The following is a 221,019-nucleotide window of genomic DNA, read 5'->3' as shown; positions in this document are numbered from 1 at the left end:
AAAGACCCGATTCCCAGGAGCCTTGTAGGGGCCAGCAGAGGGGAAGCCAGGTCAGGTTTCGGAAAGCACCGGCATATGTTGAACTCGCCTAAGTTATTGATAAACCTGCTGTATCGGGCTTCGGCGTAGTCCAGCGAAGTTCGGTGCTGGAGTCATGGTGAAATGAAAAAGGCCCGCGCGAGGCGGGCCTGTTCGAGCCGTGAGGCGGGCGCACCGAAGGTGCGCAGCCTCGGGCGAAGAAGCAATTACTTCTTCTTGCCTTTGCCCTTGGCGGGCTCGGCAGCCGGAGCGGGCGCAGCAGCAGGCGCCTCTTCCTCGACCACAGGCGCCACGGCCGACACGATCACGGGGTTCGGCTTGCCATGGGTGATGGCCTTGGCGCGGCCGGGCAGCTTGATGTCGGCCAGGTGCACGGTACCGCCGGCAGCCAGACCCGACAGATCAACCTCGATGAACTCGGGCAGGTCGGCCGGCAGCACGCTGATTTCGATTTCCGTCATCACGTGGTTCACCAGGTTCTGGTGCAGCTTGACGGCTTCGGACTCTTCCTCACCCTTGAAGTGCAGCGGCACCTTCACGGTCAGGCGGGTACGGGCATCGACGCGCTGGAAGTCCACGTGCTGGACCAGTTGCTTGTACGGGTGGTACTGCACATCGCGCAGCAGCACCTTGGTCACGTTGCCGCCCAGGTCCATCTCGAGGATGGAGGAGTGGAAGGCTTCCTTCTTCAGGGCGTGCCACAGGGCGTTGTGGTCGAGCTCGACCAGTTGCGGCTGGCCTTCGCCACCGTAGACGATGCCGGGCGTCTTGCCCGAATTGCGGAGACGGCGGCTCGCACCCGTGCCCTGCTTGGCGCGCTCGAAAGCGACGAATTTCATAAGTGACTCCTGTGAGGCCTGGGCCGAAGGCCCGCCTCTGTGGCACCCACCGCGACCAGTGCGGTGCCGTTCGACAAAAAGGCGCCGCGAGGGCGCCCACTGAAAGTTCCAGGACCGGAATGTGCCTCAGGCGGCGCTGTCCGAATCCGAGAACAGGCTCATGACCGATTCGCCATTGGCGATACGGTGGATGGTTTCCGCGAAGAGGGGGGCCACGGACAGCTGGCGGATCTTGCCGCAGGCCAGGGCGCCGTCGGACAGCGGGATGGTGTTGGTGACGCAGACCTCATCGAGCGCGCTGCCCTGGGCGATGCGTTCAATGGCGGGACCCGAGAAGACCGGGTGCGTGCAATAGGCGTACACCTTCTTGGCGCCGCGCTCCTTGAGCACCTCGGCAGCCTTTACCAGCGTGCCAGCGGTGTCGATCATGTCGTCCATGATCACGCAGTTGCGGCCTTCGATCTCGCCGATGACGTGCATCACCTCACTGACGTTGGCCTTGGGGCGGCGCTTGTCGATGATGGCCAGGTCGCAGCCCAGTTGCTTGGCGATGGCACGGGCACGCACCACACCGCCGACGTCGGGGCTCACCACCATCAGGTCTTCGTAGTTCTTGGTGCGCAGATCGCCCAGCAGAACCGGAGAGGCGTAGATGTTGTCGACGGGGATGTCGAAGAAACCCTGGATCTGGTCGGCGTGCAGGTCCATCGTCAGCACGCGCGATACGCCGACGGTCTGCAGCAGGTTGGCGACGACCTTTGCCGAGATCGGCACGCGCGAGGAGCGCGGGCGGCGGTCCTGGCGGGCATAGCCGAAGTAGGGGATCACGGCGCTGATCCGCTCGGCCGAGGCGCGCTTGAGTGCGTCGACCATGATCAGCAGTTCCATCAGGTTTTCGTTCGTGGGCGCGCAGGTGGACTGCACCACGAAGACCTCACGCGCCCGCACGTTCTGGTTGATTTCGACCGTGACCTCGCCATCGGAGAAGCGGCCGACGCGCGCAGCGCCAAGCGAGGTGCCGAGATGCTGAACGATCTCTGCTGCCATGCCCGGGTTGGCATTGCCGGTGAAAACCATGAAGTCAGGATGTGGGGCCTGCATGTGTGCTTCCCGGCGGTCAGAGAGAAAAGGTGGGGCCTGATGCTTTAGAGCATTTGGCAGGGGAGGAAGGACTCGAACCCTCGAATGCCGGAATCAAAATCCGGTGCCTTAACCAACTTGGCGACTCCCCTACACAGGAGGACGGTCCAGTGACCATCCACCGATGAATGTCGCAACCAATCGCGAGCGACTGGTTATTGCCTACGCGGCCCAGCCCTGGAGGGGATGGTGCGCGAGATTGCTGCAGATCCGATATTGCCAACCCTCGGGAAGATCCTTCGAGAGATGATCGATCGGGCCTTGCGGCGCATCGTTCGGCAGCTGCGCGAAGACGGCACTTCCGGAGCCGGTCATCCTGGCACTGAGGCCTTGTGCATCGAGCCACTGAAGGGCCTGACTCACTTGCGGACAGAGCCGCTGGGCAACCGGCTGCAGGTCGTTGTGTCCGAATCGGAAGATTCGTTTGCCGTCCTGAGCAGCGAAGACAGAAACTATAGCAGGTTTTGTGGCCCTGTGAAGATCATCCGCAGAAAAAATACGGCGTGTGTCGAGTCCAGCCTCTGGCTTGAGCACGGCGAAGCGGGCTGCGGGCACCGTCAGCGGAGTGATCTGCTCGCCGATGCCCTCGACCCATGCATTGCGGCCGCGCAGAAAGAAGGGCACGTCGGCGCCGAGCTTGAGGCCGATGCGTTCGAGTTCGGCAAGTGGCAGATCCAACCGCCAGAGCCGGTTCAGTGCCAGGAGGCAGGTGGCCGCATCCGATGAGCCGCCGCCCATGCCCGCCTGCGCCGGTATGCGCTTGTGCACGCCGATGTGGGCACCCTGCTGCGTGCCAGTCGCGCTCTTCAGCGCGCGGGCGGCGCGCAATACGAGATCGTCGGCGGGCAGGGGTTGTCCCAGGTCTTCGCGCGACAGGCCACCGTCCAGGCGCAAGTCCGCATGCAGCGTGTCGCACCAGTCGATCAACATGAACACCGACTGCAGCAGGTGGTAGCCATCTGCACGCCGACCGGTGATGTGAAGGAAGAGGTTCAGCTTGGCAGGCGCGGGCAGGTCATAGAGGGCCTTCACGGCGAAGGGCGCTCGAAGACGACACGCAGCTGCGCGGTGGGCAAGGGGGCATCGCGCGTCGCCTGGAGTCGGCCTTGCGCCACCTGCGACAGTTCGGCCCGCCAGCCCGGGACCGGGGCCGGGCGGCCCTGCAGCCATTCGAACAATGCATCGATGGGCAGCGCCGCGCCGGTCACGGCCTCGGTCAGCGCGGCGATGGAGGCGAAGCGTCGCTGCTGTGCGCCATCGCGCAGCACGGCGGTGCCCGGGCTCCATTGCAAGGCGCCCAGGGTGTTGCCAAGCGGCGTGGTCAGCAAGAGCTCGCCTTGCTCCGGATTGCCGTCCAGCTCGAACACGGCTGCGAAGGACTGCGGCGGGTTGCTGTCGACCGACAGGGACAGACGGCCGCTCCAGTGGCTGCTGCCCGTGTCCGCGCGGCGTGCCGCCTGGGGGGCGGCACAGCCGGCCAGCGCAAGGGTGGCGCCCGCCACGCCGGCCATCAGCACGCGTCGCTTCACAGCTTGACGCGCAGGCGCCGCAGCGTGGCCTGCAGGGTCTCGTTCTCCGCGTCCGCCATGGAGGCCTCGCGCCAGATGCTCAATGCACGGTCGCGTTGGCCCTGCGCCCACAGCACCTCGCCGAGGTGGGCCCCGATCTCCGGATCGGGCCGCGTCTTGTAGGCGCCTTCGAGGATGCGCTGCGCCTCGGCCATATTGCCGAGCCGGAACTCGACCCAACCCAGACTGTCGGCGATGAAAGGGTCGTTGGGCGACAGTTCCACCGCCTTGCGGATCAGCTGGCGGGCTTCGGGGAGACGGACATTCCGATCGGCGAGCGAATAGCCCAGCGCGTTGTACGCGTTGGCACTGTCCGGCTTGAGGGCGATCACGCGGCGCAGCAGCCGTTCGGTCTCGTCCACGCGGTTGAGCTTCTCGGCCGCCATGGCGAGGTCGTAGAGCAGGTCGGTGTCGTTCGGTGCCTGGGCACTGGCGGCGGCAAGCAGGTCGTACACCGCCTGGTTCATCTTGGCCTCACGCAGCACCTGGGCTTCGGCCTGCAATTGCTGGCGGCGGTCGGCATCCGTGCGTGCGGGCATGCTGCGCACGATCTGGCGTGCCTCGGCGACCTTGCCCTGCTTGGCCAGCAGCATCGCCCGACGCAACTGGGCGGACGCCATGTCCTCGTCGCCCTCCACGCGCGACAGGTACTGTTCGGCGGCGGCGAAATCCTTGCGACGTTCTGCCAACTGGGCGAGCTGCAGGTATGCCTGAGCAATGCCGCGGGCGCGCTCGTCCGCATCGCTCTGGCGGGTGGCGAGGTCCAGGTAGCGCTGCAGGGACGTCTGCGCGGCCGCGTCCTGATGGACCTGCGCCTGCAGGGAGCCGAGCAGCAGCCAGGGATCGGGCAGGTCGGGTCGGCTGCGCGTGAGCGTCTCCATCTGCGCCGTGGCCTCGTCGTAGCGCTGCCCCAGTGCCAGTGCGCGGGCATAGGCCACGCGTGCCTCGGGCAGGGCGTCCTCCTGGCTCAGGTAGCGGCGCACGAGTGCCTCGGCTTCGGGCCGGGACGGATCCATCAGTTCGAGTGCCAGCACGGCAGGCGCGTCGGCCTTCGGGTCGGCGGCGTTGCCCTGCTGGGCAGCCGCCAGGGCGCCGGCGGTGTCGCCCGCGTTCAGGCGCAGACGGCCGACGGCCGCCCAGGCCAGGCCAGCCGAGCGGGCGCCCGCCTTCAATTCATCCGACAGGCCTTGTTCGAAGGCCTGGGCAGCGGCCTGCTTGTTGGACGCCCGGCTGTAGGCCCGGACGGCGCTCGCGAGCGCTGCGGGGCGCTCCGGTACCGGCGTGGCGGCGAGGTCGGCACGCAGCGGGTCCACGGTCTCGGTCAGGCGGCCCAGCAGGATCAGGATCTGCAACTCCAGCCGGCGCGGCTCCCGGGCGTCGGGAATGGCCTGTTTCCAGGCGCGAACCGCCACCAGGGCAGCCTCCGGCGAGCGTGCGCGCACGGCGACATCGACGGCGCGCTGGAAGAGGGCCGGCTCGCGGGTACGGCGAGCGGAGTCCAGGAGCAGTTGGAAGCCCTCGACCGGATCGCCGTCGCGGGCGTTGAGTTCGCCCAGCAGCACTTCGTAGAACAGCTCGGCCGTCATGGCCGAGGGCTGGGCAGGTTCCGCGGCCGGGGCGGGCGGCGCGGGTGGTGGGCCGGGGGGCACCGACTGCGCGGCGGCGCTGAGCGAGGCGAGGGTCAGAACGGCTGTCGCCAGATGGCGCCGGCGGGGCAAGGGACTCATCGAACCATAATAATCCAAGCCTTTGTCCGCATCTGGGGCGAGGGCGATGGTCCGCTGCTCCTGTGCATGCGGCGTGTTCCGATGCCCGAGCTCCCAGAAGTCGAAGTCACCCGCCGCGGTTTTGCCGACCGCATCGCCCGCGGCGTCATCACCGCCCTGCGTGTGGGCAAGCCGCTGCGATGGGCGCTGGAGGTGGATCCGGACGCGCTGGTCGGGCGCACCGTGGTGCAGGTGCGGCGGCGTGGCAAGTACCTGCTGGTCGATCTCGACCGGGGCATGCTGCTGGTGCACCTTGGCATGTCGGGCAGCCTCCGGTTTGCGCCGGCGCTGCCCGAGCCCGGACCGCACGACCACTTCGACCTGACCACCACGCGTGGCACGCTGCGGTTGAACGACCCGAGGCGCTTCGGCGCGGTGATCCACGTCGATGGCGAGGATGCGCCGCTGGCGCGCAAGCTGCTGGGTGGGCTGGGCATGGAGCCGCTCGGCGATGCCTTTGACCTCGGCCGCTTCCACGAAGGTCTCAGAAGACGGCGCGCGCCGGTCAAGCAGGTGCTTCTGGCCGGCGACGTGGTGGTGGGGGTGGGCAACATCTATGCGTCCGAGGCATTGTTCCTTGCCGGCATCCGGCCGACGGTGCCGGCGGCCCGCATTTCACGGCCGCGTGCCGCGCGGCTGCATGCCGCCGTCCGCGAGGTGTTGGCGCGTGCGGTCGAGGCGGGCGGCAGCACGCTGCGCGATTTCTCCCACATCGACGGTCAGGCTGGGCACTTCCAGCTGCAGGCCATGGTCTACGGACGGGCAGGCGAGCCCTGCCGGCAGTGCGGGGTGCCGATCCGGCTCCTGCGGCAGGGCCAGCGCTCGACCTATTTCTGTCCGAATTGCCAGAAGGCTTGAGGGCCCTGCGGGCCGGCCTCGCCGGGTGCGACCACCTTGCCGCTGGGCTGTGAGGGGCATTCGCAACTGTTATATTTTGTAAATTCTTCTGCAGGCGTCCGTGAGCGTTCCTTTCTCCCAGCAGTTCGAGCAGCACGGCGCCTGGCGACGCAGCCTGGCACATCGGCTTCGCTGGCTGGCTTCCTGGCTGGGCGACAACGACCTGCTCGACGACGCCGTGGCGGAGCGGCTGAGGGATGCCGAGTCCCTGATGCGTGACAGCCGGGTCATGGTGGCCTTCGTCGCGGAGTTCTCGCGCGGCAAGTCTGAGCTGATCAACGCCTTGTTCTTTGCGGACTATGGCCGGCGCATCATGCCGGCCAGCGCCGGACGCACCACCATGTGCCCTGTGGAGCTTCGCCATGACGCGGGGCAGGCCCCCGGGCTGCGGCTGCTGCCGATCGACACGCGGCTCGTGCCCCGGTCGCTGCAGCAGTGGCGCGAATCGTCCGAGGGCTGGACCGGGATTGCCCTGTCGCCCGATGACGGCGAGCAGCTCGCGGCCGCCATGCAGAAAGTGGCCGAGGTCGACCGTGTCCCGCTCGAACGGGCCAAGGCGCTGGGTTTCTGGCGCGACGATGCCGGCGAAGACGCCCTGCCCGTGGATGCCCATCGGCACGTCGAGGTCCCGCGCTGGCGCCATGCGGTGCTCAACCTTCCGCATCCCCTGCTGGAGCAGGGCCTGGTCATCCTGGACACGCCGGGCCTCAATGCCATCGGCGCCGAGCCCGAACTCACGATGAGCCTGCTGCCCCAGGCCCACGCCGTGCTGTTCATCCTGGGGGCCGATACGGGGGTGACCCGCTCCGACCTCGCCATCTGGCGCGAACACCTGGGCGGGGCCGCACCGGCCGTTGCCTCGCGCATCGTCGCGCTGAACAAGATCGACACGCTGTGGGATTCGCTCAGCGCACCCGGACAGATCGAGGCCCAGATCGAGCGGCAGTGCGCCCTGTCCGCCGACATGCTGGGCGTGCCCCGCCGGCGCGTGCTGCCGGTGTCGGCGCAGAAGGGCCTGCAGGCGCGCATCGCAGGCGATGCACCGCTGCTGCAGGCGAGCCGGCTGCCGGCCCTTGAGGCGCTGCTGGGCCAGGGGCTGCTCGCCGAAAGGGAGGCCATCCTGCGCCGCGCCGTGGAGGGCGGGCTGGACGCCTTGCGCGCCGAGGCGCAGCGCATCCTGCGCCTGCGCCAGCGGGAGCTGACGGAGCAGGGCATGGAGCTCGAAGGCCTGCGCGGCAAGAACACCGCCACGCTGCGGCACATGATGCGCCGGGTCGAGCAGGAACAGTCGGAGTTCGAGGCGGGCGCCGAACGCGTTTCGGCCCTGCGTGCCGTCCTTGGCAAGCGCATGCGCGAGATGCAGGCCGTGCTCGGCCCGACGGCACTCAGGTCCGACATGGCGCAGTTCGCGCAGGCATTGGGCCGGCCCGGCATCAAGCTGCAGCTTGCGCAGGTCTACGCCCGCACCTTCGACGGGCTGCGCACCAACCTCGGCGATGTGCAGGCCACCATGGCCGAGCTGCAGGCCATGCTGCATGCGGCCTTCCGCCAGCTCAATGCCGAACATGGCTTTGCCCTGCAGGCCCCGGCCGAGCCCGATCTGTCGAAGTACATTGCCGAGATGAGCAGCATCGAGCAGAGCCATCTGCACTACCTCGGCATGGGCAACATCCTGCGCCTCGTGCAATCTGAATTCTGCGAGCGGCTGGCGCAGGCCCTGTCCAGCCGCGTGCGCACCGTCCGCGACGCCGCGCTGGGCGAGATCGAGGACTGGCGCCGCAGCGCCTTCTCCCAGATGGACCGCCAGATGAACGAGCGCCGCGCGACCTATGCCCGGCGCGTGGAGTCGATGGCCCGCGTGCGCGACGCCGCCAGCAGCCTGGACGAGCGCCTGGCGGAACTCGCCGGCCAGGGCGCGCAGCTTCGTGCCCTGGAGCAACGGCTGCGTGATCTCTGCGAGGTGCTCGTCGGCCGCAAGCCCGAGCCTGGCGCCCCGCCGGCTGCCGGCGACACCCAACTGCGCGCGGCGTGAGATCCGCCGCGACCGACGCCGCACCGGTCGTGCGGCAGGCGCGCCAATGCGCCGATGCTTTCTGGCTGCGCCTGGTGACCTGGCAGAAGACGCATGGCCGCAGCAGCCTGCCCTGGCAGAACACCCGCGACCCCTACCGGGTCTGGCTGTCCGAGATCATGCTGCAGCAGACGCAGGTGTCGACCGTGCTGGGCTACTACGAGCGCTTCCTGGCGCGCTGTCCCACGGTGGCGGACCTGGCTGCCGCACCTGAAGACGAGGTCATGGGCCTGTGGAGCGGACTGGGCTACTACAGCCGCGCACGCAACTTGCACCGCTGCGCCCAGGACGTGGTCGCGCGCTTCGGCGGCAGCTTTCCGCACAGCGCCGAACTGCTGCAGACGCTGCCCGGCATCGGCCGCTCCACGGCGTCCGCCATCGCCGCCTTCTGCTTCGGTGAGCGGGTGTCGATCATGGACGGCAACGTCAAGCGCGTGCTCTCGCGCCTGCTGGCCTTCGAGGGCGACCTGGCGAGCAGCGCCAACGAGAAACTGCTGTGGAAGGCGGCCGACGAACTGTTGCCGCCCGAGGGCGACACCGAGGCCATCTCCCGCTACACGCAGGGGCTGATGGATCTGGGCGCCACGGTCTGCCTGCCGCGCCAGCCGCAGTGCCTGATCTGCCCGGTCGAGGCGCTGTGCGAAGGCCGCCGGCAGGGCGATCCGGCGCGGCTGCCCATCAAGACGCGCAAGCTCAAGCGCAGCGCGCAGTCGCTGTGGCTGCTGCTGGCGCGCTCGGCCGACGGGCAGGCGGTGTGGTTGCAGAAGCGGCCGGCCAGCGGCATCTGGGCCGGCCTGCATGCGCTGCCGGTCTTCGACAGCGCCGAAGCGCTGGAAGCGGTCATGCCAGAGACCTTGCGCTCGGCGTTGCAGCATCTGCCGGCTTTCCTGCATGTGCTCACGCACAAGGACCTGCATCTGCACCCCGTCCAGGTCGACGCGGCGCGCAGCGACATGGCCGGCCTGGAGGGGCGGTGGGTGGCGGCCGAGGACTGGCCGGCGCTGGGCCTGCCTGCGCCGGTGCGTCGGTTGCTGGAAGAGCGCGCCGCCCGGATCGGCTGAGTCCGCCGGGTGGGACCCCGGGTCAGGACGCCTCGCCCGGGGCTGTGGAGCCCGGGCCACCAGTGGTTATTCGGCGTCCATCTCGCGGTGCCGCCGCAGCGTCACCCAGCGCTCGCCGAAGGTGCGGGCCAGTTGCTCGACCAGGAAGACCGAGCGGTGCTGACCGCCCGTGCAGCCGATGGCCACGGTGACGTAACTGCGATGGTCGTCCGCAAGTGCGTCCATCCAGTGCTGCAGGAACTGTTCGATGTCGCCGAACATGCGGGCCACCGCATCGTGCTGGCGCAGCCAGTCGATCACGGGCTGGTCGCGTCCGGTCAGCGGGCGCAGCGACGCGACGTAATGCGGGTTGGGCAGCATGCGCACATCGAAGACGTAGTCGGCATCGAGCGGAACGCCGCGCTTGAAGGCGAAGGATTGGAACACCAGGGTCAGCGTGCGCTGCGGCGCCTCGATCAGCGCCTTGATGTAGGTGCGCAGCTGGGCCGGGCGGATCAGGCTGGTGTCGATCAGGTCTGCACCTTCCCGCAATTCGGCCAGCAGTTCGCGCTCCAGCTCGATGGCCTGGATCAGTGCGCGCTCCTGCTCGGGCGCATCGACCCCGCCGTGCTGGCGCGACAGCGGATGCCGTCGGCGCGTCTCCGAATAGCGGCGCACCAGCGCCTCGGTGGTCGCATCGAGGAACAACGAGCGCACGGCCATGCCTTCCTGCCGCAGTGCCGCCAGGCGGATGGGCGCCTTCGACAGCGAGGTGCCGCTGCGTGCATCGATGGCCACGGCCACCAGCGGCGCCTGGTTCTCCTTCTGCAACCGGATGAAGTCATCCAGCAGTTCGGGCGGCAGGTTGTCGACGCAGTAGTAGCCGGCGTCTTCGAGCGCGGCCAGGGCCACCGACTTGCCGGAGCCGGACATGCCGGTGATCAGCACCAGGTCCATGGAGGGATTCATCGTCGTCAGCTTTCCTGCGGGCTCAGCATTTCGCGGGCATGGGCGAGCGAGGCGGCTGATACCCGCTCACCGCCCAGCATGCGGGCGATCTCCTGCATGCGGCCTTCGCCGTCGAGCGGCGCGACCGTGCTTTCCGTGACCGGCTGCGGCTTGCCGCCCTGTGCGGTCGCCGCGTTCAGTGTGCGCTTGGCCACGCGCAGATGGTGGTCGGCGCAGGCGGCCACCTGCGGCAGGTGGGTCACCGCCAGCACCTGGCGATCGCGGCCGAGCTGGCGCATCAGGCGACCCACGGTGTCGGCCACCGCGCCGCCGATGCCGGTGTCCACCTCGTCGAAGATCAGCGCCTGCGCTGTGCCCAACTGGCTGGTGGTGACCGCGATGGCCAGTGCGATGCGCGACAGCTCGCCGCCCGAAGCCACCTTGCCCACCGGCCGCGGCGTGCCGCCGGCATGGCCGGCCACGAGGAAGGCGATGTCCTCCATGCCGTGGCGCGCTGGTTGCGGCAGCGGCTGCAGATCGACGGCAAAACGGCCGCCCTGCATGCCCAGGCCCTGCATCGCTTCGGTGATGGCCGCGGCCAGCTTGGGGGCGGCCTTCTTGCGGGCCTGGCCGACGGCGCGTGCCTCCTTGTCGAAGGCCTGGCGCGCCCGCTGCTCGGCCTGCTCCAGCGCGGCCAGGTCGGCCTGGGCTTCCAGCGTCTGCAGTTCCTGCCGCCAGCTGGCGAGCAGGGCGGGCAGCTCCTCGGGGGGGCGGCGGTAGCGGCGGGCCAGTGACATCCACAGGCCCAGGCGCTCGTCCAGCGCCTGCAACTGGTCGGCGTCGGTCTCGGTGCGGCGCAGGTAGCCGTGCAGCGCATGCAGTGCGTCGGAGGCCTGAGCCAGGCTACCGGCAAGTTCGTCGCCCAGCGTCTTGAATTCGGGTTCGATGTGGGCCAGATCCTGCAGGCGGTCGGCGGCGCGCGAGAGCAGGGCCAGGGCGCCCTGTTCGTCCTCTTCCAGCAGGCCGGCGGCGGCCTGCGCGGCGTCGATCAGCGACTGTGCGTTGGCCAGCCGGGTGTGCTGGCTGGAGAGTTCTTCCCACTCGTCGGCGCCGGGCGCCAGCTTGTCGACCTCGCCGATCTGCCACTGCAGGCGTTCGCGCTCGCGCAGCAGGCTTTCCTGCGCATTGCGGGCGGCTTCCAGCGCAGTGCCGGCCTGGCGCCAGTTCTGCCAGGCGGTCTCCAGTGCGGCGGTTCGGACCCCGGCATAGGCGTCCAGCAGGCCGCGCACGGCATCGGGGCGGGTCAGGCTCTGCCACGCATGCTGGCCGTGGATGTCCAGCAGGTGCGCGCCCAGTTCACGCAGCTGCGTGGCGGTGGCCGGGCTTCCGTTGATCCAGCCGCGGCTGCGGCCCTGGGTGTCGACGGTGCGGCGCAGCAGCAGGGTGTCGCCGGCCTCGAAGCCGCCTTCTTCCAGCCAGGTGCCGAGCGCCGGGTCGGCGTCGAATTCGGCGCTCACATCCAGCCGCTCGGCGCCTTCGCGCACGGAACCGGCGTCGGCCCGGTTGCCCAGCGCCAGTTGCAGGGCGTCGATCAGGATCGACTTGCCGGCGCCAGTCTCGCCCGTGAGCACGGTGAAGCCCTCGGCCAGGTCCAGGTCGAGCGCGCGGACGATGACGAAGTCGCGCAGGACGATGCGTCGCAGGGCCACTCAGGAGCCTCCTTCGTTCCAGTGAAGTTTCTTGCGCAGGGTGTCGAAATAGCTCCAGCCGCGCGGATGCAGGAAGCGCACCCTGTGCTCGGAGCGCCGCACCAGCACCTGGTCGCCATGGGCGAGGGAGGCGAGGGACTGCATGTCGAAATTGGCGCTGGCGTCGCGCCCGCCCACCACCTCGACCGAGATCTCCTCGGCGTCGGGCAGCAGGATCGGCCGGTTCGACAGCGTGTGCGGCGCGATCGGCACCATCACCCAGCCGGGGATGGAGGGATGCAGCATCGGCCCGCCCGCCGACAGTGCGTAAGCGGTGGAGCCGGTAGGCGTGGCGATGATCAGGCCGTCGGCACGCTGGTTGGCCACCAGATGCCCGCCGACCGAGACGCGCAGCTCGACCATGCCGGAGGTGGCGCCGCGGTTGACCACCACGTCGTTCATGGCCTGGGCGGTGAACACGACCTCGCCGGCGCGCATGACCCGGGCCTGGATCAGGCTGCGGTGGTCTTCCTCGTACTCGCCGGCCAGCATCGGCGTGAGTGTGGCCTCGTAATGTTCCAGCGGGATGTCGGTGACGAAGCCCAGGCGGCCGCGGTTGATGCCGATCAGCGGCACGCCGTAGCGGGCGAGCTGCCGGCCGATGCCCAGCATGGTGCCGTCGCCGCCGACCACCAGGCCCAGGTCGCACTGCTCGCCGATCTCCTGCACCGTGAGCAGGGGCCAGCGGCCCGCGCGCGGCACGCCGTCCTCGCCGCATTCGGCGCTGCTGCGCTCGAGCACCACGACGCAGCCGCGCGACTCCAGGAACGCCGCAATGCCCTCGATGACAGCATCGCGCTCGCGCGCCGCCGTCGCCTGGTACTTGCCGATGAGCGCCACATGGCGGAAGGGTGCGTGCATGGGGACAAATTACATCACGACACCGGAGGCGTCCCACCGCCTGGCAAGGCCTTGTCCGCCGCCTAGGGATCGCGGGCCGCGGGGTATCATTTGCCGATGCTGGACGACCGCGCCAAGCTGCTGCTCAAGACCCTGGTGGAACGCTACATCGCCGACGGCCAACCCGTCGGCTCGCGCACGCTCTCGCGCGCCGCCGGTCTCGAGCTTTCCCCCGCCACCATCCGCAATGTGATGGCCGACCTCGAGGACCTGGGGCTGATCGTCAGCCCCCACACCTCCGCCGGCCGCATTCCCACTGCGCGCGGCTACCGGCTGTTCGTCGACACCATGCTCACGGCCCAGCGGGCCCAGTTGCAGTCCACGCCGCCGAGCCTGCCGCCGGACCAGCCCCAGAAAGTGATCGCCAGCGCGGCACAGCTGCTGTCGAACCTCTCCCAGTTCGTGGGCGTGGTGATGGCGCCGCGGCGCACGACGGCCTTCCGGCACATCGAATTCCTGCGGCTGTCGGAGCGGCGGCTCCTGGTCATCATCGTCTCGCCCGACGGCGACGTGCAGAACCAGGTCATCTTCACCGACCGGGACTACACCCAGTCGGAGCTCATCGAAACCTCCAACTACCTCACCGCCCACTACGGTGGACTGTCCATCGAGCAGGTGCGCGACCGTCTCAAGGGCGAGATGGACGGCCTGCGCGCCGAGATCGCCTCGCTGATGCAGGCGGCAGTGCAGGCGAGCTCGCAGGCGTTTTCGCAGGCACAGGAAGAAGTCATCATTGCCGGCGAGCGCAACCTGCTGGCCGTGAGCGACTTCTCCAGCGATATGGGCCAGTTGCGCCGTGCCTTCGAGTTGTTCGAGCAGAAGGCCGAGCTGATGCGGTTGCTGGACATGTCCAGCAAGTCCGACGGCGTGCGCATCTTCATTGGCGGCGAAAGCCAGGTGGTGCCGTACGAAGAGCTGTCGGTCGTCAGTGCCAACTACGAAGTCAACGGCGAGGTGGTCGGCACCCTGGGCGTGATCGGACCGACCCGCATGCCCTATGACCGCATGATCCAGATCGTGGACATCACTTCCCGCTTGGTTAGCAACGCGCTGAGCCACAACAACAAGTAGCCGTTCGGCGCCGCGCCGACATGGCGTAGAGAGACGGGGCACGCCGTTCGGACGACCGCGGATCAGCGCGCCGGCGCTTCCCCCGCCAGCGCCTGCAGCGCCGGCACGTCGCGGATCAGTACGACGTAGCCATGCATCTCGATGCATCCCAGTTCCACCAGTCGCCGGAAGCAGCGGGACAGCGTGGCCTGTGCCATCACCAGCTGGCGCGCAATGGAGCGCTTCTGCACCGGCAATCGCACCGAGCGGTCCTTGCCGGCGGCTTCGAAAGGCTCGCGCAGCAGCCAGGCGGCCAGGCGCCCCAGCACGTCCTTGGTGGCCAATTCGTGCCGCCCGTCCGTCAGTTGGCGGATGCGCTCGGCCATCACCAGGCCGACGGCGCGCTGAAGGGCCGGATCCTGCCGAGCGGCTTCCAGCAGGTGCTCCAGCGGCAGTGCGGCCAGGGTGACGCGAGCCGGACACACGGCTGACTCGATCCAGTCCGACTCCAGCCAGGCGGAGGCGAGATCCAGCCACTGGCCCGGGCCGAGAACGCGGTTCTCGACCAGACCCCCATCCGCACCAATGCGGCCGACCACGATGCGGCCTTCGGCAACGAGCCACCACGACGGTGGATGGTTGTCCGGCATGGCGGCGATGGCGCCCTTGGGCAGCACATGCAGGCGCAGGGCGCCGGCCAGCCGCTCCAGCGTGGCCGGTGCTGGCTCGCAGGGGGCGAAGGCGCCGCGCAACAAGGGCACGCCGGACAGGACGACCGGCCGCCGCCCGGTGGCGGCTTTCCAGCGCCGCGCTTCGGGGCGCGGTGCGTCGGAGGTCAGGGAAGACAGGGCCGGCAGCATGAAAGGTCGGGGTGGCGTCAGGTGGTCGATGCCCGACTCTGCCCACGATGCGACCGCGCTGCCTTGAGCCAGCGCAAGGGTTGGCGGATCGGCCGCCGCCCGCCATCAGCCGCACAGTCCGGTGAAGCCGCAGGCGGTACAGAAGCTGCAGCCATCCTTGCGGATCAGGGTGGCGTTGCCGCATTCGGGGCAGGCGGCGCCGGCCATGGCCTGCTGCACGCCCGGCGCTGTGACGGCAGGGGCGGCCAGGATGCCCATCTCCTGAAGCGGAAAGCCTTCCTCGTCCAGCACACCGAGCATGGCGTAGCGATGGATCACCAGCCGCGCCAGGTAGGCCACGGTCGAGGGCCAGGTCTGCTGCCGCCGCACCTTCGGATCCAGGCTGGGCACGAAGGCCATGAAGTGGCCCAGCGGCTCGGCATAGCTCAGCAGCTTGCGCAGCTTCATGCCAATCCATGCCGGGTCGATCACCCGCATGTCCAGCGACAGCACGCGCGCCAGTCCGTCGAGCGCGCGCGGATAGTTGCCCGAGAAGCCCAGGGCGCAGGGCCGGGTGTGGGTGGCGCCGCTGGGGCTGGGCAGCAGCACCTCCTTGAGCGTGAGGGTGAAGGCTTCGCCCGTGGCCGGGTTCTCGATGTCCACGGCCCAGGCCAGCGTGCCGGAGGGGCCGGTGTGCGGCTCGTCCAGGCTGAACAGGGCGTCGAGCACCGGCGTGCCGGGCGCGGGCGGGTTCCACAGACCCAACTGCTCGCAGCGCCAGCGCAGCACGGCGGCGGTGGCGGCAACCACGCCGGGGAATGTGCGCACCTCGCCATGGGGTGGGAAGGGCATGTCGAAGGGGCGCTCCTCCTGCACGGTGGCCAGCGCGTCGAGCTTGAGGCGCACCCATTCGGCGTCGCGCGCCCGCAGGTCCATCGACAGCGTCTTGGCCAGGGCGCCCAGGCCGCGGGGCTGCTCGGCGCCGTTGACCCACACCTCGAAGGGCAGCGGCCGGGCGCCCTCGCCGCCGTCCGGGGCTTCGCCGACGAAAAGCGCGAACTGCCCGTGCGGATGCCGAACCATGGTGCACCAGGCCGCATTGCCGGCGGGAAAGTCCGGCCGGCCGGGCCAGCGCAGCGAGGCCAGCACCGGCTCGCGCGGCAGGCGATCCAGCGCCAGGCGGCGGTCGGCGATGCCCGGCGCGGGCAGGGCGGCGTCCGGCTGCGGCACGCTGAGCACGGCGCCCAGCACGGCATTGGGCCGGTAGGTGGCCAGGCCCTTCAGGCCGGACTGCCACGCCTGCAGGTAAAGATCCTGGAAGGCCGCGTAGGGATAGTCTGCCGGCACGTTCACCGTCTTGCTGATCGAGGTGTCGATGAAGGGCGCGACGGCCGCCACCATGGCCGCATGCGACTGGGCGCTCATCTCCAGCGCCGTGACAAAGGCGGGCGGCAAAGGCGCGTCCGGCCCGCGCAAGTGGCGGAACAGGCGCCAGGCATGGTCCTCCACCGCGAATTCCTGGAAGGTGCCGTCGGCCATGCGCTTCTTGCGCTGGTACGTCCAGCTGAACGGCGGCTCGATGCCATTGCTGGCGTTGTCGGCAAAGGCCAGGCTGATGGTGCCGGTCGGCGCGATCGACAGCAGGTGCGAGTTGCGCAGGCCGTGGCGGCGGATGCGCTCCCGCAGCGCCGCCGGCAGGCGCGCGGCGAAGCGCCCGCGCTGCAGGTAGAGGTCGGCATTGAACAGGGAGAAGGCGCCACGCTCGCGCGCCAGTTCGGCGGAGGCGGCATAGGCCGCGTCGCGCAGCCGCTCGGCGATGCGCGCCGCCATCTGCCGCGCCGGCGCCTCGTCGTAGCGCAGCCCGAGCATGGCCAGCGCATCGCCCAGTCCGGTGAAGCCCAGGCCGATGCGGCGCTTGGCCATCGCTTCCTCGCGCTGGCGGGGCAGGGGCCAGAGCGACACGTCGAGCACGTTGTCCAGCATGCGCACGCAGGTGGGGATGAGCGCGTCGAAGGCCGCCTCGTCGAAGCGTGCCTCGGGCTCGAAGGGCTGGCGCACGAAGCGCGTCAGGTCGATGGAGCCCAGGCAGCAGCAGCCGTAGGGCGGCAGCGGCTGCTCGGCGCAGGGATTGGTGGCGGAGATGGTCTCGCAGTAGCCGAGGTTGTTGTTGGCATTGATGCGGTCCAGGAAGAGCGCGCCCGGTTCGGCGTGGTCGTAGGTGGCGCGCATGATCTGGTCCCACAGCGCACGTGCGGGTACGCGGCGGTAGACCCAGGCGCCATCGCCACGTGGATGGGCACCTTCGGCCTTCTGCGCCTCGCCAGGCTCGGCGCGGTGCACCAGCTCGATTTCGGCATCGGCCTGCACGGCCTGCATGAAGGCGTCGGTGATGCCGACCGAGATGTTGAAGTTGCGCAGGTCGCCCGCGTCCTTCGCGTGGATGAATTCCTCCACGTCCGGATGGTCGCAGCGCAGCACGGCCATCTGGGCGCCCCGGCGCGCGCCGGCCGATTCCACCGTCTCGCAGGAGCGGTCGAACACGCGCATGTAGCTCACCGGGCCTGAGGCGCTCGATTGGGTGCTGCGCACCCGTGCGCCCTTGGGGCGGATGCGCGAGAAGTCGTAGCCCACGCCGCCGCCGCGCCGCATGGTCTCGGCCGCTTCGGTCAGGGCCGTGTAGATGCCGGGATGGCCTTCATCGTCCTCGGCGATGGAATCGCCGACCGGCTGGACGAAGCAGTTGATGAGCGTGGCTTCCAGCGTGGTGCCGGCGGCCGAAAGGATGCGCCCAGCGGGGATGAAGCCAGCCTCCAGCGCATCGACGAAGACGTTTTCGAAATGGGCGCGGCGCTCCGGTGCCTCGACGGCAGCCAGCGCCTGGGCCACCCGCCGCCGGACGTCGCCGACTTCGCGTTCGTCACCCTTGGCGTATTTCTCGCGCAGCACGTCCTGGCTGATGGCCTGGGCGGGCAGGACGGTGCAGTTCAGGATGGGCATGGGCAACTCCTGTTGGGTGGCGGCCGCTGTAGTGCCCGGCAGGCAAGCGGCAGCGATCGGGTGAACTGTATGAAAAACCAGCCCTTCGGTCTGTCGGAAAACCACTCTGCTGCCGTGGGCTGTAGCTTTGTCGTTTTTCTTGATCTTTCAAGATATATCATTGATTCATCTTGAGCTTTCCGAAGGATTCGCATGACTGAAGAATGGATGCACCCGGGGCGCGGCGGCGGTCGAGGCCATGGCCATCGGCGTTCAGGTGCCGACACGCTGGCCGAGGGGGCGATGGAGGGCCGCGGTGGCGGCCGGCGCCCGCGCCAGTTGGAGCCCGGCGACCTTCGCCTGCTGATGCTCCATGCGCTGGCCGCCCAGCCGAGCCATGGCTATGAGCTGATCAAGGCGATCGGGGAGTGGGTGGGCGGCGACTACACCCCCAGCCCGGGAACCGTCTATCCGACGCTGGCGTTGCTGGAGGACCTGGGCCTTGCCCGCTCGGAAGCCAGCGATGGCGGCCGCAAGCGCTTCCATCTGACGCCCCAGGGCGAGGCGGAACGTGCTGCGCAGGCGTCGGCCATCGAGGCGGTGCTGGAGCGCCTGGCGCAGGCGCGAGCCCGCGCCCACGCGCGCCGCTTGCCCGAGATCCGCCGTGCCATGGAGAACCTGAAGATGGCGCTGCGCCTGCGCCTGGAAGGCGAGATGGAGTCGACGGAACTGGTTCGTCGACTCGCCGAGATCATCGACCGCGCCGCGGTCGAGGTGGAACGCGCCTGAGTGGCGCCCCGACAGAGAGACCGACCATGAAACAACACCGCTACCGAATCACCGTCGAACACCTGGCCGATGCGCACGGCAACCCGTCCACTCACCCCGAGCCGCTGCGCTTCGAGGCCGGCAACCACGACGACATCCTCGCCATCGCTGAGCGCATGCGCGGCCGCGGCGAATTCCCGCCCGACACGGCCAACGCGCTGGCGGTGGGCCTGAAGCTGTTCAGCGAGGTGATGCTGGAGAACCGAGGCCATCCACTCTTCGCGGATTTCGCGCCGCACTTCCGTGCCTTCATGCAGCACCTGAAGAAGAGCCCGCAACGGCTGGGGGGCGATGCGCCGGCGGCCGACGTTTCGCCTGCAGCCGGCCAGGCTCAGTAGTTGAGCCGCTCCGGCCGCAGCTCCTGCAGGATGGTTGTCGCGATCTCTTCGATGGACTTGGTGGTGGTCGACAGCCAGCGGATGCCGGCCCGGCGCATCATGGCCTCGGCCTCGCTCACCTCGTAGCGGCAGTTCTCGATGCTGGCGTAACGCGAATTGGGCCGCCGCTCGTTGCGGATCTCGGCCAGCCGCTCGGGCTGGATGGTCAGCCCGAAGATTTTCTTGCGGAAGGCGATCAGCGCCGGCGGCAACTGCCGGCGGTCGAAGTCCTCGGGGATCAGCGGATAGTTGGCCGCCTTCAACCCGTGCTGCATGGCCAGGTAGAGCGAGGTCGGCGTCTTGCCGCTGCGGCTCACGCCCACGAGGATGACGTCCGCCGCCTCCAGATCCGCATGGCTCTGGCCATCGTCGTGCTGCAGACTGAAGTCGATGGCGGCGATGCGGTCGTGGTATTCCTTGCTCTTGCTGATGTCCGAGAAGCGGCCGATGCGGTGGTTGGACTTCATCGCCAGCTCGATCTCCAGCGGCCGCACGAAGGTGCCGAAGAGGTCGAGCAGCATGCCCTTGCAGCCGGTCTCGATCACCTCCAGCACCTCCATGTTGGCCAGGGTGGTGAAGACGATGGGCCGATAGCCTTCGAGCTCGGCCGTGTGATTGATCTGCCGCACCGCCTGGTGGGCCTTGTCGACCGTGTCGGTGAAGGGCATGCGCACGTGGCGTGCCTTGAGTTCGAACTGGTTGAGCACGGCATTGCCGAAGGTCTCGGCGGTGATGCCGGTGCCGTCCGAAACGAAGAAAACGGTGCGCTTGTGCATGGGGGCGGCCTGTAGTTTCTGTCCTGCGGCGGCGGTCCGGACCGCCGCCTACAATCCCGCAGATTATCGGCGCGTGCCCTCCGCGCGCCGCACCCGCATCCCTTCCCATGCAGTCGCCCCGCGCACCCAGAGCAAGAAGAACGATCGCGCCCGGCTGCCTGCTGCATGGAACGCACCGCTTTTTAAACTCCGGAGTCTTCCCATGTCTGCCCTGTTCGAAGCGACCGCCCTGGTCGTGCCCTTCGAAAACCTGAGGATGAGCGATGTCGAGGCCGTTGGCGGCAAGAACGCCAGCCTCGGCGAGATGATTTCCCAGCTGCCCGAGGGCGTGCGCGTGCCCACCGGCTTCGCCACCACCGCCCATGCCTTCCGCGAGTTCCTCGCGCACGAAGGCCTGACGCAGCGCATCAGCCAGCGCCTGGCTACCCTGGACATCGAGGACGTGCGCGCCCTGGCCGCCGCCGGCGCCGAGATCCGCGGCTGGATCGAGGCGCAGCCCTTCCCCGCCGACCTCGAAAGGGCCGTGCGCGAGCACTTCGCCAAGCTGAGCGCGGGCAACGACCAAGCCAGCTTCGCGGTGCGTTCCTCGGCCACTGCCGAAGACCTGCCCGACGCTTCCTTTGCCGGCCAGCAGGAGACCTTCCTGAACGTCGTCGGCATCGAGGACGTGCTGCACAAGATGAAGGAGGTGTTCGCCTCTCTCTACAACGACCGTGCCATCAGCTACCGCGTCCACAAGGGCTTTGCCCACGACGTGGTGGCCCTGTCGGCCGGCGTACAGCGCATGGTCCGCTCCGACCTGGGTGCCGCAGGCGTGATGTTCACCATCGACACCGAATCGGGCTTCGACCAGGTCGTCTTCATCACCTCCAGCTACGGTCTGGGTGAGACGGTGGTGCAGGGCGCCGTCAACCCCGACGAGTTCTACGTCCACAAGCCGATGCTCGAAGCCGGCAAACGCGCGGTGATCCGCCGCAACCTGGGCTCCAAGCTGATCCAGATGGAATTCGCCACGCCCGAGGAGAAGAAGGCCTCGGGCAAGCTGGTCAAGACCACCGACGTCAAGACCGAACTGCGCAACCGCTATTCGCTGACCGATGCCGAGGTGGAGCAACTGGCGAAGTACGCCATGGTCATCGAGAAGCACTACGGCCGCCCGATGGACATCGAGTGGGGCAAGGACGGCACCGACGGCCAGCTCTACATCCTGCAGGCCCGTCCCGAGACGGTGAAGAGCCAGCAGCAGGGCAAGGTCGAGCAGCGCTTCAAGCTCAAGGGCAAGAGTGCCGTGCTGGCGGAAGGCCGCGCCATCGGCCAGAAGATCGGGACCGGCCCCGTGCGCCTGGTGCACAGCATCAGCGAGATGGACAAGGTGCAGGCCGGCGACGTGCTGGTCACCGACATGACCGACCCCAACTGGGAGCCGGTGATGAAGCGCGCCAGCGCCATCGTCACCAACCGCGGCGGCCGCACCTGCCATGCGGCGATCATCGCGCGCGAACTGGGCATTCCGGCCGTTGTGGGCTGCGGCGACGCCACCAGCCTGCTCAAGGACGGCACGCTGGTCACCGTGAGCTGCGCTGAGGGCGACACCGGCCACATCTACGACGGCCTGCTGGAGACCGAGGTCACCGAGGTCCAGCGCGGCGAGATGCCCAAGATCCCGACCAAGATCATGATGAACGTGGGCAACCCGCAGCTCGCCTTCGACTTCGCCCAGCTGCCCAACGAAGGCGTGGGCCTGGCGCGGCTGGAATTCATCATCAACAACAACATCGGCGTGCATCCCAAGGCCATCCTGGACTATCCGCAGGTCGATCCCGACCTGAAGAAGGCCGTGGAATCGGTGGCCCGCGGCCATGCCTCGCCCAAGGCCTTCTACGTCGACAAGGTGGCCGAGGGCGTGGCCACCATCGCGGCGGCCTTCTGGCCCAAGCCGGTGATCGTGCGCCTGTCGGACTTTAAGTCCAACGAGTACCGCAAGCTGATCGGTGGCAGCCGCTACGAGCCGGAGGAAGAGAACCCCATGCTGGGCTTCCGCGGCGCGGCGCGCTACATCAGCGCCGAGTTCGGCGAGGCCTTCGCCATGGAGTGCGAGGCGCTCAAGCGCGTGCGCAACGAGATGGGCCTGACCAACGTGCAGATCATGGTGCCCTTCGTGCGCACGCTGAAGCAGGCCGAGCGCGTGACCACGCTGCTGGGCGAGCACGGCCTCAAGCGCGGCGAGAACGAGCTCAAGATCATCATGATGTGCGAGGTTCCCAGCAACGCCATCCTGGCGGACGAGTTCCTGCAGTACTTCGACGGCTTCTCGATCGGCTCGAACGACCTGACGCAGCTCACCCTGGGCCTGGACCGCGATTCCGGCCTGGAACTGCTGGCGGCGGACTTCGACGAACGCGACCCGGCGGTGCAGGCCATGCTGTCGCGCGCCATCGAGGCCTGCAAGAAGCAGGGCAAGTACGTGGGCATCTGCGGCCAGGGCCCCAGTGACCATCCCGACTTCGCCCTGTGGCTGGCGGACCAGGGCATCGCATCGATCTCGCTCAACCCGGACAGCGTGATCGAGACTTGGCAGCGACTGGCGCAGCGCTGATCGCAGCCTTCAGCGCTGCGAGACCGACCCGGCATGTCGCCGGGACGGACGCACATTGAAAAGGGCGGCCCGTCTGTGCGGGCCGCCTTTGTCTTTGCAGGTTCTGGAACTAAGCTGGCGAGGTTGGCCTGTTCCGGTATATACTCGTGGGCTTTCCCTTGCCACACTGCCTGGACGCGGCGGGTGGCTTTTCTGGACCTCGCGCATGCGCGCCTGGTCCGCAAACCCCCAAGGAGTGTCATGCGTCACTACGAAATCATTCTGCTGATCCATCCGGATCAAAGCGAGCAGGTTCCGGCCATGCTGGAGCGTTACAAGGGCATGATCGCCGCCGGCAACGGCAAGGTGCATCGTGTCGAAGACTGGGGCCGCCGCCAGCTGGCCTACCAGATCAACAAGCTGAACAAGGCCCACTACCTGTGCGTCAACATCGAGGCCGACCAGGCCGTGATGTCCGAACTGGAGCATGCCTTCAAGTTCAACGACGCCGTGCTGCGCCACCTGACCGTGCTGAAGAAGAAGGCCGACACCGGCCCCTCCTCGATGATGAAGACCGTCGAGCGCGAGGAAGCCCGCAAGGCCCAGCAGGCCGAGTACGCCGCCAACAACAGCAGCAACTGATGTGGCTGCGCCTGCGGCGGCCAACCATCTGCTCCTGACGGCCTGCATCGAAGAGATCGCCGCCTTGCGTTTCACCCCGGCCGGGCTCCCGGCCATCGACCTGCGGCTCGACCATGAGTCGACCCAGGACGAAGCCGGACAGACCCGGCAGGTGAAGGCGGCACTCAAGGCAGTGGCCTTTGGCGCAGTGGCCGAGCGGCTCGCGCGGCAGGCGCTGGGCAGCCAGTGGCGGTTCCAGGGTTTCCTGGCCAACCCCCGCAACGGCAAGCACCCGGTGCTCCACGTCACGGATTTTCAGCAAGATTAATTTTCGACAGAGGTCCCTCCATGGCCACGTTCAAGAAATTCAACAAGGACAAGCGTCCGAAGCGCAACACCCAGTCGCTGCTGTTCAAGCGCAAGCGTTTCTGCCGCTTCACCGTCGCCGGTGTCGAAGAGATCGACTACAAGGACATCGACACCCTGCGCGACTTCGTTGGCGAGAACGGCAAGATCGTCCCCGCCCGCCTGACCGGCACCCGCGCCATCTACCAGCGTCAGCTGAACACCGCGATCAAGCGCGCCCGCTTCCTCGCGATGCTGCCGTACAGCGACCAGCACCGCGTCTGAGCCGGAAGGAGTACATCCCATGCAAGTCATTCTTCTGGACAAGATCGTCAACCTCGGTGCGCTTGGCGACATCGTCAAGGTCAAGGACGGTTACGCCCGCAACTTCCTGATCCCCACCGGCCGTGCCCGCCGCGCCACCGAATCGGCCAAGGCCGAGTTCGAAGCCAAGCGTGTCGAGCTGGAAAAGGCTGCCGCCGCCAAGCTGGCTGAAGCCCAGTCCCAAGGTGAGAAGCTGTCTGGCTCCACCGTCAAGCTGACCCAGAAGGCCGGCGTCGATGGCCGCCTGTTCGGCTCGGTGACCAACCACGACATCGCCGACGAACTGAAGAAGTCCGGCTACGACGTGGCCAAGTCGCAGGTCCGCCTGCCCAACGGCCCGATCAAGACCGTTGGCGACACCACGGTGAGCGTGGCCCTGCACACGGACGTGGTCGTCGAGATCACCGTCACGGTCTACGGCGAAACCGCCTGATCCCCCTGCGAACGGCCGGCGGATTTCCGCTCGCCTTCACATCCCAAGGCCGCCTCCGGGCGGCCTTCTCATTGGCGCACCGGCCAGTTGTCCCGGCCTGCGCACCGGAAGCCCACGGGTTGTCCCCAGACTTATCCCGTGACTCGGCTGCCATGGCGGCCTAGCATCGCCGCCTGCACTGCACGCCATGTCCGCTGTCTTTTCTCCCTTTGCTCCCAACGATCCTTCCGGTGACCGCCAGGTGGCGCAGCTGCGCGTGCCGCCGAACTCGGTGGAAGCCGAATCCAGCGTGCTGGGCGGCCTGCTGCTCGACAACAGCGCCTGGGACCGCGTGGGCGACCTGCTCACCGATGGCGACTTCTACCGTCACGAGCACAAGCTGATCTTTGGCGCCGTCGGCCAGCTGATCAACGGCAACAAGCCGGCGGACGTGATCACGGTGCACGAGCACCTGCAGAACCTCGGGCAGTCCGAGGAAACGGGCGGCTTGGCCTACCTCAACTCGCTGGCCCAATTCGTGCCCAGCGCGAGCAACATCCGCCGCTACGCCGAGATCGTGCGCGAGCGGGCAGTGCTGCGAAAGCTGATCTCCGCCGCCGACGAGATCTCCACCGCCGCCTTCAATCCGCAGGGCAAGGCCGTCGACAAGATCCTGGACGAGGCCGAGCAGAAGATCTTCAACATCGGCGAAGAGGGCTCGCGCAACAAGCAGGGCTTCCACAGCATGGACTCGCTGGTGGTCGAGCTGCTGGATCGCGTGACCGAGATGGCCGACAACCCCAACGACATCACTGGGGTGCCGACCGGCTTCTACGACTTCGACCGCATGACCTCGGGCATGCAGGCTGGCGACATGATCGTGCTGGCAGCGCGCCCGTCCATGGGCAAGACCTCGCTGGCCATCAACATCGCCGAGCACGTGGCGCTCAACGAGGGCTTGCCGGTGGCGGTGTTCTCGATGGAAATGGGTGCCGCTCAGCTGGCCATCCGTATCGTGGGCTCCATCGGCCGCATCGACCAGGGGCACCTGCGCACAGGCAAGCTGACCGACGAGGAATGGCCGCGCCTGACCGAGGCCATCGAGAAGCTGCGTAACATCTCGCTGCACATCGATGAGACCCCGGGCCTGTCCACGAGCGAGTTGCGTGCCAATGCGCGACGCCTCGCGCGCCAGTGCGGCCAACTGGGCCTGATCGTGGTCGACTACCTGCAGCTGATGAGCGTGTCGGGCGGCATGGCCGACGAGAACCGCGCGACGGCCGTGGGCGAGATCTCGCGTGGCCTCAAGATGCTGGCCAAGGAACTCAAGTGCCCGGTGATCGCGTTGTCGCAGTTGTCGCGCGGCGTGGAAAGCCGCACTGACAAGCGTCCGATGATGAGCGACCTGCGCGAATCGGGCGCCATCGAGCAGGATGCGGACGTGATCATGTTCATCTACCGCGACGACTACTACAACAAGGACTCCAAGGAGCCCGGCGTCGCCGAAGTGATCATCGCCAAGCAGCGGAACGGCCCGACCGGCACGGTGAAGCTGGCCTTCCTGAAGCCGTTGACCAAGTTCGAGAACCTGGCAGGCGGCTTCGGGGGCGATGACTTCTGAGTAGGAGCGACCGCCGACTCGCTGGTGAATGCGCACGTCGGGAGGTCGGCGTGGCTGGAGGCGCTCCCGATGCTGCATATGCGGCGCGCCGTCGTGGCAATCGGCACGCTCTATTTCTTGAACGTCGCCGGTCGGCCGCTCAGATGCTGCGGTCGTCCGCGCAGTTGGCTTCGATCCGGCGGCGCAGGTCGGCCAGTGTGCGACCGGGCTCGTCCCTGAAGCCTTCCTCCAGCATCCGCGCATCGCGGATCCGGTCCATGCGGAAGGCGCGGAAGTCCTGCCTCAGCTCGCACCAGGCGGCCAGCGTCCAGACCTTGCCCCAATAGAAGCAGCCCAGCGGACGCACCTGGCGCTCGCTGGGCTTGCCGCCCTCGTCGCGATAGTCGAGCCAGAGCTTGCGGCGCGCCTGCGCCGCCTCGCGCAAGGTGCGCAGGTGGATCCGGGTCACGTCGTCCAGGGCAATGGCAGGCGCGTACAGCGCGAGCGATTCGGCGGCCGCCCGCGCCGTTGGCGGCAGCACCGACAGGATCTTGCCCAACGCACTGTCTATGTTGTCGCCCAGCGCCGGATCGACCCAGCTTTGGGCCAGCCGTGCCGCAGCCACCAGCGCCCGGGCCTCGTCCTGCGTGAACATCAGCGGCGGCAGATCGAAACCCTGGCCCAGCCGGTAGCCGATGCCCGCTTCGCCCTCGAGTGGCACACCTTGGCGCTGCAGGTCGGCGATGTCGCGGTAGACGGTGCGCTCCGACACCTCCAGCCGCCCGGCCAGGAAGGCGGCGGTGGTCAGCCGACGGCCGCGGATCAGTTGGACGATCTGGAACAGGCGGTCGGCACGGCGCATGGGGCAAACGGATCAGGTGGGATCGGCGGTGGGAAGGCGGGCCTGCATGGCGGCGGCGATACGTCGCATGTCGTCCGCGCCGATTTCGAACAGGCCGAAGCGCAGCTTATAGCCCCATCCGCGGCGGTCTCGGGTGAAGTCCAGCTGGTCCACCAAGCCGGCGATGGGCACCTCGCAGGCCTCGGCATAGTGCACGTCGCGCCGCCAGGGCACGAAGCCACCGCCCATGTCGGCCTGGTAGGGGGCCGACGGCGCCACCGTGCCCACCGAGACGAAGGCCTGCAGCCGGTCACGCGCGCCGAAGCGCTCGGCGGGCGCGTAGTAGGCCACGCAGTCGCCCGCCGCCAGGCGCCGCAGCGGCGCGCCGCGGCCATGGCAGACCTGCATGAAGCCGGCGGGCCGGTGATCGCGGCCCAGGCGGGCATGTTCGGCGCTGGCCACGGCGATCCAGTGGCGGGCCGGCCGGGCGGACGCGCTGCACGGCGGCATGAGCAGGCCGAAAGGTGGGGGCGGCACGGCGTCAGTCCAGGGCATGCAGACCGACCACATTGCCCTCGGGATCGCGCACCAGGGCGAAATAGCCGATGCCGGGGGCGATGAGCGTGCGCGGCGTGACGACCTGGCCGCCGGCTTGCATGGCGCGGTCGAGCGCGCCTTGCACGCCTGGCTCGCAGTCGAGGTAGACGACGGTGCCGCCTTCGGCCGGACGATGCCCCTCGCGGCGCACCAGGCAGCCGCCCGCGCCGGGCTTGTCGTGGGCGAACACGGCCATGGTGTCGCCGCCCATGTCCTCCGTGCCGCGCATCGCGCGGTCGAGCATGCGTTCGTAGAAGCGCTGGGCAGCAGCAAGGTCGGTGACGGGGATCTCGAACCAGGTGTTGGCGTTGCGCATGGAAAGCTCCTTTCGGTGGTGATGAACAGGAGCGTGATGCTGCGCCGGGGCTCCTGACAGCGTGTTGTCAGGAGGCCGGCGGTGGTACGCGTTCGGCCGGTGAGCGCCCAGGAAAAAGCCCGCGCGGCCTGGCGGCGGCGCGGGCAGTGACGACGATGCGGCCGTCGATGGACGAGCGTCAGAGCACGTCGCTGGCGAAGTCGGCCAGCCGCGAGCGCTCGCCGCGCGCCAGCGTGATGTGGCCGCTGTGCGGCCAGCCCTTGAAGCGGTCGACCGCGAAGGTGAGGCCCGAGGAGCCTTCGGTCAGGTAGGGCGTGTCGATCTGCGCGAGGTTGCCCATGCAGATGATCTTGGTGCCCGGGCCGGCGCGGGTGATCAGCGTCTTCATCTGCTTGGGCGTCAGGTTCTGCGCCTCGTCGATGATCACGTACTTGTTGAGGAAGGTGCGGCCGCGCATGAAGTTCATGCTCTTGATCTTGATCTTGGAGCGGATCAGTTCATTGGTGGCCGCACGGCCCCATTCGCCGGCGCCGCCGTTTTCGCCCTTGGCCAGGAACTCCAGGTTGTCGTCCAGGGCGCCCATCCAGGGGCCCATCTTCTCCTCCTCGGTACCGGGCAGGAAGCCGATGTCCTCGCCCACGCTCACGGTGGCGCGGGTCATGATGATCTCGGTGTAGCGCCTGTCGTCGAGCACCTGCGTCAGGCCCGAGGCCAGGGCCATCAGCGTCTTGCCCGTGCCAGCGGTGCCGGTCAGGGTGACGAAGTCGATGTCCGGGTCCATGAGCAGGTTCATGGCGAAGTTCTGTTCGCGGTTGCGCGTGGTCACGCCCCAGACGGCGTTCTTGCCCGAGCTGTAGTCCTTCAGCGTCTTGAGCACCGCCGTCTTGTCGCGCACCTCGGTCACACGGGCGTACATGCTCGGCTCGCCGGGGGCTTCGAAGTAGACGAACTGGTTGATGTAGAGGCTGGGCACCAGCGGCCCCGTGATGCGGTAGAAGGTGCTGCTGCCCGACTGCCAGCTTTCCACCGCCTTGCTCTGGCGCGTCCAGAAGTCGGCCGGCAGCGCGAGCGAGCCCGAATACAGCAGGTCGCCGTCCTCGAGCGCCTTGTCGTTCTGGTAGTCGTCGGCGGCCAGGCCCAGGGCGCGCGCCTTGACGCGCATGTTGATGTCCTTGGACACCAGCACCACCTCGCGCCGGTCCGCGCCCTTGTTCTTCTCGTGCAGCGCGCGCAGGGCCTGCACCACACCCAGGATCTGGTTGTCCGCCTTGCCCTGGGGCAGGCTGGTGGGCAACTGGTAATCGAGCGGCTGGGTCTGGAAGAACAGCCGGCCACCCGCTTCCTTGTGGCCGGTGGTGTCGAGCTTGAGCCCCTCGCTCATGTCGGCGCCCTGCGCGGCGGCCAGGGCGTCGAGCGTGCGGCTGGCCTGGCGGCCATTGCGCGCGACTTCGGTCGTGCCTTTCTTGTGGCCGTCCAGTTCCTCCAGCACGATCATCGGCAGGTAGATGTCGTGCTCCTCGAAGCGGAACAGACAGGTCGGGTCGTGCAGCAGCACGTTGGTGTCGAGCACGAACAGGCGCTTGGGGCCGGTCTTTTTCACGCTGCGCTTGCGGCGATCCTGGGCCGGCTCCTCGGCGGCACGGCTGGCCAGGGGTGCCGGGGGCAGCGGGGCGACGACCGGCTCCGCCAGGCGGGCCGTGAACGGCGCCGCGACGGGCGCGAGCGCCACGGCTGGCGAGGCGCCGCCTGCATCGGGCAACTGGCGGTCGTCGAACAGCGTGGGGGATTCTTTCCGCGCGTCCGTCTGCCGTTCAGCCGAAGTACGGCGCGCCTTGGGGGCGGCGCGCGCCGGTGCGTCGAGCGCTTCCGGCGAAAGCAGGGCTGCACGCTTGGTCGGGGCGGGGGGCAGGGGCATGGAGGAACAGGCTCGCTGAAAAGTCGCGCGCAAAGGCGCAGGGGCCGAAAAACGAAAAAGCCGCCTGGAGACCAGGGCGGCTTCTTTCGGGGGATGCTGTCGTCGGGCTCAACGGCATGGGGCCATTATGCACACCGACCGGGCTCCCTCTCGTGACGGACGGCGCCGCTTGGCGATGACCGCCACCAGGGCGTCAGGCGGCCTTCTTGAGCGCCTTGACTTCCTTGAGGACCTCGTCCACATGGCCGGGCACCTTGAGTCCGCGCCATTCGGCCTTGAGCACGCCGTCGGGGCCGATCAGGAAGGTGCTGCGCTCGATGCCCTTGACCTTCTTGCCATACATGATCTTGTTCTTGACCACGCCGAACATGTGGCACATCTTTTCTTCGGTGTCGGCGATCAGTTCGAAGGGCAGCTCGAGCTTGGCCTTGAACTCGTCATGGGACTTCATGTTGTCGCGCGACACCCCGAAGACCACCGCGCCGGCCTTCACGAAATCCTTGTAGTGGTCGCGGAACTGCATGGCCTCGGTGGTGCAGCCGGGCGTGTTGTCCTTGGGGTAGAAGTACAGCACGACGGTCTGGCCGAGGTGGGACGTGTTCGAGACCTTGATTCCGCCGGTGGCGCTGGCATCGAATTCGGGAATGGGTTTGTTGACAACGATCGCCATGAAACTTGTAATCTCCGCTCTGGGTTCCCGAGAAATGACGCGAAACCGGGATCCCTTGATGCAACGTGGTTGCGTTCCACGACGCAAGCATGTGCAAATTCTTCGAGGGAACGCGGTCCGGTCTGCAACCGCAGATTTTATCCCGATTGCCAATCAGCGGATAGCCGTCCGTGCTTCCAAAAGGAGGGCGGCGACCACATGGCGTCCTTCGCCGGCCAGGATGTTGTAGGTGCGGCAGGCGGCGGCGGTGTCCATGGTCTCCACCCCGGTGCCCGCCGCGATCAGCGGGGCAAGCCATGCAGGCTTGGGAAAACGGATCCGCTCCCCGCTGCCGAAGATCACCACCTCCGCCTTCAACTCGGCCAGCTGTGCGAAGTGCGCGGGCGTCAGCGCCTCGAACCGGTCGCAGGGCCAGTCGAAACGCTCGTCGCGCGAGCCGACGACCACGCTCGCATCCACCCGCTGACCATTGATGGCCACCCATCCAGGCCCCGTCGCGGTGACGGTCTGGACGTCGTGTTTGTCGGGCTGGAGCTTCATCGGGAGGGGGCTTTCATCTGTGTTCCAATTGTAGGTTTCCCCTTTTGGCGGGCCCCTCGGAGGGACTTTGAAAGCGATCAAGAAATCGGCCAAGCTGGCCCATGTGCTGTACGACATCCGCGGTCCCATCATGGACGCGGCCAAGCAGATGGAGGAAGAGGGCCAGAAGATCATCAAGCTGAACATCGGCAACCTTGCGCCCTTCGGCTTCGATGCGCCCGAAGAGGTGCAGCAGGACATGATCCGCCACCTGCCGGCGTCGGCGGGCTACTCCGACAGCAAGGGCATCTTCGCCGCGCGCAAGGCGGTGATGCACTACACCCAGCAGCAGGGCATCGCGGGCGTCACGCTCGAGGACATCTACCTGGGCAACGGCGCCAGCGAACTGATCGCCATGGCCACCAATGCGCTGCTGGATGACGGCGACGAATTGCTGCTGCCCGCGCCCGACTATCCGCTGTGGACCGCTGTCACCAGCCTGTCGGGCGGCAAGCCGGTGCACTACCTGTGCGACGAGGCCAACCAGTGGATGCCCGACCTGGACGACATCCGCGCCAAGATCACGCCGCGTACCAAGGGCATCGTGGTGATCAACCCCAACAACCCCACGGGCGTGGTCTACAGCGACGAACTGCTCAAGGGGCTGGTCGAGATCGCCCGCGAGCACGAGCTGGTGCTGCTGGCCGACGAGGTCTACGACAAGGTGCTGTACGACGGCGTCAAGCACACGGCGCTGGGCAGCCTGTCCACCGACGTGCTGACGCTGACCTTCAACTCGCTGTCCAAGAGCTACCGCTCCTGCGGTTACCGCGCGGGCTGGATGGTGGTGTCCGGCGACAAGCGCGCCGCCAGCGACTACATCGAAGGCCTGAACATGCTGGCCAACATGAAGCTGTGCTCCAACGTGCCGGGCCAGTGGGCCATCCAGACGGCGCTGGGCGGCTATCAAAGCATCAACGAGCTGGTCGGCCCCGGTGGACGGCTGCGCCGCCAGCGCGACTTGGCGTACGACCTGATCACCTCGATTCCCGGCGTGAGCTGCGTCAAGCCGCAGGCGGCGCTGTACATGTTCCCGCGGCTCGACCCCAAGGTCTATCCCATCGCGGACGACCGGCAGTTCTTCCTCGAACTGCTCAAGGAAACCCGCGTGATGCTGGTGCAGGGCACCGGCTTCAACTTCCCCGACCAGCAGCACTTCCGCATCGTCTTCCTGCCGCACGAGGACGACCTGCGAGAGGCCATCGCCCGCATCGAACGCTTCCTTGCGCGCTACCGCCAGCGCCACGCCTGATTCCCGAGCATCCCGATTGACTGACGAGTGATCCGCTATGACGACTGAATCCATGAAACCCATCCAGGTCGGCCTGCTCGGCATCGGCACCGTGGGCAGCGGCACCTTCGAAGTGCTGCGCCGCAACCAGGAAGAGATCCGCCGCCGCGCCGGCCGCGGCATCGAGATCGCCATGGTGGCCGACCTCGACACCGAGCGTGCCCGACGCGTGGTGGGCGAGGGCGTGAAGGTGGTGGGCGACGCCCGCGAGGTGATCGCCAATCCCGAGATCGACATCGTGATCGAGCTGATCGGCGGCTACGGCATCGCCAAGGCGCTGGTGCTCGAGGCCATCGCGGCCGGCAAGCACGTGGTCACCGCCAACAAGGCCCTGCTGGCCGTGCATGGCACCGAGATCTTCGCGGCTGCCCACCAGCGCGGCGTGATGGTGGCCTTCGAGGCCGCAGTGGCCGGCGGCATCCCGATCATCAAGGCGCTGCGCGAGGGCCTGACGGCCAACCGCATCGAGTGGATCGCCGGCATCATCAACGGCACCACCAACTTCATCCTGTCGGAGATGCGGGACAAGGGCCTGGACTTCGGCACCGTGCTGAAAGAAGCGCAGCGCCTGGGTTATGCCGAGGCCGACCCCACCTTCGACATCGAAGGCGTGGACGCCGCCCACAAGCTCACGCTGATGAGTGCGATCGCCTTCGGCGTGCCTGTGCAGTTCGACAAGGCCTATGTCGAAGGCATCACGCAGCTGGCCGCGCAGGACATCAAGTACGCCGAGCAACTGGGCTACCGCATCAAGCTGCTGGGCGTGACGCGCCGCACGGCCAAGGGCATCGAGCTGCGCGTGCACCCCACGCTGGTGCCGACCAAGCGCCTGCTGGCCAATGTGGAGGGCGCGATGAACGCCGTGGTCGTGCACGGCGACGCCGTCGGCACCACGCTGTACTACGGCAAGGGCGCGGGCAGCGAGCCCACGGCCAGCGCCGTGATCGCCGACCTGGTGGACATCACCCGCCTGCATTCGGCCGACGTGCAGCACCGCGTGCCGTACCTCGCCTTCCATCCGCAGTCGATGAGCGACCTGCCCGTGCTGCCCATGAGCGAGGTCACCAGCAGCTACTACCTGCGCCTGCGCGTCGCCGACCAGGCCGGCGTGCTCGCCAAGGTGACGGGCCTGCTGGCCACGGCCGGCATCAGCATCGACGCCGTGCTGCAGCGCGAGGCCGAGGACGTGGGCGGCGAAGGTTCCACCGACACTGACCTGATCATCCTCACGCACGACGCGCGCGAAGGCGCGGTGGACAGCGTGATCGCCGAACTGCAGGCGCTGCCCACGGTGCTCGCGCCGGTGGTGCGTCTGCGCAAGGAAGAACTGCGCTGAAGACGCCGCGATGAACTACCTCTCCACCCGCGGGGACCCGACGCCCCGCAAGTTCTGCGAGATCCTGCTCGAAGGCCTGGCCCCCGACGGCGGCCTGTACCTGCCCGAGCGCTATCCGCAGGTCGATGCCACCATGCTGGCGCGCTGGCGCACGCTGGCCTACCACGAACTGGCCTTCGAGATCCTGTCGCTCTACATCGACGACATCCCGGCCGACGACCTGCGCACCCTGTGCGCGAAGACGTATACCGAAGAGGTCTTCGGCACGGCCGACATCACGCCGCTGCGCGAACTGGAAGACGGCGTCTACCTTGAAGGGCTGTCCAACGGCCCCACGCTCGCCTTCAAGGACATGGCGATGCAACTGCTGGGCAATCTGTTCGAGTACGAACTGTGCCGCCGCGGCGAGCAGCTGAACATCCTGGGCGCGACCAGCGGCGACACCGGCAGCGCGGCCGAGTACGCCATGAAAGGCAAGAAGGGCGTGTGCGTCTTCATGACCTCGCCCGACGGCCGCATGAGCCCCTTCCAGCAGGCGCAGATGTTCAGCCTGCAGGACGCCAACATCCACAACATCGCCATCACCGGCGTGTTCGACGATTGCCAGGACATCGTCAAGGCGGTGAGCAACGACCTGGTCTTCAAGCGCCAATACCGCATCGGCACTGTCAACTCGATCAACTGGGCGCGGCTGCTGGCCCAGGTCGTCTACTACTTCAAAGGCTGGATCGAGGCCACGGGACCGCAGGGCGGCGAGGTGAGCTTCACCGTGCCTTCCGGCAACTTCGGCAACGTCTGCGCCGGCCACGTGGCACGCATGATGGGCCTGCCGATCCGCAAGCTGGTCGTGGCGACCAACGAGAACGACGTGCTCGACGAGTTCTTCCGCACCGGCGTCTACCGCGTGCGCGGCGCGGCCGACACGCACGAGACCTCCAGCCCGTCCATGGACATCAGCAAGGCCAGCAACTTCGAGCGCTTCGTCTTCGACCTGCTGGGCCGCGACGGTGCGCGCACCAAGGCGCTGTTCCAGGACGCGCTGGCGCGCGAAGGCCGCTTCGACCTGAGCGCCGACCCGGTCTTCGCCGATGCGGCGGGCCGCTTCGGCTTCCGCTCGGGCCGCAGCACGCATGCCGACCGCCTGGCCACCATCCGCGACACCGACGAGCGCTTCGCCGTGCTCATCGACACCCACACGGCCGACGGCCTGAAGGTGGCGCGCGAGCACATCGAGCCCGGCGTGCCGATGGTCGTGCTCGAGACGGCACTGCCCATCAAGTTCGCCGCCACCATCGTCGAGGCCCTGGGCCGCGAGCCTGACCGGCCGGCCAGGTTCGAGGGCATCGAATCGCTGCCCAAGCGCGTGGTGCGGCTGCCGGCCGATGCCGAGCGGGTCAAGCGCTACATCGCCGAGCACTGCGCCGCATGAAGGTCGTGGTCTTTGCCGGCTACTCCGGGGCGGGCAAGACCACCCTGGTCGAGCGGGTGATCGCCGAGCTGCGCGGGCAGGGCCGGCGCGTCTCGGTCATCAAGCATGCCCACCACAAGTTCGACATCGACCATCCCGGCAAGGACAGCTGGCGCCATCGCCAGGCGGGCGCCTTCGAGGTGGTGGTCGCCTCCGACCGGCGCATGGCGCTGATGCGCGAATTCGAGCAGCCGACGGAGCCCGACGTGCACCACCTGCTGGCCGAACTGTGGGACGGCGTGGACTGGGTGCTGGTCGAAGGCTTCAAGCACTGCGACCTGCACAAGGTCGAGGTCATGCGCCGCATCGAGCCGGGCCAGGAACCGCGCCCGGCGCTCTATCCGCTGGACGATTCCGTCTGCGCCATCGCCACCGACACGACCGAGAACCTGTCCCAGCCCACCGGCCTGCCAGTCTTCGACCTGGACGATGCCGCGGGTGTGGCGCAGTGGCTGCTGCAGAGCGGCGAACGCTTCGTCTACCACCCCGAGCACCATGTCTGACGCAACCGCTGCCCCGGCGCCCGCTGCGCGCCGCCCGCTGATGCCCCTGGACGACGCCCTGGCCCGGCTGATGGCCCAGGCGCAGCCGCTGGCGGGCATCGAGGACTGCAACACCTTCGACGCCGATGGCCGCGTGCTGGCGCGTGACCTGGTCGCGGCGCTCACCGTGCCGCCGGCGGACAACAGCGCCATGGACGGCTATGCCGTGCGCACCGCCGACTGCGCCGCGCCGGGCACGGTGCTGCGCGTGGCGCAGCGCATCCCGGCCGGCAGCACCGGCGAGCCGCTGGCGGCCGGCGCGGCGGCGCGCATCTTCACCGGCGCGCCCATCCCGCCCGGTGCCGATGCCGTGGTCATGCAGGAAGACACCGAGGCCCTGACCGACGACGGCAGCCTGGGCCGGGTGCGCGTGACGACCGTGCCGCAGGCCGGGCAATGGATCCGCCGCGCCGGCGAGGATGTCGAGCGCGGCAGCGTGGTGCTCGCCGCCGGCCAGCGCCTCACGCCGCAGGCCCTGGGCCTGGCCGCCAGCATCGGTTTCGCCAGCCTGCCGGTGCGCCGCCGGCCGCGCGTGGCGATGCTTTCCACCGGCGATGAGCTGGTCATGCCCGGCACCATCGCGCCCGAGGCCATGCCGCCCGGCGCCATCTACAACTCCAACCGCTTCTTCCTGCGCGCGCTGTTGCTGCGCATGGGGTGTGAGGTGCAGGACCTCGGGCTGGTGCCCGACCGGCTGGAGGCCACCATCGACGGCCTGCGCGCTGCGGCCTCGCAGAACGACCTGATCATCACCACCGGCGGCGTGTCGGTGGGGGAGGAAGACCATGTGAAGGCCGCCGTGCAGTCGCTCGGCACGCTGGAGCACTGGGCGCTGGCCGTCAAGCCGGGCAAGCCGTTCGCGTACGGCACCATCGCGCGGCCGGCGCTCGAAGAGGGCGGCATCGAGCGATGCCATGTCTGCGGACTGCCGGGCAATCCGGTCTCCAGCTTCATGACCTTCCTGCTGCTGGTGCGGCCCTTCCTGATGGCGCTGCTGGGCGCCACCCAGGCCGTGCCGGCCGCGGTGCAGATGACGGCGGGCTTCGACTGGCCGCGGCCCGACCGGCGGCGCGAGTTTCTGCGCGCGCGCATCGGTGCAGACGGCCGCCTCGAACTCTTCGCCAACCAGAGCTCGGGTGTGCTGACCTCGACCGTGTGGGGCGATGGTGTGATCGACAACCCGGGTGGCCAGGCCATCGCGGCCGGCGACACGGTGCGCTTCATTCCCTTCGGCGCGTGGCTGGCATGACGAAGACGATCCACGTCCGCTATTTCGCCTCGATCCGTGAGGCTCTGGGCACCGGCGAAGAAGCCGTCACGACCCAGGCCGACACGCTTGGCGCCCTGCGCGACGAGCTGATCGCGCGTGGTGGGCCGCATGCCGCCGCGCTGGCCCGCGGCCGCGCCGTGCGGCTGGCGCTGGACCAGGTGATGGCCAAGGACGACGCCGCGCTGCGCGACGGCGCCGAGGTCGCCTTCTTTCCGCCCGTGACAGGCGGCTAGGGTCGGGGAACGGCCCCTGGGCGTCTGCCGCGGTCCTCTGCGTCGTCGGCCCGGCGATGCCGTGTCCCGATGACGCTGATCGACCTCAGCCGCCGCTGGACAGCGCCGCATCCAACGCCAGCAGGCGCGCCGTCAACGCCCCACCGGCGCTGGTCAACGGTGCGCGCAACTCACCGGCCATCTCGGCACGGCCGCTCAGCAACGCCTTGATCGGCGCCGGGTTGGGTGCCTCGAACAGCCCCTCGATCAGCGGCAGCAGCGGCTGCCACAGCGCCCGGGCCTCCAGCAGCCGGCCCTGGCGCAGCAGCGTGATGACGCGGGCCAGCCGTGCCGTCTGCACATGGGCGCAGGCTGCGATGGCGCCGCAGCCGCCTTCGGCGACGGTGGGGAAGATCTGGGCGTCCTCGCCCGCCAGCACCTGCAGCCGGCCGTCGGCGATCAGGGCGCGGGTCTTGCCGAAGTCCCCGCCGCAGTCCTTGATGCCGACGATGCGCGGGTGGGCGGCCAGGGCCAGCAGCGTGTCGCGGGCCAGCGTGCTGCCCGTGCGATATGGGATGTCGTAGACGAGCACCGGCACCGGGCTGGCATCGGCCAGTTGCTGGAACCAGTCGAGCAGGCCGGCCTGCGAAGGGCGGATGTACAGCGGTGCGGGCAGCAGCACGCCGGCCAGGTCTGCACCGACGAGTGCGCGCAGCCGCTGGGCGGTGTCGCCCAGGTGGTAGCCGGAGATGCCGAGCACCCGACGCACGCCGGGTGCCACGTCGGCAACAGTGGCCAGCACGGCCTGCTGCTCCGCATCGCCCAGGGACGCGGCTTCGCCGGTGGAGCCGCAGACCACGAAGCCGGCGATCGGCTCGGCGGCCAGGCGCAGGGCCAGCGCTGCCAGGGCCGCATGGTCCACGGCCCCGTCACGGAAGGGCGTGACGAGCGGCACCCAGAGGCCGGAGAAGTCGCGGCTCGGCGAAACATGGGGCGATGCGCCGACGGCGTCCGATGCCGGATCGGTGGAGAGGCGGGGGGAGAAAGAGGACACGCGTTTTCCTTGAACAACAGGCTTCGACCGAGGACGAGGCCGTCGGCGGATGCAGGCAACAGGGGAAACGCAAGGGCGGCTGCTGCCGCCCGGAGGCTGCCGTGTCGCTCATCCGACGACGGCAGCCGCAGCTCCGGTCAGATGAGCTGGACTTTTTTAACTTTGGCCGCAGCCGCCGGCTGCGTGCCGACCGCCTGGGCGCGATGCCGGGCGGAGAGCGTGTGCAGGAAGCGGGTGGCCATGGGGCGCGAGTGTAGCGACCCTGGGCCCGCCCGCGCCCGCCCGGGGCCAGCCACAGCGGCCGGGGACATCGGGCGCGGCAGAATGGGCGGATGACTGCCCCATCGCGTGTTCGCATCCAGACCGAGGACTTCGACCTGACCACCGAGGTGGCCCTGCTGCGGGCGGGCAATGCCGGCGTCGGTGCCGTCTGCGCCTTCGTCGGCACCGTGCGCGACCACAGCGACGGTGCCGCCGTGGCGGCCATGGAGCTGGAGCACTATCCCGGCATGACCGAATCGTCCATCGAGGCCATGATCGACGAGGCGCATCGGCGCTTCGACATCCTCGGCGCACGGGTGGTGCACCGGGTCGGCCCGCTGCAGCCGACGGACCAGATCATGATGGTGGCGGTGGTCTCGGCCCACCGGGGCCAGAGCTTCGAGGCCTGCGAGTTCCTGATGGACTACCTCAAGACCCAGGCGCCGTTCTGGAAGAAGGAGTCGACGCCCGATGGTGCCCGCTGGGTCGATGCACGGGTGAGCGACGACCGGGCGTTGGCGCGGTGGGGGCTGGACCTGCCGAACGCCTGAGCGCCACGCAGGCGTCGGTCGTGCAACGGACCGGCCCGGCTCGCCTGTCCGCGTCCACGCCTCTCAGGAGCCGTCCTGCAGCCGCCGCCAGGAGATGCGGCGCGTGCCGGCCGCGGTGGTGGAGGTGGGCACCGTCGTGATCTTCACTGCGCCGGTCGAGTCCTTGGTGGTGGCCACGATCCGGCCCGACGGCGTGATCGAGAGCGTCGCCGCGCTCGACACGCCGGCGCTCGACAGCAGCGCCCCCACGTTGGTGGTCCCCGTCACCGCCAGGCCGGTGGCGAAGTTCACGTAGTTGATGAAGCTCGAGCCGCCCGTGGTGCAGGCGCCTGCATTGCTGGGCGTGTTCGACACGTAGACCAGCGTGCCCGCGTACAGGATCGGATCCACATCCACCCGCTCGCCGGAGCGCGGCAGGTCGGCATACCAGCCGTTCATCGTGCGGAAGTCCATCGTCGTGTTCGCCAGGCTGCTGGCCGTGCGCGTGCCGGCGTTGTCGGTCAGCGTGATCGGCATGAAGCAGTTGGTGGTGGAACCCGTGGTGCAGGCGTTGGTGCGCGGCGTGTTGAACAGGGCGCTGGTGCTCGTGGTCAGCGGGTCCTTGATGGCGTACATGGTCTGCGCCTGCGTGGTGGTGACGTCGGTCACGCCCAGGTAGGCGCCGGTGCCGACGAAGACCACGTGCTGCCCGGCCGCCAGGCCCAGTTCGGGCGTGGTCGTGACGGGTTGGCGGGTGTTGGCGGCATCGGTCAGCACGGCCAGAAGCTGCACGGGCGCGGTGCCGCCGCTGGCGGTCAGGCTCCGCAGGTCGAAGCGCCAGAGATTGCCGTAGAGGTCGCCGCCGTAGACCTGCGTGGCGGTGTTGTCGACGGTGCTGTCCGTCCAGGCGCTGATCTGCGACAGGCCGCTGGGACAGGGCGCTGCCGAGCAGCCGGTGACCGTGCCGGTGCCGCTGGTGCCCAGGCCGTTGCCGATCTTCTTGATGAGCGCGCCGGTCACGGCGTTGAGCACCCAGATCGTGCCCTGGCCGCTGCCGGGCGACAGGTTGTTGTAGCCCGAGCTGACGATGGCGACCCAGGTGCCGTCCGACAGCTTGGTCACCACCGGTGCACCGTAGGTGAAGCCCACGTCGTCATCTCGCCGGCTGGACGGCAGCACGCTGCTGCTGCCGAATTCCCACAGCACCGTGGGCGAGGCCGGGTTGGTCACGTCCAGTGCCCAGTAGGCACGGCCGCCGCCGCCCAGCCCGCCCACCAGGATCGTGCGCCAGCTGCCGCTGGCGTACACATCTGCCTGCGTGATCTGGCCGTCGACGAAATAGCTGTGGTTGGCGGCGTAGTTCTTGTCGGCGAGCTTGTACAGGTTGGGCAGCAGCACGGAAGGGATGTAGGCCCAGGCCTCGGCGCCGGTGCTGGCGTTGATGGCATGCAGCATGCCGTCGTTGGCGCCCACGTAGACCATGCCGGTGCGCGAGGCCTGGGCGGACTTGTAGGCCGCGTAGCCCGTGTCGGCATAGTTGCGGATCGGGGCCTGCACGTACACCGGCGCCGAATTGACGATGTCGCCCAGCACATGCGTGCGCGAGCGGTAGTAGCGGGTGCGGGGCGTGCCCTCGTTGCTGCGGTCGCCGCGCAGGTAGTTGACGAGGTTGAGGCCGCCGGCACCGGTGGTCGTGCCGGCCTGCGTGCTGTCCACCCGCTGGTCCGCCGGCAGGCAGCTGGTGCCGGCGGTGCACAGCTGCGACATCGACGAGATGGACGCGATCTGGAAGTAGCCCTGCATGGTGGTCGTGAGCGAACTCCAGTCGAAGCTCACGCGCGCGCTGTTGGCCGCGTCGTAGGTGAAGATGGTGCGGGCGGTGTAGGCCGTGTTGTCCAGCAGCGGCGCCGTGGTGAGGGCGCCGGAGTTGCTCGCGCAGTCGCTGCCCGCGCCCGACAGCGACCAATCGGGTGTGGTGCCGGTTGCGCCCGTCGTGGCGTCCACGGGGTAGCGGGCCAGGTCGCCGAACCACTTGCCGGAGCAGAAGGTCGCCGAGTAGGTGTAGCTGCTGGTGCTGGTGCTCAGCACCTGGGCGCTCTGCGCCACGGCCGCCGAGCTGGCGGTGGTGGCGTCCACCGTGTTCAGGAAGTTGCTCAGTCCGGCCTTGATGTCGGCGGCGTTGGCGGCGCTGTAGTAGGTGCCGCGGCCGTTGACGGCGGCGTGCCAGAGGTCGTCGATGGCCGTCTGCGTGTCGCCCACCGGCGCGGGCCAGGTGCAGCGGCCCGAGCTTTGCCAGATGCAGGTGCCGGCGGTCTGGGTGCTGCTGCTCGTGAGCGTGCCGTTGGCCACGGCGAAGTAATCGCCGCTGGTGGCGTTGGCGTAGTCCGGGTCGTAGAGCATGAAGCCCGAGGCCCCCAGCCCGATGGTGGACGTAACCATGTTCTGCAACTTGTTGGAATAGGCATTGCTCGAGACGTCGGTGCCGGCGCTGTTGGTGGTGTTGCCGAAGGCCGAGGCGCGCAGGTCGGTGACGTAGTAGTACTCGGCCACGTCGGCCAGCGTGTCGGCGATGGCATTGCCGTCGAGGAAGGGGCGCGACTCGGCGCCGTCCCGGTCGCCGATGGCGCCGCCTGTGACGGTCACCCCCAACTGGCCGGTGGCGGTCGAGGCGTTCCAGTAGCCGTCGGTGGACAGCAGCGTGTAGTTGCGCTGGCAGGCGTACTGCATCGGGTCGGTGGTGGTCACGCCGTTGATGCTGCTCACCTTGGCCGCGTAGTACTGCCCGGCCTGCGACAGCGCGAAGCGCAGCGGCGTGCCGCCGCCGGGCAGGGCGGTGGTCAGGCGGCTGTACCACAGCTGCTTCTGCCCGCCGCTGCCCGCGTTGTTGTCCGCCACGTTCAGGAAGTTGGTGGTGCCGCTGCTGTTGTTGATGCTCATGTACCCCAGGCGGTAGTTGGCCGTCAGGGTGTTGAAGGCGATGCTGGTAGCGCTCTTCATGGCCTGCATCCGCGTGCGGTAGTACGCCCACCAGTTGGCGAAGTTGGTCATCTCCTCCGCGTAAGTGCAGGTGGTGGTGTTGGTGGTGCAGTCGGTGCGGGTGCTGGCGCGGGTCGTGGTGCCGGGGTAGGTGTAGCTGGCCGTGCTGGACGTGATCGTCGTCAGCAGGTTGCTGCCGGGCGTGCCGCCGCTGAAGGCGGTGGGCGTGACCGAGAAGGCCCCGGCGCGCGTGACCACCGGCGTGGCCGTCGTGCTGCCGTCCGGCGCCGTGACGGTCACCGTGCTGCCGCTGGCGCTCGCGCTGTAGCCGGCGGTCTGGCAGTTGCCGGTCGCGGCGGCCGTGCAGTTGTTGATGTTGCTGGCGATGCGGGAGGCCACGGTCGAGGTGCTGGTGCTGCCCGAGGTGGTGCCCGACAGGATCTCCAGGCCGTTGACCTTGATGCTGCTGACGGTGGTGTTGGTGAACAGCGTGAAGCCCGAGACGGAGATCGTGGCCGTGGCCGGCATGCCCGCAGGCCGCTCGAAGGTGTAGGTGGCCGGCGCACTGCTGCTGTCGATGCGCGAGGCCTGGCAGTTGGTCAGCGACGCCGAGGTGCACCAGCGCAGGTAGGCCGGAAAGGGGTAGGTCGTCGAGGGCGCGTTCTGCGTGTTGCAGGTGCGCAGGTTGGCAGCGGTGCAGTACTCGCCGGGCACGAAGGTGTAGTAGTAGGCCTGGCTGGTGAGGTTCTGTGTGCTGCCCGAGTTCGAGTTGGTGAAGAGGTTGGTGGTGCCGGTGTTCGGGATGTTGCTCGTCGACATGGCGCCGAAGCCGTCGTAGGGCACCCGCGTCCAGCTCGACGTGTTGGCCGCCGTCATGCTGGGATAGCTGCTGCCGTCGTAGTAGAGCGGCGGCGAGTAGGTGATGGCTGGGTCGTAGTACACGCCGTTGAAGCGGCTGTTGCGCACCAGCGGATCGTTGCCGGCATAGTCGCCCGCCCAGTCGGGCATGAAGTCCCACACCATGCTCCCGGAGTTGTCGAGCACGTACAGGATGTTGGGCTTGACCAGCGTGGCGCTCGATGTTTCCAGCGGGGCCGTGGCCAGGTCGGTCACCGCGCCGAGCGCCGGCGCCACCAGGCCGAGCGCCAGCAGGCCCAGTTGCACCCGCCAGCTGCGGGCGCGCGCGACGTGACGGCGAAGGGATGCATTCATAGCGCCACCATGGCTTGGATGAAGGAGATGGTGTTGCGCGGCCCCGCCACGCGCACGGTGATGCGGTAGTACACCTGGGCGTTGGTCGGAGGCGCCAGGCTGCCCGCCTTGCGGCTGCTGGAGGTGTCCAGCGCCAGCGGCGACGCGCTGCAGCCGTTGGTGCTGGAGGCATCGCCGGCCGTGCTGCACATGCGCTGGATCAGGTAGGCGGGGGTGTTGCCCGCACTGTCCTGCGCGGGGCTCAGCGTGACGGCGGTGTAGCCGGCCGCGACGAGGGTGTTCCAGACGGTGGTCCAGGTCTGGCCGCTGGCCGGGTCGGTGCGCACCGCCGCATAGCCGGCGGCCTTCTGGTCGCAGGCGAGCACGGTGGTGCCGGTGCTGCAGGTGCCCAGGCCCGACACGCTGGCCTTGCCGGTGCTGTTCTCCAGCCATGCGATGGCCGCCTCGACGGCGCGGTCGGCCGACGTCGCCGCCGCCTGTTCGAAGGCCAGGTTGCCCGCGATGGTGGCCGAGGTCGAGACGGTGCGCATCAGGCCCAGGGCCGCCAGCGTCATGATGACCAGGGCCACCAGCGCGATCACCATGATGAAGCCGCGCTGGCCGCGGCGTTGGCGGCGCGTGCTCAGCATTTGACGTTGCCCCCCTGGTAGCTCTGCTGGTTGCCGTTCCAGATGATGTTGCGCAGCGGGATGCTCACCTCGATGGTCTTGTAGCGGTAGTGCTGCCATTCGCTGTTGCCGCTCAGGTCGATGGGGGCGGCGGTGGGCGTGACGGTGGTGAGGGCGGTGGTGGTGCTGGTGTTGGCCGTGGAACCCGACCAGGTCGGCGCTGCCGTGGTGACGAGCGCCTTGTCGTACTGCTGGCTGCGCGCCACCAGCGCCAGGCGCAGCCCGATGACGCGCAGCCAGCCGCAGTACAGCGGCACGGTGCCGCCGCTCGCCGGCGTGGTCTGGTCGAAGCTGTCGACCACGCCGTCCATGGTCGACGCGGCCAGGCCGCTGGTATCGCGCCCGTACTGCGCACGCAGGCTTACCACATTGCTGGCGACCGGCACCCACACGGCGCTGTTCGACACGTTGCTGCTGCTGCCGCAGTTGTTGACCAGGTAGTCGCACATGGTCAGGTTGCCGTTGCGCACGGCAAAGGCATGGATGCTCGGCTGCGCGCCCAGGTTGTAGGCGCCGCTGTTCAGCGGCAGGCTGGCGGTGGCCGAGGTCAGCGTCAGGGCTGAGCCGGAGATCGCCGTCACCCGGCCCAGGCGCAGGGCGCAGGCCGAGCTGCTGTCGCGCGTGGTGCCGGCCGCCACCACCCAGTCACCGACGGCGAAGCTGGCCGGCGTGCTGACCGTGAGGCTGGTCGATGTGCTCACGGCCAGGGTCGCGTCGCCCTCGGACGGGCTGCCGGAGGCGCCGCCGATGACCAGCAGCGTGTCGGTGTTCGCATCGCCGGCCGGCACCAGCGAGGTGGTGGGGTTGACCGTCACGGGCGCCAGTGCGCCCAGCGTCACGGCCGCGCCATCGCCGGTCGTGGTGTAGCCCAGCGAGCAGCCCAGCAGCGTGTAGGCGCTCAGGCCCAGGCCGGCCTGCGTCAGCTCGCGGCTGAGCAGGTGCGAGGCGATGGCGCCGTTGATCTGCGCGTCGCCGCTGCTGCCGGCCAGCCGCTGCTGCGTGCTGGCGGAGGACAGCAACTGCAGGATCACCAGCACGGCGAACATGCCGATGAGGATGCCCACCATGATCTCGACCAGGCTGAAGCCGCGCTGGCGGCTGCGGCGCCCGGCGCTGGGGGCGGGGACGGTAGGACGCGTGGCGGTCATGGCTTCATCTGCGCCAGGGCGACGTACTGGTGGGCGGTGGCGTCGCCGGGCCCCTTCCAGAAGATGGTGATGGTGGCCAGGCTGGTACTGACGGGCGACGTGCCGCCACCGCTCACGGTGCTGAAGGTGACGGTGGGGGCCAGCGTGCTGCTGTCCGCCCCGGGCAGGCCCGAGTTGGTGACCGCGGCGCGCCAGCTGGCATAGCCGGCGCCGTTGCCGCTGCTGCCGTAGTTGCCCTGCAGCGTGGCGGCGGTGCGGTCGCTCATCCACATGCGGCCGATCAGGTCGTTGGCCAGCATGGCCGCGGTGGTGCGGTACTCGGCACCCGAGGCTTGGCGCACGGCCGTGGCATAGAGGCCGGCGATGCCCAGCATGCCGATGGCGAAGATGGCCAGCGCGACCAGCACTTCGATGATGGTGGCGCCCTGCTGCGGCCGAGCGCAGCGGGCGCGGGTGTGCACCGGGGTCAGCATTTCATGGGGTCGTTGGTGGTGGTGCGGGTCAGGTCGCACAGGCGCGCGTCGCCGCTGACGCTCACGGCGATGCGCAGGCAGCGCACGTTGCCGCCCTGGGCGATGCAGCTGCCGCCGCTGCTGCCCAGGTCGACCGTGAACTGCGCCGGCGTCGCGACGGTAGGGTTGGTGGTGCCCGTCATGCGGCCCAGCGGATCGAAGGCGATCACGCCGCTGCCGCTGGCGGTCAGGGTGATGTCGCTGGTCGCATTGCTCACCACCGGACTCTTCTGGATCAGGAAGGGCGAGACGGTCGTGCTGATGGCGCCGGCGCAACCCGAGGCCGGCGACACGGAGGCGCCGGCGTTGCTCACCCAGAAGGGCCCGCTGGTGCTCAGCGCGCAGCCGTTGTCCAGGGTGGTCACGAGCTGGAAGCGCACGTTGGCATTGCGGCGGATGGCCTCGGCGCGCGCCTGCTGCAGCCCGGCGCGCAGCGACTCGGCCGTGGTGCGCACCCGGGCGTTGCGCATCCAGTCGCCGAAGGCGGGCACCGCGAGCGCCAGCAGGATGGCCAGCAGGGCCACGCCCACCATCAGCTCGATCAGGCTCATGCCCCCCGTGCCCCGCCGACGCCCCCGCTGCATCAGCAGATCCCGCCCTTGTTGGTGACCCAGCAGTTGTTGGGCGTGGCGGCCGTCCAGCCGGAGACGCCGGTGATGGTGCTCGTCTTGTTGCCGTCCTGGTCGACGGTGTAGGTGAAGCCAGCCATGCTGCCGGAGCCCGTGGCGGTGAGGGTGTAGGTGGTGGTCGAGCCGTTCGTGTTGGCCGCGCCCGGCGTGCAGCTCAGGCCGAAGTACTTCAGCGTGACCGCCGCCTGCATGGCGCCGCAGACCGTGGCGGAACCGGGCGCGGAGTAGGTCTTGGCGTCCTGGAACCATTGCTCCATGCGCCCCTGGTAGGCGGCGAGGTTCGAGGTGGCCTCGGGGATGCGCCCGCGGCGGACGTAGTCCGAGTAGGCGGGCAGGGCGATCGCCGCCAGGATGCCGACGATGGCCACGACGATCATCACCTCGATGAGGGTGAAGCCCGCAGACGCGGGGCGCCGTGGGCGGCCGGAGGAGGGGAGGGGGCAGTGCGAGGAGGTCACGTCAAGATTCTTCATATTGCAAACAAATGCAATATTCCTCGAACTTAACGTGGAGCCGGGCGGGTGTTAACGCTTTCGGTTGACGTTTATTAACATTTCCGACGAGCGGTTTTCAAGGCGCGACGAGTGGCGCGGGCTGCACTCGGCTTTGGCAGACGGGCCGGACACATTCCCCGTGCATCGGTGGGCGTGCCCGGCAGCCCGCGGCCGTCCCGTCCGAGGGCGGACATGAAAAAGCCCCGGGACCGGAAGCCGCGGGGCAAGTGGGACGTCGGCCGCGCCAGGGCGGCCCACCGGCTCACTGGGGCTGGAAGCCGCTGTCCTTGATGATGCGTTCCCAGGTCTGGGTGTAGCTGCGGACGCGGCCGGCGAACTGGCCCTGCGGCTCGTAGTTCACATGCAGGCCCATGTCGACCAGCTTCTTCTTGGTCTCGGGCTGCGCCAGCACTTTCTGCAGCGCCGCGCTGAACTTGTCGATGACCGGCTGGGGCGTGCCCACGGGAGCGAAGACGCCATACCAGGGATAGTCGTCGAGGTTCTCGAAGCCCAGTTCTGTGAAGGTCGGCACCTGCGGCAGCAGCGGATCGCGCTTGGCGCCGATGGCGGCCACCACGCGGACCTTGCCGGTGCGCTGCAGTTCCATCAGGTCGGGCACGCCCGCGATGCCGGCGGCGATCTGGTTGCCCATCATGTCGGCCAGCAGGGGCGCGCCGCCGCGGTAGGGTGCGGCCTGCACGTCGATGCCGTACTTCTTGCCGATCAGCTGCGTCAGGAAGACCGGGATCGAACCCGGCGCGGGCACGCCGATGGAGTCCTTGCCGTCCTTCTTGGTCTTCACCCACTGGACGTATTCCTGGATCGTCTTGGCGGGCGTGCCGCCCGAGACGGCCAGCACGTTGGAAAAGGTGGCGATGCCGGCCACGGGCGTGAAGTCGGCCGCGGGGTTGAAGCCGGGGTTCTTGGTCACGGCCGGCAGGATCGAGATCGTGTGGTCGTGCGACACGAAGAAGACGTGGCCGTCGGCCGGCGCGGTCTTCAGGTACTGCGCGGCGATCTGTCCGCCCGCGCCGGCGCGGTTCTCCACCACCACGGGAGCGCCCAGCTCGTCCTTGAGCTTGTCGGCGATGGTGCGGGCCAGCGCGTCGGTGCCGGCACCGGCCGGGAAACCGACCAGCAGGCGGATCGGACCGGTCGACTGGGCCTGGGCCAGACCGGCGGCGACCAGCAGCGCGCCCAGTGCGAAGGTGCGGCGCATCAGGCCCGGACGAAAGACAGAAGGCAGGGACATGGGGCAGAACTCCGAGGAAAAAAGCGAGCGTACCCGCAACAGGGGCAGGGGACCGACTCGTTTGTTGAAGGAATGATCCATGGTTTCACCAATGGATCATGTGAGAGGTTTGAGCCAACGCAAGAGATGTGCCCGCGCTGGTCTTGAATCGTCCGCGGCCAGCCCAATCTCCCCGTCAACCCGGAGGTTTTTCACCACCATGCGCCAAGACAAACTCACCACCAAGTTCCAGGAAGCCCTGGTCGACGCCCAATCGCTCGCCCTGGGCAATGACAACGCCTACATCGAACCCGCCCACCTGCTGCTGGCCATGCTGCGCCAGAGCGACGGCCCGCGCCCGCTGCTGGAGCGCGCCGGCGTCAACGTGCCGGGCCTGAGCCAGGCGGCCGAGCAGGCCGTCAAGAACCTGCCGCAGGTGCAGGGCGGCGACGGCGTGCAGGTCGGCCCCGAACTCGGCCGCCTGCTTCAGGCCACCGAGAAGGAATCCATCAAGCGCGGCGACCAGTTCATCGCCAGCGAGCTCTACCTGCTGGCCGTGGCCGATGCCAAGGGCAGCGTGGGCGACATCGCCCGCCAGAACGGCCTGACGCGCAAGTCGCTCGAAGCGGCCATCGACGCCGTGCGCGGCGGGCAGTCGGTCAACAGCGCCGACGCCGAGGGCCAGCGCGAGGCCCTCAAGAAGTACACGCTGGACCTCACCGAGCGCGCCCGCATCGGCAAGCTCGACCCGGTGATCGGCCGCGACGAGGAGATCCGCCGCGCCATCCAGGTGCTGCAGCGCCGCAGCAAGAACAACCCCGTGCTGATCGGCGAGCCCGGCGTGGGCAAGACCGCCATCGTCGAAGGCCTGGCCCAGCGCATCGTGGCCGGCGAGGTGCCGGACTCGCTCAAGGGCAAGCGCGTGCTGTCGCTCGACCTGGCGGCGCTGCTGGCCGGCGCCAAGTTCCGCGGCGAGTTCGAAGAGCGGCTCAAGAACGTGCTCAACGAGCTGGCCAAGGAAGAAGGCCAGGTTATCGTCTTCATCGACGAGATCCACACCATGGTCGGTGCCGGCAAGGCCGAGGGCGCCATGGACGCGGGCAACATGCTCAAGCCCGCCCTGGCGCGCGGCGAGCTGCACTGCATCGGTGCCACCACGCTGGACGAATACCGCAAGTACATCGAGAAGGACGCCGCGCTGGAGCGCCGCTTCCAGAAGATCCTGGTGGGCGAGCCCAGCGTGGAGGACACCATCGCCATCCTGCGCGGCCTGCAGGAGAAGTACGAGGTGCACCACGGCGTGGAGATCACCGACGCGGCCATCGTCGCGGCGGCCGAGCTGTCCAACCGCTACATCACCGACCGCTTCCTGCCCGACAAGGCCATCGACCTGATCGACGAGGCCGCGGCCAAGATCAAGATCGAGATCGACTCCAAGCCCGAGCAGATGGACCGGCTGGACCGGCGCCTGATCCAGCTCAAGATCGAGCGCGAGGCCATGAAGAAGGAGACCGACGAGGCCTCCATGCGCCGGCTCGAACTGCTCGACCAGGAAGTGGCCAAGGTGCAGAAGGAATATTCCGACCTCGAGGAGATCTGGAAGTCCGAGAAGGCCGCGGCCCAGGGCTCGGCCCAGATCAAGGAAGAGATCGACAAGCTGCGCTTCCAGATCGAGGAATCGACCCGCAAGGGCGACTTCAACAAGGTCGCCGAGATCCAGTACGGCCGCCTGCCGGAGCTGGAGAAGCGCCTGAAGGAAGCGCAGGCCAAGGAGGCCGGCGCCGACGGCAAGGGCAGTGGCAACCGCCTGCTGCGCACCGAAGTGGGCGCGGAAGAGATTGCGGAAGTGGTGTCGCGCTCGACCGGCATCCCCGTGTCCAAGATGATGCAGGGCGAGCGCGAGAAGCTGCTGCGCATGGAAGACAAGCTGCACGAGCGCGTGGTGGGCCAGGACGAGGCCATCACCGCCGTGGCCAATGCCATCCGGCGCTCGCGCTCGGGCCTGTCGGACCCCAACCGGCCGACCGGCTCCTTCCTCTTCCTGGGCCCCACGGGCGTGGGCAAGACCGAGCTGTGCAAGGCGCTGGCGGGCTTCCTCTTCGACAGCGAGGACCACCTGATCCGCATCGACATGAGCGAGTTCATGGAGAAGCATTCAGTGAGCCGGCTGATCGGCGCGCCCCCCGGCTACGTGGGCTACGACGAAGGCGGCTACCTCACCGAGGCCGTGCGCCGCAAGCCCTACAGCGTGGTGCTGCTGGACGAGATGGAGAAGGCCCATCCGGACGTGTTCAACATCCTGCTGCAGGTGCTGGACGACGGCCGCCTGACCGACGGCCAGGGCCGCACCGTGGACTTCAAGAACACGGTGATCGTGATGACCAGCAACATCGGCTCGCCCATCATCCAGGCGATGGCGGGGCGCGACCAGCAGGAGGTGAAGGACGCGGTGTGGGACGAACTGCGCAACCACTTCCGCCCCGAGTTCCTGAACCGGATCGACGAGACGGTGGTGTTCCACGGCCTGGACGCGAAGAACATCGAGGCCATCGCCGCCATCCAGCTGCAGGTGCTCAAGGCACGCCTGGCCAAGCTGGAGATCGGCCTGGACGTGGCGCCGGCCGCGCTGGCCGAAGTGGCCAAGGTCGGCTTCGACCCGGTGTTCGGTGCGCGGCCGCTCAAGCGGGCGATCCAGCAGCGCATCGAAAACCCGCTGTCGAAGCTGCTGCTGGAAGGCCGCTTCGGGCCGAAGGACGAAGTGCGCGTCACCGTGGACCCGATCCGCGAGCCGGGCGCCTTCCACTTCGCCAAAGCGGGCGAGAGCGCCGAGGCGGCTGCCTGATCGCAGCGCCTGGCGTCCCCACGAGGCCTGCGCCCTTTGAAGGCGCAGGCCTTCGTGCATCTGCGCCCTGCGCGCACGCGGGTTTCCTGCCGCTTCTTTTCAATTCGTATCGATGCGGAACCCCTGGGTGCCGCCTTCGCCTAAGCTTTCATGATGAACTTCCTGATCCGAATCGTCCTCGTGCTCATCGGCCTCGTGTTTGCGGCGAGCCTCGCCGTGGCAGCGCTGCTGCTGGCGGCCGTGCTGATGGTTCGGAGCCTGTGGGCGCGGCTGACGGGTAAACCGGTGTCGCCTCTGGGGGCGGCGGTGTTCGGCAGCCGCTTCGATCCGCGGGCCGGCTTCGAGCGCTTCCGCGCCGCGGCCGAGGCCCGCAAGCCCGAGCGCACCGCGGCCGACGAGATGGCTGCGCGGGCCCGCGGCGAGCTGGTGCCTGCCGGCCGTCGCGGCTTCAACGCCGATGTGAGCGACGTCAGCGCCCGTCCGGTCGGCCGCGACGACTGAGCATTCTTGCGGGCGTGCGGCCCGCCGCCGCGGCGTGCTAGAAACGCCCGCATGACCTCCGCGCTTCCTCCCATTACCGAACTGCGCCGGCGCATCGCTGGCGGCGCCCTGACGCACACGTCGCTGGTCGAGCAGGTGCTCGAAGGCGCCTCGGCGCCGGCCGCCGGCCACGTCTTCACCCGCCTCTATCCCGACGCCGCGCGGGCGGCCGCGCACCATGCCGATGCCATGCAGGCCGCCGGCGTGCCGATGCCCCCGCTGGCCGGGCTGCCGGTGTCGATCAAGGACCTGTACGACGTGGCCGGCGAGGTCACGCTGGCCGGCTCGGTGGCCTGCAAGGGCGAGCCGCCAGCCACCCGCGATGCAGCGGCAGTGGCCAGGCTGCGGCTTCAGGGCGCCGCCATCGTCGGCAAGACCAACATGACCGAGTTCGCCTTCTCCGGCGTGGGCATCAATCCGCACTACGGCACGCCGCGCAATCCGGCCGATGCGCAGGTGGCGCGCATTCCCGGCGGCTCCTCCAGCGGCGCGGCGGTGTCGGTGGCGCTCGGGCTGTCGGTGGGCGCGCTGGGCTCGGACACTGGCGGTTCGATCCGCATCCCGGCCGCGTTGTGTGGGCTGGTGGGCTTCAAGAGCACGCAGTCGCGCACGCCGCGCGACGGGGCCTTCGAGCTGGCCCGCTCGCTGGACACCGTCTGCGCCATGGCGCGCACGGTCGAGGACTGCCTGACCCTGGACGCCGCCCTCGCCGACACGCCGCTCGTCGTGCATCGGCGCGACAGCGTGGCAGGGCTGCGCTTCGCCGTGCCTGCGTCGCTCATGTTCGATGGCGTCGAGCCCGCGGTGGCACGCGCCTTCGACCAGGCGCTGTCGCGCCTGTCGGCTGCAGGCGCGCTTGTGACGGAATTGCCGCTGAATGAATTGACCGAGATCTCCCGCATCAACGCGCCCGGGGGCTTCTCGCCCGTGGAGGCCGCGGCGGTGCACCGCCGCCGCATCGGCGCCCGGCGTGCCGAGTACGACCCCCGCGTGGCGGCCCGCATCGACCTGGGCATGTCGGTGGGCGCGGCCGACTACATCGCCATGCAGGACGCGCGCCGCGACTGGATCGTGCGCATGGAGGCGGCCGTGCAGGGCTTCGACGCACTGGTCTGCCCGACCGTGCCGATCACCGCGCCGGCCATCGACGAACTGCTGGCCAGCGACGAGGCCTTCTTCAAGGCGAATGGCCTGCTGCTGCGCAACACCTTCGCCATCAACTTCCTCGACGGCTGCGCCTTCAGCCTGCCCTGCCAGGCGCCGGGCGAATTGCCGGTGGGGCTGATGCTGGCCTCGGTGCGGGGTGACGATGCGCGGCTGGCAGCGGCCGCGCTGGCCGTCGAGGCCGTGCTGGCTCAGTCCTGAGCCCGACCGGCGATCACTTCAGCCACTTGTCCGCGGCTTGCCGCAGCGCTCCGCGCGTCTCCATCTGGTCCCAGACGAAGTTCATCACGCGCAGGTAGTCGGCGTCATCGGCCGGCAGCATGAAGCCCAGCTTGCTCGGCGGCGTCAACGGGGCGTCGATGAAGGCCGCATGCAGGCGCGGATCGGCCTTGGCGTAGACCAGGGCCTCGTAGGTCTCGGTGATCATGACGTCGCCCTTGCCCTCGGCGATCAGCGCGGGGATCTCGGCGTTCTTCTCGTGCGTGCTGACCTGGGCCGCCTTGAGGTTCTCCAGCACGAAGGCCTCGTTGGTGCCGCCGGGGTTCTTGATGACGCGCACACCGGGCTGGTTGAGCGATTCGAGCGTGGTGAACCTGGCCTTGTCGGCCGCGCGCACCAGCGCCACCTTGCCGAAGGGCGCATAGCCCGGGAGCATCGCCACCACGCGCATGCGCGCCACGTTGCGGGTGATGCCGCCCACAGCCAGGTCGTACTTGTCGGCCTGCATGTCCTTGAGCAGGTTGGGCCAGGTGGTGGGCACCCATTCGATGCGCACGCCCAGTTCCTTGGCCATGCGCTCGACCAGGTCGATGTCGTGGCCCGAATAGCCGCTGTCGGTCTTGATGGCGAAGGGCCGGTAGTCGCCCGGCGTGCCGACACGCAGCACCTTGGTGTCCAGCACGCGGTCCAGGCGCGGGCCGGCGTGGGCGGTCGAGATCAGGGTGAGGCCGGCCACCAGGGCGGTGGCCGCGAAGGAGAAGAAACGACGCGTGAGCATGGGCGGTGGCTCTTTGGGGAAGTGGAAGTGCGCGCATTGTGCGGCGCTCCCGCCGCGCGCCGCAGGAGCCCGTCCCTAGAATCCGGCGGCCCGCCCGTCCAACGCCGGCAGCGGGCGTCCTTCATCGGAGACAAACGAGCATGAGCGACGACGCATCCCCCTTGCTGACCTCGCGCGAAGGCGCAGTGGCCATCCTCCGCTTCAACCGGCCCCAGGCGCTCAATGCCATTGACGTGCCCATGGCCCAGGCCTTCCTGGCGGCCGTGCGGGGGTTGGCCGCCGATCCGGGCGTGCGAGCCCTGCTGCTGTGCGGCGAGGGCAAGGGCTTCATGGCGGGCGGCGACCTGGCGGTGCTGTCGGCCGATCCGCAGGGCGGCGCCGCCGCGTTGATCGGGCCGCTGCACGAGGCCCTGCAACTGCTCGCCACGCTCGACCTGCCCGTCATCGCCCAGGTGCATGGGGTGGCGGCCGGTGCGGGCCTCAGCCTGATGCTGCAGGCCGACTTCGTGCTCGCCGCCAAGGGCACCCGCTTCAACCTCGCCTACGTCAACATCGGCGCCAGCTGCGACGTCGGCGCGTCGTGGGCACTGCCCCGCTGGGTGGGCCTGCGCCGTGCGCTGGAGATCGCCCTGCTGGGCGACATGCTCGACGCGGAGGCTGCCGAGCGCATGGGCCTGATCAACCGCGTCGTCGCTGCCGACGCCCTGCCGGCCGAGGCCCTGGCGCTGGCGCAGCGGCTGGCCGCCGGCCCCACCCGGGCGCTGGGCCAGCTGCGGCGTCTCCTGCGCGGCAGCGTGGAGCGCGATCTTCCGGCACAGTTGGCGGCCGAGGAGGCCGCCTTCCAGGCCTGTGCCGCCACCGCCGATTTCCGCGAAGGCGTCGACGCCTTCTTTGCCCGGCGCAAGCCCGCCTTCCAGGGCCGCTGATCCGCCGCCCGCTTTCACCTTTCACGACGAGGACCTCACCATGACCCCACGCGACATCTACGTCGTCGGCACCGCCCGCACGGCCATCGGCACCTTCGGCGGCGCGCTCAAGGACGTGCCCAACACCCAGCTCGCCACCACCGCCGTCAAGGCCGCCCTGACGCGCAGCGGCGTGGCGCCCGACGCCATCGGCCATGTGGTGATGGGCAACGTGATTCCCACCGACACCAAGGATGCGTACCTCAGCCGCGTGGCCGCCATCGATGCCGGCTGCCCCATCGAGACGCCGGCCTTCAACGTCAACCGGCTGTGCGGCTCGGGCCTGCAGGCCATCATCTCGGCGGCGCAGGCCATCGCGCTGGGCGACTGCGACATCGCCATCGGCGCCGGCTCCGAGTCGATGAGCCGCGGCCCCTACTTCGACACCGCCGCCCGCTACGGCGCCCGCATGGGCGACGTGCAGTTGGTGGACTACATGCTGGGCATCCTGCACGACCCCTGGCAGAAGATCCACATGGGCATCACGGCCGAGAACGTGGCCGAGCGCCACGGCATCACGCGCGAGCAGCAGGACGCGCTGGCCGCCGAGAGCCATCGGCGCGCGGCCGCGGCAATCGCTGCCGGTCGGTTCAAGGACCAGATCGTCCCGGTCGAGATCAAGACCCGCAAGGGCGTGGTGGTCTTCGACACCGACGAGCATGTCAAGGCGTCCACCACCGTCGAGGTGCTGGCCGGCATGAAGCCCGCCTTCAAGAAGGAGGGCGGCACGGTCACGGCCGGCAACGCCTCGGGCATCAACGACGGGGCCGGCGCGGTGGTGCTGGCCGAGGGCGAGCGCGTCAAGGCGCTGGGGCTCAAGCCGCTGGCGCGCCTGGTGGGTTATGCCCATGCAGGCGTGGAGCCGGCCTACATGGGCATCGGCCCGGTGCCGGCCACGCGCAAGGTGCTGGCACGCACCGGCCTGAAGGTGAGTGACCTGGACGTCATCGAGTCCAACGAGGCCTTCGCCGCCCAGGCCTGCGCCGTGATGAAGGAGTTGGACTTCGATCCGGCCAAGGTCAACCCCAACGGCTCGGGCATTTCGCTGGGTCATCCGGTGGGTGCGACGGGGGCCATCATCACCGTCAAGGCACTGGCCGAGCTGCACCGGGTGCAGGGCCGCTATGCGCTGGTGACCATGTGCATCGGCGGTGGCCAGGGCATCGCCGCGATCTTCGAGCGCGTGTGAGAGACGCCCGCGTGGCCGCTTCCAAGGGCATCTGCATACAGGGCGCGCTCATGGCGTCCAGGCACAGCAGGCGAGGGCCGGTGCGATGCCGGGACTGATCACCAGCCCGGCGGCCGAGCGCAACAAGGGCCCCATCCTGGCCGAACTGCTGCGCCTGCTGCCGGTGCGCGGCCATCTGCTGGAAGTGGCCGCCGGCACGGGCCAGCATGCGGCGCACTTTGCTGCGGCCCTGCCGGAATGGACCTGGTTGCCCACCGAGCCCGACGCCACCATGCTCTCCGCCATCGCGGCGCGCTCGGCAGATCTGCCGCAGGTCGCGGTGCCGGTGGCGCTGGATGTGCGCGAGGCCTGGCCCGTCGCCCCGGCCAGCCTGGACGCGGTCTACTGCGCCAACATGGTCCACATCTCCCCCTGGGACTGCACCGAAGGACTGATGCACGGCGCGGGCCGGGCGCTGCGGCCGGGCGGGCTGCTGGTGCTCTATGGACCCTATGTGGTCGAGGGCGAGCCGCTGGCGCCCAGCAATGCGGCGTTCGACGCCGACCTGCGCCGCCGCAACCCCGCGTGGGGACTGCGGACGCTGGCCGATGTGACCGCGCAGGCGGCCGAAGCCGGACTCGATCCGATGGAGCGGTTGGACATGCCGGCCAACAACCTGTTGCTGGCTTTCAGGCGGCGGGGGTGAGGCGCACGGCGTGCTTCGCGGCCCGCCGACGGCGGCAGGCGAGGGCGGGTTGCAATCCTACGCAGCGGCACGCCGGCGTCCCTCGCGCCTTCCCCTGGCGCGGATTCATAGTGCATGCGCAAACTGCTCAGACACCCATGCGCATCACCAACATGCTGGCCGGCGTGGCCGTGAAGGACCTGGACCAATCCATTGCCTGGTATGCGCTGCTCATCGGCAGTGAGCCCGTGCGCCGCGACGCCGAGATCGCCGAATGGCGTTTCGAGGGTGGTTGCTGCCTTCGTCTTGTGCGGCAGTCCGCCGGCGGTACGGGCGCGTCGGTCACGATGGTGGTCGACGACCTGGACCAGCAGCTGGAACAGATGGATGGCGCTGGCGTGCGCCCCACCCGGCGCCAGGATGCCGACGCCGTCCGCATCGCCTTCCTGCGCGATCCCGATGGCAACCAGCTGGTGCTGGCGCAGGTGTTGAGCGCGGCGCTGGCGTGCTGAGCGCTTCTTCCAACCTTTTGAACTTCCGCTCGGTGCTTCGTCAACCGCGCTGACGGGCGTGCGCCTCGATCTGCTGGACGAGGGGATGGTGCTGCCCTCGCCGTGACCGGATCAGATGGATTTCTTCCTGAAGTTCGTCACTGCGACCGAGCAGCCGGAGCCCCCGCATCAGCCCCAGGTCGCCGGCCCCGAGCCGGCTGACGGGAAACACCCCCAGTCCGCGGGCCGCGAACACCGCCAGCAACGCCGAATCCTCGAACTCGCCCGCGACGCGCGGGCGCATGCCATGGCGCTCGAACCAGCGCTCCAGCTGCGGGCGCAGCGCGGAATGTGCGGTCGGCAGCAGCACGGGCAGATCGCCCAGGCTCTGCGGAAACTCGCGCATGGCGGCGGCGCGCACCAGCGCCGCCGGCCCCCACCAGTCGACCGGTGCCTCGGCGATGCGATGGCTGCTCAGCCGCAGGGCCGGCCTGGAGGGCGCCGGCTGGCCAGCCAGCACCATGTCGAGGTGGTGCATGGCCAGCTCGCCCAGCAGCTGTTCGAGCTCGCCCTCATGGCAGACCAGGCGCAGCGCGGGGGTCTGCAGCACCGGCTCCACCATCGCATGGGCGGCCAGCTTGGAGATGCCGTCCGACAGCCCGATGGCCAGGCGCACCGCCGGCTCCGTGGCGGCCTGGCGGACCAGCTCGGGCAGCTCCTGGCCAAGCTGGAAGATCTCCTCGGCCCGCTGCAGCGCGGCCATGCCCGCTTCGGTCAGCGCGACGCTGCGGCCCTCGGGCTTGAGCAGCTGGTGACCCAGCGACTTCTCCAGCTCGCGCACCTGGGCGCTCACCGTCTGCACCGCCACGCCCAGCCGGGCGGCCGCCTTGGAGAAGCCGCCCTCGCGCGCCACGGTCCAGAAGTAGTGCAGGTGCCGGTAGTTGAAGTCGTAGGACGCCATGCCTTGAAGTTTCGTAAAAACCGAAGAGTCGTTCCACCTCCGGCTGGTTTTTCTTGAGAGGACGGATGGGCATCATCGCCGCCAGTTCCACTCCATCACCACCGACACCATGGAAACCCTGCTCTCCTTCCTTGCGGCCGACTTCCTTGGCCGGCCGGCCGGCCTCTGGCTGGCCTTCATGGCCATCGTGGTCACCCTGCTGGCGCTCGACCTGGGCGTGCTGCACAAGGGCGACCGCGAGATCGGCGTGCGCGAAAGCCTGCTGCTGTCGGGCGGCTACATCAGCGTGGCGCTGCTCTTCGGCGGCTGGGTCTGGTGGAGCCTGGGTGCGCAGAGCGGCATGGAATACCTCACCGGCTTCATGATCGAGAAGTCGCTGTCGATGGACAACGTGTTCGTCATCGCGCTGATCTTCAGCTTCTTCGCCATTCCGCGGCAGTACCAGCACCGGGTGCTGTTCTGGGGCATCCTGGGCGTGATCGTGCTGCGCGCGCTGCTGATCGGCGCGGGCGCGGCGCTGGTCACCAACTTCAGCTGGGTGCTGTATTTCTTCGGTGCCTTCCTGGTGTTCACCGGCATCAAGATGTGGCGCATGGCCGATGCCGAGCCCGACATCGCCAGCAACCCGGTGCTGCGCTTCCTGCGTGGCCGCATGCGGGTGACCGAAGGCCTGCGCGGCAATGCCTTCACGGTGAAGGAGGTCGACCCCAAGACCGGCCGCGTGGCCCGCTTCGCGACGCCGCTGCTGCTGGCCCTGGTGCTGATCGAGATCGTGGACCTGGTGTTCGCCGTGGACTCGGTACCGGCCATCTTCGCCATCACCACCGACCCGTTCATCGTCTACACCAGCAACATCTTCGCCATCCTGGGCCTGCGTGCGCTGTACTTCGCGCTGGCCGCGATGATCCATCGATTCCACTACCTCAAGTACGCGCTGGCCCTGGTGCTGGTGTTCATCGGCACCAAGATCTTCCTGGTGAACTTCATCGGCAAGTTTCCGCCCGTGATCTCGCTGGCGGTGACCTTCGGCCTGATCGCCGGTGGCGTGCTGTACTCGCTCTACCGGACGCGGGGCCAGCAGGCCGAAACGCCGCAGTTGCCCGGCCCGTCTGCCGCGCGCTGACCGCCATCTGACCTGAACGAAACGGCCGGGGTGGGCACCCCGGCCGCTTTTTTCATGGGCAGAGCTTGGCGCTCAGCCGCCGGACTGCATCTGCTGCAGCGCCTGCTGCCCCGCATAGAGCGCCGACATCAGGGTCGGGAAGGTGCCCAGCGATTCGCACAGCGGCACGTCCTCCTCGTCCAGGCGTTCGACGATCAGCCAGGCATAGCGGCGGTAGGGTGGTGGCGTCTGCGCGGCGAGGACGGCGAACTGCTGGGAAGGCGACATGGCCGGCAGCTTGGCGGGCTTTCAAGTCGGCCTCATGAAGGCGCCGGTGGCGGCCCTGCGGCCGGGAGCGCCATGTCCGCCGGGTAAGCTCGCGCCCCATGAAGCGCAGCAGCCCCGCCCGACCGTCCAACGCCAAGACCCCTGCGCCTGCGCCCCAGCCGGTCGCAGCCGGCGGGCAGGCCCTGGCGGTGCTCGCGCGCATCGAGACGCTGTGGTCCTCGCTCGGGCCGGTGGGGCAGCGCATCGCCAGCTTCATCGCCAACCATCCGCGCGAGGTGGTGCACATGTCGGTGAGCGAGGTGGCCGAGCGAACCGGCTCCAGCGAAGGCAGCGTGGTGGGCCTGTGCAAGAACCTGGGCGCCACCGGCTTCCAGCAGGTCAAGATCGCCCTGGCGCAGGAGATCGTGCGGCCGGTGCAGTTCATCCATGAGGACCTCGACCCGCAGGACACGGCGGCGGCCGTGATCCGCAAGATCTTCCAGAGCAACATCCAGACGCTGCACGACACCCAGGCCTCGCTCGACGCGGCGGCGCTGGAGCGTGCGGTCAGGCTATTGCGCCAGGCCGAGCGCATCGAGATCTACGGCATCGGCAGCTCGGCCACCATTGCCGAGGATGCGCACTACCGCATGCTGCGCATCGGCCTGAATGCCAAGGTGGTGGTCGACTCGCATGTGCAGGCGATCTGCGCCTCGCTCACCGATGCGAAGGTGGCGGTGCTGACCATCTCGCATTCGGGCAGCACGCACGAGACGGTGACGGCCACGCGGCTGGCCAAGGAGGCGGGCGCCTCTACCGTGTGCATCACCAACTTCGGCAAGTCGCCGCTGCAGGCCTTCGCCGACGTGGTGCTGTTCACCATGGCACGCGAGACCCATTTCCGCACCGAGGCCATGACCAGCCGGCTTGCGCAACTGGCCATCATCGATGTGCTGATCGCGTGCCTGGCGCTGTCGGACTACGACACCGCCGTGCGCACCCTGCGCCAGACCTTCGACGTGCTGTCGATCAAGCGCTACTGAGCTGCACCGGCGCCGCTGGCGGGGCCGCCAGCTGTGCCACGGAGGCGGCGTGGGCGCCGGGCGCATCCCCCACCAGCAGGCAGGCCAGGCCCAGCCGGGCCGCACCGGCGGCGTCGGTGGCCGGGTTGTCGCCCACCACCAGCGTGCGGGCCGGATCGGCGCCCAGGCAGCGCAGCCCCTGCTCGAAGAGAAGCGGCTCGGGCTTGCCCACGACGCGCCAGGGCCGCACGCCGCTGGCGGCCACCACGGCGGCCAGCAGCGCGCCTGTTTCCGGCACCAGCCGGCCCTGCGGACCCGGATGGCTGGTGTCGGCATTGGCCACCAGCAGGCGGGCGCCTCCACGCAGCTCGTGCACCACGGCGGACAGCCGGGCATGGCTGAAACGCAGGTCCAGCGCCAGCAGCACCACGTCGGCCCCCGTGCCCACAGGCCGCAAGCCACGGCCCGCCGCGAGCCGCTGCAGGGCCGCGCTGCCCACCACCATCACATGCGCGCCGGGTTGCTGCCGTGCCAGCAGGTCCACGGCGCCTTCGCCGGCCAGCACGATGCGCGCGGGCGGCACCCGCAGGCCCAGCCGCCGCAGGCGCAGCGACAGGCCCTGGGCCGTGTGCGTGGAGTTGTTGGAGACGATGGCGAAGCGGCCCTCGAAGCGCGCGAGCAGCTCGGCGGCGCCGTCGATGGCTTCGTTCTGCCGCACCAGCGTGCCGTCGAGGTCCAGCAGCAGGTGGTCGGCCCGTGCCAGCGCGTCGCGGACGTAAGCGCCCGTCTTCTGCAGGGGGTGCCGCGGCGGGCGGGCGAGGGAAGCGAAGGTGTTCATGAATCGCAGGGCAGTTGGCCGGCGGGCAGGGCGCCGGCGTGGGGCGCGATTCTATTGAGTAAAGCTCAGTATCTGGCATTGACTGAAATGAGCTTATTTCATTTGCCTGTCATCTTGGCTTCCTAAGCTCACCGGCATCCGAGCGGCACCGGCCCTCGTCCCCGCCTCAGCAACGAAGGAATCCACCATGAAGAAGCTCCTGGCCCTCGCGGCCGCCGCCGTCTCGCTCACCGCCGTGCTGGCACTGCCGTCGGCCGCGCAGACCGTCGCCGACGGCTCGCGCGAGCATCCGCTGCGCGTGCTGCTGATTCCCGCGGATGGCGGCACCGAATCGGGCACCAAGGCCGACTACGCGCCGGTCTTCAACGCCGTGAGCCGGGCCACCGGCCTGAACTTCGACCTCAAGGTGGGCCAGTCCTACGGTGCCGTGGTGGAGGGCATGTGCAACCAGCTGGCCGACATCGCCTTCTTCGGGCCGGTGTCGTACGTGCAGGCCCACAAGCGCGGCTGCGCGCAGCTGCTGGCCGTGGGCGTGGAGAAGGGCGCCTCGGTCTACTACGCCGGCATGTTCGCGAAGGCCGATGCGCCCATCGCCACCATCGCGGACGTCAAGGGCCGGCGCGTGGCCTTCGGCGACGTCAACTCGGCCTCCAGCTTCACCTTCCAGGTTGCGATGCTGCTGGATGCGGGCATCGATCCGGCGCGCGACCTGGCCGCCATCCGCATGACCGGCAGCCATGCCAGCAGCCTGGCGGCGCTGGTCCAGGGCCAAGTGGACGTGGCCTCGCTCTCCTTCGATTCCTACGAGAAGGCGGTCAAGCAAGGCGCCGTCGATCCGAAGACCATCAAGGTCGTCGCCCGCAGCATGGCCATTCCCTATCCGCCGCTGGCCCTCAACGCCCGCCTGCCAGAGGCGATGAAGACCCGGCTCAAGGAGGCCTTCCAGACCGTCAACAAGGCGCCGGGCGTGACGCCGGAAATGATCCGCGGCTACGGCGGCGCACGCATCGACGGCTACGACACCCGCTTCTCGGAGGACGAGTTCAATGTGGCGGCCGAGAAGCTGGGCCTGCTGACCGACGACCTCAAGGGCCGCATCCTCGCCAAGGCCGCCGAGCGTTGAGCCTCGGCACCCGCACCACGATCCACGCTGCCGAAGGCCCACCCATGCTGTGCTTCGACTCGGTCGCCCTGCGCCACGCCGATGGCACCCGGGCGCTGGACGGTGTCTCGCTCGACGTGCCCGCCGGCCAGTTCTGCGTGGTGCTGGGGGCGTCGGGTGCGGGCAAGTCCACGCTGCTGCGCACGGTCAACGGCCTGGCCCGGCCCACCGTGGGCGAGGTGCGGGTGCAAGGCACGCCAGTGGTGCCGCGCAACCTGGCCCGCCTGCGTCCGTGCATCGGCATGATCCACCAGCAGTTCAACCTGGTGGCGCGGGCCACGGTGGCGCAGAACGTGCTGTGCGGCGCGCTGCCGGCCATGCCGCTCTGGCGCATGCTGCCGGGGCTGTTCACCGAAGAGGCCAGGCGCAAGGCCTGTGCGCTGATCGAGGCCGTCGGCCTCGGCGAGGAGCATCTGCTGCGCCGGGTGAGCGAACTCTCTGGCGGGCAGCAACAGCGCGTGGGCATCGCGCGCGCCTTCATGCGCGATCCGCCGCTGGTCCTGGCCGACGAGCCGGTCGCCAGCCTCGATCCGCAGACCAGCCACGAGGTGCTCGACCTGCTGCGCCGGCAGGCGCGCGAGCGCCGCGCCACCGTGCTGTGCAGCCTGCATCAACTCGATCTGGCGCGCGAGTTCGCCGACCGCATCGTGGCGCTGCGCCGGGGCCGCGTGGTGTTCGACGGCGTGCCGCAGGCCTTCGGGCAGGGCGCCTTCGAGGCGGTGTACGGGCGCGCCGCCGACGCGCCTCCTGCGACCGGGGTGGCGGCAGGCAGTTGCGCGTCCCCTGCGCCGGCCCTGTCGCCGGCGCCGCAGCCCGCGTTGCCGGTCGGTCTTCTGGAGCTTGCGCCATGACCCTCCCCGCATCCCTCGCGACAGGCGCGCAGGCGCCCGTGCGCCCCGCGGCGCAGTGGGCCCTGCCGCAGCCCTTCGGCCTGCGCACGCTGCTGGTCCTGGCGCTGGTGCTCGCCGGCGGGCTCTGGGCCGGGCAGCGTGTGGAACTGGGCCGGATGCTCTCGCTCACCGGCGAAGGCATGCTCGCCGCCGTCGGCCTGCGCGAGCAGTCGCAGGTGCTGAACGGGCTGGGCACCATCGCCCGCTCGCTCTTTCCGCCGCAGATTTCCGAGCGCACCGAAGTCGCCCGCATCGAGGGCTTCGATCGCCAGCAGCTGCCCTGGCTTTCGCACATCGAGACCGTGGAGATGCACGAGCCGCGGCTCAATCCGCAGACCCTCGCCATGGAGGACCGGGTGGTGCGCCAGGAGGTGCTGGTCGAGCCGCTGGGCTACCTGTGGCATGTGGCGGCCAAGATGCTGGAGACCTTCGAGATCGCCGCCTGGGCCACGTTGATCGCCATCGTGCTGAGCGCGCCGCTGGCCTGGTGCAGCGCCCGCAACTACGCGCCCAACCGGCTTGTCTACGGCGCTGCGCGGGCCGTGGTCGGCCTGCTGCGCGCGGTCCCCGAGCTGGTGAGTGCGCTCTTCCTGGTGCTGGCCTACGGCTTCGGTCCCATCGCCGGCGTGCTGGCGTTGGCCCTGCACGCGGCCGGCTTCCTCGGCAAGTTCTACGCCGAGGACATCGAGACCGCCGACGACCGCCCGCAGGAAGCGCTGCGTGCCATTGGCGCCGGCCCGCTGGCGGTGATGCGCTTTGCCGTGCTGCCGCAGGTGATGCCGGGCTTCATCGCCTACACGCTCTACGTGCTGGACCGCAACGTGCGCATGGCCACCGTGGTGGGCCTGGTGGGCGCCGGCGGCATCGGGCAGGAGCTCAAGGGCCGCTATGACATGTACAACTACGCGCACGTCGGGACGATCCTGATCGCGATCTTCCTGACCGTGCTCCTGCTCGACCGCGTCGCAGCCCGGCTGCGCAGCCGCTATGGCTGAGCCCTGATCCCGCGCCGGCCGCCGTGATGCGCCGTGACGCGCGTCTGCCAGCGCGCCGGCGTACCCCACCTTCCGCTTCCCCCGTCCGCCCGATGCCGCGTGGCCTGCCCGGCCCTGCGGATCGGCCCTGGCCGCGCCCTGCGCGCGCCTCCTTCTCCCCTCGTGTCCTTCGATCCAAAGGAAACCCCATGAAGACAGCATCTTCCCGGTACGGCCTCGCTGCGGCGGGCCTTCTCCTGTGCCTGACCCTCGGCGCCTGCGGCGGTGGCAGCGGCGGTGGTGGCGGCCTGGCCTTCCTGCCCGGGCAGGGTGCGCCGGCCGGCAACGGCAGTGGCGGTGGCACACCGCCCGCCGCGGGCGGCGGCACGGCCGCCGAGCCTGCGCTCAAGTGCGCGCCCTGAGCCCCCGGCGCACCGCCTTCTTCACCGAACCCCCTGTCGTCCCTGGCGTTGAAAGAACCCCATGAACTCCTCTTCCCGTCGCGATTTCTTCCGCAAGTCGGCCGGCGCGCTCGGCGCGGCCTCGGCCCTGAGCGTGCTGCCGCCCGCCATCCGCAAGGCCCTGGCCGTCGAGGCCGCTGTCGACAAGGGCACCATCGATGACGTCAAGCACATCGTCATCCTGATGCAGGAGAACCGCAGCTTCGACCATTACTTCGGCACCCTGCGCGGGGTGCGCGGCTTCGGCGACCGCTTCCCGCTGCCGCTGTCCACCGGCAAGCCGGTGTTCTACCAACCCAACCCGAGCGGCGGCGCGGACATCCCACCCTTCCGTCGCGACTCGCGCATCGCCAATGCGCTGATCGGCTCGGGCACGCCGCACAACTTTCCCGACCAGCAGGCCGCCTGGAACCAGGGAAAGATGGACCGCTGGATCCAGTTCAAGAACCAGGCCACGATGGGCTACTACCTGCGCGACGACATCCCGTTCCAGTTCGCGCTGGCCGATGCCTTCACGCTGTGCGATGGCTACCACTGCTCCATCCTCACCGGCACCGATCCCAACCGGATCATTTTCTGGTCGGGCTCCAACTTCAATCCGGAGCTGCGCAAGAAGGGCATCAACAGCACCGATGCCGATTCGGAGCCCGTCAACTCGCGCTGCTGGCCCAGTCCCTCCAACTGGGTCGCCGGCCGCGCGCAGCAGGCGGACGGCTCCGGCCAGGTCGATCCCGGAACGGGCGCCTACAACTACAAGTACGTCAACACCGCCTTCAAATGGGACACGCTCCCCGACGTGCTGCAGCGGGCCGGCATCAGCTGGCACATCTACCAGAACATGAACAACAACTGGACCGGCGCCATGCACGGCTGCCTGGCCTTCCAGAGCTTCCGCACCGCGCAGCCGGGCTCGCCCATCTACGAGCACGGCCTCACGGGCGGCCCGGCCACCGCCGATGGCGCGACCAACTTCCTGGCCCAGCTCAGGCAGGACGTGATCAACAACACGCTGCCGCAGGTCTCGTGGGTGCTGCCCACGCAGGCCCTGGCCGAGCACCCGGGCAGCAGCGAGGGTGTGGCCGGCGCGGCCGACTTCATCGCCGATGTGCTGGACGCGCTCACCGCCAATCCGGCCGTGTGGAGCAAGACGGTGCTGTTCGTCACCTTCGACGAGAACGATGGCTTCTTCGACCACGCGGCCATGCCCGCCGTGCCGTCGTACGACGCCAGTGGCAATCTGATGGGCAAGTCCACCGTGTCGCTGGAGGGCGAGTACTTCGACGCCTCGGTCGGCAGCTACCTCAAGGCCGAGGACACCACCAGCGGCAAGACCCGCCCCTGGGGCCTGAGCTCGCGTGTGCCGATGTACGTGGTCTCGCCCTGGAGCAAGGGTGGCTGGGTCAACTCGCAGGTGTTCGACCACACCTCGGTGGCCCGCTTCCTGGAGCAGCGCTTCCGCATCAGCGTGGACGCCATCAGCCCCTGGCACCGTGCGGTGTGCGGCGACCTGACCTCGTGTTTCGACTTCGCCACGCCCAACGACCCGGTGGTGCCCAGGCTGCCCGACACCAGCAACTACGCGGCCATCAATGCCGCGCAGCGCCTGCTGCCTACCTCGCCGGTGACCACGGCGCCGGCCACGCCGCAGCCGCTCTACCAGGAGACCGGCACGCGTCCCTCGCGTGCGTTGCCCTACGAGCTGCACACCAGCGCGCGCGTGGAGTCGCGCGGCATGGTGCAGCTGATCTTCAGCAACACGGGCAACCAGGGCGCCGTGTTCCATGTCTACGACAAGCTGCACCTCGACCGCATTCCGCGTCGCTACACCGTGGAAGCGGGCAAGCAGCTGTCGGATTACTGGGACGCCGGAGCCACCGATGGCGGCAAGTACGAGCTGTGGGTCTACAGCAGCAATGGCTTCGTGCGCACCTTCAAGGGCGATGCGCTCGCCCAGGACGCCGCCGGCTTCAAGCCCGAGGTGCAGGTCTGCTACGAGCCGGCGGGCGGGCAGGTCTACGTCAAGGTGCGCAACGGCGGCAAGGCGGCCGGCAGCGTCACCGTGACGTCCAACGCCTACCGCAACGACGGGCCGTGGACGCTGGCCGTGGACCCCGGCGCCACCGGCATGCTGCACTGGAACCTGGACGGCAGCGGCCGCTGGTACGACTTCACGGTCGCCGCCGCCGGCATGGAGCGCCGCTTTGCCGGTCGGGTCGAGACCGGCAAGCCCAGCGTGAGCGACCCGGCCATGGCCCTGCACTTGGCCAAGCTCTGAAGCCGGCCACCGCGTCGGAAGAACAAGAGGGGAAGCAGCGTATGAACATGCGACACGACCCACGGCGCGCGGCGCGCCGTGCCGCTCCGCTGGGCCTGGCCCTGGTTCTGGCTGCCGGTGGCGGCCTCGCCGCCGCGCAGCCGGTGGCCTGGGACCCGACCAAGGGAAACCTGGGCATCGGCGACGGCGCCGGCACGACCGGCGTCACCGGCAGCAACAACCAGACGATCGGCAAGGGCGCCGGCAACGGCGTCGGCACCAACTGGAACCTGGCCATCGGCGAGGCCGCGGGCACCAACGTGAGTGGCGGCAATGCCAACGTGGCCATCGGCTTCAACGCAGGACAGAGCGTGCTGGGCGGCTGGAACCAGGCCATCGGACGCAGCGCTGGCCAGAACGTGACGGGCAACTACAACAACGCCACCGGCTTCTGGGCCGGCACCGGCGTGACGGGCTCGTACAACAACGCCTATGGCACCAATGCGGGCCGCACGGTCACCGGCAGCAACAACCAGGCCCTGGGCAATGGCGCCGGCAACAACGTGGGCACCAACTGGAACCTGGCCGTCGGCGAGGGCGCCGGCTCCAACGTGTCGGGCAAGAACGCCAATCAGGCCATCGGCTACTACGCCGGCACCAACGTCAATGGGGGCTGGAACCAGTCGATGGGTCGCAGCGCCGGCCAGAACGTGACGGGCGACTACAACAACGCCCTTGGCTTCTGGGCTGGAACCAACGTGACCGGCAGCAACAACGAGGCCTACGGCAGCAACGCCGGCCGCGACGTGGTGGGCAGCGGAAACCAGGCCTACGGCGGCGGCGCGGGCGTGGGCGTGAACGGCAGCAACAACCTGGCGACCGGGCAGGACGCGGGCGTCGGCGTGCGCGGCTCGGGCAACCAGGCGGCGGGCACCATGGCCGGTGCGCAGGTCTCGGGCAGCAACAACCTGGCCATGGGGACGGGCGCCGGCGGCGGTGTGCAGGGCAACCGCAACCAGGCTTTGGGCACCGGCGCGGGCCAGGGTGTCGTGGGCGACGGCAACCTGGCGCAGGGCAGTGGTGCCGGCCGCAATGTGAGCGGTGCCAACAACATCGCCATCGGCACGGAGGCGGGCGCCTATGTGCGCGCCAACCAGGCGGTCTCCATCGGCATCGCGGCACGGGCCAGTGCCGACGACGCCCTGGCGTTGGGCGCCAATGCCACGGCGGCCCATGCTGGCAGCGTGGCGCTGGGTGCGGGCAGCGCGACCACGCGGGGCGCGCAGTCCGGCTACGCGGCTGCAGGCCTGGCCGACGCGCAGTCGTCGAGCGGCGAGGTGGCCGTGGGCAACCGGCAGATCACCGGCGTGGCTGCGGGCAGCGCGCCCAGCGACGCCACCAACGTCGGGCAGGTGCAGGGCATGGTCGGCGACGGGGTGGCCACGGCCAACGCGCATGCCGACAACGCCGCGGCGCAGAGCCTGGGGGCCGCGCGGGCCTACACCGATCTGGCCGCCAGCCGCCTGCAGAGCCAGATCGACGACAACGCGCGCCGTGCCTACGCGGGCATCGCAGGCGTGGCGGCGATGGAGGCCGCGCCCGCCGTGCCGGGCAAGACCAGCTACGCCGTGGGCCTGGGCAACTACCGCAGCGAGAGCGCCATCGGCGGCTCACTGCGGCACACCACGCGGGACGGCCGCTACAGCGTCACCGTGGGCGTGGGCGCGACCAGCTCGGGCGTGGTGACACGGGTGGCGCTGACGGGCCTGTTCGACTGATCGGATCGAGCGGAGCGCCAACCCGGGGCGCGCGCATTCAGTGCGTGCGCTCGCTGCCCGATGCCGGGCGCTGCCGCTTGTGCCGGTACATGGCCCGGTCCGCATCCTGGAGCAGGTCGTGGATGTCGGTACCGTCGCGCGGCGACCAGCGGGCCAGGCCCGCGCTGTAGCGCAGGGCCATGGCCGGCGGCCGACCCGCGTTGCAGTCGTCGATGACGGCGCGCAGCCGGCCGAGCGCGGCCTCGGCGGCATCGTCGTCGGCATTGCTCATGAGCACGACGAATTCGTCGCCTCCCAGGCGAGCCCCCACGTCGGCCGCGCGGAAGACCCGCCGCAGCGCCTCGGCAAAACGCTGCAGCGCGGCATCGCCCTCGGCATGGCCGAAGCGGTCGTTGATCTGTTTGAAGCCGTTCAGGTCGAGGAAGAGCAGCCGCGCGGGCATGGCCAGCCGTTCGCACACTTTCAGCACATGGCCGCCCAGCAGCTCCAGGCCGCGCCGGTTGCTGAGCTGGGTCAGATGGTCGGTGGTGGCCGCGTGGGCGGCGATCAGTTCCTCGCGCACCATGTCGGCCAGGTCGCGCAGCAGGGCGCGATCCTCCTCGCTGAGGCGGCGCGGCTTGTGGTCGAGGATGCACAAGGTGCCCAGGCGCTGGCCCTGCCTGTCCACCAGCGGCGCCCCGGCGTAGAAGCGCACATGGGGCGCCTCGATGACCAGCGGGTTGTCGTGGAATCGCTCGTCGCAGGTGGCGTCGGGGACCTCCGTGACCTCATCCTGCAGGATGGCATGGCTGCAGAAGGAGATGTCGCGCGGCGTCTGCGGCGTGTCGAGACCCTGGCAGGACTTGAACCACTGGCGTTCGGTATCGACCAGCGAAACGAGGGCAATGGGCACCTGGAACATGCGGCGCGCCAGGCGGGTGACGCGGTCGAAGCGTTCCTCGGGCGGCGTGTCCAGCACGCCCAGGGCGTGGAGGGCGCGCACGCGGGCGGCGTCATCGGGGGGAATGGGGGCAGCAATCATGGCGCGGGTCGAAGGCGCGGCGCGGCGGCCATGGCGGGCGGGCAGACGCCGGCGGGCTTCGCGCGTTGGGATGTCTCCAGGGAGAAGGGCGGCGGCCGGCCGGGGACGGGCCACGAAGCGGTCCATTCTGCGTGCCGTGTCCCGCACGGGGCAAGATCAGCCGAAAGCGCTACTTCCGAGGCTGGCGCCGGCGCCTCAGCGCCAGCCCTTGGCCAGGGCCATCACCTTGCCCAGGTCCATCTGGCTGGCCTGCTGCTGCATCTGCGGCAGGTAGCGGCCCTGCAGGCCCTTGCCCTGTTCGAGGATGCTGGCGTAGCTGTCCTTGAGCATCTGGGGCGAGAAGCTGCGGCCGCCGGCGTAGTAGCGCCGCGCCAGGTGACCCAGCGCATAGGTGGTGGCGAAGCTCATGCCCGAGCTCACGGCCTGTTTGCCGACCCCGCCCAGCAGCCCGCCGCCCATCTTGCCCAGCAGCCCGCCGATCAGCTTGCGGCCGGCCTGCTCCAGGTACTGCGAGGTCAGGCCGACCCCGGCGGTGGCCAGGAAGTCCTTGATGTGGCCGCGGTCGAGTTCGTAGCCGTGGGCCTGCCCGATGGTGTAGACCAGCCTCATCTGCAGCGGAATGATGGCCAGCGTGGACAGGGTCTCGGGCAGCAGTTCCAGCGCGCCACAGGTGATGGCGGCCTTGAGGATGCGGTCGTCCAGTTCGGCGGAGTCCACCGCGGCGGCCGGTCGTGCGGCGGGTTCATCGAGCGGTGTGGGCGCGAGGGCCGCGGCGCCCGCGGCGGCGGCCGGCACCAGGGCGGTCGGGCCGGCCAGGGGCGCCTCGGCCAGCGTGCGGGCTTCGGACTCGAAGGCTTCTGCCGTGCCGTCCAGCGCCAGGACGCGGCGGGCCTCGGCCAGGAAGGCCTGCTCGCGGGGGGACAGGGCGCCGTCGGCATCGCATACGCACACGGCCATCTCGTAGGCCAGTTGCCGGGCGCCGCGCTCGGGCAGTCCCTGTGCCACGTCGGCCAGCGTCACACGCTGCAGCAGCACGTCCTGGTAGAGCGTGGGCAGGTGCACGGCGCCCTCGGCGCCCAGGCCCTGGGCGATGCGGCGGATCTCTTCGCGCTCGCGCTCGTGCTTGTCGCCATCGGCAAAGGCCGCCATCAGGCTGAGCGACAGGGTGGCGCGCAGGGCGGAGGTGTCCATGAAGGCATCCTTTCTGGGTGAAGAACGCCAGTCAGGTCATGGTCAGGCGGAAAAGTTTCCGCCAGGCCAAGGGCGGGCCTTGCGGGCAAGCGGCCCGGCGCCCGGCGAAGGCGACCGGGCCGCCCAAACCGCGCGCCGGCATGTCGCTCAGAACCGGAAGTCCAGGTTGCCGCGCAGGCCCTGGCTGCGGGCGTGGCTGCCGAACTGCCCGGTGTAGGACAGGCGCAGCGAGGCATTGCGCGCGATCTGCGTGGACACGCCGGCCTCGACGAGGGCGGCGTTCTTCGCGATGGGCACGCCGCTCACGCCGAAGGCGTCCGAGCCGAGGAAGCGGAAGCTGGCCTGCGGCGTGGTGTCGCCGAAGGCATGGCGCCAGGCGAGCGAGGCGCTGGCGGTCAGGGTGCGCCCGCCCAGGTTGAACTCGCCCGAGCCGCGCAGTCCCAGGGTGGAGAAGTTGACGTCGGTGTTGCTGCTGCCGGAGCTCAGGGCCGCCACGCCGCCGCGCTCGGTGAAGCCGTCGGTGCGCACCGCCACATGCGCCAGGCCGCCGAAGGGCTCGAGCGCCACCGCGCCGGCGTCGATGCGGTAGCCCGCCTCGGCGAAGGCCTGGAAGGTGCGGGCGTCGTACTTGGCCGACAGGCCATTGGCCAGGCCGCTGAAGACGACGTCGCGGCGGGTGCTCACGTCGCTCCAGGTGTAGGCCGTGCCCAGCCGCACGCCGACGTCGCCGACCTGCGTGCCGCCGTAGGCGCCCAGGGTGTAGCCGTTGGACGAGCCCGACGCGTTGCGCCCGTCGCTGTCGTAAGAGGCATGGCCATAGCCCAGCAGCACGCCGGCCCGGGCCGTGTCGAAGACGGGCAGGTCCGCACCGCCGACGAAGCCACCCGTGTCGTGCGAGAGCGAGGCGGCATTGCCGTTGCCGCTCGTCTTGCCCCAGGTGCCGTAGACGTGGGACCACACGGCCAGGCCGTTGGCGTCGGCACTGGCGCCCGCCGGCGCGGTCGCAGCGCCGGAGGCGGCGCGCAGCCGGTCGATGGCGGCCGTGCGCACGAAGCGGCTGTCCTCCACCATGGCGCCGCGGAGGGAGGCGTGGATCTCGCCCGAGAGCTGGTCCAAGGCGACGCGGGCCTGGGCGTCGTCCGGCAGGTAGCCGATGGCGGTGCGCAGGGCGCCGCCGGCGGCCAGGCTCTGCAGCGCGCCGGCCGTGGTCATCTGGTTGGCCGTGAGCGCCGCGCTGGTGAAGGCACGCACCTGCTGGGCGGCGACGTAGACGCTGCCCGCGTCGGTGCCGGTCGTGAGGGCGTAGAAGGTGGAGATGCTGGTGTCGCCGGTCAGCACGTAGCGGCCGGTGACGCCGCCGTCGGCGGTCAGCACGGTGTAGCGGTCGGTGAGGCTGAAGGGCGCCGTGCTGCCGTAGCGCGAGACCCGCAGCACGGCACCATCGGCGATCTGGGCCGTGCCCTTGACGGCGATGCGGTCGGAGGTGGCGGTGCCGGGCACGAACTCGGCCTCGTAGGTGGAGCCGGCGGCCTGGGTGTAGTTGCCGGCGACGGTGAGCGTGCCCGGGCTGTTGCCGGGCGCCACGGTGGCACCGGACTGCAGGCTCAGGCTGCCCACCGTGCCGTTGCCCGACAGGCGCGCGCCGCTGCCCACCGTCACCGCGGAGCCGGCCAGCGAGCCGTTGACCCGCAGCTCGCCACCCTTGACAGCGGTGCTGCCCGTGAAGGCCGAGCTGTCGCCGCTCAGGATCGTGGTGCCCGCCAGCGCCTTGAGCGTGCCGTTGCCGCTCAGCGTGCTGCCGAACAGCAGGCCCGTGCCCGTGTGGTTGAAGACCAGCTCGCCCGCGCCGTCGCCGAAGACGATGCCGTTGGCCGCGATCACGTTGCCGGGTGCGGCCGCGGCCTGGCCTTCCTGCGCGCCGATCACCAGCTTGCCGAAGCCGCTGTCGTAGGCGATGCGCACCTCGTTGTCGGCCTTGATGGTGCCGCCGTCCGAGACCACGACCAGTGCGTCGCCCGCGTAGCCGACGTAGAAGTTGCCGCGCGTCGGCGTGGTCAGCGCCGTGTTGGCCTTGGCCCAGAGCTGCGAGCCGTTGCCGGTCACCACGGCCACGCCCTTGGAATGGGGGTCCATGCCCACGCCCACCGTGCCGCCCCACGCGGTGGCGCCGTCCGCGATGGTCAGCAGGCCATTGCCGTTGACCGGATCGACGTCGCGCGAGCCGTTCTGCCCGCCGACATAGATGCGCTGCTCGCCGATGAAGCTGGTGCCCTGGCCCGTCACGGTCATGGTGGTGGCCCAGGCGCCGCTCGCACCGACGTAGGTGCCGCTCGTGTAGAGGCTGGCGCCGCCCGAGACCTGGATGTTGCCGCCATCGGCGCTCAGCCAGCCCGAGGACGTGGCCTGCAGATCGTTGGGGTCGGTGGGGTCGCCGATCTCGACGCGGGTGCCGGCGCCCGTGAAGTTGAGCGTGGCCCCCGCGCCGGTGTAGACGCCCGTGCTGCGGATGCGTGCCGTGGCACCGTCCGAGATGGTCAGGGTGCCGGTGGACCCCGGGCTTTCGTTGCGCGCGACGTCGACGCCGGCGGTGTTCTCCCACAGCGTGCCGGCACCGCTCACGGTGAGCGAGCCCGAGCCGCCTGCGGGCGTGCCGCCGGCCACCTCCCAGGTCGGCGTGCCGAGGGCCAGCCGGCGCGACACCAGGTGCGCGCCGTCGATGACGGTGAGCGAGCCGGTGCCGTTGCGGCCGATGGTGATTTCCGAGGTGTTGGTCAGCATCGAGCCGGGGCCGCTGACCACGACGCTGCCGCTGCCGCCCGTGGCGCCGATCACCCCGAGGGCGACGGTCAGGCGGCCACCGCCGCTGATCGTGAGGCGCGTCGTGTCCGCGAGGCTGGTGGCCAGCGAGAAGGCATTGAGGGTGACCGATTGGTCGGCGATCCGGATGCTGCCCGTGCCGTTGAGCACGGCCGTGTCGGTGCTGCCGGGGGCCGCGCCGCCGATCCAGTTGCCGGCCGTGGACCAGTTGCTGCCGCTGGCGCCTGACCAGCTGATGTCGGCGGCATGGGCTGGCAGCCCCCAGATGGACGCCAGCAGCAACGGAAGAGCGAGGCGTTTTGGCAGCCGCACGAATACTTTTTTCCGCAGGGCGTATTTCGTGTTTCCCGGGTGCGGCGGGCGCTTTGCTGAATGTGGGGCCATGGGTGTCATCTCCTTGGTGAAGATCGGACATTGGCGTTGGGTCCGATCAATTGGCTGGGAAATTGAATTGGCAGGCACACCGAGCCGCGGCGCAAAGGCAATGGCTCGCGCGAAATGGATTCAAAAGGAATTGCCCTGCTGCCAAGCGGCATCGGGGCCCGCGACTCAGGGCGCTGCGGCCATGCGTACCGCTTTCAGGACTTGCCGAGGTGTGCCTGCCCCGGTATCGGCGGGTGTGTTTGTCCAGGGAAGAACGCTCGCTTCATGGCGAGGTGGGATGCAGCTTTCAAGCACTGCAGATCGACGGCTCATGCCCCCTCCGGAGACGCATTGTTTTTGATTCGTGGATCGTCGGGATCCGCCATGGAACTGGCGGCCCGCATCCCGGTGAGCGAATAAATCGGCTTTCAATCCGAGAGCGCCATAGCGTATGTTGTCGGCGCGCAGGAGGCAAATATTTTTTCCCGCTTGTTGTTCACGGTCAATTTCACAATTGATCGTGATTAATTGAAACGGTGAATTTGAATCGGAATTTCTGGCAAAGCGGTGCAAGATTTCGAGCCAGAAATCCGAGCAGGATGGCGAGGCCCAGGCGCAGGGGTTTGAGAGAGGAGGGAGTCTGGGAGGCGCGCTTCGGGCCGCCACCTGCGCAGCGCACAGTGCGGACCAGACGAGCCTGGGGCCGCCGCTGGCTCGCACTGGGCCCGGCTGACCAGAGGGCGGGCGAGGCTGTAGTCGAAAAGAAAAAAGCACCTGGATCTTTCGATCCAGGTGCTTGATTCGTTTGTCTGGTGGGCCCTGAGTGACTCGAACACTCGACCTACGGATTAAGAGTTGTACAAATTGGGACTCTTTGAGATTTATCCGGACTTTATGAAACACCGGTAAATCATTGAAAATCAATAAGTTGCGTTGATTTTTTGCTTCTCCTTGTCTCGTTCGATAGCATCCAAGCTCAGGATCTTTCGGACACGCATCGGACACGGAGGCACCAAATGCCACTTTTGACGGTTCGGGCCATTGAGGCCCATAAGCCGCGGCCGCAACCGTACAAGGTCACTCTGGACCGGGGCCTGCAGATGCGGATTGCGCCCGATGGCGCGCGCACGCTGCTGGTGCGCTACACCGTCAAGGGTCAGGACGGTGAGCGCCAGTACCGATTGCCGCAAGAGTACGGGGACGGTCCTGGCCAGATCAAGCTGGCTTCGGCCTGTGCGGAGGCGCAGCGCATCCGGGCGCTGGCGCGGGAAGGCGTGGATTGGCCTGCCGAAGAGGAAGCTCGCTTGCGCGCTGAAGCTGCGGCGCGCGAGCGGGCTGAGCGTGAGGAGGGGGTGACCTTCGAGAAGGCACTGCGCGACTATGTTGAAAGGAAGCGTCGCGCCAAGGACGGCTTGCCGCTGAAGGCACGTACCAAGGCCGACTACTTGGCCATGATCGAAGCCGGCCGGGTGTCCCTCAAAGGCCGCAAGTTCGCCGACGGCGAACTGTACCCATTGGCGCACAGGCTGCTGTCCAAGGTCACGGCTGAGGACATCCGGGGAATCTATGAAACCCAGATCAAGCGCTCGGAACGGCAGGCGATCTATGCCATGCAGGTGATTCGTGCCGTGCTGCGCTGGCACGGCGTCGTGGTGCCCAACAACCCCCTGGGGCAGGACACCGCCGGCCGCGACCGCATTGTGCTGGCGCCGCCCAAGGGCAACCCTGCGCCGATCCCGCCGGAGCGGCTGGGTGCCTGGTGGCGAGCTGCCTGCGCATCTGGCCGTGTAGCGGCCGATTACTACCGGTTCCAGTTGCTCACCGGCTGCCGCGGCGTCGAGATACTGGGCAGCAAGCGATACGGATACGAGCCCATCAAGGTGGTAGACGTGGATTTGGAGGGGGGCCGTATCGTGCTGCGGGACACGAAGAACCGCAGCGATCACAAGTTGCTGCTGTCACGGCAGGCTCTGGCGATCGCGAGGGCGTATTGCACGGGCAGGAAGCCCGAGGATCGGTTGTTTGCGATCACCGACGCGCGCAAGACGCTGACGCGGATCAACGCTGAGGCCGGCACCACGGTTCAGGGTCATGGTCTGCGGGCAACGTTCGCCAGCATTGCGGAGGAACTGGTGTCCGGCGGCGTGCTAAAGCGGATGCTCAACCACGTGGCGGGCAATGATGTCACCCTCGGGCACTACATCGGCAAGAGCGAGGCCCAGTTGAGGGCTGGGTGGCAGACCGTGGCGGATTTCGTGGAGGCCGCTGCGGCAGTTCGGGATGAACCCTCGGTTCTGCCGGCCTCAGCTGAAGCGGTGCCCGAAGGCACGACAGAGAAGGAGGCTGCACTTTGCGCCGCTTGAAACGGGTGACGGTTTTCCTCCGCATCGAAAGCTGCTGCGAATTTCGTGCCCCGGAGTTCGAGGCCGAGTTTTGGAGTAAAATCAACGGCATCCCGCCCCTCGAAGTAAGCCTCCAACCATCTTGGATGTGCCGAAACTTGGGGCGTTTTCGTTTCCGGAGGAACCGTGCCAACGGCTGTGCTCATTGACGGCGGCTACTTCGTGAAGCGCTACCGGGCTATCTGCCCGGAGAGCACGCACGATGCAACACGCGCAGCCGATCTGGCTTGGCGGTGGGCCATGCTGCACATGCGTGAGGGAGGCATGCGTGGAGAACAGCGGAAGCATGAGCTGTACCGCATCTTCTTCTACGACTGCCCGCCGCTGCTCAAGAAGCTGCACAACCCCCTGACCGGCAAGGTCGTCGATTTCTCGAAGACCGATGAAGCGCGCTTTCGCATCGAACTGCATGAGCGCCTGCGCTCCAAGCGCAAGGTTGCCCTGCGCATGGGCCATCTCTCCGGGGATACGCCATGGACACTCGTGCCGTCGGCCATCCAGGACCTGCTCAAGAAGAAGCGCAGCTTCGAGGATCTGAGCGAAGCTGATCTGCTGCCCAATGTCCGCCAGAAGGGGGTGGACATGCGCATCGGAATCGACATTGCCTCACTGGCCTTCAAGCGGCAGGTTGACCAGATCGTCCTCGTCGCCGGCGATGCCGACTTCGTTCCCGCCGCGAAACTCGCCAGGCGGGAGGGGATCGACTTCATCCTTGATCCGATGTGGCGCTCTGTCGATCCGGGGCTCAACGAGCACATCGACGGGCTTCGGTCCACTTGCACTCGACCTCCTCCGAAGGCCGCGAGTGAAAAACCAAACAATGGCATTGGGGCACAGCCGGCATAGCCTTGGCTGCCCGGGCCGCCGCTTGCCATCGCGCCGGCCTCCCGCCAGCCCGCGCTGCCGCGCTTGATGTTCGAGTGTCCGAACTGCTGATCTACTCTCGCCCGAGAAGCGCTGGCTGTTCAGCAGCGACTCAGCACCTTTCAACCATCCCATCGTGTTGGCGCCGACCGGAAATTGAGCCAGTTTTGCGGGTAGTGCCGAAGTAAAAGTGAGCCAGGTGTTCAACCTACTCTGCTGCTTTTTTAAGCGGTGGGGTTCGAGGAGTGATCACCATGGACATGATTGGCAAGATCCGACGGCTGCACGCGAGGGACAAGCTGTCGGAGCGCGAGATAGCGCGCAAGACGGGGCTGTCTCGCAACACGATTTCGAAGTGGCTGCACGCGCCGGTGAACGAGGCGCCGAAGTACCGGCGCGAGCCACGCCCCAACAAGCTCAGCGCGTTCGAGGGGACGCTGAAGCAGGCGCTAATGGCCGATGCCAGGCGGCCCAAGCACGAGAGGCGCACGGCGCGTGCGCTGCATGCCGAGATCAAGGCCGAGGGCTACACCGGCGGGTACTCGGCCGTCACCGATTTCGTTCGAGCCTGGCGCCAGGGCGAGGGTCAGGCGGTCAACATCACGGCCTATGTTCCGCTGAACTTCGAACTCGGCGAGGCCTTCCAATTCGATTGGAGCGAAGAAGGCCTGGTCGTCGGCGGCATCTACTACCGGGTCCAGGTGGCCCACCTGAAGCTCTGCGCGAGCCGCGCGTTCTGGCTGGTGGCTTATCCGAGCCAGGGGCACGAGATGCTGTTCGATGCTCACACGAGATCGTTCGCAGCGCTGGGCGGCGTGGCGCGCCGCGGCATCTACGACAACATGCGCACGGCCGTGGACAAGGTCCACAAGGGCAAGGGCCGCACCGTCAACGCGCGCTTCTCGGTGATGTGCGCGCACTACCTGTACGACCCCGACTTCTGCAACGTGGCCTCGGGCTGGGAGAAGGGGCGCGTGGAGAAGAACGTGCAGGACAGCCGCCGGCGCATCTGGATCGAGGCGGCCAGGCGCCGCTTCGGCTCCTTCGCCGAGCTCAATGCGTGGCTGGGCGAGCGCTGCCGGGCGCTGTGGAGCGAGGTGCGCCATCCCGAGCACAGCCAGTTCAGCGTGGCCGAGATGCTCGAGCACGAGCGGCCTCACCTGATGCCCATGCCCGAGCCCTTCGATGGCTACGTGGAGAAGCCGGCGCGAGTGTCGAGCACCTGCCTGGTCTCGGTGGCGCGCAACCGTTACTCGGTGCCGTGCGAGTTGGCCGGACAGATGGTCAGCACGCGGCTGTATCCAGGCAGCGTCGTGGTCGTCGCCGATGACGCGGTGGTTGCGCGCCACGAGCGCCTGAGCGACTCCGGTGGCACCCGCTACGACTGGCAGCACTACATCCCGCTGGTGCAACGCAAACCCGGTGCACTGAGGAACGGCGCGCCCTTCGCGGATATGCCCGAGGCGCTGCAGCAGTTGCGCCGCGGCCTGCTGCGCCAGGCCGGCGGCGACCGCGTGATGGCACAGGTGTTGGCCATCGTGCCGACGGCCGGCCTGGATGCCGTGATCGTGGCGGTGGAGTTGGCGATGGAGAGCTGTCCGCCGTCCGGACGTGTCAGCGTAGAGCACGTCATCAACGTGCTTGGTCGACTCAACGCGCCGGCAGTGCCCCTCGGCGCCGAGACGGCGCTGCAGGTCGCAACACCGCCGCTGGCCAACACGGCGCGCTACGACAGCCTGCGCAGCCAGGAGGTGGACCATGCGTGATGTGATGGTCGAGCTCAAGGCATTGCGCCTGCACGGCATGGCCGGTGCGTGGTGCGATCTGCAGGAGCAGGGCCCGGCCTCGGGTCTGGATAGCTCACGCTGGTTGGTCGAACACCTGCTGCAGGCCGAGACCACGGACCGCGCGATGCGCTCGGTGCAGTACCAGATGACGTCGGCGCGCTTCCCCGTGCACCGGGACCTCGCTGGCTTCGACTTCGATGCCTCGGTGGTGGATCGCAAGCTGATCGAGCAACTGGCGACACTGGAGTTCACGGACGCCGCGCACAACGCCGTGCTGGTCGGCGGGCCGGGCACGGGCAAGACCCATCTGGCCACCGCTCTTGGTGTCTCTGGCATCACGCGCCATGGCAAGCGGGTGCGCTTCTACTCGACCGTCGATCTGGTCAATGCACTGGAGCAGGAGAAGGCCCAGGGCAAGGCGGGGCGGATTGCCAGTGCTCTGCTGCGCATGGACCTGGTCATCTTGGACGAGCTGGGCTACCTGCCGTTCAGCCAGGCCGGAGGAGCGCTGCTGTTCCATCTGCTCTCGAAGCTGTACGAGCACACCAGCGTGGTGATCACCACCAACCTGGACTTCGCCGAGTGGTCCACGGTGTTCGGCGACGCGAAGATGACCACCGCCTTGCTCGACCGACTCACGCATCACTGCCACATCGTGGAGACGGGCAACGAGAGCCATCGCTTCCTGCACAGCAGCGCCACAGCGAAGAAGCGGATCAAGGCCAGGGAACAGGCCCGCAAGGGCAGCGGCAAGACCGACCCGACGGACATCACCGATTGACGGCCGCCGCGCGTGGCAAGGCGCTACGGGCTACGCCCTTCGCGCCTTGCCACGCGCATCCATCACCACCATCAGGAGGTCAAAGAACCAGGCAGGACATACACTTATCCACAGTCGACCATTACAGCGTCGACTTCCACCCCTGGCTCACGATTCAATCGGCGCGGTGGCTCAGTTTTACTTCGGCGCCGACAAAGGAAGGGCGCCTCGTGCGCGTGGCCGCCGTGCGGGAACTGCTGGTTCCATCGCTCCCCTACTACCTGCATTGGCGGCGCGACGACGACAGTACCCTGGGCGCCGCCGTGCGAGAGACGGTGGTCGCTGTCGGGTCAAAGCCGCGCTGGCCGGGTTGATCATCGATTTTTCTCCAGGCGCGCCTTCGATATTTCTCGCTGGCGCGGTTGCTCTCCGCTGCCTACGCTGGCGGTATGCAATCTTCTGAATCACTATCAAACGCGGGTGGCCTTCCACCGCGCGACGCGGCCTGGTTCCGCCAGGTCGCTCAGTGCATCAACGACGATCCCGAGATGGATCTGGTGGGGCAGCATCTGAATGCCACGGTCGCCTTCGCTTTCGGCGCGCAGCGCCACCACCTCGTACTCCAGCACGGCAAGGTCGTGGACGTGCGCCATGGCAAGAAGCTGGACTGGCGCGTCGACTTCGGCTTCCGTGCGCCGGATGCCGTGTGGGACAAGTTCTTCTCCCGGCCGGCGCCCCCGCTATACAACAGCGTCTTTGCCATGGCAATGCGCGTGGATGAGTTCGAAATGGAGGGCGACACCCTGCTGTTCGCACAGAACGCGCGCTCCATGACCCGGCTGCTCGAGCTGATGCAGATCCAGGGGCAGCCGCAATGAGCCGCTTCGAACCTATCCGCGGCGGCTACTTCGGTATCGAGGTCGATGGTGTCGCCTACCGGATCTTCTACGAGGAAGCGGGGCAGGGCATTCCGCTGCTGTGCCTGCACACTGCCGGCGCCGACAGCCGCCAGTGGCGACACCTGCTCAACGACCGCGAAGTCACCCAGCGCTTTCGCGTCATTGCATTCGACCTGCCTTACCACGGGCGCTCGAATCCTCCCGCGGGCTGGTGGCTGCGCAAGTACGAACTCACTCGTCGTCTCTACGTGGGCTGCATCCGCGAGGTCTATCGGGCGCTGGAACTGGAACGCCCCATCCTGCTGGGTTGCTCCATCGGCGGCTTCGTGGTGCTGCAACTGGCGGTGGATCATGGCGAGGAGCTTCGCGGCGTCATCGGCCTGCAAAGCGTGGCCCATGGCATCGGCCGCCACAACGACTTCCTGCACCACCCCGCGATCCACGGCGGCGAGTTCGCTGCCAGCTATACGTACGGGCTGAATTCGCCTCTGAGTCCGGAGGAGGCCCGGCGAGAGAATTGGTGGTACTACGCTCAGGGCGGGCCGGGTGTCTATGCCGGCGATACCGCCTTCGGGCGGGAGTTCGACGTGCGTGCCCAACTCAAGGACATCGATACGCGCCGCTGCAAGGTATCGATCATCTCGGGCGACTATGACTATTCGGCGCTGCCTGACGTCTCCCGGCAGGTGGCTGAGGCGATCCCCGGCGCCCAGTTCACGCTGATCGAGGGGCTGGGCCATTTCCCGGTCATCGAGGACTACGCCAAGCTGCGTCCCAGCCTGCATGGCGCGCTGGAGCACATGCTCGAAGAGGAGCAGTCGGCATGAACGACCCGCTCTACGAAAAGGGTGTGGCCAACCGGCGATTCGTGATGGGCGAGACCCATGTGGCGAGCAGCACCGCGGCGCGTACCAGCTTCTCGCAGCCGCTGAACGAACTCGCCATGCGCTATTGCTGGGGTGAATTGTGGTCGCGCGAGGGCGTGTCGTGGAAGATTCGCAGTTTGGTCTGCTTGGCCTTGCTGGCGGTGCAGAACAAGCCGGTCGAATTCAAGGCCCATGTGGGAGGGGCGCTACGCAACGGCGCGACGCACGAGGAAATCCAGGAGGTTTTGCTCCAGTTGGTGATTTATTGCGGCCTGCCCACCGGCAGCCAGGCCTTCCGATGGGCCAACGAATATCTCGCAGAGGCGCAGCAACCACAGGATCCCGCGCCTCCATCGACGTAGAACAAGGAGACATTGCGCGATGCTGAAGCAATTCTTGAGAGGGCTGGTCGCCTGCGCCGCGATGGCCGTGGCGATCTGCGCGCCGGCAGCGGAATTTCCCTCCATGCCGGTCAAGCTGGTGGTGCCGCTGGGTCCGGGTTCGGCGACCGACATCCTGGCGCGCCAGGTGGCTCAATGGCTTGAGGCGGAATGGGGGCAGCCCGTCATCGTGGAGAACCGCCCGGGTGCCGGTGGCGTGGTGGCGGCCGACTACGTGTCCAAGCAGCCGGCCGACGGGCACACTCTGCTGTTGACGGGATCGTCACTGGTGATCGCGCCGCTCATTGATCGCAATGCCAACTTCCGCATCGGCCGCGATTTGAAGCCGGTGGCGCGCCTGGCGATTCTGCGTATCGTTCTGGCCACCAACAACAAGGTGCCAGTTCCGAACCTGCGTGAGTTCGCCGCGCTCAGCCGTGCCCGGCCGGGGACGATGAACTATGCCGGACTGGGGCGTACGTCGATCATCGACATCGGCATGGAGGTGCTGAAGCAGGGACTGCACATGGATCTCACGCCGGTCGCGTACAAAGGTGCGGCAGAACACAACACGGCGCTGATCCGCAACGACGTGCAGTTGGTGTGGGGTGGCGCCCAGGTGCTCAAGGAGCAAGCGAAGGCGGGTCGGGTCCGTTTGCTGGCGGCCGTCTCCGAGCACCGCTTCTCCGATCTGCCCGACCTGCCCACCGTGAAAGAGGAAGGCTACCAGGGCTTCATTCCTCAAGTGTGGACCGGGATCATCGCGCCGGCAGGTACCCCGGACCACGTACTCGCTCGCATTACCAACGACGTCAACCGCGTGCTCGCCCGCGCGGATGCCCAGGCCGTGCTGCGCGACAAGCTCGGCAACGATCCCGCGCCGCTGCCGCCTGGGATGTTCGGCGAGGAAGTGAACAAGGAAACGGCGTTCTGGGCGCGCACGCTCAAGGGCCTCGGCATCGAGCCGCAGTAAAGAACAGACATGGAACCCGGACTCGTGAGCGCACTCCCCCTGAAGGACCCTTCCCTCTTCCGCCAGCAGGCCTTTCTGGCCGGCGCATGGATCGACGCCGACGAAGGCAAGACGATCGCGGTGACCAACCCCGCCACCGGCGAGACCATCGGCACCGTGCCGGTGTGCGGCGCGGCCGAGACGCGGCGCGCCATCGAGGCGGCCGAGGGCGCCTGGCGCGCCTGGGCCGCGCGCCCGGCCAAGGAGCGCAGCGCCATCCTGCGCAGGCTCAACGACCTGATGCTGGCGAACACCGACGACCTGGCGCTGATCATGACCAGCGAGCAGGGCAAGCCGCTGGCCGAGGCCAAGGGCGAGATCGCCTACGCGGCCTCCTTCATCGAATGGTTCGCGGAGGAGGCGCGCCGGGTGTACGGCGACACCATCCCCGCGCCCGGCGCCGACAAGCGCATCCTGGCGCTCAAGCAGCCGATCGGCGTCACCGCCGCCATCACGCCCTGGAACTTCCCCACCGCCATGCTCACGCGCAAGGCCGGCCCGGCGCTGGCCGCCGGCTGCGCGATGGTGGTCAAGCCGGCCACGCAGACGCCCTTCTCCGCCCTGGCCTTCGCCGAGCTGGCGCAGCGCGCCGGCCTGCCCGACGGGCTGCTGTCGGTGCTCACCGGCTCGGCCAGCGCCATCGGCGGCGAGATGACGGCCAGCCCGATCGTGCGCAAGCTCACCTTCACCGGCTCCACCGAGGTGGGCCGTACGCTGATGAAGCAGTCGGCTGACACGGTCAAGAAGCTCTCGCTGGAGCTGGGCGGCAACGCGCCCTTCCTGGTGTTCGACGACGCGGACCTGGATGCGGCGGTCGAGGGCGCGATGATCTCCAAGTACCGCAACACCGGGCAGACCTGCGTGTGCGCCAACCGCATCTACGTGCAGCGCGGCGTGCTGGAGGCCTTCACCGCGAAGCTGGTCGAGAAGGTGCGCGCGCTGAAGGTCGGCAACGGGCTGGAGGCCGGCGTGACGCAGGGCCCGCTGATCGACGACAAGGCGGTGGCCAAGATCGAGGAGCACGTGGCCGACGCGGTGGCCAAGGGCGGCCGGGTGCTCACCGGCGGCAGGCGCCATGCGCTGGGCGGCCTGTTCTACGAGCCGACGGTGGTGGCCGGTGCTACGCAGGACATGCTGTTCGCGCGCGAGGAGAGCTTCGGTCCGCTGGCGCCCGTCTTCGCCTTCGACACCGAGGCCGAGGGCATCGCGATGGCCAACGACACCGAGTTCGGCCTGGCCGCCTACTTCTACACCCGCGACGTGGGCCGCATCTGGCGCGTGGCCGAGCAGCTGGAGTCGGGCATCGTCGGCGCGAACACCGGCCTGATCTCCACCGCCGAGGCGCCCTTCGGCGGCGTCAAGCAGTCGGGGCTGGGGCGCGAGGGCTCGAAGTACGGGATCGAGGAGTTCCTCGAGATCAAGTACCTGTGCTTGGGCGGGCTGGATGGCTGAGGCAGTCGCGGCTCCGTGTAGCCAGTGCGCGACTGCATGCATCGATCAACCGGCCCGAAGTCGAGAAGGTTCGATCGGAAATCCATGACACCGTAAGACTACGCGTCTGCGACCATGGCTCCCTCGATCCCATGGCGTTCAAGCGCATCGGCGACCATGCCGCTGCAGCGCTGTTCGGTGATAGAGGTCTCGATGAACCGCGCTGCAGGCTCGCTGCGGTCACGCGGCAGGACCATCGCCTGCTCGATAGTCATAAAGGCGCCCGGCAGTGGCCGCATTCCAGGCAACCGAATGGCATCGGCGTGCAGTTGCTGCCGGACGCCGGCGGCCACGTTCAAGCTCGAGTCGGCGGCGAAGGCGTCTGCCACCTGCTCGGCCTGGGCACCTCGACGAGTTTCGCCTGCGAGAGATGACGTTCCAGGAACAGGGCATACGCGCTGGCCGTGCCGACAACCACGCGGATGCCGGGTCGGTCCACATCTTCGTTGGTGACTAAGGGCGAGGATTCGCGAACGAGGTAGGCGCCTTCGATGCGCACATAGGGCGAGGTGAAGCGCAGTTTTTGGGCGCGAACGGGATCGACCGCCAGGAACCCGATGTCGGCGGCGCCCGAACTCAGCGCTGCGCCCGCGGCGCCGGGCGTGTCGAACTCCAGCAGTTGGAGTGTCAGCCCCAGTCGGCCGGCCAGGATGCGTGCGAGATCGATGGTCACGCCGGCGGGCGCTCGGATGCGAGCGGCTGTGCGCCAGCACTGGGTTCCCCATGTTCAGGGCCGCGCGTAGCACGAAGGCGCACAGATCACGGCGACCAGCGTCGCCACCAGCATCGTCCAGCTCACCTTTTCGTGGGGTAGCACGGCGGCCCCGCCGAACCCCATGAAAGGCTGCAGCAGCTGCAACTGCCCCACGGCGGCGATGCCAGCACCATCGTCGCACCCAGGCGCGGCGCCATCAGGATCGCGATGGCAATGAAGATGGCCCCGAACAGGCCGCCTGTCCAGGCGACCCAGCTATGGCCTCCCGCTCCCAGGCCGGCCGGCGCGACGACCAGCATCGCCACCGTGCCGACGAAGTAGCTCACGAAGCCGTCCCACCAGAGGGAATCGATCTGGGTGCGCAGGCTGGCATTGAGCACTTGCTGCAGGGCGACGCTGGGAGAACGAGCTTGTCATCGTCATGCTTGACGACAGTTGCCAGCTGAGGCACGACCATAGGCTGTCGAATCCAAGATGACAGACTTGTAATTTTCCCGTTAGATAAGCGGCCATCTCGCCCACTAGCATGGTCCGTGCGGCGTTGAGGTGAACAGCCCGCTGCCTGGAATCTGGACCCGACCATGCGCAGCAAGCGCTCCTGGCGATCGCCTTGCCGCCATCAACTCAATCGCACTCGCCCATGCGCCGCTGGCTTCTCGTCTTCCTCCTTGCTGCTTTGCCGTGGCAATGGGCATGGTCGGCAGCCGCGCCTTACTGTCGCCACGAGGCGGCGCCGGGAGCGAGCCACCTCGGCCATCACACACACCAGCACGACCGTGCCGCATCCGACGCCTCCGCGGCGGCCCAAGACCAGTTGGATGATCCGTCCGGCCCGAGTGAGGATCTTGACTGCACGGCATGCCACGGTCTGACCCTGCAGGCATTGCCTTTGACCACCGATCACGTGGCCGAGTCGACTTCGCATGTCTTTGCCACGATCACGCTGGCGCGGTACAGCAGCGATCAACCTCGCGACATCGAACGCCCCAAATGGCGCCGCACCGCCTGAACGGTGCAGCGCTCCACATCCTTCGACACTTCCCCCAGAGCTGCTGCATCGGCCTTTCTGTCCCCTCTTGACTGGAGAACCCGATGTACAGGAACTTGGCGCCGATCGCGTGGGCGATCCTGGCGCTCGCGGGCTGCCCTACGGCAGCCCAGACGAATATGCCAGCGTCGCAGGTGCCGGCCCGACAGGCAGCGGCGCTGACCCTCGCCGAGGCCATGCTGCAGGCGCGGCAGACCAACCCCGAGCTGTCTGCAGCGCGCCATGAACTGGAAGCAGCCGAAGGAGCCCGGGTTCAAGCCGGCGCCCTGCCGAATCCCACCCTCGAAGCGCAGTGGGAGGATCAGCGGCGCGAGACGCGCACCACGACGCTGACCCTGAGCCAGCCCATCGAACTGGGCGGCAAGCGCAGCGCGCGCATCGAGGCGGCCGAGCGTGCCATTGACATCGCGCGCAGCCAGCTCGATGCGCGGAAGACCGATCTCGAGGCCAGCGTCACGTCGGCCTTCTTCGCGGCGCTGGTGGCCCAGGAGCGCCTGACCCTGGCACAGGCCTCGCTCGACCTCGCGCAGCGCGGCCGGGATGCAGCCAGCAAGCGGGTGACGGCGGGCAAGGTGTCGCCGGTGGAGGAAACCAAGGCACGCGTGGCCGAGGCTGGCGTGCGTCTCGAGCGGGTGCAGGCGCAGGGCGAACTGCGCACCGCGCTGAGCCAGTTGCGCGCCGCCATCGGCCCCGGTCCAGAGATCGGCCGGGTGGACGGTGATGCGCTGAACATCCAGGCGCTGCCGGCCGCCGAGGAAGTATCGTCCCGCGTGGACTCGGCACCCGCTGTCAGGGAGGCTCGCCTGGACGCACGCCGCCTGCAGGCGCTGGCCGAGCTGGAGCGTGCCAAACGGATCCCGGACGTCACGCTCACCGTCGGCGCCAAGCGCGAGCAGGAACTGGCGCGCAACCAGGCCGTCGTCGGCATCTCCATTCCACTGCCGATCTTCGACACGAGCCGGGGCAACCTGCAGGAGGCCCTGCGCCGGCTGGACAAGGCCGAAGACCTCGCGCAGGCCGCCGAGTTGCGCGTTCGCTCGGAAGCCACGGCCGCGCGTCAGCGTTTCGAGACGGCCCTGGCCGAGGTCAACACGCTGCGCGAGGAGGTGCTGCCCGGTGCGCAAAGCGCCTTCGACGCAGCCACCAAGGGCTTCGAGCTGGGCAAGTTCAGCTACCTCGAAGCGCTGGACGCGCAGCGCACCCTGCTGCAGTCCAGGTCGCAGTACCTGCGGGCTCTGGCCCAGGCTCATCAGGCAGCGGCCGACCTGCAGCGCCTGCTCGGTGCTCCCGGCACGCCTCCTTCCACGCTTTCCAAGGAACGTCCATGAATCCCAATCCATCGCCGCAGCCGCAGGGCAGGGGGGCCTCGCGGTCCAGGCAACTCGTCGCCATCGCCGTGCTGCTCGTGCTGGGCGTCATCGCCGGGGTGCTCATCCTCACCCAGACGGGCGGCAAACCCGCAGCGGACAGCCACGGCGACCACGCCGCCGGGGCCAAGGAAGGTGACGACGGTCACGGTCATGCCCACGGTGAGGGAGGAGGTGAAGCCGGCCATGCCGAAGAGCAGGCACCCAAGGGACCGCACGGCGGCCAGCTCTTTGCCGATGGCGACTTCTCTCTGGAGCTGCTGCTGAGCGAGGAAGGCGGCGAGCCGCGCTTCAAGGCCTGGACCTTCGAGAAGAACCAGCCTGCCGATGCGGCAGGCGCCACAGTGGTGATCGCCCTGACACGCCCCAGCGGCGAGAAGCAGGAATTCCGGCTCCAGCCCCAACAGGGCGTGCTTACCAGCGAGCAACCGGTGGCCGAGCCGCACAACTTCGAAGCCACGGTCGAGGTGCAGACATCCCGCGAGAGCTATCTCTTCGCCTTCACCCGCGACGAGGGCAAGGTGGCCATGAGCGATGCGCAGATCCGCTCCGCCGGCATCACGCTGGACAGCGCGGCACCAGCCACTATCCACGGCGGCCTGCAACTGCCCGGCGAGATCCGCTTCAACGAGGACCGCACTGCGCACATCGTCCCGCGCGTGGCGGGCGTGGTCGACAGCGTGGGCGCCAACCTGGGGCAGCAGGTCAGGAAGGGGCAGGTGCTGGCGGTGATCTCCAGCAGCGCCGTCTCCGAGACCCGCGCCGAACTGCAATCCGCCCTGCAGCGCAAGGAACTGGCCCGGACCACCTACGAGCGCGAGAAGAAACTGTGGGAGGAGAAGATCTCCCCGGAGCAGGATGTGCTGCAGGCGCGCCAGGCGCTGCGCGAGGCTGAGATCGCCGCGGCCAACGCCAACCAGAAACTGCTGACGCTTGGCGCTTCGCCGGGCAGCAGCTCCCTCGGGCGCGTCGAGCTAAGGGCACCCTTCGACGGTGTCGTGGTTGAGAAGCACATCGCCCTGGGCGAGGCGGTACGCGAGGACACGCAGGTGTTTACCATCTCCGATCTGTCCACCGTCTGGGCCGAGATGAGCATCCCCGCGCGGGAGCTGCCCCGGGTGCGCGTGGGCGAGAAGGCGGTCGTGCGCTCCGGCGCCTTCGACGCCAGTGCCAGCGGCACGGTGGCCTATGTCGGCTCGCTCATCGGCGAGCAGACGCGCACGGCCCGCGCCCGCGTCACCCTGGCCAACCCGCAGGGCGCCTGGCGCCCTGGCCTGTTCGTGAACATCGAGGTGGTGGCCGAGGAGGTGGCCGCGCCGGTCACGGTGGCGTCATCGGCGATCCAGACGGTGGAGGACCGGCCGGTGGTGTTCCTCAAGGTGCCAGGCGGCTTCGTGGCCCAGCCGGTGCAGCTGGGTCGCTCCGACGGCAAGCGCGTCGAGGTGCTGGGTGGGCTGAAGGCAGGCAGCAGCTACGCCGCCGCCGGCAGCTTTGTCGTCAAGTCGGAGCAGGGCAAGGGCTCTGCCACGCACACCCACTGAGGCGGATGACGCGACCATGTTCGAGAGAATCATCCGCTTTGCCATCGAGCAGCGATGGCTGGTGCTTTTGGCTGTGCTGGCCATGGCGGCGCTGGGCGTCTACAACTACCAGCGCCTGCCCATCGATGCAGTGCCGGACATCACCAACGTCCAGGTCCAGATCAACACCGCAGCGCCGGGCTATTCGCCGTTGGAGACCGAGCAGCGTGTCACCTATCCCATCGAGACCGTGATGGCCGGGCTGCCGGGCCTGCAGGAAACCCGTTCGCTTTCGCGCTACGGCCTGTCGCAGGTGACGGTGATCTTCCGCGACGGCACCGACATCTATTTCGCTCGCCAGTTGGTCAACGAGCGGCTGCAGACCACCACCGGCCAGCTGCCCGACGGCATCCATCCGGTGGCGGGGCCGATCTCCACCGGCCTGGGTGAGATCTTCCTGTGGACCGTAGAGGCCGGGGAAGGCGCGACGAAGCCCGACGGCACGCCCTACACGTCCACCGACCTGCGCGAGATCCAGGACTGGGTCATCAAGCCGCAGTTGCGCAACGTGCCCGGCGTCACCGAGATCAACACCATCGGGGGCTACGCCAAGCAGTACCAGATCGCACCCGTGCCGGAGCGGCTCGCCGCCTACGGCCTGTCGCTGGCCGACGTGGTGCGCGCGCTGGAGCGCAACAACACCAACGTCGGTGCCGGCTACATCGAGCGCCGCGGCGAGCAGTACCTGATCCGCGCGCCGGGCCAGGTGCGCAGCGTCGAGGACATCGGGAACGTGATCCTGTCCAGCGCTGGCAGCACGCCCGTGCGCGTGCGCGACGTGGCGCAGGTGGAGCTGGGCCAGGAGCTGCGCACGGGCGCGGCCACCGACAACGGCCGCGAGGTCGTGCTCGGCACCGTCTTCATGCTCATCGGCGAAAACAGCCGTACCGTCTCGCAGGCGGTGGCCAAGAAGATGGAGGAGATCAACCGCAACCTGCCCGAAGGCGTCGAGGCGGTGACGGTCTACGACCGCACGGTGCTGGTGGACAAGGCCATCGCCACGGTCAAGAAGAACCTGCTGGAAGGCGCCATCCTGGTCATCGCGGTGCTGTTCGCCTTCCTGGGCAATCTGCGCGCGGCGGTCATCACCGCGATGGTGATCCCCCTGTCGATGCTCTTCACCTTCACCGGGATGGTGAGCCAGAAGGTCAGCGCCAACCTGATGAGCCTGGGAGCGCTGGACTTCGGCATCATCATCGACGGCGCGGTGGTGATCGTGGAGAACTGCGTGCGCCGCCTGGCGCATGCCCAGGCGCACCATGGTCGGCCGCTCACGCGCACCGAGCGCTTCCACGAGGTCTTCGCCGCCTCGAAGGAGGCGCGCCGGGCGCTGCTGTTCGGCCAGCTGATCATCATGATCGTCTACCTGCCCATCTTCGCGCTCACCGGCGTGGAGGGGAAGATGTTCCATCCGATGGCGCTGACGGTGGTCATCGCGCTGCTCGGGGCCATGATCCTGTCGGTCACCTTCATTCCGGCGGCCGTGGCCCTGTTCATCGGCAACAAGGTCACCGAGAAGGAGAACCGCCTGATGCGCTGGGCACGGCGCGGCTACGAGCCGCTGCTTGCCCGGGCCCTGGACGCCAAGGCGGTGGTGCTGACCTTTGCCGGCATCGCGGTGGTGCTGTGCGGGCTGCTGGCCACGCGCCTGGGCAGCGAGTTTATCCCGAGCCTCAACGAGGGCGACTTCGCCATCCAGGCCCTGCGCATTCCCGGTACCAGCCTCACGCAGTCGGTGCAGATGCAGCAGCAGCTCGAGACGCGGCTGAAGGACAAGTTCCCGGAGATCGAGCGCATCTTCGCGCGCACCGGCACCGCGGAGATCGCCTCCGACGCCATGCCCCCGAACATCTCTGACGGCTACGTCATGCTCAAGCCCGAGAAGGACTGGCCCGAGCCCCGGCGCACCCGCGCCGAGTTGGTGCAAGCCGTGCAGGAAGAAGCCGCAAAAATTCCCGGCAACAGCTACGAATTCTCCCAGCCCATCCAACTGCGCTTCAACGAACTGGTCTCGGGCGTGCGAAGCGACGTGGCCGTGAAGGTCTTCGGCGACGACATGGACGTGCTGAACAAGACCGCGGCGGACGTGGAGAAGGTGCTTGCCGGCATCCCGGGCGCATCAGAAGTCAAGGTGGAACAGACCACCGGCCTGCCGATGCTCACCGTCCACATCGACCGCGACAAGGTGACGCGCTACGGCCTGAACATCGCCGACGTGCAGGAGATCCTGGCCACCGCCATCGGCGGTCGCGAGGCCGGCACCCTGTTCGAGGGAGACCGTCGCTTCGACATCGTGGTGCGCCTGCCGGAACATGTGCGCGGCGACATCGACGCCATCCGCCGCCTGCCCATTCCACTGCCGGCCACCGCGTCCGGCGCGCCAGGTGCCGCAGGCGCTGCCTCTGCGCGCGTCAGCTTCATCCCCCTGGCCGAGGTCGCCATGCTCGACCTGGCGCCCGGCCCCAACCAGGTCAGCCGCGAGAACGGCAAGCGGCGCATCGTCGTGAGCGCCAACGTGCGCGGGCGCGACCTGGGCGGCTTCGTGACGGAGGCTGCCGCCGCGCTGGAGGAACGGGTGAAGATCCCGACGGGCTACTGGACGACCTGGGGCGGGCAGTTCGAGAACCTGCAGTCGGCGACGCAACGCCTGCAGATCGTGGTGCCGGTGGCGCTGCTGCTGGTCTTCACCCTGCTCTTCGCCATGTTCGGCAACATCAAGGACGGGCTGATCGTCTTCACCGGCATCCCCTTCGCGCTGACGGGCGGCATCCTGGCCCTCTGGCTGCGGGGTATTCCACTGTCGATCACCGCGGCCGTGGGCTTCATCGCCCTGTCGGGCGTGGCGGTGCTCAACGGCCTGGTGATGATCTCCTTCATCCGCAACCTGCGCGAGGAGGGCCGCTCCCTGGACGCGGCCATCCACGAGGGAGCGATCACCCGCCTGCGCCCGGTGCTGATGACGGCGCTGGTGGCATCGCTGGGCTTCGTGCCGATGGCCATCGCCACGGGAACGGGCGCCGAGGTGCAGCGCCCGCTGGCGACCGTGGTGATCGGCGGCATCCTGTCCTCTACCGCGCTCACGCTGCTGGTGCTGCCGGTGCTCTACCGGTTGGCGCATGCGAGGGACGAGGAGGAAGAGGTGTTCGACGGACCGCCTGCTGCAGCGGCTGCCGGGCCGCCGGACGCGAAACCTGCCTGAGCCTTCAACGCCGTGAACCCCTCGCACGGCCGTGATGCCGAGGGGCTTGAACCAGGTGACAGGACCTCCATGACCATGAACATTGCTCGATTTCTCGCCATCTCCTCCCTGGCCCTGAGCGGCGCCGCGTTCGCTGCCGGCGACCATGCCGACGAGGCCAAGCCGCGCCACGGCGGCGTGGTGACCGTCGTCAAGGACGTGAGCTACGAACTGGTGGCCGCCAAGGACGTTCTGGCCATCCATGTCAGCGACCACGGCAAGCCGGTGGACCTCAGCGGCGCCACGGCCAAGCTGACGCTGCTGTCCGGCACCGCGAAGCAGGAAGTGGAGATGAAGGCCAACGGTCCCGCCTTGGAAGCGCGCGGTTCCTTCGAGACCGGTCCTGGCACCAAGGCAGTGGCGCAGGTCGCCCTCAAGGGCAAGCCAGTGCAATCCGTGCGGTTCACGTTGAAGTGAAGTCATCTACTCGCGCCTGAGCGCCCTGCGTCCATGGGGTACGGACCGCGCATGCATGGACTCCCGCCCTTCATCGGCTCCCCAGCTTGACCAAATCCATCATGACAAACAAGCTCAGCCTCGACATCCCGGTGGTCCTGCCGGGCGTTCCTGACGCTGCGGACGCCTGCGTTGGGCGATTGATCGACGAGCTGCAAGGGCGCGCCGGCATCGACAAGGTGCATGTCCGCCCCGGCGAGGGCTCCTCGCCCGCCCAACTGTGCATCCACTACGACCCGGACGTGCTGCCTCTGGCGCGGATCCGCGAGATCACGCAAGCGGCCGGCGCGAAGATCACCGAGCGTTTCGGCCATGTCCAATGGCAGGTCGAAGGCATCGGTCACCAGCGGCGCGCGCAGACCGTCATCGACAGTCTGCGCACGCTGCCTGGGGTGCTCGAAGCGGCGGCGAGTGCCGCGGGGGTGGTACATGTGGAGTTCGACCGGGAACGTCTCACCGAGCAGTCGCTGACCAGCGCGCTGGCGAGGCTTGGAGTGACCGTCGTGGCTGGCATGGTCAAGACAGGCTCTGGAGACCACGCGGGCCATGGCGAACCAGGGCATCGGCACGAGACGGGAGAAGATCATGGCCAGGAACACGATCACCCGCACGGCCACGGGGGATGGCTGGGGCCCAACACGGAACTGATCTTCGCGCTGGCCTGCGGCGCGTTGCTGGGGATCGGTTTTGCCGTCGAGAAACTGCTGGGCGATGCACCCGGCTGGCTGCCGGTGGCCTGCTACATCCTGGCATACATCTTCGGCGGGTTCTACACGCTGCGCGAAGCGCTGGATAACCTGCGGCTCAAGCGCTTCGAGATCGATACGCTGATGCTCGTCGCCGCGGCTGGTGCAGCGGCGCTCGGCTCCTGGATGGAAGGGGCCCTTCTGTTATTCCTCTTCAGCCTCGGGCATGCGCTGGAACACTACGCCATGGGGCGCGCCAAGCGGGCGATCGAGGCCCTGGCGGCGCTGGCGCCCGACACCGCCATGGTCCGGCGCGATGGCCAGACCGTGGAGATCGCGGTGGAAGAACTGGTGGTTGGGGACATCGTGCAGGTTCGCCCGAACGAACGCCTGCCCGCCGATGGCTTCCTGGTGAATGGCTCCTCCAGCATCAACCAGGCGCCAGTCACCGGCGAGAGCATTCCCGTGGACAAGCGGCCAGTGCCCGATGCCGCCGCCGCGCGGATTCGTCCTGACACGGTGGATGCGGTTTCGCGCGCGTTCGCCGGCACGATCAACGGTGCGGGTGCGATCGAGATCGAGGTCACGCGCCGCTCCGGCGATTCGGCCTTGGCGCGCGTGGTCAGGATGGTGAGCGAGGCAGAGACGCGCAAGTCCCCGACGCAGCGCTTCACCGACAAGTTCGAGCGCATCTTCGTGCCGGCGATCCTCGCGCTCGTCGTGATACTGCTGTTTGCCTGGGTGGTCGTGGACGAGCCCTTCCGGGACAGCTTCTACCGCGCCATGGCCGTGCTGGTGGCTGCGAGCCCCTGCGCACTGGCCATCGCCACGCCCAGCGCCGTCCTGTCGGGCATCGCGCGTGCCGCTCGCGGTGGCGTGCTGATCAAAGGTGGCGCACCGCTGGAAGAGTTGGGCTCGCTCAGCGCGATGGCCTTTGACAAGACGGGCACGCTCACGGAAGGCCGGCCCCGGATCACGGACGTGGTGCCGATCGACGGCGTGACCGATGAGGAACTGCTCGCCGTGGCCGTCGCGGTCGAGTCCCTGAGCGACCATCCTTTGGCAGCCGCCATCGCCCGCGACGGGCGTGAGCGCCTGGGCGCCAAGCCGCCTCTCGTGGCGGCTGATCTCGAAAACCTCATCGGCCGCGGCGTCAGGGCCCGTGTGGACGGCGAAACCGTGTGGATCGGGAAAGCCGAGATGTTCGGCACCGATGGCGTCCCGCCCCTGAGCGGCGCAGCGCAAGCGGCCATCGATCGACTGCGCGAGGCCGGCCGCACCAGCATGGTGGTGCGCCGCGGCGAGCGCGATCTGGGGGCGATCGGGCTGCTGGATACGCCGCGCACAGGCGCGCGCCAGGCACTGCAGCAACTGCGCGGCCTGGGCATCACCCGAATGATCATGATCTCGGGTGACCACAAGAACGTCGCCCGGGCGGTGGCCGCCGAGGTGGGCCTGGACGAGGCCTGGGGCGACCTGATGCCCGAGGACAAGGTGCAGGCCATCCGCAAGCTGCGTGAGCAGACCAAAGTCGCGATGGTCGGCGACGGTGTCAACGACGCGCCCGCCATGGCCAACGCAACTGTCGGCATCGCCATGGGCGCCGCGGGATCGGACGTGGCGCTGGAGACCGCGGACGTCGCCCTCATGGCCGACGACCTGATGCATCTGCCCTTCGCCGTGGGGCTGAGCCGACACACCCGCGCGGTGATTCGGCAGAACGTGGTTGTCAGCCTTGGCATCGTCGCCGTGCTCGTGCCCGCGACGATCATGGGCCTGGGCATCGGTGTGGCGGTCGCCGTCCACGAGGGCTCCACCTTGCTGGTGGTCTTCAACGCACTTCGCCTGCTGGCGTATCGCACGCCCGCGGCGTCCCAGCGCGGTCACTGCACGATGCCAGGAGCGCGACGCCGTTCACCCGGAGATGGAGGCCTTGCGTAGATGACAAGAGCATGACACAGATGTCATCGTGGCGTGCGCCAAGTGTCGGGTCCGTTTCCTAGAGTCAGTTGCACATCCTGGTCGGGGTGACCGGTGCCACTGCCACTGTCTTTAGGAGACCTTCCATGCACATGCCTGCCCATCGTTCCTTCGTCGCAGCCGCGGGAGCGGCTCTGATGTTCCTGGCGCCTGCCGCCAAGGCCGCCGGCGCCTTCCATCCCGACACCAGCGAAGCGGGCGCCGTCTTCTTTCCCGACCATGTCAGCGTGAAGTCGCGCGAGCAGGTCAACGCCGAACTGGCCAGCGCCATGCAGCACCCCGCGTGGCAGACAGCCATCAGCCGTGGAGCGCCCTGGCCGGTCACCAAGACTGGGGCCGGGCTGACCCGCGAACAGGTCAACGCGGACCTCGACGCCGCCATGAAGCATCCCGCCTGGAACAGCGTCAGCCGCGGCGCACCGTGGCCCGTGCAGCGCCCGGCCCCGTCCACGTCGGCCGTCAAATAATCCGAGCGGGCGATCGACCGCGCGCCTGGGGCGCGTTCTCCGGCGCGCTCATGGTCCCGGCTGGAGGGGGAGATGTCGAGGCCATCGGCCTCGCGGGGGAATGGGCCTCGCGCAAGCTCAGGCCGACCCGCGTGATGCCGTCCTTGCTGCTCGCGAAGGTGGTGCCGCCGTGCATCCGCGCGATCGCCGCCACGATGGCCAGGCCCAGACCGTGATGGCTCGCCGAGCCGGCGCGTGACGGATCTGCGCGGTAGAACCGCTCGAATAGCCGTGGCAGGGCATCGGGGGCGATGGGGGGGCCGTGATTCTCCACGGTCAGGCGAACCTCGCCTTCGTGCCGCTCGATGCTCACCAGGATCTGCGAGCCGGGGGCCGCGTAGCGCTTGGCGTTGCTCACCAGGTTGGAGATCGCCCGCCTGAGCAGCCCCGTGTCCATCGGCAGCACGGCCTCGCCACGCACCGTCAGGCTCACGCGCGCATCCTCCAGGGAAGCTTCCTGAAACTCCGCGACGGCCCGGACCTGCTCGGCCAGGCTCTCGGGCGCGCCCCGGCGGGCCTGCGCGCCGCGATCGGCCTTCGACAGAAAGAGCATGTCGGTGACGATGGCGGTCAACCGTCGGGCTTCCTCCAGTTGTGATCCCAAGGTCTCCTTGAGTTCTGCCTCCGAGCGATCGTGGCGCAGTTCCACCTCCGCCTGCGCGATCAGGTTCGACAGGGGCGTACGCAACTCATGGGCGACGTCGGCGTTGAAGGCTTCGAGCTGGGCATAGGCGGCCTCCACACGGCCGAGCAATCCGTTGAACTGGGCGATCCAGGGGTGCAGCTCGCTCGCGTAGCCCGCAGGGTCGATGCGATGGCCAGGTTGGTCAGGGCCTGCGGCGCCGGTTTCGTCGGCCAGCTTTTTCAAGGGGCTCAGGCCACGCCGCACGAGCAGCGTGCCGGTCAGCGACACGAGCAGCGTGCCCAGGACGGCGGCGCCCACCAGCGTCCAGGCGAGTCGCTCCAAGAGCACCTTGTCGCTGCCGATGTCGAGGCTCATGCGCCCTTCGACGGGTTGGCCGTCGATCCGTGCGTCCCACAGCGTCAGCTTGCGGGTCTGCCAGGTGTCGCCTGCGGGGCGCATGCTGGATTCGTACAGCGGCTGCCCCGCCGCCCAGAGGGACACCGCCGCATCGGTGTGGGACTGGAAATAGTCGTCCAGCTTATGGCGCAGGGCGTTCGCGTTCAGGGGCTGGATGGTTTCCGTCACCACCCGCCGCACGATGTCGGCGTGTCGTGCGAACTCCTCCTCCTGCTTGAGCTGGAAGCTCCATCGGGTGGTGGCGTAGACGCCGGCGCACACCAGGCTCAGTCCCACCAGCGTCTGGATGGCGAACCAGCGCGAGAGCGAGGTCTGGATCGACATGTGCCGGCTCAGCGCGCGGCGCCGCGGTGCTCCATGACGTACCCCATGCCGCGGACGGTGTGCAGGAGCTTGTCCTCGAACGGATCGTCGATCTTGCTGCGAAGGCGCCGCACGGCCACTTCCACCACGTTCGTCTCGCTATCGAAGTTCATGCCCCAGACCTGGTCGGCCAGCACCGCCCGGGACAGGATCTGGCCCTGTCTGCGAAGGAGCAACGAAAGCAGGGCGAACTCCTTGGCCGTCAGGTCCAGGCGCTTGCCAGAGCGTGTGGCCCGGCGCGTGGTGAGATCCAGCTGTAGATCGGCCAGGGCATAGCGCGTGGCGTCCTGCATGGGGCTTCTTCGCAGCAGCGCACGCACGCGGGCCAACAGTTCCGTGAAGGCGAAGGGCTTGGACAGGTAGTCGTCGGCACCGCCCTCCAGGCCCCGCACGCGGTCCTCGACATCATCGCGTGCGGTGAGCATCAGCACCGGGACGGGGCTGGACTTGCGCAGCTCCTGCAGGACCTTGAAGCCGTCCAATCCCGGCAGCATGATGTCCAGGACGACGGCATCGTAGTTGCCGGTCTGCGCCAGCGCCAAGCCTTGGTTGCCATCGCGGGCCAGGTCCACGTTGAAGCCGCTTTCCACCAAGCCCTTGCGCAAATAGTCGCCCAGCTTTTCCTCGTCTTCGACCACTAGCAGGTGCATGGGAAGGAATGGTAGCCCGCGCGCCGATGGGCCCTGATTACATTCCTGTCATCACGGCAGCCGCCCCGTCGCCGCGAGTGGCAGCCGTCACTGGCCGCTGGCCGCGGCCGTGGAGTTCGCGCGCAGGCTGTTGAAGGCTTGCTGGGCCCGCCGGTAGGCTGGCCCGGCGGTGTCGAAAGGCACTTCGCCGTAGGCCATCTGCGACATGCCGGAAGCGACCCACGCCTCGGCTTCGGCCTGGACCTGGGCACGCGTCTTCCGGCTCACCGTCACGGTCGCGCGAGCCTCGCCTTCCGGATAGCCGGTGGCCGGCGCGGTTGCCATCCAGTCGCGCGTTTCGTGAGCCACATCGGCGCGCGACAGCTGCGAGGCCGTCGCAGCCGGTCGGGGATCGCCTTCGGCGTAGTTGCCGGCCAAAGCGGGGGAAGAAACGGCAGCCATGGCAAGGGCGATCAGGGCGAAGGGGGTGCGGGCAATTCGCATGAAAGGGTCCTTTCGGTTGAGTGTGAATCGAATGGCATCAACGTTTCTGATGCCACGTCCAGACTCTACGAAGACCAGCTCGCGAAAAGGCGCACGCCGAAATTACAAATACGTCATGCAGCGACCTTTCTATTTTTCAAACTGACGAACGCCGCTTGCCGCGGCGCTTCTCCACCGATGAGATACCTTCGCACTTGCGCGCGGCCTGACTACCTCACGCGCACATCCATGTGGGCTCAGGAGCTTGGCCGACTCGAGGAGGCTTATTGGCCCGAGGGTAGGGCACGGCGTCAAAGTCTTGCCCGAGGTCGCCCCCGCGTGGATGCAGAAAGCGGCCTCGGCATTTGGCGTGCTATGGCATCCTCGCCCCATTGTGGGTTACGAAAAGACTCCGGCCCATTGGCAATTGCCGCCAATGCCAATCGGCGCGACTTTGCCCGAGTGGTAACTGTTGATCCCGAGGTCTGACGCGGACAGGTTTCGCTCGACTTCTTGATGGGGCCAAGGACCTGGTGCACTATCAGGATATCTTCTGCATGGCGCCAACTGCCATGGCAAGGACTTGGTCCGCGTCGAACGGCCCGGTATCGGCCGCGTCGGTCCAGGCGACGAACTCGTCGGGCCGCACCAGGATCAGGCGGGCGTCGTAGCGTGCCCGCTCGTCTTCGGCCGTGTCCTCGACCACATCCAGCGGCACGCCGGCCGACCGCGCGGCCTCCCGCAGGGCATCCACCTTCTCCTGCTCCGCGCCGAAGGCCAGCAGGGTGAAGCGACCCTGGAGCCGCTGGTAGACGTTGGCGCCCGAAGACAGCCTCGCCGGCGCCAGGTGATGCCCGGGGCGGGCCTGGAAGGCGTGCGAGCCGACCGCGCTGCCGCCCGTCCCTCGGCCGTCGGGGCACGGCGCCACCACCGGCGAGCCTTCGTAGTTCGGCTCGAAGGCATGCACCTCGCCCACGGCGCTTTCGCTGCGCACGCGCCACGCTTGCTCGAAGGCGGGACGGTCGCGCCCGGGGTCGAACGCATGCAGGAACTGCCGGTCGGTCTCGATCGACCGGGCGATGAAGTCGCGCGCGGTCGATTCGAAGACCGGCCTGCGCTCGCTGTCGTACGAATCCAGCAGCGCCTCGCCGCCCCAGCCCTGCAGCACCGCGGCGAGCTTCCAGCCCAGGTTGCGCGCGTCCTCGAAGCCGGTGTTGACGCCATAGCCGCCGTAGGGCGGGTGGCTGTGCGCCGCGTCGCCGGCGACGAACACGCGCCCCGCCCGGTAGGTGTCGGCGACGGCGAAGCGCAGGTCCCAGAAGCCGATGTGCTCGAACTCGACCTCGAACTCCGCGCCCACGGCCTCGTGCAGGTAGCGGCGGAAGTCGAAGTTGTCGCGCGTGGTGCCCGGCGGGACGGGCGCATGGAAGAACCAGGTGCTGCCCAGGTCCACGCGCCCGAAGAACTTCCAGTAGCCGTCCAGTTGCGGCTGCAGCACGTTGTAGTAGGACTTGCCGGGGTAGCGCGCCAGCAGCTCGTGCAGCCCGCGCGAGCGGAACACCAGCAGCACCATCATCCGGTCATGGTCCGACAGCGTCTGCGTGATGCCGGCCTGCGTGCGCACCAGCGAGCGGCTGCCGTCGCAGCCCACCAGCCAGTCCGCGCGCAGCGTCCGCGCGGCCCCGCCGCCGCGCTCGGCCACGGTCAGCGTCACGTGGTCGCCCGCGGGCGCCACCGCCGTCGCCTCCCAACCATAGAGCACCCGCACCGAGGGCAGCTCGGCCACGCGCGCCCGCAGCACCGCCTCGGTGGCGTACTGCGGCAGCCGCTCGTTGGCGGTGAAGTAGTACGGGCGCACCAGGTCGCGCTGCAGCCAGTCGTAGTGGTAGGGGCCGAGCAGCGAGCCGTAGGCGGTCAGGCCGCCGATGCCGTACTCCGGCGGAATGGTGCGCGCCGCGCGCAGCGCCTGCTCCGCGCCCCAGAAATGGAAGTGCTCCATGGTCCGCTGCGTCAGGTTCTGACCCTTGGGGATGGGCTGCGGCTGGGGGTACCGCTCGACCAGCGTGCAGCGGATGCCGCGCTGCCCCAGCTCGATGGCCAGCCCCATGCCCACCGGCCCGCCGCCGACGATGGCGACCTGGCAGTCCTGGTCCCTCGAAATCTCCTGCTTCGACATGCTGCGTGCTCTCTCTTTTCCGTGGATCCGGAAATTAGGCACCAGGCCGATGCATCAGGCAAATTTAGCTATGACATGAACTGATAATGGCGCCATATGAATCTCTCGACGCGCCAGATCCGGGCCTTCCTGCACGTCGCCCGCGCCGGCAGCTTCACGCGCGCGGCCGAGCGGGTGCACATGACGCAGGCGGGCCTGAGCATCCTCGTGCGCGAGGTGGAGCGGCAGCTGGGCGCGCGCCTGTTCGACCGCACCACGCGCGCAGTGGTGCTGACCGAGGCGGGCCGGCGCTTCGCCGTCGTCGCCGAGTCCGTCCTGGCGCAGCTGGACGACGCCACGGCCGAGATGGACGCCATGGGCAAGCGCACGCGCCAGCAACTGCGCATCGCGGCCACGCCGCTGGTGTCGTCCCATCTGCTGCCGCACATGCTGGCGCGTTTCCGCGACGACCATCCCGGCATCCGGATCCAGCTGCTGGACGACAACCTGGGCGGCGTGCAGGAGGCGGTGGAGTCGGGCGCGGCCGACATCGGCCTGGGCTTCTTCTTCAAGGTCAGCGCCGGGCTGGTGCGCCGCCAGATCGCGCAGTTCCCGCTGATGCGGGTCTCGCCCGCCGGTGCGCCGCCCACGGCGCTGGGGCGCGCCAGTTGGGCCTCGCTGCGCTCGGCGCGCCTGATCACGCTGCCCGCGGACAACCCGATCCAGCGCGCCGTCGACCTGCACCTGCACAAGCTCGGCGTGGCGCAGGAAAGCAGCCAGCCGGTGAGCTTCATCGCCACCATGATCTCGATGGTGGAGGCGGGCTTCGGCGTGGCCGTCATGCCGACCTTCGCCGTGGCCGCCTGCCGGCGCCACAGCGTGCAGATCGACCTGCTGGGCAGCCCGCAGATGAAGCTGGGCTTCTACCGGATCGCGCGCCGCGGCGCGGCCCAGACCCAGGCGATGAAGGACTTCGACGAGGTGCTGTCGGAAGACCTGCCGCGGATGTCGCGCTGACGCCGTCCTGCGCATCCCATATGGAACTCATATGAATTCATGTGACTCCTGAATTTCTCTTTGTCCCTGCGTCGATGGCCTAATGCCACCGTTCGAGGCGCCATGCCTTGACACAGCGCAGACCACCTGCAGCCGGACGGGCCGGCGGAAGGAGACAAGAGGTGAGATTCGGAATGCTTCGTTGGATGTCCATCTTCGCGGCCGGCTGCGCCATGGCCGCGTCCGCCTGGGCCTGGCCGGACCGGCCGATCACGCTGGTCGTGCCCTACACGCCGGGCACGGGCATCGACCTGGTGGCGCGCCAGCTGTCGGCGCGCCTGCCGCAGGTGCTGGGCCAGCCGGTGGTCGTCGACAACGTGCCGGGCGCCAGCGGCAACATCGGCAGCGAGCGCGTGGCGCGCGCCGCGCCCGACGGCTACACGCTGCTGGTACAGGTCAGCACGCTGGTGATGAACAAGAGCCTGTACAAGTCGCTGCCCTACGACCCGGTCAACGACTTCGCGCCGGTGGCGCAGACCTCCTGGGGCACGCTGCTGCTGGTGCGCAACCCATCGGCGCAGAAGGCCGCCACCGTCCCGGCGCTGGTCGCCGAGGCCAAGGCCCGCCCCGGCGCGCTGACCTACGGCACGCCCGGCGTCGGCACGCCGCACCACCTGGCGATGGCGCTGCTGACGCAGAAGGCCGGCATCGAGATGCTGCACGTGCCCTTCAAGGGCACGGCCGGCGCCGTCACCGACCTGCTGGGCGGCCGCCTGGACTTCATGTTCCTGCCCGTCCACGTGGCGCTGCCGCACATCAGGGCGGGCAAGCTGCAGGCGCTGGCCGCGGGCAGCGACCAGCGCGTGCCGCAGCTGCCCGACGTGCCGACGCTGGCCGAGGCCGGCATCGACACCGGCAGCGTCGACATGTGGTACGGCGTGCTCGCGCCCAAGGGCACGCCGCCGGCGATCGTCGAGCGCCTGAACGGCGCGATCGCCGGCATCCTGCGCCAGCCGGACGTGGCGGCCGCCTTCGAGACGCAGGGCATGGTGCCCGCCGTCTCCAGCCCCGGCGACTTCGCCCGCCTGGTGGCCAAGGACGCCGCGCGCTGGGCCGAGGTGGTGAAGAAGGGCGGCATCACGGCCGACTAGGGCTGACTGGGCGCAAGCACGTTGGGAATCAGCGAGGACCGATCCCGTTCGGTTCAGGGGTGCGTGCGCGCGTGGACTTTCGACGAAGACCAAATGAAGGAGACATCCATGAGGGTTCGATTTACAGCGAGAGGGCGACTGCTCGCCATTGCACTGGGCGCCGGCCTTGCCGCAGGATGCGGCGGAGGAGGGGGAGGCCCGAGCGTGCTCCCGATTCCACCCGTGGCCGGCGGTGGCAATGAAGGAGGCAATGGAGAGGGCGGCGACGGCGCCACGGGCGGCAACACGCCTCCTCCCGAGCCGCTGGCCTGCGCCGACCTCGCGTCTCGGTTCGAATCGGAACAGGACGCCGTGGTCATCGTCTCGGCCACCGACGTTGCGCAGGCGCAGGACTTGCCGGCGCACTGCGACGTTCGGGGAACCATCCGGGGCAATATCAAGTTTGCCGTGTTCATGCCAAAAGAATGGAATGGACGATTCCAGATGGTCGGCAACGGTGGCAAGGCGGGCTCGATCTCGTTCAGCGCGATGGAATCGGCATTGCGCCAGGGATACGCCACCTCGTCGACCGATACCGGACACGATGCATCCATCCGCTCGCAATCCGGCGCACGGTTTGGCTACGACGCGGAGTTCGGCCGAGACATGGAGATCGACTTTGGCTACCGGGCCGTGCACCTCACGGCGCTTGTCTCGAAGGAGATCGTCAACGCCCACTATCCCGAGAAGATCCAGTATTCGTACTGGAACGGGTGTTCGACCGGCGGGCGCCAAGGGCTCATGGAGGCGCAGCGATTCCCGGAGGACTTCGACGGCTATGCCGTGGGCGCGCCGGTCTACAACTACACGCGCCAACAGATGTCGGCGCCGGCGCTGCTGCAGCACCTGTACAAGAGCGGGATTGCGGGCGGCTCCGTCATCTCGCCGGCCAAACGGGACCTGATCGGGAACATCGTCTACAACGGCAACGGAGGGAACTACCCAGGGTGCGACGCGCTGGACGGCGTGAAGGATGGCCAGATCAGAAATCCTCTGCGTTGCAACTTCGACCCACTCGTGCACGTACCGATGTGCGGTCCCTCGGGCGGGGCGGACTGCCTCACCGCGGAAGAGCAGGCGGCGCTGGTCGGGGTGTACAAGGGGCGGCCGGACGTGAGCGTGCTGGCGCTGCCGGTGGGTTCCGAGAACACGCAAGGGGGGTGGCCCGACTGGCTCATCACCAACGGCACAAGAACCCCGCAACTGCACACGGTCATGGCGGATGCCTTCCAATACCTCCTGTTTGAACCGGATCGGCCGGACTTCGACTACCTGACGCAGTTCGACTGGAGCGCGGATCCCCATCGGATGGAAACGGCCAAGCAGACGTACAACGCCACCAATCCGGACTTGCGCAGGTTTGCGGAAGCGGGCAAGAAGATCATCATGTATCACGGATGGACCGATCCAGGCGTCAATCCCATGGGCACGCTGGAATACAGGGCGAACGTCGAGTCGGTGTTCGGCAGCCCCGCCGCGGTAGAGCGGTTCATGAAGCTGTACATGGTTCCCGGCATGGGCCACTGCAGCGGCGGACCGGGCCATGGCAGCGTCGACTGGGTGGCGCCGCTCAAGGATTGGGTGGAGCATGGCAAGGAGCCGCAGGCCATCGTCGGTTCCAAGCCGGGCACGCAAAGCACGCGGCCGCATTGTCCCTATCCGCAGGAGGCCGCCTACGACGGGCAGGGGAATGTCGATGACGCACAAAGCTACTCATGCGCTACGCCGGGGTGAGGCCCGCGCTGCGGCCTGACGAAGGCGCCAGCCACTCTTCCTGAGCTGTGCCGGTCACTCGGGATGCTCAGGCGGCGCGATCCCCAGGATCAGCGCCGCATCCAGCCCAGCCCGTCGCTGGTGCCGCCGGGCACCGCGCCGCGCGCCGGCCGGTACTCGCAGCCGACCCAGCCCTGCCAGCCGCACTGCGCGGCCACCTCGTCGATCACGTCGAACAGATAGGGGTAGTGCAGCTCGCCCACGTCGGGCTCGTGCCGCCCCGGCACGCCGGCGATCTGGAAGTGGCCGACGCGACCCGTCGTCAGGTACTGCCGGATCTTGGTCGCCACGTCGCCCTCGACGATCTGGCAGTGGTACAGGTCCATCTGGACCTTCAGGTTGGGCGCGCCGACGGCCTGCACGATGGCGTGCGCCTCGTCCTGGCGGTTGAGGAAGAAGCCGGGGATGTCGCGCGTGTTGATCGGCTCGATCAGCACCTCGCGGCCGGCCTGCGCGGCCATCTCGGCGGCGCGGCGTAGGTTGTCGATGTACAGCGGGCGCAGTTCGTCGCGCGTGCGGCCCTCGGGCACCAGGCCGGCCATCAGGTGGATGCGCGGGCAATCGAGCGCCTGGGCATAGTCCAGCGCCTTGGCCACCGCGTCGCGGAAATCGGTTTCGCGGCCCGGCAGGCAGGCCAGGCCGCGCTCGCCGGCGGCCCAGTCGCCGGGCGGGGTGTTGAAGAGCACCTGCTCGAGGCCGTGGTCGCGCAGCCGCGCGGCGAGGTCGGCGGGCGCATGCTCGTAGGGGAAGAGGTACTCCACCGCCTCGAAGCCGTCGGCCGCGGCGGCGGCGAAGCGGTCGAGGAAGGGCAGCTCGGTGTAGAGCATCGAGAGGTTGGCGGCGAAGCGGGGCATGGCGGCGTGTCGCGGGAAGAAAAGAGCAAAGGGCGCTACCAGCGCGCCCCGAAGACCGTGCGCAGCTCGGCGATCCTGGCTTCGTCGAGCACCGCGCAGCGGCGGCCGGAGAGCAGCCACAGCTTGGCGGTCTCTTCCAGCTCCTCCAGTACGGTCATGGCCGCGGCAGGCGTGTCATGCCACACGTTGGGGCCCAGGCGCTCCAGCATCACCGCCCTCAGCGGCGCACCTGCCGCGCCGTAGCGCTCGATGGCTTGTGCCACCGCCTCGGCCGCATCGGGTGCGCCGGGGCGACGATAGGGAATTAGCGGTACGTGCCCGACCTTCATCACGAAGTAGGGCGTGATTGGCGGCAGCAGCTCGTTGCCTTCGGGCTGCAGGCTCAACGCCACGCAGTGTGTGCTGTGAGTATGGATGACGCAGGCGATGTTGGCTTCGTAGGCGCGCGCGGCGGCATAGATGCGCGTGTGCAGCGCGATGGTCTTGCTCGCGCGGTCGCCGTCGAGTTGCCGGCCCTGTGCGTCCAGTCGCGCCAGGCGCGCCGGGTCCAGGAAGCCCAGGCAGGCATCGGTGGGGGTGATGAGGAAGCCGGCGTCGCCGGGCAGGCGCACGCTGATGTTGCCCGCGCTGGCATGCGCGTAGCCGCGCTGGAACAGGCTCGCGCCGATGCGGCAGATCTCCTCGCGCGCGTGTGCCTCGTTCATGGCAGTGCCTCGAAGGCGCGGGTGAAGAAGTCATCGCCGCCGAAGTTGCCGGACTTCAGGGCGACATGCAGGCCGCCGTCCGCGGCGGCCCCGCTGCGGGCATGGCACCAGGGCACGCCGGGATCGATCTGCGGACCGATCTGCAGCTGGGCGATGCCCAGCGCCTGCACGCAGGCGCCCGCCGTTTCGCCGCCGGCCACCACCAGTTGGCGCACGCCGCGCTCGACCAGGCCGCGTGCGACCGCCGCGATCGTGCGCTCCACCATGGCGCCGGCCTCTTCCACGCCGAGCCGTTCCTGCACCGCCTTCGTGACGTTCGCTTCGGCCGTGGAATAGACCAGCACGGGCCCTTGTGCCATGCGCGACGCGGCCCATGCGAGCGCCTCGGCCGCCACGTCCACGCCGGCGGCGATGCGAAGCGGGTCGATCGGCAGCGCCGCGCCGCCGCGGCGCACGAAGTCCGCCACCTGCCGGTTGGTGGCCAGCGAGCAGCTGCCCGAGACCACCGCGCGCAGTCCGCCGGCCGGTGGCAGCGCACTGGCGCGGGCCGAAGGCGCAAGACCGAAGTTGGCCGGCAGGGCGATGGCCAGCCCCGAGCCCGCCGTCACCAGCGGCAGCGCAGCCAGCGCGGGGCCGGTGCGCAGCAGATCATCATTCGACAGCGCGTCGACGATGGCGATGCCCACGCCCTCCGACTGCAGCTGCGCGATGCGCGCCGCGACCGCATCGGCGCCGCGCGCCACCACCGCGTGGTCGATCAGACCGACCTTGCGTGTGCATTGGGCCTGCAGCACGCGCACCAGGCTGGAATCGGTCATCGGCGTGAGCGGATGGTTCTGCATTCCGCTCTCGTTGAGCAGCACGTCCCCGACGAACAGGTAGCCCTTGAAAATCGTGCGCCCGTTGTCCGGGAAGGCCGGCGTGGCGACCGTGAAGCCACAGTCCAGCGCATCCATCAGCGCCTCGGCGACGGGGCCGATGTTGCCGTGCGGCGTGCTGTCGAAGGTGGAGCAGTACTTGAAGTAGATCCGCGGCGCGACCCCGCCGCGACCCTGGCCCTGCAGCCAGCGCAGCGCAGCGAGCGACTGCGCGACGGCCTCGGGTGCCGGGATGGTGCGCGACTTGAGTGCCACCACGACGGCATCCACCTCGGCGTCCAGCGGGGCTTCCGGCACGCCGATCGTCTGCACCACGCGCATGCCGGCGCGCACCAGATTGTTGGCCAGGTCGGTCGCCCCGGTGAAATCGTCGGCAATGCAGCCGAGAAGCAGGTTGGCCATGGTCTTGTCGTCAGCCTTTCAGCGGCAGCTTCACCGCTTGCGGATTCTCCTGCACGTACTGGCGCAGGACGGTGTCGAAGTCCGGGTCGGCGGCCAGTCCCAGGCTCGCGGCACGCCGGGCGTGGATGCGGCTGGGCCAGCCCGTGACGATCCTTGCCACGCCGGGGTCGGGCGACCAGTCGATCAACGCGGTCGCCTGCGCTCCGGCGATGCGCTCCAGCGCCTGGGCCATCTCCCGCACCGTGGTGGTCAACGCCGGCAGGTTGACCGCCGTGCGCGCGCCCCACTCGGCCGCGCCGGCAGTGGCCGCGCGCAGGATGCCTGCCACCGTGTTGCCGGGCGATGCCAGCGCGACGGCCGTGTCGGGAGGCACCGGGCAGCGCGCCCGCTCACCGGCCAGCGGCTCGCGCAGCATGCCGGACAGGAAGCTGGAAGCCGCCCCGTTGGGCCGGCCGGGCCGTACGCTCACCGTCATCAGCCGCACGCTGCGGCCCTGCACGAAGCCCTTGCGCGTGTAGTCGGCCACCAGCTGCTCGCCGACGAACTTCTGGATGCCGTAGCTGTTCTGCGGCGTCGGTAGCGTGCGGTCGTCCACCACTGCGGGCAGTGGCTGTTCCGGCGAATCGCCGAACACGGCCACCGAACTGGAGAAGACGAACACGGGTGCATGGCCGGCGCGGCGGCAGCCTTCGAGCAGGGCGCGCGTGGTGTCGAGGTTGCTGCGCATGCCGAGATCGAAGTCGGCCTCGCATTCGCCGCTGACGGCGGCCGCGAGGTGGAACACGAGCTGGACCTCGGCCAGCGGCAGCGCGCCGGACGCGGCCTGGTCGAGCAGATCGCCCTGGAGGACGCGGATGCGCGCGTCGGCCTGCAGGTCGGCCGGCGGTGGCGCGCGGTCGGCCAGCAGGATGTGTTCGACGGGCTGTGCAGGTGCGCCGGCCAGCGGCAGGCTGGCCTGTTGCAGGAGGGTCCGTGCGAGGCGGGCGCCCAGGAAGCCGCAGCCGCCGGTGATGAGGACGTTCATGACGAGGCGTCGGTGAGGGTAGGGCGGGCAGCCGGCAGGTCGATGCCGGGGAAGATCTTGATCACGGCGCTGTCGTCCTCGCGGGCGAAGCCGGCGCTGGAGGCCTGCATGAACATCTGGTGCGCCGTCGACGACAGGGGCAGCGGGAACTTGCTGGCCCGCGCCATGTCGAGCACCAGCCCCAGGTCCTTGACGAAGATGTCCACCGCCGACAGCGGCGTGTAGTCGCCGGCGAGCACGTGGGCCATGCGGTTCTCGAACATCCAGCTGTTGCCGGCGCTGTGGGTGATGACCTCGTACAGCGCGGCCGCATCGACGCCCTCGCGCAAGCCCAGTGCCATGGCCTCGGCCGCCGCGGCGATGTGCACGCCGGCCAGGAGCTGATTGATGATCTTGACCTTGCTGCCGGCGCCGGCCCGGTCGCCCAGACGGTACACCTTGGCGGCCATGGCGTCGAGCACACCGCCGGCTTTCTCGTAAGCGGCCGGCGCGCCGGCCGTCATCATCGTCATCTGACCACTGGCCGCCCTGGCCGCACCGCCCGAGATGGGTGCGTCGAGGTAGAGGATGCCGTGCTCGGCCAGCCTCGCTTCCAGAGCCGTCGACCAGGAAGGATCGACCGTTGAGCACATCACGAACACGCTGCCGGGCGACATCGCTGCGGCAGCGCCGTGCTTGCCGAACAACACGGCTTCCGTCTGCTCGGCATTGACCACCACCGAGACCAGCACGTCGCAGCCGGCCGCCGTTTCGGCCGGTGTGGCGCAGGCGAGGCCGCCTTCGGCGGCGAAGTCCTGCGCGCGCCCCGGCTGCGCGTCGCACACGCGCAATTCGTGGCCCTGCCTGCGCAATGTGGTGGCGATACCGGCGCCCATGGCGCCAAGTCCGATCAGGCCGATGGTGGGTTGAAGCATGGGATGTCTCCGGTGGTTGACGCAAGGCGCCGCACGATGCCGAAGGAGCACGGCGCCCTTCAAGCCCGCAACGGCCGGCTGCTTTGCTACAGGTCGAGCACCAGCTCGGGGGAGCAGGCGCGCGAGCAGCAGATCATCATGGTCTTGTTGGAGGCTTTCTCCGCCTCCGTCAGTACGTCGTCCCGGTGGTCGGGGCTGCCCTGCAGGACCTTGACTTCGCACGAGCCGCAGATGCCCTGTTGGCAGGAGTAGGGCGCATCGACTCCGGCGGCCAGCAGCGCGTCGACGATCGTCTGGTCTGCGGCCACCGGCAGCACCTGGCCGCTGCGCGCCAGTCGAACGACGAACTCCTGCCCTCCGGCGGTGGGTTCGGCCCCGAACCTCTCGAAGTGCACCTGCTCGGGCGGCAGCGATGTGGTGGCCGCCAGGAAGGCATCGAGCATCGACGCCGGCCCGCAGCAGTAGAAGTGGGTGCCGGCCGGTTGCTGCATGACGATGTCCTCGATGGAAAGCCGGCATCCCGCCGTCGAGGAGGCGTGGAGGCGGATCCGGTCGCCCAGGTCCTGCAGTGCGCGCTTGAAGGCGGCATCCTCGGGGGCCCGCACCGCATAGTGCAGCGTCCAGTCGAGTCCGCGGGCCGCCAGGAGGCGCGCCATGGGAAGCAGCGCTGTGATGCCGATACCGCCCGCGATCAGCACAGTACGGCCGTTGGCCGCGACGAGCGGAAAGTTGTCCCGCGGAGCGCCGATGCGCAGCAGGCTGCCGATGCGCAACGAGTCGGTCATGAACGCGGACCCGCCTCGGCTGGCCGGCTTGCGCTTGACGGCGACCTGATAGCTGTCTGCCGTGGCTGACGCGACCGAATACTGGCGCACGAGCCCGTTGGGAAGATGCACGTCCACATGCGCGCCGGGCGGGCAAGAGGGCAGTTCGCCCGAAGTCGATTGCAGCTCGCAGGAAACCACGCCAGGCGCCTCCTCGCGCAGCGCCACGACCCTTACGTCGAACAAGCGCTCGCCGCTCATTCGAAGAAGTTTCCCGCCTTGACCGAGACCATTGCGCCGTCCTGGCCCGCGCCCTCGGGGGTGCCACCCTCCTGGACCACGCGGATCTGGCGGGCCAGCATCCGGCGCAGCATCACCAGGCCCTTGTCGCTGGTGGCGAGATGCTCGTCGCTGTGTGCGGGGATGCTCCCCTGGGTGGATTGCGCCTCGTAGTCGCCCGGGAAGCGCTTGTGCTCGTCTTCCGTCATCTCCCACCAGGTCTTGCCTTCGAAGACCGCCATGCGCGAGCGCCGTGAATAGAGTGGGTCTTCGCTCTTGAGCACCCGCGCCACACCGAAGGTGCGGTGGTGATGGCTGTCCACCGGCACCAGCCAGGCCACCTCGCGGCCCTGGCCGGGCGCCAGCTCGATGGACGGGACGATGCGCACGTTGGGAAGCAGTGTCTGCGTGATCCGCGTCAGGGTGCCTTCCTTGGTCTGGCGCACTGACCGGTACATGACACCGTGGTCGCACTGCTCCCATTCCACGGCGGGCATGGCCGCCATCTGCTCGCGGAACTGCACGCCGCTGAAGCGCGAATGCAGGATGACCACGTGGAAGGGATCCATCACATTCTCGAAGTTCTGGAGCCAGCTGTACGGGGCCACAGGCTTGTCCTGGGAGACGCCTCCGCCGATGTAGAAGCTCTTGTCCTCCTGCTGCAGTTCCTCGTCCGCCCCCAGGTCCTCGAGCACGTCGTACTGCGGCAGGGGGGGCATCGCGTCAAGCGGCCCCATATAGGCGAAGACGAGGCCATAGCGTTCCTGCACCGGATACCAAGGCTGGCGGCACTTGTCGCGGTGCTGCCCCCCGCCGGGCTCGCAGGGCTGCTCCACGCAACTGCCGTCGACCGCAAAGAGCCAGCCGTGGTAGCAGCAGCGGATGCCTTCGTTCTCGACCTTGCCGTAGTACAGCGAGGTGCCGCGATGAGCGCAGTGCTCGTGCAGCAGGCCAGCTTTCCCCTGGCCGTCCCTGAACAAGATCAGGTTCTCGCCCAGGATGCGCACCCGCGCGGGGTCCGTCGTGACCTTGGACGAAACGCCCACGGGATGCCAATAGCGCCGCATGAACTCGCCGCAGGGCGTGCCGGGCTCGACCTGTGTCAGGAAGTCATCGGACCGGCCAGGCGGCTTGCCGTAGCCGCCGCCCTGCTGGCGTTTGCCGACAAAGCGGATGGGCTGCGTGGTGGAAGTATCTTGCTCGTTCATCGGGTTGTCTCGCGGGAGTTGGCAAGGCTCGAACGTGAGCCCTATTAATTGCATTATGCAAGTAATATCAACCCGTCGCAAGACGCTGCCGGCCGGTCTACTCGGCGCGGGTGGGCTCGGACACGCCCGCGCTCAGCGCCTGCACTTGCGCATCGATGCGGTCCAGCATGCTCTCGAGCAGCCGGATCTCCTGCGCAGTGAGGCCTGCGCGGACGAATTTCTCGTTGGCGATTGCGCCTTGCTCGATTTCCTCGTAGAGCGCGCGCCCGGCGCTGGTCAATTCCAGGCGGGCGCGCCGTCTGTCCGAAGGGTCGGGTGTACGCGTGATTAGGCCGCGCTTGACCAGCAGGTCGATGGCGCGGACGACGCGGAACGGGTCGGACGATGTCCGCTCCCCCAATTCGCCCGCCGAAAGAGGGCCGAAGCGCGCGATGACGGCCAGCGAACGCCATGCAGGCATGGGCAGGTCATGGGCGGCCACGTAGCGGGCGGCCATCACGGTGCCGATGCGGGACGCAATCAGACCGAATCGGTAGGAGATCCAGTGTTCGAGGGCGAACTTCTTCTTGGTGGCCATGGATGCGAGAGGTCTGCGGCAGGGGCTGCTGCGTCCCGAGCATAGCCGTCATGCCCACTTCTCCTTGATTTGCAACCTTTCGATCCTAGGGAAATCGCCTAGCCGAAGGAGGTCTCCCTTTGTCGGTGGCCCTTGTGAGGCGAAATAAATACTTGCATAATGCAATCGTTACATCGTCGATCCATGGGTCTGGATGTACGTGCAGATGAGAACGCACTGGCCGCCACGGGCCAAGGAGACACACGATGAAAAACAGGATGCGCTTGGCGCTGCCGCTGCTTCCGCTGGCCATGACCTCGCCGGTCCACGCGCAGGACGACTGGCCCAGCCGGCCGGTCCGGCTCGTCATCCCGTTCCCGCCGGGTGGCTCGACCGATGCGCAGGGGCGGCTGTTGGCGCAAAAGCTTTCCGAGGTATGGGGCCAGCCGGTGGTCGTCGACAACCGGCCGGGTGCCGGCGCCGTGCTGGCGACCAACGTGGTCGCCAAGGCCCCGCCGGATGGCTACACGCTAGGCATCGCCGTGTCGTCCCATGCGATCAATCCGACGCTGAGGTCGAACCTGCCCTACGACACGCTGAAGGATCTCCAGCCGGTGTCGGAGGTGGGTGTGCAGCACATCATCCTGGATGCCAACCCGTCGCTGCCGGCGGGCAATCTCGCGGAGTTGCTGGAGCTCGCCCGGCGGCAGCCCGGGCGTCTGAGCTATGCGAGCCCGGGAAGCGGCACCGCGCACCACCTGGTGATGGAGCTTCTGAAGGTCAAGGCGGGCGTGAACATCGTCCACGTGCCGTACCGCGGGGGCGCGCCGGCACAACAGGACGTGATGGGCGGGCAGGTGCCGCTGCTGATGGACACCTACTACGCCAGCGCCGGCCTCATCAAGGCTGGGAAGCTCAAGCCCATCGCCCTGTTCAGTCCCTCGCGCCCGGCCAGCGTGCCCGACATCCCGGTGGTCGCCGAGACTGTTCCTGGCGTGTCGGCCCAGAGCAGCGTCGGCGTGATTGCGCCGGCGGGCACGCCGGCGGCCATCGTGCAGAAGATCAGTGCGGACATCGCACGCGCGGCGCACACGCCGGAATTTGCGCACAAGCTGCTCGAAATGGGATTGGATCCCGTCGGCTCCAGCCCCCAGGAATACGACCAGCGCATCCGTGCCGACATCTTGAAGTGGGCCCCTGTCATCCAGGCGTCTGGGGCCAAGGCCGACTGATGTCTGTGGTGCGTCCGGCTTCTTCAGATCCATCTTCGCGAAACCCAATAGCTACTTCATACCGCCATGCTGAGCAAAGAAAACAATGACGTCCTGACCCGCACCGGCCAGGGGACACCGATGGGCAAGCTGATGCGCTCCTTCTGGACGCCGGCCATGCTCGAGCGCGAGATCCCCGCCGCGGACGAACCGCCGGTTCGCCTCGCCCTTCTGGGCGAGTCGCTGGTGGTGTTCCGCGACACCGAGGGCCGCATCGGCGTGCTGGACGAGCATTGCCCGCACCGAGGCGCCAGCCTCTTCTTCGGCCGCAACGAGGCGGGGGGCGTACGCTGCGTCTATCACGGCTGGAAGTTCTCGGTGGAGGGCAAGTGCCTCGACATGCCCACCGAGCCCGCAGGCAGTCCGATGTGCTCGAAAGTCCGGGCGACGGCCTACCCAGCGCGCTTGGCCGGCGGCGTGCTGTGGGTGTACATGGGCGAGGGCGACGCGCCGCCGCTGCCCGACTTCGAGTGGCTGGGCCTGCCGGACGATCACATCTATGCCTCGCGTTGGGAGCAGGACTGCAACTATGCCCAGGCGATGGAGGGCGAACTGGACAGCGCGCACGTGGGCTTCCTGCACAGCCTCGTCAACAAGACCGAAGGTGATGCCCAAGCGTTGACCGGGCAATACTTCCACGACGACAAGGCACCGGTCTGGAAGATCCTGCCGACGCCGGCCGGCTTCATGGCCTGCAACGGACGCAGGACCGCCGAGGGGCAGCGTTACTGGCGCCTGAACCAGTTCCTGATGCCGTTCTACACCATGATCCCCCCGCATCCGGACGACGCCCATCTGGTGCGCATGTGGGTGCCCATGACGGACGAGCGCTGCTGGGTGATCTGCGTGACGTTTCGCCCGGACCGCAGGCTGGGCGATAAGGAACTGGCGGCATGGTGCAACGGCGACGTCGCGCACCGCAAGGTCGTGCCAGGCACCACGCGCCCGACGGAACGCCTGGACAACAACTACCTGATCGATCGCCAGTTGCAGAAGACCGTGTCGTTCACGGGCATCGCAGGGGTGCGCGCCCAGGACGCGATGGTGTGCGAGACGGCAGGTGCGATCGTGGATCGCACGCGTGAGAACCTCGGCAGCAGCGACCGCGCCGTGGTCGCCATGCGCAGGACGCTGATCGATGCGGCCCTCGCATGCGAAGACCGCGGCACGCGGCCGGAGGCCTCGCTCATGCCGCATCTCTATCGCGTTCGGGCCACGCAGACCGTCCTGCCGGAGGATCTCGATCCCGACAAGGCCGAGGCGCTCATGAGCACGGCCCGCCCCATGGAAGCCCCTGCCGTTCAGGCGTAAGGGCCTGTCCGATCCCAGACCAACGTCCGTCAAGGAGACACCGTATGATCCCGACCATCGCCGGGCTGGCGCGCCGCGCCCGCTTCGCCCTCCAACTGCCGAAGTTCGGCAGCCAGGTCCTACCCGCGCTGCTGGCATCAGCGCTTCTGGCTGCGGCTGCGCAGCGCGCCGCGGCGGCCGAACCGGCGTTTCCTCAGGGACCGATCAGCATCATCGTTCCCTTCGCCGCCGGTGGCAGCCTCGATGCGACCGCCCGCGTGCTGGGCAAGAAGGTCAATGAGCTCCTGGGGCAGCCGGTGGTGATCGTCAACCGCCCGGGTGCCGGCAGCGCCGTCGGAGCGCGCGCCGCAGCCACGGCCAAGCCGGACGGCTACACGCTGTTCATCGCCTCCGGCTCGGCGTTCGGCTTCGTCCATCTGCTCGTTCGTAACCACGAGTTCAGCCTGAAGGACTACGCGCCCATCGCGGGCCTGGGCATCTACACCTCCCTGTTCGCCGTCAGCGACAAGACCCCGGCCAAGACATTGCCCGAACTCGTGGCATTGGCGAACAGCAGGCCTGGAGGACTGAGCATCTGCTCCACGGGCGCCAACGGCATCAACCACCTTCAACTGGAGATGTTCAGGTTCGCCTTCCAGAAGAACCATCCCGGCCAGAAGCTGAACATCACGCATGTTCCCTACAACGGAGTGGCACCGGCGCTGACCGCGATCAAGGCCGGCGATGTCGACGCCTGCGTCTTGCCCTACAGCTCGCTGGTCAAGCAGATGGATGGTGCAGGGCTGCGGGTGATCGCCGTGCAGCGGCCCACGCGGCTGCCGCTCTTGCCCAGCGCTGGAACGACGGGCGAGCAGGGTTACCCGGAGCTCGACGGAAACGAACAGCTGGTGACGATCTCCGCGCCGGCAGGAACTCCCGCACCCGTATTGCAGCGCCTCGAAGCCGCCTTCCGGGATGCGATGAACGATCCGGCCATCATGAAGAGTCTCAACGATCTGGAGGTGCAGCCCAGGTTCGTCGGCTCGGTCGAAGCGCGCAAGTGGCTTGAAGGTGATGTGAAGAAGCTCAGCGGCGTGATGCGGGAGGCAGGCCTTGGGACCAACCCGTGAGCAAGGAAGCCCTTTCGGTTGCGGCGCTGGCTGTTCAACGACCAATCCCGAGTTCGCTCGCCTGGGATGAAAGGTTCGTGCTCGGAGAAGAGAGCATGGACTTGATGCATCGCGAGTTCGTTCGGTGCGTCGATGCGCTGCTGTCGTCGGACACTGGGGCGCTGGATGCCGCCCTGGCCGCTTTCGAGCGCCATGTGCGCTCGCACTTTGCTGAGGAGGAAGAGACGATGCGCGTCTCGCGGTACGACTCGGCACGCTGCCACGTCGAAGAGCATGCTGCCGTGTTGGAAAGCCTGCGCGAAGTCAAGATTGCGTTTGGCCAGGGGCGCGCCGATGTGGTTCGTGCCTTCGCGATTGCGCTGGCCGACTGGTTTCCAGGCCACACGCGCGTGATGGACCAAGGGCTTGCCACTTGGCTTGCCCGACAGCGCTGGGGCGGGGCGCCGGTCCTCATCTCGAAGCTCGGACTGCGTGCAGGCGCCCCAATTCAGGGCTACGCATGAACTGGGGCAGGGAGCGCGAAATTCTTTGAACCTTGTGATGAATATGCCCATGATAGATCCCAAGAACTTCGGAACCGTTGCCTGCATCGGTGTGGGCCTGGTCGGTTGCGCGTGGGCCGTGGTTTTCGCCCGGGCCGGATTCGCTGTCAACATCCATGACGCCGATGCCGCCGTCCTGGAGGCAGCGCCAGGCCGGATACGGCTGCAGTTGGACGCGCTGTCCGACCAGGGGCTGGTCGACGAACCCCCGTCCGTCGTCGCCGGAAGAGTCCGGGTTGTGGCCTCGCTGGAGGAGGCGGTGCGCAATGCCGTCTACGTCCAGGAGTCAATTCTGGAGAAGGCGGATCTGAAGCGCGCTTTGCTTGAGCAACTCGAGCCGTTGGACGACGGCAGGCGGATCATCGGTAGTTCTACCTCGGGAATCCCGGCCTCCGCGTTTGCATCTGGGCTGCGCATCAGCGACCGCGTCCTCGTGGTGCACCCGGTCAATCCGCCGTCGTTGATCCCGCTGGTCGAGCTGGTTCCCTCGCCCGATACCGGTGCGGATGCTCTGAATTTCGCCCGCGAGCTGATGCTGGCATGCGACCAGAGTCCGATCACGGTGAGACGCGAGATCGATGGCTTCGTCCTCAATCGCCTCCAGGCCGTGCTGCTCAGGGAGGCCTGGGCACTGGTCAAGGATGGGATCGCCTCGGTGGAGGACATCGACAAGACCGTACGCGACGGGTTGGGATGGCGCTGGTCCTTCATGGGACCGTTCGAGACCATCGACCTCAATGCGGTGGGCGGCGTCGCCGACTATGCCCGGCGATTGGGGCCGCTCTACCAGCGCATCGCCGCGTCGAGGGACCATTCGGACAGCTGGGATGCCGAATTGATCGCCGAGGTCGAGGCACAGCGCCGGAAGCTGCTGCCCCAGGCGCAACTGCGGGAAAGGTCTCACTGGCGCGACCTGCGCCTCATGGCGTTCGCGCTGCACGCAAGGTCCGGGCGGGAATAGGCGGAGAAGCCGCCGGCATTTCGGCGTGGAAAGGAAAGGCTATGGAACTCGACAGAAGAAACATGCTTCGGGCATGGGCGATCGGCGTTGGCTTGTCGGCGTTGTCCGGGGTCGTGGCGGCTCAGCCCGTCGCCCCGCCTGCATCGCCGCGGCCGCAGCCTTTGCCCCCCGATCCGCGGGTCGGGCAGCGGACCTACCGTTTCGGTCCCACCGGGGAGGACTTGCCCTACGCGGTGTTCGTTTCCAGCAAGGTCAGGAAAGACAAGCCGGCGCCTTTGATCATCGCGCTGCATGGACTGAACGGGAACCACAACACCCTCATGCGCGGCGCGCTGCTCGACCTGGCCGAGAAGGGCGGCTATGTCGTGGTTGCGCCCATGGGATACAACCCGCGGGGCTGGTATGGCATCCCCGGCGAGTACAGCCCCCGCGCAGGCCTTGGCCGCACCCCCGATCCTGCAGCGGCCCACGATCCCCCGAACCTGAGGGCGTTGAGTGAGCAGGACGTCATGAACGTGCTGGCCCTGGCGAAGCAGGAGTTCCGGACGGACCCGGCGCGCACGTTCCTAGTCGGTCATTCCATGGGAGGCGCCGGCGCGCTCTACCTCGCATCCAAATATCCCAAGCAGTGGAACGCCGTTGCGGCCATCGCGCCGGCGACCCGACGAATGGTCCCCCGGATGCAGGAAGTTCTCTCCAAGATCACCGTGCCTGTGATGATCACGCAGGGCGTGGTCGATCAAGCGGTTCCCGTCGACATGACTAGGACGTGGATTGATGCCATGGAAGAGCGAAAGATGATCTTTCGCTACGAGGAGATTCAGGACGCGGATCACCGCACGGTCATCGACAGAAGCATGCTTGGCGTTTTCGCCTTCCTCGAGAGGCCCGACAAGCCTTGACGCCGAGAGTGCGACTGGACGCAAGATGGCGCCGAGGGATTCGCGTACAGCCCTGGCTGGAAATCGAGGCGACGCACTGTCGGCGACGCCGGGGTTTGTCTTAGCAGAAGAGTGGGTTGCCATGACGCAGTCGTTGCTGCCCAAGGACGTGCCTGAAGGATGAACCCAAGGAGACTGACCAGACTCCGCACGTGGTCCTCGACATCATCCCATGTCAGTTTGAGGGCTGGACGGGGTTGGATTTTCGTGGTTTCTGAAGGAGCTTGAAGCAGTCCAACCCCGGTAGTCTTCGCGTACAGCCAGTGTCTCTGAGTTGAGCGCGGGCGTAGTGCACAGGGTGTAGCAGGCCGTTCCCCTTCACTCGGGATAAAGCCGCTCGCCCAACGTAGTGCCGGCCTTGCGCAGGGCGGCCAGGAAGGCCTCGCGGAACTCGGCGAAGCTCATGCGCTCGGCGCGCACCGCGATGCTCATGGCACCCACCAGCGAGCCGCTGCGGTCGTGCACCGGCACGGCCATGGAGCGCACGCCCAGTTCCAGCTCGCCGTCGCTGCCGGCGAAGCCCTGCTCGCGGCAGCGCGCGATCAGCTCCAGCACGGGGCGCACCTCGTACACCGTGCGCGGCGTCAGCGGCTGGCGCGGCATGGCGCGCACGCGGCGCTCGGCCTCGCCCGGCGGCAGGCTGGCCAGCAGCACGCGGCCGATGGCCGAGCAGTAGGCCGGCAGGCGCGAGCCGATGCCCAGCCCGATGCTCAGGCTGCGCCGCGCCGTGGAGCGAGCGATGATGATCGCGTCGTCGTCCAGCAGCTTGCCCAGCGAGGCCGACTCGCGGGTGCGCTCCGACAGCGCATCCAGCAGCGGCTGCGCCAGCGTGGGCGTCGCGCGCGAGGCGAGGTAGGCGTGCGCGATCAGCAGCGCCTTGGGCAGCATCCAGAAGCGCTTGCCGTCGCTGTCGAGGTAGCCAAGAGCCTGCAGCGTGAGCAGCGAGCGCCGCGCCGAGGCCGGCGTGCTGCCGGTCAGGCGCGCCGCCTCCGAGACTGTCAGTCGCGCGTGCTGCCGGCCGAAGCAGCTCAGCACCTGCAGACCCTTGTCGAGCGAAGTCACGAAGTTTTTGTCTGTCATCGCGTCTTGACCTGCTTCCAGGACCCGATCGTCAAGTACGCAGCATGAAAACTTCACCTTGCCGGAGCAATCGTGCAAGGCGCCACGCTACGTGGCCCCTTTCAGGGCGGCGCCGCGCAGGCGAAGTTCGCTTCGGTGTTGATGTCTCCACTACCCTTGTAGCGGGCGATTTGGGGATACGGGCAAAGTGGCCGCGTGCGTGCCGCCACCCCGAAGTACCCTGGCGTGCCCGACCAGGCGGAGATCTGATCCGGCGCCTCGCCGCGCTCGACCCAGGCGACCAAGGGCGTCAGCATGTCGAACCGGTCGGTCCCGGGACCGCCGCTGCAATGATTCATACCCGGCACCAGAAAAAGGCGCGCGAATCCAGCAGCACCTGGCATCGCTGCGCCAAGTCTCTCGTAATAGTCGGCCGTGTCCAGGGCTGAGAACGCGGCGTCGGACATGCCGTGGTACAGGATCATCTTGCCGCCGCGATCGCGGAAGGCAGCAAGGTCAGTAGAAGTTGCACCGTGCCAGTCCATGCTGGATTGGGTGAACTGTCCGCTGGTCGCCCAAATCTTCAACGGATCGATGTCGAAATCGAATTTCATCATCCGCGCGGCAACCTGCGTCAAGGGCATCGGTTCGGGCGGTGTGGCGAAATCGACCAGCCAGGAGCGCGCCGAGAAGCCGCTCACGCGCTGGGCGTTGTTGGCACTGCTGTTGAAGCTACCGAGCCACCACGAGCGCCACCCCTGGTTATAGGTCGTGCCACTCAGTCCGCTCATGCCAGCGTCCCAAGCCCATCTGTTGTACAACGGCGTTCCCGCCGAATTCACGGGCCCCGCCATCGCGCGCTTGATCGCAGTGACCTGGACGGGGCTCAGGCAATCCGCAGTCTTGGCGCCAACGCACTGGAGCGCCTGGCCGTTTGCAGGATTGGCTGCCGTGGCGGGGTCAAAGGCTGCCTGGCATGCCCGGTAATTGTCAACGATGCCATCCGCAAGGCCGTCGAGGGCGTCACATGTGCCCAGGATTGCCTGTGAAAGAAGGTGCAGGTCGGCGTCAGAGAAAGACTTATTGATAAGCGGCACGCCTTGTGCATCCAAGCCGACAGCGGCGGGCGCAAGGGACTGTGTGGTCCACGCACCGCTGATCCCGGCCTTCGGCAACTGGTAGCCTGGTGCACCGGCAACGATGCCGTCGTAGTGGGAAGGGAAGCGCTGCGAGAGCATCATGCCCTCGCGGCCGCCCTCCGAACAGCCGATGAAATAGGACTTGTCGGCAGCGCGTCCGTAGAACCTGGCCACCGCGGCCTTGCCTGCCTGCGTGACCTGATCGTACGAGTTGTAGCCCATGTCGAGACGGGCCTGCGGATCCAATCCGAAGGCAACGGTGCCGAGCGCGTCGGGATTGTCGTTCACTGCGTTGTCGTGACCTCCATCCGTTGCGATGGTGGCGAAATTGCGAGACAGCGCGCTTGCGATCTGTCCCCCACCAATGCTGCCGGTAGCCGCGGACAGCGAGCCGTTGGTTCCGCCGCCGCCTTCCATGAAGAAACGACCGTTCCATTCTGCGGGCATCCGGAGGCGGAATTTGATTTCGTAGGGATAGCCGTCGATCCCGGTGCGCTTCGCGATGGTGCCGGACACCTCGCAGTGTTCGGGCAGCGCCGCCGCAGATGCGGTGGCGGGCGCGGCGTCACGCCAGGCAGCGACTTCCACGACCGTCGCGGCATTTGGCCACACCATGTCGCCATTTCCGTCCTTCAGAGCCTCGCATGCGGCGCGCGAAGCCAAGGGCACCGGGGGCGGCGGAGGCTCCTGCTGCGGCGGCTGCTGCTGCGGCAGCGGCAGCGGCAGCGGCGTGGATCCGCCGCCAACGCACGCGGCTAGGGCCACCGACGCCAGCAGCATCGTGATGACTGTTGTCTGCATCTTATGTCTCCTTCGACTGGTTCGCGGCATTGATTTGCAGCCGCGGGCGCGATGGTGTGACCGAAGGCTTGATGTAGCGTCAGGATATTTGCGCATCGCGAAAGAAACTTGGTCGTTCCAGGGTTTCCCCTACGACGCTTTGCATCGAAGTACCGAGATGCCCGCCGCAGCGGCTCCACTGCGCCCGGCCCGGGTGCGCACAATCCGCCGGCAAGCGGGTCGCCAGCGCATCGCGCGCACGACGCAGCGCCGGCAGCATGGTCGAACGGAATCCGCCATCGTCATACGGTCGGCCTGGACCGCGATGCTCATGGCGCCGACGGTATCGCCCGCACGGTCGAACACCGGGATGGCCATCGACCGCACGCCGAGTTCCAGTTCCTCATCGCTCTCCGACCAGCCCTGCTCGCGGCAGCGGGCCACCTCGGCCACGACGTCGTTGCTACGCCAGAGGGTGCGCGGTGTCAGTGCAGCGCGCTGCATCTGGTCGACACGTCTGCGTGCCTCCAGGGGCTCGAACGCGGCGAGCAACACCCCGCCGAGCGCCGAGCAATAGCTCGGAAGCCGCGATCCGATGGCCAGCCCCGTCGAAAGGCTGCGCCGGGCAATTGCGCGAGCGACGATCACCACATCGTCGCCCAGAAGCATGCCCAGGCTGGCCGACTCACGGGTGCGCTCGGAGAGAGCGACCAGCAGCGGCTGCGCAAGCTGCGGCATCGGGCGGGAACTGATAGGCGTGCGCGATCAGCAGCGCCTTGGGCAGCATCCAGAAGCGCTTGCCGTCGCTGTCGAGGTAGCCGAGCGCCTGCAGCGTGAGCAGCGAGCGCCGCGCCGAGGCCGGCGTGCTGCCGGTCAGGCGCGCCGCCTCCGAGACGGTGAGCCGCGCGTGCTGCCGGCCGAAGCAGCCCAGCACCTGCAGGCCCTTATCGAGCGAGCTCACGAAGTTCTTGTCTGCCATCGCATCTTGATCCTTCGCATGCCGGGGCGTCCATTTTTGCGCATGCCGCACATCCGGCTTGTGGCGAAAGGCATGCGGCCCGGACACTGGATCACCCCCGATGAACGTCAGACACGGAGACACAACAGGATGACAACCGCCCTCGCGCGGCGCCTCGGCGCCGCCTGCCTGACTGCGGCCTGCCTGCTCGGCAGCGCCACGGCACAGACCCCGCAAGCCCTCAAGATCATCGTGCCCTACCCCGCCGGCGGCACGGCCGACATCCTGCCGCGCGTGGTGGCCGAGAAGCTGCGCGCGCAGTTCCCCGCCGGCGTGCTGATCGACAACCGCACCGGCGCCGGCGGCAACATCGGCGCCGAGGCGGTATTCCGCGCCGAACCCGACGGCAACACCCTGCTGGCCTCGCCGCCCGGGCCGATCGCCATCAACCACCACCTGTACCGGAAGATGGCCTTCGACCCGTCGAAGTGGGAGCCGGTCACGGTGCTGGCGACGGTGCCCAACGTGCTGGTGGTCAACCCGCGGCTGCCGGTGAAGACCGTGCAGGAGTTCATCGCCTACGCCAAGGCCAACCCGGGCAAGGTGACCTACGGCTCGCAGGGCAACGGCACCACCTCGCACCTGACGGCCAGCCTGTTCATGCAGCTCACGGGCACGGAGATGGTCCACGTCCCCTACAAGGGCACGGCGCCGGCGCTGGTGGACCTGGTGGGCGGGCAGATCGACGTGTTCTTCGACAACATCAGCTCGTCGCTGCCCTTCCACCAGGCGGGCAAGCTGCGCATCCTGGGCGTGGCCGACGAGCAGCGCTCCGCAGCACTGCCCGAGGTGCCCACCTTCGCCGAGCAGGGGCTGCCGTCGATGAACGCCGTGACCTGGTTCGCGGTGGTGGCGCCGCCGGGCACCCCCGCGGCCAAGGTGGCCGCGCTCCAGAAGAGCTTTGCCGGCGCACTGACCCAGCCCGAGGTGCGGCAGAAGTTCGCCGAGCAGGGCGCCGAGCCGCGCGGCTGGGACCCGGCCCGCACCGGCCAGTTCATCCGCGCCGAGTCCGCCAAGTGGGACCGGGTCATCCGCAGCGCCAACGTCCGCCTCGACTGAGCAACCCATGCAAGACACGTCCACCCTTCAACCCGTCCGCTGGTCCGGCCCCGGGCTCACGCGCATCCCCTACGGCGTCTACCGCGACGCGCAGCTCGCCGCCGAGGAGCAGGCGCGCATCTTCCAGGGCGAGACCTGGAACTACCTGTGCCTGGAGGCCGAGCTGCCCGAGGCCGGCAGCTACCGCACCACCTTCGTCGGCGAGACGCCGGTGGTGGTGGTGCGCGACGCGGACGGCGAGGTCTACGCCTTCGAGAACCGCTGCGCCCACCGCGGCGCGCTGATCGCGCTGGAGAAGTCGGGCCGCGCCGAGAACTTCCAGTGCGTCTACCACGCCTGGAGCTACAACCGGCAGGGCGACCTGACCGGCGTGGCCTTCGAGAAAGGCGTCAAGGGCCAGGGCGGCATGCCGCCCGGCTTCTGCAAGGAGGCGCACGGCCCGCGCAAGCTGCGCGTGGCGGCCTTCTGCGGGCTGGTTTTCGGCAGCTTCAGCGACGAGGTGCCCGGCATCGAGGAGTACCTGGGCGAGGAGATCTGCGAACGCATCGAGCGCGTGCTGCACAAGCCGGTGGAGGTGATCGGGCGCTTCACGCAGGCGCTGCCCAACAACTGGAAGCTGTACGTGGAGAACGTGCGCGACAGCTACCACGCGAGCCTGCTGCACCTGTTCTTCACCACCTTCGAGCTCAATCGCCTGTCGCAAAAGGGCGGCGTCATCGTCGACGAGAGCGGCGGCAACCATGTGAGCTACTCCATGATCGACGCGCAGGCGGAGAAGGACGCCTCGTACCGCGACCAGGGCCTGCGCTCGGACGATGCGAACTACCGCCTGAAGGACCCTAGCCTGCTGGCCGGCTTCCAGGAATACGGGGACGGCGTGACGCTGCAGATCCTCTCGGTCTTCCCCGGCTTCGTGCTGCAGCAGATCCAAAACTGCCTGGCGGTGCGCCAGGTGCTGCCCAGGGGCGTGGAGCGCACCGAGCTGAACTGGACCTACCTCGGCTACGCCGACGACACGCCCGAGCAGCGCCGCGTGCGGCTCAAGCAGTCCAACCTGATCGGGCCGGCCGGCTTCATCTCGATGGAGGACGGCGCCGTCGGCGGCTTCGTGCAGCGCGGCATCGCCGGCGCGGGCACGCTGGAGGCGGTGGTGGAGATGGGCGGCGACGGCACCGCGTCGAGCGAGGGCCGCGCCACCGAGGCCTCGGTGCGCGGCTTCTGGAAGGCCTACCGGCAGCACATGGGCGCCTGAGCGCGCCTGCCCATCGAGAGAGCACACCATGATCGACCTTCTGGCGCTGTGCGCCTTCAACGCGGCCTATGCCGAAACCATCGACAGCGATGCGCTGGAGCGGTGGGCCGATTTCTTCACCGACGACTGCCACTACCGCATCACGCACACGGAGAATGAGCGCGAGGGCCTGCCGGCCGGCATCGTCTACGCCGATTCGCGCGCCATGCTGGAGGACCGCATCGCCGCGCTGCGCGAGGCCAACATCTACGAGCGCCAGCGCTACCGCCATCTGCTGGGCATCCCGGTGCTGGGCGCGCAGGACGACACGGGCGCCGAGGCTCGCACGCCCTTCATGGTGGCGCGCATCATGGCGACCGGAGAGACCCACCTGTTCGCCAGCGGCGTCTACCGCGATCGCGTGGTGCGGCAGGATGGCCGGCTGCGCCTGCGCTCGCGCGTCGCGGTGTGCGACAGCACGGTGACGGACACGCTGCTGGCCCTGCCGCTGTGAACGCCATGGCTGCGACCGTCGCGCCGCCCCGGCTGGCGCTGGCCGTGGGCGACCCCAACGGCATCGGGCCGGAGATCGCCCTCAAGGCCCTGGCGGCGCTGCCGTCCGATGCACGCGAGCGCATCACGCTGTACGGCCCCGCGGCCGTGCTGGAGCGCATGGCATCGCAGCTCGGGCTGGAGGCGCTACTGCGCGGGCAGCCCGCGGTGGACGCCGGCACGCTGCCCGCGCAGGCAGCCCGGCCCGGCCGCATCGACCCGGCGGCGGGCGCCTCGGCCGTCGCCTCAGCCAGCGCCGCCATCGAGGCCTGCCGGCGCGGCGAGGCCGACGCCGTGGTCGCCTGCCCGCACCACGAGACGGCGATCCATCAGGCCGGCATCGCCTTCAGCGGCTACCCCTCGCTGGTCGCGCGCGTGTGCGGCCAGCCGGAGGACAGCGTGTTCCTGATGCTCGTCGGCGGCGGCCTGCGCATCGTGCACGCCACGCTGCACGAGAGCGTGGCGCATGCGCTGGGCCGCCTGCGGCCCGCGCTGGTCGCGGCGGCGGCGCGCGCAGGCGTGCGGGCCTGCGCGCGGCTGGGCGTCGCCGATCCGCGCATCGGCGTCTTCGGCATCAACCCGCACGCCTCGGAAGGCGGGCTGTTCGGCCCCGAGGACGCGCAGCACGTCGAGCCGGCCGTGCAGGCGCTGCGCGCCGAGGGCCTGCGCGTGGACGGCCCGCTGGGCGCCGACCTGCTGCTGGCGCAGCGGCGGCACGACCTGTACGTCGCGATGCTGCACGACCAGGGCCACATCCCCGTCAAGCTGCTGGCGCCGAACGCGGCCAGCGCGCTGTCCATCGGCGCGCAGGCGCTGCTGTCCAGCGTCGGCCACGGCAGCGCGATGGACATCGCCGGCCTCGGCATCGCGGACCCCGGCGCTGTGCTGCGCACCATCGCGCTGCTGACGAGCGCCGGCGTGGAGGAAGGAACGGCATGAACCATCGCATCACCATCGAGGGCAGCGACGCCGCTTTCGACTGCGGCCCGGCGCAGAGCGTGCTCGACGCCGCGCTGCGCGCCGGCATCGAGCTGCCCTACTCCTGCCGCAAGGGCGTGTGCGGCAACTGCGCCGGCGCGGTGGCCGGGGGCGAGGTCGCCAACCTGGGCGGCCCGCTGCGCAACGAGAGCTGCGGGCCCGATCAAGTGCTCTTGTGCATGTGCGCGCCGCGCAGCGACCTGCGCATCCGCCCCGCCGCCTGGCACCGCGTCGACCCGGCCGCCCGCAAGCGCTTCACGGCGAAGGTGTTCCGCAACCAGCTGGCGGCGCCCGACGTCTCGGTGTTGCAGCTGCGCCTGCCGGCCGGGCAGCGGGCCCGCTTCCAGGCCGGCCAGTACCTGCAACTCGCGCTGCCCGACGGCAGCACCCGCTGCTATTCGATGGCGAACCCGCCGCACGAGAACGACACGCTGACCCTGCACGTGCGCCACGTGGCCGACGGCGCCTTCAGCGCGCGCGTGCCCAGCCTGGCGCCGGGCGACGCGATCGAGGTCGAGCTGCCCTTCGGCGCCGTCACGCTGGAGGCGGACGCGGACCGGCCGATCGTCTTCGTCGTGGGTGGCACCGGCTTCGCGCCAGCCAAATCCATCCTGGACGACATGGCGCGCCGGCGCGTGGCGCGGCCGATCACGCTGATCTGGGGCGCCCGCCGTGCCGAGGGCATCTACCTGCGCCCGGCGGTCGCGAAGTGGCAGCGCCAGTGGCCGCAGGACTTCCGCTTCATCGAGGCGCTCAGCGGAGAGACGCGCGAGGGCGCCTTCGCCGGCCGGGTCGATGCGGCGCTACGCGCGCACTGCCCCGACCTGTCGGGGCACGAGCTGTACTGCTGCGGCTCGCCGGCGATGGTGCAGTCGGTGCGCGAGGCGGCGGTGCAGGCGCTGGGCCTGCCGGCCGCGCGCTTCCATGCCGACGTGTTCGTCAGCGGGCCTGCGGCGGGCACCGTGCCGGCCTGAAGGTGGCCGGCTCCATAGAGAGATGCCGCAGGAGCGTTTCATGGTGTCTTCGGTCTCATTCGGCTACGAGGACAAATGGCATACAGCGAATTCCTTCAAGAAGGCTTGAGCCCTTTTTGCAATATGTGAATCGATTCCTGGCGTACTAGTCCATTCGACTCGCGGCATCGATGATTGAGTTAAGACATCTGCGCTACTTCATCGCGGTCGCGGAGGAGCTGAATTTCCGCCGTGCTGCCGAACGCGTGCACGTCGACCAGACGCCTCTGTCGCGCACCGTGCGCGATCTGGAGGAGCAACTGGGTGTCACGCTCCTCGTCCGCGCGCCACGCAGGCTGAAACTGACCCCCGCCGGATCTAAGCTGCTCGAGCATGCCCGCATGCTCTTTACGCGGTTCGAGCGCATCAAACGGGTGGTCTGCGAAACCGACGCCCGCTACCGCGCACCGCTTCGCGTCGGCGTGGCGGACGGCATGGCCCAGCCCAGGCTCTCCGATTGCTTTCTCGGCTGGCGCGCACTGGCGCCCGACATCCCGCTGGAGATCACCGAGATGCCTGCGTCCGAGCTGTTGGCCGCGCTGCGGCGCGAGGAGGTCGATGTCGGCTTCTCCTTCGGCATTGCGGAAGATGACGCCATTGCCCAGGAGATGGTCTGGGACTACCCCTTGGTGGCGTTGGTTCCACCCGACCACGAACTGGCCACCCGCGAGGTCGTGCAGATCTCCGAACTCCTGGCCTTCCCCATGATCGCCTGCCGCCTCGACCGTCTGCCAGGGCTGCGTCAGCAGATGGACGCTGTGCGTCGACACTACGCTGCTAGGCCCGTTATCGCAGCCGAAGCCCGGACCCTGGTGGGCTACGTCATCCGCGTGGCTGCGGGCCTGGGTGTCGGCGTGGCCGATGCCGGCCACATGACGACTCTGCGTCGCGCCGATGTCGTCGTCGTGCCGTTGGCTGAAGACATACGCATCAAGACCTACGTGCTGCACAAACACCGGCACCCCGCCCTGCCGGAGGTGCTCCAGCGATTCCTCGCGTACGCCCGAACCTTGCATCAGCCGTAACAGCACATCGCCGTGGCGCGATGTCGGCTCGCGTCAGAAGCCTTGGACGCGATGCGCGTCGGCTGGCATGCTGACCGCCGTCTGACTTGGCCGCGCTCCCACGCGCACCGCCTCCACGAGAAGAAGCAAAACAGCGACGCGCCCGCCGGCGTACGCCAGGCCACGCCCCGACGGGTGTGCCTCGCGGGCGCCTGATTTCAGACTCGTGCCTGCGTGTCGTGGTGGCACGCGCATTGGAAATCACGTGCCTCGGGAGGTGGCCTCATGCCGACATCAGCGACCGGCATCCTGTTCGGACAGATCATCGTGGTGCTGTGCGTGCCGCTGGGCGGCACGTGGGCTGCCACACAGTGGACGGCGCGGGCCTTGGGCTACCAGGCCGGACTCGGGCCAGCCTGGTTCCATGTGCTCGGAATGCCGGCCTACGAGCCATGGAAGTTGTTCGAATGGTGGTACCTCTATGGCGCCTATGCGCCCCGCGTTTTCGAGCGTGGCGGGATCGCGGCCGCTTCGAGCGGGCTGGCCGCCACCGCCGCGGCCATCGCCATGGCGGTGTGGCGGGCACGGCTCGCCGGGCGGGTCACCACCTACGGCTCGGCCTGCTGGGCCGAAGCCGAAGAGGTGGAGAAGGCCGGCCTGGCCGGCGATGCCGGGGTCTTCCTGGGCCGCATCGAAGGCGTGGGCCGAAAGCTGCGCCGCGGGCTGTGCACGTACCTGCGCCATGACGGCCCCGAGCACGTGTTGGCCTTCGCGCCCACGCGTTCGGGCAAGGGCGTCGGGCTGGTGGTGCCCACGCTGCTCACCTGGCCCGGCTCGGCCGTGATCCACGACATCAAGGGCGAGAACTGGCATCTCACGGCCGGCTGGCGCAGCCGCTTCAGCCACTGCCTGCTGTTCAACCCGACCGATCCGCGCTCGGCCGCCTACAACCCGCTGCTGGAAGTTCGCCGCAGCGTGCACGAGGTGCGCGACGTGCAGAACATCGCGGACATCCTGGTGGATCCGGAAGGCGCGCTGGAGCGGCGCAACCACTGGGAGAAGACCAGCCACGCACTGCTGGTGGGTGCCATCCTGCACGTGCTGTACGCGGGCGAGGACAAGACGCTGCGCGGCGTCGCCAATTTCCTGTCGGACCCGGCCTGCCCCTTCGAGGTGACGCTGCACCGGATGATGACCACGCCGCACCTGGGCGATGGTCCACATCCGGTGGTGGCATCGGCCGCACGCGAAGTGCTCAACAAGAGCGAGAACGAGCGCTCGGGCGTGCTGTCCACGGCCATGTCCTTCCTCGGCCTGTATCGCGACCCGACGGTGGCTGAGGTGACCTCGCGCTGCGACTGGCGCATCGCGGACCTCATCTCCGCCGAACACCCGGTATCGCTGTACTTGGTGGTGCCGCCCTCGGACATCAGCCGCACGAAGCCGCTGATCCGCCTGATCCTCAACCAGGTCGGCCGGCGCCTGACCGAGTCGCTCGATGGTTCGGACGGCATCGCGCGGCGCCAAAAGCTGCTCTTGATGCTCGACGAGTTTCCGGCCCTGGGCCGGCTGGACTTCTTCGAGTCGGCGCTGGCCTTCATGGCGGGCTACGGCCTGCGGGCCTTCCTGATCGCGCAGAGCCTGAACCAGATCGACAAGGCGTACGGCCCGAACCATTCGATCCTGGACAACTGCCACGTGCGCGTCGCCTTCGCCACCAACGACGAGCGCACGGCCAAGCGCATCTCCGATTCGCTGGGCACGGCCACCGAACTGCGCGCCCAGCGCAACTACGCCGGCCACCGGCTCGCGCCGTGGCTGGGCCACCTGATGGTTTCGCGCCAGGAGACGGCCCGGCCGCTGCTCACGCCGGGCGAGGTGATGCAGTTGCCGCCGGACGAGGCGGTGGTGATGGTTTCCGGCCATCCGCCGATCCGCGCGAGGAAGCTGCGCTACTACCAGGACCGCAACTTCACGCGGCGGGTGCTGGCGCCGCCCGTGCTGGTCGCCGGCACCTATGCGGACAAGCCCGCCGGCCGGACCGACGACTGGAGCGGCCTCGCGACTCCTCCGCCTCCGCAAGTCGCTGGCGGCAGCGATGCAGGCGGCTTCGCGGACGAGGGTGGCCATCAGCTCAGGCCGGAGCTGGAAGATGTCCGTGAACTGGTCCAAGAGCCGGAGGCGGGCGACCTGATCCTGCTGGACGACGAGCGCGACGAGGGGGATGCACCGCCGCTGCCACACGAGCTGGACCGCCAACTGGATCGCGGCCAGGTGCGCGCCGCACGGCTGGCCGCGCTGGACCCGGATGACGGGATCGCCCTATGACCCGGGCGCGCCTGAACATCTTCATCGAGCCCGAGCATGCAAGGCGGCTGGAGGACGTGGCCGTGCACCGGGGCGTGTCGAAGTCCTCGGTGATCGCGGCGGCGCTGTCTTCCTTCCTCTCGCCCGATGCCATGGACCAGCGCGAGGCGGCGATGGGCAGGCGCCTGGACCGCCTGTCGCGCCAGTTCGACCGGCTCGAGCGCGACCAGGGCATCCTGATCGAGACCGTGGCCCTGTTCGTGCGGCACTACCTGACACTCGCCCTGCCGGTGCCCGAGCAGCAGCAGGAGGCCGTGCGCGCCCAGGGCCGTGCGCGCTACGCGCAGTTCATCGAGCAGTTGGCCCGGCACATCCAGCGCGGGCGCAGCCTGGTGCGGGAAGTCCACGAGGAGGTCGGCCCGGTGGACGCCTCGGAGGATGCAGGATGACGCGCCCCGAGGATGTGCCCGACCGCGAGCCCGCCCGGCGCCGCATCCGCATGCTGCGCACGGCGATGGGGCCGGAGATCGCCGCCGCGCTGGAGGACCCGGACGTGGTCGAGGTGCTGCTGAACCCGGACGGGTCGCTCTGGGTGGACCGGCTGCAAAGCGGCCGCGTGCCCACGGGCCACAGGATGCCGCCGCCCGTGGCCGAACGCATCATCCGCGTCGTCGCCGCACACGTGCACGCCGAGGTGCATCCGGGCGCGCCGCTGCTGTCGGCGGAACTGCCCGAGACCGGCGAGCGCTTCATGGGGGCGATGCCGCCCATCGTGCGCGCGCCCTCGTTCGCCATTCGCAAGCGGGCGCTGCGCATCATGACCCTGGCGGACTACGTGGCCGACGGGATCATGGCTGAGGCCCAGGCCGCCTTCCTGCGCCAAGCCGTGCGCGAGCGCCTGAACATCGTGGTGGCCGGCGGCACCAGCACCGGCAAGACCACTCTCGCCAATGCACTGCTGGACGAGATCGCGGGCACGGGCGATCGCGTGCTGATCCTCGAGGACACGGTGGAGCTGCAGTGCCGCAGCGACGACCACGTGGCCATGCGCACCGAGCCGGGGGTCAGTTCCATGGCCGACCTGGTGCGTGCCACGCTGCGGCTGCGGCCGGATCGCATCGTGGTGGGCGAGGTGCGCGGCGCGGAATCCCTGGACCTGCTCAAGGCCTGGGGCACGGGCCATCCGGGCGGCATCGCCACCGTGCATGCGGGCTCGGCCCAGGGCGCGCTCGTGCGCCTCGAACAGCTCGTGCAGGAGGTCAGCGTCACCGTGCCGCGGGCGCTGATCGCCGAGGCGGTGAACGTCATCGTCTTCATCGCCGGCCGGGGCCATGCCCGCCGGGTGCGCGAGATCGTGCGCGTGGCCGGCCACGACAGCCAGGGCTACCGGCTCGAGGCATCGATCGGGCCGGCGTCTCCCTCGATGCCTGAACCGTCTTCCTCTGAAGGAAACCCGACATGACGACTTTCCGTAAATCCGTTCAGCCGGCGGCCCTGGTGGGCGCCCTGCTGCTCGCGATGACCGCACCCGCGCACGCCGCCGGCTCCAGCATGCCCTGGGAGGCGCCGCTGCAGTCCATCCTGGACTCGATCCAGGGGCCGGTCGCCAAGATCATCGCGGTGATCATCATCATCGCCACGGGCCTGACGCTCGCCTTCGGCGATACCTCCGGGGGTTTCCGGCGCCTGATCCAGATCGTGTTCGGCCTCTCGATCGCGTTCGCCGCCTCGAGCTTCTTCCTGTCCTTCTTCTCGTTCTCGGGCGGGGCGGTGCTGGTATGACCGCGCTCGCTGTCGTGCCGGGGTTCGAGATCCCACTGCACCGGTCCCTGGCCGAGCCCATCCTGCTGGGCGGTGCGCCGCGCACGGTGGCGATCGCCAACGGCACGCTGGCCGCGGCCGTGGGGCTGGGCCTGCAGCTGTGGGTCCCGGGCGTGGTGCTCTGGGTCGCCGGCCACGCGCTGGCGGTCTGGGGTGCGCGCATGGATGCGCAGTTCATGCAGGTCTTCGCGCGGCACATCAAGCATCGCGCGCTGCTGGACATCTGAGGCGGGGGAGACGCCGATATGCTGAACCTCGCCGAGTACCGTCGCCGCCCCGCGCTGCTGGCCGACTGGCTGCCCTGGGCCGCGCTGGTCGCGCCGGGCGTGGTGCTGAACAAGGACGGCGCCTTCCAGCGCACGGCGCGCTTCCGCGGCCCGGACCTGGACAGCGCCACGCAGGGCGAACTGGTCGCCACCACGGCGCGGCTGAACAACGCGCTGCGCCGGCTGGGCTCGGGCTGGGCCCTCTTCGTCGAGGCCGAGCGGCGGGATGCCGCGGACTATCCGCCATCCTCCTTCCCGGAGCCGCTGTCCTGGCTGGTCGACGAGGAGCGCCGCGCCGCCTTCGAGGAGGCGGGCAGCCACTTCGAGAGCGCCTACCACCTGACCCTGCTGTACCTGCCGCCCGAGGAGTCGCGTGCGCGGGCGGGGCGGCTGCTCTACGAGAACCGCCCGGTGGAGGGTGTCGACTGGCCCGAGCGCCTGGACGCCTTCGTCGTCGAGTCCGAGCGTTTCCTGGACCTGCTCGAGGGCGTGATGCCGGAGATCGGTTGGCTCGATGACGCCGCGACGCTCGCCTACCTGCACGGCTGCGTCTCGACGGCGCGGCATCCGGTGGCCGTGCCCGAGGTGCCGATGCACCTGGATGCGCTGCTGGCCGACCGGCCGCTGACCGGTGGCTTGGCGCCGATGCTGGGAGAGATGCACCTGCGGGTGCTGACCGTGCGCGGCTTCCCGGCCTCGACCTGGCCGGGGATCCTGGACGACCTGAACCGCCTGGGCTTCGCCTACCGCTGGTGCACGCGGTTCCTGTGCATGGACAAGGCCGAGGCGGAGAAGGAACTGGTGCGCCTGCGCCGCCAGTGGTTCGCCAAGCGCAAGAACATCGTGGCCCTGCTGCGCGAGACGGTCTTCCAGCAGGAATCCCCCTTGGTGGATTCCGACGCCAGCAACAAGGCCTCGGACGCCGACGCCGCTTTGCAGGAACTGGGCGGCGACCAGGTGGCCTTCGGCTACGTCACCGCCACGGTGGCGGTGCTGGACGCCGATGCGGCCGCGGCCGATGAGAAGCTGCGCCAGGCCGAGCGGGCGATCCAGGGGCGGGGCTTCGTCACCATCCCCGAGACGCTCAATGCCGTGGAGGCGTGGCTCTCGTCCATCCCCGGCAACGCCTATGCCAACGTGCGCCAGCCGATCGTCTCGACGCTGAACCTGGCGCACCTGATGCCGGTCTCGGCGGTGTGGGCCGGCCAGGAGCGCAATGCGCATCTGGATGGACCGCCGCTGATTGTCACGCGCACCGATGGCGCAACGCCCTTCCGGCTGGTCACGCACATCGGCGACGTGGGCAACACCCTGGTGGTGGGGCCGATCGGCATGGGCAAGTCGGTGCTGCTGGCGACGATGGCCCTGCAGTTCCGGCGCTATCCGGGCTCGCGCATCTTCGCCTTCGACATGGGGCGCTCGATCCGCGCCACTGTCCTGGGGCTCGGTGGCGAGCACTACGATCTGGGCCCCGACGGTGCCATGGCGTTCCAGCCGCTGGCCCGCATCGACCGGGAGGGCTGGCGCGCCTGGGCCGCCGAGTGGATCGAGGGCCGGCTCGTGCAGGAGGGCGTGGCGGTGGGGCCGCCCGAGCGGGAAGCTGTCTGGACCGCCCTCGGCAGCTTGGCTGGTGCTCCCCTGGAGCAGCGCACCATGACCGGGCTATCCGTGCTGCTGCAGTCCAACGCGCTGCGCCAGGCGCTGGCGCCCTATGTGCTGGGCGGCGCGCACGGCCGGCTGCTGGACGCCGACCACGACCGGCTGGGCACTGCCGACGTGCAGGCCTTCGAGATGGAGGAGCTGATGCCCAGCAAGGCGGCGGTGATGGCCGTGCTGCGCTATCTCTTCGCGCGCTTCGAGGAGCGCCTGGACGGGGCGCCGACCTTGTTGATTCTGGACGAGTCGTGGCTGTTCCTCGATGACCCGGTGTTCGCTGCGCGCATCCGCCAATGGCTCAAGACGCTGCGCAAGAAGAACGTGTCGATCGTCTTCGCCACGCAGTCGCTCGCGGACATCAAGGACTCGGCCATCGCGCCGGCCATCATCGAAAGCTGCGCCAGCCGCATCTTCCTGCCCAACCCGCAGGCCGCCGAGCCGCAGATCCGCACGATCTACGAGGGCTTCGGCCTGAACAGCCGGCAGATCGGGATCGTGGCCACGGCCACCCCGAAGCGCGACTACTACTACCAGTCGCGCCTGGGCAACCGCGTCTTCGAGCTGGGCCTGGGTCCGGTGGCGCTGGCCTTTGCGGCCGCGGCCTCGCCCGAGGACCAGCGCGCCATGGACGCGGTGCTTGCCACCTCCAGTGGTCCCAGCTTCGCCTCGGCCTGGTTGCGCCATCGCGGCCTGGACTGGGCCGCCGACCTCATCCCGTCGTTTCCGACACCTCCCTTCGTTCCTTCCACCCTGCAGGAGAAAGCGCCATGAATTGCAAGCCTTTCCTCAAACCCCTGAAGCTCAAGCCTCGTGTCGTCGCGCTGGCCGCCGCTGGCGCGCTGGCTCTCGGCGCCGGGCAGCCGGCCCACGCCATCTTCGGCATCGGCGACACCGTGTTCGACGCCTCCAACTTCATGCAGAACATGATGACGGCGGCCAACACGCTGGAGCAGATCAGCAACCAGGTGCAGCAGCTGCAGAACGAGTCGCAGATGCTGATGAACCAGGCGCGCAACCTCGCCAGCCTGCCGTTCAGCGTGGTCAGCCGCCTGCGCAGCAACCTGGCGGCCACGCAGCGGCTGATCGCCCAGGCTAAGGGGCTGGCCTACGACGTGGCGGCCATGGACAAGGAATTCCAGCGCCTCTATCCCGAGCAGTACGCCGCCACGGTGAGCGGCGACCGGATGGTCCAGGACGCCCGCGAGCGGTGGAAGCACACGCTCGACGGCTTGCAGACCGCTCTGCGGATGCAGGCGCAGGTGTCAAAAAACCTGGGCGTGGACGAGGGCGTGCTGGCCGACCTGGTGGACAGGAGCCAGTCCGCGACGGGTGCTTTGCAGGCCATGCAGGCGACGAACCAACTGCTGGCCCTGCAGGCCAAGCAGTCGATCCAGGCGCAGCAGTTGCGGATCACCCAGGACCGCGCCGTCGCGCTGGAGCAGGCACGGCAGGTGGCGGTGCAGGAGCGCGCCCGCGAGGTGCGCCGCCGCTTCATGGGCATTGGGACGCCGTACACGCCCTACACCGTGAACTTCTACGGCAACCCGTGAGGAGATGACATGAAGAAGCTCTTTGTCGTGATTGCTGTAGCGCTGACGCTGGCGGCCTGTGGCCAGTCCTCGCCGGTGGGTAGCATCGAATCGGTCGAGTCGCTGGTGGCGAACCCCGAGCGGCTGAAGGAGCTGCGCGCTGCTTGCAAGGCTGACCACGCCAGGATCGGCGATGCGCAGTGCAATGCGGTGGCCGAGGCGACCCGGCGGCGTTTCTTCGGCTCCGGCGGACCGAAGTACACGCCATCTGCATCGTCGCCGGGCGGCTTCTGGCAGGAGGAGGCATCCAAGCCGGCCGGATCGGCTTCGCCTGCGCCTTCTTCGCCTTCCCCGCCATCTTCGCCGGCGGCACCGAAGGAGTAGCCATGGACGACGTGGCGGTGATCGATCGTCTCCTCGACACCTACTCGCGCTACATCGACTCGGGTTTCGGGCTGCTGCGCGGCGAGGTGGCGTTCCTCACGGCCACGCTGGTGGCGATCGACATGACGCTGGCGGGCCTCTTCTGGGCCATGAGCCATGCCTCGGGACAGGGCGACGAGGTGTTGGCGCGTTTGGTCAGGAAGGTGCTCTACGTCGGTGCCTTCGCCTACATCCTGGGCAACTTCAACCGACTCGCGGGCATCGTCTTCAACTCCTTCGCCGGGCTGGGGCTGACCGCCTCCGGCTCGGGCCTGTCGAAGGCGCAGTTGCTGCAGCCGGGGCAACTGGCCAAGGTCGGCATCGCTGCCGGCCGGCCGATCATGGAGCAGATCGGGACCATGACGGGCTTCCCGGAGGTGTTCGCGCACGTGGACACGATCGCGGTGCTGTTCCTGGCGTGGCTGGTGCTGATCGTGGCCTTCTTCGTGCTGGCGGTGCAGCTCTTTGTCACGCTGATCGAGTTCAAGCTGACCACGCTCGCCGGCTTCGTGCTGGTGCCCTTTGCGTTGTGGAACAAGACCTCGTTCCTGGCCGAGAAGGTGCTGGGCAACGTGGTGTCCTCGGGCATCAAGGTGCTGGTGCTGGCGGTGATCGTGGGGATCGGCTCGACGTTGTTCAGCGAGTTCACCACGGCGCCAGGCGCCGATCCGAACATCGACCATGCGCTGGTGGTCATGCTGGCATCTCTGGCCATGCTGGGGCTGGGCATCTTCGGGCCGGGGATCGCCACCGGGCTGGTGTCCGGGGCGCCGCAGCTCGGGGCCGGCGCGGCGGCGGGCACGGCGATCGGCGCTGCGGGACTGGCTGTCGCTGGCACGGCCGCCGTGGCGGGTGCGGGCTCCGCCGTTGCCGCCGGCGCACGCATGGCGCCGGGTGCCACGCGGACGGCCATCGGTGGCGCAGCTACTGCAGGACGTGCGGCCTCATCGCTGGCCAGCGACGCGAGGGCGGCCTACCAGACCGGCGCGGCAGCATCGACCGGCGGTCCGATCCGGGCCGCGGGCGCCGGCCTCGCCAATGTCGCGAAGACGGGGGCGAGTGCGGCCGGGCAGCGCGTGGCTGCTGGCGCCAAGGCAGTCAAGGACCGGGTGGCGGGCTTCGTGGCCGGTGCGGCCGCGCCTGGTGCCGCTGCGGCATCCGGTATCTCGGCAGAGGCCGACGGCGCGCCGTCCGCCGCCTCGGAGCCGGCCTGGGCGCAACGTATGCGCCGGCGCCAGCAGGCGGCGCATGCGGCCACGACCGCCGCGCACGTGCTGCGCTCGGGCGACCACGGCGGCGGCGGGGCCGGGCCCAGCCTGCGCGACGAGTCCAGCTCCTGAAAGAAATCCTCATGCGATTCAAGCGTCCCCTGGTGCGGTATTCAGACACGCCGGCGCCAGTGACTCCTTACCAGGCCGCCAGGCAGGCTTGGGACGAGCGCATCGGCTCGGCCCGCGTGCAGGCCAGGAACTGGCGGTTGATGGCCTTCGGTTGCCTCACGCTCGCGTTGCTGATGGCTGGCGGCCTCGTCTGGCGCTCGGCGCAGTCCATCGTGACGCCCTACGTGGTCGAGGTGGACCAGGCGGGACAGGTGCGGGCCGTGGGCGAGGCCGCGACGCCCTACCAGCCCGGCGATGCGCAGATTGCGCACCACCTCGCGCGCTTCGTCACGCTGGTGCGATCCTTGTCTATCGACCCGGTCGTGGTGCGCCAGAACTGGCTCGACGCCTACGACTACACCACCGACCGGGGCGCGGCCGTGCTGAACGACCACGCCCGCGCCAACGACCCGTTCTCGCGCATCGGGCAGGAAACGGTCACGGTGCAGGTCAACAGCATCGTGCGCGCCAGCGAATCGTCCTTCCAGGTGCGCTGGACCGAGCGGCGCTACGGCAACGGCGAGGCCGCCGGTCTGGAGCACTGGACGGCCGTACTGTCGATCGTCCTGCAGCCCCCGCGCACCGAGGAGCGGCTGCGCAAGAACCCCCTGGGCATCTACGTCAACGGTCTGTCGTGGAGCCGTGAACTCGACGCCTCGCCAGGAGCCAAGCCATGAATGCACGTATCCGTGTTTCCGTACCCGCGGCGCTGCTGGCCGCGGCCCTTATGGCCGGCTGTGCCTCGCGGGGCAAGCCGCCGCCGGCCGTCTCGCTCGACGAGCCCGCCCCCGTGGCAACTCAGCCTGTGCCCGAGCCGCCGAAGCCGGTGGAAGTGGTGGAGGTGCCGACGGTGCTGCCGATGCCGGCGCAGATGAAGCTACTGCCGAATGTGGATGCAGGTGCAGCCCGGCTTCCGCCGGAGCCAGCCGACGAGAAGGTGCGGGTGTCGAAAGCCAACGAGGAGGCGCGCGTCGCACCCACGCGCGAGGGCTATGTCAACGCGATCCAGGTCTGGCCCTTCAGCGAGGGGGCGCTGTACCAGGTCTATGCGGCGGTGGGGCGCGTGACAGTGATCTCGCTGCAGCCGGGCGAGGATCTGGTGACGGTGGCCGCGGGCGACACGGTGCGCTGGATCGTGGGCGACACGGCCAGCGGCGACGGTGACGCGCGGCGGGTCAACGTGATGGTCAAGCCCACGCGCACGGGTCTGAAGACCAACCTGGTCATCACGACCAGTCGCCGAACGTACCTGGTCGAGCTGACCTCGACGGAGAAGGCCTGGATGGCCTCGGTGTCCTGGGACTATCCGAAGGACCGCTTACTCGCCTTGCAGAAGCAGGCGCGGGAAGCCCAGGCGGCCGCGCCGGTGGACACGGGCCTGTCGCTGGAGAGCCTGCGCTTCCGCTACGCGATCAGCGGCGACAGCCCGCCGTGGAGGCCGCTGCGGGCTTTCGACGACGGGCGCAAGGCCTATATCCAGTTCCCCGCCGGCATCGCGCAGGGCGAGCTGCCACCCCTGTTCTTGATCGGCGCGCAGGGCGAGGCGCAGTTGGTGAACCATCGCTTCCGAGCGCCGTACTACATCGTGGATCGCCTCTTCGGCGCAGCGGAGCTGCGTCTGGGGGGTGGCAAGGCGGACGTGGTGCGCATCGAGCGGACCGACGGCGTGGCGCGGAGGGACTGACCGTGGGCCAGGACGACATGCTCCGGACGCCGAAGATGTCGGACGCGCCTGCGCCCGGCACGGCGCCGAAGGTGGCGCCGGAGAGCGTGGCGCTGCGGGCCCGCCCGCGGCCGGTGACGCGCCTGAACCGGCGCATGCTGGCGGTCCTGGCCGGCAGCCTCGCCGCGGCCGTGCTGGGCGCCACCCTGTGGTCGCTGCAGCCGCGTCAGCGCCGCGCGGGCGAGCAGGCCGAGCTGTACAACGTCGACCGCGTCCCACGCTCGGACGGGCTGAGCCAGCTTCCGGCGGACTACTCGAAGCTGCCGCCCCGTTTGCCGAGCGGCGTGCCCGAGCTGGGGCCGCCGTTGCCGGGCGATCTGGGGCCGGCCGTCGTGCGTTCGCAGCAGCCGTTGGTGCCGGGCGATGTGTCGCCAGGGCACGGTCCCGAGGATGTTTTGCGCAAGGAGGCGGACGCGGCGGCGGCCTCGCCGGTGTTCTTCCGCTCGGGCGGGCAGAAGGGCGCAGCTGCGGCGCCATTGCAGGCCGCTGCTGCGTCAGGCCTGAACTCCGGCACGGCCTTCGATCCGCATGCAGGTGGACCGGGCTCAGCTGGGGCGCAGCCCGCCGATCCGACCGCCGTGCAGAACCGGCAGGACCAGAAGGAGGCGTTCCTGAAAGCCGGCTCGACGGAAACCCGCAATGCCGGCGACCTGAAGCCGCCGGCCTCGCCCTACCAGGTGATGGCCGGGACGGTGATCGCCGGCGCGCTGGTCACGGGCATCCGGTCCGACCTGCCGGGCGACGTGATCGCCACGGTGACGGAGCCGGTCTACGACACGGCCATGGGGCGGTTCCTGCTGATCCCGCAGGGCTCGCGCATCCTGGGCAAGTACAACAGCCAGGTGAGCTACGGGCAGAGCCGCGTGCAGGTGGTGTGGAACCGCATCGTGCTGCCCGACACGTCCTCCTTGGCGCTGGACAACCTCGTGGGCACCGACCCCGCAGGCCATGCCGGGCTGGAGGACGGCGTGGACTGGCACTGGGATCGTGTCTTCGCTGGCGCGGCCCTGACGACGCTGCTGGGCATCGGCGCCGAGCTGGCCGCGCCGGAGAACCGGCAGGATGGCAACCGCATCGTCATTGCCGGGCGGGACAGCCTGCAGGACAGCGTGAGCCAGGCGGGGCAGGAGATGACTCGGCGCAACATGAACCTCCAGCCGACGCTGAGCGCGCGGCCGGGGCTGCCGGTGCGCGTCATCGTCAACCGCGACCTGGTACTGCGGCCGTACCAGCCGCTGTTCTTCAGCCGGGGCGCATCACGATGAACACGACACGAAAGCTGCGGATCGGGCCGCTGCCCAAGACCGAGAGCGTCAAGCTGACCTTTGTCTGCCCGGCAGGCCTGAAGGAGGACCTTGAGCGCTACGCCGCGCTGTATACGCAGACGTACGGCGAGGCAGTCGACGCTATGACGCTGATCCCGCACATGCTGGATGCCTTCATGGCGCGGGACCGGGGCTTTCGCGCGTCGTCTCAGAAGCGGTAGCCGTTCAGGAGTGTCGCGGCAGAGTTGCTGTCACTTCACCTCGGTAAGTCGCTTTTCTGCTTCCCTCTTGCCCATACCGCGAACTGCCGCAAGGGCCTGCAATTGCGCGGTGCGAGGACGTGCTTTGCCTTGCTCCCAGTGATAGATGGTTTGACCGGACACTCCGACCAACTGGCCGTACGTAGCTGCGGACAGTTCCAACTTGGCTCGGTGCTTTGCCAGGCGCGTGGCGCTGAAGCGTCGGCGCACGCCATCTTCAGCGTTGTTTGAAGCCCGTCGGCCGACCGGCGTGGCGTGAGAGCAGAGGGCTTTCGAGAACTGCTTGAACTCTCTGTCCAGTGCACTTACCTGCCGTCGCAACTCGGCGATCTTGCTACGCTGCACGGCAGTGAGTTTCTTCAAGGCTTCAAGTTCGGCGCGAACTTCCTTGCGGGCGACGCGCGAAATTTCCCTCTTAAGGACGGAGGCGATGTTAGGCATGTCCGAATTCTGCAGGATTCGTGCTCGTGATCCTGTGCGGGACGAGTCCCACCATGCGGTCGAGCATTGGACGAGTCGCCTTCAGCTAACTGTCGCTGATGTCGAAAATGAAAGCCGCCTCTGCATGAGTAGGGCTCTTGAGCGTGGCGCCGGAATCGGCCTCGGCTAACACGCAACAAGAGATTGAGGAGCCGCTCAGAAAACCTGTGAAGCGATCCGAAACCGTGTGATTCGCATCGGCTGCGCTGCAGCTTGCTCAATCACGCCGGGACGGGTGTGGTAATCCGCGCCCCAGCGGCACTCTGAAGGCCTGCCTATCAGGAGCTTGCCATGCTGTTTGGAGACTGGTCAGATCGTCAATCCACGCACAGAGAAAGCATTCCTCAGCCAGCGTTTTATCGCATGGCCGACCTGCTGCGGATCACGGCCCTGAGTCGTGCCACGCTGTACCGCCGCATCGCGGATGGGAGGTTTCCTCCGCCCGTGCACCTGGGAGGGCGAGCATGCGGCTGGAGTCCTGGAGCGCTGCAGGCTTGGATCGACGATCCACAGGGATACGCAGCCCCGAGGTGCGGTGCTCCATGTAGTGTTCGGTGTGGTTCTGGCAACACAGGGCGCACTGCAAGCGATGCATACTCAGATTTCGGACACGACTCGGACACAACGGATGACGACGCGTCGAAAAGAAAAAAGCACCCAGATCTCTCGATCTAAGTGCTTGATTCATAAGGAGTTTTTGGTGGGCCCTGAGTGACTCGAACACTCGACCTACGGATTAAGAGTCCGCTGCTCTACCAACTGAGCTAAGAGCCCGCTTGCATCGATCTGTCGATCAACTCAGCGAAGAACGCGATTATAGGCAGGCTTTTTCGGCATGGTCAACACCCCTCGCAAAAATTTTTGCCGGGGTGCGGTCGCCCCGTGATCCGGCTCGGTCGCGGCCGGCAAGGCAGCCCCAAACACGCGCGAAGCCGCGCTCCAGACGCGGGCGGGCACCAGCGAAGGGAGAGCGGCAATTAAGTTGACAACTAAACCAATCAAAAGTAATGTTTATATGGCCTCGGCAGACCCTCGTCCGCCAGCCACACCAGGAGCAGACATGAGGATTGCGGTATTGGGTGGAGGGCACGGCTGCTACGCCGCGGCCGCCGATCTGTCGGAGGCCGGCCACGAAGTGCGGCTGTGGCGCCGGGGCGCGCAGGCGCTGCAGCCGGTGGTCGAGGCGGGGAGCATCCGCCTGAAGGACGCGGCCGGGGCACGCGACGTGCCCATCGCCCTGGCCACGGCCGACATCGGCGAGGCCCTGCGCGACGCCGAGCTGATCGTGGTGCCGGTGCCGGCCACCGCCCAGGCCGACATCGCCCGCGCCATGGCGCCGCATCTGGTCGATGGCCAGGTGGTCTTTCTGCCGCCGGGCACCTTCGGCAGCGTGGTCATGGCGCGTATCGTGCGCGAGGCCGGCAACCGCGCGGATGTGGCCTGGGCCGAGACCGGCACGCTGCCCTACCTCGCGCGCAAGCATGGCGAGCGCGAGGTCAACGTCACCATCCGCGCGATCCGCCTGCCGACGGGCGTCTATCCGGCGCGCCATGCCGAGCGGGCCATCGACGTGATCCGCGGCGCCTATCCCGCGGTGCACGGCTGCGGCGATGCGCTCTCGGGCGCGCTGATGAACGCGGGGCCGATCATTCACCCGCCGCTGATGGTGATGAATGCCGCGCCTCTGCAGCACTTCGAGCGGTGGGACATCCACAACGAAGGCACGCAGCGCGCCGTGCGCGAGGTGACCGATCGCCTGGACCAGGAGCGCATCGCCGTGCGCGAGGCCTTCGGCCAGGGCGCGCCGCACTATCCGTTGGCCGACCACTACAACAACGACCGCTGGATGTACGGCGATGCGCATAAGCAGCTGGTGAAGTCCGGCGACTGGCGCGAGAACATCGACCTTTACGGCCACCGCTACATCACCGAGGACACCGAGCTCGGCCTGGCCTTCCTGGCCTCGGCTGCGCGGCATGCGGGTGTGGATGCACCCATCGCGCATGGGCTGCTGGCCATCGTCGGCGGCTTCCTGGGGCGCGACCTGCGGCAGGGGCCGCGCAGCTTCGAGGCGCTGGGTCTGGCGTCGCTGTCCCGTAAGGCGCTGACGCAGCGGCTGCACGATGGCGAATGAGCCGACGCCCATCGCGTCTGCCCGCGAGTCCACCGCGACGGCGCCACTGCCACGTTTCGTCGCCGTCGGCGCCGGCCGCATGGGCCGCGGCATCGCCATCGCCTTCGCCTACGCCGGCCACCGCATCGCCCTCGTCGACCTGCGCCCGCGCAGCGACGAAGCCTGGGCGCGCCTGACGGCCGAAGCCACGGCCGAGATCGAGGGCGCCCTGCGCGGCCTGGCCCGCCAGGGCGTGTTGCGCGAAGCGCAGGTCGCGCCCATCGCCGCCCGCGTGCAACTGGTGCGCGTGGACGAAGCGCCCGCCGCCCTTGCTGCCGCCGAGCTGGTCTTCGAGGGCGTGCCCGAGACGATGGAGGCCAAACGCGAGGCCTTTGACTGGCTCAACCGCCATTGCCGGGACGACGCCATACTCACCTCCACCACCAGCAGCATCCTGGTGACGCAGCTGGCGGCGCTGGTGCGTCGGCCGCAGCGCTTCCTCAACATGCACTGGCTCAATCCGGCCTATGTGATCCCGGTGGTGGAGCTGAGCTGCCACGACGGCACCGACGCCGAAGTGCTGGCCCGCACCAAGGCACTGCTGGAGGCCATCGGCAAGCTGCCCGTGGTCTGCGGCCCCACACCGGGCTACATCGTGCCGCGCCTGCAGGCGCTGGTGATGAACGAGGCGGCCCGCATGGTGGAGGAGGGCGCCGCCACCGCCGAGGAGATCGACAAGGCCACCCGCTTCGGCCTGGGCCTGCGCTTCGCAGCACTGGGCGTGGTGGAGTTCATCGACTTCGGCGGCTGCGACATCCTGCACCACGCCAGCCGCGAGATGTCGCAGACCATCGACCCGGCACGCTATGCCGCGCCTGCCATCGTCGAGGACATGGTGCGCCAGCAGCGCCTGGGCCTGAAGACCGGCAGTGGCTTCTATGCCTATGAAGGCCGCGACCTGGCCGCCTACCGTGCCGACGTGCTTGCCCGCACGCTGGCCCAGTTGCGCAGCGCCGGCCTGTGGCGCGGGCCGCAGGACGAGACGCTGGCATGAGCCCTGTGATCCGCCGCGCCTTCACCGACCTGTCGGTGGGCCAGGTGCACCATGCCGCCTGCGGCGACCCGGCCGCACCCGCGGTGCTGCTGCTGCACCAGTCGCCGCGCAGCTGGCGCGAGTACGCGGGGGTGCTGCCGCTGCTGGGCCGGCACTGGCATGCGATCGCCATGGATACGGCCGGGTTCGGGGACTCGGCGGCGGGCGAGGGGCCGGCCTCCATCGAACACTTCGCGCGCGTCGCGCGCGAGCTGATCGACGCGCTGCAGTTGCCGCGTGTGCATGTGGTCGGCCATCACACCGGCGGTGTGGTCGCCATCGAGCTGGCAGCGCTGGCGCCTGCGCGTGTGGCGTCGCTCGTGCTGTCGTCCACGCCATTCACCGATGCGGCCTTTCGCCAGGCGCGCGCCGCGCGCCCGCCCATCGACGAGGTGGCGCCCAGCACCGACGGCAGCCACCTGATGGCGCTGTGGCAGCGGCGCCAGGGCTTCTATCCGCCAGGCCGACCCGAGCTGCTCGAAGCCTTCGTGCGCGACGCGCTGGCCGTGGCCGACCCCGAGGCCGGGCACCGCGCCGTGGCCGCATACCGCATGGAGGACCGCATCGGCCTGCTCACGCAGGCCGTGTGCATCCTGCGTGCGACGGCCGATCCCTTCGCTGCGCCGCATGCGCAGGAATGGATGCATCACCTGCCCCGCGCCACGCTGCTCGAGATCGAAGGCGGCATGGTCCCGCTGCCCGATCAGATGCCCGAGGCCTTCGCGGCGGCGGTCCATGGCTTCCTCTCCGGGTTGCCGGCATGAAGGCCTGGCGCGTCCATGCCTGGGGCCAGCCGCCGGTGCTGGAAGAGGTGGCCGATCCGCAGCCGCGCGCCGGCCACACGCTGGTGCGGACGGCGGCTGCGACCGTGGCCCATGTGGACCGCACCGTAATGGGCGGCGGCTTCCTGTCGCCGCCGCCGCTGCCCTACACGCCGGGCGTGGAGGCCGCGGGTGTGGTCGTGCAATCGGAACACTTTGCGCCCGGCGCGAGCGTGTGGCTGCGCGGTGGCGGACTTGGCACGCGGCGCGACGGGACGTGGTGCGAACTGATCGACGCGCCGGACGAGGCCATCGGCCTGCTGCCGGAAGGCATGGACATGGCGCTGGGTTCCGCCTTCTTCTCGCCCTGCACCTCGGCCTGGGTGGCGCTGCGCCATGTGGCGGACATGCAGGCTGGCGAGCGCGTGGGCGTCATGGGCGCCAGCGGCGCCGTCGGCAGCATCACGCGGCAACTGGCGCACGCATGGGGTGCCGACCTCGTCGAAGCGCCCAGTGCCACGGAGCCGGTGGACCTGCTGGTCGACACCGTCGGCGGCCCGGTGCTGGAGCAGGCGCTGTCGGCCATCGCGCCGGGTGGCCGCATCGTGCTGGTGGGCTACACCGCGGGCGAGCAGGTGAGCCTGTCGCTGCCGCTCTTGATGCAGCGGGACGTGCGGCTGCTGCCGCTCAACATGTACCGCCGCGAGGCGCAGGGCCGGGCGGCGGCGCCGCAGCTGCTGGAACTGCTGCGCGATGGCCGCCTGAGCCTGGCCACGCAGCGCTTCGCGCTGGCGCAGGCACCGCAGGCGCTGGCCTGGATCGGCCAGCGCGGGCACCGCGGCCGGGCCGTGCTGGCCTTCGACTGAAAGCCACGAACCGGCGCCGGCATCGGTGCGCACCTTGCGCTGCAGTGGCAGCGATGGGGCGTCACGTCAGCGGCATTCACTCTGCCTCTTCACTGTTCTCGGCCTGGTCCGCGTGCAGCGCGATCATCTGCCGCAATGTCTTCTTCAGCTCCTCTGCCCGTTGCAGGCCGAAGGGCTCCAGCACGCGGTGCTCATGCTCGCGTGCGAGCTTCATGAGATGGGCCACGGCCTCGGCGCCCTGACGCGTGATGCGCACCAGCGTGATGCGGCGGTCACTCTCATGGGGCAGGCGCTCCACCTGGCCCTTGGCCTCCATGCGGTCGAGCAGGCGCGTCACCGTGGGCTGCTTGGTCACGGTCACCTGGGCCAGGTCGCCGATGCTGATGGCCTCGCCATCCGCCAGCGAGGCCATCACCCGCCATTCGGACACCGAAAACCCGTGTTGCCGCGCGACCTTGTGGAACTCGCCGGAGATCAGCTGGCTCGCCTGCGCCAGCAGGGCGGGCAGGTAGTCGTCGACGAACAGGCGCGATTCGGGGGCGTGCAATGTCATGGCCGGAATGATCCTCTCCCTGGCATACCGATTGCTTGGCTAGGGTAATGCATGATTGTGAATAGATTCAGGTCTAAATAGAGTTGGATCTTGCCACCCCACGATTGGAAGCGCCGTACGCGTTTCCCAGGAGAGCAGTCCCATGGCCGAGCGTTCGTTCGTCGAAGAAGTGAAGAAGCTGCGTCTTGCCGAAGGCGAGACCTTTCGCGGTGAGGGCATTCTGGCCGTCACCAAGGCCTTGCTGGAGTCGGGCGTTTCGTACGTCGCCGGCTACCAGGGCGCACCCATCTCGCACCTGATGGACGTGCTGGCCGATGCGCAGGACATCCTCGCCGACCACGGCATCCGCTTCGAGAACAGCGCCAGCGAGGCGACGGCCGCAGCAACGCTGGCCGCTTCGGTCAACTATCCGCTGCGCGGCGCCGTGACCTTCAAGGCCACGGTGGGCACCAATGTGGCGTCGGACGCGCTGGCCAACCTGGCCTCCGGTGGCGTTACCGGCGGCGCGCTCATCATCGTGGGCGAGGACTACGGCGAAGGGTCCTCCATCATGCAGGAGCGCAGCCATGCCTTCGCCATGAAGTCGCAGATGTGGATGCTCGATCCGCGGCCCAACCTGCCCAGCATCGTGCAGGCCGTGAAGACCGGCTTCGAACTCTCCGAGGCCAGCAACACGCCGGTGATGCTGCAACTGCGCATCCGTGCCTGCCACGTACACGGCCAGTTCACCGCCTCCGACAACCGCCGCGCCAGCTTCACGCTGAAGGAGGCGCTGGAGAACCCGCAGCGCGACGTCGACCGCATCGTGCTGCCTCCTGCGAGCTTCCTGCACGAGCAGGAGAAGATCAAGAAGCGCTGGCCCGCGGCCGTGCGATTCATCGAGGAGCGCGGCCTCAACGAGTTCTTCGCCGAGGGCGCCGACGACATCGGCATCATCGTGCAGGGCGGTTGCTACAACACGCAGGTACGGGCGCTGGAGCGCCTGGGCCTGGCCGACGTGTATGGCCGCTCCAGGGTGCCGCTGTACGTGATGAACGTGGCCTACCCGGTCATCGACAGCGAGGTGCGGCGCTTCTGCGAAGGCAAGCGCGCCGTGCTGGTGGTCGAAGAAGGCCAGCCCAACTTCGTCGAGCAGAACATCGCCACCATCCTGCGCCAGGCCGGCAGCAGCACCGCGCTGCATGGCAAGGACCTGCTGCCCGTGGCGGGCGAGTACACGGCCCAGGCCGTGATGGCCGGCACGCGCGCCTTCTGCGAGCGCTACGGCCGCCTCGCGCCCAAGGCCGCGTCCGCCGAGGTGGTGCCCGCCAGGCCGCGCAAGATCATCCCGCTCATCAGCGAGGCGCAGCTGATGCCGCTGGAGCGCAGCGTGCATGCGCGACCGCCGGGCTTCTGCACCGGCTGTCCCGAGCGGCCCATCTTCAGCGCCATGAAGCTGGTGCAGCGCGAGCTGGGCCAGCACCATGTGTCGGCCGATATCGGCTGCCACCTGTTCTCCATCCTGCCGCCGTTCAACATCGGCAACACCACCATGGGCTACGGCCTGGGGGCGGCCGGCGCGGCGGCGCTCAACACCCAGGCCGACAAGCGCGCCATCGCGGTGATGGGCGACGGCGGCTTCTGGCACAACGGCCTGACCAGCGGCATCGCCAATGCGGTGTTCAACCAGAGCGACAACCTCACGGTGGTGGTCGACAACAACTACACCTCGGCCACTGGCGGGCAGGACATCCTGTCGTCCAAGGCCGTCAACGCCACGCGCAGCACCGGCCACGAGATCGAGCAGGCGGTGCGCGGGGTGGGCGTCAAATGGGTCAGGACGCTGCGCCGCACCTACGACGTGGCCGGCATGCGCGACACGCTCAAGGAAGCGCTGACCACGAAGGACAAGGGCCCGAAGGTCATCATTGCCCAGTCCGAGTGCATGCTCAACCGCCAGCGGCGCGAAAAGCCGCTGGTGCGCAAGGCCATCGCCGACGGCAAGCGCATGGTGCGCGAGAAGTTCGGCGTCGACCCGGACACCTGCACCGGCGACCATTCCTGCATCCGCCTGTCGGGCTGCCCGTCGCTGTCGATCAAGCCCAACCCCGATCCGCTGCGCCAGGAGCCCGTGGCCGCCGTGATGGACAGCTGCGTGGGCTGCGGCGTGTGCGGCGAGGTGTCGCATGCGGCGGTGCTGTGCCCCTCCTTCTACAAGGCGCAGGTGGTGAGCAACCCCACCGGCTGGGACCGGCTGCGCGAGCGCGTGCGCGGTGCCGTCATCGGCTGGATGCAGCGCCGCGACGCCGAGCGCCGGGCGCGCCTGGCGTTCTGATGCGAAGCAGGAGTTCGACATGACGCAACAGCAGCAACCCATCAAGATCGCCATCCTCGCCATGGGCGGCGAGGGCGGCGGCGTGCTGGCCGACTGGCTGGTGGACCTGGGCGAGGCCAACGGCTGGATCGCGCAGACCACCTCGGTGCCGGGCGTGGCGCAGCGCACCGGCGCCACCATCTACTACGTGGAGATGTACCCCGAGGCGCAGGCCCATGCCGACGGCGGCCAGCCCGTGCTGGCGCTGATGCCGCTGCCGGGCGACGTCGACGTGGTGCTGTGCTCCGAGCTGATGGAAGCCGGCCGCGCCGTGCAGCGCGGGCTGGTCACGCCCGACCGCACCACCCTGGTCGCGTCCACCCACCGCGTCTATTCGATCGCCGAGAAGAGCGCCTTGGGCGACGGCCGGGTGGACAGCGCGCAGCTGCTGGCCCACGCGGAGCAGGCCGCGCAGCGCTTCGTGCGCTTCGACATGGCCGAGGCCGCGGCGCAGAACGGCAGCGTGATCAGCGCGGTGCTCTTCGGCGCGCTGGCGGGCACCGGCGTGCTGCCCTTCGCCCGCGAACAGTTCGAGGCCACCATCGAGCGGGGCGGTGTCGGCGTGAAGCCCAGTCTGAAGGCCTTCGGCGCGGCTTTCGCCCGGGCGCAGGCCGGCGAAATGCCTGCCCAGACTGAGGCGGCAGCGCCGGCCACGCCGCGCGCGGACTCCTCCGATCCGGCCATCCAGGCGCTGTTGACGCGCCTCTATGGCGAGTTTCCGGTCCAGGCCCAGCCGCTGATGCTCGAAGGCCTGCGTCGCCTCGTCGACTACCAGGACGTGGCCTATGCCGCGCTCTACCTCGACCGCATGGCCGAGGTCTGCCAACTGCCCGACGACGCGGCCCGCACGCTGGCCTGCGAGACGGCGCGCCACCTGGCCCTGTGGATGAGCTACGAAGACACGGCGCGCGTCGCCCAGCTCAAGACCCGCTCCAGCCGCTTCGCCCGCGTGAAGCAGGAGACCGGCGTCAACGCCGACCAGGTGATCGCGATCAACGAATACATGCACCCGGGCCTGCGCGAGATCTGCGAGACCCTGCCCGGCGGCATCGGCCGCTGGCTCATGGGCTCGGGCGCGCCGCGCCGGTTGGTGGAGGGCATGACGAAGAAGGGCCGCGTCGTGCAGACCAGCTCGGTGCATGGCTTCCTGCTGCTGTCGGCCGTGGCCTTCGCCCGCCGCTGGCGCCGCAGCACCATCCGCTATGCGGAGGAGAACGGCCGCATCGCGCAATGGCTGCAGGGCCTGCGCGACGCGGCCGCCGCCTCGCCGGAACTCGCGGTGGAACTGGCCCGCTGCCAGAAGCTGGTGAAGGGCTACAGCGACACCCACGAGCGTGGCGTGCGCAACTACGACACCGTGATCGCTGCCTGGCGCGAAGCCGGTCCTACGCTCGCGCCCGCCACGCTGCGCGCATGGCGCGAGGCCGCGCTGGCCGACGAGCATGGCCATGCGCTCAACGCTGCGTTGGCGCAGCATGCGGCGACCACGAGCACGGCGACCGGCCAGGCCACGCCGCCGGTCGCTGCCATGGCCCTGCCGGCCTGACGCGGAGCGCGCATGACCGCATCGCCCGCCATCGCGACCCTGCCGCTGCGCGTGACTGAGGCCCGCCTGCTCAACCCGCTGATCCGCCTGCTGCGCCTCGAACATGCCGAGGGCGCCGCCTTGCCCGGCTGGACGCCCGGCGCCCACATCCAGGTGCAGGTGCGCTTGCCCGACGGCCAGGCCGACTGGCGCCACTATTCGCTGATCGACCTGGAAGGCGTGGCCGGCACGCCGGGCTTCGCGCCCGCGGCCTACACCATCGCCGTGCGGCGGGAGGAGGGCGGCCGTGGCGGCTCGCGCTTCATGCACCAGGCGCTGCAGCCCGGCGACGCGATCAACGTGCAGCCGCCGCGCAACGACTTTCCCCTGGATGACAGCCCGGCCCGCGCCGTGCTGCTGGCCGGTGGCATCGGCATCACGCCACTGGCCAGCATGGCCGCACGCTGTCGTGCCGAGGGCCGGCCCGTCGCACTGCACTACGCCGGCCGCAGCCGCACGCTGCTGGCTTTCGCCGACGAGCTTCAGACGCTGCTGGGCGAGGGCCTGCGCCTGCATGCCGACGACGAGGCGGGCGGCGCGACCTTCGACATCGGCACGCTGCTGGACGGCATGGCCGCCGACGAGCCGCTCTACGTCTGCGGCCCCAAGCCGCTGCTCGACGCCGTGCTGGCCGCCACGCAAGCCCGCGGCTGGGCGCCGGGCCGCGTGCACTTCGAGCTGTTCAGCGCGCCGGTGGTGGAAGCGGGCGACCAGCCCTTTGAGGTCGAGCTGGCGCAATCGGGCCAGCGCTTCACCGTGCCCGCTGACCAGACCCTGCTGGACTGCCTGATCGAACACGGCTGCGACCCGTTGTACGACTGCAAGCGGGGCGAATGCGGCGTGTGCGCCGTGCCGGTGATCGAGGGCGAGATCGACCACCGCGACTATGTGCTGTCGCAGGCCGAGAAGGACGGCGGCCAGGTGATGCAAATCTGCATCTCCCGCGCCAGGGGCCCGCGCCTGGTGATCGACCTGTAGGCACTGCACGACCCCCAAGAGAAAGGCCTGCCATGACACGCTACCGAGACAACCCCGATGCGATCCGTGCGCTGGTGCAGCCGCAGCAGGTGCACCGCGACCTCTACATCAGCCCCGAGCTCTTCGAGCTGGAGCAGGAACACTTCTTCGCCAACACCTGGAACTACGCCGGCCACGACAGCCAGGTGCCCAAGCCCGGCGACTACATCACCGTGGACATCGCCGGTCGGCCGCTGATCGTGGTGCGCCACACCGACGGCGCGGTCAAGGTGCTCATGAACCGCTGCGCCCACAAGGGCTCGCGCGTGGTCAACGGCGCCTGCGGCAACACGGGCAAGTTCTTCCGCTGCCCCTACCACGCCTGGACCTTCAAGACCGACGGCGCGCCGCTGGCCATTCCGCTCAAGAACGGCTACGAGGGCACGGCGCTGAAGGACTGCGATGCGTCCAAGGGGCTGGTGCCGGTGCGGCATGTGCGGCTCTACCGCGGCTTCATCTTCGTCAAGCTCAATGACGTGGGGCAGGACTTCGAGGAGTACTTCGGCGATTCGCTCTCCTCCATCGACAACATGGCCGACCGCTCGCCGGAGGGCGAGCTGGAGGTGGCGGGCGGCTGCCTGCGCTTCATGCACCAGTGCAACTGGAAGATGTTCGTCGAGAACCTCAACGACACCATGCACCCGATGGTGGCGCACGAGTCCTCGGCCGGCACGGCCAAGGCCATGTGGGCGGGCCAGCCGGCCGATGCGCCCAAGCCCATGGCCATCGAGCAGTTCGTGCCCTTCATGTCCGACTACCAGTTCTTCGACGGCATGGGCGTGCGGGTCTACGACAACGGCCACAGCTTCTCGGGCGTGCACTTCAGCATCCACAGCAAGTACTCGGGCATCCCGGGCTATGAGGAGGCGATGAAGGCCCGCTACGGCGAGGCGCGCACGGCCCAGATCCTGGGCATGGCGCGGCACAACACCGTGTACTACCCCAACCTCACGATCAAGGGCGCGATCCAGGCCATCCGCGTGGCGCGGCCCATCGCGGTGGACCGCACCCTGGTCGAGAGCTGGACCTTCCGCCTGAAGGGCGCTCCGGAGGAGCTGCTGCAGCGCACCACCACCTACAGCCGCCTCATCAACTCGCCCTTCTCGGTGGTGGGCCATGACGACCTGCAGGCCTACCGCGGCATCCAGGCCGGCCTGCATGCCAGCGGCAACGACTGGGTCAGCCTGCACCGCAACTACGACGAGAACGAAGGCCGCGAGCGCGAAGAGACCAGCAACGGCACCAACGAGCTGCCCATGCGCAACCAGTACCGGTCGTGGCTCAAGCACATGACTATGACGATGGGAGCATGACCATGGCCGAACTCACGCCCGCCACCGTCACCCGTGACCAACTGATCGACTTCGTCATGCACGAGGCCCGTCTGCTCGACGAGAAGCGCTTCGACGAATGGAATGCGCTGTTCACCGACGACGCCATCTACTGGGTGCCGCTCACGCCGGGCCAGCCCGACGGCCTGAACCACACCTCGCACCTCTATGAGGACAAGCTGCTGCGCGACCTGCGCATCGAACGCTTCAAGAGCCCGCGCGCCTTCTCGCAGCAGCCGCCCAGCCGCTGCCAGCACGTGCTGCAGCTGCCCGGCCTGGAGTCGCGCGACGAGGCCGCCAACCGCTTCGTGCTGCGCACGCCCTTCCACTACAGCGAGGCGCAGGCGGACGAGATGCTCTTCCTCACCGGCGTGGCCTGGCACCACCTGTGCGTGCATGATGGGGCCCTGCGCATGGTGCTCAAGCGCGTGGACCTGATCAACAGCGATGCCGCGCTGCCGGCGGTTCAGCTCTTTCTCTGAAGTGAAGCCCGGCATGGACCACCGCACCATCCACGACGCCTTCGCGGCCAGCGCCGCGCGCACGCCGCAGGCGGACTTCCTCTACACCGAGCCGGTCACGGCCGAGGTCTATGGCATCGCATCCGGCCCCATCGCCTGGGCCGCAGCCGCCGCCGAGGTCGACCGCCTGCGCCTGGCCTATGCGCATGCCGGCTGGGGCCACGGGCACCGGGTCGGCCTGCTGCTGGAGAACCGGCCGGCCTTCCTGTATCACTGGTTCGCGCTCAATGCGCTGGGCGTGAGCGTGGTGCCCATCAATGCCGAGATGCGCTCGGCCGAGCTGGCCTACCTGATCGGCCACAGCGAGATCGGCCTGGCCGTCACGCTGCCGCAGCGTGTCCGCGACCTGGAAGCCGCTGCAGCCCAGGCCGGCCGAATGCTGCACACCATGGGGGCCGACGCCGCGGACGTGCCCGCACCCTCCGAGCCCGCGCCCCGCGCCAACGAGGTCGTGGGCCTGGGCACCGAATGCGCGCTGCTCTACACCTCGGGCACCACCGGCCGGCCCAAGGGCTGCATGCTGAGCAACGCCTACTTCCTGCGCGCGGGCGAGTGGTATGCAGGCCTGGACGGCGTGTGCGCCTTCCGCCGCGACCAGGAGCGGCTGATGACGCCGCTGCCGCTGAACCATGTCAATGCCATGGCCTTCTCGACCATGGTGGTGCTGGTGGCCGGCGGCTGCCTGGTGCAGCTGGACCGCTTCCATCCCCGCAGCTGGCTGCAGAGCGCGCGCGACAGCGGCGCCACCATCGTCCATTACCTGGGCGTGATGCCGGCCATGCTGCTGGCCGCCGCCGAGACGCCGGCCGACCGCGACCATGCGATCCGCTGGGCCTTCGGGGCCGGCGTGGACCGCAAGAACCACGCGCCCTTCGAGGCCCGCTTCGGCTTTCCGCTGGTAGAGGCCTGGGCCATGACCGAGACTGGCGCGGCCGCCTGCATCATGGCCAACCACGAGCCGCGCCACGTGGGCACCAGCTGCTTCGGCCGGGCTGAGGATTTCGTCGAGGTGCGCCTGGTTGACGACGAGGGACAGGACGTGCCCGCCGGCACGCCCGGCGAACTGCTGGTGCGTTCCAACGGCAGCGATCCCCGCCGCCACTTCTTCGGCGGCTACTTGAAGGACCAGACGGCCACCGACGAAGCCTGGCAGGGCGGCTGGTTCCACACCGGCGACATGGTCCGGCGCGACGAGTCAGGCAGCCTCTATTTCGTCGACCGCAAGAAGAACGTCATCCGCCGCAGCGGCGAGAACATCTCGGCGGTGGAGGTCGAGAGCGTGCTCAACCAGCACCCGGCCGTGAAGGTGTCGGCGGTGGCCGCCACGCCCGATGCGGTGCGCGGCGACGAGGTGCTGGCCTGCATCGTCATCGACCCCGACGCCGCGGTTGAGCCGGGCGAGGCGTTGGCCGCGGACATCGTGCGCCATGCCCTGGCCCAGCTGGCCTACTACAAGGCGCCGGGCCACGTGGCCTTCGTCGATGCGCTGCCGCTCACGGCCTCGCAGAAGATCCAGCGCGGCGAGCTGCGGCAAATGGCGCAGGCGCTGCCCGGCACTGCGGCCTGCTTCGACACCCGCGCCATGAAGAAGAGGCAGGACTGATGGGCCGCCGACAACGCAGCAACTACGACGGTGTGGCCGTGGCCGTGCCGGTGACGGTGCCCTACCAGCGCTATTCCACCGAGGGTGCGCACTTCTTCCTGGGCAAGGCGGTGCGCGCGCTGGTGGAGGCCAGCGGCATCGCCAAGGACGACATCGACGGCCTGTGCCTGTCGAGCTTCTCGCTGGCCCCCGACACCGCCGTCGGCGTCACGCAGCACCTGGGCCTGTCGCCGCGCTGGCTGGACCATGTGCCCACCGGCGGCGCCTCGGGCGTGATGTGCCTGCGCCGCGCTGCGCGCGCGGTGCAGTGCGGCGATGCGGACGTGGTGGCCTGCGTGGCGGCCGACACCAACCATGTCGACTCGTTCCGCCAGACGTTGGGCGCCTTCAGCAACTTCGCGCGCGACGCGACCTACCCCTATGGCTCGGGTGGACCGAACTCCATCTTCGCGATGATCACCGCGCATTACATGCGGCAGTTCGGCGCGCGGCGGGAGGACTTCGGCCGCATCTGCGTGGCGCAGCGGCAGAACGCGCTGGGCAATCCCAACGCGATGTTCAAGAAGGCGCTGACGCTCGATGAGTACATGGCGGCGCGGCCCATCTCCGACCCGCTGCACCTGTTCGACTGCGTCATGCCCTGTGCCGGCGCCGAGGCCTTCCTGGTGATGACGGCCGAGCGGGCCCGCGACCTGGGTCTGCCGTACGCCACGGTGCGCGGCAGCATCGAGCGCCACAACGCCTTCGCCGATGACCCGATCATGGTGCGCGGCGGCTGGGCGCGCGACCGCGACGACCTGTATGCGCAGGCCGGCGTGCAGCCGAAGGACATCGACTTCATCCAGACCTACGACGACTACCCGGTCATCGTGATGATGCACTTCGAGGACCTGGGCTTCTGCGACAAGGGAGAAGGTCCGGCCTTCGTGCAGTCGCACACGCTCACGCACGACGGCAGCTTTCCCAACAACACCAGCGGTGGCCAGCTCTCGGCCGGCCAGGCGGGCGCCGCGGGCGGCTTCCTGGGCATGACAGAGACGCTGCGCCAGCTCACCGGCCAGGCCGGACCGCGCACCGTGCCCGACGCGCAACTGGGCCTGGTGGCCGGTTTCGGCATGGTCACCTACGACCGCTGCCTGTGCACGGGCGCCGTGATCCTTGGGAGACAGGAATGAACCGCCCATCCGCCATGAGAAGGGAGGCGCCATGACCATGCCCCTGATGCGCCCCAAGCGCAAGAACCCCGTCCTGCGCACCCGCCAGATGAACCTGCCGCCCTGGGCGCGCGGGCGCGAGGCGCTGGGCATCACCGCCGCCGCCGCAGAAGGCCGCTTCGAGCTGCAGGTGTGCGAGGAATGCGGCACCGTGCAATACCCGCCGCGCGGCGCCTGCAAGCAGTGCCTCTCGACCGAACTGCGCTGGCGACTCCAGACCGGCGAGGGCGAACTGCTCAGCGCCACCACGCTGCACCACAGCAACGACCTGTTCTTCCGCGAGCGCCTGCCCTGGCGCCTGGGCATGGTCAAGCTGGACAGCGGCCCCTCCCTCATGGTCCACCTGCATGGCGAGGTGGGCGAGGCACCGCAGCGCGTGCGCGTGGGTGCCCGGCTCGACCGCGCCGGACAGGCGGTACTGATCGGATTCCCTTTTGAAGGAAGCACACACATGGCCGACGACCCGATGCTGCGCGAGATGACCAGCGACCCCAAGTTCCGCAAGGTGCTGGTGACGGACGGCAAGACGCCCGCCGGCCAGGCCCTGGTGCGCGCCCTGGTCAAGGCCGGCGCCGACATCGTCTGGGTCGGCCATGCCGAACCCTGGAAGCAGCTGGGTGGCCTGGAGGACATCAGCGCGCTGCCGCAGGTGACGCTGGTGCCGCTGGATCTGACCAATGGCCGCGCCATCACCGAGCTGGCCGGCTCGATCGGCGGCAAGGTGGACATCGTCATCAACAATGCGGAGGTGCACCGCACCTTCGGCATCGGCGCGCGGCGCGGCACCGACGTGGCCAAGCTGGAGATGGACATCAACTACTTCGGCCTGCTGCGGCTGGCACAGGAGTTCGGCCCGGCGCTCAAGGGCCGCTCGGCCGATGGCGCGATCGGGGCCACCGCCTGGGTCAATCTGCTGTCGATCTACGCGCTGTCCAACTTCCCGCCGCACGGCACCTTCAGCGCCAGCAAGGCCGCGGCCCATTCGCTGGCGCAGTGCCTGCGGGCCGAGATGCGGCCGGCCGGCATCCGCGTCATCAATGTCTTTCCGGGCCCCATCGACGACGAATGGAACCAGCACATGCCGCCCCCCAAGCTGGGCCCCGACGCGCTGGCCAATGCCATCGTGAAGGCGCTGCGCGACGGCGTGGAGGACGTCTATCCCGGCGACGTGGCGCAGGAATGGCTGCAGCGCTGGCGTGACAACCCCAAGGTGCTCGAACGCGAGCTGGCGACGAATGGTGGATGAGGTCACTGGCAAGGAGACACCCATGAGCAATGCAACCCTGCCTCCCGCTCCGGCACCCACCGGCCTCGACGCCCTGGCCGGCCTGGTGAGCGCCCTGGCCACCGGCCGCATCCGCGTGGTCGACCTCACGCAGACGCTGACGCCCGAGTTCCCGCAGATCGCGCTGCCGCCCGAAATGGGCCAGTGCTGGCCCTTCCGCATCGAGGAGGTGTCGCGCTACGACGAGCGCGGCCCGGGCTGGTACTGGAACAACTTCTCCTGCGGCGAGCACACGGGCACGCACTTCGACGCGCCCATCCACTGGATCTCGGGCCGCGACCTGCCCAACAACGCGGTGGACACCATCCCCGTGCAGAACTTCGTGGCGCCGGCCTGCGTGATCGACTGCTCGCCGCAGGTCAAGGACGACCCGGACTACCTGCTCACGCTGGAAGACATTGCCGAATGGGAGGCCGCGCATGGCCGCATCCCGAAGGGCGCCTGGGTGCTGATGCGCACCGACTGGTCCAAGCGCACCGACCCGGCCGAGTACCAGAACTTCGACGAGACCGGCCAGCACACGCCCGGCCCCAGCACGGCCGCGGTGCGCTTCCTGGTGGAAGAGCGCGACGTGCTGGGCTTCGGCTCCGAGGCCATCGGCACCGACGCCGGCCAGGGCTACCACCTGCGCCCGCCGTATCCCTGCCACTACTACATGCACGGGGCAGGGCGCTACGGCCTGCAATGCCTCTGCAACCTGGACCTGCTGCCGCCGGCCGGCGCGGTGCTGATCTGCCCGCCGCTGAAGATCGAGAAGGGCAGCGGCAGCCCGCTGCGCGTGCTGGCGCTGGTGGGGTCGGCATGAGCGCCGTGCAGGACCGCGGCGTCGCCGTCGTCACCGGCGGCAGCGCGGGCATCGGCAAAGCGATCTGCCAGGACCTGCTGGAGGGCGGCTGGGAGGTGGTCAGCCTCGCGCGACGGCCCGCCGACATCGCCCATGCGCGGCTGCACAGCATCGAGGTGGACCTGAGCGACCGCGCCGCCACGGCCCAGGCAGTGGCCGAGGTCGCGTCGCGCTGGCAGGTGACGACCGTGGTGCACAACGCTGGCGTGATCCGCGCCGCCTTGCTGCCGCAGGTGCAGCTGACGGACCTCGACGCGCTGGTGGACCTGCACCTGGGCTGCGCCGTGCAACTGGTGCAGGCCGCGCTGCCGGCCATGCGCGCCGCCGGCTTCGGCCGCGTGGTGCTGCTCTCTTCGCGCGCGGCCCTCGGCCTGGCCACGCGCACCAGCTATTCGGCCACCAAGGCCGGCATGCTGGGCATGGCCCGCACCTGGGCGCTGGAGCTGGGCGGCGAGGGCATCACCGTCAACGTGGTGGCGCCCGGGCCCATCCGCACCGACATGTTCTACGACGTCGTGGATGCCGGCAGTGAGAAGGAAAGGGCGCTCGCTGCCAGCGTGCCCGTCAAGCGCCTGGGCGAGGCCGCCGATGTGGCACGGGCCGTGCGTTTCTTCGTGGAGCCGGCCAACAGTTTCGTGACCGGACAGGTGCTCTACGTGTGCGGAGGCACCAGCGTGGGGAGCCTGACGCTCTAGGGCGTGCATCGGCGCACCATGCTGCGCCGCGGCTTTCCACCATGAGGACAGTCCCCTTGCAACGCCTGGATGTGCTCGCTAGGATTGTTTAAGACTAAATAATTGATAAGTCATGTGCCAGTGCGGCAGCCGCAGGAGCGTGGAAGAGGCGGCCCGTCGACACCGGCGTTGTTCCACCGTGTTGCCACCGAATCAGATGGAGTTCGCGATGAAGATGATGAAGTCACTACGTCCCCTGCGCAGCCTGGCTGCCCTGGCCTGCGCCACGCTGCTGGGCGCCGCGGCGCCCGCCGCCATGGCCGCCGACTACAAGGTCGGCTTCATCACCTCGCTGTCGGGGCCCGTCTCGTCGCTGGGCATTCCCTACCAGAAGGGCATGGCCGCGGCGCAGGCCTTCAAGGGCGAGATCGACGGCAAGAAGGTGCAGGTCATCCAGCTCGACGACGCATCGGACCCGAGCACCGCGGCCCGCAATGCCCGCAAGCTGATCGACGAGGACAAGGTCGACGTCATCATCGGCACGGCCGGCTCGCCCGGCGCGCTGGCCATCGCTGCCGTGGCGCGCGAGACGAAGACGCCGCTCATTTCCATCGCCAATGCCAACCTGCCGGGCGAGGAGGGCGCCTGGATGGTCACGCTGCCGCAGCCGGCGCCGCTGATGGTCAGCGCGGTGGTGGACCGCATGAAGAAGTCCGGCGTCAAGACGGTGGGCTACATCGGCTTCTCCGACGCCTGGGGCGACCTGGTGTACGACGCGCTGCAGAAGAGCGCCGAGCCGGCCGGCATCAAGGTGGTCTCCAACGAGCGCTATGCGCGCGCCGATTCGTCGGTGACAGGCCAGGTGCTCAAGATCGTGGCGCTGCGGCCGGACGCGGTGCTCACCGGCACCTCGGGCACGCCCGGCGCGCTGCCCTACCTGGCGCTGGCCGAGCGCGGCTACAAGGGCCAGATCTACGGCATGCATGCGCTGATCAACCCCGACTTCGTGCGCGTGGGCGGAGCGTCCGTCGAGGGCCTGCTGGCGCCCACCGGCCCAGTGATCGTGGCCGAGCAGCTGCCGGCCGACAACCCCATCCGCAAGGTGTCGATGGACTTCCGCGCCGCCTACCAGAAGGCCAACGGCGCGGCGCCCACCGATGCCTTCTCGGCCTACAGCTTCGACGCCTGGCTGATCTTCCTGGACGCCGCCAAGCGCGCCTCGGCCAAGGCCGAGCCGGGCACGCCGCAGTTCCGCGTGGCCTTGCGCGATGCCATCACCAGCACGAAGGAGCTGGCCGGCACCCACAGCGTCTACAACTTCACGCCCAACGACCGCTACGGTTCGGACGAGCGCTCGCGCGTGGTCGTGCGGCTCGAAAAGGGCCAGTGGAAGCTGGTGCCCTGAGCCGCGTCCAGCGGGCCGCCATGCGGGCGGCCGCCTGCGCACGCCACTGACCAGACGCCGGCGGCCGATGGCTCCGGCAGCCTCCTCCCGCTCTCCCTCCCTTTCCTTTCCTGGAGTCCCGCTCAATGGCCTCTCGTTCTCGTGTGCTTCGTCCCCTCGCCCTGCTGGCTGCCTCGGCCTTCGCCGTCGGCGCCTTCGCGGCCGACCTCAAGGTGGGCGTCATCAGCTCGCTCTCCGGCCCGGTGTCGGCGCTGGGCATCCCGTACGAGAAGGGCATCCGCGCCGCCCATGCGCAGATGCCCACCATCGGCGGCCGCAAGGTCGAGCTGATCGTGCTGGACGATGCCTCCGACCCGACCACGGCCGGCCGCAATGCCCGCAAGCTGGCCACCGAGGACAAGGTGGACGTGCTCATCGGCACCTCCGGCGTGCCGGGCGCCATGGCCATCGCCGCCGTGGCGCGCGAGCTGAACGTGCCACTGATCTCGCCGACGCCGGTGTCGCTGCCGGGCGCCGAGAACGGCTGGACGGTGTCGGTGTCGCAGCCCTTCGAGTTGATGGTCGCCGCCGTGGTGGACAAGATGAAGGCGGCGGGCGTCAAGACGGTGGCCTTCATCGGCTTCTCCGACGCACTGGGCGACCTGGCCTACGACTCGCTGGTCAAGAGCGCGGGCGAGGCCGGCATCAAGGTGGTGGCCAACGAGCGCTATGCGCGCACCGACAGCTCGGTGGCGGGCCAGGTGCTCAAGATCGTCGCGCAGCGGCCCGACGCGGTGTTCGCCGGCAACTCGGGCACGCCCGGCGCGCTGCCCTACCTGGCGCTGGCCGAGCGCAACTACAAGGGGCGCATCTACGGCACGCACGGCCTGATCAATGCCGACTTCGTGCGCGTTGGCGGCAAGTCCATCGAGGGCCTGGAAGTGCCCAGCGGCCCGGTGCTGGTGGCCGAGCAGCTGCCGGCCGACAACCCGATCCGCAAGGTGTCGATGGACTTCCGTGCCGCCTACCAGAAGGCCAATGGCGCGCCGCCGGTCGATGCCTTCTCGTCGTACACCTACGACGCCTACCTGCTGCTGGCCAATGCCGCGGCGCGCGCGAAGGGCGAGCCCGGCACGCCGGCCTACCGCCAGTCGCTCAAGGACGCCATCGTCGCCACCCGTGAGCTGGTGGGCACGCATGGCATCTACAACTTCACGCCCGACAGCCGCTATGGCTCAGACAAGCGCGCGGTCGTGATCGTGCGCATGGAAAAGGGCCAATGGAAGCTGGTGCCCTGAGCCTCGGCTGACGACGCCCGGCCATGACCGCCTACCGCCACGACCCCGCCGCGATCCAGGCCCTGGTGCAGGACCGGCGCGTTCACCGCGACCTGTACCTGAGCCAGGAGCTCTTCGCGCTGGAGCAGGAGCGCTTCTTCGCCCGCACCTGGCAGTTTGCCGGCCACGCGAGCGAGGTGCCGGCTGCCGGCGACTACTGCACGCGGGAGATCGCGGGCCGGCCGCTCCTCATGGTGCGGCAGGCCGATGGCGGCGTGGGCGTCTTCTACAACCGCTGCGCTCACAAGGGCGCCCAACTGGTCACCGAAGAGCGCGGCAACACCGGCCGCTTCTTCCGCTGCCCCTACCACGCCTGGACCTACAAGCTGGACGGCGCGGCGCTGGCCCTGCCGCTGAAGGCGGGCTACGAGGGCACCGGCCTCGCACAGTGCGAGTCGGGCCAGGGCCTGCAGCCCGTGGCAGGCGTCGCCGTGTACCGCGACTTCGTCTTCGTGCGCCTGGCGAAGGACGGCCCGGGCTTCGACGCGTACTTCGGCGACATCCTGCAGATGATCGACAACATGGTCGACCGCTCGCCCGAGCGGCGGTTGACGGTGGCGGGTGGGGTGCTGCGCAACGTCATCCACTGCAACTGGAAGATGTACCTGGAGAACATCAACGACACGGTGCATCCCATGTCCACGCATGAGTCGGCCACCCAGGCGGCCAACGCACTGTGGAAGGACCAGCCGGCCGATGCGCCCAAGCCCATGGCCATGGAGCAGATCCTGCCCTTCGGTTCGGGCTACGACTTCTTTGACCGCATGGGCGGGCGCGTCTACCCCAACGGCCACAGCGTGCTGGGCACGCGCTTCAGCATTCATTCCAGCTACGCGCAGCTGCAGGACTATGAGGACGCGCTGCGCGCCGCTCTGGGCGAAGAGCGCGCCAACGAGGTGCTGCAGCGCTCGCCGCAGAACGCGGTGCTCTTTCCCAGCCTGTCGGTCAAGGGCTCGCCGCAGGCCATCCGCGTGATCCGGCCGCTGGCGGCGGACCGCACGCTGGTGGAGGCCTGGAGCTTCCGCGCCGAGGGCGCCCCCGAGCTGCTGCTGCAACGTTCGATGAACTACAACCGGCTGGTGTTCTCGCCCATGTCGGTGGTGGCGCACGACGACGTGCACCTGTTCGAGAGCATGCAGCAGGGCCTGCGCGGCGAGGGCAACGAATGGGTCAGCCTGCACCGCGGCTTTGCCGAGGGCGAGCGCAGCGACGTGGTGGAAGAGACCAGCGGCACCGACGAGCGCCTCATGCGCAACCAGTTCCGCGCGTGGGCACGGTGGATGGGGGAGGCTGCATGACGCTTTCTGCCGAGGACTTCGTCGTCCACGAAGCCGAGCTGATCGACGACCGCTGCTGGGACGACTGGCTGGCCCTCTTCGCGCCCGATGGCCGTTACTGGATCCCGCTGCAGGGCGCTGCGCAGGCCGACGACCAGACCCACAACGCGCTGGCGCTCGAAGACCGGCTGCTGCTCGAACTGCGCGTCAAGCGACTGCACAGCCCGCGTGCCCATTCGCAGCATCCGGCCAGCCGTTGCCAGCATGTGCTGCAGGCACCTCGGCGTCTGTCCGCCACACCGGCCGGCGGCGAGTCCATCCGCCTGCGCACCGCCTTCCTCTACATCGAATCTCGCGGCCCGCAGCAGGTGCTGCTGGCCGGCCACTGCATCCACACGCTCGTGCCCGGCGGGCCGCTGGGCTGGCTGATCCACGAGAAGCGGGTCAACCTGCTCGATGCGGGCCAGCCGCTGCCGGCCATCCAGTTGTTCGTCTAGTCCCTTCCGTCCCTGCCTCTCCCAACCAGGAGTTCCTCCATGAAGAAGAAGCTGATGTCCCTCGGCCGCGGTGCGCTGGCTGCCGGTGCCCTGGTCGCGGCCGCGGTTGCCGCCCAGGCGGCCGACCTCAAGGTCGGCCTGAGCGTGTCGCTCTCCGGCCCGAACTCCTCGCTGGGCGTGCCCTATGCCAAGGGCATGCAGGCCGCGCTGGCCTACAAGGGCGAGATTGCCGGGCGCAAGGTGCAGCTCATCGTGCTGGACGACGGCTCCGACCCCACCACTGCCGGCCGCAACGCCCGCAAGCTGGTGGAAGAGGACAAGGTCGACGTGCTGATGGGCACCTCGGGCGTGCCCGCCGCCATCGCCATGGCGCAGGTGGGCCGCGATGCCAAGGTGCCGATGATCGGCCTCACGCCCATCCTGCTGAACCCGGCGGACAACGCCTGGGTGATGACGGTGGCCCAGCCCACGCAGCTGATGATCGACGCGGTGGTACAGCGCATGAAGAAGGACGGCGTGCGCAGCGTGGGCTACATCGGCTTCTCGGACGCCTGGGGTGACCTGGTGTTCAGCGCCCTCAACCAGGCGGCCAAGGATGCCGGCATTCAGGTGCTGGGCAACGAGCGCTATGCACGCTCCGACCAGTCGGTCACCGGCCAGGTGCTCAAGCTGCTGGCCATGCGGCCCGACGCGGTGATGACCGGGGGTGCCGGCACGCCGGGTGCCTTGCCCTTCCTGGCCCTGGCCGAGCGCGGCTTCAAGGGCAAGGTCTATGGCCAGCACGGGCTGATCAACCCCGACTTCGTGCGCGTGGTCGGCGCGGCGGGGCAGGGCGCGCTGATGCCCACCGGCCCCGTCATCGTGGCCGAGCAGCTGCCGGCCGACCATCCGACCCGCAAGATGGGCCTGGCCTTCCGAGACATCTACCAGAAGGTCAACAACGCGCCCACCAGCGATGCCTTCTCGGCCTATTCCTTCGACGGCTGGCTGGTGTTCGCCGACGCCGCCCAGCGCGTGCTGGCGGCCGGCAAGGGCGAGCCCGGCACGCCCGAGTTCCGCGCCGCCCTGCGCGATGCCATCTTCAGCACCCGCGAGGTGGTGGGCACGCACGGCGTCTACAACTTCAAGCCCGGCGACCTGTACGGCGTGGACGAGCGCGCCCGCGTGATCGTCACGCTCGACAAGGGCCAGTGGAAGCTGGCGCCCTGAGCGCCCGCGGACGCATCCGACACATGGGAAAGAACGCAATGACGCAAAGGACCGCCCGACCATGACCTGGGACGTCGCCCTCATCCTGGGCATCGACGGTTTGGCCAACGGTGCCATCTATCTGCTGGCCGGCATCGGACTGGTGCTGATCTTCTCGGTCACGCGGGTGGTGTTCGTGCCTTTCGGCGACATCGCGGCTTTTTCCGCGCTGACGCTGGCCGCCTTCGAGACCGGCAAGCTGCCGCCCACCATCGGCATGGTGATCTTCCTGGCCGCGCTGGCGCTGCTCACGGAAGTGGGCAGCCTGCTGCGCAAGGGCGAGTCGCGGCACATCCCCAAGGCGCTGCTGCTGTGGGGTGTGCTGCCGCTGGTGCCCTGCGCCATCGCCTGGGCCGCGGCACGCGCCGGCGTGCCCGTGGCGCTGCAGATCGTGGCCTCGGTGCTGCTGGTGGTGCCGGTGGCGCCGCTGCTGGCGCGGGTGGTGTTCCAGCCCATCGCCGATGCCTCGGGGCTGGTGCTGCTGATCGTGTCGCTGGCGCTGCACTTCCTGCTGTCGGGTCTGGGCCTTCTCTTCTTCGGGCCGGAGGGCTCGCGCACCAGTGCGCTGACCTCGGCCTCGCTGACGCTCGGCGACGGCTTCACCGTCAGCGGCCAGGTGGTGCTGATGGTGAGCGCGGCCATCGTGCTCAGCGGCCTGTTCTTCCTGGTGTTCGAGCGCACCGTGACCGGCAAGGCGCTGCGGGCCACCGCGGTCAATCGCACGGGCGCGCGGCTGGTCGGCATCCGGCCGGCACGCACCGCGCTGCTGGCCTATGGCTGCGCCTCGTTGCTGGCGGGGCTGATCGGCGTGCTGATCGCGCCGGTGACCACCATGTACTACGACTCGGGCTTCATCATCGGCCTGAAGGCCTTCGTGGCCGCCATCATCGGCGGCCTGGTGAGCTACCCGGTGACGGCCATCGGCGCGCTGGCCGTGGGCATCATCGAAAGCTTTGCCTCCTTCTGGAGCGGGGCGCTCAAGGACGTGATCGTGTTCAGCCTGCTGATCCCGGTGCTGATGGCGCGCTCGTACATGGCGCGCCACCACGAGGAAGAAGCCGAGGAGATCGACCAATGAAGCGCGGCACTTCCGCATTCGTCATCGCGGCGGTGGTCGTCGTGCTGGCCCTGCTGCCGGCGGTGGCCGGCAGCTTCACCGTCTCGTTGCTCAACGACATCGGCATCGGCGCGCTGGTGGCGCTGGGGCTGGTGCTGCTGACCGGCGTGGGCGGTGCCACGTCGTTCGGACAGGCAGCCTTCGTGGGCATTGCGGCCTACTCGACGGCCTGGCTCACCACGGCGCAGGGCCTGTCGCCCTGGCTGGGGCTGCCCTTCGCGCTGCTGCTGACGGGCCTTTCGGCCTTGGCCATCGGCGCGCTCACGCTGCGGCTGGGCGGGCACTTCCTGCCGCTGTCCACCATCGCGTGGGGGCTGTCGATCGCGCTGCTCTTCGGCAACGTGGACGGACTGGGACGGCATACGGGCCTGTCCAACATTCCGCCGCTTCGCATCGGCAACTGGGCGCTGTCGGACCCGCGCTCCATCTACTACCTGATCTGGGCCATCGTGGGCCTGGCCTGCCTGTTCAGCCACAACCTGCTCAATTCGCGACCCGGCCGCGCCATCCGCGGGCTGCGCGGCGGCGCCACGCTGCTGGCGAGCGTGGGAGCCGATGCCTACCGCGTCAAGCTCACGCTCTTCGTCACGGCCGCGCTGTTCGCGGGGCTGGCGGGCTGGCTCTATGCGCACATGAACCGCTTCGTCAGCCCTTCGCCCTTCGACGTGCGGGCCAGCATCGAGTACCTGCTGATGGCCCTGGCCGGCGGCCTGGGCAGCCTGGCGGGCGCGCTGGTGGGCGCGGGCCTGGTGCTGGTGCTCAAGAACGTGCTGCAGGACGTGCTGCCGCTGGTCACCCAATGGGCCGGCCAGCTGGAAGCCGTGACCTTCGCGGCCCTGTTCATCGCGCTGCTGCACTTCGCGCGCGGCGGCGTGATGGGCTATGTGCGCCGCTGGCGCCTTCGCCGCGGTGCACGCGCGCCCGTCGCCGTGCCCGAACTGGCCGCACCGGTGCCGCCCCTGGCGCAGCGCGCCATGCCGGCGCGCGGCACGCCGCTGCTGTCGGTGCAGGGCGCCGTGAAGCGCTTCGGCGGGCTGGTGGCGGTCAACGATGTGAGCTTCGACGTGCAGGCCGGCGAGATCGTGGGCCTGATCGGGCCCAACGGCGCCGGCAAGTCGACCATGTTCAACCTGCTCACGCGCACGGCGCAGATGACCTCGGGCCGGGTGCAGTTCCTGGGCCAGGACATCAGCACGATGCAGCAGCGCGACGTGGCCCGGCTGGGCCTGGCGCGCACCTTCCAGCACGTCAAGCTGCGTCCGCACATGAGCCTGCTGGACAACGTGGCCCTGGGCGCCCATGCCCGCGCGGGTGCCGGCGTGCTGCGCGCCGGCCTGCGGCTGGACCGGCAGGAAGAGCGCCAGATCCTGCAGGAGGCCCAGCGCCAGCTGGACCGCATCGGCCTGGGCGACCGGGCGCACGAGATGGCCGGCGCCCTGCCGCTGGGCACTCAGCGCATCCTGGAGATCGCCCGCGCCCTGGCGGCCGACCCAGTGCTGCTGGTGCTGGACGAGCCCGCCGCGGGCCTGCGCCGCAAGGAGAAGATGGCCCTGGGCGACCTGCTGCGCAAGCTGCGTGACGAGGGCGTGACCATCCTGATCGTGGAACATGACATGGACTTCGTGATGAAGCTGGTGGACCGCCTGGTGGTCATGAACTTCGGCTCCAAGCTGGTCGAGGGCGTGCCCGCCGCGGTGCGCGCCGACGAGCGGGTGCAGGCGGCCTACCTGGGGAGCACGGTATGAGCGATACGCCCATGCTGGAGATCGCCGACCTGCACGTGGGCTACGGCCAGGTTGAGGCGGTGCGCGGTGTCTCGCTGGCCTTGCAGCCGGGGCAGATCATCTCGGTCATCGGGCCCAACGGCGCGGGCAAGACCACGCTGCTGGCCGCGGCCATGGGCCTGCTGCCGTCGCGCGGGACGATCCGCTTCGAGGGCGAGGACCTGGCCGGGCTCGACGTCGAATCGCGTGTCGAGCGCGGCCTGTGCCTGGTGCCCGAGAAGCGCGAACTCTTCGGCGAACTCACCGTGCTGGACAACCTGCGCCTGGGCGCCTATTCGCGCCGCCTGCGCGCGGACGCGCTTCGCCAGCGCCTGGACGGCGTGTATGCGCGCTTTCCGCGCCTGGCCGAGCGCCGGGGCCAGCGGGCCGACACGCTCTCGGGCGGCGAGCGGCAGATGCTGGCCGTGGGCCGCGCGCTGATGTCCGCGCCGCGCCTCCTGATGCTCGACGAGCCCAGCCTGGGGCTGGCGCCGCTCATCGTGCAGGAGATCCTGTCCATCGTGCGGCAGCTGCGCGAGGACGGCGTCTCGATCCTGCTGGTGGAACAGAACGCCCGCGCCGCGCTGGAAAGCTCGGACTTCGGCTACGTGCTGGAGACGGGCGAGGTGGCGCTGTCGGGCGACTCGGCGGCGCTCGCCGACGACGAGCGCGTGCGTGCGACCTACCTGGGCGGCGGCACCCATGACGACGACTGAGGCCGACGCCCTGCTGCCGGTGGCGCAGCGCACGCTGCCGCAGATGCTGCGGCGGCAGGCCGAGCGCTTCGGCGACGCGCCGGGGGTGCGCATCGGCGGCCAGCGCTGGGGGCATGGCGAGGTGCCGCACCGCGCCGCGGCCCGGGCGGGCGCGCTGCAGGCTGCCGGCATCGAACGCGGCGACCGTGTGGCCATCCTCGCGGGCAACCGGCCGGAGTTCCTGGAGGCCTTCCTCGGCTGTGGCTGGGCCGGCGCGGTGGCGGTGCCGGTCAACACGGCGTCCATGGGGCCGCAGATCGAATACTTCCTGGCCAACAGCCAGGCGAAGCTGCTGGTCATCGAGGCCCAGTACCTGCCGCGGCTGGCCACGGCCGACCTGGCGCGCACGTCGCTGCAGCGCATGTGGGTGCTGGAAGGCGAGGACGGCACGCCTGGCGTCGATCTGCCGGGCGTCGTCGTTGAAGCCTGGCCAGCGGCCGGCGAGGCGGTCGCGGCGGCCGAGGTCGGCCCCGCCGATACGCTGGCCATCCTCTACACCTCCGGCACCACCGGTCCATCGAAAGGCGTGCTCTGCCCGCATGCCCAGTACTACTGGTGGGGCGTCAACAGCCTGCGCGTGCTGGGCGTGCGCGCCGACGACGTGCTGTGCACCACGCTGCCGCTGTTCCATATCAATGCCCTCAACACCTTTGCCCAGGCCTGTTTGTCGGGCGCCGAGGTGGTGTTCGAAGGCCGCTTCTCGGCCTCGGGCTTCTGGCCTTCGATGCGGTCCTGCGGCGCCACGGTGGTCTACCTGCTGGGCGCCATGGTGCCGATCCTGCTTGCGCAGCCCGAAGGCGCCGCCGAACGCGAGCACCGCGTGCGCATCGGACTGGGCCCGGGCGTGCCAGGCGCCGCGGGCCAGGCCTTCGCGGCCCGCACCGGCGTGCGCCTGCTCGAAGGCTATGGCTCCACCGAGACCAACTTCGTCATCGCCACCGCGCCCGATTCGCCGCGCGGTGGCGTGATGGGCTGGGTGCTGCCCGGCTTCGAGGCCCGCGTGGCCGACGAGCACGATGCCGAGTTGCCCGACGGCCAGGCCGGCGAGCTGCTGCTGCGCGCGCATGAGCCGCATGCCTTCGCGAGCGGCTACTTCAACATGCCCGAAAAGACCGTCGAGGCCTGGCGCAACCTCTGGTTCCACACCGGGGACCGCGTGGTGCGCGAGCCCGATGGCGCCCTGCGCTTCGTGGACCGAATCAAGGACGCGATCCGCCGCCGGGGCGAGAACATCTCTTCCTTCGAGGTCGAGCAGGTGCTGCAGAGCCATCCGGCCGTTGCGACCGTGGCGGTGTACCCCGTGCGCTCCGAGCTGGCCGAGGACGAGGTGATGGCCGCGCTGATCCTGCGCGAGGGCCAGGCCCCGGCGTCGCAGGAACTGGCCGAATGGTGCGAAGCGCGCCTGCCGTACTTTGCGGTGCCGCGCTGGTTCGACATCGTCGACGACCTGCCGCGCACCGAGAACGGCAAGGTGCAGAAGTACAAGCTGCGCGAGCGTGGCGTCACGCCCACCGCGTGGGAGCGGCCGCCGCAGGCGCGCGCCCGCCGGGCCTGAGCATGCCGGTGCCACCTTCCGCCCCCGTGCTGGCCGGCCGCGTGGCCCTGGTCACCGGCGCGGCGCAGGGGCTGGGCCTGGCCATGGCCCATGCGCTGGGACAGGCCGGTGCGCGCGTGCTGATGGCCGACGCGCAGGCGGCGGTGCACGACGCTGCCGCACCACTGCGGGCCGAAGGGCTGGAGGTGCGGGCCGTGGTGGCGGACGTCGCGGCGGAGGCCGGCTGGCAGCAGATGCTGCAGGCCGGCTGCGACGCGTGGGGCTTCGTCGACGTGCTCGTCAACAACGCGGCGCGCACCGTCTCCACTCCGCTGTGGGACATCGCGGTGGAGGAATGGGACGCCCTCATGGCCGTCAACCTGCGCGGCTGCTTCCTGGGTTGCCGTGCCTTGGGTGCGCACATGCGCTTGCGGGGGCAGGGCGGTCGGATCATCAACCTGGCGTCGCTCGCCGGTCAGCAGGCGAGCGCGGCCACGGGCCTCCATTACGCCGCCTCCAAGGCCGGCATCCTGGCGCTCACGCGCGGCTTGGCCACGGAACTGGCGGCCGACCGGATCACCGTCAATGCCTTGGCCCCGGCGGCCATCCGCAGTCCGGCGCTGGAGGCCCTGGCGCCCGACCGGCAGGAAGGACTGTTGAGCGCCATTCCCCTGGGCCGTTTCGGCGAGCCCGAGGAGGTCGCCGCGGCGGCGGTCTTTCTGGCATCGGACGCGGGGGCCTTCATCACGGGCGCGACGCTGGACATCAATGGCGGGCGGCTGATGCGTTGATGGCCCATTGCGCGACACACGGTCTTCCTTCACCGGACACCCATCGGCGTGCAGCCGGCGAACGGCTCGCGTGGGCGAGGTGATGGGCACGCCCGGCGCCGACAGCCGAAGGCAGGCCTGCCGGCTATGCTCGGCGGCAGGGATCCGGCATGCGCTGGCCGGCGGGTGGGGGCGTGATGGGGCGCCCCGGCCCCACGAGCGTGACTGAAGACACAACAACAGGACAACCCGAATGGCCACCCATTCCAAGCATTTCCGCCTCGTCGAGTCGCTGGGCGACGAACACATCGGCCTGGAGGCCCGTGCCCAGGTCGACGACCACCTGGACACCAAGATCTGGCTGCGCCTCCTGGCCTGCAGCACACAGATCGAGCAGCAGATCCGCCAGCAGTTGCGCACCCGTTTCGGCACCACGCTGCCGCGCTTCGACTACCTGGCCCAGCTCGACCGCTATCCGGAGGGGCTGCGCATGAATGTGCTGTCGCGCTACCTGATGGTGACCGGCGGCAATGTGACGGGCCTGACCGATCAGTTGGTGAAAGAGGGTCTGGTCGAGCGCATCGACGACCCCGAAGACCGCCGGTCCTGGCGCGTGTGCCTGACCGACAAGGGCCGCACCGAATTCGCCGCCATGGCGGCCGAGCACGAGAAATGGCTGATCGCCATGTTCCAGGGCCTGCCCGCTGGCAACAAGGAAGCCCTGTACGAGCACCTGGGCCGCCTGCGGGTGCATCTGGTGCAGAAGCCCGCCGAGGCGGAAGGCGGCGCGGGGGCCGAGAAGCGCGCGGCGCGCAAGCCGCGCAAATGAAAACGCCCGCAGTGGCCGAAGTCACTGCGGGCATTCGCATGGATTGGTCGGAACGGCGGGATTCGAACTCGCGACCCTCTGCTCCCAAAGCAGATGCGCTACCAGGCTGCGCTACGTTCCGACAAGCCCGCCATTCTAGCGCTTCTGATACTGGGTCTTGCCGAACAATATCTCGCGCGATTTGTCGTCGGTGATCGGCTTGCGCCGATCGGCCAGCACCTGCACGCCCCGCTGCACTGCCGGACGCGCCGCGATGCCGTCGAACCAGGCCTTGAGCGCGGGGTAATCGTCCATCTCCACGCCCTGGTTCTGCCAGCTGCGCAGCCACGGAAAGATGGCGATGTCGGCAATCGAATAGTCGGCGCCGCCGACGAAGGCGCTCTTCTCCAGGCGGCGGTCGATGACGCCATACAGCCGCTTGGCCTCGTTGGTGTAGCGCTCGATGGCGTAGGGCAGCTTCTCGGGCGCGTAAATGCGGAAGTGATGGGCCTGGCCGAGCATGGGGCCCACGCCGCCCATCTGGAACATCAGCCACTGCAGCACCTCGAAGCGCGCGCGGTCGCCCTGGGGCAGCAACTGGCCAGTCTTGGCCGCCAGGTAGACCAGGATGGCGCCTGACTCGAAGAGCGAGATCGGCTGCCCGTCCGGCCCCACGGGGTCGGTGATCGCCGGGATCTTGTTGTTGGGGCTGATGGCCAGGAAGTCGGGCGCGAACTGGTCGCCCTGGCCGATGTCGACCGCGTGCGCCCGGTAGGGCAGGCCGGTCTCCTCCAGCATGATGTGGACCTTGTGGCCGTTGGGCGTGGGCCAGGAATAGACGTCGATGACAGGTTGTTCGGACATGGTCGGATGGCTCCTAGGGATGCGCTTCACGAATCGAGCGGCAAGTGGGCGCTGCGGATCGGGATGAGATGCTAGGCGCAAAGCGCAGCAATAGCCCAGCTATTGCGAGCATTTGCAACGACGCAGATCGCCCGATTCCGCAGATGCCCACGGCGCGCGCATTCGTGAAGCGCGTCCCTAGGCAGGCGGGCCGCAGGATAGCGCCGCGCGGCCACCCGCGCAGCGCCGTCACGCAATTGCCACGGCTTCGACATGCGGGCTTCATCGGTGCGGCACAGACTGCGCGGCAATCCGAAAAGACCAGAAGCCGCTCATGAAAGAACTGCCGACGCCCACCCTCGCCCTGTCACGCCTCGGCCTGCGCGAGACGCTGTGGCCGCAGCCGCCGCAACTTCCCCAGCCGGCCGCAGCCGGCGGCGTGACGGTGGCATGGGCCCGCCACCAGGACGAGGTGCGTGAGGCGCAGCGCCTGCGCTGGCGCGTGTTCGTGCAAGAGATGGGTGCGCGCCTGCCCACGTCGCTGCCGGGCCATGACGTGGACCTGTTCGACGACTTCTGCGAGCACCTGCTGGTGCGCGCCGAGCCGGGTGGCGAGGTGGTGGGCACCTACCGCGTGCTCACGCCGGCCCAGGCCCGCCGGGTGGGCGGTACCTACAGCGACACCGAGTTCGACCTGACCCGCCTGCGTGGCCTGCGCGAGCGCATGGTCGAACTGGGCCGCAGCTGCGTGCATCCGGACCATCGCCAGGGCGGCGTGATCCTGGCCCTGTGGGGTGCGCTGGCGGCCTTCATGCACCGCAACCGGCTCGACACCATGATCGGCTGCGCCAGCATCCCGATGCTGCAGAACGGTGTGCATGGTGGCGATGCCGCGGCCAGCATCTGGCGCCAGCTGTCGGCCACGCACATGGCGCCCATCCAGTACCACGTGCAGCCGCGCCTGCCGCTGCCGGTCGACCAGTTGGACGGCTCGCTCGATGTGGAGCCGCCCGCGCTCATCAAGGGCTATCTGCGCCTGGGCGCCAAGGTGCTGGGCGCGCCGGCCTGGGACCCGGACTTCAACACCGCCGACCTGCCGATGATGATGCGCCTGGCCGACCTGCCACCGCGCTATCGCCGCCACTTCCTCGGCGCCTGAGAGGGGGCGGCGCGGCACATGACAGTGTCATGACGGCGTCACATTCAAACATGACAATGGGATGACAGTCTTGCCTCTGTCCCTCGACCCCGACGTCATGCCCTTTTCCGAAGAGTCCCTGCCGACGCCGAATGTGCCGGCAGCCACCCCGTTGCTGGACCGGGACCACAGCATCCTGGCCTTCAACCGGCGCGTCCTGAACTGGTCGGAGCGGCCCGAAGTGCCGCTGCTGGAGCGCCTGCGCTACCTGTGCATCGTCTCGTCCAACCTCGACGAGTTCTTCGAGGTGCGGGCCGAGCCGCACGTGCGGGCCTGCCTCGAAGCGCAGGGCACCGGGCCGTACACGGCCGAATCCTTCGATGCCCTGTCGGCGGCCGCGCATGCGCTGGTGGCACGCCAGTACCAGCTCTACAACGACGAACTGCTGCCGGCCTTTGCCGAGCATGGCATCCATGTCATCTCGCACGGCAAGCGCAATGCGGCACAGCGCAAGTGGGTGCAGGAATACTTCGAGCGCGAGGTGCGGCCGCTGCTGATCCCCGTCGCGCTGGACCCGGCTCATCCCTTCCCGCAGGTGGCCAACAAGTCGCTGAACTTCATCGTCAAGCTCTCGGGCAAGGACGCCTTCGGCCGCGAGAACCCCATTGCCATCCTGAAGGTGCCGCGCGTGCTGCCGCGGCTGATCCGCATGCCGGCCAAGGTGTCGGAGGGCAGGACGCTGGTGGTGGCGCTGTCGAGCATCGTGCGGGCGCACCTGCACGCGATGTTCCCGGGGCGGGAGGTGGGGCAGTTTTCGCAGTTCCGCGTCACGCGCCATTCCGACCTCGCCGTGGATGAGGAAGATGTGAAGAACCTGCGCACCGCGTTGCGTCAGGGCCTGCAGCACCGCAACTTCGGCCAGGCCGTTCGGCTGGAGGTGTCGGCCGACTGCGACGAGTCGCTCTGGAGCTTCCTGCTGGCGCAGTTCAACCTGCCGCAGGGTGCGCTCTACCGCGTGCCGGGGCCGGTGAACCTGGCGCGCTTCTCGCAGATGGTCGACCTGATCGATGAGCCGCGCTTCAAGGACCTGCGCTTCACGCCGTACCAGGCCTCCTACCCGATCAACCTGTCGACCGGCCAGTCCTTCTTCGACCGGCTGCAGCGCAGCGATGTGCTGATCCACCAGCCCTTCGAGAGCTTCGACGGTGTCATCGAATTCCTGCGCGAGGCGGTGGCCGATCCGCAGGTGCTGGCCATCAAGCAGACCATCTACCGCACCGGCTCCGACTCGGTGCTGATGGACCTGCTGCGCGAGGCCGTGCGCCGCGGCAAGGAAGTGATGGCGGTGGTGGAGCTCAAGGCCCGCTTCGACGAAGAGGCCAACATCAACTGGGCCGAGGTGCTCGAATCCATCGGCGCGCAGGTGGTGTACGGCGTGGTGGGTCTCAAGACGCACGCCAAGATGCTGCTGGTCACCCGCCGCGAAGGCCGCCACATCCGCCGCTACGGCCATCTCTCGACCGGCAACTACAACCCCCGCACCGCGCGGCTTTACACCGACATCAGCCACCTGACGGCCGACCCGCAACTCACGGCGGACATGGATGCGCTCTTCGTGCACCTGGCCGGCCAGAGCCGGCTGCCCAAGCTGCAGCGGCTGTGGGTGGCGCCCTTCGACCTGCACAGGAACCTGGTGGCCCGCATCGACGCGCTGGCCGAGGCTGCGGGCGAGGGCAAGACCACGCGCATCGTCGCCAAGATGAATGCGCTCACCGACGAGGCACTGATCGCGGCACTGCTGCGTGCCGGCAGCCGCGGCGTGAAGATCGACCTCATCGTGCGAGGTGCCTGCATGCTGCCGGCGCAGGTGCCGGGCGTGAGCGACAACATCCGCGTGCGCTCGATCATCGGCCGCTTCCTGGAGCATTCGCGGGTCTTCTACTTCCGCGTGGACGAGGACGAGAGCCTGTATCTCTCCAGTGCCGACTGGATGAATCGCAACATGATGCGGCGGGTGGAGGTGGCCTGGCCCGTCACGCATCCGGTGTTGCGCCAGCGGCTGATCGACGAATGCCTGGTGGCCTACCTGCACGATGGCCGCGATGCCTGGGAGCTGGAAGCCGACGGCTGCTACGAGCGGGTGGACCGCAACCTGCATGCGGGCGAGCCCGGTGCCTCGCGCGCCATCGAAGCGCACGGCGCGCAGGCGGCCCTGATGGGGCGCTATGCCTTCGGCGGCCGTGGCCCGGGTGTCTGAGACGCGCACTGTTCGCAAGGGAAGGACGAGACCATGGACCTGATCCTCTGGCGCCATGCCGAAGCCGAAGACTGGCACGAGGGCTGCGACGACCTGGCCCGTTCGCTCACGCCGCGGGGCGAGAAGCAGGCCAAGCGAATGGCCGCCTGGCTGGATCGACAACTGCCCGAGGGCACGCGCATCCTGTGCAGCCCGGCGCGCCGCTGCGAGCAGACGGTGCTGGCGCTGGGCCGCAAGTACAAGTTGCGCGAGGAAATCGCCCCACACGCGACCGGCGATGAACTGCTGGTTGCGGCCGGCTGGCCGCATGGCAAGTCGGTGATCGTGCTGGTGGGCCACCAGCCGGCCCTGGGCCAGGCCGTCGCGCGCCTGCTGGGCCTTCAGCAGGACAGTTGCGCCGTGCGCAAGGGCTCGGTGTGGTGGCTGCGCACGCGCGAGCGCGATGGCGAGGAGCAGACGGTGATGGTCACGGTGCAGGCGCCCGAGCTGCTCTGAGCGTCACCTCGCCCCCTGGCTTGGGCAGGCTCCGCCCGAACGGTGTCTGGTGGATTGAGCCGCCCTGAGACGCCGCGGCGCCTTTTCAGTCCAGGTGCAGCCCCAGCATCCAGCTCGTCTTCTGCCAGGCCAGCACCTCTTCGCGCAGCAGGTGCGCCGACTGGGGATAGCGCTCCGCCCAGTCCTGGCGCGCCCGCACCGCAAAACCGCGTGCGCCCGACAGTTCCACGGCCAGCGCATCGGCTTCCGGGTCGCGCCGCGCGTGGCAGAGGATTACTGCCAGCCGCAGGGCCAGCAACTGCGCTGCGAAGGTCTCGTCGGCCATCGAGGCCTCGACCTTGCGCAGCTTGCCGCGATGGCCGAGCACCAGCTGGCTCAGCGCATGGGTCTCGTTGACGGCGAAGCCGGGCACGTCCACGTTGTCGAGGATGTACGCGCCGTGCTTGTGGTAGTCGCTGTGCGAGATGTGCATGCCGATCTCGTGCAGCTGCGCCGCCCAGCGCAGCTTGCGCAGGGCCCTGCCGGCCCGGCTGGCGCTGGCGCCGCCGCGGGCCTCGGGCACCAGCTGCACGAACAGCGCAGCGGCCACGTCACCCACGCGCCGCGCCTGCGCCTCGTCGGCGTCGAAGCGGTGCGCCAGCCGCGCCACCGTGCTGTCGCGCAGGTCGGCCACGCCGTCGTCGCGCTCCAGCAGTTCGTACAGCACACCGTGGCGCAGGGCGCCCTGTGCGACGCGCATCTCGTCGATGGACAGCAGGTCGAACAACGCCCGCAGCACGGCCAGGCCGCCGCCGATGACGGGCTTGCGATCCTCGCGCAGGCCGTCCAGCCGCAGGCGGTCGGCGCTGCCGGCCTTGAGCAGGCGGTCCAGCAGCCAGTCCAGGTCGGCGCGCGTGACCACGCCGACGCGGCCGCCGGCCGCCGCCACCAGATCGCCGACGGCGCCGATGGTGCCGGAGGCCCCATAGGCGGTGTCCCACTGGTCGCGGGTGTAGTTGTTCAGGGCATCGTCCATCACGGCCTTGGCCGCGATCTCGGCGACGCGGAAGGCGCTGGCGGAGAACTGGCCGTCCGGAAAGTGCTTCATCGACCAGGCGACGCTGCCCACCCGGTACGACTCCGTGGTCTGCGCCTGCAGGCCCGAGCCGATGATCATCTCGGTGGAGCGGCCGCCGATGTCGACCACCAGCCGGCGCTCGCTGTCGGCGACCTCGTTGCGCGGCAGCAGGTGGGCCACGCCCTGGTAGATCAGGCGGGCTTCCTCGCGGCCGGGAATGACGTCGATGCCGAAGCCGAGCACGGTGCGGGCCCGCAGCAGGAATTCCTCGCGGTTGCGCGCCTCGCGCAGCGTCTGCGTGGCCACCGCGCGGACCTGGGCGCGCTCGAAGCCGGCCAGCCGCTCGCCGAAGCGGGCCAGGGCCTCCCAGCCGCGCTGCATGGCCTCGTGGGTCAGGTTGCGTGCGCTGTCCAGGCCGTTGCCCAGGCGCACGGTCTCCTTGAAGTATTCGGCGCGCTGGATCTGCCCGTGGTCCACGCGGCCGATCTCCAGGCGAAAACTGTTGGAGCCGAGATCAATGGCGGCCAGGCGCGTTCCGTTCTGCATACATCAAGGAGGGAAAAGTCGGCCCCGATGGTAGCGGCGGCAGGCTGGCGATCCTCCGTCCGGGACATGACGAATTGATGACAGTGTCATGGTGGGCGAGCGCGCCCCGGGGCGGTTTTCCCTCGGAGACGGGGTGTCACATGGTTGTCACATGGCCTTTCTACAGTCCGCCGCAGACCCCCGGACCCGGGGGTGGTGACCCTTCGGAAAGGAAGACCATGAAGTCCGTGTTTCAAATTGCCGCCGCCGGCCTGACCCTCGCCGCTTTCGCGCATGTGCCCGCCTTCGCCCAGGAAGCCACCGGCGCCGGCGCCAGCTTCCCCGCCCCGCTGTACGCCAAGTGGGCCTCCGATTTCAACAAGGCCACCGGCGTCAAGATCAACTACCAGTCGGTCGGCTCCGGTGCCGGCATCAAGCAGATCGAGGCCAAGACCGTCGACTTCGGTGCCTCCGATGCCCCGCTGAAGGACGCCGAGCTGGAGTCCAAGGGCCTGCTGCAGTTCCCCACCGTGATCGGTGGCGTGATCCCCGTGGTGAACATCCAGGGCATCAAGGCCGGCGAACTCAAGCTGAGCGGCCAGGTGCTGGGCGACATCTACCTGGGCAAGATCGCCAAGTGGAACGACCCCGCCATCAAGGCCCTGAACCCCTCGCTGAACCTGCCCGACGCCGCCATCGCCCCGGTGCGCCGCGCCGACGGTTCCGGCACCAGCTTCCTGTTCACCAACTACCTGTCGAAGGTGAACGCCGAGTGGAAGGACAAGGTCGGTGAAGGCACCGCCGTGAACTGGCCCACCGGCGCCGGCGGCAAGGGCAACGAAGGCGTCGCCGCGTTCGTGGGCCGCCTGCCCAACTCGATCGGCTACGTCGAGTACGCCTACGTCAAGCAGAACAAGATGACCTACGCCCTGCTGCAGAACTCGGCCGGCAAGTTCGTCTCGCCCGAGGACACCGCCTTCAAGGCCGCCGCAGCCGGCGCCGACTGGAACAAGAGCTTCTACCAGGTGCTGACCAACCAGCCTGGCGACGGCGCCTGGCCCATCACCGGTGCCACCTTCATCCTGATGCACAAGGTGCAGGACAAGCCGGCCCAGGGCACCACCGTGCTCAAGTTCTTCGACTGGGCCTACAAGAACGGCGACAAGACCGCCGACGACCTGGACTACGTGCCGATGCCCGATGCCGTGAAGACCACGATCCGCAAGTCGTGGGACGGCATCAAGGACGGCTCGGGCAAGGTCGTCGCCTCGCACTGACCCCGGCCCCCCTCGGGATTCCATAACTAAGACAAACCAGGAACAGGGAGCCGCATGACCCGCATCGCTGCCGAGTCGACGGTGCGGGTCGATGCGCGCCCGCAGGAGGTTCATACCGTGTCATCCACTCTCACCGCCGACGGCCAGGGGCTCGAGCGGCCCGCCGAGCGGGCCCGCCCCGCGGTGCCTCCGCCGGTCAAGCGTCCCCGCTCCGGCCCCATGGCCGACCTGCTGTTCGGCTGGGCCGCCAAGGGCGCTGCGCTGCTGACGCTGGCCCTGCTGATCGGCATCCTCGTCTCGCTCGTCATCGGCGCCTGGCCCGCCATCGCCAAGTACGGCCTGGGTTTCCTGACCAGCAGCGTCTGGGACCCGGTGCAGGAAGAGTTCGGCGGTCTGGTGATGATCTACGGCACGCTGGCGACCTCCATCATTGCCCTGCTGATCGCGGTGCCGGTGAGCTTCGGCATCGCGCTCTTCCTCACCGAACTCTCGCCCAGCTGGCTCAAGCGCCCGCTGGGCACGGCCATCGAGCTGCTGGCCGCCGTGCCCTCCATCGTGTACGGCATGTGGGGCCTGCTGGTCTTCGGCCCCATCCTCGCGACCTATGTGCAGCAGCCCCTGCAGAAGCTGCTGACCGGCGTGCCCGTGCTGGGTGCGCTGGTAGCCGGCCCACCCGTGGGCATCGGCATCCTGTCGGCCGGCATCATCCTGGCCATCATGATCATTCCCTTCATCGCCTCGGTGATGCGCGACGTCTTCGAGGTCACGCCCCCGATGCTGAAGGAGTCGGCCTACGGCCTGGGCGCCACCACCTGGGAGGTGGTGAGCAAGGTCGTGCTGCCCTACACCAAGGCCGGCGTGGTCGGCGGCATCATGCTCGGTCTGGGCCGCGCCCTGGGCGAGACCATGGCCGTGACCTTCGTCATCGGCAACATGAACCAGCTCGACTCTCTGTCCCTGTTCCAGGCGGCCAACAGCATCACCTCGGCGCTGGCCAACGAATTCGCTGAAGCCGGCGCCGGCCTGCACCAGGCCGCGCTGATGTACCTCGGCCTGGTCCTGTTCTTCATCACCTTCGTCGTGCTGTCGCTGTCCAAGCTGCTGCTGGCTCGCATGAAGAAGAGCGAAGGAGCCCGCTCGTGAGCACCCCCAGCCCCGCCAGCACTTCCCAACAACTGCTGGCCGCCCAGGCGCTGGCCCGCACCCGCGAGGCCAAGTACGCCCGCCGCTCGCGCGTCAACCAGGTGGCCCTCGCCCTGTCGCTGGCTGCCATGGCCTTCGGCGTGTTCTGGCTGATCTGGATCCTCTGGCAGACGCTGTACCTCGGCATCGGTGGCCTGTCCCTGGCCACCTTCACCGAGATGACGCCCCCGCCCAACGAGGCCGGCGGCATCCTGAACGCCATCTTCGGCTCGCTGGTGATGGTGGGCGTCGCCACCTTCGTCGGCACGCCCATCGGCATCATGGCCGGCATCTACCTGGCCGAGTACAACCCGCACGGCTGGCTGTCGTCGGTGATCCGCTTCGTCAACGACATCCTGCTGTCGGCGCCGTCCATCGTGATCGGCCTGTTCGTCTACTCGCTGGTGGTGGCGCAGTTCCGGTCCTTCTCTGGCCTGGCCGGCTCCATCGCGCTGGCGCTCATCACCATTCCCGTGGTGATCCGCACCACCGAGAACATGCTGCAGCTGGTGCCGCCGGGTCTGCGCGAAGCCGCCTACGCCCTGGGCACGCCCAAGTGGAAGGTGATCCTGTCGATCACGCTGCGCGCGGCCCGCGCCGGCGTCGTGACGGGCATCCTGCTGGCCGTGGCCCGCATCGCGGGCGAGACCGCGCCGCTGCTCTTCACCGCCCTGAACAACCAGTTCTGGACGGCCGACGTCACGCAGCCGATGGCCAGCCTGCCGGTCACCATCTTCAAGTTCGCGATGAGCCCGTACGAGAACTGGCAGCAGTTGGCCTGGGCTGGCGTGTTCCTGATCACCGTCGCCGTTCTCGCCCTCAACATCCTGGCCCGCGTCCTTACGCGCGGCAAGAACTGATACCAAGAAGAGTCAAGCCATGGTTGCTACCGTCTCCACCCCCCCGCGTTCCAAGATCGCCGTCAAGGACCTGAACTTCTACTACGGCAAGTTCCACGCGCTCAAGGGCATCAACCTCGACATCCCCGAGAACAAGGTCACCGCCTTCATCGGTCCTTCGGGCTGTGGCAAGTCCACGCTGCTGCGCACCTTCAACCGCATGTTCGAGCTGTATCCCGAGCAGCGCGCCGAAGGCGCCATCGAGCTGGACGGCGAGAACCTGCTGACCTCCAAGCAGGACGTCGCCCTGGTGCGCGCCAAGGTCGGCATGGTCTTCCAGAAGCCCACGCCCTTCCCGATGTCGATCTACGACAACATCGCCTTCGGCGTGAAGCTGTTCGAGAACCTGTCGGCCTCGGACATGGACGACCGCGTCGAATGGGCGCTCAAGAAGGCCGCCCTGTGGACCGAGGTGCGCGACAAGCTGCACCAGAGCGGCTCCGGCCTGTCCGGTGGCCAGCAGCAGCGCCTGTGCATCGCCCGCGGCATCGCCATCAAGCCCGAAGTGCTGCTGCTGGACGAGCCCTGCTCGGCGCTGGACCCGATCTCCACCGCCAAGATCGAAGAGCTGATCGCCGAGCTCAAGGACGAATACACCGTGGTCATCGTGACCCACAACATGCAGCAGGCCGCCCGCTGCAGCGACTACACGGCCTACATGTACCTGGGGGACCTCATCGAGTTCGGCGCCACCGAGCAGATGTTCTTCAAGCCCAAGCGCAAGGAGACCGAGGACTACATCACGGGCCGTTTCGGCTGATGCCGGCACTGGAGACCACAGCGATGGCTGACAAACATCTTTCCACCCAGTTCGACAGCGAACTCAACGGCGTGTCCTCGCGCGTCATGGAACTCGGCGGCATGGTCGAGTCCCAGATCCGCCAGGCCGTCTATGCGCTGCTGCAGTTCGACACCGACGCCGCCGAGCGCGTGATCGAGACCGAGCCGCGCGTCAACGCGATGGAGATCGAGATCGACCGCGAGCTCTCGTCCATCATCGCGCGCCGCCAGCCGACGGCGCGCGACCTGCGCCTCCTGATCGCCATCTCCAAGACCACGGCCAACCTCGAGCGCGTGGGCGACGAGGCGAACAAGATCGCCCGCATGGTCAAGTCGATCATCGAGAGCGGCTCGGCCCGCGCGCTGCCCTGCACCGAGCTGCGCATCGCCGCCGATCTGGCGTCTGGGCTGCTGCGCAAGGCGCTGGATGCCTTCGCCCGCCTCGACACCGCCGGCGCGCTGTCGATCCTCAAGGAGGACGACCTGATCGACGCCGAGTTCGACGGCTTCGTGCGCAAGCTCGTCACCTACATGATGGAAGACCCGCGCACCATCTCGCCCAGCCTGGACCTGCTGTTCCTGGCCAAGGCCATCGAGCGCATCGGCGACCATGCGAAGAACATCGCCGAGTTCATCATCTACATCGTCAAGGGTGAGGACGTGCGGCACACTTCGATGCAAGAGATCGAGAGCGCGTTGAAGTGAGGCCCCCCAGGCTCCGCGCTTCGCGCTCCGCCAACCCCCCGGAGGGGGGCGCACCCAGCGGCCTGGCAAAGCCAGTTCCGCGGGTGCTTGGGCGTGGCCTGCTCCGCGGCCGTTCGAGCGGTGGGCTGGCTGAGCGGCTGTTGGCGATGGCTGCGCCGCCCGGACCTGGAAGAACACCATGAAGAAACCTCGTGTACTGATCGTGGAGGACGAGTCCTCCATCGCCGAGCTGCTGGCGGTGAACCTGCGGCACAACGGCTTCGAGCCCATCTGGGCCGAGGACGGCGTGAGCGCACAGCGCGAGATCGATGCGGTGCTGCCGGACATGATCCTGCTGGACTGGATGCTGCCGGGCCAGAGCGGCCTGCAGCTGGCGCGCCAGTGGCGCCGCGACGCCCGAACGAAGCAGGTGCCGATCCTGATGCTCACCGCCCGCGGCGACGAGCCGGACAAGGTGGCCGGACTGGACGCCGGCGCCGACGACTACATCACCAAGCCTTTCTCCACGCAGGAGATGCTGGCCCGCATCCGTGCCGTCCTGCGCCGCCGCGCGCCCGAGGCCGCGGTCGAACGGCTGGAGGCCGGCGAGCTGGTGCTCGACACCGCGACCCACCGCGTGACCTGGCAGGGAGCCGCCCTCAAGATGGGCCCGACCGAGTTCAAGCTGCTGGCCTACCTGATGCAGAACGCCGAGCGCGTGCACAGCCGCTCGCAACTGCTCGACAAGGTGTGGGGCGACCATGTCTTCATCGAGGAGCGCACGGTCGACGTCCACGTCAAGCGCTTGCGCGAGTCGCTGGGCGCCGCCGCCAGCATGGTCGAGACCGTGCGGGGCGCGGGCTACCGCTTCACCGTCCAGGCGACCGTCTGATCGGCCTGGCGCCGGGCCGCCGGATGCGCCGGCCGCTGCCCGTCTTCCTTCCTTCCGTGCGCGACTTTGCCCGCGGGCCCGCCGAGGCGGTGCCTGCCGATAATCCATGGCCATGCCCGGTCGTCTAGCCGCCTTTCTCTGCCTGTCCGCTGCAGGCGCCGCTGCCGCCGGCTTCCTGATGGGATGGCGCCTGGCCTGGGCCGGGGCTTGGGCGGGGGCGCTGGGCTGGCTGGTGCTGGACATGCTTCGGGCCCACAGCCTGATCCAGGCGATGCGCAACGACGCCCTGGGACTGCCGCCCGGCCGCTTCGGCCTGTGGGGCGAGCTGTCGGACCGCATCCGCCGCGCCTTGCGCCTGCGCGAGCAGCAGACCCAGCAGGCGGAGCAGCGTCTGCAGGAGTTCCTGGCCGCCATCCAGGCCTCGCCCAACGGCGTGGTGCTGGTGGACGAGGAAGGCCGCATCGAATGGTGCAACCAGACCGCCGGCGTCCACCTGGGGCTGGACGTCGAACGCGACCTGCAGCAGCTCATCGCCAATCTCGTGCGCGATCCTGCCTTCATCGGCTACCTCGCCTCGTGGAACTACAGCCGCGAGGTGGTCATCGATGCGCCGGTGGCCTCGCGCTCCGCGTCCGGACAGCCGATGCGGCTGTCGGTGCAGGCGCATCCCTACGCGGGCAACCGCCGGATGCTGCTCACGCGCGACATCACGGCGCTCGAGAAGGCCGAGGAGATGCGGCGTGACTTCGTCGCCAACGTGTCGCATGAGATCCGCACGCCCCTGACCGTGCTCACCGGCTTCGTCGAAACGCTGCAGACGCTGCCGCTGGACGCCGACGAGCGGGCCCGCTACCTGGCCCTGATGGGCCAGCAGGCGCAGCGCATGGGCACGCTGGTGGCCGACCTGCTGACGCTGTCGCGCCTCGAAGGCAGTGCGGCGCCGCCGGTCAACCAGTGGACGCGCATGAGGGCGCTGATGGCGCACTGCGAGGACGAGGCGCGTGGGCTCTCGGGCCGCATCGCGTCGCAGCCGCACAAGCTTTTCTTTGCCGTCGAGGCCGATTCGGAAGTCTCGGGCGTGCCGACCGAACTGCAGAGCGCCATGTCCAACCTCGTGACCAACGCCGTGCGCTATACGCCCGGTGGCGGCGAGGTGGTCGTTACCTGGCGCCTGCTGTCCGACGGCCGCGGCGAGTTCACGGTGCGCGACACCGGGCCGGGCGTGGCCGCCGAGCACATCCCGCGGCTGACCGAGCGCTTCTACCGCATCGACCGCAGTCGCTCGCGCGAGACAGGTGGGACTGGACTGGGCCTGGCCATCGTCAAGCACATCGTGCAGCGCCACGGCGGGCAACTGCGCATCGAGAGCGAGGTGGGCAAGGGGTCGCGCTTCTCGATCACCTTCCCGGCGACGCGCGTGCGCGAGGTGCGGGCGCGGCTGGCGGCCTCGGCCTCCGCGCCCGCCGCCTGAGGCGCCACGCGCCAGCGCGTGTGGTCAGGCGGGCGCCCGGCGCCCCTCAGTCGATGGGCCAGCGCTGGCGCACTTCGGCCAGGCGCGGCGCAATGGACAGGAAGAGCGCGACCAGCGTGGGATCGAAGTGCCGTCCCGATTCGCTGCGGATGTAGTCGAGGGCCCGTTCGGCAGTCCAGGCCTCCTTGTAGGGACGGCGCGATGTGAGGGCGTCGAACACGTCCGCGATGGCCACGATGCGTGCCTCCAGCGGGATCGCCTCGCCGCGCAGGCCCTGCGGATAGCCGGTGCCGTCCCATTTCTCGTGATGCGACAGGGCGATGGCGCGGGCCATGGTCAGGATCTCCGAGCTGTCGTTGCCGATGATCTCGGCGCCGATCAGCGGATGGCGGCGCATCACGTCCCATTCGTGGCTGTCGAGCGGTCCGGCCTTGCGCAGCAGGGCGTCGGGGATGCCGATCTTGCCCACGTCGTGCATGGGCGCGGCATGCAGCAGGTCGTCGGCCCATTCCTGCGTGCTACCCGCGGCCAGCGCCAGCTCGCGGGCGTAGTGGCTCATGCGGATGACGTGCATGCCCGTCTCGTTGTCCCGGTACTCGGCGGCGCGGCTGAGCCGCTGGACGATCTGCAACTGGGTGCGGCGCAGTTCCTCCGCGCGCACCAGTGACAGGTGGGTGCGCACGCGCGCCCGTACCACCGGCGGGTAGAGCGGCTTGGTGATGTAGTCGACGGCGCCGGCTTCCAGGCCGAGGGCCTCGCCCTGGCTGTCGGCGCGCGCGGTGCAGAAGATCACCGGGATGCTCGCCGTGGCCGGGTCCTCCTGCAGCACGCGGCAGACGGCATAGCCATCGAGCTCCGGCATCATGATGTCGAGCAGGATCAGGTCGGGCCGGTGTTCGCGGGCGAGTTGCAGGGCCCGCCGCCCGTCGGTAGCGAACACCAGCCGGTAGTCGGCCTGAAGCGCCAGACGCAGCACCTGGAGGTTGGAGGGTTCGTCGTCCACCAGCAGCAGGCAGGGCCGGCGATGGCGCGGGGCAGCTGTTTCGGCCGCGGCGGCGGGCAGGGCGGTGGGCGCAGCCGCGGGGGCGGGGGCCGGCATCTCCGGCGCCTGCGGTGCGACAGCCTCACCCACCAGCTGTTCGGCGGGCAGCGGACGCAGGAACTCGTGGCGCTCGCGGCCCCGGGCTTCGAGCCAGGCCCGCACCAGGCCCCGCGGCAGCAGCGCCGGCATCCGCCGTTCATGGCCGCTCGCGCCGTAGCGGGCCATCAGCGGATGGTCGTCCGCGTTGATGGTGAGCAGGGCGAAGCTCAGTTGCCGCACGCCGTTGTCGTCCAGCCAACTGCTCCACAGGCCGGCGATGCACAGGGCATGGCCGTCGCGCCGGCTGATGCGTGCGAGTTGCGGTACACGGGGGTCGACGCGGAAGTCCTGCACATAGATGGCTGCCACCGGCACCACGCAGAGCTGGTCCTTGGTCCAGGCCGTGGCGTAGGGCGACTTGCGCACTTCGTCGTCACGCACGAGGGCGGTGCGCAGTCGCAGCGCGGCCTCCATGCCGCCACGCCGGCTTTCCGCCGTCACCAGTCCCCAGCGCCCCATGCCCACCACGGGCGCGCCGGTCTGCTTGTGGATGAAGGCGCCCTGGCCGCCGGGCAGGACATCGTCCGCATGTGCCGCCGGGAGTTCCAGCGGCACGCTCTGTCGAAGATCGCGCGCAAGGACATCCCAGTGGCGATCTTGAGCAGGAGCGTATCGGGAGATCATCGATATCCAGCATAAGCGTTTGCGGGTCAGCGATGCGTCAGCCGAATCGCACTCGGCCATTTGGCATGCCGGCCGCCGTGTCGGCGGCACGAACGTGCAGGGCAATCCAGGCTATTTCCGACTATTTATGTTGGTTACTCTGTGCGACCGAAACACCGTCGCTATACTCTAGGGCTTCCTTCCCCGATAGCTCAGTCGGTAGAGCGCCGGACTGTTAATCCGTAGGTCCCTGGTTCGAGCCCAGGTCGGGGAGCCAATCAAGGCCACTGTGAACATCCTTCACCGGACCCGTTTGCAGCAAGGCATCCGCCCGATAAGCGACTTCGACTTCCGAGTTGGAGACCGTGATCTGGTCTAAGAACGCGCCCATAAAGGCGCGTTTTTTTTTGGCATCGGCCGCCATTATCGTTTCGTGCATCACCTCGATGGCCACTTCGGGGTCGATGTGCCGATTGCGCCGCGGCACCTTGGCGCGCTCCAGGCGGTCCAGCTCGGCCTGCAGCTCATCGATTTGGGCGCGTGCTTCGTTCAGCTTGCCGATGACATCCGCCGGCGTGGCCCTCCCGTGTTCTGCCACGAAGTCCAGCAGCCCGTCCCGCTTTCCCTCGACGGCGCGCAGATCGCGCACCAGGCGGCCGCGCGCTGCCTCTCTGTCCCGCAGCCAGGTTTCCGTCATTGCCGCCACGTCGTCCAGGGCTTTGGAGACCACCTCAGGCGTCAGCACGCGCTCCAGGATCGTCTGGGTAAGCCATTCGTCCATGAGGTCGGCGCGGATCGGCCGAAAGAGGCACTGAGGCCGCCCGTGCTTGTGCGCCACGCAGCTGTAGTAGCTGTACAGGGCCCCGCTGCGGGATGTGCCGTTCGTGATCTGCAGCAAGCTGCTGCAGATGCCGCAGGTGAGCTTGCCCGCGAAAACGAACTCGCTGCGCGGCGTGCCACCGCCTTCGTGGGGCGTTCGGTCCTTGATCATGGTCTGAGCCCTTTCGAATGCTTCCTTGCTGATCAGCGGCTCGTGGGCGTCGACGGACACCCATTCGTCCAGCGGCTTCGCGCGGCCGGTCCGGCTGTGCTTGCGGTTGTAGGTCTTCACGCCCGTGTAGACGCGGTTATTGAGCAGGTACTGGACGCTGTTCTTCCCCCACCGGGCGCCGGCGCGGAGCAGTCCGGCATCGTTGAGCGCGTGGGCGATGGCCTGGGCGCCTAGGCCTTCCTGTAGGCAGAGGTCGAAGGCGCGCCGGACGATGGCAGCGGCCTCCAGATCCGGCACCATGCGGCGCCGCTTGCCCTCGTCCACCACGGCGTAGCCGTAGGGCACGCGCCCGCCGGTAAAGAAGCCCTCGGCCGCCACACGCTTCTGGGATCGCAGGGTGTCGCGGCTGATGTTGCGCGAGTGGAGCTCGTCCATCGCTGCCATGAAGGTGCGATTGATGAAGCCGGCATCCGTGTCGTCGTTGACGTCAGCGTTGAGGCACTCCAGCCGCGTGCCGCCATCTCGCAGGGTTTCCTGCGCCATGATGAGGTCCACGGCGTTCCTGGCCACGCGCGAGGTGGCCCACGTGATGAAGAAGTGGACGCCGGCCTGGCCGCAGAAGTCGACGGCCGCCTGGAAGCCGTGGCGTCCCTTTGTCGAGCGACCGCTGACACCTTCGTCCCTGAAGACCTTCAGCACCTCGGCGCCGAGCTGCTCGGCGCGGCCACGGCACTGCTCGACCTGCGCGTCGAGCGACACCCCCTCATCGGCCTGCCGCTGGGTGCTGACGCGGGCATAGATCACGGCCGTCTTCATCGGGCCATCCTGCCACGACGGGCAAGCCGCAAGATGTGATTCCGCGTGAGGTTTTCACCCAGCTGGGCCTTGACAGCGGCGTGTATCTCGCTGCCGCCGAGGCCCATCGCGGCCAAGCTCTCGATGAACCGGTTCCGCTGGAAGCGCTGGAAGCTGGCGAAACGGCGCAGGCGGACCTCGATCATGGATTCGTTGTCGGAGAGCGGCAGCGAGCCGCCCGCGGCGGCGCCGTCGAGGTGCTTCCACAGGCGCACGAAATTTTCGTAGCCGATCAGACGGGCTCCTTCCAGCCAAACGGCGGGCAAGCCCATCTCCTCCAGCTCGCGAAATTTCGTGTCCTCGACGGCCCCCTGGGGAAGTTCTACGGGATTGCATTCATCCAGGTACCCACCCCCCCCTTCGGGGGCGAAGAGGTCGCCTTGCCGACCCCCCACCCCCTGCGCCTGACCACCCCCGCCCGTGCCAGGCCGTGCGCGTGCACGTGCGCCACTGCGAGGTTCAGGCATGGCAGCGCCCCTCTGCCCCTGGGGAGCACCTGCGAGCCACTGCGCCTTTTGCCTTTTTCCACAGTGGCGAACCCAGGGGGGCAGGCTGATTTAGCCCGTTCCTGTTACAGGTTTGGCGGACGTGCGAGATCGCACTGCCGCAGGCGTGTTCGGGCTGTAGCCGCTTGCGGCACCTAGGTTTGTGTATACGTGTTGTGCGGATGGGCATGTGGAGGCCGTCCTAAAAAACCGGCAGAAATAACGGGGAGGGGGTCAGCCCTGATCGGGCAGGCGCTTGAGCAGCTCGCTCACCGGCGTGCGAACCTTGGCCAGGGGGGAAGCCTTGTCCACCCACCTGGTCTTCTTGCGCATGCTCAGCGCGGTGTAGACCGCCGTGCTCTTCGGATCCGAGTGCCCCATGAGGTCCTGGACGCCAAGCGTCGGGATCTCGTCCTCGGTCAGCTCGGTGCCGTAGATGTGGCGCAGCGCATGCGGGTGCAGCTCACGCTCCGGAATGCCGACTGCCTTGCCGTGCTTCTGGATGATGTCGTGCACCGACTGTCGGGAGAGCCGGCGCTCCTCGCCCCGATATCGGTCTTCGCTGACCGTGGAGTTCCGCGTGCTGACGAACAGCACCTTGTCCGCATGGCCTCGGCGGTCGACCACGTCGCGGTCGATCTCGAGCAGCTCTTCGTGGCCCAGGTACACCCGCACGATGGCCTCGGCCTCCTTGGGCATGGGCACGCGGCGCTCCCGGCTGCCCTTCTCGAATGTGCGCACCGCCAGGCGCCGGCGGCCGTCGACCTCGATCTCCAGCAGGTCGCCTTCGTTGAGGCCCACCAGGCCGGACACACGCAGCCCGCAGCCCAGCAGCACGTGGAGGATGGCCGAGTCCCGGATGCCGGTGAACGTGGCCAGGTCCGGAGCGCAGGCCAGGCGCTCGGCGTTGGCCAGGCTGATGGTCTCCGGCAGGACCAAGCCGGTCTTGGGGTGCACCAGGTCGCCCGCCGGATTGCCGTCAATGATCCCGCGCCAGGCCGCCCAGGCAAAGAAGCCCTTCACCGCGGAGATGTAGGGCTTGCGACTCAGGGCCACCACGCCGCGCTTGTGCAGCCAGAGGCCGGTGAACGCCTCCAGTTCCTCAGCGGTGGCATCGAGGACGTCGCGCCCGAGGAACTCGCTCAGCTTGTGCAGGGCCATGCCATATGCCTCTGCGGTGCGAGGGCTGCGGCCCTTGTTCGCCTGGATGTATTCCATCCACGCATCAATTGCGGTTGTTTGGGTCCAGTTGCCATTCATGGTTCGTACTCAGATTGGCCGGGTCGGCGCAGGGGGTAGGGCATTTCCCCAAAAAAAGCGGGGGAAGGCAGCGCCCAGGCTGTAAGTGCTTGCCGGCATTGGACTTTGCCCACTTTTTAATCCACGGAAAACCCGTGGAACGGCAGCCCAACCCGTGGATACATATTGTTTCCAGTCATTCATCCCGTGGACCACTGTTGGCCTTCGTCCGCCCTTCTTTCTCTCTCTTCTCTCTCTATAAAAAAGAGAGAAAGAGAGAAAAGGTCGGCGCAGGCCAGGAATTGACGCTCGTGGAAAAAAATGGGCAACCCGTGGACAAAACAGGGCAACCCGTGGAATTCCAAAAGTTGCAAACGGCCGGATCGCCTTAGTGAAATCAGCGTTTGGTGGTTGCATGAGGGCTTCTTCCACGTGTTCCGGCGTGAGCCCCTGTGCCCCGGGATAGCCTGAACCTATCCGGCGCCCCCCTCGACCTTCCAGTCGAGCCCTGCGGGCCGCGGCGTTTCTCGGTCGGGGGGTGCGGGGGGCCGGCGGGCGAGCGTTGCGCATTCGTCATCAATCCCATCAGGCGCCTGCGGCGCGGAATTGGGCTGCTCCTCGGAGTGGGGGAGGGCCGTGATGCGCGGCCGCACGGTCGGCAGCAAGCATGTGCAGGTCCGCGCTGAGCGCCTCGAGTCCGCCGGCGACGGGATCGAGAAGTGCAAGCACGGCGCCGGCGCTGACCTGGTGGGCCGGCGCGCATTGGCCGAGCAGCTCGACGAGCAGATCCAGGCCCTGGTGGAGCGTCTGCGCCTCGCCATGCAGAGCGCGCAGCGTCTCGCGGGTGTGGATCTCAGGGAGAGGGGCGCGCGCATCCGCGCCGGCGGCGTGGGGCCGGGAACGTGACATCTTGGACTCCTGCTTGTGAACCTTCGACTTTTGCCGGAAGCCTGTAGGTCGAAAGGCCTCGTGTGGCCGACCTACGGCCCTGTGTTCAGGGCTTCGGCCGGCCGGTCTTCGGTTGACACTTCAAGCATGCGCGCCGGCATCGACCCGCTTCGGCTGAACGGCATGCAGCCCGAACTGCTCCAGCGCCGGCAGGCTGAGCGCCACCATGTGGCCGACACGCGTGTGGCCGATCGTCCGTTCCACAGCCCGCTCCGTGGCCAGCACGCCCGCCGCGGCCAGCTGCTTCTTAAACACGCGATCGCTCTTGACCGGCAGGCCGTCCCAGAACTCGCGCAGCGCCGGCGTCTGGCTCATGTGGGCCATGACGAAGCCCGTACGCACGCATAGCACGGGCACCTCGTCCTCTTCGCTGAAGGCATACGGGTAGCGGAACGCGCCACTGGCGATCTCGCTGAGCAGCTTCTCCATGATCCAGGCCCAGGGCTGGCGTTCGGCAGCGCTCTCGCGGATGTGGGCGTTCATCTCGGCCGTCAGGCTGGTCAGGAAGTCGCCGGTCTCCCGCGGCTGATCGAGGAACTCGCACAGCAGCTCCCAGGCCGTGGCCACGCCGGCGTAGTTGGCCACCATCCGCTCGGCGCCCGAGTCCGACGTGCTGGCGATGCAGCGGCCGAACAGATCCGCCACGCACGAGCGCTGCAGCTCGAGCACCTGGTCTTTCCTCTTGCTGGCCAGGAACTGCAGCCACTGCTTGACCGGGAAGACGGGCAGGTCCTCGGGGATCAGCGGGCCGCGTTTGGCCTTGGTCAGCTCGGAGCGCACGATCTTGCCGACCAGGCTGGACACGGGCACATCCTCGCCCGACAGCAGCACGGGTGCGCACAGGAGGAAGTCGATCAGCTCGGCGCCGCGGCGCGTGTGCTCGTACTGGTAGCACTCCTGCAGGTTGCTGATCGCCTTGTTGATCACGTCCTGCTTGTTGGTCGACATCTCGCCCCAGCCCACGGGGTGGCTGGTGTAGCTCAGCGACGTCAGCTGCCGGAACTCGGTCTGCAGGCTCTGGCGGCTGCTGGTCATCATGGCCAGGGCTCGTTCCAGGCGCTTCACCAGGGTGGTTTTGCCCGTGCCCTTCTCGGCCTGCATCTCGAAGTGCGGCCAGAAGCCGAGGAAAGCCTTGAGATGGGCGCCCAGCGCCCAGACCAACGGGATCATGGCCGCGTTGTCGCGGAACGTGGCCTGGAACTGGGCGGCCACCTCGCGAGCATCGGCCATGGTGCCCGAGGGAAAGATCAGCTCGTGGTACGGGCACTGCTGCCGGGGGTCGGCGAAGAAGCAGTCCGGCCCCTCGTTCACCACCAGCTTGCCGTCCCGCCAGGCCAGGCCGACGAAGTTGACCGCGTCCCGGGCCCCGATGTCAGCGGCCCGCTCCAGCACGTTCAGCATGCGGGCGAACGGCGTGGGCGCGAACACCGGCCCGAGCTTCTTCCAGACGTCGATGTTGTGCAGCTTCTCGTCGTCCACCACGCGGCGCTGCAGGCGGGCGCCGTGGCGTGGCACCTGAACGCTGAGGGCGAAGATGGTCCGCGGGCTGTGGTCCACGTCGCCCGTCATCGTCGACGTGGGCGAGGCGATCTGCACCCGGCTCACGGCCGCGACTCGGAAGCCACACACGTCCTGGTACTCCAGCTTCTCGTTGCCGTCGCTGTCCTTGTCGACCTTGGCCACGAACTTGGTGAAGTCGGGCTGCACCCGGTAGCGCCAATACGCCATGTAGTCGTGGCTCGGCAGGAACAGCCGCGGCTTGCCCAGCCGCTTGTCGTCGCCGGCCATGCCGGGGATCAGCCAGCTCTCCAGCTTGGCCAGCGCCTTCTTCGTCGCGTCAACGCCGCGTTCCTTCACGAAGTCGTTGATGTCGTTGATCAGCCCCTCCTGGTTCTCCTCGTCTTCCCACCAGTCGGACTGGTCGACCAGGAGGCAGCTGATGTCCAGCGCCGTCAGCAACTCGTGCAGTCGCCACGCGGCCTTCAAGCCTGGGCAGTAGCCGGCTGCGGGCCCATGCTCCTGTGGCCGGTCGTTGTCGAACACCGCGATCACCTGCTTGCCGCGCAGGATGGTCCAGTCGATGGACTCGACCGTGCCCGTGCCGCGGACCGCCAGCGCGGCCGAACCCGGGATGCCGCACGTCTCGATGGTCATGGCGTTGATCGCGCTCTCCACCACGAACACCTTGTGAGCCGCCTGCAGGCGGCGCCAGTCGCTGCACCACGGATAGCCCGCCTTCTCGCCCTGGCTGCCCGTCTTCTGGCCGCCGTTCTTCTCAGGGTCGGTGTAGCGCATGTCCACCGCCATCACCTGGTCGTTCATCGGTGAGCGGACGATGGTGGCCATGGCGGGCCCGCCATGCCCGCGTTCACCCTCCGGAACTTTGGGGCTGCGCCAGGTGTTCCAGCCGAGGGTCCGCCGCTTGATGGCGTGATCGATCACTTCACGGCTGATGCACCGCCCCTCCAGGTACGCCACCAGGTCGTCGCGGCCGGGCCCGGCGTCCCGGATGCAGGCGTCCGCGATGGTCTCGGCCAGGGTGCGCGGCGCTGGCGGCGCGGCCGCGGCGCCGGGGTGCGCCGGCCTGTGCACGCGGATCCCGTACATGTCCGCCAGCTCCTTGACCGCGTCGACGAAGTCGATGCCGCGGGCCCACATCAGCATGTCGATCGGGCCGCCGGTCTCCCCGGTCGAGTGATCCTTGAAGCGGGAAGCGCCGGCGTTCACGCCAGATCGAGCCCGGAACACGGAAACCGAGGGCTCCTTGTCGGGGTGGTGCGGGCTTCGGAAATTGCCCTTGCCGGTCGGCCGCTCCAGGCCGAGGCGCTCGGCCAAGTCCTCACAGTCGACCTTCGCGTTGATCTCCGCGGCCGTGTCAGGCCGGCCGCTGGTTGTGTTGAATGCCATCTTCTCGCTGTGAAGTGTCCGGCGTGGCGGCGAACAGGTCTCCCTCCACCGCTGCCCGCCGGGCTTGTTTGTTGGTTTGCTTCGTGGCCACAGCTGCCACGGCCTTCTCGACGGCCGCCTGGTGGGCGCGCACCGCGTCGACGGAGGCACCGCCGGGTGCCTGGGCCGATCGCTGCCTCCAGGTCCAGGCCGACACCACCTCGCGGCGGAGCGGCGCCGGCACCAGGCGCCAGTGATCGATGCACATGAGCAGGTGGGAAGGAACCTGCCTGCTGCAGCCTGTGGCCGCGCAACGATGAAAAGGCGCCTTCATGCGGCCTCCGCGAACAGTCCGCCGGGGTGCTGCGCCAGCGCCGCGGCACATGCGGGGTTGACCCACACCGATTCCTGCCGAAGCACTGTGCCCCTGCCGCCGGATGCACGCGCCTGAGTGCCAAACTGGGACCAGCCATCCAGCTGCTCGGCGTACAGCGTGCTGGGATATCCGCAGAGCACCACCATCCCCTGCAGCCCTTTGAGGGTGGTGAGCAGCTCCAGATGCTGTTCAGCCGTCATTTCGTGGCGATATGCGCGACCCACCTTTCGGGTGTGCGGGAGATAGGGCGGATCGACGAAATGGAGCGTCGTCGGCGCGTCATGCTGCAGGATCACATCCAGCGCCGGACGGTTCTCGAGCATCACCCCAGTCAACCGCTCGCCTATGGGCGCCAGCGTCTCGGGATAGTTCACCCACACATGCTGCGCAGTGCCGTGCCTTCGGCGGCAATCGATGCGAAAGCCCGTGCTTCCCTTCGTGGCGCCGGCGGATCCGAAGCCCATGGCGGCGCGGACGGCCATCCGGCGCGCGCGCTCCACCGGGTCTTCGGAGACTGCGAAAGCGGCTTCAAACTCGCGGCGGCTGTACGGGGTGAGCTGGCATGCCTCGATCAGCCTCGCGCGCAGCTCTGGCTGACGCAGCACATGGAAGAAGTTCCAGATCTCATCGTCGAGGTCGTTGTAGACCTCGGCATACGACCTGGGCTTGCGCAGGAGTACCGATGCTGCGCCACCGAACGACTCGACGTAGCACGTGTGCGGCGGGAAGAAGCTCAGGATCCAGGAGGCCAGCCGGAATTTGCCGCCGTGGTAGCGCAGCGCCGGTGCTGAGATGGCGGACTGCTTCACGCAGGCCGGCTGCTCCGAGCACCACAGCCGATTGACCTCGCAGCCTTCGCAGAAGGCGTAGCGGTCAGGCTTGGCCGGGAAGTAGGTGGCCGTGCGCGCCGCCATGCCGTGCTTCATCGCGTTGAAGCGGGTCCGCAGCGTCTCCTCTGGCGTGGGGTGGCCGGCCAGATTGGCCGCGGTTGCCGCCTTGCCCTTCGGCGTCACCGGCCCGGTGGCAGCCTGGTGGGCTTTGAGCAGGGCGCGGGCCCAGCCGGCCTGCGGCTGTTTCGGCGAGTCGCACCGTGGGCAGTCGGCGAAGTACCGGTAGGGGTGGTGTTCGGCCTCCGGATCGTCTTCGATCAGGTCAGGCGGTCCCTCCCACGCGTGGCGGCACAGCCGACACTGGAAGTTGACCTGATTGAGCTGCGATGACCAGTCTTTTGCCACGGTCGGCCATCATGAGCACCGAGGCAAGGCGAAAAAAGGGGGGCGGTCGGCCCTGGAATGGCTCAGAACGGCGCGGGTGAGCGCACCACCTCGACCGGGCCGATGCCGTTGTAGACGACCGCGCCGCTGCTGCTGGTCACCACCCAGCGCCCATTGATGCCCTCGCCGGGCTCGATGTCGTATTCCTCCGGAGGGAGAGGCAGCACGATCTCGTCCTGGATGCGTTCGCTGTACCAGGCCGGCACGCGCAATAGGGTGGGGTGGCCCAGGGCGCTCGCGGCCATGGGCTCATTGATCCTTGCCATCGATGCGCTCCGCGTGGGTGGCGTGCCAGCCCCAGTGGCGCATCTTGTAATGCTTCCAGAGCCGGCATTCCAGCGTCACCCGCACCCGTCCCGTTTGGGCTGTGTCCATCTCGACCGTTGCGGTCTTCGGCTGGTCAGGGCCGGGGGTCGGCAGCAACCGCGCCGCATCGGACACCTCCGGTCCCAGCATCTTGCAGAGCACGCCGCTGCTTTGGTTCCATGTCATGAATATCTCCGAAAACACTGGTGAAATATACAGTGTTAATGGCTAGACTGCGCTCATGGAACACCACGACGACGAACTCTGGATTGCGGCTTGCGCCCACCGTCTCCAGCAGCACTGGCGCTCTGTCGATCCCCTCGAACTGGAGGCGACTGCGCGCGAACTGGCGCACGACGCGGATCTGCGTCAGCTCGCGCCGGCCGCGGCCGCGGCACGCTGGCTTGCCCCAGTGGAATCGGCTCGTGGGAGCTGATCAGGCCGTGATCCTGGCCTGCGGCGCGGCCGCTGCCTGGCTGTCGCAGGATCGCCGGCCCAGCTGGGCGCGGTGGGCATGCCTTTTCGGGCTGGTCAGCCAGCCCTTCTTCCTCGCCTCCACCTGGAGCGCAGGCCAGTGGGGCATGTTCGCGCTGGCGATCCTGTACACCGCTGCCTGGGCGAAAGGGGCCTGGTCCTATTGGCTCGCGCCGGCGCTGCGCCACAGATTCGGGCTCGACCGGCTGAGCTAATCGCTTCTCCCGCTGAGCGCCTAACCACGGCAGTACGGGTAGCGTGCTGCCGGCTGGATGCAGGACCGCAATCCTGGCTAGCCCGACGGGCGGATTGAGCCAGATGGTCGAGAGAGGCAGTAACGTCCGATGATTACCATTACCGCTGCTAGTACTGCAGGAAGTCCGGTAGGTGGATGCTATGAGACACGGTGCCCTTTCAGATCTTGACGAGCTTTATTTGAAATGCCGAGATGAGAAGGCGAAAAGCTATATCTCTGAAGCGATTGCGAGCTACAAATCAGGTGCATACCGATCTGCGATTGTGGCAACTTGGATTGCCGTGTGCTTTGACATAATCGACAAATTTCGCGAGCTTTCGATTGCCGGAGACAAAGAAGCGGAGCAGCAAATTTCTTTGCTGAGCGGCATTACTCAGCAAGGGGATGTGGCTGGCGCGCTAAGGTTTGAGAAGAGTCTGTTGGAAGTTGCTCGCGAAAAGTTCGAACTTATTTCGCCACTCGAATCCGTGGATCTCGAGCGAATTTACGCGGATCGGAACCGCTGCGCACACCCCTCTTTAGTCGGAGAGGACGAAATGTATACGCCTTCCGCGGAACTTGCTCGAACGCATATCCATTCGGCGGTGTCGCATCTACTTCAACATCCCCCTGCGCAAGGGAGGTATGCTTTGACGCGGCTACTACGCGATGTGGATTCGGAAATTTTCCCCAGCAGCGTTGAAAAAATTGAAGCGCTCTTGTCTACTGGAATATTGCGGAAGCCGCGCGAATCATTGACCCGTAACTTCGCGACGGCGCTGTTAAAGCGGTGTTTAACAGAGGAAGATGTAGACTATAGGAAGAAGCTTATTGCACGTAGGACGCTCGGCGTCGTCTTCAAACTCCATTTCCCTGTGGTTGAGGCTGTTTTCAGGGAGAAGCTTAGTCAAATGGGCAGGGATCTTGCCGCGACAGAGTTGCAACGTATGGTAGATCTCATCGCGGAAATTCCAGACTGCTGGCCATACTTGGAGCAAGATGTCAACATTCGACTAAATGAATTTGTGTCAGCATTACCAGCAGAGGCAATCGAAGATTTATCTTTTCTGCTGACCTTCCGGCCTCTTGCAGACGCCGCTAAAGTTCGTGTGCAAAAACTAACATTGACAGAGATAAAAAGTGCCCTATTTTTGGTGACGCCGCCGGCTATTATTGATAAGGCAATTGACCTTTACCTGCGGTCGAGATCTTTTGAGAGTGCCAATTCTGGTGCAAAGGTGATTACCGACTTGGTGCCTGAATTAAATATAAATCAAATTGGAAGATTATTGATTGGTATGGCTGCGAATTCGGAAATAACCGGCAGCTTTAGCCTTAAGCCACTTTTGCAGAAAATAAAAGATAGCGGAAGACCTGAGCTACCAGCAAGCATCATTCTAGAAAAAATAAAGGAAACAGAGCTTGATGATTATCTTGACGATGACGCGGACGAAAGTTGATGGGTGAACAATGGGCCATGTCACTCCTCTAGCGTCGCATGAATCCAGTCGGTCTGCATTTATGGCCAATGTTCCCTTTCACCGGCCCCTGATTTGAAGAGAGAGAGGGGCGGTTGTACTAATTAAACTGTGAATTTCGGCGAATGATTTTTGTTCGTAGAGACGGTTTCCTTGGAGGGATTTATGAGAGTCAATAGTACTAGAGTGCTCTTCAAGGGCATTAAGAATTCACCGAAGTTTTTGACTGCAAAGCAGCTTTTTAAGGAATTCTACATTCCGTTCGGCGCAGCGGCAGCTTGGACGACTTTTTCAAAATGGAACGCCGAATTTTCAGTGACTGGCTTTTTACAACTTTTTGGGCCAACGTTCTTCTTTTTTAGTTGGTTAACAGCGCAGGTATTTAGGGTGAAAAAGCAAGCGTCTGTCGAACAAAATCTAAAAACTATAGAACAAAAAGTTGCTGACTCTGTGCAGCAGTTAGAGTTGCATGCAAAAAAACTAATTAACTACTCCACAGGAGGAGATAGTTATTGCTACTTCTCAGTTATGAAAGTGGGCGCAACACTATATCTTACTGCAATTCATGTCGGCGAGTTCCCTCTTTTTAATGTTGTTGCTCGAGTGACCGACTTATATCATTTTAATACTTTGCTAAAGTCTGGCGGTCATTTACCTGATTCAGATCGTCATGTTAAGGTTGGAGATCTGACGCCCGGATTTGCTTTGGGGCAGTTTAGTGTTGTCTTGCATACGCCTCAATCTCAAGACGTCAACATTTTCTTCACCGCCAGAAATGGCGAGTGGGTACAAGAGCTCAGGTTTAGAGAAGTAAACGGCGAGCAGTGCTTTGTAAATCGTGTCACCGTCAACGGAAATGTTGAGCATCAAGTATTGTCTGGAGCTTATCCTATCAGTTCAAATGGAACGCCCGAAGGTCTGTAAACAGACTCTGGATTGAATGGCATTTGCGAGGACCGAGAAGAAATCTCAGCCACAAAGCGGTAGAGTGATAAGGGCCAGGGTTAGGTCAGCCGAATACAGCGTGCGGGCGCACGGCAGGCGTACAGCAAGCTTTCCCGGCCCAATGCGAGGCGAAGGAGTGCCAAGGGTTGTCATCAGTAGCGGAGCTTGCAGAGCGCTCAATTTGGCCGGAGCGATACTTCGACGTCAATGCGCGACTTTGGCTGGCGTATTAAAGCTGCCGGAAGCTTAAGGCTGATTTGGGCTGTTCGTAGTGACAACTGTCTTGGGAGCCAAACGAAGCACTTGGTGGTCGTCACCAAGCTGCTCAGAAAGCCCGCCCAGTGCGGGCTTTCTGCTTTGGAGCGGCGGGCGAGGATTGTACGGTCGCCCTCGTCGATCAGATCGCCCGCGTTGCCGTCTGCTCAGGCCAGCACCTGCAGCGCCAGTCCTGCCGCCGCGCTTGCCGCCAGAACCGGCATCACGCCCCACTTCAACCGGATCAGCGCAAAGGCGGCGAGCACCATCAGCACCGCAGCCCCGGTATCGAAGCCATGTCCCTCGGGCCACAGCACATGGCCGGCAAAGAACAGGGCCAACTGCGCGATCACGCCCACGACCGCAGCCGTGATCGCCGCCATGGGCGCGGCCAGCCCCAGGCGGTCGCGGGTCGATTCCACCAGCGGGCCACCTGCCAGGATGAACAGGAACGACGGCAGGAAGGTGAAGAAGCTCACGGCCACCGCTGCCACTGCGCCGCCCAGGAAAGGCAGGTCCGGGCCCAGTGCCAGCTGGTTCCAGCCCCCCACGAAGCCCACGAACGCCACCACCATGATCAACGGGCCGGGCGTGGTCTCTCCCAGCGCCAACCCGTCGATCATCTGCGGGCCCGAGAGCCAGTGGTAGTGCTCGACGGCCGCCTGGTACACATAGGGCAGGACGGCGTAAGCGCCGCCGAAGGTCATGAAGGCCGCCTTGGTGAAGAACCAGCCCATGCGCGCCAGGGTGCCCTGCACTCCGCCAATGGCGATGGCGGCGGCCATGCCCGCACTCCAGAGGGCGACGCACACCGCCACGACGCGGACCATCCGGCCGCGCGAGAAGCGTGCGTGCGCCGGGGGCGGGCTGTGGTCGTCGATCCAGGCGGCGGGACCCGGCACATCGCCGGACGCCGCAGCCGCATGGGCCCCCCGGCCTCGAAAAGTCCCGGGCCAGCGCCGGCCGCCCCAATGCCCGGCCAGTGCCGCGAGCGTCAGCACGAGTACGAAGGGCAGGTGCAGCACGGCCATCGCGATGAAGGCCGCCGCGGCGATGCCCATCAGCGGGCGGCTGTGCAGCGCACGGCCCGCCAGGCGCCAGCCCGCCTGCAGCACGATGGCGGTGACCGCCGGCTTGATGCCGTGGAACATCGCGGTGACGAGCGGCTGCTGCCCGAAGGCCATGTACACCCATGACAGTCCGATCAGCAGCACCAGCGAAGGCAGCACGAACAGCAGGCCTGCCGCGATCCCGCCCCAGGTGCGATGCATCAGCCAGCCCAGGTAGGTGGCCAGCTGCTGTGCCTCGGGGCCGGGGAGCAGCATGCAGTAGTTGAGGGCATGCAGAAAGCGGCGCTCGCTGATCCAGTGCCGGCGCTCCACCAATTCGGCATGCATGATGGCGATCTGACCGGCCGGCCCCCCGAAGCTGATGAAGCCCAGCTTGAGCCAGAAGAGCAGGGCGCGGCCGAAGCTGATCGGCGAAGGCTTGGAGGGTGTGTTGGGGGAGGGGAGCATGGGCCGCACAGGGAGCGCTTCCACATCATCCCATTGCGCGATGACGGCGGACTGAACCGCCAGATCGGCGAGCCGCGCGTGGCCGCCGACCCGTCTGCGCGGCCTTGGCCGACGGGCATGTCGGAGTTGCTAACACTGGGTTAACTCCCATCGCTGCGCAGGGACGATCACGGTATCGTCACAGTCAGGAAGCACGGCGAGCGTCCGACGGCGGCCGCCAGGGCTTCCCTCACAACGAATGGAGACGCGCCATGTTGATGGTCATTGCAGGATTCATGTTGGGCGTGGTGTGCGGCACCGTTCTGGTCGGCTTCATGGTCGGCCGCAGCCGCTACGCCGAAGAAGACGCCGTGCGCTATCCGACCTACTGAGGTCGTCTGCCGCCGCAGGGGCTGGCGTTGGGCGCCGGTCCCTTGCCCGCGCGCTGCCGCGCCAGTGACGCGGCGGCGCCCCTGCAGGCTGCGGTGGCAGTCTCAGCGCCGGCTCTTGGCGCCGAAGATGCCGCCGAGCACGCCGCGCAGGATTTCCTTGCCCACATTGGTGCCCACCGTGCGCACCGCCGACTTGGCCAGCGTCTGCACCAGACCGTCCTTGCGCCCGCCTCGCGGCCCGGTCGTCCCGAAGAGCAGATCGTCCAGGAAGCTTCCCTCGGCCTGGCCTGCATTGCCTCCGCCTGCCCCCGTGCCCGCAGCGCTGCCGGGGCCGGTCCCGTCGGGCCGGGCCGTCGCCGGCGCGTCCGGTGCCGACGCGGCGCGGCCCTTGAGCTTCTCGTAGGCCGATTCGCGGTCCACCGCCTGCTCGTAAACGCCGGCCACCAGCGAGCCGCTCATGAGCGTGCGGCGCTGCTCCGGCGACACCGGCCCGATCTGGCCCGCGGGCGGCAGCACGAACACCCGCTCGGTGATGCCGGGCCGGCCCTTTTCATCCAGCAGGCTGACCAAGGCCTCGCCGACGGCCAGTTCGGTGATGGCCTGGCCGATGTCCAGGCCCGGCTTGGGGCGCATGGTGCTGGCGGCGGACTGCACGGCCTTCTGGTCGCGCGGCGTGAAGGCGCGCAGCGCGTGCTGGACCCGGTTGCCGAGCTGGGCCAGCACCGAGTCCGGGATGTCCAGCGGGTTCTGCGTCACGAAGTACACGCCCACGCCCTTGGAGCGCACCAGCCGCACCACCAGTTCGATGCGCTCGACTAGCGCCTTGGGCGCGTCCTTGAACAGCAGGTGGGCCTCGTCGAAGAAGAAGGCCAGCTTGGGCTTGTCCAGGTCGCCCACCTCGGGCAACTGCTCGAACAGCTCCGACAGCATCCACAGCAGGAAGGTGGCGTACAGGCGCGGCGCATTCATCAGCTTGTCGGCCGCGAGGATGTTGACCACGCCGCGGCCGTCCACCGTCTGCATGAAGTCCTGGATGTCCAGCATCGGCTCGCCGAAGAAGCGGTCGCCGCCCTGCGATTCGATGGCCAGCAGCCCGCGCTGGATGGCCCCCACACTGGCGGCGCTGATGTTGCCGTAGCTGGTGGTGTACTGCTTGGCGTTCTCGCCCACATGGGCCAGCATGGCCCGCAGGTCCTTCAGGTCGAGCAGCAGCAGGCCGCTGTCGTCGGCGATCTTGAACACCAGGTTGAGCACGCCGGCCTGGGTCTCGTTGAGGTCCAGCATTCGGCCCAGCAGCAGCGGCCCCATGTCGGAGATGGTGGCCCGTACCGGATGTCCCTGCTCGCCGAAGACGTCCCACAGCGCCACGGGGCAGGCCTGCGGCGTGGGCAGCTCGATGCCGCGCTCCTTGAGCGTGGCAGCCATCCGCTCGCCGATGCGGCCGGGCTGGCTGATGCCGCTCAGGTCGCCCTTCACGTCGGCCATGAAGACGGGCACGCCGATGCCCGACAGGCGCTCGGCCAGGGTCTGCAGCGTGACGGTCTTGCCGGTGCCCGTGGCCCCGGTGATCAGGCCATGGCGATTGGCCAGGGCGGGCAGCAGGAAGCATTGGATGGCGCCGTGGCGCGCCAGCAGCAGAGGATCGGCCATAAGACTCCCGGATCAGGGCGAAAAACCGCGGCAGTCTACCGAAGGGGAGGGCTGCGCCAGGGTGTCGCGGCCGCGCCGGCCGTGGCCATGGCCATCGGGGCGACTCCTATAATTTTTCTCTTTTGCCGTACGGGCTGTGGCCGACGGTTCATCTCTACACATCCGGGAGCCCCTCTTGTCCTCGACCACCTCTTTTGACCGCACTCCGCTCGAGAACGAGCTGGCCGAACTGCTGGTGAGCGCCCTCAATCTCGAAGTGGCCCCCGAGTCCATCGACCCCGAGGCGCCCCTGTACGGCGACGGCCTGGGCCTGGACTCCATCGACATCCTTGAAGTGGCGCTGGAGATCTCGCGTCGCTACGGCTTCCAGCTGCGCTCGGACGACGAGCGCAACCAGCAGATCTTTGCCTCGCTGCGCGCGCTGGCGGCCCACGTCGCCGCCAACAAGGCCGGGTAAGGGGCATGCCCGCCTGGCGCATTGCGCTGATGCTGCTGGTGGGCGTGGCCTATGCCGGCGCCTCGCACTGGATGATGGTCTACCACGCGGCCGAGCCCTGGGCCGTGGTCGTGCTGCTGGTGCCGCTGTGGCTCACCGGCATGGGTCTGGCGGGGCAGCACCTGGGGCGTGCCGGCCTGGTCCTGGTGGGCGTGCTGGGCCTGGCCGGGCTGGCCCTGGTCATGAGCGGCCATGCCGGCGATCCCAATCCGCTCTATGTGCTGCAGCACGTGGGCATCAACGCGCTGCTGGCCGGCTGGTTCGGCGGCACGCTGCGCGCGGGGCAGCTTTCGCTGATCGGGCAGTTCGCGCAGCGCATCCATATGCTCACGCCCGACATGCGGCACTACACGGCGCGCGTGACGGCCGTATGGACCGTGTACTTCTGCGCGGTCTGCGTGCTGTCGCTGGCTGTCTACCTGCTGCGGCCGTTCGAGGACTGGTCACTGTTCTCCAACGTGGTCACGCCCATCGGCGTCGGTGCGCTGTTCGTCGGCGAATACCTGCTGCGCTACCGCCTGCATCCCGAGTTCGAGCGCGTGCGGCTGATCGATGCCGTTCGCGCCTTCTACGCGCCTGCCAAGCAATGAGCGTGTCCCACCTGCTCGGCCCGCGCGACCTGCGCGCGCCGCTGGCCTGGCGCCATGGCCGGCCAATCAGTGCGCTGGCCTGGCTGGCCGATGTCGAGGCCGTTGCTGCGAAGCTTCCGGCCGAAGGCCCGGCCGTCAACCTGTGTGGCGACCGCTACCGCTTTTCCGTCGGGCTGGCGGCGGCGCTGCTGCGGGGCCATGCCAGCCTCCTGCCGCCCGATGCGCGCCAGGACACCCTGGCACGCGTCTGCGCCGAGCATCCTGCGGCCTTCGCGCTGGTCGATCCCGGCGAGCCCCACGGCGCCGGCCTCGCGCAGCGCGTCGAGGTCGACGCCGATGGGGCGCGCACGCCGCTCGCCGCCATGCCCGACTGGGCGGCCATCGCGCTCGACCGCCACGCGGCCAGCCTGCTCACCTCGGGCTCCACCGGCGTGCCGCAGCCGCATGCCAAGACCTGGGGCACGCTGGTGGGCGACGTGGCCGCCGCCGTGCCGCGGCTGTGCCAGTTGCTCGATCTGCCCGCGCTGGACGGCCTCACGCTGGTGGCCACCGTGCCGGTGCAGCACAGCTACGGCCTCGAATCCTCGGCGCTGCTGGCCATGCTGGGCGGGCCGGCCTTCGAGGCCGGGCGCCCGTTCTATCCGGCCGACATCGTGCAGGCGCTGGAATCGGTGCCACGACCGCGCGCGCTGGTCACCACGCCCTTCCACCTCAAGACGCTGTTGCAGTCCGGGCTGGACGTGCCGCCGGTGGACATGGTGCTGTCCGCCACCGCGCCGCTGTCGCCGCAACTGGCGGCCCAGGCCGAGCGCGCCACGGGCGGCGTGATGGTCGAGATCTACGGCAGCACCGAGACCGGCCAGGTCGCCACCCGTTGCCCGGTGCGCAGCGAGGTGTGGGAGGTGATGGGCGACATCCGCGTGCAGGCCGAGACCGGCCCGGATGGTGCCGAGCGCTTCGTCTTCTCGGGTGACTTCATTCCCGCGCCCACGCCCATGGCCGACCTGCTGGAGCTGCTGGGCGATGGCCGCTTCCGCCTGCTGGGCCGGGCCAACGACCTCGTGCACGTGGCGGGCCGGCGGACGTCGCTGGGCCACCTCGACTTCCATCTCAACAGCATTCCTGGCGTCGAGGACGGCGCCTTCTGGCTGCCGGACGACGTGGCCGACGGCGTGGTGCGGCCGGTGGCCTTCGTGGTGGCCCCCTCGGTGGATGCCGCGACGGTCATCGCCGGCCTGCGCGAGCGCGTCGAACCGGTGTTCGTGCCCCGCCGCGTGGTGCATGTGCAGGCGCTGCCGCGCGTGGGCACCGGCAAGTTGACGCGTCGGGAGCTGCGCGAATTCGCGCTCGCCCAATTGGCGGCGGACGGCAGCCCGGTCCGGCTGTCGCACCGCGTGCCCGAGGACCATCCCGCCTTTGCCGGCCATTTCCCCCGCCAGCCGCTGCTGCCGGGCGCCTTGTTGCTCGCCGAACTGCTGGAGGCGATGCGCGGCGTGCCCTCGCTGCGCGCGCGCCTGGGCGATGCGCCGATGCTGGCGGCGGCCAAGTTCCTGGCGCCGGTGCGGCCGGGCGCCGACCTGGTCTTCGACCTGCAGCCCGAGACGGGCGCCGCCGCGGGCGTGCGCTTCGAGGTGCGCATGGGCGACACCGTGGCTGCCAGCGGCCGTTGGCTGCCGGGCGAGGGCGCCCGCACCGCAGGCGAAGCCGGAGGTCGCCCGTGAGCGCCCTCGGCGACGACCTGCGTCCCGGCACCGACTGGGCCCGCGCGCCCGAGCGCAGCAACATCCTGGCGCTGCGCTTCATCTGCTGGATGGCGCTGCGCTGCGGCCGGCCGCTCACGCGGCTGGTCCTGCATCCGATCACGCTGTACTTCCTGCTCTTCGCGCCCACGCCGCGTCGCCATGTGCGGCGCTACCTGGCGCGGGCCATCGGGCCGAAGGCGGGCTGGCGCGACGGCTACCGGCTGCTGCACAACTTCGCGTCGACGGTGCTCGACCGGGTGTACTTCCTGCGCGGGCGCATGGCGCTCTTCGACGTGCAGGTGCAGGGCGGCGAGGCCGTGGAGGCCGATGTGCGCGCGGGTCGCGGCGCCTTCCTGGTCGGTGCGCACATCGGCAGTTTCGAGGCCCTGTCGGCCTGTCGGCAGCAGGCAGAGGCGCCGGTCGACCTGCGGCTGGCCATGCTGATGTACCCGGACAACGCGCGGCGCATCAACGCCGTGCTGGGCGCCATCAGCCTGCCCGAGTACCGGCCGCACATCATCGCCCTGGGCCGGCCCGCCGCCATGCTGGAGCTGCGCGACTGGCTGGACAGCGGCCGCATGGCCGGCATGCTCGGCGATCGCACCCTGGCCGTGGGCGAGGACGACGGCGGCCAGCGCGGCAACCGGGTGCAGATCGACTTCCTGGGCCAGCCGGCTTGGTTCAACGACGGGCCCTTCCGCCTCGCCGCGCTGCTGCGCCGGCCGGCCGTGTTCATGGCGGGCCTGTACCTGGGCGGCAACCGCTACCGCGTGGTGTTCGAGCCGCTGGCCGATTTCTCGGCACCGGCGGCGGAAAGTGGCACCACCGAGCCCGGCGCACCAGCGCCGCGCCGCGCCCGCGGACTCGATCCCGCCGAGCGGGAACGCCGCATCCGCGATGCCCTCGAAGCCTATGTGCGGCGCCTGGAAGACCTGTGCCGCGCCCATCCCCACAACTGGTTCAATTTCCATGACTTCTGGCTCGAAGATTCGCCGCGTGCGTGAGGCCCTGGCCGGCGTGCGCCGCCTGCGTGCCGTCCTGCTGCTGGCCCTGGCCGGCCTGCTTGCGGCACCTGCCTGGGCGTTCGATCTCAACGAGCTGATGGCCCTGCTGGCCCAGCGCCGCAGCGGCGAGGCCCGCTTCACCGAGCAGCGCTATGTGCGCGGCCTGGACGGCCCGCTCGACTCGGCCGGCGTGCTCAGCTTCACCGCACCCGACAAGCTGGTGCGCCGCACGCTCACGCCGCGGCCGGAGTCGATGGAGGTGCAGGGCAACGTGCTCATCCTCTCGCGCGGCGGCCGCACCCGCACCCTGAGCCTGGACGCCATGCCCGAGCTGCAGGGCATGATGGAAGCGATGCGCGGCACCCTGAGCGGCAACGCGCCGGCGCTGCTGCGCTACTTCAAGGCCGATGTGAAGGGCGATGCCAAGGCCTGGACGCTCGACCTGGTGCCCACGCTGCCCGCGCTGGCCGCCCAGGTGCGCAGCCTGCGCCTGTCGGGCATCGGCAGCGACGTGCGCGGCATCGAGATGGAATTCATCGGCGGCGACCGCTCGGTGATGAACATCGTGCCCGGGCCCGCCGGTTCATGAGCCGCCGCCCTCCTGCCGCGCCGGCCCACGATGCCGGCCTCTCGCCCGCGCGCCGTCTGGCCGTGGTGCTCGTCTGGCTGCTGGTGCTGGCGGCCGGCGTGGGCATCATCGCGCGCTCCAAGTTCGACGCCGACCTTTCGGCCTTCCTGCCTGCCCATCCGGACGCGCGCCAGCGCATGCTCATCGAGCAGATCCAGACGGGCGTCGCTTCGCGCACGCTGTTCATCGGCATCGAGGGCGGACGCGACGAGGCGCAGCGCGCGGCCGTCTCGCGCGAACTGGGCCAGCGCCTGCGCAAGAGCGGCCTGTTCGACCAGGTGCAGAACGGCGACCAGAGCGAATGGCGCGATGCCGGCACCTGGGTCTTCGACCGGCGCTACCAGCTCTCGCCCGCGGTCACGCCCGAGCACTTTACGGTGGAAGGGCTGCGCAACGCCATCCTCGACACGCTCTCGCTGCTGGGCACGCCGGGCGGCAATGCGTTCAAGCCGCTGCTGGAGCGCGACCCCACGGGCGAATCCGCCCGCATGGCCGAGACGCTGATTCCGGCCACCGCGCCGCGCAGCGTCGACGGCGTGTGGGCGGCGCGCGAGGCGCCGCGCGCGCTGCTGCTGGCCAGCACCCGCGCCGCCGGCGGCGACCTGGACGCCCAGGCGCAGGCCATCGCCACCATCCAGGCCGACTTCGCCCAGGCCGCCGCCGAGGTGGGCGCCACCGACACGCGCCTGCTGATGAGCGGCACGGCCGTGTTCTCGGTGCAGAGCCGCGACAGCATCAAGCGCGAGGCCGTCCACCTGGCGGTGGTGGGTGCCATCGTGGTCAGCGGCCTGCTGCTGCTGGCCTTCGGTGCGCTGCGTGCGCTGGCCATCGCCATGCTGCCGGTGGCCACCGGCGTGGTGGTGGGCACGGCCGCCGTCAGCCTGGTCTTCGGCGGCGTGCATGGGCTGACGCTGGGCTTCGGCAGCACGCTGATCGGCGAGACGGTGGACTACGCCATCTATTACCTGATCCAGGCCCGCCAGGTGGCGGGCGAGGGACCGGCCCAGGCCGGCTGGCAACGCTGGCGCGACCTGCACTGGCCCACGGTGCGGCTGGGCCTGCTGACCTCGGTGGCGGGCTTTGCGGCGCTGGTGTTCTCGGGCTTTCCGGGACTGGCGCAGCTGGGCGTGTTCTCCATCGCCGGACTGGTGGCCGCGGCCGTGGCCACGCGCTTCCTGCTGCCGGTGCTGGCGCCGCAGGGCGCCAGCGGCCGAGGCCTGCGCCGCTACATGGCGCACGCGGCCGGCGCCATCGTGCGCGGACTGCCGCGGCTGCGGCTGCCACTGATGGCCCTGGCCGTCGCCGGCTTCGCGCTGGTGCTGTGGCAAGGCGACCAGCTCTGGCGCGCCGGCTTGAGCTCGATGAGCCCGGTCTCGCGCGAATCGCAGGCGCTGGACGAGCAACTGCGCGGCGACATCGGCGCCAGCGACGGCGCCACGCTGGTGGTGGCCTATGGCGACACCGTCGAAGCGGCGCTGCGCCAGGCCGAGGCGGCCGGCGCGCGGCTCGACCCGCTGGTGGAGCGCGGCGCGCTGTTGGGCTACGACAGCGTGGCCCGCATCCTGCCCAGCCAGGCGCTGCAGATGCAGCGGCGCGAGGCCCTGCCCGACGCCACCACGCTGCGTGCCCGGCTGGAGGAAGCCACGGCGGGCCTGCCGATCGCGGCCGACCGCCTGGCACCTTTCGTGACCCAGGTCGAGGCGGCGCGTGCCGCGCCGCTGATCAGCCGCGAGGACGCACGCCAGGGTCCATTGGGCGCCGTGGTCGACGCGCTGCTGTTCGAGCGACCGGGTGGCGGCTGGGCCGCCATGATCTCGCTGCACCCCGGCCCGCAGTTCAAGCATGCAGACGTCGTCGCCGCCCTGCAGGGGCTGCCGGGCGTGTCGGTGGCCGAGGTCGGCGAGGAACTGGGTGCGCTCTACAAGCGCTACCTGCACGAGGCCTTCGTGCAGGTGGGCCTGGGCGCGCTGGCCGTGGTGCTGCTGCTGGGCGCCTGGCTGCGCTCGGGCCGACGCCTGCTGGCCGTGTGCCAGCCGCTGGCCGCCGCCGTGGCGCTCACGCTGGGTGCGATGGCGGCCATGGGCATGGCGCTGTCCATCCTGCATCTGGTGGGCCTGCTGCTGGTGGTGGCCGTGGGCTCCAACTACGCGCTCTTCTTCGACCAGCTGCGCGAGACCGGCCATGCCGACGAGGACACGCTGGCCTCGCTGATGCTGGCCAACCTGACGACGGTGATCTCCTTCACGCTGATCGCCATCTCCGACATCCCCTCGCTGGCGTCCATCGGACAGGTGGTGGCGCCCGGCGCACTGCTGGCGCTGCTGCTGTCGGCCGCCTTTGCCCGGACGGCGAAGGCATGAGCGCCCTGGCCGGCCGCTGGCAGCCCACGCCCTTCCTCAAGGGCAGTGCGGTGCTGCATGCGGGCGCGTTGGGGGCGAGCCTGCTCGTGCCGGGTGCCTGGCCCTGGGCGCTTGGCGCCGTGGTGCTCAACCATGCGGCCATCACCGCCATCGGCCTGACGCCGCGCAGCCGCTGGCTCGGCCAGAACACGCTGCGCCTGCCTGCCGCCGCCGAAGCGCGAAACGAAGTGGCGCTGACCATCGACGACGGGCCCGAGCCCTCGGTGACGCCGGCCGTGCTCGACCTGCTGGACACCCACGGTCAGAAGGCCACCTTCTTCTGCATCGCCGAACGGGTACAGGCGCATCCGGCATTGGCGCGCGAGATCGTGGCCCGTGGCCACAGCATCCAGAACCACACGGCGCGGCACCGGCACAACTTCTCGGTGCTGGGGCCGCGCGGCTTCCATGCCGAGATCGAACGCGCGCAGCAGATGATCGATGCCGTCATCGGCCAGCGGCCGACCTGCTTTCGTGCGCCCGCAGGCCTGCGCAATCCCTTCCTCGCCCCGGTGCTGCATCGCCTGGGCCTGGAGCTGGTGAGCTGGACCCGACGCGGCTTCGACACCCGCGAGCGCGACCCGGCCCGCGTGCTGGCGCGCCTGACTCGCGACCTGCGTGCCGGCGACATCCTGCTGCTGCACGACGGCCATGCGGCCCTGGCGCCCAGCGGCCGGCCGGTGATCCTGGAGGTGCTGCCACTGCTGCTCGACCAGTTCTCGCGCCAGGGCCTGCGTGCCGTGACCTTGCCGCATGCGCTCGGACATGCGTGAACCGCTCGGCGCACCAGACCTTTCCCGCTTTTGCCCTCTCCCCTCGCGGGAGAGGGAGCCACGAACCCGACGCCTCCGTGACTGCTACATCGCCTTCCCCTGACGCCGCGTGGCGCGACCTCCACGCCCGCGCCACCGAGCCCTACCGCCAGGGCGGCAACTTCGCCTGGCATTTCGCACGCGGCAAGCTGGGCCATGACCCGGTATTCCGCGGCATCGTCGAGCGCGGCCTGATCGGAGACGGCCGGCCGCGCATGCTGGACATCGGCTCGGGCCAGAGCCTGTTCGCCAACGTGCTGCACACCGCCCAGGCGATGCGCGCCGAGGGCCGATGGCCCGCCGCCTGGGCGCCGCTGCCGGCCGATGCCCGCTACACCGGCATCGAGCTGATGCCCCGCGACGTGGAACGGGCACGGTGCTCGGTCGGCCACATCCGGCCCACGCCCACCGTCGTCTGCGGCAACATGTGCGAGGCCGACTTTCCGGCCTGCGACGTGGTCGTGATCCTCGACGTGCTGCACTATGTGGACCATTCCGCGCAGGAAGGCGTGCTCGTGCGGGTGCGCGACGCGCTGGCCGCCGGCGCTGCGCAGCGTGACGGCCTGCCCGGTCGCCTGCTGCTGCGCGTCGGCGATGCCGCCAGCCGCCGTGGCTTCGCGATCAGCCAGTGGGTGGATCGCACCGTGACGCGCATCCGCGGCCACAAGGTCTCGCCCACCTGGGGCCGCACGCTGGACGAGTGGATCGCGTTGCTGCAGCGCCTGGGCTTCGCGGTGCAGCCCATGCCCATGAGCCAGGGCACGCCCTTTGCCAATGTGCTGCTGATCTCGGACCTGCCATGACCGCGCCCTCCACCCTCGACCGCAGCGGCATCGCCGCGCGCATTCCCCACGCGGGCAGCATGTGCCTGCTCGACCGGCTCGAAGCCTGGGATGCGCAGTCCATCCACTGCACGACGGCCACCCATGCGGACCCTTCCAATCCGATGCGCACCGCCTCGGGCCTGCTCGCCCCCTGCGCCATCGAGTTCGCGGCGCAGGCCATGGCGCTGCATGGTGGCCTGCTGAGCACGGGGGACGGGCCGCCCGCGGCCGGCTACCTGGCCAGCACCCGCAACGTGCGCCTGCATCGCGCCCGCTTCGACGATGCGCCCGCGCCGCTGCACCTTCATGCCGAACGCCTGTCGGGCGATGCGCAGCAGGTGCTCTATGCCTTCCGCGTGCTCGATGCGGCTGGCGCACCGGTGGCGGATGGCCGCGCGGTGGTCGTTCTCAACACGCCCTTGCCGGACGCCGCGCCCTGAGCGCCTGCCCGGCCATCACGACCGGTGTCCGTGACACCGTCACCGACGGAGGTACTTCCCCATGACCCTTCAGAACAAGCGCGCGCTCGTCACCGGTGCCAGCGGTGCCCTGGGCGGTGCCATCGCCGAGCGCCTGGCGCGCGACGGCGCCACCGTGCTGCTGCATGCCAACGGCCGCCGCGAGGCCATCGAGGCCCTGGCTGCGCGCATCGCCGGGGCCGGCGGCCAGGCCGAATGCCACGTCTTCGACCTGACCGACGACGAAGCCACGGCGGCAGCCTGCGCCCGCATGCTGGAGGCCGGACCGGTGCAGGTGCTGGTCAACAACGCGGGCATCCATGACGATGCCGTGATGCCCGGCATGCGGCCCGATCAGTGGCACCGCGTCATCGACGTGTCGCTCAACGGCTTCTTCCGCGTCACCCAGCCGCTGCTGCTGCCCATGCTGCGCACGCGCTGGGGCCGCATCCTGAACATCTCGTCGGTGGCGGCGATCATGGGCAACCGCGGCCAGGTCAACTATGCGGCGGCCAAGGGCGCCCTCAACAGCGCGACCAAGGCGCTGTCGATGGAAGTGGCCTCGCGCGGCGTGACCGTCAACGCCATCGCCCCGGGCGTCATCGCCTCGCCCATGGCCGACGCCGCCTTCGACCCCGCGATGGTCAAGCAGATGGTGCCGGCCCAGCGCGCCGGCCGGCCCGAAGAGGTCGCTGCTCTGGCCGGCTTTCTGGCCAGCGCGGAGGCGGGGTACATCACGGGGCAGGTCATTTCTGTGAATGGCGGGATGGCCTGAAAGCCATCCGGGTCGGCTGAAAACAAAGCCGATCAGTCGCGCTATCACCGACCCAGCAGCCGGCGTGCGAGCAGGGTCTGCATGTCCCGCCGCCCGTCGGCGATCAGGTGGACCACGACCCGGTGGGCCAGCACTTGGTACACGATGCGATAGGGCTTGAGCAGGACCTGCCGGTAAGCCTTGATGCCCAGGCTCAGCAGTTCTCTGGGGTGACTGCCGCGCTCCGGCAGATGGGCCAGGCCATCGAGGGTCGCTGTGATGCGGTCCAGCAGGCGACGGGCGTTGGCGACGCTTTCGGCTTCGGCCACGTAGTCGTAGAGCGATTCCAGGTCCTGCTCCGCACCGCGGGTCAGCATGACCTGAAAGCCCTTCGCCCTCGTCATTCGCTGGCGGAATGCTTGCTGCGAAGCCGCTGCACCACATCGGCCAGCGACTTGAGGTGCCCGGCCTCCACATCCTGCTGGCCCAGGGCCAGCAGCTTGAGCAGGGCGAGGGTTTCCTGGGTCTCTTCGAAGGAGGCCACGTCCTGGATCACGGCGCGGGCTTCGCCGTTCTGGGTGATGACCAGCGGCTCGCGCCGCTGCGCGAGCGTGTCCAGCACTTCAGCCGCGTTGGCCTTGAGGTAGCTGATCGGTTTGACTTGCGTCGAAAGGCGCATTCGCGGCTCCCGGGAAAGAGGACTGAATATAGACTTTTTCCAGTCCTTTCCAATCGGCCGCTCAGTGCGCAACCGTGAGCGACAGCACGGTCAGTTGCCCGTCGACCATCTGCGCCGTGAAGCGCACCTTGTCGCCCGCCTTCACCTCCTTCAACAGCGCCGGGTCGCGGACGCGGAAGACCATGGTCATCGCGCCCATGTCGAGGTTGGGAATGTCACCGTGGCGCAGGGTGATGCGGCCCTGGGCGGCATCGACGCGGCGGACTTCGCCTTCGACCTGGGGCAGCGGTGCGTCGGTTTGCGCGAAGGTGGCGGGGGAGGCCAGCAGGATGCCCGCGGTGGGTAAAAGTAGGGTGAGGAAGCTTCTCTTGTTCATGGTTGGGTCCTTCTGAATCGAATCGGTGGCTCTGTCATGCGCTGGGCGATGTATGCCCTTCCGGTTCGGGGAAACGCCGGGCGCGGCAGAGTCGGGAAAGATGAGGTACGTGACGTACCAGCTTTCGTTGGCGTCGGCAATCGAGCCTCAGGCGGCGGTGCCCTTGTCAGTGGTGGTCATGGCCACTGGACTTACGGACGGAGGCGGGTGCGGCATCGGTCGTGCCTGAAGCCACGGCGTCTGCCGGGCCGGCTCGGCTCACCGCCGCAGGCGCCTGCCCCGCTTCGACCTCATGCGCCACGCTGCCCGGCGGATGCCTGAACCAGCCCGGGTCACGGAAGTCCCCCGGCGCCTGGTCGCGCCGCACCTTCAGCAACGTGAACATGCCCCCCATCTCCGCGGGACCGAACGGGCCGCGGCCGGTCATCATGGGCAGGGTGTTGTCGGGCAGGGGCATCTCCATCGAGCCCATCTCGGCCATGCCCTTGTCGCCCATCACCATGTAATCGGGCACCAGCCGGCGGATGGTGTCCGCGACGCCGCGATGGTCCACGCCAATCATGGTGGGCACGTCGTGGCCCATGGGGCCCATGGTGTGGTGGCTCTTGTGGCAGTGCAGGGCCCAGTCGCCTTCCTCGTCGGCGATGAACTCGATCTGGCGCATCTGGCCGACGGCGACATCGGTGGTCACCTCGGGCCAGCGGGCGCTGCGCGGCACGGCGCCGCCATCGGTGCCGGTGACCTCGAATTCGTGGCCATGCACATGGATGGGGTGGTTGGTCATGGTGAGGTTGCCCACGCGGATGCGCACCCGGTCGCCCTGGCGTACGCAGAGCGGGTCGATACCTGGGAACACGCGGCTGTTGAAGGCCCAGGTGTTGAAGTCGGTCATGGTGTTGACCTTGGGCGTGGCGCTGCCGGGCTCGACGTCGAAGCTGCCGAGCAGGAAGCAGAAGTCGCGCTGCACGCGGGCGATCTGCGGATGGCTGCGCACCTTGGGGTGCGTCACCCAGAAGCCCATCATGCCCATGGCCATCTGCACCATCTCGTCCGCATGCGGGTGGTACATGAAGGTGCCGGGGCGGCGCGCGGTGAACTCGTAGACGAAGGTCTTGCCCGGCGGGATGTGCGGCTGCGTGATGCCGCCGACACCGTCCATGCCGTTGGGCACCCGCTGTCCATGCCAATGCACGGTGGTGTGTTCGGGCAGGCGGTTGGTGACGAAGATGCGCACCCGGTCGCCTTCGACCACCTCGATGGTGGGGCCGGGTGACTGGCCGTTGTAGCCCCACATGTTGACCTTGAAGCCCGGTGCCATCTCGCGCACCACGGGCTCGGCGACGAGGTGAAACTCCTTGACGCCGTTCTTCATGCGCCAGGGCAGGCTCCAGCCGTTGAGGGTGATGACCGGGTCGTAGGGCCGGCCATCCGGCGGCAGGAGCGGCGGCGCGGTGGCGGGGCCGGTCTGCTGCGCGGCCTCGGGCACGGCGGCCAGGGCCACCCGACTGACGGCACCGGCGGCGGCGCCGGCCAGCATGCCGGAGAAGAAGTGTCGGCGGTCCATCAGTGGCCTCCTTCGTTGGTCGTGCTGGCGAGGGCTGGGCCCGTCCCTGCACCGCGCAGGGCCGAGAGGCCGGCGGGCGAACTGCCGGTCAGCGCCATCTGCAGATCCACCTCGGCGAGCCAGAAGTCGCGCTGGGCCTGCATGGCCGCATCCACCGTTCGCGCACTGGCGCGGGCTTCGGCCAGCAATTGCCAGACGCTGGCGCCCATGGCGTTGTAGCGCAGCACCATCTCGTCGTTGACCTGGCGCTGCAGCGGCAGCACCTCGGCCTGGTAGCGATGCGCGATCTGCCACGCATGCCGGCGGGCGGCCTCGGCTTCGCGCACTTCGCTCGCCGCGGCCAGCGCCACGCCACGCACGCGGGCGGCGGCCTGCAGGTAACGTGCCTCGGCCTGCGCACTGCGTGCCTGGCCGAAGTCGAAGAGCGGGATCGGCAGGCCGATCTCCCAGCCGCGTTGCGTGCTGCGGCCCCGGTCGATGTCGTTGGTGAAGGTGGTGTTGCGGGCGACGCCCAGTTCCATCACGTCGACGAAACGGGTAGCGCGTGTCAGGCGCTGGGCCTCGGCAATGGCTGCGGCGTCGGCGCGGGCGGCGCGGAGGTCCAGACGATCGCGCAGGGCCTGCGCCTGCAGGTCGGCATCGCCGGGCAGCGAGGCGGGCAGGTCGGGCAGGCGGTCGGGCATCGTGAGCCGCGCGGCCTGTGCGCCATCGAGCCCGAGCAGGCGGACCAGGGCCTCGCGGCTGGCGGTGGCGGCCTGCTCGGCGCGGGCCAACTGCGCCTGTGCGTCGGCCTGCTGCAATTGCTCGCGTGCGGCCTGCAGGGCTGGCCAGTTGCCCGCCTTCTGCATGCGCTGGGCCAGCGTCGCGCCGGCTTCGGCGGCATCGCGCACGTCGCGCAGGTAGACGGCGCTCTGCCGGTCGGCGACGGCGCGCAGCCAGGCGCGACGGGTGTCGGCCGCCAGCTGCAGCACCGCCTGCGCCGCATCGAGCCGGGCCGCCTCCTGCTGCTGGCCGGCCCAGCGGGCGCGCCAGGGCAGGGTGAGCAGGCCCACCACGTTGAAGCTGATCAGGCGGTCCAGCTCCAGTTCGCGGCCCTCGCGCAGCCGGCTGAAGGAGAACACGGGGTTGGGCAGCGTGGCTGCTTCCGCCCGTTCGGCGTCGGACAGCTGCAGGGCCGCGAAAGCCGCCTGCATGCGGGGGCTCTGGGCCAGGGCGATGCGCACGGCCGCCTGCTGGTCGAGCGGGCCGGCCAGCAGCGTCTCCGCCTGCGCCGCAGATGCGGTGTCGGGCCGACGCTGGGGCCGGGCGTCGCCCACGAGCGGCTGGCCCTGCACCAGCGAAAGCGCCTGCGGTGCATCGCCCTCGGGCGACAGGCTGGCGCAGCCGGCGAGCAGCACGGCGAGGCCTGCCAGGGCCATGTGGCACGCACGGCGCAAGATGGCGGGCGGCGCCGCGACGGAAAGATGGGGAATCGGCGGCGCTTCGTCGTGGCGACGGCGCAGCGACAGCCCGCGCACGCTGCGCGGGACGAGAGGGGTGGACAAGAGAACGCTCCTTGAAGCAATGCATCGGCACCGCGGCGCGTCAGGACGGCTGCGGCGGACGGACTACGGGCAGGACGTTCAGGAAATGGGCGGCTTGTCGGCCTGCGCGAGCAGGGCGCTCGCGAAGTGCGGGGCGCTGCTGCGGGGTTGCACGCGTGCGGGCGGCGCGACAGGGGCTTCAGATGCCGCGTCGGTCATCGCCACCGAATGGCAGATCTGACAGAGGCCGCAGTGGCCATGGTCGTGTGCGGTGCCGCTGTCGTCGCCATGGTGCGCCACGGAAGGGGCGCTGGCGACGTGGGGCGATGCTTCTTGCATGCCGTGTTCTTCATCCGCAGCATGCTCATGGCAGTGCGCCGTTGGCTGCGCTGGGGCTGCCGCCATCGCCGGCATGTGTTGCGGCGCCGGCATCGGATTGGCCGTGTGGGCGGCATGTGCGGACGGCGCCGCGGCCGTGACCTCCACCGCCATGGCGCCACCGATCCAGCCGCGCAAGGGCAGCAGGACGAGGGCAAGGACCAGGACGAAGAGGCGCACGGGCGGCATTCTAGGAGTGCACGCCAGCGCGGGCCTTGACGCCCCGCAGGGGCGCCAATGCATCGCTGCGGAGCCAGCCTTGCCCTCGCAGCCTCATGCACCATCGTCCGACGTCGCGATGTGCACGCCGTCGCAGGCTTGGATCACCCGGCAAGCCGCTTGCCCTCACCCAATGAAAGGAACATTGCGATGACCCCCATCGATCACCAGGACTGCATCGACGCCTGCAACGCCTGTGCCGTGGCCTGCAGCCATTGCGCGGCGGCCTGCCTGCGCGAGCCCGATCCGGGCGCCATGGCCGGCTGCATCCGTCTGGACATGGACTGCGCCGCGGCCTGCCAGTTCGCCGCGGCGGCGCTGGCCCGCGGCAGCGAGCATGCGGCGGCCATCTGCGCGCTCTGTGCCCGCCTGTGCGATGCCTGCGCTACGGAGTGCGCCCAGCACCAGGCCGACCACTGCCAGGACTGTGCCAAGGCCTGCCGCGACTGCGCCGGCGCCTGCCGGGCCATGGCCGGCTGAGAACTCCCGTACTGGTCAGCGCCCGGGCAGACCGCGCAGCAGCCGCAGCCCGTTGGCCACCACCAGCAGGCTGGCGCCCATGTCGGCGAACACGGCCATCCACATGGTGGCCTGCCCGGCGATGGCCAGCGCGAAGAACACGGCCTTGATACCCAGGGCCAGCGCGATGTTCTGCCAGAGCAGCGCATGCGTTCGGCGCGACAGTGCCACGGTGTCGGCGATGCGGCCCAGGTCGTCGTTCATGATGACCACGTCGGCCGTCTCCATGGCGATGTCCGTGCCGGCCGCGCCCATGGCGAAGCCGATGTCGGCCTGGGCCATGGCGGGCGCATCGTTGATGCCATCGCCCGCCATGGCGATGACGCCGTGGCGCTGTTGAAGGTCGCGAATGGCAGCCAGCTTGTCCTGGGGCAGCAGGGCGCCACGGGCATCCGTGATGCCGACCTGATCGGCCACGGCGCGGGCGGTGCTGGGGTTGTCGCCCGTCAGCATCACGGGCGTGACGCCCAGGTGCTTCAGGCGCGCCACCGCTTCCCTGGAGCCGGCCTTGAGCGTGTCCGCCACCGCGAAGACGCCGAGCACCGCATGTTCGTCGGCGAGCAGGGTCAAGGTGCGTCCCTGTGCCTCGTGCTCGGCCAGCAGGGCTTCCAGCGCCGGGCTGCACAGGCCTTGCTCCTCGACCAGGCGGTGGTTGGCGAGCACCAGCGGCAGTCCGTCGACCACGCCCCTGACGCCGCGCCCGGCCAGCGCTTCGAAGCTGTCGACACCGGGTATCGCCTCGGTCGTGGTGAGGCCCTTGGCAATGGCGAGCGAGACCGGATGGTCCGAGCGGCCCGCCAGGGCCGAGGCGGCGCGTTGCACATGCGCAGGATCTGCATCGCCCCAGGGCTGCCAGTGCACCAGCACCGGCTTGCCCTGGGTCAGCGTGCCGGTCTTGTCCAGCGCGATGGCCCGGAGCCTCCGAGCGCCTTCGAGGTGCGTGCCGCCCTTGATGAGGATGCCGCGGCGCGCGGCGGCCGTCAGGCCGCTGACCACCGTCACCGGCGTGGAGATCACCAGCGCGCACGGGCAGGCGATGACCAGCAGCACCAGCGCCTTGTAGATGGCGTCGAGCCAGGCCCAGTCCATCAGCAGGGGTGGCAGCACGGCCACGGCCACGGCGGCGATGAACACCGCCGGCGTGTAGATGGCGGCGAAGCGCTCGACGAAGCGCTGCGTGGGCGCGCGCGACTCCTGCGCCTGCTCGACGGCTTCGATGATGCGGTCCAGCGTGGTCTGTCCGGCCACGGCCGTCACGCGCACCTGCAGCTCGCCGCCCTGGTTGACGGTGGCGGCGAACACCGGGTCGCCGACGGTCTTGTCGACCGGGATGCTTTCACCGGTCACGCTCGCCTGGTCGATGGTGCTGCGGCCGGCGCTCACCTGGCCGTCCAGCGGCACGCGCTCGCCGGGGCGGATGCGCACGATGGCATCCAGGGGCACGCTGGCGGCGGGCACGCGCTGCCAGCTGCCGTCGGCGGCCTGCACCTCGGCCTCTTCGGGCGCCAGCGCCATGAGGCCCGAGATCGCGTTGCGCGCGCGGTCGGCCGCCTTGTGCTCGATCAGTTCGGCCAGCGCATACAGCGCCATCACCATGGCCGCCTCGGGCCATTGACCGATCAGAAAGGCGCCCGTCACCGCCACGGCCATGAGCGTGTCGATGCCCAGGCGTCCACGCATCAGGGCGCGCAGGCCGCTCAGGTAGATGCCCGTGCCGGCCAGCGCGATGGCCACGGCGGCCAGCGCCATGCCGGCGATGCGCCATGCCAGGGCGTCGGGCAGCAACAGGTGGCTCAGCTCGGCTGCGATGGCGACGCCGAGGGCGGCGGCGATGCGGGCTGGACCGGGCAGGGGGCCGTGGTCGTACCCATCACCGGCCTCGTGCGCATGCGTGTGCGCGTGGGCACTGTCATGGTCATGGGCGTGACCATCGCCGTGACCGTGGTCGGCTTGGCGGTGCGACGGGGATGTCGCGGCGACCGCAGGCGCGGGGGCGCCGCATCCGCAGCCGGTACCGCAACCCGCGGCAATGCGCAGCGTGCGCGGCGCTGCGGGCGGGGCGACCGGCTCGGTGGCGTGGGTGTGCGGCGTGTGGTGGCGGTGCGCCGGCTCGCCGGCGAGGGAGGGGGAAGGGCGGCTCGTCATCGGGTTTTCGCTTTCGTGCCAGCATTGAAAACCTTCAAGCCACTTCAAGGTCAAGCATGCCTTCTGCAAGCCCCCATCTGCGCATCGGCGAGGCAGCCAGTCGCTCGGGCGTCAGCGCCGCCAACATCCGCTATTACGAAAAGGAGGGTCTGCTCGGCGCGGAGCAGCGGGCCGACAACGGCTACCGGCTCTACAGCGCCGACGACGTGCACCGCCTGCGCTTCATCCGCATGTGCCGGGCCATGGACATGTCGCTGGACGAGGTGCGTGCGCTGCTGTCACTGGACCTGCGCAGCAAGGCCGACTGCAGCGCGGCCTGCGACGTGCTCAACGCGCACCTGGGCCATGTGCGCGAGCGCATCGCGGAGCTTCGATCGTTGGAGCAGGACCTGAAGACGCTGCGCGACCGCTGTGACGGTCAGGACAGTTACTGCCACACCATCGAGGCGCTGCATGCGCGTGCGGATGCGCAGACCGCCGAAGGCACCGCCACGCAGGCCGGGCCTCGGCGCCATGTATGAGCGGTGAGCGGAAGTCCGGCTAGTGCTTGTAGCCCAGGGCGGTTGCGGGGGCGGGCCGGGTGAACGGCCGTTGTCCCAACTCTGCGCTGGGCCGGGGCTCGACACGCGCCAGCGGCGGCTCCATCCCGGACAACTCTGCCAAGCGCCGGTCGGCCTCGCGCCTCAGTGCGGAGATCCGGGCCATGGCCTCTGCCTTGACGATCCGCCGACCCCCCTGCGTGCTCTGCTGCAACTGGTGGATGGCTTCGTACGTGTCGCGCTCGGCCCGCATCCATGCAGCAAATCGGGGGTCGGGTGTTTCGTTCATGGTGGCCTGTGTGGGATACGGAGCCTGTACGCGGTCGTGCAGGTAAAGCCGGGCAGTGTGAGGGCCACCGGGACCTTTGCTCGTAGGACAAGCCTTGGGGCGCCAGTAGGTCGAGGCTCCCGAACCTCCTCGTGCCGTCCGCTTGGTTGCGAGGCAGCGGGCCGCCTCTCACCTGCGCCAGCGCCCTGAAAGGCCGCGGCGCCGAAGATGTGGTCTCGCGCTGCGAGGCGTGCGCGTCATGCGTTGGGCCGCTGATCGGCCGTGTGGTCGGCGTCGACAGATCGAGGTCGGCCGCACGCCGGTGCGTGTGCCTGCCCGATATGCGTGGGATCGGCGTCGGCCGACTTCATGTACCGCTGCAAGGTGCGCGGATGCACGCCCATGCGCTGCGCGACCTGCTCCAGGGGCTCGTGCTGCAGCTCGAGCAGCAGCGCGTCGAGCTGATCGTCGGAGAGGGCGCGAGGCCGGCCGACGTGGCTGCCGCGGCTCTTGGCGGAGGCCATGCCGGCCTTGGTGCGCTCGCTGATGAGGGAGCGT

At 68.7% G+C, this 221,019-nt stretch carries 203 protein-coding genes, 4 tRNA genes and 5 pseudogenes; 132 read left to right on the top strand and 80 right to left on the bottom strand.

Annotated elements, in window-relative coordinates; translation table 11 throughout:
- Positions 1–245: 245 nt before the first annotated feature.
- The 6 genes from KBC94_RS15600 to KBC94_RS15575 form a co-directional block, all read right to left on the bottom strand.
- Positions 246–878 (bottom strand): 50S ribosomal protein L25/general stress protein Ctc, encoded by a 633-nt coding sequence (locus KBC94_RS15600; RefSeq protein ID WP_017758154.1) that lies wholly within the window; start codon positions 876–878, stop codon positions 246–248.
- A 126-nt stretch (positions 879–1,004) separates the two neighbouring features.
- Positions 1,005–1,979 carry a ribose-phosphate pyrophosphokinase gene (locus KBC94_RS15595; RefSeq protein ID WP_017758153.1) on the bottom strand — a complete coding sequence of 325 codons (975 nt, stop codon included), beginning with the start codon at positions 1,977–1,979 and terminating at the stop codon, positions 1,005–1,007.
- 54 nt (positions 1,980–2,033) lie between these two features.
- Positions 2,034–2,110, bottom strand: a tRNA-Gln gene (locus KBC94_RS15590).
- 70 nt (positions 2,111–2,180) lie between these two features.
- A complete protein-coding gene (gene ispE / locus KBC94_RS15585; RefSeq protein ID WP_294371805.1) occupies positions 2,181–3,050 on the bottom strand; it encodes a 4-(cytidine 5'-diphospho)-2-C-methyl-D-erythritol kinase in 870 nt (289 codons plus the stop codon).
- A complete protein-coding gene (locus tag KBC94_RS15580) occupies positions 3,047–3,547 on the bottom strand; it encodes an outer membrane lipoprotein LolB (RefSeq protein WP_294371802.1) in 501 nt (166 codons plus the stop codon). Before KBC94_RS15580 ends, ispE begins: the two co-directional genes overlap by 4 nt.
- Positions 3,544–5,313: a tetratricopeptide repeat protein gene (locus KBC94_RS15575; protein WP_294371798.1), complete on the bottom strand. Its 1,770-nt coding sequence runs from the start codon at positions 5,311–5,313 to the stop codon at positions 3,544–3,546. The genes KBC94_RS15580 and KBC94_RS15575 overlap by 4 nt, the downstream gene beginning before the upstream one ends.
- Positions 5,314–5,394: 81 nt before the next feature.
- Here KBC94_RS15575 and mutM point away from each other — a divergent pair, with 81 nt between their 5' ends.
- The 3 genes from mutM to mutY all read left to right on the top strand — a co-directional run bounded on the left by mutM (position 5,395) and on the right by mutY (position 9,381).
- Positions 5,395–6,210, top strand: a complete 816-nt coding sequence (mutM, locus tag KBC94_RS15570; RefSeq protein WP_294371846.1) for a bifunctional DNA-formamidopyrimidine glycosylase/DNA-(apurinic or apyrimidinic site) lyase — start codon at positions 5,395–5,397, stop codon at positions 6,208–6,210.
- 100 nt (positions 6,211–6,310) lie between these two features.
- Entirely contained in the window at positions 6,311–8,281 is a 1,971-nt protein-coding gene (locus KBC94_RS15565; protein WP_294371797.1) for a dynamin family protein, read from the top strand.
- Between the two features lie 29 nt (positions 8,282–8,310).
- Positions 8,311–9,381: an A/G-specific adenine glycosylase gene (mutY, locus tag KBC94_RS15560; protein ID WP_294371845.1), complete on the top strand. Its 1,071-nt coding sequence runs from the start codon at positions 8,311–8,313 to the stop codon at positions 9,379–9,381.
- 66 nt (positions 9,382–9,447) lie between these two features.
- On the opposite strand, the gene rapZ is transcribed toward mutY, so the two are convergent.
- Genes rapZ through KBC94_RS15545 form a run of 3 tightly spaced genes read right to left on the bottom strand, consistent with a single transcriptional unit; the run spans position 9,448 to position 12,917 of the window.
- Positions 9,448–10,329: an RNase adapter RapZ gene (gene rapZ, locus KBC94_RS15555; protein ID WP_294371796.1), complete on the bottom strand. Its 882-nt coding sequence runs from the start codon at positions 10,327–10,329 to the stop codon at positions 9,448–9,450.
- A 5-nt stretch (positions 10,330–10,334) separates the two neighbouring features.
- On the bottom strand, positions 10,335–12,017 hold the full coding sequence (recN, locus tag KBC94_RS15550) for a DNA repair protein RecN (protein WP_294371793.1): 1,683 nt from the start codon (positions 12,015–12,017) through the stop codon (positions 10,335–10,337).
- Positions 12,018–12,917 (bottom strand): NAD kinase, encoded by a 900-nt coding sequence (locus KBC94_RS15545; protein WP_234196995.1) that lies wholly within the window; start codon positions 12,915–12,917, stop codon positions 12,018–12,020.
- A 96-nt stretch (positions 12,918–13,013) separates the two neighbouring features.
- On the opposite strand from KBC94_RS15545, the gene hrcA reads away from it, so the two are divergent.
- Positions 13,014–14,027 carry a heat-inducible transcriptional repressor HrcA gene (gene hrcA, locus KBC94_RS15540; protein ID WP_294371788.1) on the top strand — a complete coding sequence of 338 codons (1,014 nt, stop codon included), beginning with the start codon at positions 13,014–13,016 and terminating at the stop codon, positions 14,025–14,027.
- 62 nt (positions 14,028–14,089) lie between these two features.
- Here hrcA and KBC94_RS15535 read toward each other — a convergent pair whose 3' ends face one another.
- Both KBC94_RS15535 and KBC94_RS15530 read right to left on the bottom strand, forming a co-directional pair.
- Positions 14,090–14,866 (bottom strand): Crp/Fnr family transcriptional regulator, encoded by a 777-nt coding sequence (locus tag KBC94_RS15535; RefSeq protein WP_294371783.1) that lies wholly within the window; start codon positions 14,864–14,866, stop codon positions 14,090–14,092.
- Between the two features lie 105 nt (positions 14,867–14,971).
- Positions 14,972–17,842 (bottom strand): adenosylcobalamin-dependent ribonucleoside-diphosphate reductase, encoded by a 2,871-nt coding sequence (locus KBC94_RS15530; RefSeq protein ID WP_294371779.1) that lies wholly within the window; start codon positions 17,840–17,842, stop codon positions 14,972–14,974.
- Between the two features lie 192 nt (positions 17,843–18,034).
- Here KBC94_RS15530 and KBC94_RS15525 point away from each other — a divergent pair, with 192 nt between their 5' ends.
- Positions 18,035–18,610, top strand: coding sequence for a PadR family transcriptional regulator (locus KBC94_RS15525; RefSeq protein WP_294371776.1), 576 nt, complete (start codon positions 18,035–18,037; stop codon positions 18,608–18,610).
- A 26-nt stretch (positions 18,611–18,636) separates the two neighbouring features.
- Positions 18,637–18,987, top strand: coding sequence for a DUF3861 domain-containing protein (locus KBC94_RS15520; RefSeq protein WP_294371773.1), 351 nt, complete (start codon positions 18,637–18,639; stop codon positions 18,985–18,987).
- Here the strand turns inward: KBC94_RS15520 and KBC94_RS15515 are convergent.
- A complete protein-coding gene (locus tag KBC94_RS15515; RefSeq protein ID WP_017757862.1) occupies positions 18,981–19,802 on the bottom strand; it encodes a pyruvate, water dikinase regulatory protein in 822 nt (273 codons plus the stop codon). The genes KBC94_RS15520 and KBC94_RS15515 overlap by 7 nt on opposite strands.
- Positions 19,803–20,004: 202 nt before the next feature.
- On the opposite strand from KBC94_RS15515, the gene ppsA reads away from it, so the two are divergent.
- The 6 genes from ppsA (at position 20,005) to dnaB (ending at position 25,700) form a co-directional block, all read left to right on the top strand.
- Entirely contained in the window at positions 20,005–22,398 is a 2,394-nt protein-coding gene (gene ppsA, locus KBC94_RS15510; RefSeq protein ID WP_294371769.1) for a phosphoenolpyruvate synthase, read from the top strand.
- Positions 22,399–22,638: 240 nt separating this feature from the next.
- Positions 22,639–23,019, top strand: coding sequence for a 30S ribosomal protein S6 (gene rpsF / locus KBC94_RS15505; protein ID WP_017757860.1), 381 nt, complete (start codon positions 22,639–22,641; stop codon positions 23,017–23,019).
- 1 nt (position 23,020) lies between these two features.
- A complete protein-coding gene (priB, locus tag KBC94_RS15500; RefSeq protein ID WP_234197001.1) occupies positions 23,021–23,326 on the top strand; it encodes a primosomal replication protein N in 306 nt (101 codons plus the stop codon).
- 20 nt (positions 23,327–23,346) lie between these two features.
- Complete coding sequence (gene rpsR, locus KBC94_RS15495) at positions 23,347–23,628, top strand: 30S ribosomal protein S18 (protein WP_017757858.1); 282 nt, start codon at positions 23,347–23,349, stop codon at positions 23,626–23,628.
- Positions 23,629–23,647: 19 nt separating this feature from the next.
- A complete protein-coding gene (gene rplI, locus KBC94_RS15490) occupies positions 23,648–24,100 on the top strand; it encodes a 50S ribosomal protein L9 (RefSeq protein ID WP_294371745.1) in 453 nt (150 codons plus the stop codon).
- A gap of 187 nt (positions 24,101–24,287) precedes the next feature.
- The gene (gene dnaB, locus KBC94_RS15485) at positions 24,288–25,700 is read left to right on the top strand and encodes a replicative DNA helicase (RefSeq protein ID WP_294371743.1); all 1,413 of its coding nucleotides are present in this window, start codon (positions 24,288–24,290) and stop codon (positions 25,698–25,700) included.
- 139 nt (positions 25,701–25,839) lie between these two features.
- Here dnaB and KBC94_RS15480 read toward each other — a convergent pair whose 3' ends face one another.
- From KBC94_RS15480 to KBC94_RS15455, 6 genes are all read right to left on the bottom strand, one after another.
- Entirely contained in the window at positions 25,840–26,541 is a 702-nt protein-coding gene (locus KBC94_RS15480) for a YafY family protein (protein WP_294371741.1), read from the bottom strand.
- Between the two features lie 12 nt (positions 26,542–26,553).
- Positions 26,554–27,057 (bottom strand): EVE domain-containing protein, encoded by a 504-nt coding sequence (locus tag KBC94_RS15475; protein ID WP_366934714.1) that lies wholly within the window; start codon positions 27,055–27,057, stop codon positions 26,554–26,556.
- A 4-nt stretch (positions 27,058–27,061) separates the two neighbouring features.
- Positions 27,062–27,433, bottom strand: a complete 372-nt coding sequence (locus KBC94_RS15470) for a VOC family protein (RefSeq protein ID WP_294371739.1) — start codon at positions 27,431–27,433, stop codon at positions 27,062–27,064.
- Between the two features lie 178 nt (positions 27,434–27,611).
- Entirely contained in the window at positions 27,612–29,348 is a 1,737-nt protein-coding gene (locus tag KBC94_RS15465) for a PhoH family protein (RefSeq protein ID WP_294371736.1), read from the bottom strand.
- A 193-nt stretch (positions 29,349–29,541) separates the two neighbouring features.
- A complete protein-coding gene (locus KBC94_RS15460; protein WP_017759323.1) occupies positions 29,542–30,018 on the bottom strand; it encodes a peroxiredoxin in 477 nt (158 codons plus the stop codon).
- Positions 30,019–30,171: 153 nt separating this feature from the next.
- On the bottom strand, positions 30,172–30,558 hold the full coding sequence (locus tag KBC94_RS15455) for an Mth938-like domain-containing protein (protein ID WP_294371733.1): 387 nt from the start codon (positions 30,556–30,558) through the stop codon (positions 30,172–30,174).
- Between the two features lie 67 nt (positions 30,559–30,625).
- Between KBC94_RS15455 and KBC94_RS15450 the strand changes: the two genes are divergently transcribed.
- Genes KBC94_RS15450 through moaD form a run of 6 tightly spaced genes read left to right on the top strand, consistent with a single transcriptional unit; the run spans position 30,626 to position 36,737 of the window.
- Positions 30,626–31,849 carry a pyridoxal phosphate-dependent aminotransferase gene (locus KBC94_RS15450; protein ID WP_294371730.1) on the top strand — a complete coding sequence of 408 codons (1,224 nt, stop codon included), beginning with the start codon at positions 30,626–30,628 and terminating at the stop codon, positions 31,847–31,849.
- 52 nt (positions 31,850–31,901) lie between these two features.
- Positions 31,902–33,224 (top strand): homoserine dehydrogenase, encoded by a 1,323-nt coding sequence (locus KBC94_RS15445; protein ID WP_294371840.1) that lies wholly within the window; start codon positions 31,902–31,904, stop codon positions 33,222–33,224.
- A 10-nt stretch (positions 33,225–33,234) separates the two neighbouring features.
- Entirely contained in the window at positions 33,235–34,653 is a 1,419-nt protein-coding gene (gene thrC / locus KBC94_RS15440) for a threonine synthase (RefSeq protein WP_294371727.1), read from the top strand.
- Complete coding sequence (mobB, locus tag KBC94_RS15435) at positions 34,650–35,195, top strand: molybdopterin-guanine dinucleotide biosynthesis protein B (RefSeq protein ID WP_294371726.1); 546 nt, start codon at positions 34,650–34,652, stop codon at positions 35,193–35,195. Before thrC ends, mobB begins: the two co-directional genes overlap by 4 nt.
- A complete protein-coding gene (glp, locus tag KBC94_RS15430) occupies positions 35,188–36,483 on the top strand; it encodes a gephyrin-like molybdotransferase Glp (protein ID WP_294371723.1) in 1,296 nt (431 codons plus the stop codon). Before mobB ends, glp begins: the two co-directional genes overlap by 8 nt.
- The gene (gene moaD, locus KBC94_RS15425) at positions 36,480–36,737 is read left to right on the top strand and encodes a molybdopterin converting factor subunit 1 (RefSeq protein ID WP_294371720.1); all 258 of its coding nucleotides are present in this window, start codon (positions 36,480–36,482) and stop codon (positions 36,735–36,737) included. Before glp ends, moaD begins: the two co-directional genes overlap by 4 nt.
- 85 nt (positions 36,738–36,822) lie before the next feature.
- Here the strand turns inward: moaD and KBC94_RS15420 are convergent, their stop codons facing one another.
- Complete coding sequence (locus KBC94_RS15420) at positions 36,823–37,770, bottom strand: dihydrodipicolinate synthase family protein (protein ID WP_294371717.1); 948 nt, start codon at positions 37,768–37,770, stop codon at positions 36,823–36,825.
- Between the two features lie 332 nt (positions 37,771–38,102).
- On the opposite strand from KBC94_RS15420, the gene KBC94_RS15415 reads away from it, so the two are divergent.
- Positions 38,103–38,582, top strand: a complete 480-nt coding sequence (locus KBC94_RS15415; protein WP_294371715.1) for a molybdenum cofactor biosynthesis protein MoaE — start codon at positions 38,103–38,105, stop codon at positions 38,580–38,582.
- 63 nt (positions 38,583–38,645) lie between these two features.
- Here KBC94_RS15415 and KBC94_RS15410 read toward each other — a convergent pair whose 3' ends face one another.
- The 7 genes from KBC94_RS15410 to KBC94_RS15380 all read right to left on the bottom strand — a co-directional run bounded on the left by KBC94_RS15410 (position 38,646) and on the right by KBC94_RS15380 (position 47,419).
- A complete protein-coding gene (locus tag KBC94_RS15410; protein ID WP_294371713.1) occupies positions 38,646–42,749 on the bottom strand; it encodes a PilC/PilY family type IV pilus protein in 4,104 nt (1,367 codons plus the stop codon).
- Positions 42,746–43,378 carry a hypothetical protein gene (locus KBC94_RS15405; protein WP_294371711.1) on the bottom strand — a complete coding sequence of 211 codons (633 nt, stop codon included), beginning with the start codon at positions 43,376–43,378 and terminating at the stop codon, positions 42,746–42,748. Before KBC94_RS15405 ends, KBC94_RS15410 begins: the two co-directional genes overlap by 4 nt.
- Entirely contained in the window at positions 43,372–44,565 is a 1,194-nt protein-coding gene (locus tag KBC94_RS15400) for a PilW family protein (RefSeq protein WP_294371709.1), read from the bottom strand. The genes KBC94_RS15405 and KBC94_RS15400 overlap by 7 nt, the downstream gene beginning before the upstream one ends.
- Complete coding sequence (gene pilV, locus KBC94_RS15395; protein ID WP_294371707.1) at positions 44,562–45,038, bottom strand: type IV pilus modification protein PilV; 477 nt, start codon at positions 45,036–45,038, stop codon at positions 44,562–44,564. The genes KBC94_RS15400 and pilV overlap by 4 nt, the downstream gene beginning before the upstream one ends.
- The gene (locus tag KBC94_RS15390) at positions 45,032–45,661 is read right to left on the bottom strand and encodes a GspH/FimT family pseudopilin (protein ID WP_294371705.1); all 630 of its coding nucleotides are present in this window, start codon (positions 45,659–45,661) and stop codon (positions 45,032–45,034) included. Before KBC94_RS15390 ends, pilV begins: the two co-directional genes overlap by 7 nt.
- Complete coding sequence (locus tag KBC94_RS15385) at positions 45,661–46,164, bottom strand: type IV pilin protein (RefSeq protein WP_294371703.1); 504 nt, start codon at positions 46,162–46,164, stop codon at positions 45,661–45,663. The genes KBC94_RS15390 and KBC94_RS15385 overlap by 1 nt, the downstream gene beginning before the upstream one ends.
- 298 nt (positions 46,165–46,462) lie before the next feature.
- A complete protein-coding gene (locus KBC94_RS15380) occupies positions 46,463–47,419 on the bottom strand; it encodes a Bug family tripartite tricarboxylate transporter substrate binding protein (protein ID WP_294371838.1) in 957 nt (318 codons plus the stop codon).
- A 232-nt stretch (positions 47,420–47,651) separates the two neighbouring features.
- Here KBC94_RS15380 and clpB point away from each other — a divergent pair, with 232 nt between their 5' ends.
- The 3 genes from clpB to KBC94_RS15365 all read left to right on the top strand — a co-directional run bounded on the left by clpB (position 47,652) and on the right by KBC94_RS15365 (position 52,178).
- Positions 47,652–50,273 carry an ATP-dependent chaperone ClpB gene (gene clpB / locus KBC94_RS15375; RefSeq protein WP_294371700.1) on the top strand — a complete coding sequence of 874 codons (2,622 nt, stop codon included), beginning with the start codon at positions 47,652–47,654 and terminating at the stop codon, positions 50,271–50,273.
- Positions 50,274–50,426: 153 nt separating this feature from the next.
- On the top strand, positions 50,427–50,774 hold the full coding sequence (locus tag KBC94_RS15370) for a hypothetical protein (protein WP_234197022.1): 348 nt from the start codon (positions 50,427–50,429) through the stop codon (positions 50,772–50,774).
- A gap of 51 nt (positions 50,775–50,825) precedes the next feature.
- A complete protein-coding gene (locus KBC94_RS15365) occupies positions 50,826–52,178 on the top strand; it encodes an amidase (RefSeq protein ID WP_294371691.1) in 1,353 nt (450 codons plus the stop codon).
- A gap of 13 nt (positions 52,179–52,191) precedes the next feature.
- On the opposite strand, the gene KBC94_RS15360 is transcribed toward KBC94_RS15365, so the two are convergent.
- Positions 52,192–52,974 (bottom strand): transporter substrate-binding domain-containing protein, encoded by a 783-nt coding sequence (locus KBC94_RS15360; protein WP_294371689.1) that lies wholly within the window; start codon positions 52,972–52,974, stop codon positions 52,192–52,194.
- 140 nt (positions 52,975–53,114) lie between these two features.
- Between KBC94_RS15360 and KBC94_RS15355 the strand changes: the two genes are divergently transcribed.
- From KBC94_RS15355 to KBC94_RS15340, 4 genes are all read left to right on the top strand, one after another.
- Positions 53,115–53,900 carry an enoyl-CoA hydratase-related protein gene (locus KBC94_RS15355; protein WP_294371687.1) on the top strand — a complete coding sequence of 262 codons (786 nt, stop codon included), beginning with the start codon at positions 53,115–53,117 and terminating at the stop codon, positions 53,898–53,900.
- A gap of 40 nt (positions 53,901–53,940) precedes the next feature.
- Entirely contained in the window at positions 53,941–55,128 is a 1,188-nt protein-coding gene (locus tag KBC94_RS15350) for an acetyl-CoA C-acyltransferase family protein (RefSeq protein ID WP_294371685.1), read from the top strand.
- Between the two features lie 85 nt (positions 55,129–55,213).
- Positions 55,214–55,813 carry a DUF938 domain-containing protein gene (locus tag KBC94_RS15345; RefSeq protein ID WP_294371682.1) on the top strand — a complete coding sequence of 200 codons (600 nt, stop codon included), beginning with the start codon at positions 55,214–55,216 and terminating at the stop codon, positions 55,811–55,813.
- A gap of 137 nt (positions 55,814–55,950) precedes the next feature.
- Positions 55,951–56,304 (top strand): VOC family protein, encoded by a 354-nt coding sequence (locus KBC94_RS15340; protein ID WP_294371679.1) that lies wholly within the window; start codon positions 55,951–55,953, stop codon positions 56,302–56,304.
- A gap of 40 nt (positions 56,305–56,344) precedes the next feature.
- Here the strand turns inward: KBC94_RS15340 and KBC94_RS15335 are convergent, their stop codons facing one another.
- The gene (locus KBC94_RS15335) at positions 56,345–57,244 is read right to left on the bottom strand and encodes a LysR family transcriptional regulator (RefSeq protein WP_294371677.1); all 900 of its coding nucleotides are present in this window, start codon (positions 57,242–57,244) and stop codon (positions 56,345–56,347) included.
- Between the two features lie 109 nt (positions 57,245–57,353).
- On the opposite strand from KBC94_RS15335, the gene KBC94_RS15330 reads away from it, so the two are divergent.
- Positions 57,354–58,367 (top strand): TerC family protein, encoded by a 1,014-nt coding sequence (locus KBC94_RS15330; RefSeq protein WP_294371674.1) that lies wholly within the window; start codon positions 57,354–57,356, stop codon positions 58,365–58,367.
- A gap of 72 nt (positions 58,368–58,439) precedes the next feature.
- On the opposite strand, the gene KBC94_RS15325 is transcribed toward KBC94_RS15330, so the two are convergent.
- Positions 58,440–58,634, bottom strand: a complete 195-nt coding sequence (locus tag KBC94_RS15325; protein WP_294371672.1) for a hypothetical protein — start codon at positions 58,632–58,634, stop codon at positions 58,440–58,442.
- A gap of 98 nt (positions 58,635–58,732) precedes the next feature.
- Between KBC94_RS15325 and KBC94_RS15320 the strand changes: the two genes are divergently transcribed.
- Complete coding sequence (locus KBC94_RS15320) at positions 58,733–59,656, top strand: MurR/RpiR family transcriptional regulator (protein ID WP_294371670.1); 924 nt, start codon at positions 58,733–58,735, stop codon at positions 59,654–59,656.
- On the opposite strand, the gene KBC94_RS15315 is transcribed toward KBC94_RS15320, so the two are convergent.
- A complete protein-coding gene (locus KBC94_RS15315) occupies positions 59,643–60,473 on the bottom strand; it encodes an HAD-IIA family hydrolase (RefSeq protein ID WP_294371667.1) in 831 nt (276 codons plus the stop codon). The two genes, KBC94_RS15320 and KBC94_RS15315, sit on opposite strands and share 14 nt — an antisense overlap.
- A gap of 187 nt (positions 60,474–60,660) precedes the next feature.
- On the opposite strand from KBC94_RS15315, the gene KBC94_RS15310 reads away from it, so the two are divergent.
- From KBC94_RS15310 to KBC94_RS15285, 6 genes are all read left to right on the top strand, one after another.
- Positions 60,661–61,596: a phosphate/phosphite/phosphonate ABC transporter substrate-binding protein gene (locus tag KBC94_RS15310; RefSeq protein WP_294371664.1), complete on the top strand. Its 936-nt coding sequence runs from the start codon at positions 60,661–60,663 to the stop codon at positions 61,594–61,596.
- Positions 61,593–62,486: a phosphonate ABC transporter ATP-binding protein gene (locus tag KBC94_RS15305; protein WP_294371661.1), complete on the top strand. Its 894-nt coding sequence runs from the start codon at positions 61,593–61,595 to the stop codon at positions 62,484–62,486. Before KBC94_RS15310 ends, KBC94_RS15305 begins: the two co-directional genes overlap by 4 nt.
- Complete coding sequence (phnE, locus tag KBC94_RS15300; protein WP_294371659.1) at positions 62,483–63,520, top strand: phosphonate ABC transporter, permease protein PhnE; 1,038 nt, start codon at positions 62,483–62,485, stop codon at positions 63,518–63,520. The genes KBC94_RS15305 and phnE overlap by 4 nt, the downstream gene beginning before the upstream one ends.
- Positions 63,521–63,708: 188 nt before the next feature.
- Positions 63,709–63,921, top strand: coding sequence for a hypothetical protein (locus KBC94_RS15295; RefSeq protein ID WP_294371655.1), 213 nt, complete (start codon positions 63,709–63,711; stop codon positions 63,919–63,921).
- A gap of 61 nt (positions 63,922–63,982) precedes the next feature.
- Complete coding sequence (locus KBC94_RS15290; RefSeq protein WP_294371653.1) at positions 63,983–66,235, top strand: phosphocholine-specific phospholipase C; 2,253 nt, start codon at positions 63,983–63,985, stop codon at positions 66,233–66,235.
- 41 nt (positions 66,236–66,276) lie between these two features.
- Positions 66,277–67,992: a hypothetical protein gene (locus KBC94_RS15285; protein ID WP_294371651.1), complete on the top strand. Its 1,716-nt coding sequence runs from the start codon at positions 66,277–66,279 to the stop codon at positions 67,990–67,992.
- A gap of 37 nt (positions 67,993–68,029) precedes the next feature.
- Here the strand turns inward: KBC94_RS15285 and KBC94_RS15280 are convergent, their stop codons facing one another.
- The 3 genes from KBC94_RS15280 to KBC94_RS15270 form a co-directional block, all read right to left on the bottom strand.
- Complete coding sequence (locus tag KBC94_RS15280; RefSeq protein WP_294371649.1) at positions 68,030–69,013, bottom strand: sensor domain-containing diguanylate cyclase; 984 nt, start codon at positions 69,011–69,013, stop codon at positions 68,030–68,032.
- Between the two features lie 195 nt (positions 69,014–69,208).
- The gene (locus KBC94_RS15275) at positions 69,209–70,204 is read right to left on the bottom strand and encodes a TerB family tellurite resistance protein (RefSeq protein ID WP_294371648.1); all 996 of its coding nucleotides are present in this window, start codon (positions 70,202–70,204) and stop codon (positions 69,209–69,211) included.
- A 147-nt stretch (positions 70,205–70,351) separates the two neighbouring features.
- Entirely contained in the window at positions 70,352–73,303 is a 2,952-nt protein-coding gene (locus tag KBC94_RS15270; RefSeq protein WP_294371646.1) for an autotransporter domain-containing protein, read from the bottom strand.
- 1,097 nt (positions 73,304–74,400) lie between these two features.
- Here KBC94_RS15270 and KBC94_RS15265 point away from each other — a divergent pair.
- The 9 genes from KBC94_RS15265 to KBC94_RS15225 all read left to right on the top strand — a co-directional run bounded on the left by KBC94_RS15265 (position 74,401) and on the right by KBC94_RS15225 (position 83,806).
- Positions 74,401–75,747, top strand: coding sequence for an integrase family protein (locus KBC94_RS15265; protein WP_294371644.1), 1,347 nt, complete (start codon positions 74,401–74,403; stop codon positions 75,745–75,747).
- Positions 75,748–75,912: 165 nt separating this feature from the next.
- On the top strand, positions 75,913–76,632 hold the full coding sequence (locus tag KBC94_RS15260) for an NYN domain-containing protein (protein ID WP_294371641.1): 720 nt from the start codon (positions 75,913–75,915) through the stop codon (positions 76,630–76,632).
- 272 nt (positions 76,633–76,904) lie between these two features.
- Complete coding sequence (istA, locus tag KBC94_RS15255; protein WP_294371638.1) at positions 76,905–78,416, top strand: IS21 family transposase; 1,512 nt, start codon at positions 76,905–76,907, stop codon at positions 78,414–78,416.
- On the top strand, positions 78,409–79,218 hold the full coding sequence (gene istB, locus KBC94_RS15250; RefSeq protein ID WP_294371636.1) for an IS21-like element helper ATPase IstB: 810 nt from the start codon (positions 78,409–78,411) through the stop codon (positions 79,216–79,218). The genes istA and istB overlap by 8 nt, the downstream gene beginning before the upstream one ends.
- A gap of 401 nt (positions 79,219–79,619) precedes the next feature.
- On the top strand, positions 79,620–80,075 hold the full coding sequence (locus KBC94_RS15245) for a hypothetical protein (protein ID WP_294371634.1): 456 nt from the start codon (positions 79,620–79,622) through the stop codon (positions 80,073–80,075).
- Positions 80,072–80,923, top strand: a complete 852-nt coding sequence (locus KBC94_RS15240; RefSeq protein WP_294371632.1) for an alpha/beta hydrolase — start codon at positions 80,072–80,074, stop codon at positions 80,921–80,923. Before KBC94_RS15245 ends, KBC94_RS15240 begins: the two co-directional genes overlap by 4 nt.
- Positions 80,920–81,324: a carboxymuconolactone decarboxylase family protein gene (locus KBC94_RS15235; protein ID WP_294371630.1), complete on the top strand. Its 405-nt coding sequence runs from the start codon at positions 80,920–80,922 to the stop codon at positions 81,322–81,324. The genes KBC94_RS15240 and KBC94_RS15235 overlap by 4 nt, the downstream gene beginning before the upstream one ends.
- Positions 81,325–81,343: 19 nt before the next feature.
- Positions 81,344–82,315, top strand: a complete 972-nt coding sequence (locus tag KBC94_RS15230) for a tripartite tricarboxylate transporter substrate binding protein (protein ID WP_294371628.1) — start codon at positions 81,344–81,346, stop codon at positions 82,313–82,315.
- A gap of 9 nt (positions 82,316–82,324) precedes the next feature.
- On the top strand, positions 82,325–83,806 hold the full coding sequence (locus KBC94_RS15225) for an NAD-dependent succinate-semialdehyde dehydrogenase (protein WP_294371623.1): 1,482 nt from the start codon (positions 82,325–82,327) through the stop codon (positions 83,804–83,806).
- A 98-nt stretch (positions 83,807–83,904) separates the two neighbouring features.
- On the opposite strand, the gene KBC94_RS28885 is transcribed toward KBC94_RS15225, so the two are convergent.
- The 4 genes and pseudogenes from KBC94_RS28885 to KBC94_RS15210 all read right to left on the bottom strand — a co-directional run.
- Positions 83,905–84,138 (bottom strand): hypothetical protein, encoded by a 234-nt coding sequence (locus KBC94_RS28885; protein ID WP_366934713.1) that lies wholly within the window; start codon positions 84,136–84,138, stop codon positions 83,905–83,907.
- Positions 84,139–84,140: 2 nt separating this feature from the next.
- On the bottom strand, positions 84,141–84,518 hold the full coding sequence (locus tag KBC94_RS28880; protein ID WP_316702597.1) for a transporter substrate-binding domain-containing protein: 378 nt from the start codon (positions 84,516–84,518) through the stop codon (positions 84,141–84,143).
- A 54-nt stretch (positions 84,519–84,572) separates the two neighbouring features.
- Positions 84,573–84,725, bottom strand: a pseudogene (locus KBC94_RS15215) (EamA/RhaT family transporter); the annotation flags it as partial.
- A gap of 56 nt (positions 84,726–84,781) precedes the next feature.
- Positions 84,782–84,940 (bottom strand): annotated as a pseudogene (locus KBC94_RS15210) (DMT family transporter); the annotation flags it as partial.
- A 260-nt stretch (positions 84,941–85,200) separates the two neighbouring features.
- Here KBC94_RS15210 and KBC94_RS15205 point away from each other — a divergent pair.
- The 7 genes from KBC94_RS15205 to KBC94_RS15175 all read left to right on the top strand — a co-directional run bounded on the left by KBC94_RS15205 (position 85,201) and on the right by KBC94_RS15175 (position 95,382).
- Positions 85,201–85,569: a hypothetical protein gene (locus tag KBC94_RS15205; RefSeq protein WP_294371622.1), complete on the top strand. Its 369-nt coding sequence runs from the start codon at positions 85,201–85,203 to the stop codon at positions 85,567–85,569.
- Positions 85,570–85,652: 83 nt separating this feature from the next.
- The gene (locus KBC94_RS15200) at positions 85,653–86,936 is read left to right on the top strand and encodes a TolC family protein (RefSeq protein WP_294371619.1); all 1,284 of its coding nucleotides are present in this window, start codon (positions 85,653–85,655) and stop codon (positions 86,934–86,936) included.
- Positions 86,933–88,516 (top strand): efflux RND transporter periplasmic adaptor subunit, encoded by a 1,584-nt coding sequence (locus KBC94_RS15195; protein ID WP_294371617.1) that lies wholly within the window; start codon positions 86,933–86,935, stop codon positions 88,514–88,516. Before KBC94_RS15200 ends, KBC94_RS15195 begins: the two co-directional genes overlap by 4 nt.
- Before the next feature lie 16 nt (positions 88,517–88,532).
- Complete coding sequence (locus KBC94_RS15190) at positions 88,533–91,754, top strand: CusA/CzcA family heavy metal efflux RND transporter (RefSeq protein WP_294371615.1); 3,222 nt, start codon at positions 88,533–88,535, stop codon at positions 91,752–91,754.
- A gap of 12 nt (positions 91,755–91,766) precedes the next feature.
- Positions 91,767–92,210 carry a hypothetical protein gene (locus KBC94_RS15185; protein ID WP_366934712.1) on the top strand — a complete coding sequence of 148 codons (444 nt, stop codon included), beginning with the start codon at positions 91,767–91,769 and terminating at the stop codon, positions 92,208–92,210.
- 101 nt (positions 92,211–92,311) lie between these two features.
- Entirely contained in the window at positions 92,312–94,876 is a 2,565-nt protein-coding gene (locus KBC94_RS15180) for a heavy metal translocating P-type ATPase (RefSeq protein WP_294371833.1), read from the top strand.
- 125 nt (positions 94,877–95,001) lie between these two features.
- Positions 95,002–95,382 (top strand): DUF4148 domain-containing protein, encoded by a 381-nt coding sequence (locus KBC94_RS15175; protein WP_294371613.1) that lies wholly within the window; start codon positions 95,002–95,004, stop codon positions 95,380–95,382.
- On the opposite strand, the gene KBC94_RS15170 is transcribed toward KBC94_RS15175, so the two are convergent.
- The 4 genes from KBC94_RS15170 to KBC94_RS15155 form a co-directional block, all read right to left on the bottom strand.
- Positions 95,375–96,787 (bottom strand): heavy metal sensor histidine kinase, encoded by a 1,413-nt coding sequence (locus tag KBC94_RS15170; protein WP_294371612.1) that lies wholly within the window; start codon positions 96,785–96,787, stop codon positions 95,375–95,377. The two genes, KBC94_RS15175 and KBC94_RS15170, sit on opposite strands and share 8 nt — an antisense overlap.
- 8 nt (positions 96,788–96,795) lie before the next feature.
- The gene (locus KBC94_RS15165; protein ID WP_294371609.1) at positions 96,796–97,476 is read right to left on the bottom strand and encodes a heavy metal response regulator transcription factor; all 681 of its coding nucleotides are present in this window, start codon (positions 97,474–97,476) and stop codon (positions 96,796–96,798) included.
- Between the two features lie 87 nt (positions 97,477–97,563).
- Entirely contained in the window at positions 97,564–97,959 is a 396-nt protein-coding gene (locus KBC94_RS15160) for a hypothetical protein (protein ID WP_294371607.1), read from the bottom strand.
- A 520-nt stretch (positions 97,960–98,479) separates the two neighbouring features.
- Entirely contained in the window at positions 98,480–100,114 is a 1,635-nt protein-coding gene (locus KBC94_RS15155) for an FAD-dependent monooxygenase (RefSeq protein ID WP_294371604.1), read from the bottom strand.
- A gap of 96 nt (positions 100,115–100,210) precedes the next feature.
- On the opposite strand from KBC94_RS15155, the gene KBC94_RS15150 reads away from it, so the two are divergent.
- The 3 genes from KBC94_RS15150 (at position 100,211) to KBC94_RS15140 (ending at position 104,013) form a co-directional block, all read left to right on the top strand.
- The gene (locus tag KBC94_RS15150) at positions 100,211–101,110 is read left to right on the top strand and encodes a LysR family transcriptional regulator (RefSeq protein WP_294371601.1); all 900 of its coding nucleotides are present in this window, start codon (positions 100,211–100,213) and stop codon (positions 101,108–101,110) included.
- 185 nt (positions 101,111–101,295) lie between these two features.
- Positions 101,296–102,240, top strand: a complete 945-nt coding sequence (locus tag KBC94_RS15145) for a tripartite tricarboxylate transporter substrate binding protein (protein WP_294371598.1) — start codon at positions 101,296–101,298, stop codon at positions 102,238–102,240.
- A gap of 108 nt (positions 102,241–102,348) precedes the next feature.
- A complete protein-coding gene (locus KBC94_RS15140; RefSeq protein WP_294371596.1) occupies positions 102,349–104,013 on the top strand; it encodes a tannase/feruloyl esterase family alpha/beta hydrolase in 1,665 nt (554 codons plus the stop codon).
- An 89-nt stretch (positions 104,014–104,102) separates the two neighbouring features.
- On the opposite strand, the gene otnI is transcribed toward KBC94_RS15140, so the two are convergent.
- The 8 genes from otnI to KBC94_RS15100 form a co-directional block, all read right to left on the bottom strand.
- Positions 104,103–104,906 carry a 2-oxo-tetronate isomerase gene (otnI, locus tag KBC94_RS15135; protein WP_294371594.1) on the bottom strand — a complete coding sequence of 268 codons (804 nt, stop codon included), beginning with the start codon at positions 104,904–104,906 and terminating at the stop codon, positions 104,103–104,105.
- Positions 104,907–104,941: 35 nt separating this feature from the next.
- Positions 104,942–105,610, bottom strand: coding sequence for an aldolase (locus tag KBC94_RS15130; protein WP_294371592.1), 669 nt, complete (start codon positions 105,608–105,610; stop codon positions 104,942–104,944).
- Positions 105,607–106,890, bottom strand: a complete 1,284-nt coding sequence (gene otnK / locus KBC94_RS15125; protein WP_294371590.1) for a 3-oxo-tetronate kinase — start codon at positions 106,888–106,890, stop codon at positions 105,607–105,609. The genes KBC94_RS15130 and otnK overlap by 4 nt, the downstream gene beginning before the upstream one ends.
- Before the next feature lie 10 nt (positions 106,891–106,900).
- Positions 106,901–107,914, bottom strand: a complete 1,014-nt coding sequence (gene denD, locus KBC94_RS15120; protein WP_294371588.1) for a D-erythronate dehydrogenase — start codon at positions 107,912–107,914, stop codon at positions 106,901–106,903.
- Positions 107,911–108,828: an L-threonate dehydrogenase gene (gene ltnD, locus KBC94_RS15115; RefSeq protein ID WP_294371585.1), complete on the bottom strand. Its 918-nt coding sequence runs from the start codon at positions 108,826–108,828 to the stop codon at positions 107,911–107,913. The genes denD and ltnD overlap by 4 nt, the downstream gene beginning before the upstream one ends.
- A gap of 86 nt (positions 108,829–108,914) precedes the next feature.
- Positions 108,915–109,853 (bottom strand): PDR/VanB family oxidoreductase, encoded by a 939-nt coding sequence (locus KBC94_RS15110; protein ID WP_294371582.1) that lies wholly within the window; start codon positions 109,851–109,853, stop codon positions 108,915–108,917.
- Positions 109,850–111,079, bottom strand: coding sequence for an aromatic ring-hydroxylating dioxygenase subunit alpha (locus KBC94_RS15105; RefSeq protein ID WP_294371579.1), 1,230 nt, complete (start codon positions 111,077–111,079; stop codon positions 109,850–109,852). Before KBC94_RS15105 ends, KBC94_RS15110 begins: the two co-directional genes overlap by 4 nt.
- A 97-nt stretch (positions 111,080–111,176) precedes the next feature.
- Positions 111,177–111,656 carry a MarR family transcriptional regulator gene (locus tag KBC94_RS15100; protein WP_294371576.1) on the bottom strand — a complete coding sequence of 160 codons (480 nt, stop codon included), beginning with the start codon at positions 111,654–111,656 and terminating at the stop codon, positions 111,177–111,179.
- 245 nt (positions 111,657–111,901) lie between these two features.
- Here KBC94_RS15100 and KBC94_RS15095 point away from each other — a divergent pair, with 245 nt between their 5' ends.
- From KBC94_RS15095 to KBC94_RS15070, 6 genes are all read left to right on the top strand, one after another.
- Positions 111,902–112,867, top strand: coding sequence for a tripartite tricarboxylate transporter substrate binding protein (locus tag KBC94_RS15095; protein ID WP_294371573.1), 966 nt, complete (start codon positions 111,902–111,904; stop codon positions 112,865–112,867).
- A 156-nt stretch (positions 112,868–113,023) separates the two neighbouring features.
- Complete coding sequence (locus KBC94_RS15090; protein ID WP_294371570.1) at positions 113,024–114,217, top strand: Rieske 2Fe-2S domain-containing protein; 1,194 nt, start codon at positions 113,024–113,026, stop codon at positions 114,215–114,217.
- A 44-nt stretch (positions 114,218–114,261) separates the two neighbouring features.
- Entirely contained in the window at positions 114,262–115,326 is a 1,065-nt protein-coding gene (locus KBC94_RS15085; protein WP_294371567.1) for a tripartite tricarboxylate transporter substrate binding protein, read from the top strand.
- Complete coding sequence (locus tag KBC94_RS15080) at positions 115,323–115,829, top strand: hemerythrin family protein (RefSeq protein WP_277849204.1); 507 nt, start codon at positions 115,323–115,325, stop codon at positions 115,827–115,829. The genes KBC94_RS15085 and KBC94_RS15080 overlap by 4 nt, the downstream gene beginning before the upstream one ends.
- A gap of 49 nt (positions 115,830–115,878) precedes the next feature.
- Positions 115,879–116,829 (top strand): 3-hydroxyacyl-CoA dehydrogenase, encoded by a 951-nt coding sequence (locus KBC94_RS15075; RefSeq protein WP_277849203.1) that lies wholly within the window; start codon positions 115,879–115,881, stop codon positions 116,827–116,829.
- Between the two features lie 41 nt (positions 116,830–116,870).
- Positions 116,871–117,731 (top strand): alpha/beta hydrolase-fold protein, encoded by an 861-nt coding sequence (locus KBC94_RS15070; protein WP_277849202.1) that lies wholly within the window; start codon positions 116,871–116,873, stop codon positions 117,729–117,731.
- Positions 117,732–118,088: 357 nt separating this feature from the next.
- Here the strand turns inward: KBC94_RS15070 and KBC94_RS15065 are convergent, their stop codons facing one another.
- The 4 genes from KBC94_RS15065 to KBC94_RS15050 form a co-directional block, all read right to left on the bottom strand.
- Positions 118,089–118,850 (bottom strand): IclR family transcriptional regulator C-terminal domain-containing protein, encoded by a 762-nt coding sequence (locus KBC94_RS15065; RefSeq protein ID WP_277849201.1) that lies wholly within the window; start codon positions 118,848–118,850, stop codon positions 118,089–118,091.
- A 101-nt stretch (positions 118,851–118,951) separates the two neighbouring features.
- Positions 118,952–120,769, bottom strand: a complete 1,818-nt coding sequence (locus tag KBC94_RS15060; protein ID WP_294371556.1) for a mono(2-hydroxyethyl) terephthalate hydrolase — start codon at positions 120,767–120,769, stop codon at positions 118,952–118,954.
- Positions 120,770–120,898: 129 nt separating this feature from the next.
- The gene (locus KBC94_RS15055) at positions 120,899–121,486 is read right to left on the bottom strand and encodes an IclR family transcriptional regulator C-terminal domain-containing protein (RefSeq protein WP_231638278.1); all 588 of its coding nucleotides are present in this window, start codon (positions 121,484–121,486) and stop codon (positions 120,899–120,901) included.
- Complete coding sequence (locus KBC94_RS15050) at positions 121,434–121,727, bottom strand: helix-turn-helix domain-containing protein (protein ID WP_294371542.1); 294 nt, start codon at positions 121,725–121,727, stop codon at positions 121,434–121,436. The genes KBC94_RS15055 and KBC94_RS15050 overlap by 53 nt, the downstream gene beginning before the upstream one ends.
- Before the next feature lie 129 nt (positions 121,728–121,856).
- Here KBC94_RS15050 and KBC94_RS15045 point away from each other — a divergent pair, with 129 nt between their 5' ends.
- The 19 genes and pseudogenes from KBC94_RS15045 to KBC94_RS14955 all read left to right on the top strand — a co-directional run bounded on the left by KBC94_RS15045 (position 121,857) and on the right by KBC94_RS14955 (position 140,193).
- Positions 121,857–122,825, top strand: a complete 969-nt coding sequence (locus KBC94_RS15045) for a tripartite tricarboxylate transporter substrate binding protein (protein ID WP_294371540.1) — start codon at positions 121,857–121,859, stop codon at positions 122,823–122,825.
- Positions 122,826–122,832: 7 nt separating this feature from the next.
- Positions 122,833–124,077 (top strand): aromatic ring-hydroxylating dioxygenase subunit alpha, encoded by a 1,245-nt coding sequence (locus tag KBC94_RS15040; RefSeq protein WP_294371537.1) that lies wholly within the window; start codon positions 122,833–122,835, stop codon positions 124,075–124,077.
- A gap of 28 nt (positions 124,078–124,105) precedes the next feature.
- The gene (locus KBC94_RS15035) at positions 124,106–124,570 is read left to right on the top strand and encodes a nuclear transport factor 2 family protein (RefSeq protein ID WP_137947718.1); all 465 of its coding nucleotides are present in this window, start codon (positions 124,106–124,108) and stop codon (positions 124,568–124,570) included.
- Positions 124,571–124,575: 5 nt separating this feature from the next.
- Complete coding sequence (locus KBC94_RS15030; protein WP_294371526.1) at positions 124,576–125,547, top strand: 4-hydroxythreonine-4-phosphate dehydrogenase PdxA; 972 nt, start codon at positions 124,576–124,578, stop codon at positions 125,545–125,547.
- A complete protein-coding gene (locus tag KBC94_RS15025; protein ID WP_294371523.1) occupies positions 125,544–126,560 on the top strand; it encodes a 2Fe-2S iron-sulfur cluster-binding protein in 1,017 nt (338 codons plus the stop codon). The genes KBC94_RS15030 and KBC94_RS15025 overlap by 4 nt, the downstream gene beginning before the upstream one ends.
- Positions 126,561–126,730: 170 nt before the next feature.
- Positions 126,731–127,624, top strand: coding sequence for a LysR substrate-binding domain-containing protein (locus KBC94_RS15020; protein ID WP_294371520.1), 894 nt, complete (start codon positions 126,731–126,733; stop codon positions 127,622–127,624).
- Positions 127,625–127,888: 264 nt separating this feature from the next.
- Complete coding sequence (locus tag KBC94_RS15015) at positions 127,889–129,931, top strand: conjugal transfer protein TraG (RefSeq protein WP_294371517.1); 2,043 nt, start codon at positions 127,889–127,891, stop codon at positions 129,929–129,931.
- Complete coding sequence (locus KBC94_RS15010) at positions 129,928–130,359, top strand: CopG family transcriptional regulator (RefSeq protein ID WP_294371514.1); 432 nt, start codon at positions 129,928–129,930, stop codon at positions 130,357–130,359. Before KBC94_RS15015 ends, KBC94_RS15010 begins: the two co-directional genes overlap by 4 nt.
- Positions 130,356–131,372: a P-type conjugative transfer ATPase TrbB gene (gene trbB, locus KBC94_RS15005; protein ID WP_294371512.1), complete on the top strand. Its 1,017-nt coding sequence runs from the start codon at positions 130,356–130,358 to the stop codon at positions 131,370–131,372. Before KBC94_RS15010 ends, trbB begins: the two co-directional genes overlap by 4 nt.
- Entirely contained in the window at positions 131,369–131,692 is a 324-nt protein-coding gene (locus KBC94_RS15000) for a TrbC/VirB2 family protein (RefSeq protein WP_294371510.1), read from the top strand. Before trbB ends, KBC94_RS15000 begins: the two co-directional genes overlap by 4 nt.
- A complete protein-coding gene (locus tag KBC94_RS14995) occupies positions 131,689–131,958 on the top strand; it encodes a VirB3 family type IV secretion system protein (RefSeq protein WP_294371507.1) in 270 nt (89 codons plus the stop codon). Before KBC94_RS15000 ends, KBC94_RS14995 begins: the two co-directional genes overlap by 4 nt.
- Positions 131,959–131,976: 18 nt before the next feature.
- Positions 131,977–134,424, top strand: coding sequence for a conjugal transfer protein TrbE (trbE, locus tag KBC94_RS14990; RefSeq protein ID WP_294371504.1), 2,448 nt, complete (start codon positions 131,977–131,979; stop codon positions 134,422–134,424).
- Positions 134,425–134,447: 23 nt separating this feature from the next.
- Positions 134,448–135,203: a P-type conjugative transfer protein TrbJ gene (trbJ, locus tag KBC94_RS14985; RefSeq protein WP_294371830.1), complete on the top strand. Its 756-nt coding sequence runs from the start codon at positions 134,448–134,450 to the stop codon at positions 135,201–135,203.
- A 9-nt stretch (positions 135,204–135,212) separates the two neighbouring features.
- Positions 135,213–135,449 (top strand): annotated as a pseudogene (locus KBC94_RS14980) (EexN family lipoprotein); the annotation flags it as partial.
- 119 nt (positions 135,450–135,568) lie between these two features.
- The gene (gene trbL, locus KBC94_RS14975) at positions 135,569–136,945 is read left to right on the top strand and encodes a P-type conjugative transfer protein TrbL (protein ID WP_294371502.1); all 1,377 of its coding nucleotides are present in this window, start codon (positions 135,569–135,571) and stop codon (positions 136,943–136,945) included.
- A gap of 11 nt (positions 136,946–136,956) precedes the next feature.
- A complete protein-coding gene (gene trbF, locus KBC94_RS14970) occupies positions 136,957–137,661 on the top strand; it encodes a conjugal transfer protein TrbF (protein WP_294371500.1) in 705 nt (234 codons plus the stop codon).
- A complete protein-coding gene (gene trbG / locus KBC94_RS14965) occupies positions 137,658–138,668 on the top strand; it encodes a P-type conjugative transfer protein TrbG (protein WP_294371492.1) in 1,011 nt (336 codons plus the stop codon). The genes trbF and trbG overlap by 4 nt, the downstream gene beginning before the upstream one ends.
- Before the next feature lie 35 nt (positions 138,669–138,703).
- Positions 138,704–139,972 carry a TrbI/VirB10 family protein gene (locus KBC94_RS14960; RefSeq protein ID WP_294371828.1) on the top strand — a complete coding sequence of 423 codons (1,269 nt, stop codon included), beginning with the start codon at positions 138,704–138,706 and terminating at the stop codon, positions 139,970–139,972.
- Positions 139,969–140,193: a DUF2274 domain-containing protein gene (locus KBC94_RS14955; RefSeq protein ID WP_294371488.1), complete on the top strand. Its 225-nt coding sequence runs from the start codon at positions 139,969–139,971 to the stop codon at positions 140,191–140,193. The genes KBC94_RS14960 and KBC94_RS14955 overlap by 4 nt, the downstream gene beginning before the upstream one ends.
- 30 nt (positions 140,194–140,223) lie before the next feature.
- Here the strand turns inward: KBC94_RS14955 and KBC94_RS14950 are convergent, their stop codons facing one another.
- Positions 140,224–140,673 (bottom strand): helix-turn-helix transcriptional regulator, encoded by a 450-nt coding sequence (locus KBC94_RS14950; RefSeq protein WP_294371484.1) that lies wholly within the window; start codon positions 140,671–140,673, stop codon positions 140,224–140,226.
- A 330-nt stretch (positions 140,674–141,003) separates the two neighbouring features.
- Between KBC94_RS14950 and KBC94_RS14945 the strand changes: the two genes are divergently transcribed.
- On the top strand, positions 141,004–141,387 hold the full coding sequence (locus tag KBC94_RS14945; protein ID WP_366934710.1) for an AlpA family phage regulatory protein: 384 nt from the start codon (positions 141,004–141,006) through the stop codon (positions 141,385–141,387).
- Between the two features lie 23 nt (positions 141,388–141,410).
- Here the strand turns inward: KBC94_RS14945 and KBC94_RS14940 are convergent.
- Positions 141,411–141,486 (bottom strand) — tRNA-Lys (locus KBC94_RS14940).
- A gap of 286 nt (positions 141,487–141,772) precedes the next feature.
- Between KBC94_RS14940 and KBC94_RS14935 the strand changes: the two genes are divergently transcribed.
- Genes KBC94_RS14935 through KBC94_RS14920 form a run of 4 tightly spaced genes read left to right on the top strand, consistent with a single transcriptional unit; the run spans position 141,773 to position 145,545 of the window.
- On the top strand, positions 141,773–142,846 hold the full coding sequence (locus tag KBC94_RS14935) for an NAD/NADP-dependent octopine/nopaline dehydrogenase family protein (protein ID WP_294371481.1): 1,074 nt from the start codon (positions 141,773–141,775) through the stop codon (positions 142,844–142,846).
- Complete coding sequence (locus KBC94_RS14930; protein WP_294371480.1) at positions 142,836–143,879, top strand: 3-hydroxybutyryl-CoA dehydrogenase; 1,044 nt, start codon at positions 142,836–142,838, stop codon at positions 143,877–143,879. Before KBC94_RS14935 ends, KBC94_RS14930 begins: the two co-directional genes overlap by 11 nt.
- The gene (locus KBC94_RS14925) at positions 143,876–144,682 is read left to right on the top strand and encodes an alpha/beta hydrolase (protein ID WP_294371478.1); all 807 of its coding nucleotides are present in this window, start codon (positions 143,876–143,878) and stop codon (positions 144,680–144,682) included. The genes KBC94_RS14930 and KBC94_RS14925 overlap by 4 nt, the downstream gene beginning before the upstream one ends.
- The gene (locus KBC94_RS14920; RefSeq protein WP_294371476.1) at positions 144,679–145,545 is read left to right on the top strand and encodes a zinc-binding alcohol dehydrogenase family protein; all 867 of its coding nucleotides are present in this window, start codon (positions 144,679–144,681) and stop codon (positions 145,543–145,545) included. Before KBC94_RS14925 ends, KBC94_RS14920 begins: the two co-directional genes overlap by 4 nt.
- Positions 145,546–145,621: 76 nt before the next feature.
- On the opposite strand, the gene KBC94_RS14915 is transcribed toward KBC94_RS14920, so the two are convergent.
- On the bottom strand, positions 145,622–146,098 hold the full coding sequence (locus KBC94_RS14915) for a MarR family transcriptional regulator (RefSeq protein WP_294371474.1): 477 nt from the start codon (positions 146,096–146,098) through the stop codon (positions 145,622–145,624).
- Between the two features lie 142 nt (positions 146,099–146,240).
- Between KBC94_RS14915 and KBC94_RS14910 the strand changes: the two genes are divergently transcribed.
- The 21 genes from KBC94_RS14910 to KBC94_RS14810 all read left to right on the top strand — a co-directional run bounded on the left by KBC94_RS14910 (position 146,241) and on the right by KBC94_RS14810 (position 171,036).
- Complete coding sequence (locus KBC94_RS14910; RefSeq protein ID WP_294371473.1) at positions 146,241–148,412, top strand: indolepyruvate ferredoxin oxidoreductase subunit alpha; 2,172 nt, start codon at positions 146,241–146,243, stop codon at positions 148,410–148,412.
- A gap of 19 nt (positions 148,413–148,431) precedes the next feature.
- Entirely contained in the window at positions 148,432–149,997 is a 1,566-nt protein-coding gene (locus KBC94_RS14905; protein ID WP_294371470.1) for an indolepyruvate oxidoreductase subunit beta family protein, read from the top strand.
- A gap of 12 nt (positions 149,998–150,009) precedes the next feature.
- On the top strand, positions 150,010–151,014 hold the full coding sequence (locus KBC94_RS14900) for a PDR/VanB family oxidoreductase (RefSeq protein ID WP_294371469.1): 1,005 nt from the start codon (positions 150,010–150,012) through the stop codon (positions 151,012–151,014).
- 32 nt (positions 151,015–151,046) lie between these two features.
- A complete protein-coding gene (locus KBC94_RS14895; RefSeq protein WP_294371467.1) occupies positions 151,047–152,366 on the top strand; it encodes an aromatic ring-hydroxylating dioxygenase subunit alpha in 1,320 nt (439 codons plus the stop codon).
- Positions 152,367–152,368: 2 nt separating this feature from the next.
- Positions 152,369–152,866, top strand: coding sequence for an aromatic-ring-hydroxylating dioxygenase subunit beta (locus KBC94_RS14890; RefSeq protein ID WP_294371464.1), 498 nt, complete (start codon positions 152,369–152,371; stop codon positions 152,864–152,866).
- A 13-nt stretch (positions 152,867–152,879) separates the two neighbouring features.
- On the top strand, positions 152,880–154,508 hold the full coding sequence (locus KBC94_RS14885; RefSeq protein ID WP_294371460.1) for an AMP-binding protein: 1,629 nt from the start codon (positions 152,880–152,882) through the stop codon (positions 154,506–154,508).
- Entirely contained in the window at positions 154,508–155,683 is a 1,176-nt protein-coding gene (locus KBC94_RS14880; protein ID WP_294371457.1) for a thiolase family protein, read from the top strand. Before KBC94_RS14885 ends, KBC94_RS14880 begins: the two co-directional genes overlap by 1 nt.
- 31 nt (positions 155,684–155,714) lie before the next feature.
- Positions 155,715–156,968 (top strand): SDR family NAD(P)-dependent oxidoreductase, encoded by a 1,254-nt coding sequence (locus tag KBC94_RS14875; RefSeq protein ID WP_294371454.1) that lies wholly within the window; start codon positions 155,715–155,717, stop codon positions 156,966–156,968.
- 22 nt (positions 156,969–156,990) lie between these two features.
- A complete protein-coding gene (locus KBC94_RS14870; protein ID WP_294371452.1) occupies positions 156,991–157,812 on the top strand; it encodes a cyclase family protein in 822 nt (273 codons plus the stop codon).
- Positions 157,809–158,546 carry an SDR family oxidoreductase gene (locus KBC94_RS14865; protein WP_294371449.1) on the top strand — a complete coding sequence of 246 codons (738 nt, stop codon included), beginning with the start codon at positions 157,809–157,811 and terminating at the stop codon, positions 158,544–158,546. The genes KBC94_RS14870 and KBC94_RS14865 overlap by 4 nt, the downstream gene beginning before the upstream one ends.
- A gap of 217 nt (positions 158,547–158,763) precedes the next feature.
- The gene (locus KBC94_RS14860; RefSeq protein WP_294371823.1) at positions 158,764–159,930 is read left to right on the top strand and encodes an ABC transporter substrate-binding protein; all 1,167 of its coding nucleotides are present in this window, start codon (positions 158,764–158,766) and stop codon (positions 159,928–159,930) included.
- 125 nt (positions 159,931–160,055) lie between these two features.
- Positions 160,056–161,207 (top strand): ABC transporter substrate-binding protein, encoded by a 1,152-nt coding sequence (locus tag KBC94_RS14855; RefSeq protein WP_294371446.1) that lies wholly within the window; start codon positions 160,056–160,058, stop codon positions 161,205–161,207.
- A 23-nt stretch (positions 161,208–161,230) separates the two neighbouring features.
- Positions 161,231–162,544 (top strand): aromatic ring-hydroxylating dioxygenase subunit alpha, encoded by a 1,314-nt coding sequence (locus KBC94_RS14850; RefSeq protein ID WP_294371443.1) that lies wholly within the window; start codon positions 161,231–161,233, stop codon positions 162,542–162,544.
- Positions 162,541–163,020, top strand: coding sequence for an aromatic-ring-hydroxylating dioxygenase subunit beta (locus tag KBC94_RS14845; RefSeq protein WP_114803049.1), 480 nt, complete (start codon positions 162,541–162,543; stop codon positions 163,018–163,020). The genes KBC94_RS14850 and KBC94_RS14845 overlap by 4 nt, the downstream gene beginning before the upstream one ends.
- 39 nt (positions 163,021–163,059) lie before the next feature.
- On the top strand, positions 163,060–164,229 hold the full coding sequence (locus tag KBC94_RS14840) for an ABC transporter substrate-binding protein (protein WP_114803048.1): 1,170 nt from the start codon (positions 163,060–163,062) through the stop codon (positions 164,227–164,229).
- Between the two features lie 61 nt (positions 164,230–164,290).
- Entirely contained in the window at positions 164,291–165,346 is a 1,056-nt protein-coding gene (locus KBC94_RS14835) for a branched-chain amino acid ABC transporter permease (protein ID WP_294371438.1), read from the top strand.
- Positions 165,343–167,130 carry a branched-chain amino acid ABC transporter ATP-binding protein/permease gene (locus tag KBC94_RS14830; RefSeq protein WP_294371437.1) on the top strand — a complete coding sequence of 596 codons (1,788 nt, stop codon included), beginning with the start codon at positions 165,343–165,345 and terminating at the stop codon, positions 167,128–167,130. The genes KBC94_RS14835 and KBC94_RS14830 overlap by 4 nt, the downstream gene beginning before the upstream one ends.
- Complete coding sequence (locus KBC94_RS14825) at positions 167,127–167,864, top strand: ABC transporter ATP-binding protein (protein WP_294371435.1); 738 nt, start codon at positions 167,127–167,129, stop codon at positions 167,862–167,864. Before KBC94_RS14830 ends, KBC94_RS14825 begins: the two co-directional genes overlap by 4 nt.
- Entirely contained in the window at positions 167,851–169,458 is a 1,608-nt protein-coding gene (locus KBC94_RS14820) for an ATP-dependent acyl-CoA ligase (RefSeq protein WP_294371433.1), read from the top strand. The genes KBC94_RS14825 and KBC94_RS14820 overlap by 14 nt, the downstream gene beginning before the upstream one ends.
- Positions 169,459–169,466: 8 nt before the next feature.
- Positions 169,467–170,228, top strand: coding sequence for an SDR family oxidoreductase (locus KBC94_RS14815; RefSeq protein ID WP_294371431.1), 762 nt, complete (start codon positions 169,467–169,469; stop codon positions 170,226–170,228).
- A 232-nt stretch (positions 170,229–170,460) separates the two neighbouring features.
- Positions 170,461–171,036: a MarR family transcriptional regulator gene (locus tag KBC94_RS14810; protein WP_294371429.1), complete on the top strand. Its 576-nt coding sequence runs from the start codon at positions 170,461–170,463 to the stop codon at positions 171,034–171,036.
- A gap of 44 nt (positions 171,037–171,080) precedes the next feature.
- Here the strand turns inward: KBC94_RS14810 and KBC94_RS14805 are convergent.
- Both KBC94_RS14805 and KBC94_RS14800 read right to left on the bottom strand, forming a co-directional pair.
- Positions 171,081–171,157, bottom strand: a tRNA-Pro gene (locus tag KBC94_RS14805).
- A 14-nt stretch (positions 171,158–171,171) separates the two neighbouring features.
- Positions 171,172–171,879 (bottom strand): glutathione S-transferase C-terminal domain-containing protein, encoded by a 708-nt coding sequence (locus KBC94_RS14800; RefSeq protein WP_294371426.1) that lies wholly within the window; start codon positions 171,877–171,879, stop codon positions 171,172–171,174.
- A gap of 313 nt (positions 171,880–172,192) precedes the next feature.
- On the opposite strand from KBC94_RS14800, the gene KBC94_RS14795 reads away from it, so the two are divergent.
- From KBC94_RS14795 to KBC94_RS14785, 3 genes are all read left to right on the top strand, one after another.
- Positions 172,193–173,017, top strand: a complete 825-nt coding sequence (locus tag KBC94_RS14795; RefSeq protein WP_294371424.1) for a GNAT family N-acyltransferase — start codon at positions 172,193–172,195, stop codon at positions 173,015–173,017.
- A 97-nt stretch (positions 173,018–173,114) separates the two neighbouring features.
- Positions 173,115–175,253, top strand: coding sequence for a polyphosphate kinase 1 (gene ppk1, locus KBC94_RS14790; protein ID WP_294371821.1), 2,139 nt, complete (start codon positions 173,115–173,117; stop codon positions 175,251–175,253).
- A 33-nt stretch (positions 175,254–175,286) separates the two neighbouring features.
- Positions 175,287–175,748, top strand: a complete 462-nt coding sequence (locus tag KBC94_RS14785; protein WP_294371421.1) for a histidine phosphatase family protein — start codon at positions 175,287–175,289, stop codon at positions 175,746–175,748.
- Positions 175,749–175,833: 85 nt separating this feature from the next.
- Here the strand turns inward: KBC94_RS14785 and KBC94_RS14780 are convergent, their stop codons facing one another.
- A complete protein-coding gene (locus tag KBC94_RS14780) occupies positions 175,834–177,351 on the bottom strand; it encodes a Ppx/GppA phosphatase family protein (protein WP_294371419.1) in 1,518 nt (505 codons plus the stop codon).
- Between the two features lie 218 nt (positions 177,352–177,569).
- Between KBC94_RS14780 and pstS the strand changes: the two genes are divergently transcribed.
- The 7 genes from pstS to phoR all read left to right on the top strand — a co-directional run bounded on the left by pstS (position 177,570) and on the right by phoR (position 184,515).
- Positions 177,570–178,607 (top strand): phosphate ABC transporter substrate-binding protein PstS, encoded by a 1,038-nt coding sequence (gene pstS / locus KBC94_RS14775; protein WP_294371417.1) that lies wholly within the window; start codon positions 177,570–177,572, stop codon positions 178,605–178,607.
- A gap of 219 nt (positions 178,608–178,826) precedes the next feature.
- Positions 178,827–179,750: a phosphate ABC transporter permease subunit PstC gene (gene pstC / locus KBC94_RS14770; RefSeq protein WP_294371819.1), complete on the top strand. Its 924-nt coding sequence runs from the start codon at positions 178,827–178,829 to the stop codon at positions 179,748–179,750.
- Between the two features lie 32 nt (positions 179,751–179,782).
- Positions 179,783–180,649 carry a phosphate ABC transporter permease PstA gene (gene pstA / locus KBC94_RS14765; protein ID WP_294371817.1) on the top strand — a complete coding sequence of 289 codons (867 nt, stop codon included), beginning with the start codon at positions 179,783–179,785 and terminating at the stop codon, positions 180,647–180,649.
- 19 nt (positions 180,650–180,668) lie between these two features.
- Entirely contained in the window at positions 180,669–181,448 is a 780-nt protein-coding gene (gene pstB, locus KBC94_RS14760) for a phosphate ABC transporter ATP-binding protein PstB (protein WP_017762158.1), read from the top strand.
- 23 nt (positions 181,449–181,471) lie between these two features.
- Entirely contained in the window at positions 181,472–182,173 is a 702-nt protein-coding gene (gene phoU / locus KBC94_RS14755; RefSeq protein WP_294371415.1) for a phosphate signaling complex protein PhoU, read from the top strand.
- A 178-nt stretch (positions 182,174–182,351) separates the two neighbouring features.
- Positions 182,352–183,044: a phosphate regulon transcriptional regulator PhoB gene (gene phoB / locus KBC94_RS14750; RefSeq protein ID WP_017760498.1), complete on the top strand. Its 693-nt coding sequence runs from the start codon at positions 182,352–182,354 to the stop codon at positions 183,042–183,044.
- Positions 183,045–183,156: 112 nt separating this feature from the next.
- Complete coding sequence (gene phoR / locus KBC94_RS14745; RefSeq protein WP_294371411.1) at positions 183,157–184,515, top strand: phosphate regulon sensor histidine kinase PhoR; 1,359 nt, start codon at positions 183,157–183,159, stop codon at positions 184,513–184,515.
- 46 nt (positions 184,516–184,561) lie between these two features.
- On the opposite strand, the gene KBC94_RS14740 is transcribed toward phoR, so the two are convergent.
- Together KBC94_RS14740 and KBC94_RS14735 are read right to left on the bottom strand one after the other, a co-directional pair.
- Complete coding sequence (locus KBC94_RS14740) at positions 184,562–185,614, bottom strand: HD domain-containing phosphohydrolase (RefSeq protein ID WP_294371814.1); 1,053 nt, start codon at positions 185,612–185,614, stop codon at positions 184,562–184,564.
- A 27-nt stretch (positions 185,615–185,641) separates the two neighbouring features.
- A pseudogene (locus tag KBC94_RS14735) lies at positions 185,642–186,280 on the bottom strand (SOS response-associated peptidase family protein); the annotation flags it as partial.
- A 180-nt stretch (positions 186,281–186,460) separates the two neighbouring features.
- Here KBC94_RS14735 and KBC94_RS14730 point away from each other — a divergent pair.
- A tRNA-Asn gene (locus tag KBC94_RS14730) sits at positions 186,461–186,536 on the top strand.
- On the opposite strand, the gene KBC94_RS28875 is transcribed toward KBC94_RS14730, so the two are convergent.
- The 3 genes from KBC94_RS28875 to KBC94_RS14710 all read right to left on the bottom strand — a co-directional run bounded on the left by KBC94_RS28875 (position 186,495) and on the right by KBC94_RS14710 (position 189,808).
- On the bottom strand, positions 186,495–188,066 hold the full coding sequence (locus KBC94_RS28875; RefSeq protein ID WP_366934715.1) for a recombinase family protein: 1,572 nt from the start codon (positions 188,064–188,066) through the stop codon (positions 186,495–186,497). The two genes, KBC94_RS14730 and KBC94_RS28875, sit on opposite strands and share 42 nt — an antisense overlap.
- The gene (locus tag KBC94_RS14715) at positions 188,063–188,371 is read right to left on the bottom strand and encodes a hypothetical protein (protein ID WP_294371405.1); all 309 of its coding nucleotides are present in this window, start codon (positions 188,369–188,371) and stop codon (positions 188,063–188,065) included. Before KBC94_RS14715 ends, KBC94_RS28875 begins: the two co-directional genes overlap by 4 nt.
- A 453-nt stretch (positions 188,372–188,824) precedes the next feature.
- Positions 188,825–189,808, bottom strand: a complete 984-nt coding sequence (locus tag KBC94_RS14710) for a tyrosine-type recombinase/integrase (protein WP_294371404.1) — start codon at positions 189,806–189,808, stop codon at positions 188,825–188,827.
- 660 nt (positions 189,809–190,468) lie between these two features.
- Here KBC94_RS14710 and KBC94_RS14705 point away from each other — a divergent pair.
- Positions 190,469–190,735 carry a hypothetical protein gene (locus tag KBC94_RS14705; protein WP_114803034.1) on the top strand — a complete coding sequence of 89 codons (267 nt, stop codon included), beginning with the start codon at positions 190,469–190,471 and terminating at the stop codon, positions 190,733–190,735.
- Positions 190,736–190,858: 123 nt separating this feature from the next.
- On the opposite strand, the gene KBC94_RS14700 is transcribed toward KBC94_RS14705, so the two are convergent.
- The 5 genes from KBC94_RS14700 to KBC94_RS14680 form a co-directional block, all read right to left on the bottom strand.
- Entirely contained in the window at positions 190,859–193,684 is a 2,826-nt protein-coding gene (locus KBC94_RS14700) for a toprim domain-containing protein (protein WP_294371397.1), read from the bottom strand.
- Positions 193,653–193,997 carry a hypothetical protein gene (locus KBC94_RS14695; protein ID WP_294371394.1) on the bottom strand — a complete coding sequence of 115 codons (345 nt, stop codon included), beginning with the start codon at positions 193,995–193,997 and terminating at the stop codon, positions 193,653–193,655. The genes KBC94_RS14700 and KBC94_RS14695 overlap by 32 nt, the downstream gene beginning before the upstream one ends.
- Positions 193,994–195,274 carry a DNA adenine methylase gene (locus KBC94_RS14690; protein ID WP_294371391.1) on the bottom strand — a complete coding sequence of 427 codons (1,281 nt, stop codon included), beginning with the start codon at positions 195,272–195,274 and terminating at the stop codon, positions 193,994–193,996. The genes KBC94_RS14695 and KBC94_RS14690 overlap by 4 nt, the downstream gene beginning before the upstream one ends.
- Before the next feature lie 62 nt (positions 195,275–195,336).
- The gene (locus KBC94_RS14685) at positions 195,337–195,558 is read right to left on the bottom strand and encodes a hypothetical protein (protein WP_114802996.1); all 222 of its coding nucleotides are present in this window, start codon (positions 195,556–195,558) and stop codon (positions 195,337–195,339) included.
- A gap of 4 nt (positions 195,559–195,562) precedes the next feature.
- A complete protein-coding gene (locus tag KBC94_RS14680; protein ID WP_294371389.1) occupies positions 195,563–195,805 on the bottom strand; it encodes a hypothetical protein in 243 nt (80 codons plus the stop codon).
- A gap of 55 nt (positions 195,806–195,860) precedes the next feature.
- On the opposite strand from KBC94_RS14680, the gene KBC94_RS14675 reads away from it, so the two are divergent.
- The 4 genes from KBC94_RS14675 to KBC94_RS14660 all read left to right on the top strand — a co-directional run bounded on the left by KBC94_RS14675 (position 195,861) and on the right by KBC94_RS14660 (position 198,730).
- Positions 195,861–196,055: a hypothetical protein gene (locus tag KBC94_RS14675; protein WP_114802994.1), complete on the top strand. Its 195-nt coding sequence runs from the start codon at positions 195,861–195,863 to the stop codon at positions 196,053–196,055.
- Positions 196,056–196,062: 7 nt separating this feature from the next.
- Positions 196,063–196,308: a hypothetical protein gene (locus KBC94_RS14670; protein WP_294371383.1), complete on the top strand. Its 246-nt coding sequence runs from the start codon at positions 196,063–196,065 to the stop codon at positions 196,306–196,308.
- Between the two features lie 181 nt (positions 196,309–196,489).
- Positions 196,490–197,788, top strand: a complete 1,299-nt coding sequence (locus KBC94_RS14665) for a hypothetical protein (protein WP_294371380.1) — start codon at positions 196,490–196,492, stop codon at positions 197,786–197,788.
- A gap of 183 nt (positions 197,789–197,971) precedes the next feature.
- Complete coding sequence (locus KBC94_RS14660) at positions 197,972–198,730, top strand: hypothetical protein (protein WP_294371377.1); 759 nt, start codon at positions 197,972–197,974, stop codon at positions 198,728–198,730.
- A 443-nt stretch (positions 198,731–199,173) separates the two neighbouring features.
- On the opposite strand, the gene chrA is transcribed toward KBC94_RS14660, so the two are convergent.
- A complete protein-coding gene (gene chrA, locus KBC94_RS14655) occupies positions 199,174–200,523 on the bottom strand; it encodes a chromate efflux transporter (protein ID WP_294371374.1) in 1,350 nt (449 codons plus the stop codon).
- Between the two features lie 473 nt (positions 200,524–200,996).
- A complete protein-coding gene (locus KBC94_RS14650; RefSeq protein WP_294371372.1) occupies positions 200,997–202,544 on the bottom strand; it encodes a helicase HerA-like domain-containing protein in 1,548 nt (515 codons plus the stop codon).
- A 175-nt stretch (positions 202,545–202,719) separates the two neighbouring features.
- Here KBC94_RS14650 and KBC94_RS14645 point away from each other — a divergent pair, with 175 nt between their 5' ends.
- The 10 genes from KBC94_RS14645 to fabG all read left to right on the top strand — a co-directional run bounded on the left by KBC94_RS14645 (position 202,720) and on the right by fabG (position 212,272).
- Positions 202,720–203,001, top strand: coding sequence for a phosphopantetheine-binding protein (locus tag KBC94_RS14645; RefSeq protein WP_017762228.1), 282 nt, complete (start codon positions 202,720–202,722; stop codon positions 202,999–203,001).
- Between the two features lie 5 nt (positions 203,002–203,006).
- Positions 203,007–203,630 (top strand): hypothetical protein, encoded by a 624-nt coding sequence (locus KBC94_RS14640; RefSeq protein ID WP_294371366.1) that lies wholly within the window; start codon positions 203,007–203,009, stop codon positions 203,628–203,630.
- The gene (locus KBC94_RS14635) at positions 203,627–205,351 is read left to right on the top strand and encodes an AMP-binding protein (RefSeq protein ID WP_294371364.1); all 1,725 of its coding nucleotides are present in this window, start codon (positions 203,627–203,629) and stop codon (positions 205,349–205,351) included. Before KBC94_RS14640 ends, KBC94_RS14635 begins: the two co-directional genes overlap by 4 nt.
- On the top strand, positions 205,348–206,376 hold the full coding sequence (locus tag KBC94_RS14630) for an acyl-CoA synthetase (protein WP_294371362.1): 1,029 nt from the start codon (positions 205,348–205,350) through the stop codon (positions 206,374–206,376). The genes KBC94_RS14635 and KBC94_RS14630 overlap by 4 nt, the downstream gene beginning before the upstream one ends.
- Positions 206,342–206,965, top strand: coding sequence for a LolA-related protein (locus tag KBC94_RS14625; RefSeq protein ID WP_294371359.1), 624 nt, complete (start codon positions 206,342–206,344; stop codon positions 206,963–206,965). The genes KBC94_RS14630 and KBC94_RS14625 overlap by 35 nt, the downstream gene beginning before the upstream one ends.
- The gene (locus tag KBC94_RS14620; RefSeq protein WP_294371356.1) at positions 206,962–209,364 is read left to right on the top strand and encodes an MMPL family transporter; all 2,403 of its coding nucleotides are present in this window, start codon (positions 206,962–206,964) and stop codon (positions 209,362–209,364) included. Before KBC94_RS14625 ends, KBC94_RS14620 begins: the two co-directional genes overlap by 4 nt.
- Positions 209,361–210,176: a polysaccharide deacetylase family protein gene (locus KBC94_RS14615; protein ID WP_294371352.1), complete on the top strand. Its 816-nt coding sequence runs from the start codon at positions 209,361–209,363 to the stop codon at positions 210,174–210,176. Before KBC94_RS14620 ends, KBC94_RS14615 begins: the two co-directional genes overlap by 4 nt.
- Before the next feature lie 77 nt (positions 210,177–210,253).
- Positions 210,254–211,018 (top strand): class I SAM-dependent methyltransferase, encoded by a 765-nt coding sequence (locus tag KBC94_RS14610; protein ID WP_294371349.1) that lies wholly within the window; start codon positions 210,254–210,256, stop codon positions 211,016–211,018.
- Entirely contained in the window at positions 211,015–211,479 is a 465-nt protein-coding gene (locus KBC94_RS14605) for a hydroxymyristoyl-ACP dehydratase (protein WP_294371346.1), read from the top strand. The genes KBC94_RS14610 and KBC94_RS14605 overlap by 4 nt, the downstream gene beginning before the upstream one ends.
- A gap of 61 nt (positions 211,480–211,540) precedes the next feature.
- A complete protein-coding gene (fabG, locus tag KBC94_RS14600) occupies positions 211,541–212,272 on the top strand; it encodes a 3-oxoacyl-ACP reductase FabG (protein ID WP_294371343.1) in 732 nt (243 codons plus the stop codon).
- A 44-nt stretch (positions 212,273–212,316) separates the two neighbouring features.
- Here the strand turns inward: fabG and KBC94_RS14595 are convergent, their stop codons facing one another.
- The 6 genes from KBC94_RS14595 to KBC94_RS14570 form a co-directional block, all read right to left on the bottom strand.
- Entirely contained in the window at positions 212,317–212,655 is a 339-nt protein-coding gene (locus tag KBC94_RS14595) for a type II toxin-antitoxin system RelE/ParE family toxin (RefSeq protein ID WP_294371341.1), read from the bottom strand.
- Entirely contained in the window at positions 212,652–212,930 is a 279-nt protein-coding gene (locus tag KBC94_RS14590; RefSeq protein WP_294371339.1) for a type II toxin-antitoxin system Phd/YefM family antitoxin, read from the bottom strand. Before KBC94_RS14590 ends, KBC94_RS14595 begins: the two co-directional genes overlap by 4 nt.
- A gap of 61 nt (positions 212,931–212,991) precedes the next feature.
- Complete coding sequence (locus KBC94_RS14585; RefSeq protein ID WP_294371337.1) at positions 212,992–213,306, bottom strand: copper-binding protein; 315 nt, start codon at positions 213,304–213,306, stop codon at positions 212,992–212,994.
- Positions 213,307–213,472: 166 nt separating this feature from the next.
- Positions 213,473–214,870 (bottom strand): copper oxidase, encoded by a 1,398-nt coding sequence (locus KBC94_RS14580; protein ID WP_294371334.1) that lies wholly within the window; start codon positions 214,868–214,870, stop codon positions 213,473–213,475.
- Positions 214,870–216,414 carry a TolC family protein gene (locus KBC94_RS14575; RefSeq protein ID WP_294371332.1) on the bottom strand — a complete coding sequence of 515 codons (1,545 nt, stop codon included), beginning with the start codon at positions 216,412–216,414 and terminating at the stop codon, positions 214,870–214,872. Before KBC94_RS14575 ends, KBC94_RS14580 begins: the two co-directional genes overlap by 1 nt.
- A gap of 78 nt (positions 216,415–216,492) precedes the next feature.
- On the bottom strand, positions 216,493–216,951 hold the full coding sequence (locus KBC94_RS14570; protein ID WP_294371331.1) for a hypothetical protein: 459 nt from the start codon (positions 216,949–216,951) through the stop codon (positions 216,493–216,495).
- Between the two features lie 189 nt (positions 216,952–217,140).
- Between KBC94_RS14570 and KBC94_RS14565 the strand changes: the two genes are divergently transcribed.
- Positions 217,141–217,470 (top strand): four-helix bundle copper-binding protein, encoded by a 330-nt coding sequence (locus tag KBC94_RS14565; protein ID WP_294371330.1) that lies wholly within the window; start codon positions 217,141–217,143, stop codon positions 217,468–217,470.
- A 15-nt stretch (positions 217,471–217,485) separates the two neighbouring features.
- Here the strand turns inward: KBC94_RS14565 and KBC94_RS14560 are convergent, their stop codons facing one another.
- Positions 217,486–219,654 (bottom strand): heavy metal translocating P-type ATPase, encoded by a 2,169-nt coding sequence (locus tag KBC94_RS14560; RefSeq protein ID WP_294371328.1) that lies wholly within the window; start codon positions 219,652–219,654, stop codon positions 217,486–217,488.
- A gap of 56 nt (positions 219,655–219,710) precedes the next feature.
- Here KBC94_RS14560 and KBC94_RS14555 point away from each other — a divergent pair, with 56 nt between their 5' ends.
- On the top strand, positions 219,711–220,175 hold the full coding sequence (locus KBC94_RS14555; protein WP_294371325.1) for a Cd(II)/Pb(II)-responsive transcriptional regulator: 465 nt from the start codon (positions 219,711–219,713) through the stop codon (positions 220,173–220,175).
- Between the two features lie 19 nt (positions 220,176–220,194).
- On the opposite strand, the gene KBC94_RS14550 is transcribed toward KBC94_RS14555, so the two are convergent.
- Both KBC94_RS14550 and KBC94_RS14545 read right to left on the bottom strand, forming a co-directional pair.
- Positions 220,195–220,482 (bottom strand): hypothetical protein, encoded by a 288-nt coding sequence (locus tag KBC94_RS14550; protein ID WP_294371322.1) that lies wholly within the window; start codon positions 220,480–220,482, stop codon positions 220,195–220,197.
- 236 nt (positions 220,483–220,718) lie between these two features.
- Positions 220,719–221,019: pseudogene (locus tag KBC94_RS14545) on the bottom strand (hypothetical protein); the annotation flags it as partial.

Origin of the sequence: Pseudacidovorax sp., from assembly GCF_017991995.1 — a bacterium.
Lineage (GTDB): Bacteria > Pseudomonadota > Gammaproteobacteria > Burkholderiales > Burkholderiaceae_C > Xenophilus.
The sequence above is the reverse complement of the archived record's forward strand: the minus strand, read 5'-3'. Positions and strand labels throughout refer to the sequence as shown.

What these genes read in the sequence shown, in the direction of transcription:
- KBC94_RS15360 (WP_294371689.1), bottom strand. Translation starts at nt 52,974, where the DNA reads ATGCTCACGCGTCGTTTCTTCTCCTTCGCGGCCACCGCCCTGGTGGCC.
- KBC94_RS15025 (WP_294371523.1), top strand. Translation starts at nt 125,544, where the DNA reads ATGAACCATCGCATCACCATCGAGGGCAGCGACGCCGCTTTCGACTGC.
- KBC94_RS15235 (WP_294371630.1), top strand. Translation starts at nt 80,920, where the DNA reads ATGAACGACCCGCTCTACGAAAAGGGTGTGGCCAACCGGCGATTCGTG.
- fabG (WP_294371343.1), top strand. Translation starts at nt 211,541, where the DNA reads ATGACCCTTCAGAACAAGCGCGCGCTCGTCACCGGTGCCAGCGGTGCC.
- KBC94_RS15520 (WP_294371773.1), top strand. Translation starts at nt 18,637, where the DNA reads ATGAAACAACACCGCTACCGAATCACCGTCGAACACCTGGCCGATGCG.
- glp (WP_294371723.1), top strand. Translation starts at nt 35,188, where the DNA reads ATGTCTGACGCAACCGCTGCCCCGGCGCCCGCTGCGCGCCGCCCGCTG.
- KBC94_RS14850 (WP_294371443.1), top strand. Translation starts at nt 161,231, where the DNA reads ATGACCGCCTACCGCCACGACCCCGCCGCGATCCAGGCCCTGGTGCAG.
- KBC94_RS14665 (WP_294371380.1), top strand. Translation starts at nt 196,490, where the DNA reads ATGAGACACGGTGCCCTTTCAGATCTTGACGAGCTTTATTTGAAATGC.
- KBC94_RS15060 (WP_294371556.1), bottom strand. Translation starts at nt 120,769, where the DNA reads ATGCAGACAACAGTCATCACGATGCTGCTGGCGTCGGTGGCCCTAGCC.
- KBC94_RS14560 (WP_294371328.1), bottom strand. Translation starts at nt 219,654, where the DNA reads ATGACGAGCCGCCCTTCCCCCTCCCTCGCCGGCGAGCCGGCGCACCGC.
- denD (WP_294371588.1), bottom strand. Translation starts at nt 107,914, where the DNA reads ATGAACGTCCTCATCACCGGCGGCTGCGGCTTCCTGGGCGCCCGCCTC.
- KBC94_RS15370 (WP_234197022.1), top strand. Translation starts at nt 50,427, where the DNA reads ATGAACTTCCTGATCCGAATCGTCCTCGTGCTCATCGGCCTCGTGTTT.
- KBC94_RS15140 (WP_294371596.1), top strand. Translation starts at nt 102,349, where the DNA reads ATGAGGGTTCGATTTACAGCGAGAGGGCGACTGCTCGCCATTGCACTG.
- dnaB (WP_294371743.1), top strand. Translation starts at nt 24,288, where the DNA reads ATGTCCGCTGTCTTTTCTCCCTTTGCTCCCAACGATCCTTCCGGTGAC.
- KBC94_RS15275 (WP_294371648.1), bottom strand. Translation starts at nt 70,204, where the DNA reads ATGGACACCTCCGCCCTGCGCGCCACCCTGTCGCTCAGCCTGATGGCG.
- KBC94_RS15325 (WP_294371672.1), bottom strand. Translation starts at nt 58,634, where the DNA reads ATGTCGCCTTCCCAGCAGTTCGCCGTCCTCGCCGCGCAGACGCCACCA.
- KBC94_RS15265 (WP_294371644.1), top strand. Translation starts at nt 74,401, where the DNA reads ATGCCACTTTTGACGGTTCGGGCCATTGAGGCCCATAAGCCGCGGCCG.
- KBC94_RS14955 (WP_294371488.1), top strand. Translation starts at nt 139,969, where the DNA reads ATGAACACGACACGAAAGCTGCGGATCGGGCCGCTGCCCAAGACCGAG.
- mobB (WP_294371726.1), top strand. Translation starts at nt 34,650, where the DNA reads ATGAAGGTCGTGGTCTTTGCCGGCTACTCCGGGGCGGGCAAGACCACC.
- KBC94_RS15410 (WP_294371713.1), bottom strand. Translation starts at nt 42,749, where the DNA reads ATGAATGCATCCCTTCGCCGTCACGTCGCGCGCGCCCGCAGCTGGCGG.
- KBC94_RS14890 (WP_294371464.1), top strand. Translation starts at nt 152,369, where the DNA reads ATGGCCGAACTCACGCCCGCCACCGTCACCCGTGACCAACTGATCGAC.
- ppk1 (WP_294371821.1), top strand. Translation starts at nt 173,115, where the DNA reads ATGCCCTTTTCCGAAGAGTCCCTGCCGACGCCGAATGTGCCGGCAGCC.
- KBC94_RS14555 (WP_294371325.1), top strand. Translation starts at nt 219,711, where the DNA reads ATGCCTTCTGCAAGCCCCCATCTGCGCATCGGCGAGGCAGCCAGTCGC.
- ppsA (WP_294371769.1), top strand. Translation starts at nt 20,005, where the DNA reads ATGTCTGCCCTGTTCGAAGCGACCGCCCTGGTCGTGCCCTTCGAAAAC.
- KBC94_RS15020 (WP_294371520.1), top strand. Translation starts at nt 126,731, where the DNA reads ATGATTGAGTTAAGACATCTGCGCTACTTCATCGCGGTCGCGGAGGAG.
- KBC94_RS15055 (WP_231638278.1), bottom strand. Translation starts at nt 121,486, where the DNA reads ATGCCGCAGCTTGCGCAGCCGCTGCTGGTCGCTCTCTCCGAGCGCACC.
- KBC94_RS15355 (WP_294371687.1), top strand. Translation starts at nt 53,115, where the DNA reads ATGAGCGACGACGCATCCCCCTTGCTGACCTCGCGCGAAGGCGCAGTG.
- KBC94_RS15350 (WP_294371685.1), top strand. Translation starts at nt 53,941, where the DNA reads ATGACCCCACGCGACATCTACGTCGTCGGCACCGCCCGCACGGCCATC.
- KBC94_RS15050 (WP_294371542.1), bottom strand. Translation starts at nt 121,727, where the DNA reads ATGGCAGACAAGAACTTCGTGAGCTCGCTCGATAAGGGCCTGCAGGTG.
- KBC94_RS14840 (WP_114803048.1), top strand. Translation starts at nt 163,060, where the DNA reads ATGAAGAAGAAGCTGATGTCCCTCGGCCGCGGTGCGCTGGCTGCCGGT.
- KBC94_RS15150 (WP_294371601.1), top strand. Translation starts at nt 100,211, where the DNA reads ATGAATCTCTCGACGCGCCAGATCCGGGCCTTCCTGCACGTCGCCCGC.
- KBC94_RS15535 (WP_294371783.1), bottom strand. Translation starts at nt 14,866, where the DNA reads ATGCTGCCGGCCCTGTCTTCCCTGACCTCCGACGCACCGCGCCCCGAA.
- pstC (WP_294371819.1), top strand. Translation starts at nt 178,827, where the DNA reads ATGGCCGACCTGCTGTTCGGCTGGGCCGCCAAGGGCGCTGCGCTGCTG.
- trbL (WP_294371502.1), top strand. Translation starts at nt 135,569, where the DNA reads ATGGACGACGTGGCGGTGATCGATCGTCTCCTCGACACCTACTCGCGC.
- KBC94_RS14950 (WP_294371484.1), bottom strand. Translation starts at nt 140,673, where the DNA reads ATGCCTAACATCGCCTCCGTCCTTAAGAGGGAAATTTCGCGCGTCGCC.
- KBC94_RS14855 (WP_294371446.1), top strand. Translation starts at nt 160,056, where the DNA reads ATGGCCTCTCGTTCTCGTGTGCTTCGTCCCCTCGCCCTGCTGGCTGCC.
- KBC94_RS14710 (WP_294371404.1), bottom strand. Translation starts at nt 189,808, where the DNA reads ATGGAATACATCCAGGCGAACAAGGGCCGCAGCCCTCGCACCGCAGAG.
- KBC94_RS15205 (WP_294371622.1), top strand. Translation starts at nt 85,201, where the DNA reads ATGCGCCGCTGGCTTCTCGTCTTCCTCCTTGCTGCTTTGCCGTGGCAA.
- KBC94_RS14910 (WP_294371473.1), top strand. Translation starts at nt 146,241, where the DNA reads ATGGCCGAGCGTTCGTTCGTCGAAGAAGTGAAGAAGCTGCGTCTTGCC.
- KBC94_RS14565 (WP_294371330.1), top strand. Translation starts at nt 217,141, where the DNA reads ATGACCCCCATCGATCACCAGGACTGCATCGACGCCTGCAACGCCTGT.
- trbG (WP_294371492.1), top strand. Translation starts at nt 137,658, where the DNA reads ATGAATGCACGTATCCGTGTTTCCGTACCCGCGGCGCTGCTGGCCGCG.
- KBC94_RS15460 (WP_017759323.1), bottom strand. Translation starts at nt 30,018, where the DNA reads ATGGCGATCGTTGTCAACAAACCCATTCCCGAATTCGATGCCAGCGCC.
- KBC94_RS15330 (WP_294371674.1), top strand. Translation starts at nt 57,354, where the DNA reads ATGGAAACCCTGCTCTCCTTCCTTGCGGCCGACTTCCTTGGCCGGCCG.
- otnI (WP_294371594.1), bottom strand. Translation starts at nt 104,906, where the DNA reads ATGCCCCGCTTCGCCGCCAACCTCTCGATGCTCTACACCGAGCTGCCC.
- KBC94_RS15160 (WP_294371607.1), bottom strand. Translation starts at nt 97,959, where the DNA reads ATGCGAATTGCCCGCACCCCCTTCGCCCTGATCGCCCTTGCCATGGCT.
- KBC94_RS14705 (WP_114803034.1), top strand. Translation starts at nt 190,469, where the DNA reads ATGCGCGGCCGCACGGTCGGCAGCAAGCATGTGCAGGTCCGCGCTGAG.
- KBC94_RS14865 (WP_294371449.1), top strand. Translation starts at nt 157,809, where the DNA reads ATGAGCGCCGTGCAGGACCGCGGCGTCGCCGTCGTCACCGGCGGCAGC.
- KBC94_RS15405 (WP_294371711.1), bottom strand. Translation starts at nt 43,378, where the DNA reads ATGCTGAGCACGCGCCGCCAACGCCGCGGCCAGCGCGGCTTCATCATG.
- KBC94_RS15465 (WP_294371736.1), bottom strand. Translation starts at nt 29,348, where the DNA reads ATGCCCCTGCCCCCCGCCCCGACCAAGCGTGCAGCCCTGCTTTCGCCG.
- rplI (WP_294371745.1), top strand. Translation starts at nt 23,648, where the DNA reads ATGCAAGTCATTCTTCTGGACAAGATCGTCAACCTCGGTGCGCTTGGC.
- KBC94_RS15165 (WP_294371609.1), bottom strand. Translation starts at nt 97,476, where the DNA reads ATGCACCTGCTAGTGGTCGAAGACGAGGAAAAGCTGGGCGACTATTTG.
- KBC94_RS15240 (WP_294371632.1), top strand. Translation starts at nt 80,072, where the DNA reads ATGAGCCGCTTCGAACCTATCCGCGGCGGCTACTTCGGTATCGAGGTC.
- KBC94_RS14595 (WP_294371341.1), bottom strand. Translation starts at nt 212,655, where the DNA reads ATGACGAGGGCGAAGGGCTTTCAGGTCATGCTGACCCGCGGTGCGGAG.
- KBC94_RS15575 (WP_294371798.1), bottom strand. Translation starts at nt 5,313, where the DNA reads ATGAGTCCCTTGCCCCGCCGGCGCCATCTGGCGACAGCCGTTCTGACC.
- chrA (WP_294371374.1), bottom strand. Translation starts at nt 200,523, where the DNA reads ATGCTCCCCTCCCCCAACACACCCTCCAAGCCTTCGCCGATCAGCTTC.
- KBC94_RS14660 (WP_294371377.1), top strand. Translation starts at nt 197,972, where the DNA reads ATGAGAGTCAATAGTACTAGAGTGCTCTTCAAGGGCATTAAGAATTCA.
- KBC94_RS14995 (WP_294371507.1), top strand. Translation starts at nt 131,689, where the DNA reads ATGACCGCGCTCGCTGTCGTGCCGGGGTTCGAGATCCCACTGCACCGG.
- KBC94_RS14615 (WP_294371352.1), top strand. Translation starts at nt 209,361, where the DNA reads ATGAGCGCCCTGGCCGGCCGCTGGCAGCCCACGCCCTTCCTCAAGGGC.
- KBC94_RS15340 (WP_294371679.1), top strand. Translation starts at nt 55,951, where the DNA reads ATGCGCATCACCAACATGCTGGCCGGCGTGGCCGTGAAGGACCTGGAC.
- KBC94_RS15295 (WP_294371655.1), top strand. Translation starts at nt 63,709, where the DNA reads ATGAAGACAGCATCTTCCCGGTACGGCCTCGCTGCGGCGGGCCTTCTC.
- clpB (WP_294371700.1), top strand. Translation starts at nt 47,652, where the DNA reads ATGCGCCAAGACAAACTCACCACCAAGTTCCAGGAAGCCCTGGTCGAC.
- KBC94_RS15065 (WP_277849201.1), bottom strand. Translation starts at nt 118,850, where the DNA reads ATGACAGACAAAAACTTCGTGACTTCGCTCGACAAGGGTCTGCAGGTG.
- KBC94_RS15200 (WP_294371619.1), top strand. Translation starts at nt 85,653, where the DNA reads ATGTACAGGAACTTGGCGCCGATCGCGTGGGCGATCCTGGCGCTCGCG.
- KBC94_RS14945 (WP_366934710.1), top strand. Translation starts at nt 141,004, where the DNA reads ATGCTGTTTGGAGACTGGTCAGATCGTCAATCCACGCACAGAGAAAGC.
- KBC94_RS14580 (WP_294371334.1), bottom strand. Translation starts at nt 214,870, where the DNA reads ATGGACCGCCGACACTTCTTCTCCGGCATGCTGGCCGGCGCCGCCGCC.
- KBC94_RS15290 (WP_294371653.1), top strand. Translation starts at nt 63,983, where the DNA reads ATGAACTCCTCTTCCCGTCGCGATTTCTTCCGCAAGTCGGCCGGCGCG.
- otnK (WP_294371590.1), bottom strand. Translation starts at nt 106,890, where the DNA reads ATGGCCAACCTGCTTCTCGGCTGCATTGCCGACGATTTCACCGGGGCG.
- KBC94_RS15445 (WP_294371840.1), top strand. Translation starts at nt 31,902, where the DNA reads ATGAAACCCATCCAGGTCGGCCTGCTCGGCATCGGCACCGTGGGCAGC.
- KBC94_RS14810 (WP_294371429.1), top strand. Translation starts at nt 170,461, where the DNA reads ATGGCCACCCATTCCAAGCATTTCCGCCTCGTCGAGTCGCTGGGCGAC.
- KBC94_RS15030 (WP_294371526.1), top strand. Translation starts at nt 124,576, where the DNA reads ATGGCTGCGACCGTCGCGCCGCCCCGGCTGGCGCTGGCCGTGGGCGAC.
- KBC94_RS14685 (WP_114802996.1), bottom strand. Translation starts at nt 195,558, where the DNA reads ATGGCCGCGAGCGCCCTGGGCCACCCCACCCTATTGCGCGTGCCGGCC.
- KBC94_RS15315 (WP_294371667.1), bottom strand. Translation starts at nt 60,473, where the DNA reads ATGAACACCTTCGCTTCCCTCGCCCGCCCGCCGCGGCACCCCCTGCAG.
- KBC94_RS15230 (WP_294371628.1), top strand. Translation starts at nt 81,344, where the DNA reads ATGCTGAAGCAATTCTTGAGAGGGCTGGTCGCCTGCGCCGCGATGGCC.
- KBC94_RS15095 (WP_294371573.1), top strand. Translation starts at nt 111,902, where the DNA reads ATGAAAAACAGGATGCGCTTGGCGCTGCCGCTGCTTCCGCTGGCCATG.
- hrcA (WP_294371788.1), top strand. Translation starts at nt 13,014, where the DNA reads ATGCTGGACGACCGCGCCAAGCTGCTGCTCAAGACCCTGGTGGAACGC.
- KBC94_RS14795 (WP_294371424.1), top strand. Translation starts at nt 172,193, where the DNA reads ATGAAAGAACTGCCGACGCCCACCCTCGCCCTGTCACGCCTCGGCCTG.
- KBC94_RS15470 (WP_294371739.1), bottom strand. Translation starts at nt 27,433, where the DNA reads ATGCGCAACGCCAACACCTGGTTCGAGATCCCCGTCACCGACCTTGCT.
- moaD (WP_294371720.1), top strand. Translation starts at nt 36,480, where the DNA reads ATGACGAAGACGATCCACGTCCGCTATTTCGCCTCGATCCGTGAGGCT.
- KBC94_RS14900 (WP_294371469.1), top strand. Translation starts at nt 150,010, where the DNA reads ATGACCGCATCGCCCGCCATCGCGACCCTGCCGCTGCGCGTGACTGAG.
- KBC94_RS15155 (WP_294371604.1), bottom strand. Translation starts at nt 100,114, where the DNA reads ATGTCGAAGCAGGAGATTTCGAGGGACCAGGACTGCCAGGTCGCCATC.
- istA (WP_294371638.1), top strand. Translation starts at nt 76,905, where the DNA reads ATGGACATGATTGGCAAGATCCGACGGCTGCACGCGAGGGACAAGCTG.
- KBC94_RS14870 (WP_294371452.1), top strand. Translation starts at nt 156,991, where the DNA reads ATGAGCAATGCAACCCTGCCTCCCGCTCCGGCACCCACCGGCCTCGAC.
- KBC94_RS14740 (WP_294371814.1), bottom strand. Translation starts at nt 185,614, where the DNA reads ATGCCGGCCCCCGCCCCCGCGGCTGCGCCCACCGCCCTGCCCGCCGCC.
- trbB (WP_294371512.1), top strand. Translation starts at nt 130,356, where the DNA reads ATGACGCGCCCCGAGGATGTGCCCGACCGCGAGCCCGCCCGGCGCCGC.
- KBC94_RS14605 (WP_294371346.1), top strand. Translation starts at nt 211,015, where the DNA reads ATGACCGCGCCCTCCACCCTCGACCGCAGCGGCATCGCCGCGCGCATT.
- rapZ (WP_294371796.1), bottom strand. Translation starts at nt 10,329, where the DNA reads ATGAATCCCTCCATGGACCTGGTGCTGATCACCGGCATGTCCGGCTCC.
- KBC94_RS14905 (WP_294371470.1), top strand. Translation starts at nt 148,432, where the DNA reads ATGACGCAACAGCAGCAACCCATCAAGATCGCCATCCTCGCCATGGGC.
- KBC94_RS15035 (WP_137947718.1), top strand. Translation starts at nt 124,106, where the DNA reads ATGATCGACCTTCTGGCGCTGTGCGCCTTCAACGCGGCCTATGCCGAA.
- KBC94_RS14930 (WP_294371480.1), top strand. Translation starts at nt 142,836, where the DNA reads ATGGCGAATGAGCCGACGCCCATCGCGTCTGCCCGCGAGTCCACCGCG.
- KBC94_RS15225 (WP_294371623.1), top strand. Translation starts at nt 82,325, where the DNA reads ATGGAACCCGGACTCGTGAGCGCACTCCCCCTGAAGGACCCTTCCCTC.
- KBC94_RS14885 (WP_294371460.1), top strand. Translation starts at nt 152,880, where the DNA reads ATGGACCACCGCACCATCCACGACGCCTTCGCGGCCAGCGCCGCGCGC.
- KBC94_RS15045 (WP_294371540.1), top strand. Translation starts at nt 121,857, where the DNA reads ATGACAACCGCCCTCGCGCGGCGCCTCGGCGCCGCCTGCCTGACTGCG.
- KBC94_RS15130 (WP_294371592.1), bottom strand. Translation starts at nt 105,610, where the DNA reads ATGAACGAGGCACACGCGCGCGAGGAGATCTGCCGCATCGGCGCGAGC.
- KBC94_RS14860 (WP_294371823.1), top strand. Translation starts at nt 158,764, where the DNA reads ATGAAGTCACTACGTCCCCTGCGCAGCCTGGCTGCCCTGGCCTGCGCC.
- KBC94_RS15310 (WP_294371664.1), top strand. Translation starts at nt 60,661, where the DNA reads ATGAAGAAGCTCCTGGCCCTCGCGGCCGCCGCCGTCTCGCTCACCGCC.
- KBC94_RS15175 (WP_294371613.1), top strand. Translation starts at nt 95,002, where the DNA reads ATGCACATGCCTGCCCATCGTTCCTTCGTCGCAGCCGCGGGAGCGGCT.
- rpsR (WP_017757858.1), top strand. Translation starts at nt 23,347, where the DNA reads ATGGCCACGTTCAAGAAATTCAACAAGGACAAGCGTCCGAAGCGCAAC.
- KBC94_RS14800 (WP_294371426.1), bottom strand. Translation starts at nt 171,879, where the DNA reads ATGTCCGAACAACCTGTCATCGACGTCTATTCCTGGCCCACGCCCAAC.
- KBC94_RS14695 (WP_294371394.1), bottom strand. Translation starts at nt 193,997, where the DNA reads ATGAAGGCGCCTTTTCATCGTTGCGCGGCCACAGGCTGCAGCAGGCAG.
- KBC94_RS14835 (WP_294371438.1), top strand. Translation starts at nt 164,291, where the DNA reads ATGACCTGGGACGTCGCCCTCATCCTGGGCATCGACGGTTTGGCCAAC.
- KBC94_RS14830 (WP_294371437.1), top strand. Translation starts at nt 165,343, where the DNA reads ATGAAGCGCGGCACTTCCGCATTCGTCATCGCGGCGGTGGTCGTCGTG.
- KBC94_RS14625 (WP_294371359.1), top strand. Translation starts at nt 206,342, where the DNA reads ATGACTTCTGGCTCGAAGATTCGCCGCGTGCGTGAGGCCCTGGCCGGC.
- trbE (WP_294371504.1), top strand. Translation starts at nt 131,977, where the DNA reads ATGCTGAACCTCGCCGAGTACCGTCGCCGCCCCGCGCTGCTGGCCGAC.
- KBC94_RS15075 (WP_277849203.1), top strand. Translation starts at nt 115,879, where the DNA reads ATGATAGATCCCAAGAACTTCGGAACCGTTGCCTGCATCGGTGTGGGC.
- KBC94_RS14700 (WP_294371397.1), bottom strand. Translation starts at nt 193,684, where the DNA reads ATGGCATTCAACACAACCAGCGGCCGGCCTGACACGGCCGCGGAGATC.
- KBC94_RS15285 (WP_294371651.1), top strand. Translation starts at nt 66,277, where the DNA reads ATGAACATGCGACACGACCCACGGCGCGCGGCGCGCCGTGCCGCTCCG.
- KBC94_RS15105 (WP_294371579.1), bottom strand. Translation starts at nt 111,079, where the DNA reads ATGAACGAGCAAGATACTTCCACCACGCAGCCCATCCGCTTTGTCGGC.
- KBC94_RS15195 (WP_294371617.1), top strand. Translation starts at nt 86,933, where the DNA reads ATGAATCCCAATCCATCGCCGCAGCCGCAGGGCAGGGGGGCCTCGCGG.
- phoU (WP_294371415.1), top strand. Translation starts at nt 181,472, where the DNA reads ATGGCTGACAAACATCTTTCCACCCAGTTCGACAGCGAACTCAACGGC.
- KBC94_RS15390 (WP_294371705.1), bottom strand. Translation starts at nt 45,661, where the DNA reads ATGCAGCGGGGGCGTCGGCGGGGCACGGGGGGCATGAGCCTGATCGAG.
- KBC94_RS14915 (WP_294371474.1), bottom strand. Translation starts at nt 146,098, where the DNA reads ATGACATTGCACGCCCCCGAATCGCGCCTGTTCGTCGACGACTACCTG.
- KBC94_RS15600 (WP_017758154.1), bottom strand. Translation starts at nt 878, where the DNA reads ATGAAATTCGTCGCTTTCGAGCGCGCCAAGCAGGGCACGGGTGCGAGC.
- KBC94_RS14935 (WP_294371481.1), top strand. Translation starts at nt 141,773, where the DNA reads ATGAGGATTGCGGTATTGGGTGGAGGGCACGGCTGCTACGCCGCGGCC.
- KBC94_RS15180 (WP_294371833.1), top strand. Translation starts at nt 92,312, where the DNA reads ATGACAAACAAGCTCAGCCTCGACATCCCGGTGGTCCTGCCGGGCGTT.
- KBC94_RS15400 (WP_294371709.1), bottom strand. Translation starts at nt 44,565, where the DNA reads ATGACCGCCACGCGTCCTACCGTCCCCGCCCCCAGCGCCGGGCGCCGC.
- KBC94_RS15545 (WP_234196995.1), bottom strand. Translation starts at nt 12,917, where the DNA reads ATGCACGCACCCTTCCGCCATGTGGCGCTCATCGGCAAGTACCAGGCG.
- KBC94_RS15415 (WP_294371715.1), top strand. Translation starts at nt 38,103, where the DNA reads ATGACTGCCCCATCGCGTGTTCGCATCCAGACCGAGGACTTCGACCTG.
- phoB (WP_017760498.1), top strand. Translation starts at nt 182,352, where the DNA reads ATGAAGAAACCTCGTGTACTGATCGTGGAGGACGAGTCCTCCATCGCC.
- KBC94_RS15170 (WP_294371612.1), bottom strand. Translation starts at nt 96,787, where the DNA reads ATGTCGATCCAGACCTCGCTCTCGCGCTGGTTCGCCATCCAGACGCTG.
- KBC94_RS14895 (WP_294371467.1), top strand. Translation starts at nt 151,047, where the DNA reads ATGACACGCTACCGAGACAACCCCGATGCGATCCGTGCGCTGGTGCAG.
- pstS (WP_294371417.1), top strand. Translation starts at nt 177,570, where the DNA reads ATGAAGTCCGTGTTTCAAATTGCCGCCGCCGGCCTGACCCTCGCCGCT.
- KBC94_RS15000 (WP_294371510.1), top strand. Translation starts at nt 131,369, where the DNA reads ATGACGACTTTCCGTAAATCCGTTCAGCCGGCGGCCCTGGTGGGCGCC.
- trbF (WP_294371500.1), top strand. Translation starts at nt 136,957, where the DNA reads ATGCGATTCAAGCGTCCCCTGGTGCGGTATTCAGACACGCCGGCGCCA.
- KBC94_RS28875 (WP_366934715.1), bottom strand. Translation starts at nt 188,066, where the DNA reads ATGAAGACGGCCGTGATCTATGCCCGCGTCAGCACCCAGCGGCAGGCC.
- KBC94_RS15190 (WP_294371615.1), top strand. Translation starts at nt 88,533, where the DNA reads ATGTTCGAGAGAATCATCCGCTTTGCCATCGAGCAGCGATGGCTGGTG.
- KBC94_RS14640 (WP_294371366.1), top strand. Translation starts at nt 203,007, where the DNA reads ATGCCCGCCTGGCGCATTGCGCTGATGCTGCTGGTGGGCGTGGCCTAT.
- KBC94_RS15380 (WP_294371838.1), bottom strand. Translation starts at nt 47,419, where the DNA reads ATGCGCCGCACCTTCGCACTGGGCGCGCTGCTGGTCGCCGCCGGTCTG.
- istB (WP_294371636.1), top strand. Translation starts at nt 78,409, where the DNA reads ATGCGTGATGTGATGGTCGAGCTCAAGGCATTGCGCCTGCACGGCATG.
- KBC94_RS15145 (WP_294371598.1), top strand. Translation starts at nt 101,296, where the DNA reads ATGTCCATCTTCGCGGCCGGCTGCGCCATGGCCGCGTCCGCCTGGGCC.
- KBC94_RS15525 (WP_294371776.1), top strand. Translation starts at nt 18,035, where the DNA reads ATGACTGAAGAATGGATGCACCCGGGGCGCGGCGGCGGTCGAGGCCAT.
- KBC94_RS15100 (WP_294371576.1), bottom strand. Translation starts at nt 111,656, where the DNA reads ATGGCCACCAAGAAGAAGTTCGCCCTCGAACACTGGATCTCCTACCGA.
- ltnD (WP_294371585.1), bottom strand. Translation starts at nt 108,828, where the DNA reads ATGCTTCAACCCACCATCGGCCTGATCGGACTTGGCGCCATGGGCGCC.
- KBC94_RS14820 (WP_294371433.1), top strand. Translation starts at nt 167,851, where the DNA reads ATGACGACGACTGAGGCCGACGCCCTGCTGCCGGTGGCGCAGCGCACG.
- KBC94_RS14785 (WP_294371421.1), top strand. Translation starts at nt 175,287, where the DNA reads ATGGACCTGATCCTCTGGCGCCATGCCGAAGCCGAAGACTGGCACGAG.
- KBC94_RS15040 (WP_294371537.1), top strand. Translation starts at nt 122,833, where the DNA reads ATGCAAGACACGTCCACCCTTCAACCCGTCCGCTGGTCCGGCCCCGGG.
- KBC94_RS15530 (WP_294371779.1), bottom strand. Translation starts at nt 17,842, where the DNA reads ATGCCCATCCTGAACTGCACCGTCCTGCCCGCCCAGGCCATCAGCCAG.
- KBC94_RS14960 (WP_294371828.1), top strand. Translation starts at nt 138,704, where the DNA reads ATGTCGGACGCGCCTGCGCCCGGCACGGCGCCGAAGGTGGCGCCGGAG.
- KBC94_RS15345 (WP_294371682.1), top strand. Translation starts at nt 55,214, where the DNA reads ATGCCGGGACTGATCACCAGCCCGGCGGCCGAGCGCAACAAGGGCCCC.
- KBC94_RS14590 (WP_294371339.1), bottom strand. Translation starts at nt 212,930, where the DNA reads ATGCGCCTTTCGACGCAAGTCAAACCGATCAGCTACCTCAAGGCCAAC.
- KBC94_RS14880 (WP_294371457.1), top strand. Translation starts at nt 154,508, where the DNA reads ATGGGCCGCCGACAACGCAGCAACTACGACGGTGTGGCCGTGGCCGTG.
- KBC94_RS14680 (WP_294371389.1), bottom strand. Translation starts at nt 195,805, where the DNA reads ATGACATGGAACCAAAGCAGCGGCGTGCTCTGCAAGATGCTGGGACCG.
- KBC94_RS14825 (WP_294371435.1), top strand. Translation starts at nt 167,127, where the DNA reads ATGAGCGATACGCCCATGCTGGAGATCGCCGACCTGCACGTGGGCTAC.
- pilV (WP_294371707.1), bottom strand. Translation starts at nt 45,038, where the DNA reads ATGCTGACCCCGGTGCACACCCGCGCCCGCTGCGCTCGGCCGCAGCAG.
- KBC94_RS15015 (WP_294371517.1), top strand. Translation starts at nt 127,889, where the DNA reads ATGCCGACATCAGCGACCGGCATCCTGTTCGGACAGATCATCGTGGTG.
- phnE (WP_294371659.1), top strand. Translation starts at nt 62,483, where the DNA reads ATGACCCTCCCCGCATCCCTCGCGACAGGCGCGCAGGCGCCCGTGCGC.
- KBC94_RS15455 (WP_294371733.1), bottom strand. Translation starts at nt 30,558, where the DNA reads ATGAAGCTCCAGCCCGACAAACACGACGTCCAGACCGTCACCGCGACG.
- KBC94_RS15010 (WP_294371514.1), top strand. Translation starts at nt 129,928, where the DNA reads ATGACCCGGGCGCGCCTGAACATCTTCATCGAGCCCGAGCATGCAAGG.
- KBC94_RS15365 (WP_294371691.1), top strand. Translation starts at nt 50,826, where the DNA reads ATGACCTCCGCGCTTCCTCCCATTACCGAACTGCGCCGGCGCATCGCT.
- KBC94_RS14650 (WP_294371372.1), bottom strand. Translation starts at nt 202,544, where the DNA reads ATGGCCGATCCTCTGCTGCTGGCGCGCCACGGCGCCATCCAATGCTTC.
- KBC94_RS15085 (WP_294371567.1), top strand. Translation starts at nt 114,262, where the DNA reads ATGATCCCGACCATCGCCGGGCTGGCGCGCCGCGCCCGCTTCGCCCTC.
- KBC94_RS15070 (WP_277849202.1), top strand. Translation starts at nt 116,871, where the DNA reads ATGGAACTCGACAGAAGAAACATGCTTCGGGCATGGGCGATCGGCGTT.
- KBC94_RS15090 (WP_294371570.1), top strand. Translation starts at nt 113,024, where the DNA reads ATGCTCGAGCGCGAGATCCCCGCCGCGGACGAACCGCCGGTTCGCCTC.
- KBC94_RS15320 (WP_294371670.1), top strand. Translation starts at nt 58,733, where the DNA reads ATGAAGCGCAGCAGCCCCGCCCGACCGTCCAACGCCAAGACCCCTGCG.
- KBC94_RS14780 (WP_294371419.1), bottom strand. Translation starts at nt 177,351, where the DNA reads ATGCAGAACGGAACGCGCCTGGCCGCCATTGATCTCGGCTCCAACAGT.
- KBC94_RS14635 (WP_294371364.1), top strand. Translation starts at nt 203,627, where the DNA reads ATGAGCGTGTCCCACCTGCTCGGCCCGCGCGACCTGCGCGCGCCGCTG.
- KBC94_RS15515 (WP_017757862.1), bottom strand. Translation starts at nt 19,802, where the DNA reads ATGCACAAGCGCACCGTTTTCTTCGTTTCGGACGGCACCGGCATCACC.
- KBC94_RS14585 (WP_294371337.1), bottom strand. Translation starts at nt 213,306, where the DNA reads ATGAACAAGAGAAGCTTCCTCACCCTACTTTTACCCACCGCGGGCATC.
- KBC94_RS15480 (WP_294371741.1), bottom strand. Translation starts at nt 26,541, where the DNA reads ATGCGCCGTGCCGACCGCCTGTTCCAGATCGTCCAACTGATCCGCGGC.
- KBC94_RS14925 (WP_294371478.1), top strand. Translation starts at nt 143,876, where the DNA reads ATGAGCCCTGTGATCCGCCGCGCCTTCACCGACCTGTCGGTGGGCCAG.
- mutM (WP_294371846.1), top strand. Translation starts at nt 5,395, where the DNA reads ATGCCCGAGCTCCCAGAAGTCGAAGTCACCCGCCGCGGTTTTGCCGAC.
- KBC94_RS15280 (WP_294371649.1), bottom strand. Translation starts at nt 69,013, where the DNA reads ATGATTGCTGCCCCCATTCCCCCCGATGACGCCGCCCGCGTGCGCGCC.
- KBC94_RS15110 (WP_294371582.1), bottom strand. Translation starts at nt 109,853, where the DNA reads ATGAGCGGCGAGCGCTTGTTCGACGTAAGGGTCGTGGCGCTGCGCGAG.
- KBC94_RS14875 (WP_294371454.1), top strand. Translation starts at nt 155,715, where the DNA reads ATGACCATGCCCCTGATGCGCCCCAAGCGCAAGAACCCCGTCCTGCGC.
- KBC94_RS14920 (WP_294371476.1), top strand. Translation starts at nt 144,679, where the DNA reads ATGAAGGCCTGGCGCGTCCATGCCTGGGGCCAGCCGCCGGTGCTGGAA.
- KBC94_RS15595 (WP_017758153.1), bottom strand. Translation starts at nt 1,979, where the DNA reads ATGCAGGCCCCACATCCTGACTTCATGGTTTTCACCGGCAATGCCAAC.
- rpsF (WP_017757860.1), top strand. Translation starts at nt 22,639, where the DNA reads ATGCGTCACTACGAAATCATTCTGCTGATCCATCCGGATCAAAGCGAG.
- KBC94_RS14550 (WP_294371322.1), bottom strand. Translation starts at nt 220,482, where the DNA reads ATGAACGAAACACCCGACCCCCGATTTGCTGCATGGATGCGGGCCGAG.
- KBC94_RS15335 (WP_294371677.1), bottom strand. Translation starts at nt 57,244, where the DNA reads ATGGCGTCCTACGACTTCAACTACCGGCACCTGCACTACTTCTGGACC.
- thrC (WP_294371727.1), top strand. Translation starts at nt 33,235, where the DNA reads ATGAACTACCTCTCCACCCGCGGGGACCCGACGCCCCGCAAGTTCTGC.
- KBC94_RS14675 (WP_114802994.1), top strand. Translation starts at nt 195,861, where the DNA reads ATGGAACACCACGACGACGAACTCTGGATTGCGGCTTGCGCCCACCGT.
- phoR (WP_294371411.1), top strand. Translation starts at nt 183,157, where the DNA reads ATGCCCGGTCGTCTAGCCGCCTTTCTCTGCCTGTCCGCTGCAGGCGCC.
- KBC94_RS14845 (WP_114803049.1), top strand. Translation starts at nt 162,541, where the DNA reads ATGACGCTTTCTGCCGAGGACTTCGTCGTCCACGAAGCCGAGCTGATC.
- KBC94_RS14620 (WP_294371356.1), top strand. Translation starts at nt 206,962, where the DNA reads ATGAGCCGCCGCCCTCCTGCCGCGCCGGCCCACGATGCCGGCCTCTCG.
- pstB (WP_017762158.1), top strand. Translation starts at nt 180,669, where the DNA reads ATGGTTGCTACCGTCTCCACCCCCCCGCGTTCCAAGATCGCCGTCAAG.